The organism is Comamonas suwonensis (assembly GCF_012844455.2).
Lineage (GTDB): Bacteria > Pseudomonadota > Gammaproteobacteria > Burkholderiales > Burkholderiaceae_C > Comamonas > Comamonas suwonensis.
The window spans coordinates 173,015-346,396 of sequence record NZ_JABBCQ020000003.1 but is presented as its reverse complement, the minus strand read 5'-3'; the positions used below and the strand labels follow the sequence as shown (position 1 = coordinate 346,396).

The 173,382-nt window shown below is 58.1% G+C and carries 165 protein-coding genes, 1 tRNA gene and 1 pseudogene (1 of these 167 running past the window's edge); 72 read left to right on the top strand and 95 right to left on the bottom strand.

Annotation, left to right across the window (positions count from 1 at the left end; translation table 11 throughout):
• Positions 1-510 precede the first annotated feature (510 nt).
• From HF327_RS05395 to HF327_RS05380, 4 genes are all read left to right on the top strand, one after another.
• On the top strand, positions 511-1,059 hold the full coding sequence (locus tag HF327_RS05395) for a hypothetical protein (protein WP_169107262.1): 549 nt from the start codon (positions 511-513) through the stop codon (positions 1,057-1,059).
• Positions 1,056-3,752, top strand: coding sequence for a MobH family relaxase (gene mobH / locus HF327_RS05390; RefSeq protein WP_169107261.1), 2,697 nt, complete (start codon positions 1,056-1,058; stop codon positions 3,750-3,752). Before HF327_RS05395 ends, mobH begins: the two co-directional genes overlap by 4 nt.
• 1 nt (position 3,753) lies before the next feature.
• On the top strand, positions 3,754-4,866 hold the full coding sequence (locus HF327_RS05385; protein ID WP_169107260.1) for a hypothetical protein: 1,113 nt from the start codon (positions 3,754-3,756) through the stop codon (positions 4,864-4,866).
• Between the two features lie 293 nt (positions 4,867-5,159).
• Positions 5,160-5,516 carry a hypothetical protein gene (locus HF327_RS05380; RefSeq protein WP_169107259.1) on the top strand — a complete coding sequence of 119 codons (357 nt, stop codon included), beginning with the start codon at positions 5,160-5,162 and terminating at the stop codon, positions 5,514-5,516.
• Here HF327_RS05380 and HF327_RS05375 read toward each other — a convergent pair.
• The 11 genes from HF327_RS05375 to HF327_RS05325 all read right to left on the bottom strand — a co-directional run bounded on the left by HF327_RS05375 (position 5,513) and on the right by HF327_RS05325 (position 11,824).
• A complete protein-coding gene (locus HF327_RS05375) occupies positions 5,513-5,962 on the bottom strand; it encodes a hypothetical protein (protein WP_169107258.1) in 450 nt (149 codons plus the stop codon). The genes HF327_RS05380 and HF327_RS05375 overlap by 4 nt on opposite strands.
• 212 nt (positions 5,963-6,174) lie before the next feature.
• Entirely contained in the window at positions 6,175-6,483 is a 309-nt protein-coding gene (locus HF327_RS05370; RefSeq protein ID WP_169107257.1) for a hypothetical protein, read from the bottom strand.
• A gap of 97 nt (positions 6,484-6,580) precedes the next feature.
• Positions 6,581-7,453: a zonular occludens toxin domain-containing protein gene (locus HF327_RS05365; RefSeq protein ID WP_198460421.1), complete on the bottom strand. Its 873-nt coding sequence runs from the start codon at positions 7,451-7,453 to the stop codon at positions 6,581-6,583.
• Positions 7,454-7,456: 3 nt separating this feature from the next.
• Positions 7,457-7,786 carry a DUF5455 family protein gene (locus tag HF327_RS05360; protein WP_169107255.1) on the bottom strand — a complete coding sequence of 110 codons (330 nt, stop codon included), beginning with the start codon at positions 7,784-7,786 and terminating at the stop codon, positions 7,457-7,459.
• Complete coding sequence (locus tag HF327_RS05355; protein ID WP_169107254.1) at positions 7,786-9,207, bottom strand: hypothetical protein; 1,422 nt, start codon at positions 9,205-9,207, stop codon at positions 7,786-7,788. Before HF327_RS05355 ends, HF327_RS05360 begins: the two co-directional genes overlap by 1 nt.
• Positions 9,208-9,282: 75 nt before the next feature.
• Positions 9,283-9,519 carry a hypothetical protein gene (locus tag HF327_RS05350; protein WP_169107253.1) on the bottom strand — a complete coding sequence of 79 codons (237 nt, stop codon included), beginning with the start codon at positions 9,517-9,519 and terminating at the stop codon, positions 9,283-9,285.
• A gap of 331 nt (positions 9,520-9,850) precedes the next feature.
• Complete coding sequence (locus HF327_RS05345) at positions 9,851-10,921, bottom strand: rolling circle replication-associated protein (RefSeq protein ID WP_236024052.1); 1,071 nt, start codon at positions 10,919-10,921, stop codon at positions 9,851-9,853.
• Positions 10,918-11,181, bottom strand: coding sequence for a hypothetical protein (locus tag HF327_RS05340; protein WP_169107252.1), 264 nt, complete (start codon positions 11,179-11,181; stop codon positions 10,918-10,920). The genes HF327_RS05345 and HF327_RS05340 overlap by 4 nt, the downstream gene beginning before the upstream one ends.
• Complete coding sequence (locus tag HF327_RS05335) at positions 11,181-11,327, bottom strand: hypothetical protein (RefSeq protein WP_169107251.1); 147 nt, start codon at positions 11,325-11,327, stop codon at positions 11,181-11,183. The genes HF327_RS05340 and HF327_RS05335 overlap by 1 nt, the downstream gene beginning before the upstream one ends.
• Complete coding sequence (locus tag HF327_RS05330) at positions 11,327-11,518, bottom strand: hypothetical protein (RefSeq protein WP_169107250.1); 192 nt, start codon at positions 11,516-11,518, stop codon at positions 11,327-11,329. Before HF327_RS05330 ends, HF327_RS05335 begins: the two co-directional genes overlap by 1 nt.
• Positions 11,519-11,530: 12 nt before the next feature.
• On the bottom strand, positions 11,531-11,824 hold the full coding sequence (locus HF327_RS05325; protein WP_169107249.1) for a single-stranded DNA-binding protein: 294 nt from the start codon (positions 11,822-11,824) through the stop codon (positions 11,531-11,533).
• 126 nt (positions 11,825-11,950) lie between these two features.
• Here HF327_RS05325 and HF327_RS05320 point away from each other — a divergent pair, with 126 nt between their 5' ends.
• Both HF327_RS05320 and HF327_RS05315 read left to right on the top strand, forming a co-directional pair.
• Positions 11,951-12,316: a hypothetical protein gene (locus HF327_RS05320; protein WP_198460420.1), complete on the top strand. Its 366-nt coding sequence runs from the start codon at positions 11,951-11,953 to the stop codon at positions 12,314-12,316.
• 64 nt (positions 12,317-12,380) lie between these two features.
• Positions 12,381-12,737 (top strand): hypothetical protein, encoded by a 357-nt coding sequence (locus tag HF327_RS05315; RefSeq protein WP_169107248.1) that lies wholly within the window; start codon positions 12,381-12,383, stop codon positions 12,735-12,737.
• Positions 12,738-12,747: 10 nt separating this feature from the next.
• Here the strand turns inward: HF327_RS05315 and HF327_RS05310 are convergent, their stop codons facing one another.
• The 20 genes from HF327_RS05310 to HF327_RS05215 all read right to left on the bottom strand — a co-directional run bounded on the left by HF327_RS05310 (position 12,748) and on the right by HF327_RS05215 (position 22,668).
• Positions 12,748-12,918 carry a hypothetical protein gene (locus tag HF327_RS05310; protein WP_169107247.1) on the bottom strand — a complete coding sequence of 57 codons (171 nt, stop codon included), beginning with the start codon at positions 12,916-12,918 and terminating at the stop codon, positions 12,748-12,750.
• A gap of 206 nt (positions 12,919-13,124) precedes the next feature.
• Complete coding sequence (locus HF327_RS05305) at positions 13,125-13,286, bottom strand: hypothetical protein (protein ID WP_169107246.1); 162 nt, start codon at positions 13,284-13,286, stop codon at positions 13,125-13,127.
• A gap of 12 nt (positions 13,287-13,298) precedes the next feature.
• Positions 13,299-13,592 carry a hypothetical protein gene (locus HF327_RS05300; RefSeq protein ID WP_169107245.1) on the bottom strand — a complete coding sequence of 98 codons (294 nt, stop codon included), beginning with the start codon at positions 13,590-13,592 and terminating at the stop codon, positions 13,299-13,301.
• 3 nt (positions 13,593-13,595) lie between these two features.
• Positions 13,596-13,988: a hypothetical protein gene (locus HF327_RS05295; protein ID WP_169107244.1), complete on the bottom strand. Its 393-nt coding sequence runs from the start codon at positions 13,986-13,988 to the stop codon at positions 13,596-13,598.
• Between the two features lie 9 nt (positions 13,989-13,997).
• Positions 13,998-14,690, bottom strand: coding sequence for a glycoside hydrolase family 24 protein (locus HF327_RS05290; RefSeq protein WP_236024051.1), 693 nt, complete (start codon positions 14,688-14,690; stop codon positions 13,998-14,000).
• On the bottom strand, positions 14,683-14,871 hold the full coding sequence (locus HF327_RS05285; protein WP_169107243.1) for a hypothetical protein: 189 nt from the start codon (positions 14,869-14,871) through the stop codon (positions 14,683-14,685). Before HF327_RS05285 ends, HF327_RS05290 begins: the two co-directional genes overlap by 8 nt.
• Positions 14,872-14,880: 9 nt before the next feature.
• Complete coding sequence (locus HF327_RS05280) at positions 14,881-15,411, bottom strand: phage tail protein (protein ID WP_236024050.1); 531 nt, start codon at positions 15,409-15,411, stop codon at positions 14,881-14,883.
• Positions 15,408-15,968 (bottom strand): hypothetical protein, encoded by a 561-nt coding sequence (locus tag HF327_RS05275; RefSeq protein WP_169107241.1) that lies wholly within the window; start codon positions 15,966-15,968, stop codon positions 15,408-15,410. Before HF327_RS05275 ends, HF327_RS05280 begins: the two co-directional genes overlap by 4 nt.
• Positions 15,968-16,594 carry a hypothetical protein gene (locus tag HF327_RS05270; RefSeq protein WP_169107240.1) on the bottom strand — a complete coding sequence of 209 codons (627 nt, stop codon included), beginning with the start codon at positions 16,592-16,594 and terminating at the stop codon, positions 15,968-15,970. Before HF327_RS05270 ends, HF327_RS05275 begins: the two co-directional genes overlap by 1 nt.
• Positions 16,591-16,965, bottom strand: coding sequence for a hypothetical protein (locus tag HF327_RS05265; RefSeq protein ID WP_169107239.1), 375 nt, complete (start codon positions 16,963-16,965; stop codon positions 16,591-16,593). Before HF327_RS05265 ends, HF327_RS05270 begins: the two co-directional genes overlap by 4 nt.
• Before the next feature lie 5 nt (positions 16,966-16,970).
• Complete coding sequence (locus HF327_RS05260; protein ID WP_169107238.1) at positions 16,971-17,261, bottom strand: hypothetical protein; 291 nt, start codon at positions 17,259-17,261, stop codon at positions 16,971-16,973.
• A gap of 3 nt (positions 17,262-17,264) precedes the next feature.
• Positions 17,265-17,501, bottom strand: a complete 237-nt coding sequence (locus HF327_RS05255) for a hypothetical protein (protein WP_169107237.1) — start codon at positions 17,499-17,501, stop codon at positions 17,265-17,267.
• Between the two features lie 9 nt (positions 17,502-17,510).
• Entirely contained in the window at positions 17,511-18,341 is an 831-nt protein-coding gene (locus HF327_RS05250) for a major capsid protein P2 (protein ID WP_169107236.1), read from the bottom strand.
• 10 nt (positions 18,342-18,351) lie between these two features.
• A complete protein-coding gene (locus HF327_RS05245; protein WP_165572070.1) occupies positions 18,352-18,504 on the bottom strand; it encodes a hypothetical protein in 153 nt (50 codons plus the stop codon).
• Positions 18,505-18,645: 141 nt separating this feature from the next.
• Entirely contained in the window at positions 18,646-19,257 is a 612-nt protein-coding gene (locus HF327_RS05240; protein ID WP_198460419.1) for a hypothetical protein, read from the bottom strand.
• Positions 19,254-19,757: a hypothetical protein gene (locus tag HF327_RS05235; RefSeq protein ID WP_169107235.1), complete on the bottom strand. Its 504-nt coding sequence runs from the start codon at positions 19,755-19,757 to the stop codon at positions 19,254-19,256. The genes HF327_RS05240 and HF327_RS05235 overlap by 4 nt, the downstream gene beginning before the upstream one ends.
• Positions 19,754-20,110, bottom strand: a complete 357-nt coding sequence (locus HF327_RS05230) for a hypothetical protein (protein WP_198460418.1) — start codon at positions 20,108-20,110, stop codon at positions 19,754-19,756. Before HF327_RS05230 ends, HF327_RS05235 begins: the two co-directional genes overlap by 4 nt.
• Positions 20,103-20,309 (bottom strand): hypothetical protein, encoded by a 207-nt coding sequence (locus tag HF327_RS05225; protein WP_169107234.1) that lies wholly within the window; start codon positions 20,307-20,309, stop codon positions 20,103-20,105. The genes HF327_RS05230 and HF327_RS05225 overlap by 8 nt, the downstream gene beginning before the upstream one ends.
• On the bottom strand, positions 20,306-22,438 hold the full coding sequence (locus HF327_RS05220; RefSeq protein ID WP_169107233.1) for a replication endonuclease: 2,133 nt from the start codon (positions 22,436-22,438) through the stop codon (positions 20,306-20,308). Before HF327_RS05220 ends, HF327_RS05225 begins: the two co-directional genes overlap by 4 nt.
• A complete protein-coding gene (locus tag HF327_RS05215) occupies positions 22,435-22,668 on the bottom strand; it encodes a hypothetical protein (RefSeq protein ID WP_169107232.1) in 234 nt (77 codons plus the stop codon). The genes HF327_RS05220 and HF327_RS05215 overlap by 4 nt, the downstream gene beginning before the upstream one ends.
• A 462-nt stretch (positions 22,669-23,130) precedes the next feature.
• Between HF327_RS05215 and HF327_RS05210 the strand changes: the two genes are divergently transcribed.
• The gene (locus tag HF327_RS05210) at positions 23,131-23,412 is read left to right on the top strand and encodes a helix-turn-helix domain-containing protein (protein ID WP_169107231.1); all 282 of its coding nucleotides are present in this window, start codon (positions 23,131-23,133) and stop codon (positions 23,410-23,412) included.
• Between the two features lie 1,432 nt (positions 23,413-24,844).
• Here the strand turns inward: HF327_RS05210 and HF327_RS05205 are convergent.
• A complete protein-coding gene (locus tag HF327_RS05205) occupies positions 24,845-25,993 on the bottom strand; it encodes an acyl-CoA dehydrogenase family protein (protein WP_169107230.1) in 1,149 nt (382 codons plus the stop codon).
• A gap of 39 nt (positions 25,994-26,032) precedes the next feature.
• Positions 26,033-27,268, bottom strand: a complete 1,236-nt coding sequence (locus tag HF327_RS05200) for a CaiB/BaiF CoA transferase family protein (RefSeq protein ID WP_169107229.1) — start codon at positions 27,266-27,268, stop codon at positions 26,033-26,035.
• A gap of 95 nt (positions 27,269-27,363) precedes the next feature.
• Here HF327_RS05200 and HF327_RS05195 point away from each other — a divergent pair, with 95 nt between their 5' ends.
• The 6 genes from HF327_RS05195 (at position 27,364) to hutH (ending at position 33,540) form a co-directional block, all read left to right on the top strand.
• Positions 27,364-28,257 carry a LysR family transcriptional regulator gene (locus HF327_RS05195; protein ID WP_169107228.1) on the top strand — a complete coding sequence of 298 codons (894 nt, stop codon included), beginning with the start codon at positions 27,364-27,366 and terminating at the stop codon, positions 28,255-28,257.
• Positions 28,258-28,464: 207 nt separating this feature from the next.
• Positions 28,465-29,442 (top strand): ABC transporter substrate-binding protein, encoded by a 978-nt coding sequence (locus tag HF327_RS05190; protein WP_169107227.1) that lies wholly within the window; start codon positions 28,465-28,467, stop codon positions 29,440-29,442.
• Positions 29,443-29,460: 18 nt separating this feature from the next.
• A complete protein-coding gene (locus HF327_RS05185; RefSeq protein WP_407927023.1) occupies positions 29,461-30,345 on the top strand; it encodes an ABC transporter permease in 885 nt (294 codons plus the stop codon).
• The gene (locus HF327_RS05180; protein WP_169107226.1) at positions 30,345-31,124 is read left to right on the top strand and encodes an ABC transporter ATP-binding protein; all 780 of its coding nucleotides are present in this window, start codon (positions 30,345-30,347) and stop codon (positions 31,122-31,124) included. The genes HF327_RS05185 and HF327_RS05180 overlap by 1 nt, the downstream gene beginning before the upstream one ends.
• A 26-nt stretch (positions 31,125-31,150) precedes the next feature.
• Complete coding sequence (gene hutC / locus HF327_RS05175) at positions 31,151-31,921, top strand: histidine utilization repressor (RefSeq protein ID WP_169107225.1); 771 nt, start codon at positions 31,151-31,153, stop codon at positions 31,919-31,921.
• Between the two features lie 65 nt (positions 31,922-31,986).
• A complete protein-coding gene (gene hutH / locus HF327_RS05170) occupies positions 31,987-33,540 on the top strand; it encodes a histidine ammonia-lyase (protein ID WP_169107224.1) in 1,554 nt (517 codons plus the stop codon).
• 104 nt (positions 33,541-33,644) lie between these two features.
• On the opposite strand, the gene hutC (HF327_RS05165) is transcribed toward hutH, so the two are convergent.
• A complete protein-coding gene (gene hutC / locus HF327_RS05165; RefSeq protein WP_169107223.1) occupies positions 33,645-34,376 on the bottom strand; it encodes a histidine utilization repressor in 732 nt (243 codons plus the stop codon).
• Between the two features lie 145 nt (positions 34,377-34,521).
• Between hutC (HF327_RS05165) and HF327_RS05160 the strand changes: the two genes are divergently transcribed.
• The 6 genes from HF327_RS05160 to hutG all read left to right on the top strand — a co-directional run bounded on the left by HF327_RS05160 (position 34,522) and on the right by hutG (position 42,571).
• Positions 34,522-35,982: a purine-cytosine permease family protein gene (locus HF327_RS05160; protein ID WP_169107222.1), complete on the top strand. Its 1,461-nt coding sequence runs from the start codon at positions 34,522-34,524 to the stop codon at positions 35,980-35,982.
• Between the two features lie 46 nt (positions 35,983-36,028).
• Positions 36,029-37,750 carry a urocanate hydratase gene (hutU, locus tag HF327_RS05155; RefSeq protein ID WP_169107221.1) on the top strand — a complete coding sequence of 574 codons (1,722 nt, stop codon included), beginning with the start codon at positions 36,029-36,031 and terminating at the stop codon, positions 37,748-37,750.
• Between the two features lie 159 nt (positions 37,751-37,909).
• Positions 37,910-38,497: a HutD/Ves family protein gene (locus tag HF327_RS05150; RefSeq protein WP_169107220.1), complete on the top strand. Its 588-nt coding sequence runs from the start codon at positions 37,910-37,912 to the stop codon at positions 38,495-38,497.
• Between the two features lie 145 nt (positions 38,498-38,642).
• On the top strand, positions 38,643-39,953 hold the full coding sequence (hutI, locus tag HF327_RS05145) for an imidazolonepropionase (RefSeq protein WP_169107219.1): 1,311 nt from the start codon (positions 38,643-38,645) through the stop codon (positions 39,951-39,953).
• 336 nt (positions 39,954-40,289) lie between these two features.
• Complete coding sequence (locus HF327_RS05140; protein WP_169107218.1) at positions 40,290-41,714, top strand: formimidoylglutamate deiminase; 1,425 nt, start codon at positions 40,290-40,292, stop codon at positions 41,712-41,714.
• Positions 41,715-41,746: 32 nt separating this feature from the next.
• Positions 41,747-42,571, top strand: a complete 825-nt coding sequence (hutG, locus tag HF327_RS05135) for an N-formylglutamate deformylase (RefSeq protein WP_169107217.1) — start codon at positions 41,747-41,749, stop codon at positions 42,569-42,571.
• A gap of 45 nt (positions 42,572-42,616) precedes the next feature.
• On the opposite strand, the gene HF327_RS05130 is transcribed toward hutG, so the two are convergent.
• The 7 genes from HF327_RS05130 to HF327_RS05100 are packed head-to-tail and all read right to left on the bottom strand — an operon-like array spanning position 42,617 to position 49,227.
• A complete protein-coding gene (locus HF327_RS05130) occupies positions 42,617-43,408 on the bottom strand; it encodes an SDR family NAD(P)-dependent oxidoreductase (RefSeq protein WP_169107216.1) in 792 nt (263 codons plus the stop codon).
• Between the two features lie 5 nt (positions 43,409-43,413).
• Positions 43,414-43,974, bottom strand: a complete 561-nt coding sequence (locus HF327_RS05125; RefSeq protein WP_169107215.1) for a DUF3833 domain-containing protein — start codon at positions 43,972-43,974, stop codon at positions 43,414-43,416.
• The gene (locus HF327_RS05120; protein ID WP_169107214.1) at positions 43,971-45,248 is read right to left on the bottom strand and encodes an MFS transporter; all 1,278 of its coding nucleotides are present in this window, start codon (positions 45,246-45,248) and stop codon (positions 43,971-43,973) included. The genes HF327_RS05125 and HF327_RS05120 overlap by 4 nt, the downstream gene beginning before the upstream one ends.
• A 22-nt stretch (positions 45,249-45,270) precedes the next feature.
• Entirely contained in the window at positions 45,271-45,879 is a 609-nt protein-coding gene (locus HF327_RS05115; RefSeq protein WP_169107213.1) for a chalcone isomerase family protein, read from the bottom strand.
• The gene (locus HF327_RS05110; RefSeq protein ID WP_169107212.1) at positions 45,876-47,144 is read right to left on the bottom strand and encodes an SAM-dependent methyltransferase; all 1,269 of its coding nucleotides are present in this window, start codon (positions 47,142-47,144) and stop codon (positions 45,876-45,878) included. Before HF327_RS05110 ends, HF327_RS05115 begins: the two co-directional genes overlap by 4 nt.
• The gene (locus tag HF327_RS05105; RefSeq protein WP_169107211.1) at positions 47,141-47,893 is read right to left on the bottom strand and encodes a DUF1365 domain-containing protein; all 753 of its coding nucleotides are present in this window, start codon (positions 47,891-47,893) and stop codon (positions 47,141-47,143) included. The genes HF327_RS05110 and HF327_RS05105 overlap by 4 nt, the downstream gene beginning before the upstream one ends.
• Positions 47,890-49,227 (bottom strand): NAD(P)/FAD-dependent oxidoreductase, encoded by a 1,338-nt coding sequence (locus HF327_RS05100; RefSeq protein WP_169107210.1) that lies wholly within the window; start codon positions 49,225-49,227, stop codon positions 47,890-47,892. The genes HF327_RS05105 and HF327_RS05100 overlap by 4 nt, the downstream gene beginning before the upstream one ends.
• Before the next feature lie 140 nt (positions 49,228-49,367).
• Here HF327_RS05100 and HF327_RS05095 point away from each other — a divergent pair, with 140 nt between their 5' ends.
• Positions 49,368-50,015: a TetR/AcrR family transcriptional regulator gene (locus HF327_RS05095; RefSeq protein ID WP_169107209.1), complete on the top strand. Its 648-nt coding sequence runs from the start codon at positions 49,368-49,370 to the stop codon at positions 50,013-50,015.
• Between the two features lie 102 nt (positions 50,016-50,117).
• On the opposite strand, the gene HF327_RS05090 is transcribed toward HF327_RS05095, so the two are convergent.
• The 3 genes from HF327_RS05090 to HF327_RS05080 all read right to left on the bottom strand — a co-directional run bounded on the left by HF327_RS05090 (position 50,118) and on the right by HF327_RS05080 (position 52,361).
• Positions 50,118-50,807, bottom strand: coding sequence for a glutathione S-transferase family protein (locus tag HF327_RS05090; protein WP_169107208.1), 690 nt, complete (start codon positions 50,805-50,807; stop codon positions 50,118-50,120).
• Entirely contained in the window at positions 50,785-51,282 is a 498-nt protein-coding gene (locus tag HF327_RS05085; protein WP_169107207.1) for a nuclear transport factor 2 family protein, read from the bottom strand. The genes HF327_RS05090 and HF327_RS05085 overlap by 23 nt, the downstream gene beginning before the upstream one ends.
• A 125-nt stretch (positions 51,283-51,407) precedes the next feature.
• Entirely contained in the window at positions 51,408-52,361 is a 954-nt protein-coding gene (locus HF327_RS05080) for a LysR family transcriptional regulator (RefSeq protein WP_169107206.1), read from the bottom strand.
• A gap of 122 nt (positions 52,362-52,483) precedes the next feature.
• Between HF327_RS05080 and HF327_RS05075 the strand changes: the two genes are divergently transcribed.
• The 5 genes from HF327_RS05075 to gloA all read left to right on the top strand — a co-directional run bounded on the left by HF327_RS05075 (position 52,484) and on the right by gloA (position 57,088).
• Positions 52,484-53,422 carry a dihydrodipicolinate synthase family protein gene (locus HF327_RS05075; protein ID WP_169107205.1) on the top strand — a complete coding sequence of 313 codons (939 nt, stop codon included), beginning with the start codon at positions 52,484-52,486 and terminating at the stop codon, positions 53,420-53,422.
• 78 nt (positions 53,423-53,500) lie between these two features.
• A complete protein-coding gene (locus HF327_RS05070) occupies positions 53,501-54,466 on the top strand; it encodes a Bug family tripartite tricarboxylate transporter substrate binding protein (protein WP_169107204.1) in 966 nt (321 codons plus the stop codon).
• Positions 54,456-55,160 (top strand): SDR family NAD(P)-dependent oxidoreductase, encoded by a 705-nt coding sequence (locus tag HF327_RS05065; protein WP_169107203.1) that lies wholly within the window; start codon positions 54,456-54,458, stop codon positions 55,158-55,160. The genes HF327_RS05070 and HF327_RS05065 overlap by 11 nt, the downstream gene beginning before the upstream one ends.
• Positions 55,161-55,188: 28 nt before the next feature.
• The gene (locus tag HF327_RS05060; RefSeq protein WP_169107202.1) at positions 55,189-56,355 is read left to right on the top strand and encodes a mandelate racemase/muconate lactonizing enzyme family protein; all 1,167 of its coding nucleotides are present in this window, start codon (positions 55,189-55,191) and stop codon (positions 56,353-56,355) included.
• Between the two features lie 277 nt (positions 56,356-56,632).
• A complete protein-coding gene (gene gloA / locus HF327_RS05055; protein WP_169107201.1) occupies positions 56,633-57,088 on the top strand; it encodes a lactoylglutathione lyase in 456 nt (151 codons plus the stop codon).
• Positions 57,089-57,372: 284 nt separating this feature from the next.
• Here the strand turns inward: gloA and HF327_RS05050 are convergent, their stop codons facing one another.
• The 4 genes from HF327_RS05050 to HF327_RS05035 form a co-directional block, all read right to left on the bottom strand.
• Entirely contained in the window at positions 57,373-57,615 is a 243-nt protein-coding gene (locus HF327_RS05050; RefSeq protein WP_169107200.1) for a hypothetical protein, read from the bottom strand.
• Positions 57,616-58,103: 488 nt separating this feature from the next.
• Positions 58,104-58,180, bottom strand: a tRNA-Met gene (locus HF327_RS05045).
• Between the two features lie 188 nt (positions 58,181-58,368).
• Positions 58,369-58,551 (bottom strand): CsbD family protein, encoded by a 183-nt coding sequence (locus HF327_RS05040; RefSeq protein ID WP_169107199.1) that lies wholly within the window; start codon positions 58,549-58,551, stop codon positions 58,369-58,371.
• 300 nt (positions 58,552-58,851) lie between these two features.
• The gene (locus HF327_RS05035) at positions 58,852-59,187 is read right to left on the bottom strand and encodes a PRC-barrel domain-containing protein (RefSeq protein ID WP_236024060.1); all 336 of its coding nucleotides are present in this window, start codon (positions 59,185-59,187) and stop codon (positions 58,852-58,854) included.
• Between the two features lie 260 nt (positions 59,188-59,447).
• Here HF327_RS05035 and HF327_RS05030 point away from each other — a divergent pair, with 260 nt between their 5' ends.
• The 3 genes from HF327_RS05030 (at position 59,448) to HF327_RS05020 (ending at position 61,547) form a co-directional block, all read left to right on the top strand.
• On the top strand, positions 59,448-59,975 hold the full coding sequence (locus tag HF327_RS05030) for a nuclear transport factor 2 family protein (RefSeq protein WP_169107197.1): 528 nt from the start codon (positions 59,448-59,450) through the stop codon (positions 59,973-59,975).
• 211 nt (positions 59,976-60,186) lie between these two features.
• A complete protein-coding gene (locus HF327_RS05025; protein WP_169107196.1) occupies positions 60,187-60,825 on the top strand; it encodes a gamma-glutamylcyclotransferase in 639 nt (212 codons plus the stop codon).
• A gap of 104 nt (positions 60,826-60,929) precedes the next feature.
• Entirely contained in the window at positions 60,930-61,547 is a 618-nt protein-coding gene (locus tag HF327_RS05020) for a superoxide dismutase family protein (protein WP_169107195.1), read from the top strand.
• Positions 61,548-61,620: 73 nt separating this feature from the next.
• Here the strand turns inward: HF327_RS05020 and HF327_RS05015 are convergent, their stop codons facing one another.
• Positions 61,621-62,271, bottom strand: a complete 651-nt coding sequence (locus HF327_RS05015) for a nucleotidyltransferase family protein (RefSeq protein ID WP_169107194.1) — start codon at positions 62,269-62,271, stop codon at positions 61,621-61,623.
• 35 nt (positions 62,272-62,306) lie between these two features.
• Between HF327_RS05015 and pdxH the strand changes: the two genes are divergently transcribed.
• Complete coding sequence (gene pdxH / locus HF327_RS05010; protein ID WP_169107193.1) at positions 62,307-62,954, top strand: pyridoxamine 5'-phosphate oxidase; 648 nt, start codon at positions 62,307-62,309, stop codon at positions 62,952-62,954.
• 173 nt (positions 62,955-63,127) lie between these two features.
• A complete protein-coding gene (locus tag HF327_RS05005; protein WP_169107192.1) occupies positions 63,128-64,183 on the top strand; it encodes a tyrosine-type recombinase/integrase in 1,056 nt (351 codons plus the stop codon).
• Positions 64,184-64,247: 64 nt separating this feature from the next.
• On the opposite strand, the gene HF327_RS05000 is transcribed toward HF327_RS05005, so the two are convergent.
• The 3 genes from HF327_RS05000 to msrA form a co-directional block, all read right to left on the bottom strand.
• Complete coding sequence (locus HF327_RS05000; protein WP_169107191.1) at positions 64,248-66,332, bottom strand: TonB-dependent receptor domain-containing protein; 2,085 nt, start codon at positions 66,330-66,332, stop codon at positions 64,248-64,250.
• A 167-nt stretch (positions 66,333-66,499) separates the two neighbouring features.
• Complete coding sequence (locus HF327_RS04995; RefSeq protein WP_236024048.1) at positions 66,500-67,039, bottom strand: hypothetical protein; 540 nt, start codon at positions 67,037-67,039, stop codon at positions 66,500-66,502.
• Positions 67,040-67,122: 83 nt separating this feature from the next.
• Positions 67,123-67,656 carry a peptide-methionine (S)-S-oxide reductase MsrA gene (msrA, locus tag HF327_RS04990; protein ID WP_169107190.1) on the bottom strand — a complete coding sequence of 178 codons (534 nt, stop codon included), beginning with the start codon at positions 67,654-67,656 and terminating at the stop codon, positions 67,123-67,125.
• Between the two features lie 126 nt (positions 67,657-67,782).
• Between msrA and HF327_RS22325 the strand changes: the two genes are divergently transcribed.
• The 4 genes from HF327_RS22325 to HF327_RS04970 all read left to right on the top strand — a co-directional run bounded on the left by HF327_RS22325 (position 67,783) and on the right by HF327_RS04970 (position 71,099).
• On the top strand, positions 67,783-69,141 hold the full coding sequence (locus tag HF327_RS22325; protein WP_169107189.1) for a site-specific integrase: 1,359 nt from the start codon (positions 67,783-67,785) through the stop codon (positions 69,139-69,141).
• A gap of 8 nt (positions 69,142-69,149) precedes the next feature.
• Positions 69,150-69,938 (top strand): hypothetical protein, encoded by a 789-nt coding sequence (locus HF327_RS04980; RefSeq protein WP_169107188.1) that lies wholly within the window; start codon positions 69,150-69,152, stop codon positions 69,936-69,938.
• Positions 69,939-69,943: 5 nt separating this feature from the next.
• Positions 69,944-70,435 carry a hypothetical protein gene (locus HF327_RS04975; protein WP_169107187.1) on the top strand — a complete coding sequence of 164 codons (492 nt, stop codon included), beginning with the start codon at positions 69,944-69,946 and terminating at the stop codon, positions 70,433-70,435.
• 100 nt (positions 70,436-70,535) lie between these two features.
• A complete protein-coding gene (locus HF327_RS04970) occupies positions 70,536-71,099 on the top strand; it encodes a hypothetical protein (protein ID WP_198460417.1) in 564 nt (187 codons plus the stop codon).
• Between the two features lie 457 nt (positions 71,100-71,556).
• Here HF327_RS04970 and HF327_RS04965 read toward each other — a convergent pair whose 3' ends face one another.
• The gene (locus HF327_RS04965; RefSeq protein ID WP_169107185.1) at positions 71,557-71,919 is read right to left on the bottom strand and encodes a hypothetical protein; all 363 of its coding nucleotides are present in this window, start codon (positions 71,917-71,919) and stop codon (positions 71,557-71,559) included.
• Between the two features lie 521 nt (positions 71,920-72,440).
• On the opposite strand from HF327_RS04965, the gene HF327_RS04960 reads away from it, so the two are divergent.
• The 7 genes from HF327_RS04960 to HF327_RS04930 all read left to right on the top strand — a co-directional run bounded on the left by HF327_RS04960 (position 72,441) and on the right by HF327_RS04930 (position 82,339).
• Positions 72,441-72,881, top strand: a complete 441-nt coding sequence (locus HF327_RS04960) for a plasmid mobilization protein (RefSeq protein WP_169107184.1) — start codon at positions 72,441-72,443, stop codon at positions 72,879-72,881.
• A gap of 13 nt (positions 72,882-72,894) precedes the next feature.
• Complete coding sequence (locus HF327_RS04955) at positions 72,895-74,499, top strand: RNA-binding protein (RefSeq protein ID WP_169107183.1); 1,605 nt, start codon at positions 72,895-72,897, stop codon at positions 74,497-74,499.
• A gap of 580 nt (positions 74,500-75,079) precedes the next feature.
• Complete coding sequence (locus HF327_RS04950; protein ID WP_169107182.1) at positions 75,080-76,360, top strand: efflux RND transporter periplasmic adaptor subunit; 1,281 nt, start codon at positions 75,080-75,082, stop codon at positions 76,358-76,360.
• On the top strand, positions 76,361-79,615 hold the full coding sequence (locus tag HF327_RS04945; RefSeq protein WP_169107181.1) for an efflux RND transporter permease subunit: 3,255 nt from the start codon (positions 76,361-76,363) through the stop codon (positions 79,613-79,615).
• A 22-nt stretch (positions 79,616-79,637) separates the two neighbouring features.
• Positions 79,638-80,348 (top strand): protein-L-isoaspartate O-methyltransferase family protein, encoded by a 711-nt coding sequence (locus HF327_RS04940; protein ID WP_169107180.1) that lies wholly within the window; start codon positions 79,638-79,640, stop codon positions 80,346-80,348.
• A gap of 102 nt (positions 80,349-80,450) precedes the next feature.
• Positions 80,451-80,798 (top strand): rhodanese-like domain-containing protein, encoded by a 348-nt coding sequence (locus tag HF327_RS04935; RefSeq protein WP_169107179.1) that lies wholly within the window; start codon positions 80,451-80,453, stop codon positions 80,796-80,798.
• A gap of 86 nt (positions 80,799-80,884) precedes the next feature.
• The gene (locus HF327_RS04930) at positions 80,885-82,339 is read left to right on the top strand and encodes a TolC family outer membrane protein (protein WP_169107178.1); all 1,455 of its coding nucleotides are present in this window, start codon (positions 80,885-80,887) and stop codon (positions 82,337-82,339) included.
• 80 nt (positions 82,340-82,419) lie between these two features.
• Here the strand turns inward: HF327_RS04930 and HF327_RS04925 are convergent, their stop codons facing one another.
• The 4 genes from HF327_RS04925 to HF327_RS04910 all read right to left on the bottom strand — a co-directional run bounded on the left by HF327_RS04925 (position 82,420) and on the right by HF327_RS04910 (position 88,230).
• Positions 82,420-83,727 carry a 3-deoxy-D-manno-octulosonic acid transferase gene (locus HF327_RS04925; protein ID WP_169107177.1) on the bottom strand — a complete coding sequence of 436 codons (1,308 nt, stop codon included), beginning with the start codon at positions 83,725-83,727 and terminating at the stop codon, positions 82,420-82,422.
• 21 nt (positions 83,728-83,748) lie between these two features.
• Positions 83,749-85,137: a phosphomannomutase/phosphoglucomutase gene (locus HF327_RS04920; protein ID WP_169107176.1), complete on the bottom strand. Its 1,389-nt coding sequence runs from the start codon at positions 85,135-85,137 to the stop codon at positions 83,749-83,751.
• 218 nt (positions 85,138-85,355) lie between these two features.
• Positions 85,356-87,248 (bottom strand): propionate--CoA ligase, encoded by a 1,893-nt coding sequence (locus HF327_RS04915; protein ID WP_169107175.1) that lies wholly within the window; start codon positions 87,246-87,248, stop codon positions 85,356-85,358.
• 379 nt (positions 87,249-87,627) lie between these two features.
• Positions 87,628-88,230 carry an isochorismatase family protein gene (locus HF327_RS04910; RefSeq protein ID WP_169107174.1) on the bottom strand — a complete coding sequence of 201 codons (603 nt, stop codon included), beginning with the start codon at positions 88,228-88,230 and terminating at the stop codon, positions 87,628-87,630.
• Positions 88,231-88,615: 385 nt separating this feature from the next.
• Here HF327_RS04910 and HF327_RS04905 point away from each other — a divergent pair, with 385 nt between their 5' ends.
• The 5 genes from HF327_RS04905 (at position 88,616) to HF327_RS04885 (ending at position 92,628) form a co-directional block, all read left to right on the top strand.
• The gene (locus HF327_RS04905) at positions 88,616-89,242 is read left to right on the top strand and encodes a C40 family peptidase (protein WP_169107173.1); all 627 of its coding nucleotides are present in this window, start codon (positions 88,616-88,618) and stop codon (positions 89,240-89,242) included.
• 209 nt (positions 89,243-89,451) lie between these two features.
• Entirely contained in the window at positions 89,452-89,703 is a 252-nt protein-coding gene (locus HF327_RS04900; protein WP_169107172.1) for a GlsB/YeaQ/YmgE family stress response membrane protein, read from the top strand.
• A gap of 66 nt (positions 89,704-89,769) precedes the next feature.
• Complete coding sequence (locus HF327_RS04895; RefSeq protein ID WP_169107171.1) at positions 89,770-90,378, top strand: hypothetical protein; 609 nt, start codon at positions 89,770-89,772, stop codon at positions 90,376-90,378.
• Between the two features lie 34 nt (positions 90,379-90,412).
• The gene (locus HF327_RS04890; RefSeq protein ID WP_169107170.1) at positions 90,413-90,907 is read left to right on the top strand and encodes an EVE domain-containing protein; all 495 of its coding nucleotides are present in this window, start codon (positions 90,413-90,415) and stop codon (positions 90,905-90,907) included.
• A 305-nt stretch (positions 90,908-91,212) separates the two neighbouring features.
• On the top strand, positions 91,213-92,628 hold the full coding sequence (locus tag HF327_RS04885; RefSeq protein ID WP_169107169.1) for an APC family permease: 1,416 nt from the start codon (positions 91,213-91,215) through the stop codon (positions 92,626-92,628).
• Positions 92,629-92,789: 161 nt separating this feature from the next.
• On the opposite strand, the gene HF327_RS04880 is transcribed toward HF327_RS04885, so the two are convergent.
• From HF327_RS04880 to HF327_RS04870, 3 genes are all read right to left on the bottom strand, one after another.
• Positions 92,790-94,529 carry an amidohydrolase gene (locus HF327_RS04880; protein WP_169107168.1) on the bottom strand — a complete coding sequence of 580 codons (1,740 nt, stop codon included), beginning with the start codon at positions 94,527-94,529 and terminating at the stop codon, positions 92,790-92,792.
• A 170-nt stretch (positions 94,530-94,699) separates the two neighbouring features.
• Positions 94,700-95,914, bottom strand: coding sequence for an MFS transporter (locus HF327_RS04875; RefSeq protein ID WP_206764339.1), 1,215 nt, complete (start codon positions 95,912-95,914; stop codon positions 94,700-94,702).
• 135 nt (positions 95,915-96,049) lie between these two features.
• Positions 96,050-96,937: an aldo/keto reductase gene (locus tag HF327_RS04870; protein WP_236024058.1), complete on the bottom strand. Its 888-nt coding sequence runs from the start codon at positions 96,935-96,937 to the stop codon at positions 96,050-96,052.
• 232 nt (positions 96,938-97,169) lie between these two features.
• Here HF327_RS04870 and HF327_RS04865 point away from each other — a divergent pair, with 232 nt between their 5' ends.
• From HF327_RS04865 to HF327_RS04855, 3 genes are all read left to right on the top strand, one after another.
• The gene (locus tag HF327_RS04865) at positions 97,170-98,021 is read left to right on the top strand and encodes a DUF2167 domain-containing protein (RefSeq protein WP_169107166.1); all 852 of its coding nucleotides are present in this window, start codon (positions 97,170-97,172) and stop codon (positions 98,019-98,021) included.
• An 85-nt stretch (positions 98,022-98,106) separates the two neighbouring features.
• Positions 98,107-98,916, top strand: a complete 810-nt coding sequence (locus tag HF327_RS04860) for a hypothetical protein (protein WP_169107279.1) — start codon at positions 98,107-98,109, stop codon at positions 98,914-98,916.
• 69 nt (positions 98,917-98,985) lie between these two features.
• Positions 98,986-99,300 (top strand): DUF2322 family protein, encoded by a 315-nt coding sequence (locus HF327_RS04855; RefSeq protein ID WP_169107165.1) that lies wholly within the window; start codon positions 98,986-98,988, stop codon positions 99,298-99,300.
• Here HF327_RS04855 and HF327_RS04850 read toward each other — a convergent pair.
• The 7 genes from HF327_RS04850 to HF327_RS04820 all read right to left on the bottom strand — a co-directional run bounded on the left by HF327_RS04850 (position 99,273) and on the right by HF327_RS04820 (position 108,404).
• Positions 99,273-100,487: a GGDEF domain-containing protein gene (locus HF327_RS04850; RefSeq protein WP_169107164.1), complete on the bottom strand. Its 1,215-nt coding sequence runs from the start codon at positions 100,485-100,487 to the stop codon at positions 99,273-99,275. The two genes, HF327_RS04855 and HF327_RS04850, sit on opposite strands and share 28 nt — an antisense overlap.
• Before the next feature lie 184 nt (positions 100,488-100,671).
• Positions 100,672-101,811: a YbdK family carboxylate-amine ligase gene (locus HF327_RS04845; protein ID WP_169107163.1), complete on the bottom strand. Its 1,140-nt coding sequence runs from the start codon at positions 101,809-101,811 to the stop codon at positions 100,672-100,674.
• Entirely contained in the window at positions 101,801-103,054 is a 1,254-nt protein-coding gene (locus HF327_RS04840) for a cation:proton antiporter domain-containing protein (RefSeq protein ID WP_169107162.1), read from the bottom strand. Before HF327_RS04840 ends, HF327_RS04845 begins: the two co-directional genes overlap by 11 nt.
• A 328-nt stretch (positions 103,055-103,382) precedes the next feature.
• Positions 103,383-104,267 (bottom strand): TIGR03915 family putative DNA repair protein, encoded by an 885-nt coding sequence (locus HF327_RS04835; protein ID WP_169107161.1) that lies wholly within the window; start codon positions 104,265-104,267, stop codon positions 103,383-103,385.
• 5 nt (positions 104,268-104,272) lie between these two features.
• A complete protein-coding gene (locus HF327_RS04830) occupies positions 104,273-105,622 on the bottom strand; it encodes a putative DNA modification/repair radical SAM protein (RefSeq protein WP_169107160.1) in 1,350 nt (449 codons plus the stop codon).
• A gap of 250 nt (positions 105,623-105,872) precedes the next feature.
• Positions 105,873-107,048 (bottom strand): M20 aminoacylase family protein, encoded by a 1,176-nt coding sequence (locus HF327_RS04825; RefSeq protein ID WP_169107159.1) that lies wholly within the window; start codon positions 107,046-107,048, stop codon positions 105,873-105,875.
• Between the two features lie 15 nt (positions 107,049-107,063).
• Complete coding sequence (locus HF327_RS04820) at positions 107,064-108,404, bottom strand: DUF3100 domain-containing protein (RefSeq protein WP_169107158.1); 1,341 nt, start codon at positions 108,402-108,404, stop codon at positions 107,064-107,066.
• 204 nt (positions 108,405-108,608) lie between these two features.
• Here HF327_RS04820 and HF327_RS04815 point away from each other — a divergent pair, with 204 nt between their 5' ends.
• The 5 genes from HF327_RS04815 to HF327_RS04795 all read left to right on the top strand — a co-directional run bounded on the left by HF327_RS04815 (position 108,609) and on the right by HF327_RS04795 (position 113,732).
• Complete coding sequence (locus HF327_RS04815; RefSeq protein WP_169107157.1) at positions 108,609-109,532, top strand: LysR family transcriptional regulator; 924 nt, start codon at positions 108,609-108,611, stop codon at positions 109,530-109,532.
• 162 nt (positions 109,533-109,694) lie between these two features.
• Positions 109,695-110,336 carry a VOC family protein gene (locus tag HF327_RS04810; RefSeq protein WP_169107156.1) on the top strand — a complete coding sequence of 214 codons (642 nt, stop codon included), beginning with the start codon at positions 109,695-109,697 and terminating at the stop codon, positions 110,334-110,336.
• A 200-nt stretch (positions 110,337-110,536) separates the two neighbouring features.
• Entirely contained in the window at positions 110,537-110,890 is a 354-nt protein-coding gene (locus tag HF327_RS04805; RefSeq protein WP_099737964.1) for a zinc ribbon domain-containing protein YjdM, read from the top strand.
• A gap of 768 nt (positions 110,891-111,658) precedes the next feature.
• Positions 111,659-113,038 (top strand): MFS transporter, encoded by a 1,380-nt coding sequence (locus HF327_RS04800; protein ID WP_169107155.1) that lies wholly within the window; start codon positions 111,659-111,661, stop codon positions 113,036-113,038.
• Between the two features lie 448 nt (positions 113,039-113,486).
• On the top strand, positions 113,487-113,732 hold the full coding sequence (locus tag HF327_RS04795; protein ID WP_169107154.1) for a hypothetical protein: 246 nt from the start codon (positions 113,487-113,489) through the stop codon (positions 113,730-113,732).
• A 156-nt stretch (positions 113,733-113,888) separates the two neighbouring features.
• On the opposite strand, the gene HF327_RS04790 is transcribed toward HF327_RS04795, so the two are convergent.
• Positions 113,889-114,317, bottom strand: a complete 429-nt coding sequence (locus HF327_RS04790; RefSeq protein WP_169107153.1) for a GFA family protein — start codon at positions 114,315-114,317, stop codon at positions 113,889-113,891.
• A 1,005-nt stretch (positions 114,318-115,322) separates the two neighbouring features.
• Between HF327_RS04790 and HF327_RS04785 the strand changes: the two genes are divergently transcribed.
• From HF327_RS04785 to HF327_RS04780, 3 genes are read left to right on the top strand one after another with little or no spacing between them, the layout of a single operon-like run.
• A complete protein-coding gene (locus HF327_RS04785) occupies positions 115,323-115,775 on the top strand; it encodes a phospholipase D family protein (RefSeq protein WP_236024047.1) in 453 nt (150 codons plus the stop codon).
• Positions 115,763-115,969: a hypothetical protein gene (locus HF327_RS21955; protein WP_236024046.1), complete on the top strand. Its 207-nt coding sequence runs from the start codon at positions 115,763-115,765 to the stop codon at positions 115,967-115,969. Before HF327_RS04785 ends, HF327_RS21955 begins: the two co-directional genes overlap by 13 nt.
• 29 nt (positions 115,970-115,998) lie before the next feature.
• Positions 115,999-116,760 carry a S1 family peptidase gene (locus HF327_RS04780; RefSeq protein WP_169107152.1) on the top strand — a complete coding sequence of 254 codons (762 nt, stop codon included), beginning with the start codon at positions 115,999-116,001 and terminating at the stop codon, positions 116,758-116,760.
• A 129-nt stretch (positions 116,761-116,889) separates the two neighbouring features.
• Here HF327_RS04780 and lpdA read toward each other — a convergent pair whose 3' ends face one another.
• The 4 genes from lpdA to aceE form a co-directional block, all read right to left on the bottom strand.
• The gene (gene lpdA, locus HF327_RS04775) at positions 116,890-118,734 is read right to left on the bottom strand and encodes a dihydrolipoyl dehydrogenase (RefSeq protein ID WP_169107151.1); all 1,845 of its coding nucleotides are present in this window, start codon (positions 118,732-118,734) and stop codon (positions 116,890-116,892) included.
• A gap of 102 nt (positions 118,735-118,836) precedes the next feature.
• Entirely contained in the window at positions 118,837-119,712 is an 876-nt protein-coding gene (locus tag HF327_RS04770) for a hypothetical protein (RefSeq protein WP_169107150.1), read from the bottom strand.
• A gap of 117 nt (positions 119,713-119,829) precedes the next feature.
• Positions 119,830-121,506: a dihydrolipoyllysine-residue acetyltransferase gene (aceF, locus tag HF327_RS04765; protein WP_169107149.1), complete on the bottom strand. Its 1,677-nt coding sequence runs from the start codon at positions 121,504-121,506 to the stop codon at positions 119,830-119,832.
• 18 nt (positions 121,507-121,524) lie between these two features.
• Entirely contained in the window at positions 121,525-124,239 is a 2,715-nt protein-coding gene (gene aceE, locus HF327_RS04760; RefSeq protein WP_169107148.1) for a pyruvate dehydrogenase (acetyl-transferring), homodimeric type, read from the bottom strand.
• Positions 124,240-124,550: 311 nt separating this feature from the next.
• Between aceE and HF327_RS04755 the strand changes: the two genes are divergently transcribed.
• The 5 genes from HF327_RS04755 (at position 124,551) to HF327_RS04735 (ending at position 131,926) form a co-directional block, all read left to right on the top strand.
• A complete protein-coding gene (locus HF327_RS04755; protein ID WP_169107147.1) occupies positions 124,551-127,118 on the top strand; it encodes a PAS domain-containing sensor histidine kinase in 2,568 nt (855 codons plus the stop codon).
• Positions 127,115-127,780, top strand: a complete 666-nt coding sequence (locus HF327_RS04750; RefSeq protein WP_169107146.1) for a response regulator transcription factor — start codon at positions 127,115-127,117, stop codon at positions 127,778-127,780. The genes HF327_RS04755 and HF327_RS04750 overlap by 4 nt, the downstream gene beginning before the upstream one ends.
• Positions 127,781-127,929: 149 nt before the next feature.
• Positions 127,930-128,784: a bifunctional methylenetetrahydrofolate dehydrogenase/methenyltetrahydrofolate cyclohydrolase FolD gene (gene folD, locus HF327_RS04745; protein ID WP_169107145.1), complete on the top strand. Its 855-nt coding sequence runs from the start codon at positions 127,930-127,932 to the stop codon at positions 128,782-128,784.
• Between the two features lie 201 nt (positions 128,785-128,985).
• On the top strand, positions 128,986-131,037 hold the full coding sequence (locus tag HF327_RS04740; RefSeq protein ID WP_169107144.1) for a M3 family metallopeptidase: 2,052 nt from the start codon (positions 128,986-128,988) through the stop codon (positions 131,035-131,037).
• A gap of 199 nt (positions 131,038-131,236) precedes the next feature.
• On the top strand, positions 131,237-131,926 hold the full coding sequence (locus HF327_RS04735) for a glutaredoxin domain-containing protein (protein WP_169107143.1): 690 nt from the start codon (positions 131,237-131,239) through the stop codon (positions 131,924-131,926).
• Positions 131,927-132,068: 142 nt separating this feature from the next.
• Here the strand turns inward: HF327_RS04735 and rpiA are convergent, their stop codons facing one another.
• Positions 132,069-132,767: a ribose-5-phosphate isomerase RpiA gene (gene rpiA, locus HF327_RS04730; RefSeq protein WP_169107142.1), complete on the bottom strand. Its 699-nt coding sequence runs from the start codon at positions 132,765-132,767 to the stop codon at positions 132,069-132,071.
• A gap of 34 nt (positions 132,768-132,801) precedes the next feature.
• On the opposite strand from rpiA, the gene HF327_RS04725 reads away from it, so the two are divergent.
• Complete coding sequence (locus HF327_RS04725; RefSeq protein WP_169107141.1) at positions 132,802-133,848, top strand: quinone-dependent dihydroorotate dehydrogenase; 1,047 nt, start codon at positions 132,802-132,804, stop codon at positions 133,846-133,848.
• 92 nt (positions 133,849-133,940) lie between these two features.
• Here HF327_RS04725 and HF327_RS04720 read toward each other — a convergent pair whose 3' ends face one another.
• The 3 genes from HF327_RS04720 to HF327_RS04710 are packed head-to-tail and all read right to left on the bottom strand — an operon-like array spanning position 133,941 to position 135,041.
• Positions 133,941-134,309: a hypothetical protein gene (locus tag HF327_RS04720; protein ID WP_169107140.1), complete on the bottom strand. Its 369-nt coding sequence runs from the start codon at positions 134,307-134,309 to the stop codon at positions 133,941-133,943.
• Positions 134,310-134,311: 2 nt separating this feature from the next.
• Positions 134,312-134,707: a phage holin family protein gene (locus tag HF327_RS04715; RefSeq protein ID WP_169107139.1), complete on the bottom strand. Its 396-nt coding sequence runs from the start codon at positions 134,705-134,707 to the stop codon at positions 134,312-134,314.
• Between the two features lie 22 nt (positions 134,708-134,729).
• Positions 134,730-135,041 (bottom strand): glycine zipper domain-containing protein, encoded by a 312-nt coding sequence (locus HF327_RS04710; protein WP_099737002.1) that lies wholly within the window; start codon positions 135,039-135,041, stop codon positions 134,730-134,732.
• A gap of 811 nt (positions 135,042-135,852) precedes the next feature.
• Here HF327_RS04710 and dsrO point away from each other — a divergent pair.
• The 3 genes from dsrO (at position 135,853) to HF327_RS04695 (ending at position 141,055) form a co-directional block, all read left to right on the top strand.
• Complete coding sequence (dsrO, locus tag HF327_RS04705) at positions 135,853-136,710, top strand: sulfate reduction electron transfer complex DsrMKJOP subunit DsrO (protein ID WP_169107138.1); 858 nt, start codon at positions 135,853-135,855, stop codon at positions 136,708-136,710.
• A 13-nt stretch (positions 136,711-136,723) separates the two neighbouring features.
• Positions 136,724-137,758, top strand: coding sequence for an NrfD/PsrC family molybdoenzyme membrane anchor subunit (gene nrfD, locus HF327_RS04700; RefSeq protein ID WP_169107137.1), 1,035 nt, complete (start codon positions 136,724-136,726; stop codon positions 137,756-137,758).
• Between the two features lie 105 nt (positions 137,759-137,863).
• On the top strand, positions 137,864-141,055 hold the full coding sequence (locus HF327_RS04695) for a tetrathionate reductase subunit A (RefSeq protein ID WP_169107136.1): 3,192 nt from the start codon (positions 137,864-137,866) through the stop codon (positions 141,053-141,055).
• 185 nt (positions 141,056-141,240) lie between these two features.
• Here the strand turns inward: HF327_RS04695 and HF327_RS04690 are convergent, their stop codons facing one another.
• The 3 genes from HF327_RS04690 to HF327_RS22275 all read right to left on the bottom strand — a co-directional run bounded on the left by HF327_RS04690 (position 141,241) and on the right by HF327_RS22275 (position 145,356).
• Positions 141,241-141,963: a hypothetical protein gene (locus HF327_RS04690; protein ID WP_169107135.1), complete on the bottom strand. Its 723-nt coding sequence runs from the start codon at positions 141,961-141,963 to the stop codon at positions 141,241-141,243.
• 1,663 nt (positions 141,964-143,626) lie between these two features.
• Positions 143,627-144,370 (bottom strand): amidohydrolase, encoded by a 744-nt coding sequence (locus HF327_RS22280; protein WP_328701759.1) that lies wholly within the window; start codon positions 144,368-144,370, stop codon positions 143,627-143,629.
• A 95-nt stretch (positions 144,371-144,465) separates the two neighbouring features.
• Positions 144,466-145,356, bottom strand: a complete 891-nt coding sequence (locus HF327_RS22275; protein WP_169107134.1) for an amidohydrolase — start codon at positions 145,354-145,356, stop codon at positions 144,466-144,468.
• A 633-nt stretch (positions 145,357-145,989) separates the two neighbouring features.
• Here HF327_RS22275 and HF327_RS04675 point away from each other — a divergent pair.
• A complete protein-coding gene (locus HF327_RS04675) occupies positions 145,990-146,922 on the top strand; it encodes a LysR family transcriptional regulator (RefSeq protein ID WP_169107133.1) in 933 nt (310 codons plus the stop codon).
• A gap of 426 nt (positions 146,923-147,348) precedes the next feature.
• Here the strand turns inward: HF327_RS04675 and HF327_RS04670 are convergent, their stop codons facing one another.
• Both HF327_RS04670 and HF327_RS04665 read right to left on the bottom strand, forming a co-directional pair.
• Positions 147,349-147,945, bottom strand: coding sequence for a hypothetical protein (locus HF327_RS04670; RefSeq protein ID WP_169107132.1), 597 nt, complete (start codon positions 147,943-147,945; stop codon positions 147,349-147,351).
• A gap of 238 nt (positions 147,946-148,183) precedes the next feature.
• Complete coding sequence (locus HF327_RS04665) at positions 148,184-148,612, bottom strand: hypothetical protein (RefSeq protein ID WP_169107131.1); 429 nt, start codon at positions 148,610-148,612, stop codon at positions 148,184-148,186.
• A 193-nt stretch (positions 148,613-148,805) separates the two neighbouring features.
• On the opposite strand from HF327_RS04665, the gene HF327_RS04660 reads away from it, so the two are divergent.
• Positions 148,806-149,879 (top strand): linear amide C-N hydrolase, encoded by a 1,074-nt coding sequence (locus HF327_RS04660; protein ID WP_169107130.1) that lies wholly within the window; start codon positions 148,806-148,808, stop codon positions 149,877-149,879.
• Between the two features lie 82 nt (positions 149,880-149,961).
• On the opposite strand, the gene HF327_RS04655 is transcribed toward HF327_RS04660, so the two are convergent.
• The 3 genes from HF327_RS04655 to HF327_RS04645 all read right to left on the bottom strand — a co-directional run bounded on the left by HF327_RS04655 (position 149,962) and on the right by HF327_RS04645 (position 152,291).
• Positions 149,962-150,243, bottom strand: a complete 282-nt coding sequence (locus HF327_RS04655) for a YkvA family protein (protein WP_169107129.1) — start codon at positions 150,241-150,243, stop codon at positions 149,962-149,964.
• Between the two features lie 180 nt (positions 150,244-150,423).
• On the bottom strand, positions 150,424-150,957 hold the full coding sequence (locus tag HF327_RS04650; RefSeq protein ID WP_169107128.1) for a GNAT family N-acetyltransferase: 534 nt from the start codon (positions 150,955-150,957) through the stop codon (positions 150,424-150,426).
• 206 nt (positions 150,958-151,163) lie between these two features.
• Positions 151,164-152,291, bottom strand: coding sequence for a suppressor of fused domain protein (locus HF327_RS04645; protein ID WP_169107127.1), 1,128 nt, complete (start codon positions 152,289-152,291; stop codon positions 151,164-151,166).
• 186 nt (positions 152,292-152,477) lie between these two features.
• Between HF327_RS04645 and HF327_RS04640 the strand changes: the two genes are divergently transcribed.
• A complete protein-coding gene (locus tag HF327_RS04640) occupies positions 152,478-152,807 on the top strand; it encodes a carboxymuconolactone decarboxylase family protein (RefSeq protein ID WP_169107126.1) in 330 nt (109 codons plus the stop codon).
• Between the two features lie 73 nt (positions 152,808-152,880).
• Here HF327_RS04640 and HF327_RS04635 read toward each other — a convergent pair whose 3' ends face one another.
• Positions 152,881-154,794 carry a potassium transporter Kup gene (locus HF327_RS04635; protein WP_198460414.1) on the bottom strand — a complete coding sequence of 638 codons (1,914 nt, stop codon included), beginning with the start codon at positions 154,792-154,794 and terminating at the stop codon, positions 152,881-152,883.
• A 222-nt stretch (positions 154,795-155,016) separates the two neighbouring features.
• Here HF327_RS04635 and HF327_RS04630 point away from each other — a divergent pair, with 222 nt between their 5' ends.
• Positions 155,017-155,793 (top strand): type 1 glutamine amidotransferase, encoded by a 777-nt coding sequence (locus HF327_RS04630; RefSeq protein WP_169107125.1) that lies wholly within the window; start codon positions 155,017-155,019, stop codon positions 155,791-155,793.
• Between the two features lie 102 nt (positions 155,794-155,895).
• Positions 155,896-156,369, top strand: a complete 474-nt coding sequence (locus HF327_RS04625; RefSeq protein ID WP_169107124.1) for a ribosomal protein L7/L12 — start codon at positions 155,896-155,898, stop codon at positions 156,367-156,369.
• Here HF327_RS04625 and HF327_RS04620 read toward each other — a convergent pair.
• The 5 genes from HF327_RS04620 to HF327_RS04600 form a co-directional block, all read right to left on the bottom strand.
• Entirely contained in the window at positions 156,351-157,811 is a 1,461-nt protein-coding gene (locus HF327_RS04620) for an efflux transporter outer membrane subunit (protein WP_169107123.1), read from the bottom strand. The two genes, HF327_RS04625 and HF327_RS04620, sit on opposite strands and share 19 nt — an antisense overlap.
• Complete coding sequence (locus HF327_RS04615) at positions 157,808-159,049, bottom strand: HlyD family secretion protein (protein WP_169107122.1); 1,242 nt, start codon at positions 159,047-159,049, stop codon at positions 157,808-157,810. The genes HF327_RS04620 and HF327_RS04615 overlap by 4 nt, the downstream gene beginning before the upstream one ends.
• A gap of 2 nt (positions 159,050-159,051) precedes the next feature.
• Complete coding sequence (locus HF327_RS04610; protein WP_236024045.1) at positions 159,052-161,160, bottom strand: MFS transporter; 2,109 nt, start codon at positions 161,158-161,160, stop codon at positions 159,052-159,054.
• A gap of 6 nt (positions 161,161-161,166) precedes the next feature.
• Positions 161,167-161,715: a TetR/AcrR family transcriptional regulator gene (locus HF327_RS04605; protein WP_169107121.1), complete on the bottom strand. Its 549-nt coding sequence runs from the start codon at positions 161,713-161,715 to the stop codon at positions 161,167-161,169.
• A gap of 86 nt (positions 161,716-161,801) precedes the next feature.
• Positions 161,802-162,713 carry a pseudouridine synthase gene (locus tag HF327_RS04600; RefSeq protein WP_169107120.1) on the bottom strand — a complete coding sequence of 304 codons (912 nt, stop codon included), beginning with the start codon at positions 162,711-162,713 and terminating at the stop codon, positions 161,802-161,804.
• Between the two features lie 120 nt (positions 162,714-162,833).
• Between HF327_RS04600 and HF327_RS04595 the strand changes: the two genes are divergently transcribed.
• Positions 162,834-165,065 (top strand): AsmA family protein, encoded by a 2,232-nt coding sequence (locus HF327_RS04595; RefSeq protein WP_169107119.1) that lies wholly within the window; start codon positions 162,834-162,836, stop codon positions 165,063-165,065.
• Between the two features lie 53 nt (positions 165,066-165,118).
• Here HF327_RS04595 and HF327_RS04590 read toward each other — a convergent pair whose 3' ends face one another.
• The 5 genes and pseudogenes from HF327_RS04590 to HF327_RS04570 form a co-directional block, all read right to left on the bottom strand.
• Positions 165,119-165,853 carry a GntR family transcriptional regulator gene (locus HF327_RS04590; RefSeq protein WP_169107118.1) on the bottom strand — a complete coding sequence of 245 codons (735 nt, stop codon included), beginning with the start codon at positions 165,851-165,853 and terminating at the stop codon, positions 165,119-165,121.
• On the bottom strand, positions 165,853-167,199 hold the full coding sequence (locus HF327_RS04585; protein WP_169107276.1) for a C4-dicarboxylate transporter DctA: 1,347 nt from the start codon (positions 167,197-167,199) through the stop codon (positions 165,853-165,855). Before HF327_RS04585 ends, HF327_RS04590 begins: the two co-directional genes overlap by 1 nt.
• A gap of 406 nt (positions 167,200-167,605) precedes the next feature.
• The gene (locus tag HF327_RS04580) at positions 167,606-168,595 is read right to left on the bottom strand and encodes a Bug family tripartite tricarboxylate transporter substrate binding protein (protein ID WP_169107117.1); all 990 of its coding nucleotides are present in this window, start codon (positions 168,593-168,595) and stop codon (positions 167,606-167,608) included.
• 297 nt (positions 168,596-168,892) lie between these two features.
• Positions 168,893-172,301: pseudogene (dnaE, locus tag HF327_RS04575) on the bottom strand (DNA polymerase III subunit alpha).
• Positions 172,294-173,382, bottom strand: the 3' portion of a protein-coding gene (locus tag HF327_RS04570) for a DNA polymerase Y subunit UmuC family protein (protein WP_169107116.1). The gene runs 354 nt beyond the window's last position; the window shows 1,089 of its 1,443 coding nt (coding positions 355-1,443); the start codon falls outside the window, past its right edge; the stop codon is at positions 172,294-172,296. The pseudogene dnaE and the gene HF327_RS04570 overlap by 8 nt, the downstream one beginning before the upstream one ends.

Here is a 173,382-nt window from a genome sequence, read left to right as displayed (position 1 = left end):
AGGAAGCCGGTGCGATTCACTCCAAAGAGCCGAGCACCTCTTCATATCGACCAGCGCCCAGTGACGCCTTTTCCGCCAAGGTGTACTCAACACTCAGTTGCTCAAAGCACTTAGTGACCAACGCCCAGAACCCTGGAAGCATCGGTGCACTGATACCAGCGCCGCATAGAAATACGACTTTCCCGTCTAGCATGGCATCGACGAGTGCAAAGGGAAAAGCAGGTCCTGATTCGGAGAGTCGTAGTTCCATAGAGAAGATTTGCCTTTTAGCGGTCCTGGACTACCACACTGATGAAGTCAGTCGTTTAGTCGGATGCTGAGAGTGTCTTAGAGAAATTGGCGCCGGGCTCAGCTTGGCAAGTGCGACTATGGGTAGAAACGCATCTAAAAACTGTTGCCAATTGTAATTTATTAGCACAGTTTTCCGAGCATTTCAAGCGAAAAGCCTCTGGTCATCACCGCAGGGTTTCGCGCTGACAGCTGAGGGCGCACTAGGTACGGTTGCGCCCCATGGACGACCTCGCCCGCGCACCGCACCTACATAGTCAGCACATCCAGCAGAGAGCCAACAGTGATCCACCATTTCTAGGCCGAGATCCGCTCGATCGTGGCTGCTCGATATTCGCTATCGCAGACAGCCTGCAGCTGCTGGGCCTTGCCAGCAAAACCAATCCGCTCATGCGCTGGTTAGGTCGCTTCGAGGGGCTGGAGCAGTATCTGGAAGAGGAGCTTGATCCAATCTTCTGCGTGCGCTCAATCCTGCTGCAGCTGGTTGCTGACCATCCCAAGATGCCGCATGTGCCCAAACCTCAGCAAGAGAAGAACTGGCACGGCTTCGTCATGCGAGTCGTGGCGCAGTCGTTCGTGCATACATGCGGCGATTGGGGCCGCGACGGCATCGCCTCACGCATCAAATGGAACCCGCTGCAGCAGAGTTTCATGGACTTCCTCGCGCTGGGCCAGCCTGGGGAGGAGCTGTCTATCTGGACACCCACCGATGGCAAGTCAGCGCGTGCCCAGCACTTCGCTCGAATGCTGCTCCAAGAGGAGTGCGCGTGAAGAGTATTGCTTCAAAGTTGCTTGCCATGGTGCCCTGGAGCAAGGCCACGCCCGTGAAGTCTGCGCCTGCAGGCCCGCTGCCGCTGCCGGACGCGCCAGTATCAACGCGGCCTCAAGACCAGCCACTCAAGCCAGACGAGATCCACATCGCGGGCAGTGAGCCCGGATGGTTGCGCGTGCTCAATGCCCAACAGCTGCTGGCCACCGTCCGCGCTGAGCGGGCTATCACCCAGATCTGGAGCCAGTCGCACCAGTCCCAGGCCATTTGGGAGCGGGACCTGCTGCCGGCGATTCGGCGGTACGCCGAGTTCGTGCAGCTCATGCCAGCATCGGAAGCGCACCACCACGCCCACGCAGGGGGCCTGCTGTCGCACACCATCGAAATGCTGCTCGCGGCCATGACCTGGCGCAATGCCCATCTGCTGCCAGGCGGAAGCCAGATCGAGATCGTTGACGCCCAGCGCGATCAATGGACCTATGTGGTGTTCTTCTGCGCTTTGCTGCATGACATCGCCAAGCCCATGACCGACCTGCGTATCGCATGGCGTCCTGTGGGCGAGGCCGATCCAATCCGTTGGGCACCTGCAGGCGGAAGCCTGTCGCAGATCGCTGGCCAACGCACTGCCGAGTACCTGGTGGACTTCGCGCCCAAGGGGCAGCGCGATTACAGCGCCCATGCCAAGCTGGCCCAGCTGCTGCTGCCCCGCATTGCGCCAGAAAGTGCGCTTCGATTCCTGGCGCACACGCCCACCGCCTTGGATGCCCTGGAGCAATACCTCACCGGCCAGGACAAGGACAGTCTCGTCGCCAAGATCGTCAAGCGCGCCGACCAGCTTTCCACGCAGCGTGCCTTGCAAAAAGGCTCCAAGGCCCGCTTCGCCACGGCCAAGGCCGTGCCTCTCATCGAGCTGCTGATGCAGTCTATGAGGACCATGCTCCAAGCTGGCACACAGCTCCCCCTGAATCGCAACGGTGCGGCAGGTTGGGTGTTCGAGGGGGCGATCTGGTTCGTGGCCAAGCGCCTCGCCGATACCGTGCGAGAGCACATCCAAGCAAACGAGCCCGATGAAAGCGTGCCTGGCAACGCAAAGAACGACCGGCTGTTCGACACCTGGCAGGACTACGGCGCGATCGAGCTCAACCCTGCCAGCGGCCAGGCCGCCTGGCATGTCACAGTGCACGGTTACGCCGAGGATGGGTCAGAGCAGGGGGCCTACATGCATGACTTTGCCATGCTCAAGTTCCCTCTGGCCAAGCTGTTCAACCACGAGAGCAAGTACCCGGCCGCCATGCGTGGGCGGCTGGAGATCCGCGACCGTCGCAAGGATGGAGCAGGGCAGGACGAACATCAAGCTGCTGCAACTCTCACTGCATCGGAATCTGCGGCAGCAATCGATGCCAATGCACCACAAGCTGCGGCATCCTCAGCCCAACCATCCCAGGTTGCGGCAAAGCCTGCGAAGCAACGGCCCCAGGATGCGGCAGAAGCTAAAAAGCATGCCGCCATCATGCGGGAGCCTACTTTCACCAAGCCGCCGAATGCTGCGGCAAAGCCCAGGCCTGCGGCAACCACTGCGGCAGCAGCAAAGACACCTGCACCAGAAACTCCATCCCAAACTGCGGCAGTCTTGGCAGTTAGGGCGCCTACGGCGCCAGTGCAGCAGACCCAAGCTGATACAGCCTACGACGAGTTTGAAGCTGGGGCAGCATCGAGATCCCGCGTGCCCACACCATTGAAGATGGACTACGACAGCCTCGACAACGGCGAAGCCGCGTATTTGCTGGGCGACAGCGAGGGCAGCTACTTCCTCGATCCATCCGAATCTGCAACAGCATCGGACAAGCCTGGCAAAAAGAACAAGCCGGCCAAGAACCCACAGCCGGCAGAGAAGGGCGCACCGCCCTTGGAGCAACGATTCCAAGATGCCGCAGCGGTGCCACCACCACCACCAGCTGCGCCTCCTCAGCCCGCCACCTTGCACCAGCCGCCCCAAGCTGCCGCAACTACGGCCGCAAGGCCGCCTTCTGTCAAACCTGCGGCAGCTGCGCCGCCGCCAGCGCCAAGCGCACCTAAGAATCCCGCCCAAGAGCTACGTCATGACCAAGTGCCTCGCTCTCAAAGCGTGAGTGCCGAGTTCAAGCGCATGGCCGCTGATCTGGACGAGCTCGACGACCTGCCCGTACTCAAGGGACGCACCATCACTGCAAGTCCGCCGCCGGCTGCAGCAGCAACACCGGGGCCGGTTCTTCTGCTGCAGCCGCTGCCCGACATCGACGCAAACCCCGACAAGCCGCCACCCGAGCCAAGCCCCTTGGCATTGGCTTTCATGCAGTGGGTGCAAATGGGGTTGGTCAATCGCGAGCTCAAATTCAACGAGACCGGCGCGGCGATTCACTTCGTGGAGGAGGGCATGGCCCTGGTATCGCCCAAGATCTTCAAGGAGTACGCACGCCATGGCGACCGTGAGGACGGCCACGAGGATCTCACCGTCGACGAGCTCAGCACCAAGACCCAGAGGGAGGTCATCAAGTGTGGCTGGCACCTGCCAGCCGCGAACCGCACAAACATCGTCCGCTATGAGATCCACAGCCGCGGCACGGTTGTGGCCCATCTGTCCTGTGTTGTCCTCACCAGCCCAGGCCGGTGGGTCCAGCCCATCCCCCCCAGCAATCCCGCATTGAAGATGGTTTGATATGAAATCCACCTGCTCAACTGATTACGAGATTGGCGACAACACCGCGCCAGACAAGCGCCTAGAGCTATGGAAATCGCGTAGCTTCTGGTTTCGGCTGCGGCACCGATGGAACGTGCTCAGTGCTTTTGCCGAGGGCAGCTTGACCTGGCACCACGCCAAGCTCGGCCTCAAATACCCGGATCAGGTCATGTGGCTGCAGCGCTGGCCACCTGGCAATGGATTGATGCCGGTCTGCCCAGCCGTCATTGCCGAGCTTGAGCACATCGATCGCACCATGATGGACTCCGACCAGCCCGCGCCACGGGCCGCTATTTTCTCACTCCACAGCATCGGCCACGATCGCACCCAGTGCAGGAACTGCGGCGGATCTAGCGGGGCCTTGCCCACGCAATGCCCAGGTCGCCCCATGACCGATGACGAGCGGCAGGCCGTCCTGGAGGGGCTACCCGATTACGTCGATGGCCAATGGCTTGGCCAAGTCATCAAGCAAGCCCCGAAACCACTTGCCGAAACCTGCAAACTGGAGCCTAAACTGGCTGCCGAAACCTGCAAACTTGAGCCAAAAACGTCTGCCGAAACCTGCAAACTGGATTTGCCGTTTCCTGCACTCTATATACAAGGGTCTTCTATACAAAGAACTACTACTACGTCTCCAAGTGTCGTCGCGCTCGAAGTGGCACCAGCGAGCGAGGCGCAAGTCTTCTCGGAAAACGACTGGGCAGCGAAGTGCGCAGCCTTGTCGGACGCTGCCAACCAAGGCTGTGGCCAGGTGTACGAGACCTACGAGCTACGCGTGGGGGCCAGCATTGACCTGGCGCTGCTGCAGGTGCCCGAGCTGCACCTCGATCGCGCCATCGAGATCGCTGTTCAACACGGCTACACAACGCCTGCTCAACGTGCGAAGACCGTGCAGATGCTGCGTGACGATGGTTCTTGCAACCATGGGTTTGATCCACACACGTGTCCAGTTGGATGTGGAGACGTCGACAATGTGAACGATTCAATGGTGGACTCAGACGGGATGCCGTGCGGCTCCTGCGGGGGCTCGGAACAGGTCCAGTGCTTGCGATTTTGTAGCAGCGGACGCAGCGCCGATGCTGGAAAAAGATGACGAGTCAATCAAAAATGTTTGACAGTTGGGAACGAAGTCCTTAGAGTGCGAACCGTGCGTCAACGAGGTGAGTTGTTCTTCTCGCTGAATTTGGGTAAGAGGTAGTAGTAGCGATGCTGGCCGTGAGGTCCGCCAAAAGCCTTAGAAATCAGAGCCTTAGCGCTCTCTTTTTTAAAGCTTTTCTACTAGAGACGATGTATATTATGTTAAATCGTATAGGAGTCAGAATCAGGGCAAAGCTGCTGCAACGGGTATTGATCCAATTTTCATAATGGCCATCCGAACGTCATGTGATGTTTCGTACTCCATACCCAGCTCACCTCCCTCACTTCTCTTCCATCCTCGATAACGTGCCCGGCAGCATTGAGCAAAAAGCCAAGCTGCTGGACATTTCTCCTGCAACGCTGCGCAAATACCGCGCCGCAGGCCAAGCCCCAAGGCCCGTCCACATTGCACTGTTCTGGGAATCGACCTGGGGCATTGGCTATATAGAGTCCATTGCAGGACTACGCACCGCAACTTACTTCGCGCACGCCCAATCTCTTGAGCGCCAAAACAAGCGCCTCAAAGAGCAGATCAGCAAGCTAGAAGCCGATTTGCTCAAGACAGAGACTGGCGCAGCCAATCTGCCGATTTTCCGCATCGGCTAAAAGCGTGGCGGTATCTCGCCGTAAATTTCCATGAACCTTTTATGCGCAGCGGCATGTGCATTGGCACATGACAGAGTTATCTGCTCGGCCTGACACGCAGCAGAAGGCTTGTAGATCTGGCTCCATGCCGCACGCATATCAGCCTCATGTCGCAGCTTTTGACTTGCCTGCATCTCCAAATCAGCCGCCTGCTGACGCTGTTGGCTTGCTTTCACACTTGCCGCAGCATCACGCTGACGACGCTCTGCCTCAGCTTGAATTCTTGATCGCTCAGCTTGCTTCTGAATTTCCACAGATGCTTGCCGTAGCGAATGCTCAACCTCCCAAGCCATGTATTTGGTGTATGCCAATGCGGCTAGAAGTCCACCAATAAATACGCCCAAAGCGATCTTGAAAACATCGGTCAAGAAATCGCCATCTGATTGCTCAGACCTATAACGAGACATGTCTACACCCTCCTGTAAGAGAGTGTATCCACGCGCTGCTGCGGCTTCGCCGGTTTGTCTTTCAGGCGGGTGATTCAGCCGCATTGGTTTGCAACCTAATTGCGTTCCGTCCAGCAGCATGCCGTGCGGGAGGTGCCGCATGCAGCCAGGTCGATGTAACTGGCAATGCCTGATCAAAGGTTGACATCAGGGGCGCGGCCCCCGATACCCCCTCAGCGCTCTATCAGCCACTGAATTGGCAATTTTTTGAACGGTAAATTTTCTAGCTCAGGCGGCCCAACCCGGACCGGGGTGACCAATGCCGACATATCGCCACCCTCAAACGTCATGACCGTGACCGGGGCAAACTTTGCTTCGCAGATGCCTTTATCAACTTCTACCGGACGGCCGGATGGGCTGTAGCAGGTGCATGCCTTGGCAGTCTTGGTGCAGCCGACCACCCTACCCGGTTCAGCTGCATTGGCGAGCATGGCCACGCTCACAGCGGACGCAGCCAGCAGGAGTTTCAGCGCTTTTCCCATGGCTTGTCCATTTCCCCACCAGCATCGCCCAAAAGCTCACTGACGGCCCAGAGGCAGACACCTACGCCGATCAACCAAGAGAAGATAAGCCACCACATCACACGCCCCCTTGGACATAGCGCCGTGCGAGTTTCCACGCTTCATCCGGCGGCAGTTTTGAACACAAGGCCACAGCGGCCAGACGTGGCTTAGGAGCAGGCTTTACCTGAGGTTGGCTGAATAGGCGCTGCAACAGGCTTTGGCGAGCCTTTGGCGCTTCAAAACGGCCCTTGAGGTGCCATGCAGTCAACATGCTGTATGGGCCGCCGTAGAGCTCTGTTTTAAACCGAGGGTCTACGGGATTGCGCACCCAATCACGGAAGATCTGCAAAGTGTCATAGCCCTTGTACAGATAGCCTGCCTTGAAGAATTCACGGTCAATGGTTAGACCTGGCACATCCGTCAAACTGATATTGGCGATATGAAACTTTGGCAGACGGCCACGCTTGCCCAAGAACGTGCCGACGACCGGTATCTTGATTTTGTCGCCGCGGATCATGCGCACCTGATACTCGGCCAGACCGACGCGCACCTGCTTATCAATCATGTCGATGCTCTGCACCACCAAGTAAACGTCCCAGCCCTTTTTACGGGCGTGAATGAGCCAGTCGAGCAAGGCCGCGCGCTCAGGCGAATTGAAGCCGCGCGAGTTAAGCCAGCTACCCAACTCATCTAGCACCAAGATGCCGTTTCGCTCTTCATCAAATGGCGAATCAGGGTTGCCCGGGCCGATATCGTCCAAATCTTGCGCCGTTGGCTTATCAGGCACACGGATGGCCGAAACCTTGCTATTGGCCGGCATCAAATGTTCTAGGAAGAGATCAAAGTTTGTCGCCACCCGGCGCCCATCGCGCAAGGCATCGTCCATCTTCATCATGCAGTACAGGCCTTTGCCGGTACCCAATTTGCCTTGCACAACATAGACCGGCATGGCTTACCCCGCTTTCGCAAAGAGGTGGATCAGATCGCGCTGCCATGTGTACGCAGTAGCGGCGGTCCAAACAACTACGTAGGTACTCAAGCAAGCCGGAGCGACAGGTGGAATGACCATTTGCATAGCCTCCATGAACCTGCCTGCAGTGCCGTCAAGCTGGGCTATCAGAGGGCCAACGATGCCGCGCATAAAAACGAAGAGCGCCGCAGTCAAAGCCGTCATTGCCGCAACCGTAGCCGCACCGAATGCGACCTTGCGCCCGAAGTACTGAGCGAACCAGTTAACGAGTCCGACCAATAGATTTGAAAGTAATCCACCGATTAATGGCATTAGTCCACCTTTGCACCCATGACGCTAGCAACCCTTGAGAACGTCATAAATATAGTTGCGAGAATCCAGAGAAAATTCATCACCGGTATTACATAAGGCTCTATGACACAGATATTCAGTTCAATCTTGAATGTCTCTGTCAATATTTTTAAATCACCGAGATTCCAAGGTGAACAAGCTTTATGCGTGAGCCAAGCAAATCCAGTAAACCCCATTGAGGTATCTTTATCGGCAGTGCTTTTAATTCCTCCTAATGTATCCATGCGGTGCTGATGATCTTGCGCTTGCTTATCGAGCGCTGGATCAAATTTGCCTTCACCAGTCGGCGTACCGGTTTCATCAATTTTGCAGGGCGGCTGACCCTTTGCCCCACATCGACCGCCCTTTTCTTCGCCGTCGCCATCGCCGTTTTGGGCTTCAGTACCTGAAGAATCCGTTCCCTGACCAGCGTATGGAGGCTTGCCGTTAGCCGCGCATTTGTCTTTATTTTCTGATTTATTGCACCAGTCCCGGTCAACTTCTGTGGTGACGTTCTCGGTTGTCGTTGTCTGACCTGTAGCCTTGTCAGTAACTTTTACGGTCTCTGTGGTCTTGCATTTTCCAGAAGAACATTCTGTTTTTGTAGTCGTATCCGTCTTGGTTGTCGCTGTCTCAGAGGACTTTGTTTTAGGCGCGAAATCTACGCCGTTATAGCCAAAACTGGGGATGCACTTAGTCTCCCCTCCTATATCACCGGGGTACCCATTGGGACAAGCGTTATCCTGCTTTTTCGGAAGTTCTGGCGGCTTCGCAGGATCGGGAGGATTGTTGTCGCCATCGATACCCGGCACGCAAGGCTGAAAGTTTCCGCCAATCATGCGAGGCTGGAGAACACCCCGAGAATGCCACTGCCCATCATCAGTTTTCCAGCCAATATCTTTCTCAAAAGTCATTGCGCAAGCAAGACCCGGCTTTACGTCATCACCTTGAGGCTGACAGTAAACTCCATCAGCAATATTCCCATCTAATGTGACAGGCGACCTTGTAGCAGAACCGCTGTTATATAAAGCAACGCCACATGCTTTTTCAGAAGACATCTCAGCAACACACTGCCCACCCTCCTCAAAGAATGAGGCATTACACGAGCAAGAAGCACCAGATTCAGAGCTATTTTCAGGACATACATCATTAATCTTATTAATAGCTAGACGATGATTGTCACCATACCGACGAATAACACAGATCATGCCCTCAAGTGAATATGAATCAGCGCCCGGATATGCCTCACGCGTTCTTTTGCATAGATTCTCAGGGCTGGTATCTGTTAACTCAAAAAACTGAATTCCATACAAAGGCTGTTTTGCAATGACAGCCATAGCGCCGCCTGCATAGACCATCAGATTGACTAGCAGGAAGATTCGCAGGAAGCGCAAAATTTTCATAAAAATAATCTGAGCAAAAAGAGTTACGGCGCTCTGCCACCCCCGCTACGCAGGGGCAGCAGAGCGCCGCCACCATTAGCCAGCTCGACCCAGCTTCTTGACGAAACGGGCACCCACAACCCAGCCCACGCCAAGCAGGGCCAGAGTCACCAATGAACCGCCACCGGCCACAATGATCAAGCTGATATCAGTCTTTGCCTGACCAATAGCTGCCACAGGGTCAGTGGGGTCAGCAGCCATAGCCAGAGCCGGGCCAGCAGACAGCGCCAGAACCATTGCGCGTGCACGCAGAGTCTTCAGTTTTTCCTTCATTGAACACCTCAAAAAACGCCGGTAATGCGACCGGCAAACGCTTAGGCACTATTGCCCAATTGGTTGATGAACTTGACGACGTAGCCCACCTTGTAGCCACCGAAATAGGCCAGGACTAGCAGCCCGAGATATGCAGAAATCAGCATTAGCCGACCCTCCCCTGCCTATAGCCAAGCACGAACGCAAAGAAGGTCGTCCCAGCTACAAAAAGCTCTATAAGGTTTTGATCCATTACCAGAACTTCCCTGTTACGGCCTGCACCCATTCAGGTTCAGGCGCAATGGACGCGCAGCCAGTCACGACGACGCAAAGCAAAAGCCAGAGCAGCAAATCACGCATGCGCTACCCCCGGCTTGTCCGATAGCCAGCTAAAGGGGCCACCTGTGTTTTCAATGCTTCTGGGGGTGGTGCGCACCCGCACAAATCGCGTAAAACCGCCGCCCGTTGGCACGAACTCAGACCGTAGGAGTTCCCCGGTTTCAGCATTGAGATAGCCGCCGCCCGGCGCAGGTCTGAACCTGTCTTTGATGGAAGCATTGCCCTGCACATACGCAGGCCACAGAACCCAGCGACGGCAACCACGGCCAATTTCATCAAGCCCACCAACACCACTGATGCGAGCGCCATGCGGAAACTTCCCTTCTGATGTGCCTTTGCTGGCGTACTTCATGAGGTAGGCAACGGGATGCGTTGCGCGTACCCGGTTTGACATGCCATGCGTCCACATGGGTGCCTGAAATGCGCCCTTCTTTTTCCATGCGCTATCGGGCTTTGGAGGGGTCAGGCCATGGTTGAGCCACACGCACACGTGGTAGTGGATGACGCCGCGTTTTTGCAGCTCTGCCACCCAGACATAGCGAACCTTCTTGGAGCCTGTACGGCTGTAATGCCACTTGCGCAGACCATCGAGATAACGGCTGATGTGTTCGGGCCTCCAATCGCGGTTTGTGCCGCGATAGGTCAGCGTGAGCATCCAGACGCGCTGGTTTTTTTCGCCCAGGTGGTGCAAGGCTTTGGCCGAGATACCGACGCTTTTTTGCATGCGGGTAATGCGGGCCTTTTGGTGGTCAATTTCGATGGTGTTTTCAGCCACGAAATCAACCACCGAAAGACCAGAACCATCAGCCTTGCAAGTTGTTGATAGTGAGACAAGCCCGCGCGCTTCGCGCGCTGCCTGCGCCTCGCCCAGCAACGAGAGCATGCGTGCATGAGACACGCGCGCATTGGCCTCAGAACGGGCTACGTAGCGGGCACGAGCGGCCTTCATGCGCGGGGTTACATGCTGGTTTGCGATCGTTGCCCAAGGCTTGTGCTTTTCTGGGTCAAAACGGAACTCAGGCTGGGGAGCAGCCGCAATCTTTTCCAGCCGATCCAAGAAGCCTTGACCGAATACGGGCTTCATCCGCGCACCCCCGCTTCGATCAGGTATTCAGCGTGACTACGCAGCGAGCACTGCACCTGATAGCACTGGCGGTCATAGTCAGGAGGGAGCTTTTTCCAGGATGGAGGTGCATCGAGCTCAGCAGCGAGAAAGCGCAGGTATTCGAGGTGAAGCGCCCCATTGCTGGGGGCGAATTTGAACCTGTCAGGCACTGGGGCAAGACGGCCAATGTCCAGCGTCATGCCGGTACCGGGATTTGCTTGAATGAGCGTGAGAGCCATCACGCACCACCAATCAGGCCGGAAATCGTCAAGAACACGTGGCAGAGACTAATCACCCCCACCCAAATCAAGATGCCAAGCGGAACCCAGAAAAAAGGAATCAACCACCACTTAGGGGCATCGCCCGGATCGACTTCGCGGTCCATCAGAAGCCCTCCCCACCGATCGCATGATCACCGGCCCAGTAAGTCACCTCGCTGTAGGTCACGCTGTCGTCAATGTTGAGAGTGACCGTCACGCGGTCAGCTTTGATGCCCGGGGGCTGGTGTTCATTCCATGCAAAAAGGAGCGCCAGAAGCGCCCCCTGTGCCATGGCTTCGCGTGCTGCGTTTTCCATGGTGCACCTCGCTTACTGAGCTGCAGACTTCGGCTTGATCGGAACGACTCGCGAAGCGTCAAACGAGGCACGACCATCGCGCACAGTGATCGCGCTCGGACGAAACGTGTATTCGCCCGCTGCCAATGGCTGCCCATTGTCGCGAACGAAGAGCTCAACCTTTTCAGGGTAAGGAAGGGGCTGATCATCCTGATCAACCGTATGCAGATACGCGACCTGGAGGCGCAGTTGCTGGGCGGAGCCGTCTTTTTTGCTGGAGTACGACTGGATGCGGATAGGAAGATTCGGGACGGTGACTCTGATCATTTGTTGCTCCAAGTAATGACTGCAACATGCAGTCACGGAGCGAACGATAACCATGACTGCACATTGCAGTCAACGTTATTTGCATAATGACTGCACTTTGTAGTCAACAAAGCAACAGGGGCACACATGCAAACAACGCTTGATTTATTGGAAAAGGCACTGGCGCAGCAACCAGCGCCTTACTGGACTGAGCGTTTGAACCTTGCAAGAACCACCCTAGCCACCGCAAAAGTGCGAGCGCACCTAAGCCCAGCGATTGCCGGCGCACTAGCCGAAGAAATGGGTGAGGATCCTCAAAAATGGATGGTGATTGCAGCTCTGGAGGGCGAGCGAGATAGCGCGTGCAAATCGCGCATGGTGCGCAAGTTTCTAACCGGCGCTGCCATCGCCGGAACGCTGATGGGCGCTAGTGGTGCTGCTACTGCTGCCGTAGCAAACATGACTCAGGCCGCCGACGGTTTGTATATTATGTTAAATCAAATGCGCTATTAATAATGAAGCTGCAACCTCTTACGGGACGTGTGTTCTAGCTGGTTTCATGGTGGATATTTAGGCCATGTTCAGAGCACCATACCCCGCCCATCTACCCCATTTCAGCTACGTGCTGGATAACGTTCCCGGCTCCATCGAGCAAAAGGCCAGACTGCTCGATATTGCGCCGTCCACGCTGCGCAAATACCGAAAGCAAGGACAGGCTCCAAGGCCTATCCATCTGGCCTTGTTTTGGGAATCCGTCTGGGGCATTCGCACCATCGAAATCACCTCCGCTAATCAAGCCTCGACATACTTTGCCAGCTATCAAGCAGCCAAGCGCGAAAATGCCCGCCTTGTCAAGCAAATGTTGAGCCTCGAAGAAGAGATTAACGCCCATAAAAATGGGGCTGCGAACAGCCCCGTTTTCCAAATCGGTTGAATCAGCGCATCTATTCACCCGGCCCCAGCGGGTTCGGAGTCCCGGCCCACTGTTTCTTGATCCAGTCGCGCAGCGCAGGCACTTGCCCAATGACTGCCGCCGCGATGATGGCCCCGCCCACCACAATCAATGCCTCTCGGGCCAGATCGACCGGCCCCGGTATGAATCCTGGCACTCTCATTTGCGCTTCTTAAAGCGGCCCTTGCTGTCACGCTTGGGCGTGCTTCGTTTCTTTGCCATGGTTGCTTCCTCCTTTGGTTAAGTCATCAATGCGGCTATGAGCCTTGTCCACCTTGGCATGCAGCCGGGCCAGATCAGCCCGTATGCCTGCATAGACGGCTAAGGCTGGCCCCACAATTGCCAGCAGCGGGCGCAGCTCATCACCCGTCATTTGCGCTCGGCCAGCACGATTGCACCCAAAGCGGCCACGCCGCCCACGATCTGGCCCACGGCACCCACTGCGGCTTCTGGCACGCCGAACAAGATGCCCAGCGCAGACAAACCCGCCCATGTGGACGGCTCACGTAAACGATTCCAAATCTTGCCCATAGCTCCCCCCCTTTAGTCCCACAGATATTTGATGAAATCCCCGGCCGGGCAGTCGAAAGACGCGTCCCAAGTCCGGCCCTCTGCTTTTGCTCTCTCACACTTGGTCATGTTGGTACCCGGTATGCCGAAAATCTCCCCAACGCCCACCACAGCACCGCCAATCACGCCGTCCGCCATGTCCACCACGGCCCCGCCGATGTACTGGCCTGCGTTGCTGGCACTGGTGCTGCTGGCTCGCGTGACGGCCCAGACCAGCGCCGCCGCGACGACGCCGCCCGCCAGTAGGTACAGGTGCTGGGTCTTCATGGCTTACCAGCTCCCAGACGCACCGCCGCCGAACAGGCTCCAGCCGTTGGACTCAACGCCGCCGTAGGTCATGCCTAAGCCGCTGTTGTCCAGCGAGAGGCCCAAGCCGGTGCCGGTGCCTTTATTGCCGCCTACGGTCACGTTGTCAGCGCCGAAGCCCAAGCTATCCATAGCGCCATCAAACAGGCCGTAGCCGATCTGGCCGCCGTTGAAGTTGAACCATGGGCTGTAATAGTTGGTGCCCGGAGTCTTGCCCACGGGCAGGACGCCGCCGCCAGCGCCGCCTACGGCCTTTTTGACGGCACCGCCGATGTTGATGCCCTGGCTTTTGACGATCATGTAGACGGCCACGCCCGCAAGGCCCAGCACTAGCAATTCATCTTTTTTCATTGCCATGCCTGCCCCTTAGTAGCTGCTGCCGCCTGCTTCAACGTAGACGGCCCGCGCCGTGTCCATGCTGATGACGGGTTGACCGTAGGGACTGCCGGGCATGCTTGCCCATTCCCATGCGATTTTTTTAACGGCCACTTCAAAGCGGCCTGCCTTGATGTCTTCAAGCGCGTTTCGGGCTGCAATGCGGCCCACTGCGCCTAAGTCTTGATTCGCTGGCGAAAAGCCGCGAAGGCCCATGATTCGGGCGGTTTCATCCCATGTGCTACTCAGGAACTGATAAGCGCCTGCTGCCGTGCTGGTGATTCGTTTGCCATTGCGCATGGTCTTGGTAACGGCAATGCGCGGATGGTCGGCAAAGCCTTCAAAAAGCTGCCCGCCAAAAATCCGGCGATATCCCGCCTCGTCTACGGTGCCCTCCCCGCGCCGAATGACGCGCAGCAAGGCGCGCACATTGGGATGATTCAGGTCTGCCGCCGTGACGCGGCTCATGTTGGATAGTTTCATGCTGCCCCCCGTCAGGCTATCTATGACTTCCGCCGCGCCCTGCGTGACGGTGTTGGACGCGCTTTCAACGTCCGTCCATGTGTCGCTCTCCCAATCGCTGCCGCCCTCTTCTGCATCGACGGCCTCTTGCTGCCTGCGGTACATGACCCAAGCACCAGCGGCCAGCAGGCCAGCGGCTGCGATCAGGTAGGCATTACGCATCGACTAGCGTCCATGCGCCGTCTTTGAAAACCAGCGCCTTGCCCGGTACGAACTCTGGCAGGTCGATATCAGTGGCAAAGGCTGGAATCAGAAAAACGCCGGGTTCAAGCGGGCTCTCAAAGCCATCGCTTGTGCCGAGGTACTCGCCGGTTTCTTCGCTGTAGTGGTGGATTAGCTTCATGTGACCGCCTTAGCTGTACTTAATGACCGGCACCAAGGCCACGTTGCGTGGGCGGTTTTCTGCTGCTGTTGGGACTTGGCGGGATGCATCAAGTGAAACGCCAAACCCCCTGTCCTGTGCGCTTGTCGGGCCTGCCACCGTGTATCCATAACTACTAGCAGGAGCAAGTGCCCCACTCCCCCCATCCGCAAATGTTGCGGCGTACTCACCCGCCAGCGCTCCCGATATATTTCGGATTGCATCACCCTGTGCGCTGCCAATGGCACGCCCAGCGTCCACACCGCGCCCACGGTCAGCGCCGCGCAGGAATTCGCCGCGCAGGTCTGGCAGGTTGAACGTGGTTGCGCCATCGCCTGCCCCATAGTTGGTGCCGATGGATGCAAACAAGGTGCCATAGGTTGCACGGCTGATGGCTGCTCCGTTGCACTCCAGCCAGCCGGAAGGAATCACACCCGCCGCGCTGTATGCGATTTGACCCGCCATAAATTCATCGCTTTCGTTGTAGATGCCGTCTGTACCGGCGTTGTAGATGAAGCTCATCCCATTAGCTCCTGCACCTTGACAATCCCCGCGCCGCCTTCGCTCACGCCGTACCATGCGGCGCTTGGTGCTTCGCTTTCCAGCAGCATTTCGCCGGGCTTGATCTTCAAGCAGCCATTAACCAGATCCACACCCATGCCGCCCAAATAGACGATGGTCGTGCCACTGTTCAAAAAGCGAATGCCCCGGCGCTTGGCGTTGGCCGGCACAAGCAGCGTGGATGCCACGCTAATCGGCACAGGCCCGGTGTTTGCAATGGCCGTGGCCGTGGCCAGATTCACGGTGCCGGTATAGCGGTCATAGCCGCCATCACCATCAGAAATGGCGACCTTCACCAACTGTGGCCCGCCCAGCGTCATGACCTCTACCGCGTCAAAACCGCCGTCTGGCATGGTGTAAAAACCGGCCTCCACGGCCTGAGCGTCATAGACGACGCGGCCCTGGCGAATCACGCGCAGATTCACAGGCTCCACGCATTCCATCAGGCGGATATATCGCCCTGTGCCGTTCAGCCAAAAGCTTTGATCTGGGTAGACGATTTGAGATAGCGTGCGCATTACTTGGCCTTATTCACGAACGCCAGCCCGGCGACTGCCGCCACGGCAATCACCATGATGGTTTTGTTATCAATGGTTCCCTTGGCTTCGGTCTGCGCTTGTGCGTAGGCATCAGCCACGCTTTTTTGCGTCTGGCCTATCAGGCCTTGCGACTTATTGAACCAGTCGCCCGCCGTGTCAAGCAGCTTGGTAAAGCTGTCTGCATTCGTGGCGTTATTGATGTTGATGCTGTCGAGCGCAGCCCCTACGGTCTTGTTTACCGAAGACAAGGCACCGTCATAGGTGCTTGATGTGGCGCCCAGCATTCCCTTGAATGCCGCGTCCACGGTATCCAGACCACGACCAATCAGGCCACCATCCATCACCGTCACATTGCTGGTGGTGTTGCTGGTGTAGTTGGTCGTTGCCTCATAGTTATTGGTGCGGCTGGCGTTAATCCAGTTGTTATCTGACGAAGACAGACCCACGCCGTCCTGCACCGCCACCCGGTTGTCGTAGCTGTTGGATTGCTGGGTGCTGTCGGAATCGCCACCGCCGCCGCAGACATAGCCGCCGCCCAGCTTGGTGCGGGTTGCACCAGCGCCCAGAGGCAAGCCGAATTCATAGAGTTTTTGCCGCGAAGTCATGCCGCGATTTCCTTCACACAGATCAGCTCTTGCGGCCCGTAGCCCATGCGGGCCATTTTTCGGGCAACTGCCGGTTTTGCGGTATGAAACCGAATAGAGCTCACGCCGCAGAAGCTGGCTTCAATGGCAGGCATGCAGGTTTGAATCATGTCCACGCCCCGCAGCTCTGCCGCCGCCGCCACAATCACGCCCTGTTGCCCCCTGGCCGTGCTGTCAACGCGCAGCAGGTAGGCTCCGACGCACTCACCCTCATGCATGATTCGGTACAGCTTTGCGCCGTGCAGCCATTGCTTGTGCAGGTCCTGCAGGGTTGCCGATGCCAGCGCACGCCCCAGCCAATGCGCGGCATCGTCCCCCCACTCCCCCAGCACTAAACTCAGCTTTTGCGGGTCATGCGCCATACGACCATTACCCCCACAAAAAGCACCGCATAAGGCAGGTACGCATCAAAAGCGCTTGCTTGCGCCTCAGACCGCGCACTGTCGATATTTCCCGGCCCGAAATTCACATTCCAGCCGGAGTTATCGTATTTATTGGCCTGCGTGCCGGTTGCCATACCGGGCGTGCCGTTGACGGCACTACCCAGACCCATAGCGAACATGCCCGCAAAATTGGCCCAAGGACTGACCGCCGATGCTGCCGCCCCTGCTCCCGCCGCTGCTGACATTGGCTAGTCCCTTGTCATGATGACGATCATTGCCACAGCGCCGATCAACAGCAGCGTTGGCGAGATCGTCAGGCCTTGACGGCCAGCCGTCACGCTGGCTTGACCCTCTTGATACATGCCCAACTGGCCCAGCGCCTGCAATTGCATCTTCTGGATTTCGTAGGGCTGCACCCACTTGTTATCAGAAGCCTTGTTGATGAGGCTCCCGGCTACTTGTTGCGTCCAATCGCCCCAATCCATAGCGCCCCCTTACAGGTTGCCCAGCGGGTCGAGGTATTCCACCAGCACCACGCCGTTATCAGCCGCCGAGAAGTCGAACAGCCATTCCAGCGAACGCGCTTGGCGAGTGTCCAGAGCTTTGCCCACAGCGCCGTCCACGCAGAAATCCAGCGTATAGACATTGGCCTGAGGCACGCGGCCTTGGCTCTTTTGTTCGTATTCGTTTTCCGCCTTGACCGATTCATGGATGACGAGGCCGTCCTCTTTCACGGTTGCGCCGGTCATGTTGCCGGTGTGGAAAATGTGCAGGCGCTTGATGATGGAGCCAGACTGCGCACCAAAGGGCACGTTGACCGGCAGACGCCCGCCCGTGGCCTGGCTGAATGGGTAGCGCAGCAGCTTTGAGATCAGCGGCGCATAAGGCGCGTAATCACCGCCACGGGCTTTTTGCTGCGCCGATTCGATCAGGATGGGCTGCAGCGTAGGAGCCGTGGCACCCGCAATCTGCACCTCAGTGGTGATATTGCTGATACCCATGGACGTATCGAATGCGCCCACCATGCGGTCAAACTCGTTATTGAGTCGGTAGTCCGCAAAGGGAATGTCCAGAAAACCGGCATCCAGCGTCGTGCCACGGTAGGCATTGATTTTGTCCAGCTCTGCACCGGACGCTTCCAGAATTACCTTGCCATTGGCCTTGATTTTGATCAGCGGCAGCATGGCCTTGGTGAAGCTCGTGCCGCCCAGACGCAAGCGCAGAGTTTCCAAGGTACGACCTGGCGTAACTTGGTTGGTTGCGGTGCCAGTGGGCACCACGTTGGAGAAAGGCAGGCCGTAGCGGTTGAGTTTTCCGACGCTCATGACTTCCCCTTTACATCACGTCTTTGACATAGGGAACGCGCTTGGCGATCACGCCAGCGGCCACGGCGACAGCACCGGCCTTAATCAGGCCGTTGCCGTATTTGTAAGCTGCAAACAAGATGCCGCCCGCAATGGCGATCTTGGTCATTTCCGCAGAAGTCATTTTGTTGTCCCGTGTTGAACAGTTGCACATAAGGTCAGCCGCAGCGGCATAGCCCCGTGCTGGCATGGCTCCATTGCACAAAAGAAAACAGCGCCCGCATAGGCGCTGTATCCGTTCCCGTTCCCGTACCCAAAATGCCCGTTAAAACCGCAATTTCCCCCGCAAAATCTCGCCATTTAGCGCATTCATGTGTACGTACTGCAACGGCACGAGGCCATTGATTTCACCCTGCTCTACCCGCGTTTTGCGCGCCAGATAGGTGACATCATCCCCCGACGACTGCCGAAAAATCACGAAGTCCGACGCATTGCCGAACGCGGTCTTATCGGCCTCCGACCATCGCTGACTGATGCAGTACAGGGAAATCCCCCGCTTCAAACCCCGGCGCACCAGAATTCCCCAGTTCCCCGGCGCTTTGCTGGGCGTGGTTACGTCCGCCAGCTCCTCTGCCACAGCGTCCAGCGGCTCCACGTAGCGGCCCGCGTACATCACGGCACCGGCCCAGAAATCAAAGTCTTCCTTGAGCTGCCCCCCGGCCACAAACGCCACCTTCTGCGCCCCCGGCTTTTGCGCGCAGGCCAGCAGCTCGGCACGCGTGCTGACCTTTCGCCAGCCGGGCAGCTCGCACCACTGCGCCTCAGGATCCCAAGCCCAGATGCGCTTAGCCTTGGCGATGCGCTTTCGTGTCCAGGCGGTCTTACCGGAGCGCGAAGCCCCGGCGATCACATAAAGCTGACCGTCATTGGTTTTCATGCAGCTACGGCCTCCGATGCGGGTACCGGAGCTCCAAAAGTCACCGCCTTGGACGGTACCGGCCCCGCTACGGGAACAGGTGCCGATAGATCAGGCCCACCGATGCGCTCCACGGGCTGACGGGCTGCGATATCGGTCTTGACGCCCTGATACGTGGCAAAGGCCAGCGGCCCCACGATGGCAACGCAGGCAATTTCTTCACCCCAGCGGCCCATGACCCCGCCTTGCATCCAGCCGTGCTTGTGGCAGACCCCGGCCACCGCCGCCGCCGCCGATTGCGTGGCCTCTGGCGTATAGATACCGGGCAGACTTGGAAACATGGGAGCCAGCATGCTAACAGCGGCCTGCACCAGACCCGCAATTTCTGTCGCCAGTTCAGGCCTGCCCTGCTCTTGCTGCTCTTCTGCCGCCACCTCTTCCGGCCCCGGCCCTGCTGCCGCCTGCAGCGCGGCAAAGTCTGCCGCCTGTTCGCTGCTTTGCTCTTGTACTTCTTCGTTCATGCTGGCTCTTTCTTCAAAAAGATATCAAACGGATTCGCTACCGGCTGGCGTTTCGGTTTCGGTTTCGGTTCCGGCTTCACTACCTGTACCGGAGCCATTACGGGCTGTACCGCTTCGGGTTCCGGTTCCCGTACCGGTACGGATACGGGCTTTGCGGCATTCAATGGAGCTGCCCACGGATATTTCTCGACAAATCGCGCAACACGATGAGCGTCCCCGCCAACTTTCATCTGCCCATGGCATCCACCATCGCAATATCCAAACGGCTGACCGTTCTTGTCATGCGTTACACGCACGCCCTGACTCAAATGACAAAACGGGCAGTCAACACGCCCCAAAATTTCTTTAGCCATGGGTGTTCCTTTCCACCGCCGAACGTTTGAACCACAGTTGCTTGCTGACCGGCACGCCCTCGCGCACGCCCTGAATGTCCAGGTGCACGCCGGTCTGCTGGCCGTCGTCTTCTACGGTTTCCGTTACCGTACCGACAAGGCCCGCGTATTTCCCGGTACGGATACGGGCAGGCTCATGCACTTTGAACACGTCATTCATGACTTTCCCCCGGAAACGGCCACTTTGCCTGCTGGCTGCCAAGGCCCATGCATGTGCCGCTGTTTCCACTGCTGCAGCTCGAACCCTTGCAGGTAATCGGGATGGTTTTCGCGCCACCCTCCGTAGGGGAGAGCTGGCAAAGCGACTCGAGCACGGTCAACACCGGCTCCATGTACTTCCCAGCCATCAATTTGATGTGCGCCGGCGCCTTCTCCCAGGCCGTCCGCGCTTCCTTCATCTGCTCGCTCAATTCCATCTTCATCAACCCCCGTACAGTTATTGACACAAGTCCAAGTCCAAGGCGCGCAAGGCGCGCTCAAAACAGCCGGACGCGGGCGCCCGACGATCTCCCACACATGGCGGGACGATTCAACAAACCATTCCACCCGGCGCGGAATGAGCGCAGGCGGGTGCATGTGGGCCATCCACGGGGGCGTCCATGTCTCCATGCCGCTTGTGTAGATGCCTACCGGACGCTTGCCCTTTTCTTCGCCGTAACGGTTCAAGCCTTCCTGCTCTTGCATGTCCAGGCGAATCGAATACAGACGGCCACAGAAAACGCCGCCCTGCGCTTCGCAGTAACGGTCCCAAGCCACTGAGGCGTTTTCCTTGCCTTCGATCAACTCCACCTTGTTTACCGCGTTGAATGCCATCACCAGATGCGCCGGGGCACCCTTGGGCAGCTCTTCAATCCGGCGCAGTTCGCGCCATACCGTTACGGGAGGCCCGCCGACCTGCTGAAACTGGCGAATACCCCATGTGCGCGCCCATGCTTCGACGCGGCCCGATGTTTCCATTGCAGGGTTGCCGAACAGGTCTTCGCCCACCTTGTAGCCGTCGATATTTTTGGCAACGTACTTTGCGATGTAGCCCGCTGCAGAGCCTTTGGCCGAGTCCATTTCTTCAAAGTCAACGCGGTGCTCTTTGGCACCCGGCTCAGCGTTCTGGTTGCGGCGATCAGCAATGCGCCACGCCGTTTCAGCTTCAGCAGCAGCAGCCCTTGCGGCTTTTTTGGTGCGGTAAGGCACCACGCGCTCAGTGAACATTTTTTTGAAAGCAGGCATCTTGGCCTCACCCTTGCCCAGCGCATAGCGCCTGCAGATGGCTTTAATGCGCGGCAAAGCAGCACGCTTGGCCTCACCCGGCCATTTCAGATCAAAGAAAACCAAGAAATGCCAATGCGGCGTGCCGTCATGGTTCGGCTCAGCAATGCGAAAGCCGTAAAGCGTCACGCCATAGCGCAACAGCGCCGATCTGGTGCGCGCCCATACATCAGCCAAATGCTCTTGGGCCTGTCTCGGCTCGGTGCCGTCATAACGTGGGTTTTCAACGACCTTGGTCGAGTACTTCGGCCCCACCGTGCGCCATTTATGCATGCGACTGGGGCATGTGGTGGTCATGAACAAACCACCATGACCAGCAGCCACGGCCACGCGCTCAAATCCGCTGATTCGGGTCATCAGCTCGGCTCGTTTAATGCTGCGCTCGGCCACGCTGACCTTGCGCAACTCTTCAAGGCTCAACTCTTGGCCGTGCTCATTCCGCGCAAACGTGGTTGCCAGCATTTCAGCCGCGGCCTTGTCCCGCTGCCGTATCCGATACACGGTTTCATTGCTGCAATAAATCTCTTCGCTACGGTTCACGTAGCCAATACCGATAGCCGCCGATTCAATGCAGCGGCCATGGTGTGAGCGCAGCTTGCGCCGCCACCACACCGGGCAGGCCATGCGAGAAATGGCCGGACCATCCTCTCTGTATTTCTTGAGCTTGCGCGATGGCGGCTCCACGCCCTGCCCCACAACCACCCTATCCATGGCGCTGCGCAGCGTGGCGGCATCGTGGTACAGCATGGCGAGCTGGGTGCAGCGCAGCGCAAGGCCCATAGCCTTTTCGCAGACCTCCCAGTCCGACGCATCCAAGTTAATGCGAGTCTTGCCAAGGTCTGCCACGTACTGGCGCAAGAACTGCTCACTTGCAGGGCGGTCAGTACGATGGATTCGCGCCCAATTGCGCATCAGGCGGGCTTGCCAACGCTTCGGCAAACCTAGGCGATCAAGACGATCAGCAACACGGCCACCGGCCCATTGCTCATAGGTGACGGGCTTTTCGTCCGAATGCTGAACTCTCATGCGAAAGCGTCCGGCTCAAAGTACCGCAGAGAGCGGCGCGGCTGAAGCGAAGCGCTGATAAGGCGGGCCTGCTCCAAGCGCTGGCGGGCTTTCTGCTCGGCATTCAGGCGGATTGCTTCGCGCCTGCAGGACTCATAGCAGGCTGACTCTTGTACCGCTATCCACTCGCCGTTTCCACGGCTACGGGCGACCACATACCCGCCCGCATGGGCTGCGACGGTGTATTGCATGGTCAGAACTCCCCGCCGATCAGCAGCAGGCCACCCATATTCCGGACATGCTCCGCAGCAGGCAAAAGAGACGACCTGAGCGCTAGAGCTGCCTCAAAGCAATGCTCCCAATTCTCCGACAACGGCTTTTGTAGAGCCGCCTCGAAGAACTCACACGAGTTAAGAACATTTCTGTATCGCGATACAGCAATGCGGACATGCGCACACTCACCAGTGGTTTCAGCCATTGTTTTCCCCGAAACGCCGTGTCCCCTACCACTTGCACAGTGGTGCCAGCCGGGTGTGCATAACGGGCAGTACCGGGGAACGGCTTAGAAAACACCACCAGTTCCCGGCTGGCAGCGCAAATGTAGTTAACGTCCCGTAGTCGGTCAACGTACCGTTGTCATGTTTATTTTCAGTGCGTTGACGTACACGGCAAAAAAACTACATTTATTCCATCCAATCACCGAAGGAGCCGCCATGAAGGCATATGAATGGATTCAGCAATTGAAGCTAAAAAACGGCTGGGACAGCGATTACAAAGCAGCCCAAGAACTTGGCCTCACTCGCGCCGCTTTAAGCAATTACAAGGTTGGGAGACGCACCAGCCTTGATGAGTCTGCGGCTGTAAAAGTCGCCAAATTGCTTGGCGTAAAGCCTGAAGGAATCCTGCTTGACCAATATGCGGAGTCGGTTAAAGAGCCGCTCGCACGCGCCGCCCTTTTGGCCGAAGCGCGTCGCCTTTGTGTATATTATGTGTAATCACAAACGCTAGGCTAGTTGTAGTAGTACGCCCTTTTGCTGCTGGGCTCTCAAGGTTGTGCGTGCCGAAACCCAGGTGATGTTTAGAGCACCTTACCCTGCACATTTGCCGCATCTGCACTACATCCTTGATGATCTGCGCTACAGCTCGCTAGTCTTCTAGTCTTCTAGACTTCTAGACCTCAAGCCAGCTACCATCAAAAAATATCGACGCGAGGGGCAAGCTCCTCGCGCCGTTCATTTGGCGCTGTTCTGGGAATCACGATGGGGAATTTCTACCATCGACGCGGTTGCGTTCAATCATGCAGCGGGCAACTACGCACTAGCCGAATCACTCAAACGCAAAAACGATAGGCTTGTCAAGCAAATCTTGACCATGGAAAAGGAGCTTGCGAGGCATAAAACCGCGCCCGCGAATGCTCCATTTTTCCAAATTGGCTAACAACCGATCCTGAATTGTCGATCGCGCGCTTTACGTCGCTCCTCACGAATCCAATCCATGGTGTAGCCGCTCCCGCCAATTCGCCCCAAGTTGTCGAGCCAATTCACGCGTTCATTCAGTTCCCGGCATTCAGACGCATTGGCTTTGCTACCAGCAGGACGAGTTGCAACCGGAACAACTTGCTCAGCAGCATTTGCATGTGCTCGATGTCGCTGCTGTCGCGCCATGGCGACCTGTTCATCCCAAGAAATATTGGTCGGAACACGCGCAATCCGCTCAATAAAGCGACCATTAGCCGAACAGGCCGCGCTCTACCATGTCAGGTTGCCATGGAAATCTTTGCAGAGGTAGATTTCCTTTGTCGTCGATTCTCTTACCGACAGGCTGCTTTGCTGTGCTATCTGTCTACCCCCCTCGCAAGGGGTGTTGCTGTAGGTATTTCCGCATCGATAAATCTGACCTGTGGGAGCTGAACTTGGCCTCTCCGGTACCAGGACTCGTGGTGCAACGATTGTCGGTTCTGGCTGCGGCCGTACCACAGGCTGTTGAGTAGTTGCAGCCGGAGGCGCAACGAAGAACCGCAAGATTTCAGCCTGATACCTATAGGCGAGCAACCCAATCAAGAGCAGCGCAATCGTAACATTGCGTCCACCAGTAAACGGTTTTTCGCGTTGCCAGTCAACAGGATCAAAATGCCCATAGCTCACGCCCCCTATTTCTGGGTTGAATCATAGGATAGAGCGCCTGTGGCAGTTGGTCTTTCGGCTTCAGTAAGGAGCAGCACCACAAGGCGTCAATGATCAGAATTTTCTGTGTGTAGTGCCGTGAACGACGCATCCCTTGAGGCGATACGCCCGGTACCAAGTCTTTCCACATTTCAGAGAAGTTCCCGGCTTATGCTAGATGGTGCCCGTTTCAAGCGTCTGGCAATTCAGCGGGTGGATTCGCCAGTCGGCAACGCGCTGAATATTTCTTCTCGCTCAGACAGTATCAATACCCTAGCACCGAGCGGGCAATGATGGTGCGCTGGATCTCGGATGAACCCTCGTAAATGCGCAGAATGCGGGCGTCGCGCACATAGCGCTCCAGAGGCATCTCGCGGGTATAGCCGTAGCCGCCGTGGATCTGCAGCGCTTCATCAGTCACGAAGCCCGCCATCTCGGATGCATAGAGCTTGGCCATGGCCGACTGCTGGCTGAACGACTGCTTGGCCTGGCGCAGTGCCAGAGCCTGCATAGTCAGCCCCCAGGCAGCCTCCAGGCGCAGCTTCATATCGGCCAGCTTGAACTGAATCGCCTGCTTGGTGGCCAGGGGCTCGCCGCCGACCAGACGCTGATTGGCCCAGTCCGCCGCCGCCTGCAAAGCGGCCTCGGCAATCCCCAGCGAGGTTGCGGCCACATCCAGACGGCTGTTGTCCAGCACCTTCATGGCGATCTTGAAGCCATGACCTTCTTCACCCAGACGGTTGGCAGCCGGCACTCGCACGCCTTCCAGCGAGACCTCAAAAGCATGACCGCCGCGTATGCCCATGAGCTTTTCGGGCGAGGAGATCTGAATACCCGGCAGATCGCGCGGCACGATGAAGGCGCTGACGCCGCGCGCACCGGCTTCCATATCGGTCTTGGCAAACACGATCATGAAGCGGGACTCGGCAGCATTCGAGATGAAGTGCTTGATGCCGGTGAGCACGTATTCGTCGCCCTCACGCACGGCCTTGGTACGCATGTCGGCGGGGTGAGAGCCGCCACGCGGCTCGGTCAACGCAAACGCCGCCAGCCACTCACCCGTGGCGCAACGCGGCAGCCATTGCTCGTGCTGCTCGGCGCTGCCGCCAATCAGCAAGGCATCGGTGCCCAGGTAATGGGCGCCAATCATCGAAGAAGTTGCAGCACAGGCGCGGGAAATGGTAACCAGCGACATCAGCATGGCCGTGGGCGTGACGCCGGGGCCGCCCAGATGCTCGGGCAGGTTCATGCCCATCACGCCCAGCTCGGACAAGCCCGGCACGTGGCGGGTGGCAGAGAAGGCTTCTTCATCCATGGCCTGGGCCACAGGCGCCAGATTTTCCTGGGCAAAGCGCGCCACGGCATCGGCAATGGTCTGGTCTTCTTCAGTGGATCCAAGTCGCAGGAAAGTCATATTCGTCTCTATTCTTTATCGAGGATAAGCAGGGCCAGCTCAGTGCACCGCGGGGGAAGTGGAGGAACCGAAAACGCCGGCCTCGCGCAACGCGGCAATGGCTTCGCCGCTGCGGCCCAGCCAACTGGTCAGCAGCAGATCGGTGTGTTCACCCAGCGCTGGCGCACGCTCGGCACGGTTAGGGGCCGCGCCGCCGAAATGCACGGGCTGGGTCGGCAAGCGCAGATCGGGCAGTTGATCGTCAGCCACAGGGCGCAGCAGACCGCGCGCCTGGATTTGTGGCGACTCCAGCGCCTGCTCGATATTCCAGATGGGTGCCACCGGCACGCCTGCAGCGTCCAGCACGGCGACCACTTCGGCCACATCATGCTGCTGCGTCCAAGCTTCAATGGCGGCACGCAGGCTGGGTTCGTTGGCCGAGCGGGTTTCGTCGCTGGCATAGCGTGGGTCATCCACCAGCTGCGGCAGATTCATGGCCAGCACCGTGGCATCAAACAGCTTCTTGTTGAGCACGGCCAAAGCGAAATGCCCGTCACGCGCCTTGTAGACGCCAAACGGCGCCGACAGCGGATGGCGGTTGCCCACGCGACGCGAGGGTTGCCCCGTGAAAAGATAGCGCGACACCGAGGTGGCCAGAAAGGTCAGGGTGGTGTCAAACATGGCGACATCCACATGCTGCCCCACTCCCGTGCGCTGTGCCTGCAGCAAGGCTGCCAGCGTGGCCCAGGAGGCAAACAACCCTGCGACAACATCGCTGACCGCTTCGCCGACCAGCGTCGGAGCGCCATCGGGCTCGCCCGTAGCTTCCATCAAGCCGCTCATGGCTTGCACAATGATGTCGTAGGCGGGGCGATGGGCAAGCGGTCCGGTCTGCCCAAAACCCGAAACGCTGACGTACACCAGCTTGCGATTGAGGGCGCGCAGCTTTTCGGGGCCAATACCCAGACGCTCGGCCACGCCAGGGCGGAAATTCTCGACCACCACATCCACTTTTTGCGCCAGCTCCTGGACGATCTCGGCCGCCTGAGGGCTTTTCAGATCCAGCACCAGACTTTGCTTGTTGCGGTTCATCACCGTGAACAAGGCACTCTGACCGTTCTTCATGGGCCCGATGGCGCGGTAATCGTCGCCCTGAGGCGGCTCCACCTTCACCACCTCGGCCCCCAGATCAGCCAGCAGCGCCGTGGACATGGGGCCTGCTAGGACTCGTGTGAAATCCAGGATGCGAATGCCATCGAGAGGACGGGATGCGGTATTTTCAGCAGAGATGGACATGGGATTTGGGTTGCTCACCTGACAAGATGCACGGATGTTGAGGGAAGCTTGAATTAATAGAAAATATTCATTTCACATCTTCTGAATTCAAAAAATTGATTCACATTAACCTGCGTCAACTGGAATATTTCGTCGCCGCTGCGCGCCATGGCAGCACAGCCAAGGCAGCCCATGCCATCAACGTCTCGCAACCTTCGGTCTCCAAGGCGGTCGCCGATCTTGAGACCCATTGGGGTGAGACGCTCTTCATCAGGCGTCATGGAAAAGGCCTGGATCTGACGGCCGCCGGTTTGGCCAGAAGCAGCGAAGCGTTGGCCTTGCTGGAGGCTGCCGAGAAACTGCAGGAACGCCGCAGCCTGGGCATGTCCGGTGTTTTGCGTCTGGGCTTTCTCAGCACCCTCGGCCCGCTATGGATTCCTCAGATCCTGTCGCAGATGCAGAAGCGCTACCCGGAAATCATGCTGGAGCTCATAGAGGGCGATATCGAATCGCTGACCCGGCAAGTGGAACGCGGGGAAATTCATGCCGCACTGCAATACGAGTTGGGCCTGTCCAGACCCCGGATCAGCACGCACCCGGTGGCCGCCCTAGCGCCCTATGTGCTTTTGCCGACTAGGCATGCGCTCGCAACAGCCACTAGCATCAGCCTGGCGCAACTGGCCCAGTCGCCCCTGCTGCTGATCAAGCTGCCGCAAAGCCGGGAGTACTTTCTTTCCCTGTTCCGCGAGGCCGGCGTCACGCCCACCGTGGCCCATGAGTTCTCGTCCATAGAGCTACTGCGCTCCATGGTGGCCAACGGCCATGGCGTCAGCATCTTGACTACGCGCCCCGCTGTGGACAGAACGCACGACGGCAAACGTCTGGTTTGTAAGCGCATCAAGGACAAAGTCGCCAAGCAGTCGATTGTGCTGTCCGTACCCAGCAGCAATGCCTCATCTTTGATTGCACCATTTTTGAGCGTCGCCAAAAGCGTGATTGCACCGTCGTAGCGCCTGAATTTCCAGTTTTTTCACATCCTCCTCGTGCATTCAATCTGGCACGCGACTTGCTAAAACTCAGGGGTTAGTCCTGTTTCGGGTAAGCCTGTATATACAAGCCTGATCAACAAAAACACACTTTGCCGTCCGCGCTGACGTCCCGGCTGCAAAGCCGCAACTACGAACCTTGCTGAACTCGCATTGACCGAGGAGGGTCATATGACATCGACACACACCACCCGTCGCTTCCCCATCTGGCAATGGGCTCTGGCCGCCGCCTGCCTGGCAACCGGCGCTCAGCAAGCCACAGCGCAGGAAACCAAGATCGTTCTTGGTATGTCTGGCTGGACTGGATTTGCACCTTTGACCCTGGCTGACAAGGCAGGCATTTTCAAGAAGAACGGTCTCAATGTCGAACTGAAGATGATCCCGCAAAAGGACAGACATCTGGCACTGGCATCGGGCGCCGTGCAATGTGCGGCCACCACCATCGAGACGCATGTGGCATGGAATACCAATGGCGTGCCCATTGTGCAGATCTTCCAGATGGACAAATCCTACGGTGCCGACGGCATTGCCGTGCGTAACGATGTGAAGAGCTTCGCCGACCTCAAAGGCAAGACGGTGGCCGTCAGCGCACCTGGCACCGCCCCCTACTTCGGTCTGGCCTGGATGCTGAACAAGAACGGCATGACCATGAAGGACGTGAAAACCGTGTCGCTGGAGCCTCAGCCCGCGGCCCAGTCGTTTGTCTCCGGCCAGAACGATGCGGCCATGACTTACGAGCCCTATCTGTCCACGGTTCGCGCCAACCCCGCCGCCGGCAAGATTCTGGCAACCACCATCGACTACCCCATGGTGATGGATACCGTGGGCTGCGACCCCAAATGGCTCAAGGCCAACACGGCGGCGGCCAAGGCACTGACCCAGTCGTACTTTGACGCCGTAGCCATGATCCAGGCCGAAAAGGATAAAAGCTACGAAATCATGGGCACGGCCGTCAAGCAAAGCGGCGAGCAATTTGGCAAGTCTGCCGCCTTCCTGAAATGGTCGGACAAGGAAGCCAATCAGAAGTTCTTTGCCAACGATCTGCTGCCCTTCATGAAGGAAGCGGCCGTGATTCTCAAGGAAGCCGGCGTGATTCGCAGCATGCCTGAGAACTACAACGTCATGTACGACAACAGCTTCATCAAGTAAGCGAGTAAGAGGTTGCACATGAACGCGGTATCTTCTTCTGTCCCCTCTGCACCGGCCACACCTCAGGGCGTGTCGACTTCGCTGCAGTCTCCTGTGCAGCCCTCCTTCAAGCCGGTGCGCAGACGTTATATGGCTCCGTTGGAGCCTGTCAGCCATAGCGCCAAATGGCTGCTGGGCATAGGCTTTTTCGTCTTTTTCGTCATGGTCTGGTCTGCCGTGACCTTTGGCGGCCTGGTCTCTCCGACCTTTCTCGCCAGCCCACTGACCATGGTGCGCGAAGGCATTTTGCTGTTCACGGAGTTCAACTTCCTGCACGACATAGGCATGACAGTCTGGCGCGTCATGGCCGGCTTTATTCTGGCGTCTGCCGTCGCAGTGCCTCTGGGCATTGCCATGGGCGCATGGAAGCCGGTGGAAGCATTTTTTGAGCCCTTCGTCTCTTTTTGCCGCTACTTGCCCGCCTCGGCCTTCATTCCCCTGCTGATTCTCTGGGCCGGCGTGGGCGAGACCCAAAAGCTGCTGGTGATCTTCATCGGCTCGGTCTTCCAGCTCACGCTCATGGTCGCCGTCACCGTGGGCGGCGCACGCAAGGACCTAGTGGAAGCCGCCTACACCCTGGGCGCCAGCAATACCGGCATTGTTCGCCGCGTGCTCATTCCGGGCGCTGCGCCCGGTATCGCCGAAACGCTGAGACTGGTGCTGGGCTGGGCATGGACCTATGTCATCGTGGCCGAGCTGATTGGCTCCTCCTCCGGCATCGGTCACATGATTACCGACAGCCAGGCGCTGCTCAATACCGGTCAGATCATCTTCGGCATCATCGTGATCGGCCTGATCGGCTTGGCCTCCGATTTCATCTTCAAGACCATCAACCGTCGCATGTTCGAATGGAGCGCCCTGTAATGAATCTACTGTCCATTCAAGGTGTTTCGCGCACATTCACCAGTCATAAAGGCACGAGCACCCAGGCCTTGCTGCCTGTGGATTTCGACGTCAAGGAAAACGACTTCGTCACCATCCTCGGCCCGTCGGGATGCGGAAAATCAACCATGCTGCGCATTGCTGCTGGGCTGGATTTCCCAACCACCGGTCAGGTGCTGCTGGACGGCAATGTGGTGGACGGCCCCGGTGCCGACCGCGGCATGGTGTTTCAAAGCTACACGCTTTTTCCCTGGCTCACCGTGGCCCAGAACATACGCTTCGGTTTGCGCGAAAAAGGCGTCAGCGAAGCCTTGCAAAAAGAGCGCAGCGACTACTTCATCGCCAAGGTAGGGCTGAGAGGATTTGAGAACCACTTTCCCAAGCAATTGTCGGGCGGCATGCAGCAGCGCACGGCCATTGCGCGGGCACTGGCCAACGATCCGAAAATCTTGCTGATGGACGAGCCTTTTGGCGCGCTGGACAACCAGACCCGCGTGCTGATGCAGGAATTGCTGCTGGGCATCTGGGAAGCAGAGCGCAAAACCGTGATGTTCGTGACCCACGATATCGACGAAGCCATTTTTATGGCCAACCGGGTGGCCGTTTTCAGCGCCCGCCCCGGTCGCATCAAGGCCGATATTCCCGTCAATCTGCCCCACCCCCGGCATTACACCGTCAAGACTTCGCCCGAGTTCATGGAGCTCAAGGCCAGGCTGACCGAAGAAATTCGGGCCGAGGCTCTGGCCGCTGCTGCACACTGAGGGCTGTCGCAGAATTTGCTATCGCCATGAACTCCCAAGCCGCCCTCTCCCGCCCCCCCGCCAAATCGGCTCGCGATGTGCCTCTCGCTCTGTACCAGCAGGTCAAAGAGCATGTGCTGCGCAAGATCAGCGACGGCTCGTGGGCGGCTGGCGTGCGCATTCCGTCGGAGCAGGAGCTGGTGCAAGAGTTTGGCGTGGCGCGCATGACGGCTAACCGCGCCCTGCGCGAGCTGGCCGAACAAGGCGTGATCGTGCGCGTGGCCGGCGTGGGCTCGTTCGTGGCCGAGGAAAAGCAACAATCCACGCTGCTGCGCATTGCCAATATCGGCGAAGAGATTGCACAACGCGGCCACGACCACCGCTTCGAGCTGATCAGCATGAACCGCGAATCGGCCTCTCTGGAAGTGGCCGCCGCCCTGGACTTGAGCGTGGGCGCCTCGGTGTTTCATCTGCAGGGCGTGCATTTCGAGAACGAGGTGCCGGTGCAGCTGGAAGATCGTTATGTCAATCCGCGCCTGGTGCCGGACTTCATGCAGCAGGATTTTTCGGTAGTACAGCCCTCGGTCTATCTGGTGCGCAATGTGCAGTACGACCAGATTGAACATGTGGTCGATGCCATGCTGCCCACGACCGAGCAGGCGCAGTGGTTGCAGATGGCGGCCGACCAGCCCTGTCTGATGCTGACACGCCGCACCTGGCTGCGCGGCACGCCCATTACCTGGGTGCACTGCGTGCATCCAGGCATGCGCTACCGACTCGGTAGCCGGTTCCGCACAGATTCCGTTCACGGCGGCTAAGGTCGCCCGATATTTGGTTCTCGCGGATTTTTTGCTTGTTTTCAACTGTACATACAGGTATAGCCATGAACACCACTACTGAAAATGTCTCCCCCTTGCTGGCGCTGCAACCCGGCGAAGTCACGCTGGCCCAGTTGCGCGCCATTCAAGGCGGTGGTCTGCAGCTGAGCATGGCCGCCTCCGCCTATGCAGACATGCGGGCGGCGCAGGCACATGTGCAGCACATCGTGGATGAAGACCAGGTGGTCTATGGCATCAACACCGGATTTGGCAAGCTGGCTTCGACCAAGATCGCGCACGAGCGCCTGGCCGACCTGCAGCGCAATCTGGTGCTCTCACACAGCGTGGGCACCGGCGAGCCTCTGCCAGACCATGTCGTGCGCCTGGTGCTGGCTACCAAGGCTGTGAGCCTGGCCCGCGGACATTCAGGCGTGCGCCCAGAGCTGGTGGACGCCTTGCTGGCTCTGGCCAATGCCGATGTGCTGCCCGTGATTCCCTCCAAGGGCTCGGTAGGCGCCTCCGGCGATCTGGCACCGCTATCACATCTGGCCTGCGTGCTGATCGGCGAAGGCCAGGCCAAGCTCAACGGCCAAGTGGTCTCTGGCCGTGACGCCATGCAGCATGTGGGCTTCAAGCCTTTTGTACTGGGTCCCAAGGAAGGTCTGGCCCTGCTCAATGGCACCCAGGTCTCCACAGCCCTGGCCTTGTCCGGTCTGTTGCAGGCCGAAAGCCTGCTGGCCGCCGGCCTGATCGCCGGTTGCCTGACGCTGGAAGCGATTCAGGGCTCGGTCAAGCCTTTCGATGCGCGCATTCACGCCGCACGCGGGCAATTGGGTCAAATCGCTGTCGCTGCAGCCGTGCGAGAGCTGCTTGACGGCAGCGCCATCGACCCCTCCCACCCCAACTGCGGACGCGTGCAGGACCCCTATTCCATACGCTGCGTGCCGCAGGTCATGGGCGCCTGCCTAGACAATCTCAGCCATGCGGCGCGCGTGCTTGTCATAGAGGCCAATGCCGCTTCGGACAACCCTTTGGTCTTTGACAACGGCGATGTGATTTCGGGCGGCAACTTCCACGCCGAACCCGTGGCTTTTGCGGCCGACATCATGGCCTTGGCGCTGGCCGAGATCGGTGCGATTTCCGAACGCCGCATGGCCTTGCTGCTCGATACCGGACTGTCACGCCTGCCCGCCTTCCTGATCGAGGACAGCGGCGTCAACTCCGGCTTCATGATCGCTCAGGTCACGGCAGCTGCACTGGCAGCGGAAAACCAATGCCTGGCCCACCCCAGCAGCGTGACCAGCCTACCCACTTCTGCCAATCAGGAAGACCATGTGTCCATGGCCACTTATGGCGCGCGCCGCCTGGGCGAGATGGCCAGGAACACGGCCGTCATCGTCGGCGTGGAAGCCATGGCCGCAGCCCAGGGCATGGACTTTGATCGCCGCCTCAAAAGCTCGCCGCTGATCGAGGAGCAATATGCGCTGATCCGCAGCCAGGTGGCATATCTGGACAAAGACCGTTTTCTGGCTCCCGACATCGAAACCATGCGGCTGTGGGCATTGAATACGGCCTGGCCGCAGACGCTGCAGCGCATTCTCCCCAGCACAGCGCTGTAAACGCCAAGGTTCCAAAGCCAGCATGCCCTAGAGCCAGAGACATCCAGCAAGAGCCGCCTCACAGCGAGGGTGTCGTCCCTGCGGCACAGCCGCTCAGGGGGTGATTAGAAACTTCCGGTGAATTGATAGCGCGATGCCGGGTGCCACAGGGCCGACACCGAGGCCACCTGACCTTGCGAACGCGTGCAACGGCGCAGCACCAGGCAGGGTTCGGTGATTTCCATGCGCAGCAGCTCGGCCACTTCGGGGCTGGGCATGCTGGCCTCTATCGCGTACTGCACTCCCTGCAGCGGGGCCACGCGCGTCAGATAGGCATTGGGCGTCTGGCTGCCGAAATCCTGGGCCATGTAATCGGGTGCCACCGCCGGGTTCACATAGCGGTCCTCCACCTGTATAGGCACATCGTTTTCAAAGTGCACCACCACCGAGTGAAACAGCTGCTGCTGCGCCGCCGTCAGCTCGAACTGGCGCAGCAGCGCCGCATCGGCCTTGTAGCGCTCCAGCCGCTGCAGCTGGCCCCGATGCTGGTGGCCGCGCGCAGAAATCTCATCGGCAATATTGCGCAACTGCACCAAGGTGGACTGGTATTTTTGCTGCGCCACAAAGGTGCCCGAGCCCTGCACGCGAACCAGCGTCTGCTCGTCGCTGAGTTCGCGCAGGGCGCGGTTCACCGTCATGCGTGCCACATTGAATTGCCTGGCCAATACCGCCTCGCTGGGGATGGCCTGGCCCTGCTGCCACTGGCCGCTCTGAATTTGTTGCAGCACATGGTCTTTGATGCGCTGAAAAGCCGGTGTTGCCGTGACCACGGCGGTCGTATTTGGGGTGCGAGACATAGGGTTTGTTCTGAGAAAAACGCCCGTAAAGATGATTGACGTAGAACTGAGTAAACCATGAAAATTGGTATAGACAACTTCAAAGCGTTTGGCAAAAGTTGTATGGATATTTAGCGAAAGCATACCGAGATTGGAGACTATCCAAATGAGCAATCAATCAACCGCTACGGGGCTGGCAAGCCATGTGGAGACCCGGACCATAGACATGGTTCCGGAGTCGGAACGCCACGGCACGTCGCACAGCCAGATGACGCTCTGGTTTGGTGCCAATCTGCAGATCACCGCCGTGGTCGACGGCGCACTGGCCGTGGTGTTTGGTGCCGAAGCCATGACGGCCATCATCGGTCTGCTGATAGGCAATATCCTGGGCGGCATCGTCATGGCTCTGCACTCCGCCCAAGGCCCCCGCCTGGGCCTGCCGCAGATGATTTCCAGCCGGGTGCAGTTCGGCGTCAAAGGTGCAGCCCTGCCGCTGCTGCTGGTCATCCTGATGTACCTGGGTTTTGCCGCTACGGGCACTGTGCTATCGGGTCAAGCCATCAACCGCATGCTGGGCGTGGACACGCCATATGTCGGCATTCTGATCTTCGGCGGCCTGACAGCTTTCGTCGCCGTCGTGGGCTACAAGCTAATCCACACCGTGGGCCGCATCGCCACCGTGATCGGCATCCTGGGCTTTGGCTACCTGGCCTGGCAGCTGTTCCACCAATACGACGTGGCCACCGCCTTTGGTCAAAAACCTTTCACCTGGGCCACCTTGTTGCTGAGCATGGCCTTGTCAGCCGGCTGGCAGATGACGTTCGCGCCCTATGTGGCCGACTATTCGCGCTATCTGCCTTCCAATACCTTGGTGTCCTCTTCGTTCTGGAACACCTTTCTGGGCAGCACCATCGGTGCCCAGCTGGCCATGACGTTTGGCGTGCTGGTGGCCGCTCTGGGCGGCAACTTCCTGAAGAACCAGGTCGGTTTCATGGGTGAATTGGCCGGCCCGCTGGCGGTGCTCATCTACCTGGTCATCGTTAGCGGCAAGCTGACGGTGAACTGCCTGAACGCCTATGGCGGTTTCATGAGCATTCTGACCACAGCCAGCGGTTTCAACGCCAAGAAACAGTTCTCGCCCACCACCCGCGTGGTCTACATCGTTGGCTTTGTGATGCTGTCCATGCTGGTCGCCTTGATGGCCAGCGCAGACTTCCTGAACAACTTCAAAAACTTCGTGCTGCTGCTGCTGGCCGTGTTCGTGCCATGGAGCGCGGTCAATCTGGTGGACTACTACCTGGTCTCCAAGGAAAAAGTGGACATCCCTGCGCTGTACTCCGCCGAAGGCCGCTACGGCGCCTACAACTGGGTCGCCCTGGGCTGCTATGTGATGGGTGTCGTAATTCAGATTCCCTTTCTGAACCAGGCCATGTACAAAGGTCCCATCGCCGTGGCACTGCATGGCGCAGACATCTCCTGGATCGTGAGCCTGGTGGTGACCTCGCTGGTGTACTACCCCCTGGCCAAGCGCAGCATGAAAGTGCCAGCACAGATGATTTACCCAACGCCGGCAGCCGCGCCTGCCGCCGCTTCCCGCGCATCCGAACTCCGAACCTCTCTGGCCTGATCCTCAGGCCGACTGCTCCCCCTATTCCAACCTGAAGGACATGAACATGAACGCCAACGACGCCATCCTCAGCGCCTCCAAGCAAGATCCCCGTTACGATGCCAGCCGCGAAATCCGCGCGCCCCGCGGCACCACGCTGCACTGCAAGAACTGGCTGGCCGAAGCCGCCTACCGCATGATCCAGAACAATCTGGACCCCGATGTGGCCGAGAACCCCAAGGCTCTGGTGGTTTACGGCGGTATCGGTCGCGCGGCCCGCAACTGGGAGTGCTATGACGAGATCCTCGAACAACTCAAAAAGCTGGAAGCCGACGAATCGCTGCTGATCCAGTCGGGCAAGCCCGTGGGCGTGTTCAAGACCCACCCCGATGCACCGCGCGTGCTGCTGGCCAACTCCAACCTGGTGCCCAAGTGGGCCAACTGGGAAAAGTTCAACGAACTGGACCAGAAGGGCCTGTTCATGTACGGCCAGATGACGGCCGGCAGCTGGATTTACATCGGCGCCCAAGGCATTGTCCAAGGCACGTTCGAGACCTTTGTCGAAGCCGGCCGCCAGCACTACAACAACGACCTGACCGGCAAGTGGATCCTGACCGCCGGCCTGGGCGGCATGGGCGGCGCACAGCCTCTGGCAGGCGTGCTGGCCGGTGCCTGCGTGCTGGCCATTGAATGCAAGCAGTCCAGCATCGACTTCCGTCTGCGCACCCGCTATGTGGACAAGCAAGCCAAGGACATAGACGACGCTCTGGCCCTGATCAAGCACCACACCGAAAAGGGCGAAGCCGTGTCCATTGCCCTGCTGGGCAATGCCGCTGAAATCCTGCCTGAGCTGGTCAAGCGCGCCAAGGCCGGGGGCCCCAAGCCAGACATCGTGACCGACCAGACCTCGGCCCACGACCTGGTCAACGGCTACCTGCCCGTGGGCTGGACCGTGGAGCAATGGAATGCCGCTGCGGCCGACCCCGGCCAGCACCCTACCCTGACCAAGGCTGCTGCCAAGGGCTGCGCCGTGCACGTGCAAGCCATGCTGGACTTCCAGGCCATGGGCGTGCCCACGGTGGACTACGGCAACAACATTCGCCAGGTGGCGCTGGACGAAGGCGTGAAGAACGCTTTCGACTTTCCCGGCTTTGTACCCGCCTACATCCGTCCGCTGTTCTGCGAAGGCAAGGGTCCGTTCCGCTGGGTGGCCCTGTCCGGCGACCCGGAGGACATCTACAAGACCGACGCCAAGATCAAGGAACTGTTCCCCGACAACAAGCACACCCACCGCTGGCTGGACATGGCCCGCGAACGCATCGCCTTCCAGGGCCTGCCATCGCGCATCTGCTGGCTGGGTCTGGGAGAGCGCCACAAGGCGGCTCTGGCCTTCAATGAAATGGTCAAGAACGGCGAGCTGAAAGCCCCCGTCGTGATCGGCCGCGATCACCTGGACTGCGGCTCCGTCGCCAGCCCCAACCGCGAAACCGAAGCCATGAAGGACGGCACCGATGCCGTGTCCGACTGGCCGCTGCTCAACGCCCTGCTGAACACTGCCGGCGGCGCTACCTGGGTCAGCCTGCACCACGGCGGTGGCGTGGGCATGGGCTACTCGCAACACGCTGGCGTGGTCATCGTGGCCGACGGCACCGATGAAGCCGCTGCCCGCCTGAACCGCGTGCTGTGGAACGACCCCGCCACCGGCGTGATGCGCCATGCCGACGCAGGTTATGAGATTGCCGTGGAAGCCTCCAAGCGCCACGGCCTGAACCTGCCGATGGTGAAGTAAGTATCACCCCCTGAGCGGCTACGCCGCTTCCCCCTCTCTCGCTACGCGGGAGGGGGACGATACCTTCGCTGCGAGGCGGCTCTTGCTCGGTGTCTCTGAGCTAGGCCGCGCCAGTTTTAGGTGGATTGATCTATAGCTCACCTCTACAAACTGCTTTCCATGCAACGTTTTGATCTGAACCAGATTCCCCACAGCCCCTGGAAGAACGGGGGCGGCAGCACGCGCGAGATCGTGTGTTTTCCGCCGGGGGCGGACATGGACAGCTTTGCCTGGCGCATCAGCGTGGCAACGATTGCCCAGCCGGGGCCGTTTTCGGCGTTTGCCGGCATCGACCGGCAGATCATGCTGCTCGATGGCGACGGGGTACAACTCGTCAGCGCGGCGGCAGGCATCGACCACACGCTCCAGCCACGCTGGCAGCCGTTTGCGTTTTCTGGCGATGTGGCGCTGGACTGCACGCTGCTGGGCGGCACCTCCACCGACTTCAATGTCATGACGCGGCGCGGAGAGTGGAGTGCGCAAGTGGAAGTCATCAAGGCGGAACCGGGCAGCAGCTTGAGCGCTGACAGCCCGGCCGGCCTGTGCATGGTGCTGGACGGCCGCTGCAAGACGGCAGATGGCACACTGTTGGAGCCCGGTCAGGGCCTGTGGTGGTCGCCCTCCCAGCCGCTGCAGCAGGCGCTGGTTCTGACGCCCCAGCTCACGGGTGCCCACCTGGTACGGGTCAGCCTGCATCCCTCGCTCTAAAAATAAAAGCGCATGACACCAGTCAGTATTCAGAATACGAATGAAACCTCATTGAAACTGAACAGAGTCATGAGCAAGCCGCTATGAAATTGATAAATTCAAAGCGCACCCACCCATCGATTGACCCTCAGCACCGGAGTGCTCCATGACGCAAGCCACACCAGCCACCCATCCCATTCCTGAACGGGCGGTCGCGCCTTCTGCCGATGGTTGCTGGCACAACCTGTGTCTGGCTCCGGGCCTGTTCGAGATGACTGAAAGCGATGAAGGCGATGAGAGCCAGGCTTCGGTCACCGAAGGCACGCTGGCCTGCATCGTGGTGCAGCAAGGTCGCGTGGTCTGGGTGGGCGCGCAAGAGGTGCTGCCCGAGCAGTATCTGAATCTGGTCACCCACGATGGCCTCGGCCAACTGGCCACGCCGGGCCTGATCGACTGCCACACCCATCTGGTCTATGGCGGCGAACGCGCCAACGAATTTGCCATGCGTCTGGCCGGTGCCACTTACGAAGAAGTCGCCAAGGCCGGTGGCGGCATTGTCTCCAGCGTCAAGGCCACGCGCGAGGCCAGCGAGGACGAGTTGGTGGCGCTGGCCCTGCCGCGCCTGGAGCAGTTACTGGCCGAAGGTGTGACGGCGATTGAAATCAAATCCGGCTACGGCCTGGCGCTGGAGCATGAACGCAAGCAGCTGCGCGTAGCGCGCCGCCTGGGCCAGTTGTGTGGCGTGACTGTGCGCACCACCTTCTTGGGGGCTCATGCCTTGCCGCCTGAATATGCGGGCCGCAGTCAGGAGTACACCGATCTGGTCAGCCAGGTGATGCTGCCGGCACTGGCCGCCGAAGGCCTGGTCGATGCGGTGGACGTTTTCTGCGAGCGCATTGCGTTTTCGCTGGCCGAGACCGAACAGGTCTTCCAGGCCGCCAAGGCTCTGGGCCTGCCCGTCAAGCTGCATGCCGAGCAGCTGTCCAACATGGAAGGCGCGGCGCTAGCGGCGCAGTACGGCGCCCTGTCTTGCGACCATATCGAGCATCTGTCCGAAAACGGCATTGCCGAAATGAAGCAAGCCGGCACCGTGGCCGTGCTGCTGCCCGGCGCTTTTTACACGCTGCGCGACACCCAAGTGCCGCCGATTGACGCTTTGAGGGTCGCCAAGGTTCCGATGGCCGTTTCTACGGATCACAATCCCGGAACGTCTCCGTGTTTGAGTCTGCTGCTGATGGCCAACATGGCCTGCACGCTGTTTCGCCTGACCGTGCCCGAGGCACTGGCCGGCATCACCACCCATGCGGCACGCGCCCTGGGTCTGCAGCATGAGCAAGGACTGATCGCCGCTGGCCGCCCCGCCAACTTCGTGCTGTGGCCCGTGCAGCATGCGGCCGAGCTGGCCTACTGGTTTGGCAGCAAACCCCAGTGCACTATCGTGCGCCAAGGCAAGGTATTTGCTCCGGCAAAGGCTTGAGCAGGGAGACAGCTCTGAAAGACTTTGAGGTCCCGCGAACGATTTGTGGCGCAACAGATTCATCCTTTCGACGCCGATGTGTCCCAGCGCGGCAGCGGAATGTCCAAGCGCTGCTCGCTTACGAACGGGAACGACCACACATACGCTCCTGCAGGGCCGTGCTCATCCCCAGGAAAGCGCCGGGCTTAGAGCATTTTTCGCGCGTGTCCATCGCTAACGAAAAAGACAATGCGCATTTTGTTCAGGCCTGGCTCACTGCCATGGCACACACTGAGTCTGCGACGGCATGAACTGCGTGGCCTGACTTTTACCAGCCTCTCATAGAGACCCATTACCATGACTGCTTCATCCTCCATTTCGCGCACCTTGTTCGCTGCCGATGCCTTATTGCCTACGGGGTGGGCGCGCAATGTCCTGTTGAGCTGGAACCAGAGCGGTCAGCTGATCGAAGTGCTGGCGGGCGTGGATCCGCAAAGCGGCGAGGCCGGCGAGGCGGAGGACGCCGCCAGGGCCGCCGGTCCCGTGATTCCCGGCATGCCCAATCTGCATTCGCATGCCTTTCAGCGGGCGTTTGGCGGGTTGACGGAATTTCGCGGCCAGGCGCAAGACAGCTTCTGGAGCTGGCGCAATCTCATGTACGGCTTTGCCAACCGCATGTCGCCCGAGGCACTAGAGGCTATTGCCACCTGGCTCTATCTGGAGATGCTGGAAGCGGGCTATACCTCGGTCTGCGAGTTCCACTATGTGCACCATGACATAGGCGGCAAGCCCTATACCGATGTCACCACGCTGTCGCGGGCCTTGCTGCGTGCGGCGCAAAAGACCGGCATGGGCATGACGCTGCTGCCTGTGCTTTACCAGACCAGCGGTTTTGGCGGCAAGCCACCGCGCGAAGACCAGGCACGCTTTATTCGCAGCACCGATAACATGCTATCGCTATTGCAGCAGCTGGCGCCCGTCTGTAAAGCGCAAGAGGCCAATCTGGGCCTTGCACCGCATTCGTTGCGGGCTGTGCCGCCAGACAGCTTGCAAGCCGCAGTCGCGGGTCTGCACGCCATGCTGCCCAAAGCACCAGTGCATATCCATATTGCCGAACAAACCCAGGAAGTGGACGACTGCCTGGCCTGGAGCGGCCAGCGCCCCGTGCAATGGCTGATGAACCATGCGGCCGTCGATCCGCGCTGGTGCCTGATTCATGCCACGCATATGACGGCCGACGAATACGCCAGCGCCGCGAAAAGCGGTGCTGTGGCCGGCATCTGCCCGACCACCGAGGCCAACCTGGGCGACGGTATTTTCGACATGCCTTTGTGGCTACAACATGGTGGCCGCTGGGGCGTGGGCTCCGACAGCCACGCCACGGTGAATGCGGCCGAGGAGCTGCTGATGCTGGAATACAGCCAGCGCCTGGCGCTGCGCCAGCGCAATGTGCTGGGCGGCGGTGCTCAGCCCCAGGTGGCAACCGCCATGACCTTGCAGGCCGTGGCCGGTGGTGCCCAGGCTGCTGGCCGCGCCATTGCAGGCTTGGCCGTGGGTCAGCAAGCCGACTTTGTGGTGCTGGATGGCGAGCATGTCGCGCTAGCTGGTCTGCCCGCCGACAGCGGCCATGCCGGCCATGTGTTTGCCAGCCATCGTACTTCGGCCGTGGCCGAGGTGTGGGTCGCGGGCAAGCAGCAGGTGCAATCGGGTCGTCACCTGTTGCACGAAACCGCACAACAGGCTTTTGTTCGGGTCCGCAGCCAGTTGCTGCGCAGTGCCTGATCTCCGTATTTGATAGCAAGGAAAATCGCTCCATGAGCCCATCCATCCCACCTTTTGTTTTTCACCAGGGCACCGCCCCCCTGCTGATTTCCATGCCCCACACCGGCACCCATGTGCCGGCCGACATTGCCGCCAAGCTCACGGCTGAAAGCCGCGAGGTGCACGACACGGACTGGCATATGCCTACGCTGTATGAGTTTGCCAAGCAGATGGGAGCCTCCATCCTGGTGGCCACGCATTCGCGCTATGTGATCGACCTGAACCGCGACCCCAGTGGTGCCAGCCTCTATCCCGGCCAAAGCGTGACCAGTCTGTGCCCGGTGGACAGCTTTGACGACACACCGCTGTACATCAGCAAGGACGCCGAGCCCGACGACGCCGAGATTGCCCGCCGCCGCGAACTCTACTGGCAGCCCTATCACGGCCAGCTGCGCGCAGAGCTGGACCGCATGCATGACGAGTATGGCGTGGCCATGCTCTGGGATGCGCACAGCATCCGCTCGGTGCTGCCGCGCTTCTTCGAAGGCAAACTGCCCGATCTGAACCTCGGTACTGGCAACGGCAGCGCCTGTGCACCCGAGCTGGCTGAAAGCTTGCTATCGATTGCCAAACAGTCCCCCCATCATTCCAGCGTGCTGAATGGTCGCTTTACGGGCGGCTACATTACGCGCAACTATGGTCAGCCCGACAAGGGCTACCACGCGGTGCAGATGGAGATGACCCAGTCCAGCTATATGCAGGAGCAGATGCCGTTTGAATACTTGCCTGATCTGGCACAGCTTGTGCAACCTACATTGCGCAATATGCTAGAGGCGATGCTGGAATTTTCGAAAATGGACTCTGGCAGTTCACTTTGACCGATCTGTCTGCCAAGGCGATCAAGGTGCGCTTACCGCGCACCATCAGACTCCAGTGGAACGGCGTACCGCCGCGAAGTACCAAGCGTCGGGAAGGCAGCGCAGCAAACGCATCCAGCGCGTGAAGCGTCGCGGGAAGTTCATCTCGAAACGTCCCTGTGCCCAGCCGTGCAGCATGTGCTGTGCGGCTTCATCAGCGCTGATCAGTGAGGGCATCCTGAAGTCGTTTTGCGCTGTCAGCGGTGTTTCGACAAAGCCAGGATTGATGATGGACACGCCAAGGCCCTTCCCATGAAGGTCCAGATAAAGGTTTTCCGCCAGGTTATTGAGGGCGGCCTTGGTGGGTCCATAGGCCAGTGACATGGGAAGCCCCCGGTATCCGGCCACGCTGCCGACCAAGGCCAGGTGGCCCTTGCCAGCGGCCAATAGCATGGGAAGCACGGCATCGAGCAGATGCAGTGCCCCCCCATAGTTCACGGCCAGATGGTGTTTCATTTCAGCCAGGTCAAATTCTGTGGCGAGCTGTGGCTTGTAGTGGCCTGCGCAGTAGAGGATGAGGTCTGGAGCCCTGCCTGCATGGGCCCGCACAACCTGGGCTGCTGCAGCCACTGCCTCGGCATCGGTCACGTCCAGAGGCAGAGCCAAGCAATCGGGGTGCTCGCGTACAAAATCCTGCAGCGCAGCGCTCTGCCGCGCCGAAACGATTACACGGGCCCCTTGTTTGTGCAATGCTTCGGCCGTAGCGCGACCTATGCCCGAAGAGGCACCTAGAATCCATGCCAATCGTCCGTGCCAGTCGGTGAGCGGTGGATTCAGCTGACTGGAGAAAAGCGACATGACCATCACTCCTTGACAAAGGCCAGCGTTACATCGCCCAGATGCACACCGAACTTGCTCATGGCCGTACGGTTGAGCAAGGTGCGCTCGTCCATCAGGTACATCCAGTCATCCATGTTGACGTTCCAGACTTTTCCGTCCACGGGCAGTGCCAGCACGTAGCTCCAGCGAATGGCATTGCCCGCGCTCTGGCCCTGGGCCTCTCCCACCACGTCGTCTGCCCTGCCGCTGTAGCGTCCATCGCCCAGGTGCTGGATATGCCAGACACGCTGCTGCGTGCTGCCGTCGCTGTAGACGAAGTGCTCGTCCAAGCTGCCTTGCTCGCCATCCCATCGCCCTGTCATGCGCACGGTAAAGCGCTTAACCACCTTGCCTGAACGGTCTGTGAAAATTCCATGTGCCGTCAGCGGCCCGTTGAAATACTGGCGCAAATCCAGCTGCGGCTGCTCCTTGGCGTAGTCCTGTACCGAAGGCCCGGCGCAGCCCGTCAGGGCCAGTGCCAATGCCGCCCCCAGGCAGGCGCGCCGCAACGGCGAAAAAGAAGCGGAGTAGGTGATGTGGCTCATGTGTGACTCCAGGAAGAATGCAATCGCTCGGCGCGCCAAAGAAGCAGCGCAGCCGCCAGCTTGAGCAGACATGGCAGGCCGCCATAGGCCCAGGCCAGTGCCTGCAGCCCGGCCGGGTCGGTACCGCCGCTGCGGTAGCCCGCGGCGGATAGCAGAGGCAATGCCAGGCCCGCAGCCAGGGCCAGGTTGAGCTTGGTTGCGCAGGTCCACCAGCCCAGGTAGCGGCCCTCGCCCCGGCCGCCCTCTCCTGCCTCGTGGATCACGCCCGTCAACAAGGCACCTGGCAAAGCCAGATCAGCGCCCAGTGCCAACCCGCTGGCCAGGCAAATCACGGCGAAAGCCATGCCGTCACCTGCACCCAGCCAGGGCGTAAATCCGAAAGCCAGCACGCTGACCAGCATGCCCATGCGCCAGCAGGGTGCCAGGCCCCAGCGGGAGACGGCTTTCACCCACAGCGGCAAGCCCAGAGCCGCCGCACCGAAATAACACAACAGCAGCAAGGGCTGCAGCTCGGGAGCCTGCAACCTGTCCGCCACGAAAAAAGGCAGCAGGGTCGCGGGAATGGCGGCTGCTACCCCATTGAACATAAAGATGGCCAGCAAACGCCGAAAGCCAGAATCTGACCACGGCGAAGCCTGATGAGTCACTGCGGGCTGAGGCGGCAGTATTACTGGGGCTTTAAGACGATACAAACCGATCAGGCCCAGCGCCAGGCCCATAGCCAGCACGGCGCTGATCGCGTCATAGCCCAGCCAGACCGGCAGGACACTGGCAAGAAGCACGCCTGCTAGTGTGGCGCCTTCGCGCCAAGCGGTCACACGGGCGCGCCAGCAGGGGTCGCCTCCCCAGCGGGTTCCCCAAGCCTGATGAAGAATGGTGACGAAGCTGTAGGCCAGCGTACACGCGAGCAGGCTCAATGCCAGCCAGCCCAGCATGGCTGCCTCGGTACCCCGCGGCGAGTGCCAGAGTGCCCAAAATCCCAGCACCATCAGCAGGCTACCCAGCATCGCTGCACACCAAGCCGGCCATGCTCCACGGCGCAGCAGCCAGTCAGCTTTGCGACCAATGGCGGGATCCACCAGGGCATCGAATGCGCGCGTTGCAAGCAATACAGCCCCCAGTCCCGCCAAGGGGGCCCCCTCCACGCTGGCGTAATGGTGCGGCAGGTTCACATACAAAGGCAGGGATACAAAGGCCAGTGGAGTGGCCAGCCCACCATAGGCCAACCCCGTTCGCCAGGGCAGCATGTGGGCGGTGGCAGGATGCGAGGCCATGAACGTCTTCCGGTGGCGGTGTTCAGCCCAAGCCGAGCAGCGAGCTGCGCATGGCGGGTGCCGAGGTCTGGGGCGACAGCCAGATACCAAAGAACAGGCGTGCGAACTCGGCGTCGCGTATCTGGGCAGTCTGCCGACCGTTGTGGAAAAAACGCACCTCGCCTTGGCCGTCATTCAGGCCCAGCAGCCTGTCCTGGGCTACCACATCGGGAAACGCCTGCTTCATCAAGCTCAGCCACTGGCGAGCCTGCTCATCGGTGAAGCGGCCGACCCTGCGCATTTCGGCGATGGAGCGCTCGGCAATCGCCGCTCCTTCCAGCTTGCGGTCATAGACCAACTCCAGCCCAAACGGATGGTGGTTGTAGTCTTCCGGCGTGAATCCGTTGATGGCCCATAGTCGAGCTTCGTAGACGCGTAGACCAAAGAAACGCAGCACGGCTGTACCCACCTGGCGCGCGGCCGGCAGGGTGCTGCGCAGTTCGGCCGGAAGTTCGGTGCTCGGAGTCATGGCGTGCAAGGCGTTGGGCATAGTGATCAATGAAGAGGCAAGGACGCAGGCGGTGCCCCAGGCCAGGGCCTGGCGACGTGGTGAGCCTGATGCGCTCGGGACGCGGGGTTGCGGGGCGGTCATGACAATGGCCTGCGCAGCGTGAACTGGACCACATCGGTGTTGCCAGTGTCGAAGGCCGCCTCGCAGTAAGCGAGGTAAAAACGCCAGATGCGCACAAACCGTTCGTCAAAGCCCTGGGCGCGCACGGTGTCAATCTGGTGTTCAAAGGACTGGTGCCAGCGCCGGAGCGTCTCCGCGTAGTCGCGGCCAAAGGCCATGTGGCTTTCCACCACCAGGCCGGCGCGCTGCGCTTCCTGCTCGAAGGCAGGAATGCTGGGCAGCAGGCCACCCGGAAAAATATATTGCTGGATGAAATCGGTGGAGCGCAGATAACGGGTGAACAGGTCTTCGCGCAGCGTGATGGTCTGTATGCAGGCTAGGCCGCCGGGCTTGAGGCAGTCGCGCAGCACCTGGAAGTAGCCGCTCCAGTATTCGCGGCCGACTGCTTCAAACATTTCGATGGATACGATGGCATCGAAAGGCTGGTCTGCATGCTGTGCAGGCAAATCGCGATAGTCCTGGTATCGCAGGTCCACTTTGTCGACCAGACCGGCCTGAAGCATGCGCCGCTGACCCCAAACCAGTTGTTCGCGCGACAGCGTCACGCCCGTGACCTGGGCATCAAACTCATGGGCAGCTGTTTCTGCCAGGCCACCCCAGCCGCAGCCGATTTCAAGCAAGCGCTGGCCGGGCTGCAGTCTTACCTCGTTCAGCGTGCGCTTGAGTTTGGCCTGCTGTGCCTCTTGCAGATCCGCCTGGTGCAGCGATTCTCCGGTTCGATTCTCAAACCATGCCGCGCTGTAGCTCATGCCGGGGTCCAGCCAGAGGCGGTAGAAATCATTGCCCAGGTCGTAATGGGCATGGATGTTTCTGGCGCTTCCGGCCCGCGTATTGCGTTGCAGCAGATGACGCAGCCGGTAGCCCAGCCTGCCCCACCAGCTACCGTAGACCAGGCTTTGCACATGGTCGCGGTTAGTCATGCAAAGCCGCAGCAAAGCGGCGAGGTCCGGGCTGTCCCACTCGCCTGCGATATAGCCCTCGGCCAGCCCGATATCCCCCGATTTCAGCGTACGGTGCAGCGCCTGCCAACTGTGCAGCACGCAATGCGCGTCTGCAATGCCCGACGGCATCCTGGGCAAGTGCAGCAAGCGTCCATCGGGTTGCTCCAGGTTCAGCTGCCCGTGCGGCAGGCGTTCGAGCAGGTTCAGCACACGGCGTACCCTCGCAGGAATGCGATGCGGCGCTGCGGTGGTGGTGCTCAGCAGAGAGGCGGCGGTAGTGTTCATCGTGTGACGAAGCGCTTGGGCTCGGAGGGTTTGCCATGGAACGGCACGCGTTTTGCCCAAAGGCGCAGCGCCTGCCAGTGGATTCGGACGATGACGCCCAGTGTCATCAAGGGAGTGCCGAAGAAGGCGCGGCGCACGGTGGCTGCATCCAGCTGTTGCAGCACGCCGCCCACGCTGGTCTGCAGCAGCGGGCCGTCCTCGTCGTGCAGGTCCACCCGCGCCAGAGTGCGGTCTTCGCCGCGCTCGAATCGGAAGCGATACTCGCCGCTCACCTCGCAGAACGGCGAGACATGAAATTGCTTGTGCGCCACCTGCTCTGAGCCCCAGGCAAGGTCCGACCCTGCTAGCAGATAGGCATGGCGCTCGCCAAAAGTGTTGTTGACTTCGGCCAGCACTGCGGCCAGCGAGCCATCGGCGCGGTGGGCATACCAGAAGCTCACGGGCTTGAATGCATAGCCCAGCACGCGCGGGAAAGTGTGCAGCCAGACTTCGCCATCGGCATCTTCAATGCCTTCGCTGTGCAGCAGCTGCTCAAACCAGGCCAACGCATCGGTGCCGCCATCCCCGTGGTCGCAGTCATGAAAGCTCAACCAGCCGCGCCGATTGCGCCTGAGAATGGCGTCCGGCTGCGAGCGCAGGCTGCGCATGGGGAGCATCAGGAAGTAGCTCGGATAGCGAAAGGCATGCTCCACAGGCCGCAGGCGGCGGTGCCAGACATGGCCAAAGCCGATGAGTGAACGGGTAGTCATGCGGCCCCCTCAAAGGTGGAGCTGAGAGCTAGCGCCGGCAAGGCATTCAGCAGCTTGTCGGCAACTTCCAGACCGGAGCGCAGGCCGTCCTCATGGAATCCGTAGCCGCACCATGCACCGCAAAACCAGGTCCGTCGCTGTCCTTGCAGAGCACCCACTGGGCTCTGCGCTTCGATCGCCGCGAGATCGAACACCGGGTGGCTGTACTCCATGCGCGCGTGAACCTGGCTGTCGTCAATGGGACGCACCGGGTTCAGTGAAACCATTACGGGCTTCGTCCATGGCAAGGGCTGTAGTCGGTTGAGCAGGTAGTGCAGGCAGACACCGGCCTGTTCCCGCCCCGAGTCGGCAGCGCGTTCGTAGTTCCAGGCAGCCCAGGCCACTTCACGACGCGGCAGCACGCTGGCATCGGTATGCAGCACGGCTTGGTTGGGCTGGTAGCGGATTGCGCCAAGTACGCTGCGCTCCTGCGGTGTCGCATCGCTGCCCAGCAGGCGCAGGGCCTGGTCGCTGTGGCACGCCAGCACCACGGCGTCGAACTGCTCCGTGCCATGAGCCATCTGCAGCAGCACCCCATGAGCCAAGCGGCGCAGGCCAAGCACCGGCGTGTTCAGTCGCGCGTCGTGCCTGCCGTCCTGCTGCAGCGCGGCCACCATTCGCTGCACGTACTGGCGCGAGCCTCCGCGCACCGTGTGCCACTGCGGCCGGTCTGTGACCTGGATCAGGCCATGGTTGTGGCAAAAGCGGATCAGCGTGGCCACGGGAAAACGAAGCATCTGGTCCGTGGGGCAGGACCAGATGCAGCCCATCATGGGCAGCAGATAATCCTGCCGGAAGGCGGCTCCAAAGTGGTGCTCGTCCAGAAAAACTTCGATGGAACTGCGCAACTGCGTTTCGTCGCCTTCTTTGGCAATGCGCGTGGCCAAGCGGTTGAAGCGCAGGATCTCTGCCAGCATCTTCAGAAAACGAGGCCTGAGCAGATTGCCGCGCTGGGCAAAAACACCACCCAGCGAGCTACCGCTCCACTCCAGGCCTGCCTGACCATTGGCATTTGGCACCTGCACCGAGAATGACATCTCGGCCGCAGCAGTTGGCACCTGCAACTCTTCAAACAAGCGGGTCAGCAACGGATAGGTTCGGTGATTGAACACCAGAAAGCCCGTGTCCACGCCCTGGCTCACGCCGCCGAGCGTCATGTCTACGGTGTTGGCATGACCACCGAAATGGCTGCCCGCCTCCAGCAGAGTCACGCCATGTTGGCCTGGCGCGCCAGCCAACCGCCGTGCTGCGGCCAGACCTGAAATCCCCGACCCGATGACTGCAATGCGATGCATGGGAGCGTCTTTCTTGGTTGAATCAATCAATAATACCACAAAGATCAAACTGTGAACTAATGAGTTCAAACTATAAACTAAACACATCCACTTTGCACTATTTGGTATCAGAGATGACCCATGCGGTCTAAAATAGGGCCATGACAAGCCGCACTTCCATCAAAGAACAGATTCAGCGCGTGCGCGAGCAGGCCATCGTGGCGGCCGTGAACCGGCTGCTGGCTACCAAGGGTTACGACGCCATGACGGTGGACGAGGTTGCTGCCGAAGCTGGCATGGCCAAGGCCAGCCTGTACAAGCTATTCACCTCCAAAGAAGAACTGGCAGGGGCCGCCATGGTCGGCGTGCTGGACCGGGCACTGGCCTTCGTGGATGGCTTGCGCGACGAGGCCACACAAGCGGCTGAGACCGCCACACCCGTGCGTCCGCTGGACCAGTTAAAGGCCGTGACTCGCTGGGCCATGCAGACCCAGCTGGAAGGCCAAATGCCTTCCCTGCCCGCACAAAACTCCAACCTCAGCGCCTCGCTGCAATCCAACGACGCTTATATGGATCGGTTGATTTCGCTGAGTAACCGCCTCAGCATCTGGATCACCGAGGCCCAGACCAGCGGTCAGTTGCAGCCCACGCTGCCAGCCGAGCTGGTGCTCTACACGCTGTTTGCGCGCGCCTGCGATCCCGTAGTGGCCCTGCTCAAGGAATCAGGCCAGTACACGCACGCGCAAATCATCGACTGGGTGTCCAGCACGACCTTTGGTGGATTGGCTGTTCCTGGGCAAGCAAGCTAATCACCTTAGCTTGGCTAAGACTTGACAGCGGGAAACGTAGGCCAAGCTAAGGAGGTTGTCGCTTGCGCACGTTCATTCATGCCAGGCCTTCGCTCACAGGTTTCAGGACTGCATTACTACCGGTCCGCCCTTGCTCAAGGCTCGCTGGTATGCAGTGCGTGCGCGCATGCGTTCGCGATAGGCGATCAGGTGAGGCCAAGCGGCTTCGTTGTCGGCACGTGCCAAGGCAGCTTCAACAGCAAAGCTCATCTGGAAGTCGGCCATGCTCAGATGCTCACCGGCAAACCAGCGATGGCTTGCCAAGTGATCCTCCATAAAGGCTAAAGCGGTCTGCACATTGGGCGAAATGAGTTTTTGCTGCACCTTGCCGCACAGCGCGCGAGCGACCGGACGAACGAAAAATGGCATGGGCTGCTTCGGGATGGTGTCAAAAACCAGCTTCATCACTAGCCAATTCATGAGTGAGCCCTCGGCGTAGTGCATCCAAAAACGGCACTGGCGGTGCTCAGCTGTTCCACGCAACGGCTCCAAGTGTGACAGCTCCATGGGCGCCTGATTGCCATAGCACTCGACGAGGTACTCGATGATGGCGCCAGATTCGGCAACCACAATGTCGCCATTGCTGATAACCGGCGATTTCCCCAGTGGATGGACGCGCTTGAGTTCAGGTGGCGCCAAGCGGGTCTGGGGATCGCGTTTGTAATGCCGCAGTTCATAGGGAACGCCAAGCTCTTCAAGCAACCAGAGGACGCGCTGAGAGCGCGAAGTTTCAAGGTGATGAACGATCAACATGGTCACTCTTCCTAGAGGCGGATCCCGCTTTGCGCAGCCAGCGCATCAGGGATCCAAGCAGGGGTAATTTTTCATACAGCTCTTCAGCCGTATCCCAGTAATCACGGTGCTGGATAACGCGGCCTTGCGCATCAAAGCACAGCAGTGTGGCCCCGTTAATGCATTGATCAATACCAGGTCGCCAGCGTTGCAATCGAAAGTGAAATTCCCATACCAAGAAAGCCTGTTGACCCTGCACCAGCTTCTGCGTGACGATGAAATGCGGACCCTGCAAGGTATCAAACATGTGATCAAAGATCCCGGCAATAGCCGGAACCCCACGAACATCGTTGAATGGATCCTTGAAGTGCGCGTCTGCTGCATAAAACGCATCAAGTTGCCTGATGAGATCCGGTGTGAGTTGCTCATATAGCTGAACAAGTCGGTCCACGGCAGCATTCATATCAGTTGGGATAGATGAAAAATCTGCGGTCATTGGGCCCGGTAACTCCGCTTGATGGGAACATCTGAAGGTCTAAAATTTAACAATCGATACCGCCCATTTTGAATACTGGGAACAGCTAATACAACGAAAAGAAGCTCTTGGTTTCTCTGATCAGATCACACAAGAGCCTGCTTCTTGGCTAGCTCCCACAGGGCTTCAGCCTTGTCCGACATCTCTGAGCGCTGTCTGTACATCCGTATCTCGACAGGAATATTCCAGGCCTTGGGGCCGGCACCGACCAAGGATCCATTGGCCAGCTCTGCCGCGATCAGCGATTGGGGCAGCCATGCAATACCACGCCCCTCCAAAGCCATCGTCTTCAAGAGCACTGCATGGTGCGCCGTAAAGACCTCCTGAAGATCGGATTCCGACGTGTTCCTGCCCGTCTTGGGCAAATTAGGCCGCAGCAGCGATCTCATGATCCGCCCCAGCCCTGAGTCCTCGCTATAAGCCAGCACCGGCACCGGCGGTGTGTTGCCAATAGCATGCAGCGCTTTGCCCATGGTTCCGTCTGGGTGCGGCACACACACCGGCAGCAGCATGTCCCGGCCCAACAAAAGCATGGGGTACTCTTGCTCGTCAAGCCTTCCCGGCACGCTCGCGTGCCCATGGCAAAGCACGAATTGCACCCGCCTTTGGAACATCAGGAATTCACAGCTGCGAGAGCTGTCCGACATCGTCTGCAAAGCGCCTATGTGCAGCCGTGACTCGATTTCAGCCAGCCAGCGCGGAAAAAAAGTCAACGACAGCACATGCGTTGCCGCAAACCGCAACGTGGACTCTTCCTGGTTATGTGCAGCGAGCGCCTTGATTCTGGCTGCCTCCAGGTCGCTCAGCACGGCTTCAAGCAAGGGCAGAAAACGCCGGCCGGCAGCCGTCAGTACTGCCGGATGGGCGCTTCGGTCAAACAGATCGACGCCAACCCACTCTTCAAGCCCACGGATATGACGACTGAAAGCAGGTTGAGCAATCGCTCTGACTTCGGCAGCACGGGAAAAATTTCCGCTTTCGGCTAGCGCGATGAAGTCTTCAAGCCACTCCAAATCCAGGTTGCGATTACTAGGTCCCATGCTCTGCGCTCTTTGAGTTCTATGAACTAGATAGTTGTATGCATTTCTAGTATTGGTGCTGAATTGCGCTCTGAGAAATGATGGCATCTCAGATCAACAAAGCCAACGTCCGGAGACTATACATGCCATCAATTGCCAACTACAAAGGGATCATCCCCGCGATTTCCTGCCCATTCACCCCCGATCACAAGATCGATGAACCGGCGCTGCGCAAACTCGCATCCTGGCTCGCCGGCCACGACGGTGTGGTCGCCATCATGACCAACGGGCACACCGGCGAAGTGTTTTCCCTCACCCCTGCCGAACGCGCCGAAGTCACCCGCATCGTGGCAGACGAACTCAAGGGCCGTCTGCCTGTCATTTCGTCCATCGTGTGTGAAGGTCTGGCCGAAGCTGCGCAACATGCCCGGGCCGCCAAGGAAGCCGGTGCCGTGGCCCTGGATGTGATGCCTCCACACCACTGGCTGCGGTTTGGCTTCACCGCGGAACATGCGTTGCAGTATTTCGATGCCATTCACAAAGCGGCCCCCGACCTGGATCTGGTGTGCCATGTATACCCAGCATGGACACGTGCTTCGTACTCTTCGCAGCTGCTCGCACAACTGGCCAAGTTGCCTTACCTGCAAGCCTTTAAGGTCGGTCAGCGCGACATGAACAAATATGCCCGCGACATTCAGGCTATCCGTGAAGCGGATGCCAGCAAGGCCATTCTGACTTGCCACGACGAATATCTGCTGGCTTCCATGGTGCAAGGCGTTGATGGTGCGCTCGTCGGGTTTGCTACCTTCATTCCCCAGTTGATCATCGATCTGTGGGATGCCGTCAAGGCTGGCGACCTGAAGAAGGCCATGGAAGTGCAAGCCATCATTACCCCCCTCAAGGATGCCGTGTACGGCGGTGGCGAACCTACCGGTGAAGCCCATGCCCGTATGAAGGGCGGTATGTACCTGGCTGGCGTGATCGATGACGCCACGGTGCGCCCCCCGACCGAAGCTCCCAACGAAAGCGAGATGGCAGCCCTGCGCGCCGCCGTCGCACAAGCCGGTTTGCTCAAGCGCTGATAGCGATTTCGCTTGCCGTGGCTCACAAAGACGCCACGGCCATGGACTTTCCTAAAAAAACGACAGGAGACAAAGAACATGCAACGCAAGAGTTTCATCAAACTGGCCATGGGTACCCTGGCCATGACCATCGCCGGCATGGCTTCGGCACAAGCCTACCCGAACAAGACGGTAAAGGTCGTGATCCCGTTTCCACCGGGCGGCACATTGGACACAGTAGGGCGACAACTGGCACAAAAGCTCAGCGAGCAAATGGGACAGTCATTCATTATCGAAAACCGTCCCGGCGGTAACGGAGTGATAGGTGGTGACGTGGTGGCAAAGGCGCCAGCTGACGGCTACACCCTGCTTTTCAATGCCTCAACCTTCACCACGGCGCCCATGACGATGAAGACCGTCCCCTATTCAGTGGACAAAGACTTCACCCCTGTGGCCCTGGTTGCCAAAGCGCCTTTGTCGGTTGCGGTCAACAAGAGATTGCCCATCACGGACATCAAGTCGTTGATCTCCTATGCGAAGGCCAACCCAGGAAAAATGTCGTTTGCGGTGGGCTCGATAGGCTCTGCTGGTCACCTGTCCACCGAGCTGCTCAAGCGAGCAGGCAAGCTCGACTATCTGATCGTTCCCTACAAAGGAACCGCACCGGCCTTCCAGGACTTGATTGGCGGCCAGATCGACGGATTTATCGACCCCATTCTTGGCTCATTGCAGTATCACAAGAGCGGAATGCTGCGCGTAGTGGCCGTTACCTCTGCAGAACGTGCAGCTAGCCTGCCAGACGTGCCCACTGTCGGCGAAACCATTCCAGGCTACGAGTTTTACAGCTGGTACGGCCTATGGGGACCAGCCAAGCTGCCTGCTGACATCAGCAAAAAGCTCAATACCGAGGTCAACAAAGCGTTGTCTGGTGACATGAAGGAGAAACTCAAGGAGCAAGGCATTCTGGCCACCACCGGTACGTCTGAGGATTTCGCCAAATTTCAAAAGGCGGACATGGAACGCTCCCAGAAGATCGTGACCGAAGGGAAAATCCGTGTCGAATGATGCCAAACAACTGCACGCCGTGGTCACAGGCAGCAGTGGCGGCATAGGCAAAGCCATCTGTGAAGAGCTGCTGACTGCAGGCTGGCGCATCACCGGTGTCGACTTGTCACCGGCAACGATAGAGCAAAGCGCATTCACTCATCAAGCGCTGGATTTGAGCCATCAGCAACAGACCAGCACCGTGGCGGCGGGTCTTGTCCACGTCGATGCTCTGGTCCATGCCGCAGGGGTACTTCGAGTCGCTCCAATCGGAAAACTGGATGCCAAGGCCGGTGAGTTGATGTGGAAACTCCATGTCGATGCGGCATCCCTGTTGGCTGACGCCCTGGTCCCCTCAATGGTCGAGCGCGGCTTCGGTCGCGTGGTCTTCATTGGCAGCAGGGTCGCTCAAGGCCTGCCAGGGCGCGGCCAGTACGCAGCCACCAAAGCGGCTGTTATCGCCATGGCACGCAGCTGGGCCGTGGAAGTGGCGCCAAACGGCGTCACGGTCAACGTGGTCTCGCCGGGTGCGACAGCCACGCCCATGCTCAAAGACCCCGCTCGGGCAGGTAGCGCTCCCCGTATGCCTCCCATGGGCCGCCTTGTCGAGCCCCACGAGATCGCCTCGCTGGTCACCTATCTGTTGTCACCCGCAGCAGCGGCAATCACCGGTCAGAACCTGAATATCTGCGGCGGATCGTCCCTGTCGCAATAAACATCAACGCGCACTGAGAAAAGCAACCATGAAAATCGTCAACATCATCGAGTCAACACGTCCTATCAAGTCCGACATTCGTAACGCCTACATTGACTTCTCCAAGATGACCCTCAGTCTTGTGGCGGTGGTAACGGACGTGATCCGCGATGGCAAGCCGGTCATTGGCTACGGATTCAACTCCAATGGTCGTTATGGGCAAGGTGCCTTGATGCGCGATCGTTTCATCCCCCGCGTTCTCGAAGCTGATCCGGCCACACTGATTGACGCGAGCGGCGAGAACCTGGATCCCCACAAAATCTGGGCCTGCATAATGACCAATGAAAAGCCCGGCGGTCACGGTGAGCGATCGGTTGCGGTCGGCACCATAGACATGGCCGTCTGGGATGCAGTCGCAAAGATCGAAGGCAAACCGCTGTTCCAGCTGCTGGCTGAGCGCTATGGCAACGGCACACCCAATCCTCGCGTTTTTGTATATGCCGCTGGCGGCTACTACTACCCCGGCAAGGGCTTGGACAAACTCAAGCAGGAAATGGAGAGCTATCTTGAGCGAGGGTACTCGGTCGTCAAAATGAAAATCGGCGGGGCCAGCATCGCCGAGGATTGCGAACGTATCGAATCGGTACTGAAAATCTTGGGCCCTGGGCAACAGTTGGCCGTTGATGCCAATGGTCGTTTTGACCTCCATACCGCAATCGACTACGGCAAGGCCCTGTCGCAGTATCCTCTGTTCTGGTACGAGGAAGCCGGCGACCCCCTCGACTATGAACTGCAAGCCAAGCTGGGCGAGGTTTACAAAGGCCCGATGGCCACTGGCGAGAACCTGTTCTCCATGCAGGATGCCCGCAACCTGATCCGCCACGGCGGCATGAACCCCGAGCGTGACTATCTGCAGTTTGACTGTGCATTGAGCTATGGCTTGGTGGAGTACCTGCGCACGCTGGACATGCTCAAGGAAAACGGCTGGTCCCCAAGCCGCTGCATTCCCCATGGCGGGCACCAGATGTCACTGGCCATCGCGGCCGGCCTGGGCCTGGGTGGCAATGAAAGCTATCCAGACCTCTTCCAACCTTATGGCGGCTTCCCCGATGGTGTGAAGGTGGAGAACGGTTATGTGACGCTTCCCCCACTCCCTGGCATTGGATTCGAAGGGAAGTCTGATCTGATCAAGGAAATGCTGGCGCTGACCCACTGAATCAATACGGCATGATTAGGTGGACTGCTTCCTAAACAACAAACATTGTTTGTTGATTCAAGAGTAGTCCTACTGCTTGATGTTGACTTCAGCAATCCCCAATTTGTCAGGTCATCGTTAAACGACTTGGTTTTTCAATAGCGCTGCACGAGCAGTTGCGTTCAAGACGCGGTATCAATATGGTTCAGCCAGAAATTGCACAAGTCCTAAGAGCCGCTGGTTTCCTGGCATAACTGCCACGTCAGCAATGCTGCGAGCTGGCTGGCACAATAAAGGAATGAGATTTCTCCACACCATGCTGCGCGTTGGCAATCTCCAGCGCTCTATTGATTTTTATACCAATGTCATCGGTATGCAGTTGCTGCGTACCTCTGAAAATACAGAGTACAAGTACTCGCTGGCTTTTCTAGGCTTTGCTGGCGGCAACCCCGACCAGGCAGAGATTGAGCTGACCTTTAACTGGGGCACAGAGAGCTATGAAATGGGCACAGCCTATGGGCATATCGCTCTGGGTGTGCCGGATGCTTATGCTGCTTGCGACAAGATCAAGGCGGCTGGCGGCAATGTGACGCGTGAAGCAGGCCCCGTCAAAGGCGGCAGCACGGTGATTGCTTTTGTGACAGACCCCGATGGCTACAAGATTGAACTCATACAAATGAATTCAAGGGCTTACATGGCCGACCGCCAGAGTGCCACCGCTGACGAAGAATTTGATCCGCTACGCAACGCATAAACTAGAAAAGAGCCCCGACACCGCAAGGAACCGGGCTCTTTCTTTTTGAGTTCTGATGTTAGCTGCCACCATACTCTTCCTTGTTGTACGGCGATACGCTTACTGCCCGATGCGGCGAACCTGGGCAATAAGAACAGCTTAAGGTGAAACTACAAGGCATTGATGCCTCGGCCTGTGACTGCAATGCGTGTGATCGTCAGACGTGCTTGGCGGCGGCGTAAATGAAAAGCCGCAAGGCGAGCCCTGGGCGACATGGGCTGGTAATTAGCTGGCAAGGAGAAAATTTACTGGCGAGGGATGAGATCGAACACTCTTCCACCACCATTGCGGATCATCACCAAGCCTTCAATAATTCCCAAAACAGTGCTCCCACCACTCGCACGTGACCTGAGTTCGTTGTCCGTGATGTCTCCATCATGAAAAGGCGGGCTCTTCACTGCATTGAAAAAGCGTCCATTGTGGAAGTGGCCCACTTCCATTGTTGGATGCTGACGATCAACAACATCGTAAATAACGCCTAATTGCATTCCCCTCTCCTTTTTGACAAGACGGAGCGTAAAAGCAGACGCCAAGAAGAATATTTCATGATTGTCAAAAATCTTGAATGGCGAGCATTAGACGCATAGCCAAAAACTAAAGCCCGTAGGTGAACCTTGAGGGCTTTTCTTTGGACATACGCATTCATAACAAGCTACGCGCACCGCTACGGGCTCAGTGCGAATCGCGCCATGGTTTCAGAGATCCGCCCGCTGTGCACTGTGGCGTGATCGTCGGACGTGCTCGGCGACAGCAGAAACAAAAAACCGCCAAGGCGAACCAAGGCGGCAAGTGTCAGCTTTTGGCTGACAGGAGACAAAGGGAAAAGCCCCAGCGGTTGAGGCCAGGGCTTTGGAATTCGCGCCAGGGGTTAAGCCATCTTTCAGTGCTACAACCAGACCCAGCGATGCGTATCTTGCCTCTGCAGTATGACAGCCAGATGGCAAAAAGCCCCGACCGTTTCCGATCAGGGCTTTATTGGTTGCGAGGGCCGGATTTGAACCAACGACCTTCGGGTTATGAGCCCGACGAGCTACCAGACTGCTCCACCTCGCGATATTTCGCGTCGGGGGCCGGCCACCATTCCTAGGCGCCAGCTTCTTTCCCCGACCAGCTGATTGTAGCACACATGAACAAATTCACAGCATGTACGGAAACCCAGCACTCGACCGACGCGCACAAAAAGAAATTAACAAAGCCCGCAGGCGAACCTGACGGGCTTTGCTGAATACGCTGGGGGCGAATTACTTTTTGGACGCGTCGTGAATCGCTTCTTTCAAGTCACCGACTTTCTTCTGAGCAGTGCCTTCGACCTGCTTGGCAATACCCTTGGCTTCCTGTTCCGGGCTGTCAATCAGTTCACCGAACTTCTCCTGCACCTTGCCGGCTGCATCCTTGAGAGTACCTTTGACTTGATCAGTGTTCATCTTCAACTCCTTGTGTGAGAAGCCGCGAAATGCGGCTACCTCTAAAAGATAAGTCATGAACCCAAGCAAGACCGTCAGTTTAGGCGGCTGCTCTTTGTGGTGCGCTCTCTTACACGTTATCAATTACTAACACTCAATAACTGTGGGAGGCTGGATACAAGAGATAGCCCAAATTCAGCAATCTCTCGCAACACACGAAAAAGCGCTGAACGTTCCGATCAGGGCTTGGTTACCAGAGCTGGATTTCAACCTACATCCTACTGGTGATAGGCCAGACTACTTTGCTTATGGAGCAACTATTTATTGCTTGGCGTATTCAAATTTCGGTAGCGCCTTTAGAGCATCCTTGGTTGCGCCAGGAAGTGTGATCTTCTTTGCATTGACCTTGAATTGGCTGACTGGGATTGCTACTTCATGTTTCCCCATACCCAAAAAGCCACCCACACCAACGATTGCATAGGAAATCGCGTTGTCTGGAGCAACGATCACATCATCAATCTTGCCGACTGCTTGGTTTTCGTCGTTATAGACAGACTTGCCCAGAACCGACTTCTTCAAGCTCCAGCCTGTGGCGACTGCTTGAACTTCACTGACTGTCACCCCAAGGACGGCCGTACCGGCGACGGGCTGCGCCATGGCAGGTGTCAACCCTAGGGTAGAAATCAACACACCCGCAAAACCAACGGCCACAATTGCTTTAATGGACATCTAGGCTCCTAAGCTACTTTTTAAGAAACCCCAATCTAAGCCCATCAGCCAGCTCTCTTTGTAGGATATTCTGAAGCTAGCCTGTAAGCAGGTTGTTCGCTTCAGATCAGTTTGATCTGATGTGGATTTTCGTGAAATTGAGCATTTCTTGAAAAATCACCGTTCACAAAACCAATGGGAGACAAGTAATGAGCGATTTGGTTCTGGTGCAGATACAGCAGCGCTTGCAGCACCTTGAAGACCTGCAAGCCATACAGGCGCTTAAAGCTCAGTATTTGCGTGCCTGCGACCGCAAGCACGCTGATGTGATGCGCGAATGCTTCGTGGAACATGGCGCAGTGATTGAGGCAGATGGCTTTCCGGCTTTCACCAGCCGCGACGGCTGGGTGGAGACCTTTACCAAGCTGGCCGTGAAGAACCCCTCCATCCAGGACATGCACCACGGGCACAACCCGCAAATCCGCTTTACGGGGGCAGATCAGGCCGTAGGCCTGTGGGACCTGGATTTCTGCCAGGTCAATGTGAAGGAGCGCACCATCGTCAATCTCTCGGGCCAGTACACCGACGAGTACGAGCGTGTGAATGGGCGCTGGCAGATTCGCAGCATGCGCTTTCAAAGAGGCTCTTTCGTGATGCGTCAGGTTGACGGGGATGGAGCGGAGAAGGTTCTGGCGCTGGGTGAGCCGCCTGCTGCGGGGTTTATTGAGAACAGCTGAGGCCCGGGTAAGTGCCCATATCAAAGAATTACGCCCGATGCAGCGCAAGCCGTATCGGGCCATTTATTGAACAGCTAGCGATACAGGCGCAACAAAGACGTTGCTTTTACGCTCTGAACCTGTGCTTTGACCCATAGCAAGTGCACCGTCAGCGATGTGGCGCGTTATACATGAGGTTCATTCAGCATTAAAGCCAGTTTGGGGAGTTTTCATGTCCACCCTGCCCTTGTTCAACACATCCATGCGCAACGCAGATCAGATGCTGGAGCAAACTCTGGCGCAATGGGGTGGAGACGGGGATTTATGGGTCTTTGGCTATGGCTCATTGATCTGGCGGCCTGATTTTGAGTTTAGTGAGCGCCACGCAGGCCATGTCCACGGCTGGCACCGTGCTCTCAAAATGTGGAGCACCATCAACCGCGGAACGCCTCAGACTCCGGGGCTGGTATTTGGCATGCTCTCGGGCGGGAGTTGCCAGGGCATGGTGTTTCGCATTCCTCGTGCGGAGGCAGATGCGGTGATGCGCAAGCTCTGGCAGCGCGAGATGCCCAATGCCGTCTATGACCCACGCTGGCTGCCTTGCAAAACGAGCAACGGGCCGGTGAAGGCTTTGGCGTTTACGCTGTCGCGCCAAAGCCCGCACCACACGGGTGAGCTGGCGCCGGAAGACTATCGCCGTATTTTTTCGCAGGCGCAGGGCATTTATGGAACGACGCTGGACTATGCGCAGGCCACCTTTGATGAGCTGCAGCGGCTGGGCATTGATGACAAGGCCTTGAAGCGGCTGCTGGCTTATGCGGAGTGCCGCCATGCTCAGAACCTGCAGAAAGCACAGTCGCTTGCTATTTGAAACATAGCTGCTTGCACTTACTCTGACTGGGCTACAAGGCAAAATGGCTTGAAACTTTGGGCCACTTCGGCACAATAAGTCTTTTGATTGCTGGAGAGATTGCCATGTTCCCGAACCGTGTTGCCGCCCTCTGTTCTCGCCCTGTCTGGACAGGCCTGACGCTCGCAGCCACCTTGGTCCTGACGGCTTGTTCAACTGCCAGCAACACCGCCGCACCCACGTCTACAGCTTCTTCCGCTGAACCGGCGGCGGCCAGGAGCAAGGGCGTGCAGTCCATCGCGCGCTTGGCATCAACCAAGGGAAGCCAGGTCACGGGAACGCTGCAGTTCTTTCCGCTGGCTGAAGGCGGTATTCGCGTGCAGGGGCGCGTGGAAGGGCTGGCACCAAACTCCGAACACGGTTTTCACATTCATGAAAAAGGCGATTGCTCCAGCGGCGACGGTCTGAGCGCTGGCGGCCATTTCAACCCTGCGCAGCAGGCGCATGGCAAATTTGGTGACAGCAAGGCCCATCACCTGGGTGATCTACCCAGTCTGGATGCGGATACACAAGGCGTTGCCACTATCGATTTTGTGAGCAAGAACCTCACGCTGGACCGAGGCAGCAACGGTATTCTGGGCCGCTCTTTGATCGTGCACAACGACCCCGATGACTACACCACTCAGCCCACAGGCAACTCTGGCGCTCGCTTGGCTTGTGCGGTGATTGAACGCGGCGCGTAAGCTGGTCTTAGCCTCAATGTCTTGATCCCAGCCCCTGTTTCAGGGGCTTTTTCATGACTGCGACTGGAGCTTTTTACTGGCGTTCTTGCCAGATTTTGCGGGCCTGAGCCAGGGCCTGGACCGTATCCACATCCAGCACGCAACCGATGTCATCACACGCCCAGCGCTTCAATTGCTGGTTTTCTGCCGCTTTGCGCACGACGGTGGATGCGCCTTGATCGCCCCTCAACTGCATCAGCGCCTGTGCAGCTGCGCGGCTGAAGGCCACGGGGTGACCCTTCAGACCCTCTTGGGCTTGGTTGATCGCTTGATCCTCGGCTTGATAGAAAGGCTGTATGACTTGCAAGACAGCATCGCCCGCATCAGCGCTCAAAAGCTGTAAAGCCAGTGTTTTGAGCGTCTGGGGCTGCACCAGCGGCAGATCAGCCGGCAAGATCAGCCAGCCATTGGCACAGGCTGTGGCTTTGACGGCAGCGGCAATGCTGTCGCCCATGCCGGGGTGTGGGCCGTATTCCACATGCCAGGGCAGGCCTGAGGCCTGAACAGCGGCCAGAGTTGTCTGCAAAACAGTTTGCGGACCCAGCATGGCCTGCAGTTTGTGCGTGGTGCCGCCCGAGGCGAGAAAGCGCTCTCCCCTGCCTGCGGCGAGAACCAGCACACAGGGCTGCTCCAGGTTGATGGGAGGGCTGACAAAAACTTCTTGCTGCATATTGCGGTTGAGCATAACGCTGGCGTTGGCTGCGCGGCAGAATATGGGGCATGAGCCGACTATCTTCTTCCATTGCCGATCTGCGCAAAAGCTACGAGCGCGCAGAGTTGAGCGAATCCGCCTCCAACGCCAATCCACTGAAGCAGTTTGACCAATGGCTGCAGGAAGCTGTGAGCGCCGAGGTCCCTGAACCCAATGCCATGACGGTGGCCACTGTGGGCGGCGACATGCGCCCCAGCACGCGGATTGTGCTGATCAAAGGCTATGACGAGCGCGGCATCGTCTGGTACACCAATTACGACAGCCGCAAGGGCCAGCAACTGGCAGGCAACCCGTTTGCAGCGCTGCAATTTCACTGGGTGGAGCTGGAGCGGGTGGTGCGCATCGAAGGCCGCGTGGAAAAAGTCAGCGATCAGGAAAGCGACGCCTACTTTGCCAGCCGCCCTTTGGATTCACGCATTGGCGCCTGGGCCAGTCCTCAGAGCCAGATCATCAGCGGCCGCGGCGTACTGGTGGCCAATGCGGCCAAATACAGCGCCCAGTTCTTGCTGAATCCTCCCCGCCCCCCGCACTGGGGCGGTTTCCGACTGGTGCCGGACCGCTGGGAGTTCTGGCAAGGCCGCAAGAGCCGTCTGCACGATCGTCTGAGCTACCGTGAAGACGGCCAGAGCTGGATCCGGGAGCGTCTGGCACCCTGAGATCGTTAGGCAGGCATACATCTCTAGATTGATGCAGAGAGGGCTGGTTTCGTGGCGAAATTCGCCCTCTTTACTGATTAACGTTTCGTGGTTGGTTCTTTATCTTTTTTAAGAACTGAATTTAAATTCATGTAAGTTACATTAGATGCATTGCTAGGAAATGGAATCGCATAATGACGGATGCTCAGGCAACGCTCTTACCCAATGGACAGGCAGTTTTTAGAGACTGGCTGGAGCATGAAGGCAGCAAAGGCTGGGATGCGCTGGATACCTCACCCGACGGCAACTATGAAAAGGTTTGGCAGGCCTGGCTCTGGCATCTGAGTGGCGCGGCTTTTACCGAAGACAAGGCACGCAGGCCCTCTTTCGCCCATGAGTCCAAGGACTGGCACCAGGCCACTGCGGTGGATGTGCAGCATTTTCTGCAGATTCGAGATGGGCAGCGGGCGCATCACCACCCCGAGCGCAAGATCAGCCCGGTGACCCGCAGGCGTTACTGGCGGCTGCTGGAGCGTATCTACGATCACGCCATGGAGCACGGCTGGATTCATGCCAACCCAGCCACAGGGCTGGAGCCCATAGATCGCCCACCCTCAGAAGATGGCAAGGGCCACTGCCTGCCTCCCCTGCTCTGGCAATCTCTGCCGCGCCACTTTCCGCTGGCCGATGGGTATCAGAATGCGCGTGACCGGGCGATTGTGCTGCTGCTGTATGAAATGGCGCTGGCCCCTGAAGAAGTACGTGCGCTGCTCTGGAAGGATTTGCGCTCCAGCGCAGAGCTGGCTTGGGAGAGCTTATCTAAAGAGATAGCAGATACCTCGCCTGCACTGCCCCGCTTCTTGCGGATTGAGGGCGGCCGTGCCGCGCAGCAACGACTGCTTGAGTTGCCTGAATCCGTCGCCCGAGCACTGCTGGACTGGCGCAGATTCAGCGCTGCACAGCGCGGCCCGACGGTGGTGGATGGCGATCACATCGTGTTTTATTCACGCAGGGGCGGTGAATTGTCGGTACGCATGCTGTTTCATGTCGCCTCACAAATCATTCAGCGCGCGCACGAAGCGCAGGCCGAGGGCAGCCAGAAGTCTCCCCTGCAGCGCGTGGGCCCACAGGTGCTGCGCAATACCGCCATTGTTCAGTGGCTGCGCGCAGGGCAGCCTGAGCTGGAAGTCATCGCCCGCATTGGCGTGAACAGCACACGAGCCCTGCGTCATTTGCAGCATTATCTATAGCAGGTAGCCCATGCTGCGTATGGGCTACCTGCCAATCAGACACTGAAGTGCTTATTGAGAAGGCTTAAAAATCCATTCTTAGCCCCACCACCAGATTACGGCCCGTCAACGGCGCTGCAGTCTTGATGAATGAGGTGGCGGCGTAGGCCAGGCGGTTGGTCAGGTTCTGGCCCTTGACATAGAACTGCCACTGATTGCCGCCACTTTGCCACTGGTAGCTGGCGCCCAGGTTCAGCATGCCGTAGCCAGCGGTCTGAGTTTCGTATTGAGCCGTACGGTTCTGGCGCAGCACCTGTGTCCATTCCGCGAAGGTATCCCACTTGGCGACCCGCGCATTGACACGCAAACCGGCTCGCAGTGCAGGAATGCGCGGCAAGGCCGAGCCATCTTCCAGTCGAGCGCGCACGCCATCGCCAAACACCGTCACGCTCAGATCACGGTTGAGACGCTGGGTGAGTTTCGCTTCCCAGCCGGTAAAGCGCGCATCGCCCTGCGTGTATTGCAGCAGTTGCAGGCCTTCATGCGCATCCAGCGTGGCTCCGTAGATATAGCCTTTGATGCGGTAGTGATAGGCGTTGAGCTTCCAGCTCGTATCACCTGCCGTTTTGGCAAGGCCCAGGTCAAGTGCCTGCGAACGCTCACGTGACAGGTTGGGGTTACCGATTTCATAAGTCGCCGTCGCCATGTGCAAGCCGTTGGCAAACATTTCTTCAGCCGTCGGCATGCGGCTGCCGCTGGTGAACGAGGCCGTGGCGCTGTAGCCGGGCTGGAACTTCCATACCGTGCCCAGCGATGCCGATGTGGCGCTGTGGCTGCGGCGTTCGTTGCTCAGTTCGGCCTCCACACGCTGGCGGTCGTGGCGCAGAGCGCCTTGAAAGCTCCAGTCCTGCCAGCGATATTCTTCGAGCAGGTACAGGCTGTTGCGCTGCGTGTCGGTGGGCTGCACATAGGCTTCCTCGCCAGTGGCGCTGAAGCGGCGCTTGAGCGTCTGCAGTCCCAGCGTGCCACGCCAGCCAGCAATCGGCTCGTGCTCCATTTCCAGGCGCAGATCATGGGCCTTGTTTCTGAACTGAGTGGCCACGCTGCCGTCTTCAATCTCATCGTGGCGATAGTTGGTCAAGCCACCACGAACGCGCACTGCCGCAATACCGGCAGTCGGCTTGCGCCATTCGCCGCGCAGATCCCAGCGCTCGCTGGTCAGATCAACCACCGGCACGCTGCTGCTTTCAGCGTGATCGTGGTCATGGCCCTCACCTTCATGCCCATGATCGCCGCAATGCAGATGATCGCCATGGGCGTGGCAGCCTTCAAAGCTGTGCTGATGACCGGGCAAGCCATAAGTCGCCTGCTGGCGCGTATAGGCCAGACCCAGATAGCCCTGACTACCCACCCAGGACAGGCCCACGCTACCGGTGTTGCCCCGGCTGAAGCTGCCCGGTACCTTGTTCTGACCCCAGCCGCTGCCCACACGATAGTCACCCGCGTTGCGGGCCACCCCTTCGGCATGCAGCACCAATTGGCCGTTATCGTTTTTGAGCGGAGTGGCTGTGGTCAGAGAGAACGCACCGGCCGACATGCCTGCGGCCGTGCCCGCTTGCACTTCGGCCGAGCCTTCTACGCCCTTCTCGGGCACGCGGGTAGGAATCTTTCCATCCAGCACATTGACCACGCCGCCCATGGCGCCTGGGCTGTAAAGCAAGGCGGACGGGCCGCGCAGCACCTCGATCTGGCTGGCCAGCAAAGGCTCGGTCGTCACGGCATGGTCAGGGCTGATCGTTGATGCATCGAGAAGCTCGGATCCATCGCTGAGGATGGAGACCCGCGCACCATCCATGCCGCGAATCACGGGGCGGCTCGCACCTGCGCCAAAGTGACTCGCATTGATACCGGGCTCAGCCGCCAAGGTTTCACCCAGAGTGGCAGCGCGGCGCAAGCGCAGCTCTTCTTCACCCAGCACCTGCACGGGCGTGGCCATATCGCCTGCGGCCATGCCGGTGGCGGAGACCGTGACCTCGCCCAGACTGGTCTCTTGCTGCGCAAAAACCAAGGGAGAGCAGGCCAGCAGACCCAGGCCGGTGCTCATGAGCATCGCCGCTTGGGTCGCCTTATGAAAACGACGCGGAGAGAATTTAGAAAAACGTTGAGACATCTCAGTTCCACCAACAACCGTGCGCACGCGGGCCATCATCGGCCACGTGAAACGCGCACGGAAATTTCAATCAAAACTGGCTCTAGCGCTTATGAATCAAGCGCTATCAGCTATCAGTTTGGGAGTTGTGGGCGTCAATACTTCTTCATGCCAAAGCATGAAGCGATCTACGCCATGGAGCGGAGAAGTGAGGGAGGTCCGCGCGCATCAAACGGCGCGGCGAAGAAGATGGTTCGCGGCTCAGGCGCATACGGCTGGGGCAGCGCAGTCGCCGGAACGGGGGCCACAAAGGCCACCACGGCTGGCGGCCCGGCATAGCCATGATTGGCTTGATCAAGCAGCTGACACTCGGCCGGGCCGTGGCCCGCGAACAGCGCATGAACCCATGACAGGTCGGAGGCACAGCCACTGCGATCACTGCTGGAGCTGACGCAATCCGCCGCAGAACGGACGACCGTGGCTTGCGTCAGCAGCGCTGTAGTTGCCGCTGCATGACCCCAATGCTGGCCGTGAGCCGCGTTGTGCGTCGCCCCCGCATGGACTGCACGGTGCATCTGCCCCAGCGCGGGGCTCAGCACCATGGCCAGAGCCAGCAGGGTCGTGAGCCAACCCATACTCCAGCGCATCATCCAGATTTCACGCAGGCTTACGCGAACGTCAGCACGGGCTGAGCGGCGGTGAGTACGCTGGCGAATGGGGAAGGACAAGGTCTAAAGGGCTGGAAAAGGCCGGAGTCTGCGAGTTGGAACAAAACCCAACGCAAGGTTGCAGAGTGTAGCAATGTCCTCGCTCAATCCTTGAGCCAGCGCGTGAAAGCCTTTTGAAATTTCTGCACCTTGGGGCCGACGACAAAGGAGCAGTAGCCCTGATTGGGGTTCTGCAAAAAGTAGTCCTGGTGGTAGTCCTCGGCTGGCCAGTACTTTTGAATGGGCTGCAGCTCGGTGACGACCGGGGCATCAAATGCCTTTTCAGCCTGCATTTCATCGAGCAGTGCACGCGCTGTAGCCGCCTGTGCGTCCGTCGTGGTGTAGATGGCGCTGCGGTACTGCGTGCCCACGTCGTTGCCCTGCCGGTTCAAGGTGGTTGGGTCGTGCGTGCCGAAAAAGACCAGCAGCACATCGCGCAGGCTGATCACGGCCGGGTCGAACTCCAGCTTCACCACCTCAGCATGCCCGGTCTGGCCCGTGCAAATATCCTCGTAGCTGGGATGATCTAGGTGGCCGTTGGCGTAACCGCTTTCCACATCAAGCACGCCGCGCACGCGATCGAAGACAGCTTCAGTGCACCAAAAACAACCACCGCCAAGAACAATAGTTTCTGTCATTTTTCTCTCCTAAGCCATTGTTTTACAAGGATTCACAGCCTTTTCAGCACAAAAACACCCCCTGGCAATCATTGGTTGTTCACTGTAAAATTCACCTATCAAACAACCAAATTTTAGAGGTCAACTGTGGCAAGTTCACCAGTCAGAGGCATACAAGAAATCCAATGGACTCGCAAAGACGGAACTGTCGGAACTGCCTACCGTGTAAGGATAACCCGTAAAGACTTTAAGGGACAGAGATCAAAAGTTTTTGATAATTTCAATGAAGCAAAAGAGTACTTAACCCTTTCCAAAACAGTCAGAGGAAAAAGGTTAATTTATTCAGTCGAACAAACAGAAGAGGAAAAATATAAGTTAGATAACGAAAATAGAAATAATTTCACTTTTGAACATTTCACGAGGTTATACATTCGTGATTACATTGAAACAAAACCTTCAACAACTGAACTACAAAGAAGGTCAAAAGCGAACATTATTTCTTTCTTCAATACCATTTTGAGAACTTCTATTCTTGATAGGACTAGCACCTATCAAGAAAAAGAAGAACTAGGCATTGGTGATCCAGAAAATCCAATTTATAAATTTTTTGGGACTTATGACATTAGGAAGATCAATCCTATTGACATAAATAACTACATTAGAACAAGAAAACGAATGGGCATGAAGCCCATTAGCATTCAAAGAGAAATCACTCAAATTTCCAATGTATTCAACAAGGTTAAATACTTCTCTGAATTTCTGGAAGGTTTAAAAAATCCTTGTCGTGATTACGATAGAGATTTGATTAAAAATAACTCTCTCAAAAGAGAACGATTTTTGTCAGACGAAGAAATAAAATTTATATTTGACGACTTCAAAAATTATAGCAATCCAGAGCTTTACCAGATATGTAATTTATCTTTAATAACCTCAATGCGAAGAAGTGAAGTTATCACTTTAAAGCAAGAGCAAGTTAAAGAAAATTACATTCAGCTTATTCATACGAAATCAGGCAAACCTAGAAAAGTTTATCTAACAAAAGAAGCTCAGGAATTTTTAGCTACTCTAAAACCGAAAACCAAAGACGGTCGATTCTTCACCTATACGATCACAGGTTTTGATCGAATTTTTAGGGCTCAGGTTTTAAGATTAAAACTTGATTTAAAGTTTCACGATTTTAGAAAAACCTCTATTTCAAGAACACTTTCAAAAGCTGATGGCAATAGCCTGCTTGTTGCGAATATTTTAGGATTTTCGTCAGTTAGGAAATTTGACGAACTGCATGTTAGAAGTCGTTTAATGACTACTGATACACAATTAGGAGCATTGCGAACTTTTGGACATGACAATCCAGACATTACAAACAAGCACTATCTAACCCCAATTTTGGACGATGTAAATAAATTGAAACGACTTAATCACTTGAAGGAAAAACAGAAATCAAACCACATTAGCGAATCAGAAAAAAATGAACTGCTAGCTCTTTTAATTGAACTCACAAACTAGGAAAAACCATGGGAATTTTCGATTTTTTAAAATCATTTACCAAAAAAGAAGAGCCTGTCAAGACAAGTTCTACTCCACCTCAATACAGCAATTTAATGCCAACAATAAAACCAGAGAAGGAGATTTTTGAATGCTATGACGAGGTTTTCAAAACAATGATTTCCGACATATCTGGCTTATCAGAAAGTGAAGCTAAAGAAATTCAATCCATTATAAAAAAATGCGATGGTGGATTTCTAAACATGGGAGGTTATCACTCTATCGTCTGGGATAAATATTTCAAAGGCAGAGATTGGAAATGGAATGAATACGAGGAATGGAATAGCAGATTTTTAAAATTTGGAAGATTTCCAACAAACTTCCCACAAAAGAAAGTATTTACACCAGCAACAAGCGAAGAGGCGCTTAGTCAATTAAAAGTTAGCGAACTTAAATCACTATGCACTGAATACCAACTGACAATTCCAGCAAAGGCAAAGAAAAGTGATTTGGTCGATTTTCTAAAGTCAATTCCAAACATAAATAGCAACTCATTGATCGCACAAAAAATTGAAGAAATAGACAATCAATTTAATTATGGCCTCTATTCATTACTGATGAGAACCATAAATTTTAGGGGAAAAAACTTATATGAACTGAGAAGGTCTGAAAAAATTGGATTAAAAAAATTCAAAATACTTTACGTGATTGAGGAAGATAAAGAATTTGTAGAAATGGCATTGAAAATTAAGCCTAATGCACTTCACCCTGTTTTTCCTTCAGATGCAAGTATGAAGCAACCTATAATAGATTTTTAATATTTATGGACAACACAACCATATTAAGTGGAGCAGCGATATTCATAAGTGCATGCTCTTTTTCAGTGTCATTTTTACAAATGAAAATTTCAAGTGCCAAGACAAAATTGGACTTGTATAACAAGCGATTTTCTATCTATCTGGCTGCACTTGAATATTTTCAAGCGACTTGGCATGAGCCACATGATAAGGCACAGGAAGAATCAAGACGGTTCACCAAGGCATACAGAGAATCACAATTTCTTTTTGAGAAAAATAGTGGGATTTATGAAATTCTTGGAAAAATTCAGCAAAACGGTGCAAAAATATTATTTCATAAGAAATACAAATATGAGAGTGAAAACAATCTCACAAAGGATCGACTTGATTTGTCGTCATTGCACGAATCAAGTATGAAAGCTCAATTTGAATTTGAAGAAAATCTAAAACTGCTAGAAAATCAGATAGGAAAATACATAAGTTTTAGAAGCATAGAAGGGTGGCATATTTTCAAATGAATGAACAAGCCAAATAAAATAAGCCCCATTACTGGGGCTTGATTTTTTTGGATAACCTGTTTTAATGAATTCTACGACAAAAACAAAAATAAGGAATCCTATGTCATTAAATATAAATAATAAATCCAGCCTTGTCAATAACTCAAATGAAGAATTTAACTACTTCACATTAAATAAAAAAGTTTTCAATGAACTAATCTTGATACCAAGACAAAAAAATACTTTATTTCAAATAATGGTTCACCTTGCTTGCAAGGTCACTTATAAAAATGGTCTTGTTGGTGTTCATAGTGAAATTAATAAAACAGGTTTAGCAAAAGAACTAGGCATAAACGACGGTCATATAACAAGATACCTAAAACAACTCGAAGATTTAAACTTCATTAAATTATTCAACACTACCCCACTTGTCTTGCAGGTGTTAGAAGTTCCACAGGCACCCGTTTTTAACGACATTAAAGGGTTATTGCTCTATGTTCATATGAACCCACAGCAATTTAATTTTCATAGAAATTTGAGCCGTAAAACAGCATTTTTTGAAACATTCAAAGAATACAACAGCCAAATTCTCGTTGATAAAATTAAAAATGCAGAAGTTCCAGAAGATCACCCAAGCAATCCAACAATTGAAGAAATAGAAGATATTTTTGGCTTCAAAAAATAATCCCCGAAAGGGGATTTTTTACGACCTCATAGAAATGAAGCAATCACAAGTCAAGCTCCAAAAAACTCAGGGAAGCCCTTCAAGGAAGCCCCAACGATATTGATTTAAAAGACTTCACGAATGATCGGTGAAGCCCCTCATGGAAGCCCCTATAAATTTCACGGAAGCCCCACAGGCATTGATTTAAAAGACTTCACGATTGGTCATGGAAGCCCTTTTTGTATGTTTGATAAAGAATGTTTGACAGATGCAGGATAAATACAATCATTCTTCCATTAAATACATACCAATCAATGAAGATATATTAAACACTATCAACCTAGAATTAAAAATAATTTCCCTGCGACGAAAATTTTTCACAGTCCAAATACAAAAGCCACTCAATGAGTGGCTTTTTTGTTTTAGAAGGACCTGGGCGAGCCAGTCCAATTCACTACCGTGATCAAACTGTTGAAACTTACTTCCATTGATCGTCAATCACTTCTTCTTGTTTTGCTTCTGGCTGGCAGTTTAATTCAACTAGGTCAATCATAGTTGCTTCAATCTCTTTTCCATAATTATTAGAAAGTCGAAGCAATTTTTCATAAACCTCTTCACCGAGCACTTTTTTTAAAATGGTCAGTTTCTGCTTCTTTTCTTTTTCAATAAAAATATCAACGGCATTTCTTACTACCAAAGACATATTTGAACCATTAGGCTCTACATGTTCTCTGTTCAAATATTCAATCTGATCAAATCTCAAAAATACTGAAATCTTTGTGTGCTCTTTTTCAAATTTACTTTTAACCTTGCTAATTTTCTCTTGTTCTAAATTTTCCATAAATTCTCCTTTATATAAATTTATGGTAGCAACTCAAAATAAGTAGGCAAGAGGTCAAGGCTATCGAATCGGATTTAATCGGACGGGTCTTGTGTCTTCGACACCTTTCAACTTATCTAAAAATCAATCGGATTAAATAAGACAGACAATTCAAAAACAAATCGGATTCAATCAGACTGGTCTTTTGTCTTCGACTATAAAAACGGATTAAATCAGACCACTCTAAAAACCTGTCTTCCTCAATCGGATTAACAACCATTTTTTTAAATTAAACCCTCTTTGTTTTTGAATTGTCTGTCTTCTCAAATCAGCTATCGACTTTTTTAAGGGCTATTTACAATCAAAAATAAAACCCTATGATTAAACCAAGGATAAAAATTTAATTCAAGCAAGGCTACTAGCTGATACGGGCTAAAATAATTTTCAATTATTTTTCCCTTTCAGTTAGACTTTTCTGGGGTTCCCCCAGTCCCCTTTTAAGGAATTAATAAAAGAAGAAGAGATTAAATCGGAGGCAAATTATGGAAGTTAAAAATAAGAACAAGGTTCAGCCAAAAATAAAGTCAGGTAGAACTAACGACGATCACACTTACAAAAGAACTTACAGTTTAGATATTAAATTAAGTCCATACGAGAAGGAATTAATTGAAAATAAATATGGTCAAGCTGGCTTCAATTCAATGTCTTCTTATGTCAGACATTGTATTTTTGACGGGACAGAAGAAAGAATTGATAATTTTTTGAGTGAACGATTTAACTTCAAAATCTTACAGCAACCATTTTTGACCGAGCTAAATAGAATCGGCACCAATGCCAACCAGTTAGCCAAAAAAATAAATTCAAATAAATTTATCACCAAAGAAGACAAAGTTTTTATCTCCAATCAACTGGATCTATTTATTGGCGACATGAAAGCGATTAAAGGTTTAATTGAATCTCAAACAGAAAGTCATAAAAAATAAGAAGGTGTTTTTTATGGCTGTAATGAGTTTCAACAACAAATCTAAATCAATAATGAGTGCTGTAAATTATTTTGAATCTGATAAGGATCACACCAACACCATTAGAAAATTTAAACCTATCCCAGTCTTTGGGGATAGAGATCGCATTGAGAAACTCGAAAAATTAGCCAAAGAATCAGGAATAGAGAACACCCATTCTTCTTTAACAATTTCTTTTCGTGATAATGAATTCTCTGAATTTAAGAATCCAGACGGTTCCTATGATCAAGAAAAATTGATCCCAGCAATGAAAGAAATTATTAAAGATTTTCGTGAAACTTGGTTCCCTGGAATGAAGAACGATGAAAATTTTTCCGACTTCTGGAATATTCACACTGACAAAGGAAACATTGAATTAAATTGCGCCTTCTTAAAAATGGAATTAACAACAGGTAAGGCATTTAATCCGTTTCCACCTGGTGAGCTTAACAAGGATATGAGAGATTGCTATGTTGATCTACTGAATGACAAATTTGGTTTTGACAGAGTAGTTAGAAATCCATTTTCAATTTCTCATACTGATATGGAATTGAAAGGCATACAGAATCCAAGCGAAACAGCCAAAAGATTTAAAGAGGTTGTTAAGCCCAAAAAGAATGAAATTCAAAAATTTCTAACCAGTCAAATTCTTGATAATAAAATCAATTCAAGAGAAGAATTAATTGAAATTTTACAGCAACATGGTGAAGTCAAATTTCTGGACAAAGAAGAAGATAAAACAAGATATAACTATATTTCATTTATCCCAGAAGGATCAGAAAAAGCTATTCGCCTTGATGGTCCTATGTTTAAGAAAAATGTAGATTTTAATGAATTAAGAACAGAGCACAAGAATAATGTAGCAATGGAGAAAAATGATTCATTGAAGCAGTTATCAAATGAGGAAAGAACTTCAAAGATTGAGAAGTTGAACAAGCACAAAGAAATTCAGAAGGGTTTCAATGAAAAATTAAAAGGTTCAGGTGTCAAAAAAATCAAGAAGAATACTGGTAGAAAATATTTACCCAAGAGTAAACAGTCCAAGACTGTAAAAAATATTAAGAATAAAAATTCTAATGATAGTCAGGTTAAGCAACAACCTAAACAGCCACAATCAGCAGAAGAACAACCTGACTATGTAAAAATTAACACAGAGAAAAGAATCAAAGAAGAAAAGGTTTCCTTAAAAAATGATGAAGCTCAGGTTAAACAGGATAATAAAGAACAGGTTAAAAACAAACCTACTGATCCTATAATAATTAAAAATAGCGACAACAAAGAATCCAAGTCTGAAAGTTCCAAACCTTCAATATCTGCTTTTAGCCAAGTAGCTACAAACTCAAATGCTTCATTGTTGACGGTTCAGATCAATCAAGTCTTATTTTCAAAATTAAGTCTCGAATTACAAATCGGCAGTTTGAGTATTTACAAAGAATCCGATATTAAGAAAATTTTTGAACTTAAACAAAAAATTGCTGAACTAGAACAGCAGATCGAAACTTTAAAAGCGAAACAAGAGCAAGCAATTGAAGCAGAGCTTATAAACCAAAATGCCAATAGGTTTAAAAATAGCAATAGCTCTATGAAATTGAGAGTTTGATTCCTACTTCATTTCTATGAATGGATCATTCACAGAAATAAAGCAGGCCCATTTAAAACCACCCCATAGAAGCGATTTAAACGGTCATAGAGCCGTTTTTCCCGATAGGGTGAGGGATCTATCTGGTTGTTCTGGACCAGCTCGTCTGGGTCCTTCCAACTCGTGGGGTCCTTGGGGACCGGCACCAGCCACGGGGACATGCATAGTGAAAAATTCACCAATTAAACAACCAATAAAAAAGAGCCAATAAATTGGCTCCTTATAGATCAATGACTTATCTTTGTTTTGTTGCAATAAAACTACATAACTAGGTTTATAGGCACCAGAAGCAGCCACCGCCCAGGTAAATGGTTTCCGCAGCCATCACACTTTCCTTTTTGCTAAGACCCGGCAAGCGTAGCTCAAATCAACTACCCATTTTTACCAATGACAGCGATTGCAGCACCGTTATGCTTCATAGCGCCAACTGCACTGCTTGCTGCTCTGCAATAAAAGGGCTGCGTCCCGATCATAGGATGCAACTGACAGTTCTCCCCCACCTCAAATCACAACAAAATTTTGCCTCTGAGGGAAGCACACCATGAAGCGTTCAGGGCGCTGGGCCGTGAGCCTGGTCGTTATTGGCCTGCTGGCCGTCTCTGGCTGGCGCGTTGCCGTCAATCAACAGCACAAAAAACAGGCGCTTCAGACCAGCGCGACTCCGCAGGAGCTGCCGATTCAGATCGCCGCTCAGGAAGTGCTGAGGGTAAAGCCCCGCCAGCTTGCACTGACCGTGCCCATCAACGGCGCGGTGCAGGCCGTGAATTCTGCGGTGGTGAAGGCTTATGTGGCTGGCGAACTGCGCGGTTTGACCGTGCGTGAGGGTGATACCGTCAAGAAAGGCCAGCCACTGGCCCGCATTGATGCCACCGAGGCCGAGGCCCGCCTGCGCCAGGCGCAGCAGCAGGCTGATGCCTCCAGGGCGCAACTGTCCATTGCCCAGCGCAACCATGACAACAATGTAGCTCTGGTGCAAAAAGGCTTTATTTCCACCACGGCGCTGGTGACGTCTCAAGCCAATCTCGATTCGGCCCGCGCCAACTTGGCTGCGGCCCAGGCCGCTGCCGATGCAGCCCGCAAGGCAGTCACTGATGCCGTCATCACCAGCCCCATAAACGGCCAGATTGCCCAGCGTTTTGTGCAAAATGGCGAGCGTGTGGGCATTGAAGCCCGCATTGTGGAGGTTGTAGATACCGAGCAGCTGGAAATCGTGACCCAGTTGGCCCCAGCAGATTCAATACAGGTGCAGGTCGGCCAGAGCGCCGAACTGCAAGTGCCCGGCGCGGCTCAGGACATGGCGCCCATCAGTGCACAGATTGCGCGCATCAGCCCCAGTGCCCAGACCGGCTCGCGCACCGTGGCGGTGTACCTGAAGGTGCTAGGTGCTGACAATAAAAAAGATAGCGACTTGCGTTCACCACATTTGCGCCCCGGCCTGTTTTTGCAAGGCCACATCATCACCGGCAATGCCAGCCAGCTGGCCGTGCCTTTGAACGCTGTGCGCACCGACAAACCCCTGCCCTATGTGCAGGTGCTGCAAAGCAGCAAGCCTGCGGTGGCCTCCGTATCACCAGACCAAGCAGCATCACAAGAGGGGCGCACCGATCTGCGTGTGATTCACAAAACCGTAGAACTGGGCCGCCGTACTTCTTTTGAAGGAGCGACCTGGGTGCAGGTGCTCAAGGGCTTGAATGCGGACGAGCAGATTCTGGCTGGCACAGCCGGTGGACTGCGCGAAGGCACGCTGGTAGAGGTCCAGTCGGCCAAGTCCGACGCAGCCCCCTCAACCGACGCCACCGCCCCCAAAGCCGAGGGCCTGTAAATGTGGTTCACGCGTATCAGTCTCAAAAACCCGGTGCTGGCCACCATGCTCATGCTGGCCTTTGTGGTGCTGGGCGTGTTCTCTTACCAGCGGCTCAAGGTTGACCAGTTCCCGAATATTGAGTTTCCGGTAGTCGTGGTGACGGTGGCGTACCCCGGTGCCTCGCCTGAGATTGTGGAGAGCGAAGTCACCAAGAAAATTGAGGAAAGCGTCAACTCGGTTGCCGGCATCAACACCCTCACGTCGCGCAGTTACGAGGGCACCAGTGTCGTCATCATCGAATTTCAGCTGCATATCGACGGCCGCCGCGCGGCCGATGATGTTCGCGAGAAGGTGGCGGCCGTGCGCCCCACGCTACGCGATGAGGTGAAAGAGCCCCGCGTCATTCGCTTTGACCCGGCCAGCACCGCCGTATGGTCACTGGCCGTGCTGCCAGACCCCCATGCGCTGAATGGCGCAACTGCGCCGGGCGGCCAGAGCGTGACACCGCCCGATGCCATTGCCCTGACCAGCTGGGCCGATCAGGTGCTGAAAAAGCGTCTTGAAAACGTGCGCGGCGTGGGTGCCGTGAACATGGTGGGTGCCACCCAGCGCGAGATCAATATCTATCTGGACCCCCAGGCGCTGGAGGCCTACTCCATCACGCCCGATCAGGTCGCGCAGGCCGTGAGGGCCGGAAATCAAGACCTGCCCGTGGGCGCCATCCGCTCTCAAACGCAGGAGCGCGTGGTGCAGATCGACGCCCGCATACAGCGGCCTGAGGATTTTGCCCGCATCATCGTCGCCCAGCGTAACGGCGCGCCGATTCGCGTAGAGCAACTGGCACGTGTGCAAGACGATGCGCAAGAGCTGCAGACGCTGGCGCTTTACAACGGCAGCCGCACCCTGCTGATGTCTGTGCAAAAAGCCCAGGACGAAAACACCATTGAAGTGGTGGACGGCCTGAACGCCGCCATCAAGGCCATGGGCCCCGAGCTGCCGCCAGGCGTGCGTCTGCAGGCCATTGCCGATAACTCACGCGCCATACGCGTGGGGGTGGACAACGTGCGCCAGACGCTGATCGAAGGCGCCGGGCTCACGGTGCTGATCGTGTTCCTCTTCCTGAATTCGTGGCGCTCCACCGTGATTACGGGGCTGACGCTGCCGATTGCGCTGATCGGCACTTTTTTGTTCATGTACTGGTTTGGTTTCTCCATCAACATGGTCACGCTGATGGCGCTGTCGCTGTGCGTGGGTCTGCTGATTGACGATGCCATCGTGGTGCGAGAGAACATCGTGCGCCATGTGCAAATGGGCAAAAGCGCCTATCAGGCCGCGCTGGAGGGCACACAGGAGATCGGCCTGGCCGTGCTGGCAACCACCCTGTCCATCGTGGCCGTGTTCTTGCCCATCGGCTTCATGGGCGGCATCATCGGCCAGTTTTTCCATGAGTTCGGCATCACCATCGTGGCTGCCGTGCTGATCTCCATGTTTGTGAGCTTCACGCTGGACCCCATGCTTTCCAGCGTTTGGCATGATCCGGCCATACACGCCCATGGTGAGCATGGCAAAAAAGGCCTGTACGACAAAACCCTGGGGCGGGTAACCGCATGGGTGGAGCGCAGCAGCGACAAACTCTCGGACTTTTACCAATCCATCCTGCGCTGGGCGTTGCACCGCAAGCTGCTGACGCTGTTTCTGGCACTCATCATTTTTATAGCAAGCATCGCGCTGGTACCGTTGCTGGGTACCGAATTTGTGCCCAAGGCTGACTTCTCGGAAACCTCGGTCAGTTTCAACACGCCCGAAGGCTCGTCGATTGAAGCCACGGAAGCCAAGGCCCAACAGGTCAACGACGTGCTGCGCGCCCTGCCCGAGGTGCGCTACACACTGACCAGCATCAACACCGGCAATGCCAATGGCAAGAACTACGCCAGCATTTATGTGCGCTTGGTGGACCGCAATCAGCGCAACCGCAGCGTGGATGAACTCTCGGCCCAGCTGCGCACGCAGTTGCAGGCGATTGCAGGCATCAAGGTCACCCATGTGGGCCTGCGCGAATCCGTGGGTGGGCAAAAGCAGGTGGAGTTCTCGCTCATGGGGCCTGATCTGGATGAGCTGGCGCGCCTGAACCGCATCGTGCAAGAGCGTATTCAGAGCATTCCGGGTCTGGTTGATCTGGACTCCAGCCTCAAGCCCAACAAGCCCATGGTCAACATCGAGGTTCACCGCGATCAGGCGGCAGACCTGGGCCTGTCGATCGGCAGCATGGCAGGTGCCCTGCGAATCTGGGTCGCAGGCCAGACCGTGGGCAACTGGCGCGCCAGCGATGACCAGACCTACGACGTCAACGTGCGGCTGACGCCCGAGGCCCGCACCACGCCGCAAGATCTGGAGCGCCTGCCCTTTGCCCTGTCCGCCAGCGATGGCAGCACACGCATCGTCCGCCTGAACCAGGTCGCCAGCGTGGTGGGCAGCACCGGCCCCAGCCAGATCAACCGCCGCAACCTGAACCGCGAAGTCGCCATCAACGCCAACGTCTATCAGCGCAGCACAGGCGAGGTCAGCAGCGATATCAAAAAGGTGCTGGCCACCATCCCCATGCCGCCCGGCTATAGCTACCAGTTCAGCGGCGCGGCCAAGAACATGGAGGAATCCTTCAGCTACGCCATCTCGGCGCTGGTGCTGGCCATCATCTTTATCTACATGATTCTGGCCAGCCAGTTCAAGAGCTTTCTCCAGCCTCTGGCGCTGATGACCTCGCTGCCGCTGACGCTGATTGGCGTGGTGCTGGCTTTGATGATGTTTGGCTCGGCCTTGTCCATGTTCTCCATCATTGGCGTTGTGATGCTGATGGGCCTGGTCACCAAAAACGCCATTTTGCTGGTGGACTTTGCCATTCGCGCCCGCGAGCCACACATCGACCAGGCCACAGGCCAGCGCACGCCCGGTCTGCCTCGCAGCGAAGCCCTGCTGCTGGCTGCGCAAGTACGCCTGCGCCCTATTCTGATGACCACGCTGGCCATGATCTTTGGCATGGTGCCGCTGGCCTTTGCCGTGACCGAAGGCTCCGAGCAGCGCGCGCCCATGGGGCAGGCCGTGATTGGCGGGGTCATTACCTCATCGCTGCTGACGCTGGTGGTGGTGCCGGTTGTGTACTGCTATCTGGACGATTTTTCGCAGTGGCTGCGCCGTAAATGGTCTGGCACCCCCTCAAAAACCGATGAGCCGTCGCACGAAGCCTCTGAGGCTCGTAGAATCGATGGTTTGTCTTGATAAGTCTTTCCCCGGAGATACCATGGCCCTGCCAATGAATGCCCAAGTGAACCCGAGCGACGTGCACGCGCAGGCTCGTTTCAACATGATCGAACAGCAAGTACGCCCCTGGAACGTGCTGGACGAGGCTGTGCTGGAGTTGATGGGCAAGATCCACCGCGAAGACTTTGTTCCGCCCGAGTACGCCAATCTGGCCTATATGGACATTGAAGTGCCTCTCAAGAGCAACGCTGAAGAATGCGCTGCCAAGGGCTGGCACATGCTGGCCCCCAAAATCGAGGCCCGCATGCTGCAGGACGTCAAGATCCAGCCAACGGATCGCGTGCTTGAAATCGGCACCGGCTCTGGCTACATGGCGGCCCTGCTGGCCGCCCAGGCCCAGGAAGTCGTGACGCTGGAAATCGACCCCGAGCTGGCTGAAATGGCCCGCGAAAACCTGCTGAGCGCTGGCGTCAAGAACGTGGAAGTCAAGCTGGCTGACGGTGCAACCAACTCTCTGGCCCAAGGCATGTTTGACGTCATCATGCTCAGCGGCTCGGTCGCGCAGGTGCCAGAAGCCCTCTTCGCCCAGCTCAACGCAGGTGGCCGAATTGCCGCCATCGTCGGCCACATGCCCGTGATGCGCTTCACGCTGGTGACCAAGAACGGTGACAACTACGAAGTCAAACAGCCCTGGGATACCGCTGCATCGCGCCTGGTGAGCTTTGAAGAGCCTTCGCGCTTTTCGTTCTAAAACGCTCATGGCGTACGCCCTTCCCGATCTCTTTCGGGCAGGGCCTGTATTCAGATCAAGGCTGAGCATCACAGAAAGCGCTCAGCCAGCAGGAGTTTTTGTATGTTGACTCAGGTTTTGCCCGCACAGTTTCAGCAATGGCTGGCGACTCATGCCGAAAACGGCGTCAAGCCCGTGGTGCTGGATGTTCGCGAGCCCTGGGAAATTTCTCTGTCCAGCATCCAGCCCGGCACGGGCTTTGAGCTGGTGTGCATTCCCATGCACGAAATTCCCGGCCGACTGCAGGAGCTGAACCCCGACCACCCCATCGCCTGCCTGTGCCACCACGGTGCCCGCAGCATGAGCGTGGCTGCTTTTCTGGTCAACAACGGCTTCGATGATGTCTACAACATCACCGGCGGCATTGATGCCTGGTCGCTCAACGCCGACCCCAGCGTTCCCCGCTATTGATGCCGTGAGCTGAAGCCGCACCGGCCCTCAGCTCCAGCCCTGGTGAGTTCCGTTTTTTGATAGAGACCGTCCCAACCCTGACATCTATGACCAAGCTGCTCCGGCCCCTGCAAGCCCCCTCCGCCCACGCACTGCGTGCTATTTCTTTGGGAGTTTTGCTGGGATGGATCGGCGCACAGGCTCAGGCGCAGACTCTGTCAGAGCTGGTGATGCAAGCCCGGGGCTATGACGCATCATGGCAAGCTCAGCAAGCTGATGCACGCGCAGCCGCTAGCCGTGCCGACCAGGCCTTGTCTGGCCTCTTGCCCAGCGTGGGACTTTCTGCTGGCGTGAACCGCACGCATACCGAGATCAACCTGCCGCAGGTCAGCACCAGCGTCAACAACTCGGTGCAGAACCTGCAGCTCAGCGCTCAGCAGCCGCTTTACCGCCCGGCCAACAAGATCGCCTACGAGCAAGGCCAGCGCGGTATGGATGTGGCTCAGGCCCAGATCGACAGCGCTTCGCAAAACCTGATCGTGCGCGTGGCGCAGGCCTACTTCGACGTACTGGCTGCGCAGGACAACGTACAGGTGGCCCAGTCCCAAAAGCAGGCCATCAACACCCAGCTGGAAATGGCCCAGCGCAATTTCGAGGTCGGTACCGCCACCATCACCGATTCGCGCGAAGCACAGGCACGCTTTGATCTGGTCACGGCGCAGGAGATCGCCGCGCAGAATGACCTGCAGGTCAAGCGCGTGGTGCTGGACCAGTTGATAGGCCGCATTGGCACCAGCCCCACCCGCCTTGCCGCGCCACTGACGCTGCCAAAGGTAACACCCGACAATATGCAAAGCTGGGTCGATACCGCCTTGGCCAGCCAACCCCAGCTGCGCCAGGCCCAGCTGGCTCTGGACATTGCCCAGCTCGATACGAAAAAAGCCGAAACCGGCCACAAGCCAACCGTAGACCTGCAGGCCGGCTATGCCGTCAATCGCTACCCCAATGGCTTTATGACCCCCAGCCTACCCGCAGGCACACGCACCAACGCCGCCCAGATCGGCGTGGTGATGAACATGCCGCTGTTTGCAGGCTTTGCCGTACAAAACCGCATCAAGGAAACCCTGGCGCTGGAAGACAAGGCCCGCGCCCAGCTGGATGATGCGCGCCGCAATGTGGAGCAAGGCACACGCACGGCATTCCTTGGCGTGCAATCGGGTCAGGCACAGGTCAAGGCGCTGGAAGCAGCTCTGGCCTCTAGCCAGAGCGCACTCGAAGCCAACCGCATGGGCTATGACGTCGGCGTGCGCATCAATATCGACGTACTCAACGCCCAGAGTCAGGTCTATCAGACCGAGCGCGATCTGGCCACGGCCCGCTATCAGGTGCTGCTGGGTCAGTTGAAGCTGCGGCAGGCTGCAGGCGTGCTGACGGACGATGACCTGCGCATGATTGATGCGCTGACGCGAGTGCCTGACATTGCGCCCACTGCCGCCAAGCCTGTGGCTGCTGCAGCGCCTAAGACTCAAGCGAAAAGCATCGCAAAAACGGCCAAGCGCTAAATCGATTCAGCACTCCATACAAACAGGGGCTTGAAGTCATATTGACATCAAGCCCTTTATACATATGCGCTAGAGGCTCCTTATTTAGGAGCATTCATCAGATCGATAACCGCCCGTGCCGTGGCCGCAGCTGCTCCGCGATTGCGTTGCATCATCTGCTTGCCGTTTTGTCTGGCGGCAGTCAGATGCTCAGGATCAGCCACCAAGGCCAGCGCCTCACTCAAAGCGCTGCTCATATTGGCCACACGCAATGCAGCGCCTGCTTGAACTGCTTCTTCAGAGGCCTGGCTGAAGTTGAAGGTATGCGGCCCCACAAGCACCGGGCAACCACAGGCAAGGGCCTCAATCAGATTTTGCCCACCCAGCGGCGCAAAGCTGCCGCCCATGAGCGCGGCCGATGACAGGCCGTAATACAGCGTCATCTCGCCCAGCGAATCGCCCAGCCAGATAGCGCCATCAGACACAGGCGGCAATTCTTGCCACTGACTGCGACGTGACACGGCAAAGCCTTTTTCGCTCAGCAACTGCGCGACCTCATCAAAGCGCTGCGGATGGCGCGGCACGATCAGCCACTGCACGGCCTCCGCCTTATCCCCCAGCGCCTTAAGCGCATCTATGAACAGGACTTCTTCACCCTCTCGGCTGCTGGCGAACAGCAGCACGGGCTTTGGCAATGCCGCACGCCATTGCGCGGCGCGGGCCATTTGCACGGCATCGGGTTGCACATCAAATTTGAGATTACCCAGTACCGCGTTCACCTGCGCCCCCACATTGCGCAGACGCCGTGCATCATCTTCGGTTTGCGCCCAGACTGCGGCCAGCGCGCCGTAGGTGGGGCGCGAGATGGGCTTCATCTTCAAAGCCCCGGCCTCAGACTTTGCATTGAGCCGCGCATTGGCCAGTGCCAGGGGAATACCTGCATTGGCGCAAGCTGCAATGAGGTTGGGCCAGATTTCAGTTTCCATCAGCACGCCGACAGCAGGCCTGAACTGCTCGATAAAACGGCTCGTAGCGCTCAGGGTATCCCAAGGCAGCCACACCTGTACATCGCCTACACGCAGCAGCTTTTGGCCTTCGGCACGACCTGTGGCCGTGCTCTGGGTCAGCAGCAGACGCATCTCCGGCAGCTGCTCACGCAAGGCGTTGACCAGAATCCCGGCAGCCCGCGCTTCCCCCAGAGAAACCGCATGAATCCACACCCACTGACCGCGCCCATCTTGCCCCAGCGTCGGAGGCTGATAGTGGCCAAAGCGCTCAGGCATGGCTTCGGCATAACCCGGTTCAACCACCGCACGGCGGCGCAGCTTGCGCCGCAGCAAAGGCTGGGCGGCCCAGGCCAGTGCGCTGAACAGCGCACGGGCAAGCGTCATCGGAGCCGGTTTGGCCATGTTTGGGGACAGCAGGCTCAATCAGTGAGCCGCGCTACCCACTTCAGCGTCTGGCTTGACACGCTTGAGCAGGGCCAGCATCTTCGCTTCGATGCGGTGCAACGCTTCTTGCGTCTGGCCTTCAAAGCGCAACACCAGCACGGGCGTAGTGTTGCTCGCACGAATCAGGCCAAAGCCGTCTGCCCAATCCACGCGCAGGCCATCAATGGTGCTGACCTGTGCGGGGGCTTCAAATTCCGTCGCCGCCAATGCCTGCAACTCTGCTGCCAGACGGTGGGGTTCGCCTTCGGCGCAGGCGACGTTCAGCTCGGGTGTGGAGAAGCTGGTGGGCAAAGCGTTCAGCAAGGCGCTGGGGTCGGTTTCGCGGCTGACAATTTCCAGCAAACGAGCACCTGCGTAGGTGCCGTCGTCAAAACCGAACCAACGCTCCTTGAAGAAGATATGGCCACTCATCTCTCCACCCAGTGGCGCGCCCAGCTCCTTCATGCGCGCCTTGACCAGCGAGTGACCGGTCTTGAACATCACGGGTTTGCCGCCAGCGGCTTCAATTTCAGGGGCCAGACGCTGGGTGCACTTGACGTCAAAGACGATGGAGCCGCCGGGCACGCGCGAGAGCACGTCTTTGGCGAACAGCATCATCTGGCGGTCAGGGTAAATGTTCTGGCCATCCTTGGTCACAATGCCCAGACGGTCACCGTCGCCATCAAAGGCCAGACCCAGCTCAGCATCGGTGGTCTGCAAGGCATTGATCACATCGCGCAGGTTCTCGGGCTTGCTGGGGTCGGGGTGGTGGTTGGGGAAGTTGCCATCCACCTCAGAGAACAGCTCGACGACCTCGCAGCCCAGTTGGCGGAAGATTTCGGGAGCCGAAGCACCAGCCACGCCGTTGCCGCAGTCCACCACGATCTTCATGGGGCGGGCCAGCTTCACGTCGCCCACGATACGCGCCGTGTAGTCAGCCAGCACATTGGCCTGAGTGATCTGGCCTGCACCAGTAATCGTCCAGTCTTCAGCTTCCATGCGCACGCGCAGCGCCTGAATTTCGTCGCCATAGATGGCACGGCCGCCCAGAACCATCTTGAAGCCGTTGTAATCCTTGGGGTTGTGGCTACCTGTCACCTGAATGCCGCTGGTGCACAAGGTCGCGGCTGCGTAGTACAGCATGGGGGTGGTGGCCAGACCAATATTGATCACGTTCACGCCCACATCGGTCAGGCCTTGCATCAGGGCCGCCGACAGCGATGGGCCAGACAAACGACCGTCGCGGCCCACGGCCACCGTTTTTTCACCTGCGACCAGCGCAGCCATACCGAACGCACGGCCAATGCCGCGCGCGACTTCTTCAGTCAGCGTGGACGGCACGATGCCGCGAATGTCATAAGCCTTGAAGATGGAAGATGCAACTTGCACGATAGGACTTTCTTGAAGTTTTCTAATTCCATAGCGCCCAGCACAAGTCTGTACGGCGTAACCCGTCGATTTTAGGCCGCAAACAACAAGGCCCGAGCGTGATGGCATCGGGCCTGTTGCTAAAGGTCTCTTCCGAGTCGCTTCGCGCCTTCCCCTGGAAAGGGAGCGTGGCCTTTGTTGGCCGACCCTTTCTTTGGGGCTTCAGAGGAGCGCAGAAGTTACAGGCGTTGTTGCACCTGCGACAGAACTGCCGGGTCTTCCATGGTGCTCAGATCGCCAGGATCGCGCCCTTCCGCCACGGCCTGAAGAGCGCGGCGCAGCAGTTTGCCGCTGCGGGTCTTGGGTAGTGCCGTCACAAAAATCACGCGTGATGGGCGGGCCACGGCACCCAATCGTGAGTCGACCAGCTTCATCACATCGGCTTCCATCGCCTTGCTGCTTGCTTCATCAGCCACCACGCTGGCATCCCGCACTACACAAAAGGCCAGAGCAGCCTGCCCCTTGAGGGTATCGGCCACGCCCACCACAGCCACTTCTGCAACCTGGGCGTGGGCAGAAATGCTTTCCTCAATTTCACGCGTTCCCAGTCTGTGGCCGGCCACGTTGATCACATCGTCGGTTCGCCCCAGGATGAAGTAGTAACCCTCTTCATCGCGAATGCCCCAGTCAAAGGTGTTGTAGATCTGCCGGCCCGGAATGCTGCTCCAGTAGGTACTGACAAAACGTTTGTCATCGCGCCAGACGGTTTGCATGCAGCCGGGCGGCAGCGGGCCTTCAATGGCCAACACGCCTTTCTGGTTCGCGTCTGTCAACTCCTCACCCGTTGCGTCGTCAATCAGCTTGACGTTATAGCCATAGACGGCCTTGCCGGGGCTGCCAAAGCGCGTAGCTTGCTTTTCCACGCCATTGCACAGCGTCATGATGGGCCAGCCAGTTTCGGTCTGCCAATAGTTGTCGATGATGGGTTTTTTGATGGCCTCGCTGATCCATGTGGCCGTGGGTTCATCCAGCGGCTCGCCCGCCAGCCACAAGGCTTTCAAGCTAGAGATGTCATAGCGCGTCAGATATTCAGCGTCATGCTTTTTCAGCACCCGGATTGCCGTGGGTGCCGAGAACATGTGGGTGACTTTGTACTTCTCGACAATGCTCCACCAGATGCCTGCGTCCGGACGAATCGGCAGGCCCTCATATAGAACCGTCGCCATGCCCGCAATCAGCGGCGCATAAATGATGTAGCTGTGTCCTACCACCCAACCAATATCGCTGGTGCAGAAAAAGGTCTGACCCGCTTGACCATCAAAAATACTGGGCATGCTGGACGCCAGCGCCACGGTGTAGCCGCCCGTATCGCGCTGCACGCCTTTGGGTTTGCCGGTGGTGCCGCTGGTGTAGAGCGTGTAGCTGGGGTGAGTCGATTCGACCCAGATGCAATCGACCTTGGCATTCAGGTGCTGCGCACGCAAGGTGGTCCAGTCATGGTCGCGCCCGGCCTGCATGGGCATATCGGCCAGACCCCTATTAACCATCAGCACACCCGCGGGCTGGTGCGTGGATTGCTTGAGGGCCTCGTCCAGCAGCGGCTTGTAAGCCACCACTCGACCGCCACGCGAGCCGGCATCGGCACTGATGATGACCTTAGGCTCTGCATCATCAATGCGCGAAGCCAGCGCACCCGAGGCAAAGCCGCCAAACACCACGGAATGAATAGCCCCCAGGCGTACGCAGGCCAGCATGGCAAAGCAGGCCTCGGCAATCATGGGCATGTAAATCTGCACACGGTCGCCCTTTTGCACGCCCAGCGCCTGCAGCACTGCGGCCATGTGGTTGACCTCGGCATGCAATTCGCCGTAGCTGTAAACCTTTTCGGTATTTGTCTCGGTAGAAATCGCAATCAGCGCGTTCTGATCGGCACGTGCGGCCAGATGGCGGTCGATGGCGTTGTGGCAAAGGTTTGTCGTGCCACCCACAAACCATTTGGCAAACGGCGGATTGCTGTAGTCGCAGATCTGCTGCGGCTTTTGCTGCCAGTCGATCAGCTCTGCCTGCTCGGCCCAGAATAGGTCTCTGTTCTCAATGGAGCGACGATAGAAATCTTCGAAACGGGTACTCATGGATAGGTCTCCTTGGCTTTCCATCCATTGCAGAAAGCCTTCTGAATTCATAATTATTCATAACGCGCTTGCCTAAGACTGACAACCCATCACAAGCGCCACCCATCTCCATTGAACGTCTATCGCCTCAAAACCGCCAGCCGGTATTTCCTTTATTCCTGTCTCATCCAGTCTGGCAACTCTTGGTGACATCAGCACCGCCCTTGAGTCGTCATTGTTTCAGCTTGACGCTGGCTTCGCTTGGACTGCCTATGCTTAGTGCCTCGCATCAGTCGCAAGTCTGCGATTGGCTGGGTGGTGTTAACGCCTCTTGGCGTAATCCGCCCAGAAACGACAAAGCGCCCTGAAGGCGCTTTTTTATTTTGATAGCTAGAGCCGCTTATTTGACAAGGGCCAGCATATCCTTGAAGGCTGGATCTTCACAGGTACGCAACCACTCAAACAGCACCATCTCAGTCGTCACCAGCTCCGCACCGGCACCGGCCAGGCGGTCAAACGCGGCATCGCGGTTGCGCTCGGTGCGCGAGCTGCTGGCATCGGTCACCACCCAGACGTCGAACTCTTCTTCCAGCAGCTCTAGTGCCGTCTGCAGCAGGCAGACATGGGTTTCACAGCCGGCAATCACCACCATATTGCGCTCAGGCGCTTGCTCCTGGGGCTTTTGCAGATGCTTGGGCAAGCTGCGCGCATTGCCGCCCTGTGGCTTTGCAGGGGGACGAAGCCATTCACCCAGACCTTCAGCCACCGCGCTGAAATACATCTTCTCAAGGGTCTTCTTGCACAACGACTTGAGTTCCGCATCATTGGCGCCCAGACGCGAAGGGTTTTGCTCTGTGCCCCAGACAGGCACATCCAGCAACTGGGCCATCTTGGCCAGCTTGACGGCATTGGACAGCACTTGCTGACCTTCATGAATGACGGGCATGAGCTTGTCCTGGTAGTCCACCAGAACCAGTTGCGACTCGGAAGCTTCTAACAACATGGCAAATCTTTCTCAAAAATAATATGGCTGCCGCACGGCAATGCGCCTGGACACAGGCTGCGGTAGCGTGGAGCAGAGAGCAGGCACTTTCAGCACACCCGCCACCTGCCAGCAATGAATGCCGCTATTGTCGCCGCAAGCCGCCGCCAAGGCGCTGAAACAGGCATTACAGTGAAGATTTCAAGGCGCATCACGAAACCATCAACGCCTACTCCGCACTGACCAGAACAGGGAAAATACCAAGCCTATTTCGCTATAAATTTAAGAGCAAACTACGCAATAAGCTTATGCGTAAAGTTCATTTGCTGAGGGATATCAAAAACCAGATCAAAAACTTGGAATTAAAGTGCCTATCCTGTAAATGAACGTGTTACTCTCAGCCCCCATGTCCAGATGGCTTATTGCACTTCTTTTTGTCGGCGTTACCTCCGCGCATGCTGCGCCCAGTGAACAGCGTGACGACGACATGACCCAGTTGCTAGTCAACCGCGGTCTCATCACCCAGTTACGTGAAGCTCGCCACACCGTGGCCGAGAAGACGACTGACTTCGTGCGTGAAGCACGCCAGAACGTGGCCGAAAAAACCTCCGATTTGGTGGTGACGGCCATGGGCTTCCTTGGCGTGCCCTATCGCCTTGGCGGCACCAGCGCTGAAACCGGCTTCGATTGCAGCGGCTTTGTTCGCGCAATCTACTCCCAGACCATGGGCAAGATGCTGCCACGCGTCTCGGCTGAACAAGCCCACGCCACACAGCAAATTGACCGCAGCGACCTCAAGCCCGGTGACTTGGTGTTCTTCAACACCATGCGCCGCACGTTCAGCCATGTCGGCATTTATGTGGGTGATGGCAAATTCATCCACGCTCCGCGTACCGGTGCCAGCGTACGTGTGGAAAGCATGCAGACCTCTTACTGGGCACGCCGCTTTGATGGTGCCCGTCGGGTTGAAGGTGCCGACGCATCGGCCACCACGGCTGCGGCATACAGCGCCATGTCGCCCATTCAGCCCTGATTGATTAGCTCTGTTTTTCAGCGCTCTCTACACAAAACGCCTGCTCCTGCAGGCGTTTTTACTTTGTAACGCATCTTGTGCGCGCAGGCCTTGCACCAAAAATTTGTGAAAGAATCAATCCCGCGTAGACATTCAATGTGATCCGACAAGATCGCTGTGCGCAACCGCGTAGAGTGATTTCTTATTGAAATAATCCAAAGGAATCCAGCATGGAGATTATCGGCACCATCATCGTAGGTCTTATCGTGGGTCTGATCGCCCGGGCCATCAAGCCCGGCAATGACAGCATGGGCTGGATCATGACCATTTTGCTGGGTATCGTGGGCTCATTTGTGGCCACTTATCTGGGATCCGCCATGGGCTGGTACAAGGCGGGCGAAGCCGCTGGCTGGATTGCCTCGGTCATTGGCGCAGTGATTCTTTTGTTTATTTATGGCATGGTGCGCAGCAAGGCCCAATAATCACGTTGAAAAATCCAAGGGGGCTGACAAGCCCCTTTTTTCATTTCCATCATCTCTTTATCGATTATGTGGAAAAAAGATCCAAGCTTCAGAAATCTGTCTGCAACGAGAACCGCACGCAAGGATGTCGCACTGGCCGCAGACCGTGCACGCAAACTGCTGAGAAAACGCGCGCTCATCAGCGCTGCGGCCAGCAGCCTGCCTGTGCCCGGGCTGGACTGGGCGACCGATGCAGCTTTGCTCTCGCGCCTTTACCCGCGCATCAATGCAGAGTTTGGCCTGACCCCTGAACAACTGGACCAGCTCACCCCCGGCAAGCGCGAGCAGGTGCAAAAAGCGATTGCCATGGTTGGCTCCGTTTTGATCGGCAAGTTCATTACCCGCGACATGGTGCTGCGCCTGACCAAGGTCATTGGCCTGAGACTGAGCACCAAGCAAGCCGCCAAATATGTACCGCTGGTGGGCCAGCTCGCTGCAGCCTCCATTGGCTATGCCACGCTGCGCTATCTGGGCGAGCGGCATATTCAGGACTGCATTCGCGTGGTGGAGCAGGCTGAGCTGGATATACCCGAACGCTGGCTGGACACCAAAAACCTGCTGCAACGCAATAGTGATCTGGTTCGCAGCTGGCAGCAAAATGACAGAGGCCCCTGGCAACGCCAGTCCCGGGATTGAGAGTCTTCTGCTGTCTTTACCCGACAATATCTCCATGAACGACAGCAGCTCCCCCCCTCGCAGCCCGCGTTACTGGCTCATGAAAAACGAGCCTGACGAATACTCGATTGATCACGCTCTGGCTGCGCCCGCGCAGACCATTGCCTGGAATGGCGTGCGCAACTATCAGGCCCGCAACTTCATGCGCGACGATATGCAGGTGGGCGATGGCGTTCTGTACTGGCACTCGAGCTGCGCCGAGCCCGGCATCTATGGCATCGCCCGTATTGCGGGAAATCTGCGCGTGGATCCCTCGCAGTTTGACCCCGCCGACCCGTATTACGACCCCAAGTCCCCGCGAGACAAGCCGCGCTGGCTGATGCTGGATGTGCAAGCCCTGCGCAAAACCCGTCCTTTGTTGATTGCCGAGCTGCGCGAGCATCCTGAACTGGCCGAGATGCGCGTGCTGCAAAAAGGCAACCGCCTCTCCATCACACCCGTGAGCGAAGCAGAATGGCAGTGCATTCTCGGCCTGCTTGAGGGGCGCTGACCCATAGCAGCTTGCCGGACTCCATTCAAGCTCTTTAATTCATAGCAGATAGCGCTTATTTCGCCTTAACTTGAAGGCGATTTCACTGCATATTCACATCCTGCAATTCAAAGGCCGATAATGTCGCGTTTTTCGCGCGCTCGGTACTCGCAGAGTCTGGCTCGGCGCGAAAGCCAAGAACGGCGCCCCACTTCGGGGTGCGCCAAACCATAGACAACAATGTGATCGCCGCCCTGGTGCAGCGCTCATGCGCAGGCCGGGGTGGAAACAGCCCGGCACTCTTGTTCTTGAGAAGGAAGACTGCCTTGACTGATCGCCCGCCGTCAGCGCCCCGAACTTCGGCCCCGGCCTCATCCCATCCCCGTCTGCAAAAGACCCTGCTGCTCTGGCATGTGGTCATCATCGGCCTGGCCTATATCCAGCCCATGACGCTGCTGGACACCTTCGGCATGGTCTCGCGCGATTCGCTGCAGCATGTACCCGCCTCTTACTTTGTCGCCCTGCTGGCGGTGCTGCTCACCTCGCTGAGCTACGGACACATGATCCGGCGCTACCCCTCCTCGGGCTCGGCCTATACCTATGCGCAAAAGGCCATTCACCCCAATGTGGGCTTCATGGTGGGCTGGTCGTCGCTGCTGGACTATCTGCTCTCGCCCATGGTCAATATCCTGCTGGCCAAGATCTACCTGACGGCCATCTTCCCCGAGGTCAACCACTGGTTCTGGATTGTCGGCCTCACCGCCGTGATGGTGCTGGTCAACCTGCGTGGGATTCGCTTTGTGGCCCATTTCAACGGGCTGATCGTCTTCTTTCAGTTGCTCATCATCGCCATCTTCACCTTCATGGTCTGGCGCGATCTGCATGCCGGCCATAACGCACTGGGCGCGATTGCCGAGCATGGCGGCAACCGCTTGTGGAATCTGTCGCCGTTCTGGTCAGCCCAGGCCGAGGTTGGCGCGCTGATTACCGGGGCAACAATTCTGTGCTTTTCCTTCACCGGGTTTGACTCGCTGAGCTCGCTGGCCGAGGAAACGCGCGACACCGAAAATACGCTGCCCAAGGCGATTTTTCTGACGGCGCTGATCTCGGGCCTGATCTTTATTGCCGCCACCTACTTTCTGCAGCTGTACTTTCCGGGCGACCCCAAGCAGTACTTTGAAGCCGTGGATGAGACCCAACCTGAAATCCTCTTTCTGGTGGGCGGTGCGCTGTTCAAGTCGGTGGTATTGGCCTTTGCCATCATCACCGTCATGGCTTCGGGCATTGCAGCGCACGCTGGTGTTTCCCGCCTGATGTATGTGATGGGGCGTGATGGCGTGATTCACAAGCGTTTTTTCGGCCACATCAGCCCCAAGTCCTTCACGCCTTCCTACAACATTGTGCTGGTCGGTGCGGTGGCGCTGACGGCCGGCTTTCTGAATCTGGAATACGTGGTGGCGCTCATCAGCTTTGGCGCGCTCACGGCCTTCAGCTTTGTGAACCTGTCGGTACTGGCCGAATATGTCTGGCGCCAGCAGCGCTGGCACACCGTGGGTGATGTGCTGCGCTACATTGTCACGCCGGTGCTGGGCTTCATGAGCGTGGGTGCCATGTGGCTCAAGGTGGAGATGACTTCACTCACCTCGGGCCTGATCTGGGGCAGCATTGGCCTGCTGTATCTGGGCATCATCACCGGTGGCTTTCGCAGCGCTGCGCCGCAATACCGCGAGGATATTGAGTAAACAGACAAGCGGATCTTGAAAACCCGTCAGCCCAGATTGAATGGGGTGGTCATACCGCCTTGAAAGCACCGGAGTGGACATTCATTCACACCCGGCAGCTTTCAGGTAAAAACAGCCTCTAGTCCTTTTACAGAAAGCGCTATTAGCTACTTTTTCAGGAGTTATTGACGCCTGTAAACGCTGCGCCCTTCCTTGATGGTCTCCAGCACCTGCAAGGAGGCCAGCTGGTGCGGCGCAATGGTCAACGGGTTGTCTGAAAGAATCACCAGATCGGCCAGTTTGCCGACTTCGATGGAGCCCTTTCGGTCATCTTCAAAGTGCTGATAGGCCGACCAGATGGTCTGAGCCTTGAGCGCCACCCAGGGCGAGACTCGGTGCTCTGGCCCCAGCACCTGGCCCGTTCGCGTGGTGCGGTTGACCGTGGCATCGAGCACGCGCATGGATGAGGGCAGCGCCACGGGGGCATCGTGGTGAGAGGTGAACACCATGCCCTGCTCCAGCACCCAGCCTGTGGGCGAAATGTTCTGAGCGCGCGGATTGCCCAGCACCGAATCGCGGTGCCAGTCACCCCAGTAAAAGGTGTGCATGGGGAATAGCGAAGGGAAGATGCCCAGCTCCTTGAGCTGAGGAACCTGATCGCGGCGCAGCGTCTGCCCATGAATCAGCACCGGGCGCACGGCACGCGCTTTTTCGACCGGGCCGCTAGCCCGCACTGCAGCAATGAACTGGTCGATGGCTGCGTCTCCATTGCCATGCACCAGAATTTGCCAGCCGTTGTTGATGGCCTTGGCCACTTGTTCGTTGGCCTTGGCGTCACTCACCGCGCCATAGCCTCGATAGCCTTGCTTCTGCCCGTCGGGCGGCACCAGATAAGGCTCGGTCAGCCAGGCTGTCTTGCCCTGGGGCGAGCCATCCAGCGTGAGTTTGACGCCACCGATGCGAAAACGATTGGTATAGCTGCGACTGAAGTTCAGATTGTTCATGAGCGCGCTGTCGCCCAACTGCAGGATGTCGGGGTAAGACACCACATCAATCACCAGGCGGCGCGACTCGGCAGCGGCCATGGCCGTGGCGATGGAGCCTGCGTCTGAGCGCCCATCCTGGGCCGTGGTGTAACCAAACTCCAGGTAGAGCTTCTGGGCTTTTTCCAGCCAGTCCATGGACTGCTCCAGCGTGAGCTTGGGCATGATCTTGCCCAGCGTATGGAAGAAAGCGTTTTCCTCCAGCACGCCATTGGGCTGCTGGCTGCCCGCACGGCGGCGAATCACTCCGCCTTCAGGGTTGGACGTACCCGCCCCAATGCCAGCGCGGGCCAGAGCCGCAGAATTGAGCGCGCCAAAATGTCCGGACTGGTGAATCAGGGCAATCGGCAGATCGCGCGATACCGCATCCAGATCGTCTCTGGTGGGATGGCGTCTTTCTTTCAGTTGAGAGTCGTCATAGCCAAAACCCAGCACGATGCCCAGCTGTTTGACCTCGGGCGAGACCTTGATGTACTCGCGCAGCGTCTGCTGCAGATCGGCGATGGACGCATTGCCCGCATCAGGGGGAGGAAGCAGATTGGCCGCAATCGCCTGCAGCCCCACGCCGCCAATATGGCTGTGCGGATCCACAAACCCGGGAAGCAGCGTGCGCCCCTGCAAATCCACCATGCGCGTGACCGGGCCGCGCAGCGGCTCCAACTCTTGCAGAGCGCCGATGGCCGTGATCAGCCCAGCCGTGACGGCCACCGCCTCCACCTGAGGCTGGGCGTCATTCATGGTGAGAATCGGGCCGCCAAAGTAAATGGCATCGGCTGGCTTGACCGCCGCAGACTTGCGCGAAGCACAGCCCGTGAGCCACGGTGTTGATGACAATGCCGTCAGCGAAGCTGCGGTGGCGAGAAACTGGCGCTTTTGCATGATGAACCTCCACAAGACTTCAGCGTAACCTCAGCCGCCGCAGAAAGCATGCGCGCTTGTCTTGAAAAATTATCTGAGTCAGCGCAAAAATACCATCAAATCAGGCTAGTTCCCTTTTTTATCAACCACAGACAGCTACTAAATACAGAGCATCAACACCCGCGTCAACCTCAGGCTTTGAGGCGCCCCCAGCAGCGGTTCACGCCCAGCGCCAGCAACCAGCCCAGCACACACATGCTGCCCGTCACCAACCAGGTGAACTGCCACCCGCCCATCCGCATGGCGACGGCAGCCACCAGTGGCGGGCCGGCAAACTGGCCAACACAAGACCATTGCTGCATAAAGCCCACAGTGGTCGAAACCGTGGATGGGCTGGGGGCCAGATGCATGGCCGTGGTGAACAGGGTGGCCGGAATCAGCCCGCCCGTGGCCGAGAACAAAAACACCGCCACAAAGCGCAGCCACAACGGCGCAAGCGGCTCGCCGCCCACCTGTACATAGGCCAGCAGCGCACACAGTCCCATCAGCATAAAACCGGTTTGCAGACAGCGCGCGGGGCTCCAGCCGCGCTTTTGCAGCTTGCCAGAAGCCACATTGCCCAGCAAATTGGCCGCCGCCACCGCCGCCGTGAGCACGCCTGCCAGCTTGGCGCTGAGCCCCGCCTGCCCGTAAAGCGTGGGCAAAAAGCCAATCACACCCATCCACTGACCCGAATACAGCATGAAGCCCAGCGACACCAGCCATGGCCCGGGGCTGCGCAGCGTGAGTGCCAGGCGCGGCCGCCAGCCATCATTGCCAGGCGTTGTTGTTGCTACTAAAGCATGAGCTGCATCCGCAGGTACCATGCGCCATACCGCCAGAAAGGCCAGCATGGAGGTGCAACCCAGTGCAATCCACCAAATCTGCCAGCTGGTTGCCTGCAGCACCCAGGGGCCGAGAAACAGGCCAATGGCACTGCCAATAGGCATATAAGAGCCCCACCAACCCATGCGCGCGCCCAGCTCAGACGGTTGGACGCTGCGGCGAATCAGGCCAGGCGCGGGCATGGCGACCAGCAAAAAACCCATGCCTTCGAGCACACGCAGCGCCAGTAGCCAGACAAAGCCCGTGGCCGCTGCCCCCACTATGCTGGACAAGGCAATCAGCGCCAGCCCCGCCAGCATGCTGCGCCTCAGCCCCCATTTATCGGCCCCCAGCCCCACCACCAGCCCAAGCGCCATGCCTGCGACCTGCACGGTCGAGAGCAAAAAACCCGCCTGCACCAGCGAAATGCCCAGTTCTTGCTGCAGCACGGGCACGGCCGGCGGCAGCTTGCCCACATGCAGCGAAGCACTGACGCCTGCGGCAACGATAATCCATGAGGGGTTCAGGCCCCGCTTCGCCATTGTCTCGATAGTCTCCACCGTGTTGTCTCTTTTTCTCAGGTAGCTGATATGTCAACTATCTAGCATAGGGCATCGCAGGTACGGATTTGGACTATCCCTCTTTGTTTGATGCCTGTTTACGCTCTTCAAGGCGATCTAAAGAATATCCAGCGGTTGCTTGTGAAGCGGCGCGGGGGATGCTTTGTCAATCTGGTCCAGCGGTTGCTTGTGAAGCGGCGCGGGGGATGCTTTGTCAATCTGGGCCAGATCTTGCGCATCGAGTTTGAGCTGCAGCGCCCGGGCGTTGTCTCTCACATGCTCGCTAGAGCCGCTTTCGGGAATCGCGACCACATGACCGCTGCGCAAGGCCCAGGCCAGGGCCACCACACTGGCGTTGACGCCATGTCGCTCGCCAATCTCCGCCAGCAACGATTCACCGACCAGTTCGCCATGTCCCAGCGGGCAATAAGCCATGACGGTCACTCCATGCTGCACGCACCAGGGCAGCAAGTCATATTCAATGCCGCGGCTAAAGACGTTGTAGAGCACCTGGTTGACCACGCAATTGCGCCCTCCGGGCACCTCCCACAGTTCCTGCATATCGTCGGTATCGAAGTTAGAAACGCCCCAGTGCCGAATTTTGCCCTGCACCTTCAGCGCCTCCAGCGCGGCTACGGTCTCGGCAAGCGGAGTGTTCCCGCGCCAGTGCAGCAGGTATAGATCGATGCAGTCCACCCCCAACTTATAAGCGCTGGCTTCAAACGCTCGCATCACCCCATTGCGACTGGCATTCATGGGCAGCACCTTGCTGACCAGAAAAGGCTGCGGCTGACTCGCGGGCCAGTCGCGCAGCACATCACCAATCAGCTCTTCCGACAGGCCGTCGCCATACATCTCGGCCGTATCGATCAGCGTCAACCCCAGTTGCAGGCCGGTCAGCAAGGCCCGCTTTTCCTCATCCCAGCTACGGCGACCTTGACCCAGATGCCAGCTGCCCATACCCAGATGCGCGTGCGGGGCCAAAAAGGATGAAAAGTGGGGCATCTGGGTAGAGGTATCAGTCACAGCCATGAAAAATTCCTTGGAGATAAAGCAGTTTCCCCTGATGCTACAAGCGCCCGGCGCTATCAATCTCGCTGCTTTGGTCAGCTCAGTTTCCGCCCGCTTGGCGCTGCGGCGCATTGACATCAGTTTCAGAAACTGCTGTTTGCATGACGCTATCAACATCTGATAGAAATAATTTCCTCAATACATTCATAACACGGGAGTTCTTTGCATGATCAAAAACATTGCCGCCGCCCTGCTCGGCCTTTCACTGTCTCTGGGGGCTTGGTCCAAGACCGAATCTGCGCCAGAGCTGCCTGCTGAAATCAAGGCCTTGCACTGGCAAGAAAGCGGCAAAGGCGAAATCGCCGGTAAGGCCAGCGTTCAGATTCCATCGGGCTATGCCTTCCTGGGTCAGGCCGATACTTCCAAGCTGCTGCAAGCCTTTGGCAACCCGCCCAGCAGCGATCACTTCCTGATAGCACCCAAGTCGCTGGACTGGTTTGCCGTCTTCTCCTATGACGACACCGGCTATGTGAAGGACGACGAGAAAATCGATGCAGACGATTTGCTCAAGTCCATGAAGTCTGGCGACAAGGCCGGCAATGAGGAACGCAAGAAACTGGGTCTGGCCGCCCTCTACACCGACGGCTGGCAGGTGGCTCCCCACTACGACACGGCCACCAAGCGCCTGGAATGGGGTCTGCGTCTGCGCGATGAATCGGGCGAGAAAAATGTGAACTACACCTCGCGCATTCTGGGTCGTGGTGGCGTGATGACGGCCACTCTGGTGTCTGACACCGAGACCTTGAGCCAGAACACCGCAGCGTTTCAGAAAGTGCTGACCGGCTTCGACTACAACAGCGGCCAAACCTATACCGAGTTCAAAAATGGCGACAAGGTGGCGGCCATCGGCTTGGGCGCGCTGGTGCTCGGCGGGGCAGCAGCCGTCGCCACCAAAAAGGGCCTGTGGGGCATTATTGGCGGCTTTCTGGCAGCGACCTGGAAGTTCCTCATCGCTGGAGCTGTCGCACTGTTCGCCGGTGTTGGCAAGCTGTTTGGCCGCAAAAAATCTGCCGAATAAAAAAAGCCGGCTGATTCAGCGCCCTACCTCACAACCCCGCGTATCGCTAAGATCGCGGGGTTTGTTTTTAGAAAGCCACTGCGCCTTGTATTTCACGATCACCACGCAGATGCAGATTGTTCTGATCATCTGCCTGTTCTATCTGTACGACGCCGCCCTGCTGCTCAAGCCCGAAGAAGGCCTGCTGCGCAAAAGCCGCCGTGGCTGGCTGGCACAGCTGGCAAGCCGGGGCTTTGAATTGCGCCAGAACTGGCTGCTGTGGCCATCTATTTTTGCCATTCATCAGCCCGTGTACCGTCTGCGCTGGGATGCCACGCACATCACGCTGCCCGGCGATGCCATGCCTGCAACTGCGCTAGCCAAGCACGCCAGCAGCTTCAGGGCGTTCATACTGCCGCTCTACCTGCTTGGCGCTTTGCTGTTTTTGGCCCTGCCTGTCGCGCTGCTGGTGCTGCATTCAGAACTGGCCCAGCTCATCACACTGGCGCTGATCTATCTGTGCACGGCCTGCATCAGCGTGCTGACTTGGCGTCATGGCAAGCATGATCCCGGAAAACATTACCGTGACAGGGCCACCACACGCTCCATCGCGGTGCAGATTTTGCTGTGCCCGCCTTTTGCGCTGAATGTGGTGCGCAAGCTGTCTCTGGCCTATGGCGCTCAGCCTGATTTGCTGCAAACCACCCATGCGCTGATGGATACGCCCCACTGGTCTGAGTTTGCCCAGCTAGTACAAAGCGCCATGCAGCGCGAGATGCATGAGCTGGCAGATCTGCCCGAGTACGCCCAGCACCTTGAGCAAATGCAGCAAGCCCTGCGCGCTTTAAAGGCCAGTGCAGAGGCCAATCCAGAGACGGATGCACCTGTCGCTCACGCAATGACCCAACTGGACTGAGGCTGAACCGAAAAGACCTGTGCATGGCCCACAATCCATGGTTTCGACGAAAACTCACGCGAGCACACCATGGCCTTTGCCGACAACCTCAAGCAACTCCCCTCTATCGCTCATATTGCCGAGCTGCAACTGATCGACGCCGATGGCAATCTGTCCGCCAGCATTCCCAATGCGCCGGGCAAAACCGGTTCGGTCACCGTCTATAACGCGCTGTTTGCCCAACATGGCAGCATTAATGTCGCCGCAGCTGAAGAAGGTTTGCAGCTGTTTGCCGAGCACACCGAAGATGCCAAGGCCCGCCCCGGAGCACACCCCAATATCGACCGCCTGCTGGACGTGATTGCCAGCGGCAAGGGTTACACCGTCAAGGTCGTGCCGGCCTGATCGCCTGGCTTGTCACCAGAAGCATCTTCCGGGCCAGCCCATTGCACACAGTTGCGCCCGGATTTCTTACCCCGATACAGAGCGGCATCGGCCAGCGCCAGCTGATGATCAAACGCCTGCACCCCCATAAATGCCGCTGAAACACCCAGGGTGGCGGTGCAGCGAATCGGACCGTACATGCTGACGCCGGGGATTTCGATCTGCGCAATCGCAGCACGTATGCGCTCGGCCAGCCCCATGGCTTCCGCCGCCTCCAGCCCCAGGCTGACAATCAAGAATTCCTCGCCGCCCAGCCTGCATTTCAGATCGTTCTTGCGGGTGCTTTTCTGAATCGCCTCGGCCACATGGCACAGCACCATGTCGCCAAACTTGTGGCCGTAGTTGTCGTTGATGCGCTTGAAATGGTCAATGTCCACGATCAAGATATGGGCGGGCGCGGCATTTCTGGCGGCAAAGTGCTGCTCCAGCCTATTGAGCAGACCACGGCGATTGAGCAGCTGTGTCAGCGGATCATGCGCGGCCATGGCGCTGAGTTCATCCGTCAGACGGCGTAGAACCAGCCAGACGGCGGCTGGCGGAATGACAGTCCCCAGAAAAGACATATAAAGGTAGAACAGCGTCTGAAAGCGGCTGTTCATGTTCAGCGCCTCCAGGCCGCCCTGCAAGATGAATGCGAGCTTCACGGCGTTCAGCACGCCAATACCCGCAATCAACAGGGCCAGCACGATCGTCTCTACCGGCATGTCTTTGGCAAAGCTGCGTATGCCGCTGATCAACGCACTGGCCATGCCCAGAAACAGCAAGGCACAAGATGCAGCCAGCAGGGTCTGGCGCGCTTCCGGGCCCAGCGTCCATTGCACCAGCGCCTGAACGCTGGTATAGATCACCGCCACCGCCAGCAGTGGCCGCAGCACCGGCACCGGGCGATTGAAAAAATGCAGTGCCCCCAGCAGGTAGGTGACGGGCGCGCACAGCGTCAGTGTGTGATTAAGCGCACTGATCAGGCTCCACCCCGGCTGGCCGCCCAACAATTGCATGATGTAGGCGCAGCCCAGCAGAAGATTGCCCAGCGCAAAGACTTCCATGCCCATTTTTTTGCCATGCAGCCGACGGCTGATCAGCATGAACATGACGCAAAAACACAGCAGATGCACGCAGAGCATGCCAAGAATGACGGTAGCAACCATGAATTCGTTCATCTCGAATAATGGCAGGCACTGCTTGTGAGATGCGATGAGACAAACAAGACCTGAAGTAGAAAAGCAATTCAGGCCTTCTTACCCCGCAATCGTAAAGATTTGCAACTTCGCACGTCAAGTACATTTCGCCCGGCTTATCGATTCACGCTTGACCTCCATCCATCATCCCGTCTCACCCCCGTCCGCTGAACCTGAGCGAGGCTTGCCGCACCACCTCAGGCAGTTGCTGCACTTTGGCATAACGCTCACGCAGCCAGCAGGCATCGTTGCCCTGCGGCCCCAGCACCTGCTTCAAATCTTGTAGCGCATTGCTACCATTGGCCGGGGCGTAGCTGCTGATTTTCTGCAGCGTCAGCGCGATATGCTCACGCAGTGAATGCTGCTCGCTGCTCACCGGGTCCACATAGGTCCCGTCCAGGCCAAAGCGGCATGCCTGAAAACGGTTGTAGGTGTAGACCAGATAGTCATCTTCGCTGGGCTCAAACGGCTGCTCGCTCAGAAACCAGGCGCCCAGCGCCTGGACATACGCCGCCAGCTGGGCCGCACGGTCAATCGACAGCGGCGTATCGAACACACGCACCTCCACCGTCCCAAACTCGGGCTTGGGCCTGATATCCCAGTAAAAGTCCTTCATGCTGTGAATGACGCCCGTGGCCGCCATTTTGTCAAAGTAGCGCTCAAAGTCTTCCCAGTGCAACGCAAACGGCGCGCGGCCCGAAAGCGGGAACGCGAAAACGGAGTTGAGCCGGGCTGAATCAAACGCCGTGTCCTGCCCCTGGACAAACGGGCTGGAGGCAGACAGCGCAATGAAATGCGGAATGTAGCGCGACAGGCGGTGCAGCATCATCAGCGCATCGTCCGCGCTGGGGCAGCCCACATGCACATGCTGACCGAAGATGGTGAATTGCTTGGTCAGGTAACCATACAGCGCCGTCATCTCCTTGAAGCGCGGCTTGTCATAAATACGCTGCTGGTGCCATTGCTGAAACGGGTGTGTGCCGCCACCGGCCAGTGTGATGTTGAGACGATCTGCGGCCTTGACCAGTGCATCGCGCGTCACGCTGAGCTGCTCATAGGCATCCTGCGCATCCTGGCAGATGCCGGTGGATATTTCGATCATGCTGGCCGTCACCTCGGGCACGATGGATCCCGGCACCTTGGCATTTTTCAGCAGCGCCAGCATGTCGGGCGCATAAGGCGCCATATCGTAGTGATGGGTGCTGAGCAGTTGCAGCTCAAGCTCTACGCCCAGCGACAGGGCTTGCGATGCGGCGAACTCACCCAGCTTCTCTTTAGCTGCTTCATGTGTCATGGCGCTTCTCCCCTCTTTGCAATGCGACGCGGCCTACACCCCGGTGCGCATCGCCGCTGCGCCACAGGGCGCTGGCAGCCAGCAGCACGCCCAGCACCTCGCACAAGGCAATCATGGGCAGGGCAATCGCCGCCAGTTGCTGGGCCACGCCCAGATTGAACACCGACCATTGCTGCACCAGCGCAGACACCATGAGCAAGGCCACGCCCGACAGCGCGATCTGCCCACACGCCACAGGCCACTGCCTGCGCCAGCCAATGGCCGTGCCGTTGCCCAGTAGCAAAATTGCAGAAAATTTGGCCACAAGTCTTGCCAGTACGGCGCTTGCCACGACTGAAATCAGAGCAAGCGACAACCCGACCTGCGCCGCCATGCTGGCCACCAGCACAAACATCAGCAAATTGAGCATGGCGTTGCCGGCCTGAAAAGCCTGAGGCCAGACCAGCGGCCGAGGGCTGAGATTGCGCAGCAGCAGCCCCGCCACCATAAAGGCCAGCGCGGCAGAACCGCCCCATTGCTGGGCCAGCAGACACACTGCGACCATGGCAGCCAGCAGGTACAAGGCCGTGGTGTCGCTGCGCGAAGACTGCCAGCGCAGCACGGGCCAGAAAGCGGCTGTCAGCAACGCAGCCCAGAGCAAGGTGAACAGAACACTGAGCAGCAAACGCCCCAGACCGGCGCTTGAAAACTGCAGCCCGCCACCGGCAGCGGCGGCCACAGGCAGAAACACCACGGTCAACACCAGCGCGCCCAGCAGCGCCAGCAAGGTGCTGATCGTGGCCAGCAGCAGGCTTCTGTCGGTAACCGCACCGCTGGCACGCAGATCATCGGCAATGCGCAGCAAGACAGCAGGTGACGCAGCCATGGACACTACGCCCACCGCCAGAGCCACAGACCAATCCCAGCCCAGCACCCGCAGCACCCCGCCAACCAGCGCCAGCGTCAGCAGCGACTCACCCAGACTTTGCAAGATCAGCCACGGCTGGCGCAGCAGCCAGGGCAAGGACAACTGTGAGGCAGCCAGCAGCAGGCTCACGCCCACCGCGACCTCCAGCAGCAGCAAAGTACTGCCTTGCAGCGGCCATAGCAAATCACCAAACCCCAGCCAGCCGCCTACCAGCCCGACCAGCGTGTAACCCAGCATGCGCGGGTAACCAGTAAAGCGATGAACCAGATGACCGAGCAAAGCTGCGGCGATAACCAAGACACACCAGTTCAGAATCGTTTGCGATGCGGACAACATCGGCGCCCTCCTGTCTCAATGTCGGACACAAAGCCAAGCCTTGAATCCGACTTGCTGCAGGCAGCGTTGCGTGAAGGACAGCGAAACCGCTATCAGAAATGGCTGAAAAGCCGGGTGCAACAACTGCGGGAGATGGCTGGCAACCTGCGTGACGCAGACACAGCCACCGCGCACGCCTTGCTCAGCCGCACTGGCAAGGCACTGAAGTCATGATACGTGCATGTTGCGCAGCAACAAAACACGCTGTCAGCAAAGCAGACGGGCGAAAACCAGAGTCCCTGCGCAAGCGGACGCGCGGCGCGATCCCTTGTCTTGTCTTTGTCTTGGCTCAGGTTTGCAGCATGCGCTGGGTACGACCACGGGCCCCCGCCACCAGCTCGCTGATCAGCACTGCTTCAGGCAGGTTTTTCCAGTATTTTCGCGGCATCTCGCGCTGCATGGCCTGCTCCTTGAGACGTGCCGGGTTGAAGGTGGAGCGGTAATAGGTCAGCCACAGTTGCTCGCCCGCGTCCGGCCCGGGAGCCTGATCCGCCGTGCTGCCAGGGGCAAGCAGCAACTGTTCCAAGTCCCAGTAAACACTGCATTGCGGCGTGAGAATCGCCCAGCGCATATTGGGAAAGCGCCGGCGAAAAAAGCCCGAAGCCGCGCGCAGCACATGGTGCTCGGGCTCGAACCATGCGATTTGCATGGCCTGCCCTTCGGCCTCCGTCCCGGGAACAGGCCTGAAGCGCACAAACGCATGCATTTTGTGAATCTCCCGGCCTGCCGCTTTGGCCAGACGTTCAATCTCGCGCCAGTCACTGTCCAGAGCATCCAGGCGGAGCCTGTGGTCTGACTGCAAGCGATGCAGCCAGCGATAGCACAGCGCAAAGCGGCCGGCCAGATTGTGGCAGCAGGCCAGCCTCAGGGTGGACAGCTGGCTCTTACCCAGACGCAACGGCTGGGTCGGTGGCAGCGGCAACTGGTCCAGCGCACCGGGTGTCAGCGCCCTGCCCACCACGCTGCCCGCTTCATCGGCGGCAAACAAATCCTGCGTTGGCATCTGTCGCGCCAGCGGCTGGCAAAAACGCCAGCGCACGGCATGCGGCTCGGCGTTCAGGGCCAGCAGCACACGGGCAGCCTGACGAAAGCCGTCAAAGTCATCCGGCTGGGCCAGCTCGATCACCAGAAAATCACGGGATACTGCGCTGGATGATTCAGGGTTTGTGTCCATCTGAATCAGTCAAACAGCGAAAGCTGAGATGTATTTGCACTCAAGCCCATATCTGGCAAGCGCATACCGCTATGCTTTTGTTGAACCATACCGTGGCTCATGCGCTGCAGCAATTGCTGGCGCAGCAGCGGGCTTTCCAGATCAGCACGGCGCGGGTGGTAATCCGCCAGCTCCACAAAGGCCAGCACCTTGGCCGTGGCAATGCGCAGCTGCTGCAGATCGGCCAGCCGCAAGCTGCGCCCCCGCCGCGCCATCAACAGACGCTGCACGCTGCGCACACCCAGACCGGGCACGCGCAGCAGCCACTCCTTAGGCGCACGGTTGAGGTTGATGGGAAAGTGCTGCCTATGCGCCAGCGCCCAGGCCAGTTTGGGATCCAGCTCCAGGTCCAGCATGCCGCCGCTACCGGGCAGCACGATTTCTTGATGGGCGAAGCCATAAAAGCGCATCAGCCAGTCCGCCTGGTACAGCCGGTGCTCACGCAGCAGCGGTGGTGCCTGCAACGGCAAATCAGCCGAGGCATCGGGAATGGGGCTGAAGGCCGAGTAATACACGCGCCGCAGCCCGTGGCCGCCGTACAGGCCGCTGCTGGTGAGCAAAATGGCGGCATCGCTGGCATCGTCGGCCCCCACAATCATCTGCGTGCTCTGCCCGCCCGGGGCATAGCGCGGCGGCCTGGCGCGGCGCACGCGCTGGCTGCCGGGCAGCGAGATGATGCCGCTCGCCGCCTGAGAACGGCCTTCTTGCTTGGCAAGCTGGATATGCCGGGCCACATCGCCCATGGCCGACTGAATCTGCTTGGCGTTTTTTTCAGGGGCCAGCTGCTGCAGACCCTCTGGGGTGGGCAGTTCAATATTGATGCTGAGCCGGTCGGCATAGCGGCCCGCCAGCGCCAGCAGCTCGGGCGCTGCATCGGGAATGGTCTTGAGATGGATATAGCCACGAAAGTCGTGGTCTTCACGCAAGCTGCGCGCCACCTCTACCAGTTGCTCCATGGTGTAGTCGCTGGATTGAATGATGCCGCTCGATAGAAACAGCCCCTCAATGCAGTTGCGGCGGTAGAAGTCCAGCGTCAGCGCCACCACCTCAGCGGCCGTAAAGCGCGCCCGCTGCACATTGGAGCTTTTACGGTTGATGCAGTAGCGGCAGTCGTAAATGCAGAAATTGGTCAGCAAGATCTTGAGCAGCGAGATGCAGCGACCATCTGGCGCGTAGCTGTGACAAATGCCCATACCTTCGGACGAGCCCATGCCCTTGCCGCCCAGCGAATTGCGTCCCTTGACGCCGCTGGAGGCACAGCTGGCGTCGTATTTGGCGGCATCAGCCAGGATGCTGAGTTTGGCAATGGTTTCCATGATGGAGACCGGAATCGTTGGACGATTACCGGAATACTGTTTATTTATACAGCACTCTATCGAAACGACTAATGATTGAAATCCCAGGGGTTATAGACTCCACCCAAAATTCAGCATCAAACAAGCCGCTAGCGCTTATTCTGAAAGCGCTAGCAGCTATCAATTTTCAAACCTTGCGAACTTTTGCGGGCACAAAAAAGCCGGGTCAGAGCCCGGCTTTTCATGGATGCCAATGCTGGCTTATTGAAGCTTATGCAGGCAGCTTGCCATCGCGCAGCAGCGCGCCCACCAGCTCTACCCAGTAACGCATGCCCAGCGGCAGGTTGGCGTCATTGAAGTCGTACTTGGGGTTGTGCAGCGATGCGCTGTCTTCACCATTGCCCAGCCAGATATAGACACCGGGGCATTCTTGCGCCATGAAGGCGAAGTCTTCCGACGCCATGCTGGGCACCATGTCGCGGCGCACTTGGCCTTCGCCCAGCACCGTCGTCAGCACATCGGCACAAACTTCGGCATGCGTGGCATTGTTGATGGTGGCTGGGTAGCTGACGCGGTAGTCCAGTTGGGCCTCTAGCCCGTGCAGGGCGCAGGTGGCGGCGATGGCGTCGCGAAAGCGCTGCTCAATGCGCGCGCGCTGGGGCATGTCAAAACAGCGCACCGTGCCGCGCAGCTTGATGGCCTCGGGCATGACGTTGTAGGTGTCGCCGGCGTTAAAGCTGGTGACGCTCAGCACGGCGGGCTTGTGCACTTCTTGCTCACGGGCGATGAGTGCAGGCAGGTGCGTGACCAGTTGGCAGGCGGCCAGCAGTGCGTCTTTGCCCAGGTGCGGCATGGCAGCGTGACAGCCTTTGCCGATCAAGGTCAGGTCAAAAATATCAAATGCGGCCATCACCGGACCGGGGTGGACCGCAGCCGTGCCCACGGGCAAGCCGGGCCAGTTGTGCATGCTGTACACCGCATCCATGGGGAAGCGTTTGAACAGGCCATCTTCAATCATGGCGCGCGCGCCGCCTTCATTTTCTTCCGCAGGCTGAAAGATGAAGTGCACGGTGCCCGCAAAGTCGGGGTGCGATGCCAGCGCTTGCGCGGCGCCCAGCAGCATACTGGTGTGACCGTCGTGTCCACAGGCGTGCATGCGGCCGGTGTGGGTGGAGGCGTGCTCGCACTGGTTCAGCTCCGTCACGTTGAGCGCATCCATATCGGCGCGCAGGCCAATGGACGGGCCAGCGCCACGCAGCCCCTTCAGCACGGCCACCACGCCGGTACCAGCCAGACCGGTGTGCACTTCCAGCCCAAAGCTGGTCAGCAGCTCGATCACACGGGCGCTGGTACGGTGTTCCTGAAACGCGGTTTCGGGGTGGCGGTGAAAGTCATGGCGCCAGGCTTGCATGGCTTGCTGGCCGGGCCATTGAATAGTGTTCAACATAGGGCGTTGCTTCGCTTACATCGTGTGCACAAAGGTCTGAGCGATCATGGTGGCCGCCAGAAACACGCCGGCATTGGCCAGCAGCGAGACGACGACAATGCGCCAGCCCAGGCGGCGGAAGGCAGGAATGTCTTTGGCCAGCGACAGACCCGCAAAGGTCAGCATGGGCGTAATCATGGCCAGGAAGCTGACCTTGGCCGTCATGGCCGCAATTTCAGCCGCAAAAGGAGTGTGCGGGAAGGTCATGGCCATGGCGATAAAGGAAATCCAGCACACGGCAGGCAGCTTGCGGCGCGTGCCCACGTAGATCAGATCGCCCATCAGCACGGCGGCAATAATGATCAGCACACCGGGCAGTGCATCCATCACCGGAATGCCATAACCAATGCGGTTGCCAATCAGCACCATCACACCCACCCAGACCCAGCTCAGCAGACGCATGCCCAGGCTCAGAGCCGGTACATCCACTTTTTCTTCGTCTGCAGCGCCAGCGGCCACGGTCTTTTCCACCGCAGCAGCCTTGCGCTTGCGGCCCAGAATAGGCTCCAGCCATTGGTAGGCACGCACGGCCAGCGGCAGCGAGATGAACAGCGTCAAATAGGTACCGACGGTTGTGGCGATCAGGTTGGCCGCAGCAGCAAAGGTGGCGATCTGGTCGCCCATTTCGGGGTGCTGGGCGGCAATAGCGCCCACGGCGGCGGCTGTCATGCTGCCCGAACCCACGCCCGCGCCCATGCCCAGAGCGATGGGGTGGAAGATGTTCAGGCTGGAGACAAAGCCCGCCAGCAGCGAAATAAAGATCGCGCCGATCAGCGTGCCGGTAATGTATTCGGCCAGTACGCCGCGGCCTTCGGGCGAATCCATGCCAAAGCGCTCGCCGATGATGGCCAGGCCGGGTTCACGACCGATGGAAAAGGTCGCGCCAATCGCCTCGCGCTTGATGCCCAGCATCAGCGCCACGGGCATGCCCAGTGCGACGCAGCCAATCAGGTTGCCCAGCTCCTGCAGCACCAGGCCCCAGCCCACTTGCGCCAGCTGCGGCAGCGAGCCGCCCACCAGCAAGCCCAGCTTGGCAATAAACAGAAACAGCGCGCAAGACAGCACGGCGGCGGCCAGATTCTGGCTATACAGCCCCAGCTGCAGCGGCCCGGGCAGACGTTTGCGCAGCAGGCCCAGTACCAGACCGATCAGCAGCGCCCAGATCATGGGCAGCAACACCACCTTGCCCACGCCCAGAGCGATAGGCAGCGGCCCCAGCCATTCGGACAATGCCGCAATCCCCAGCGCCAGTGCAAACACTTGCACCACACTGCTCATCTTCAACGCTGCCTTGGCTGGCTGCACCTCTGTACGCATCAAACTTCCTTGCGCACGACGGCGGCTGCCGACGCACTGAAATAGCTATGAACCCTGAAAAATGGGCACAGCCAGCCCAAGCTGGCACTCACCCATGCGGGCGTCGAATATAACAATGCATATATTGCATAGACTTCACATTTCTGTTCTAAAAAAGTGAACGTACGTAGGTTTACAGACTTTATCTAGCGACGACAATCAGCCATGCCTGCATTCCAAGACTCCCGCGCCCGCTATCTTTTTGAAGCCGTGTACTGCGGCTCGGTGCGCGCTGCAGCCGAAAAGCTGGGCATCGTACCTTCGGCCGTCAGCCGCCAGATCAGCCTGCTGGAAGAAGAACTGGGCCTTGCCTTGCTGGAGCGCCACCGCCACGGCGTAGTGCCGACCGAAGCCGGTCAGCTGATTCTGGACTACCACCGCGAGCACACCGCCCACCAGCATGACATGCTGGCCAAGGTCGATGCCATGCGCGGCCTGCACAGCGGCAGCGTCAGCGTGGTCAGCGGCGAAGGCTTTGCGCAAGAGCTGATTGACGGACCGATTCGCCAGTTTCGCCAGCAGTACCCCGGCGTCAGCATCTCGCTGGAGATTTACGGCACCACCGAGATCATGCGCCGCATCCGCGAGGACGCGGCAGAGATCGGGCTGGTGTACTACCCGCCCGCCGACAGCCACATCACCGCCCGCGGCACGGCGCGCCAGCCCATGCACGCCATCGTGCACGCCCAGCACCCACTGGCCAGCGCACCGCACACATCGCTGCAAGAGCTGAACCAGTGGCCCATCGCCATGCTGCAAGGCGTGTACGGCATTCGCCAGTTGATTGAATATGCCGAGCACGCCGACAAAATTCACCTCAGCCCGGCGCTCACCAGCAATTTGATCAGCGTGCTGCTGGCCTTTGTCAGCAGCGGCCAGGGCGTGACCCTGCTGCCGCCCTGCTCCGTCACCGCCGCTCTGGCCAGCGGCCGCCTGCGCGCAATACCCATTCACAACCCGGCGTTTCAGGATGCGGAGATGCAGCTCATCACCCGCACCGGCAGGCATCTCTCGCCCGCTGCCAACCGCTTTTTGCTGTACTGCATGCAGGGCATTCAGGCGTTTCAGACCGACCAGCCGATCGGGTAGTCAATCCCGATTCATCGCGCTACTGCCTTTTTTACAGTCCCTCGTTCAATGGAGACCCACCGCAGTGCCTGAGCACAACCGCCGCGTTTGAGGCAGATCAGCACAGGCCAGTCTTCAGAGCCCTATCATCGGCAACCCCTTGAATGCTCTGCGAAGCCTGCTATGTTTTTTGGAATCAGCCATCTTGTTGTCCCCACCGCCGATCTGGAGCGCGCCGCCCAGCTGTGGCGCGATGTGATCGGCTTTGCCGAGGTACACCGGGGCGATGGCTTTGTGGACATCGATACCGGCAGTGCCACGCTGCGGCTGGCGCAGGTGAGCCGGGTCGAATCCAGCCTGTCGCTACGCCTGCAGGTCAGCCAGGTGCAGACCACTTATGACACTTTGCTGGCCGCAGGCTGCAGCACCCGCTACGCGCCCATGAAAACGCCTGAGCTGGAAGAAATGGCCTGCGTCAGCGATGGCGACCAGCACTCCATCGTGCTGTGGCGGCCGCTGAGCGAAGACGAATGGGGCTTTGTGCCCGAGCTGCCCAAGCAAGGCGAATGGCTGCCCGAGGCCGAAGCCCTGCTAAAACGCCTGCTGGCCCATGTGCCGGCCCTCTTTCGCATGCTGGCGCGGCGCAAGACCACGCGGGTGATTGAGCAACTGGCGGCAGAGGCCAAAAGCCCCGTGACCTGCGACTGCGTGATCAAGGGCTATATCACCGCATCGGCCAAGATCACTCGTTTCAGGCTGGTGGAGCCGCTGCGCGCCGAAGGCATCAACCCCGATGATTACCGGGCTGAGTTTGACTACGAATAGGCGTCAAAATATCTCTTAAAAACCGGCTGTAGCGCTTATGTATATTGCGCTAGCAGCTATTAAAAGCATAGAAAACAGAGCACAGGCACCCAGGGCGCAGCACCCACAATCCGCACCGCGGCCTGCCACTACTTCGCAAGAGCTAAGCTCTGCCTTCTTCCTTGCTTTTTCCTTTTTTCTTCTTGATTGAAAGCGATTCCTTGAGCACTACCTCTTTGCCCACTTGCCCCCAATGCGGCCTGGACAACACCTACCCTGACGGCGATCTGCTGATCTGCCCCGACTGCAGCCATGAATGGTCAGCAGGCGCTGCGGCTGACGACGAAGACAGCGGCCCGCGTATCATCAAAGACGCCAACGGCACGCCTTTGGCGGATGGCGACAGCGTGCTGCTGGTCAAGGACCTGAAGGTCAAGGGCTCGTCCACCGTGATCAAGAAAGGCACCAAGATCAAAGGCATTCGCCTCGTCTATGACAACGGCGACCACGATGTGGACTGCAAGACGGATCAGGGGCCGTTCATTCTCAAGTCCGAATTCCTGAAAAAGGCTTGATCGTTAAATAGCACCCAGTCCTTACGAATCAGGCGCTGGGTGCTATCAAAACAGTGATTCAGCGGATGCCAGTTCCTGCTGAATCACTCAAAACGGGTGTGAGTGCCCGAGCAGGCTCGCGCACAATTCGCCAATTCCAAAAAATTGGGACTAAGCCCCTGCAATGGGGGCAGGCAAGCGTTGTACTCGCCGCTGCGCCTGATCAGTGAAAACCCGGATCGCCAGCATCCGATTCACGCCCGTATTCCAGTGACGAAATACCGGCGCTCCCCCTCGACAGCACGTCGGTTCTGGCCCCCAAAAACCACCCGTTTTCAGCCCTGCCAAGCGCACCCAAGGTTTACCCTTGTTGTCGCAATATGACAATCACCTTGCATAAAGCGTTAAGTCTGCTGCAACGCCTGAACCTACATTGAGCCAGAACCTTGTCGCTCTGCCTTGCAGGCCGCCGGGGTTCGGAGACAAATGGCGAAGGTACGCAATGAATCAAAAACGAGAAGACAAACGCGCGCAGGTCCACGCAGACTGCCGCGATGCAGGCAAGGCGATTGCCTCTGAAGCGGCGCATCAAGACGCCAGCACGGTGCGATCCGCACACAGGTTCAAGCCCTGTTTATCCAGTCAGTCCTAGAAAAAACCGGCACGACCTGCGCCGTCAGCCCCGGTTTCTGGACCTGGCCCAGTGCGCAAGCTGTGCAGGAGCTACGCCAAGCGATGCTCCGCACACACCCGATCTCGCCGTCATACACCCACTTCAAGAAGACCAAGATGAATCCAAGCGCAACCACTGTTCAGGGCATCCGACCCCGAACCCAGGCGGCCAGCCCCGACATCGCTGCAGACAACGCGCTGTACTCCAAGGTCAGCTGGCGTCTGCTGCCCCTGCTGCTGCTGTGCTACATGGTCGCCTACCTCGACCGCATCAACATTGGATACGCGCAAATCCAGATGAAGCAGACGCTGGATTTTGGTGACGCCGCCTACGGCTTTGGCGCGGGCCTGTTCTTCATTGGCTACTTTCTGTTTGAAGTGCCCAGCAACCTGCTGCTGGAGAAAATCGGCACCCGCAAGACATTGATGCGCATCATGGTGGTCTGGGGCGTCATCGCCACCGCCATGGCCTGGGTCTCCACGCCCATGCAGTTCTACGTCGCCCGCTTTCTGCTAGGCGCGTTCGAGGCGGGCTTTTTCCCCGGCGTCATCCTCTACTTCACCTACTGGTACCCCTCGGCCCGCCGCGGCCGGGTGATCTCCATCTTTCTGTCCGCCGTCATGGGCATGGCTGTCGTCGCCGGCCCTCTGTGCGGCGCCATCCTCAAGTACATGAACGGCATCGACGGCCTGCACGGCTGGCAGTGGCTGTTCCTCATCCAGGGCCCACCCGCCTGTATCCTGGGCGTCATCCTCTACTACTACCTGCAAGACAGGCCTGCAGACGCCAAGTGGCTGACCGCCGAGGAAAAAGCCCGCCTGCAACACAATCTGGCCAACGACAGCCAAGACGGCGGCAAGCCCGGAGCGCACGGTCACCATGGCCACCAGAGCGGTCACGGCCACAATGCCACCCTGAGCCAGCTGCTGCGCGACCCCAAGGTCTACGCCCTGTCTCTGGCCTATTTCATGATGCACGGCGCCACTTATCTGTTTGTCTTCTGGATGCCCACCGTCATTCAGGGTCTGGGTGTGCAGGACGTGCTGCATGTCGGCATCTACTCGGCCATTCCGTTTATCGCTGGCCTGATCGGCATGATTGCCTTTGGTGCCAGCTCGGACAGATTCCGTGAACGCCGCTGGCATTTCTTCATCGCCACCGGCCTGGCCATTGTCGGCCTCGTCATCACGCTGCAAATGCACGGCCACCTGGAAGGCTCGCTGATCTCCCTGGCCTTCACGCTGATCGGCCTGGCGGCCCTGCCCCCGCTGTTCTTTGCCCTGGTCAGTGACTACCTCTCACCCGCCGTGGCCGCTGGCGGCATCGCCCTCATCAGCAGCCTGGGCAACCTCGGCTCTGCCGCCAGCCCCATGCTGGCCGGTGTGATGACCCAGTACACGGGCAACAAGCAGTACAGCATCTACCTGGTGCTGATCATGCTGGTCCTCTCCGTCATCGTGCTGATGCTGACCACCATGCGCAAAGCCAAAGCCTAAAAAGAGAAGACCCACCAGGCCTGAAAAGACTCAGCGCGCTTGAAGCGCCTGAGCCCAAAATCAGCGCCCTCAAAAAGACCCACGCCAGGTGCAGCCCATGCACTTGGCGTGGGTCTTTTTTGTCTGGATGTCTTCTGGATTTCTGTCTGAAATTCACCGCTGAGAGATGCTGCGGCAGGCACAGCCAGCGCAACAATGCTTTGACCTAAAACGGGCTAAAGCGCCCGCCCAATCATCGCTTTCAGCTATCAAAATCATAAGGTCCCGGATCACTCGGAGAGCGCAGCTTTGCCGCGCCTTCGCGCACCTGCGCCCTTTGCGCCCATGCGCCGCGATATGTGACCTGAACCACAGGCGTGGCTCTGCGCCTGCAACCACCTGCAGGAACGCCAAGTAAACCTGTCAACCGCAGTACCCCACGCGAGAAACCATTTAACAAGGAAAGACGATGACCTGCGATCACCTCAAAGTGCTGGAGCTGGCGAAAGCCGGCCACTGGGAAGAATCCCACGCCATGGTGCAAAAACACGGGGACGAGCTGTCTTGCCAGATCCACGGCTACCTGCACCGGGTTGAGGGCGATCTGAGCAACGCCAGATACTGGTATGGCCGTGGCAACAGCAAACTGCCGAGCAATTCGCTGGACCAGGAGTGGGAGCGCTTGAACGCGCGCATCTGGATTTCTGAGGCCTGAACACGCTGCCGGGCGCATGGCAGATGTGCAGATGGCTTGATTCGGACCATTTGATGCCCGTAGCGCCCATCCATCAAGCGCTGTCTGCTATCAAAAAAATTCCGCCAATGTTTATTTGAGCTGCGCCTCGGCCTCAGGATTGGCTTCATACCGCACTCAGCCCGCCACCACCGGCTTGCCCGCCGCAGTGCCACTTTGACGGTCGCTGAGGTGCAAGCGCCCCTCGTTCACCGCCACCTCGGCAAAGTCAAACGGGCTCATGCCTGCTATGCAAGCCACATTCACGCCGTACTGATGCGGCGACGAGCGTCGCTGATGAAAGGTATAGATACCGCAATGCTTGCAGAAGAAATGCTTAGCCTGGCCGGTGTTGAACTGGTAGAGCGTCAGCGCATCCTGGCCCTGCTGCACCTGAATTCCACTCAGCTCTGCCGACACCGCCACGGCACCGCGCATGCGGCAAAACGAACAATTGCAGCGCCGCGCGGTGCTCAGCCCATCGCTGAGCAACACGGTAAAACGCACTGCGCCGCAATGGCAGGCGGCGTTGAGCGGCTTGGAAAAGTCGGAGGGTGGGTTAGACATGGGCCGTCTCCATCATCGGTTCTGTTTTGATAGCTATACGTGCTTTATTTCCACGCGGTTTGGGCTGATTCTGCCCCATGCCTGATGGACGGACAGATGCCGGGTTTCGCCCCGGCGGGCGCCCTACTTTCTGTGGCCAGAAAGTAGGCAAAGAGCCTGACCCTACTGCCGCGTCCCCTTCGCTGCGCTACGGGGCAAACCTGCGCCACCTGCCTCTTGTTGCTGTGCGGCAAAACTCACTGCGTGCCTTTGGCACTCCGTTCAAACAGGTTGCCGCAGAACTGATAACGATGCGGCTGCACTCTTCGGTGCAGCCGCCCGCAACAAGAGGCCGCCGTCGCAGGCCCGGGCAAAAGGGCAAAAGAGCAAAAACCAGAGATAGCTTCTCTATAAAAATAGATAGCTGCTACCGCTTGATAAATAAGCACTAGAGGCTTATTGTCCTCATTTCGTCACAACTCTGGCAGGCCGTCCGCTCCCGGCTTTCCGCCCTTTTGTCTGCGCCTGCGGCACGCGGTTCAGGCTGCGGGCAACGCTGCCGCAGGACAGCGTTGCTTCGTGATCTGACTTGCCGCCGTTTGTCTGAGCGTAGCGGCAAAGCCGTGCAGCGAGTTGGGCGGCACCGCAGGCTGAATCGCGTGACGCAGGTTTGCCCGTAGCGAAGCGCAGGGACGCAGACAGCAGGGTCGCCTTTTCTTTGGGTACTTATCTTTTGGCGAAGCAAAAGAAAGTACCTCGCCTGCCGGGGCGAGACCCGGCCTCTGTCGCTGGCGGCGATATAACGCTAGAAAACTCCCTTGAGGCTTGCACCATCCAAAAATAAAAAAATTCAGCTTTAGCCTTTATGCAGAATGCGTTTACAGCTATCAATTTTGATAAATATTTCATTCCTATCAAAAAAACAAAAAATTTATCACACTTGATTTATAGACAAATTGTTTCAGAAAACAGAGCCTTGCTTTTAGACTCAATGTAGGAGATATCTTGCAAAGCGCTTAAAACAATATGGCCAAATTTTTAAATACGTCAGCGACCAATTACTTTCTTGAAGAACTGATCAACGGCACCAAGGAAAGGCTGGTACTCATCAGCCCTTTTCTCAAGCTCAATGACCGTATCAAGGAACTGCTGGAAGACAAAAACCGGCTGAAGATCGATGTGCGCATCGTCTACGGCAAAAGCGATTTACAGCCACAGGAAATCGAATGGCTCAAGGCGCAGAGCTATATCCGCACCAGCTTTTGCAAAAACCTGCATGCCAAGTGCTATCTGAACGAGGAAAACGCCATCCTCACCAGTCTGAACCTCTACGAGTTCAGCCAGATCAATAAAAACGAAATGGGCATCCTTATCCGTCGCGATGACAATGCGGAACTCTATAAAGACACCTACGAAGAAGCGAAGCGCAGCGCATCATCCGAATCAGCGATGAAGTGCGCATCAGCATGGAGCGTGTAAACGCCGTCGAACAGGAATCAGCCACCGCCAATGGAAATGCAGATGGCAGCGATGAGGAAGTCAGTAGCAATGGTGTTCAGAAACTTTCCACCTCCAAGATCGCGGCCAAGCAGGCGGGGATTGAATTTGTGGCTAAGTCTAGGTTTGGGCCCTATTTTTTATGGCCTGAACAATTTCAGCCAATGGTTTATTAAATTAAAACCAAAATTCACTAGGAGAAGCAATGATAATTAATGGTTGGCAAAAATGTGCCATGTTTAATACAATATTACTCAAGGTAGAAAAAGAAAAATCAAATAATATCGGCACCGGATTTTTGTTTGTTTACGAATTCGAAAACAATATTATCCCATTCATAGTAACCAATAGACATGTCATAGAAGACTACAAATTCATTAAAGCCGTATTTCACAAACGCGCCACAGATTTGAACGATTGTTTTACAGTGAACTCGCCATCTGGCTCACTAAATATAGACAAGTATAATTATGCCAGCATTGACATGAGTTCTAACGAAGTATTTTTTCATAAAAATAAAGCGATAGACTTAGCATTCATCTCATGCAATAGCATAATAAAGAGGAATGACCTAGCTTTAGTTCCATTCAGTCAAAAAATGATTCTTGACTGGGAAAATTCATCCATTCCACCTGGGGCTAGCCTACTCTTTTTCGGGTACCCGAAAGAGTTGATGGAGAAGACCCATCACTTACCAATTGTAAGGACTGCCAACATGGCTTCCTTATCCGAAGTGGACTTCGATGGGAAGCCTGAATTCCTTCTAGATGGAGTTGTTTGGCCAGGATCCAGTGGAAGTCCTGTATTTATTGAAGATAAAAATAAAGATTCTTTTTCAATGGTTGGGGTTATTTATGAATATAAATATTTTCCAGAAAATGGAAACCTGAGAACCAACTTATCATTAGGCACAGCAATTAAATCATCCGAAATAATTAGTTGCATTGAAGACGTTTTATTTTCATAAATCATTATGGATAGGCGTGTAGTCCTGCATGCTACGGCCTGGATAAGACACAGCAATCAACGCCAAAAAACAAAGGCAGCCCGAAGGCTGCCTTTGTTTTGATCAGATCCTGAGACTTGATCTCTGCACTTACTTGCGCACAGGTGGCACATCCGTGCAGGAACCATGTGCCACTTCCGCCGCCATGCCGATGGACTCTCCAAGGGTTGGGTGGGGGTGAATGGTCTTGCCGATGTCCACGGTGTCTGCGCCCATTTCGATGGCCAGAGCCACTTCGCCGATCATGTCGCCGGCGTGTGTGCCGACCATGCCGCCGCCCAGGATACGGCCATGGCCGTGGGCTTCGGGGGAGTCGTCAAACAGCAGCTTGGTCACGCCTTCGTCGCGGCCGTTGGCAATGGCGCGGCCGGAGGCTGCCCAGGGGAACAGGCCCTTCTTGACCTTGATGCCTTGTGCCTTGGCCTGGTCTTCGGTCAGACCCACCCATGCCACTTCGGGGTCGGTGTAAGCCACCGAAGGAATCACGCGGGCATTGAAAGCGGCAGCAGCCAGCTCCTTGTTGCCTTGCAGCTCGCCAGCGATGACTTCCGCGGCCACGTGGGCTTCGTGCACGGCCTTGTGTGCCAGCATGGGCTGACCCACGATGTCGCCGATTGCGAAGATGTTGGGCACGTTGGTGCGCATCTGGATGTCGACGTCGATGAAGCCGCGATCGGTCACAGCCACGCCAGCCTTTTCGGCGCTGATCTTCTTGCCGTTGGGCGTGCGGCCCACGGCTTGCAGAACCAGGTCGTAGGTCTGGGGTTCAGGCACGGTGATGCCGTCCTTGGCAGGAGCGAACGAGACCTTGATGCCTTCGGGCGTGGCTTCGGCACCCACGGTCTTGGTGTTGACCATGATGTTGTCGAAACGCGGCGCGTTCATCTTCTGCCAGATCTTGACCAGATCGCGGTCAGCGCCTTGCATCAGGCCATCCATCATTTCCACCACGTCCAGGCGTGCGCCCAGTGTGGAATAGACGGTGCCCATTTCCAGACCGATGATGCCGCCGCCCAGGATCAGCATGCGCTTGGGCACTTCCTTCAGGTCCAGCGCGCCGGTGGAATCGACCACGCGGGGGTCCTTGGGCATGAAGGGCAGGTGCACGGCTTGCGAGCCCGCAGCGATGATGGCGTTCTTGAACTGAACGATCTTCTTGCTGCCGGTCTTCTCTTGGCCTTCGCCCGTGGTTTCTTCCACTTCGAGGTGGTTGGCAGACACGAAGTTGCCATAGCCGCGCACGACGGTGACCTTGCGCATCTTGGCCATCTGGCCCAGACCGCCGGTCAGCTTGCCGATGACCTTTTCCTTGTGGCCGCGCAACTGGTCAATGTTGACTTCAGGAGCCGCGAACTTGACGCCCGCCACTTCCAGGTGCTTGACTTCGTCCATCACGGCAGCCACGTGCAGCAGTGCCTTGGAGGGAATGCAACCCACGTTCAGGCAGACGCCGCCCAGGGTGGCGTAACGCTCGACCAGGATGACCTTGAGGCCCAGATCGGCTGCGCGGAAGGCTGCGGAGTAGCCGCCGGGGCCACCACCGATGACAACAACGTCGCAGTCCATGTCCACGGTGCCGGCAAAGTTGCTGGCCACGGGGGCAGGAGCTGCTGCGACGGGTGTGGCGACTGGCGCTGCAACCGGTGCAGCCACGGGAGCGGGAGCAGCTGCTGCGGGTGCAGGAGCTGCAGCACCGGCAGTGGCTTCCAGCGAGATGATGACGGAGCCTTCGGCAACCTTGTCACCGACCTTGACCAGAATGGCCTTGACCACGCCAGCATGGCTGGAGGGGATCTCCATGGAGGCTTTGTCGCTCTCCACAGTCAGCAGCGATTGGTCCACAGCCACGGTGTCACCGGGCTGAACCAGCAGTTCGATCACGCCAACTTCGGCGAAGTCGCCAATGTTAGGTACCTTGATATCGATGAGGCTCATATGCGCTCCTATCTTGGTTTTTGTCTCTGGGCTGCCTGACGCTACAGGCAGCTCAAACGGGTTGTCTCGGGTCTGTCTCGGTCTGAAGACGGGGCTTGCGCCTCAGCTCCAGTCAAACGTCAGCAGTACGGTGCGGCTTTCGGGCTCGAAGAACAGCAGAATTTCGCAGTCGCTGCCGGTGAACTCGTTGGCATAGGTGCTGGTGATGAACTCGAATGCAGCGTCCGTTTCCGGGTGGATGGGGTGAATGCCGTCATCCGTACCAATGTCACTGAGCAGCGGGTTGGTCAGATTGCTCCAGTTACCGCCCCACGCAGGCCCGCCCAGCACGCCGAGCAGATAGCGACCCGAAGTGGAGTCATAACAATCCGTGCCTAGCTCATACAAGGGCAGCTTGGCAACTTCAGCAGCGTCACCCCAGGGCTTGGCAGCATTCCAGCCGTTGGCCAGAAAGTCCTGCCTGGCCTGCTCATAGATCGCATGCTGAAGCGCGTAGTGCAGCTCCATGATGTCGTTCCACGAATACCGGGCTTCGTGATCGAGCGCAAACGGTGGCTCTACGCCGCGTTTGACCAGGTCACGGTGCATGTCCCGCACTTCGCGCCAGCTGTGCTTTTTTTCAGCCCAGTCGGCACGCTCCTGCTCCAGCATGAAGTAGCGCCAGTCACCCAGCAGCTCGTACTTGCCGTCGTCGTTCAGCTTGAAAGCCAGCCAGTCAGGCTTGAGCAGCGCATTACCAAACTCCTCACCACCCCACTCCCCCACGCGCCCGTCATAGGGCTCGCAGGGGGCGATGAGATGAATCGGCCCGCTCCAGGCGTCATCCAGCAGCGCGAGGTCAATCGTTACCAGCGGCAGAAAATGCCGCGCGTACTTGTTGACCGGCTCGGCAAACACCTCCGCCACATCCGGAAAAGGCCGGATGCCGGGGATGACGCCGCGCACATGCTCGATGGGGTGCTGTCTCAGGTTCTTCATCTCACTCACAAGGCAGTAAGGTGAAGCGCAAGCGCATCAGTTTTGATAGCAGCTTGCGCATGATTTATATGCGCTACAGGCCGATTTCTTTCAAAACCGGCCTGCTCTTGCTCTGACTTACAGCAGGATGCGGCGGTAATCCGCCAGCACGGCGCCCAGATAGGCGTTGAAGCGTGCAGCCAGCGCGCCGTCGATGACGCGGTGGTCGTACGACAGGCTCAGCGGCAGCATCAGGCGGGGCACAAATTGCTTGCCATCCCACACGGGAGTCATCTGGCCCTTGGACAGACCCAGAATCGCCACTTCAGGGGCGTTCACGATAGGTGTGAAGTGGGTGCCACCAATGCCGCCCAGCGACGAGATGGACATGCAACCGCCTTGCATATCGGCTGCACCGAGCTTGCCGTCGCGGGCCTTCTTGGCCAGCTCGCCCATTTCCTGGCTGATCTGCATGATGCCCTTCTTGTCGGCATCCTTGAGCACGGGCACAACGAGACCGTTGGGCGTGTCAGCGGCAAAACCGATGTTGAAGTACTGCTTGTAGACCAGGGTGTCGCCGTCGAGGCTGGTGTTGAACTCAGGGAACTTCTTGAGTGCAGCAACCAGTGCCTTGATGACGAAAGCCAGCATGGTGACCTTGACATCGCTCTTGGCCTTTGCGCTTTCGGCATTGGTCGAGACGCGGAAGGCTTCCAGCTCGGTGATGTCGGCCAGGTCATTGTTGGTGACGTGGGGAATCATCACCCAGTTGCGGTGCAGGTTGGCGCCCGAGATCTTCTTGATGCGCGACAGATCCTTGCGTTCCACCGGACCGAACTTGGCGAAGTCGACCTTGGGCCAGGCCAGCACTTCCAGGCCACCGACGTTGCCGCCGGAAGACTTGGGCGCTGTGGCTTGCTGAGCCAGGGTCTGCACGGCACCGGCCATCACCGACTTGGTGAAGGCTTGAATGTCGTCAGCCGTGATACGGCCCTTTTGGCCCGAACCCTTGACTTCCGCCAGAGGCACGCCCAGTTCACGAGCGAACTTGCGCACCGAAGGCGATGCGTGGGGCAGCTTGCCCGAAGGCGCAACCGTGGGGTTGTGCGCTGGAGCAGCCACTGGAGCGGCGGCCACGGGGGCTGCAGCAACTGGAGCAGCCACAGGGGCGGCAACCGCAGCAGCGGCAGGAGCCGCTGCCTGCACAGGAGCTGCTGCAGGAGCCGCGCCTTGCACCGTGATCTGACCCACAACGTCACCGATATTGACGGTGTCGCCCAGCTTGATGCTCAGCGCCGTGATGGTGCCGGCCGAAGGCGATGGGATCTCCATCGAAGCCTTGTCGGACTCCACGGTGAACAGTGATTGCTCAACGGCCACGGTGTCGCCCACCTTGACCAGCATTTCAATCACAGCCACGTCCTTGAAATCACCGATATCGGGAATCTTCAGGTCCACGGTGGACGAGGCGGCAGGCGCTGCAGCGACCGGAGCAGCTGCTACAGGAGCGGCGGCCACGGGTGCAGGTGCAGCAGCCACGGGGGCCGCAGCAGCAGCTGCTGGAGCAGGAGCCGCTTCCGCGGTTTCCAGCACCACGATCACGGAGCCTTCCTTGACCTTGTCGCCCAGAGCGACCTTGATCTCCTTGACCACGCCAGCGTGGCTCGAAGGGATCTCCATGGAAGCCTTGTCGGATTCCACGGTCAACAGGGACTGCTCGACCTTGATGGTGTCACCCACCTTGACCAGCACTTCGATCACGCCAACTTCGGAGAAGTCGCCAATGTCGGGGACTTTGATGTCTGTCAATGCCATGTTCGATATCTCCCGTTCTTAGGCGTGCAGCGGGTTGATCTTGTCGGTGTTGATACCGTACTTCTTGATCGCTTCGGCCACAGTCGTCGCGTTGATCTTGCCTTCATCAGCCAGGCCGCGCAGTGCAGCGATGACGATGTAGTGACGGTTGATTTCGAAGTGCTCGCGCAGCTTCGAACGGAAGTCGGAACGACCGAAACCATCGGTACCCAGCACCTTGTAGGTGCGGCCCTTGGGCATGTAAGGACGGATCTGCTCGGCGTAAGCCTTCATGTAGTCGGTCGAAGCAACGACTGGACCGGGGTGAGCCGCCAGTTGCTGTGCCACGAATGGAACCTTGGCGGCTTCCAGTGGGTGCAACATGTTGAAGCGATCGACGTCCTGACCTTCGCGGGTCAGTTCGTTGAAGGATGGGCAGCTCCAGACGTCGGCCGCAACGCCCCAGTCCTTTTCCAGCAGTTCTTGTGCGAAGAACGATTCGCGCAGGATGGTGCCGGAGCCCAGCAGTTGAACGCGCAGACCGCTGTCAGGCACCTTCTGGCCAGGCTTGACCATGTACATGCCCTTGAGGATCTGCTCTTCCGTGCCGGCTTCGAGGCCAGGCATGGGATAGTTTTCGTTCAGCAGGGTGATGTAGTAGAAGATGTTTTCCTGGTTCTGCACCATGCGGCGCAGACCGTCTTGCATGATCACGGCCACTTCGTGAGCGAAGGTGGGGTCGTAAGTCACGCAGTTAGGAATGGTGTTGGCCAGAATGTGGCTGTGACCATCTTCGTGCTGCAGGCCTTCGCCGTTCAGTGTGGTACGGCCCGATGTGCCGCCCAGCAGGAAGCCGCGCGCTTGCAGGTCGCCCGCTGCCCAGGCCAGATCGCCAATGCGCTGGAAGCCGAACATCGAGTAGTACACATAGAACGGGATCATGACCCGGTTGCTATGGCTGTAGCTGGTGGCCGCAGCGATCCAGCTGGACATGCCGCCGGCTTCGTTGATGCCTTCTTGCAGAATCTGACCAGCCTTGTCCTCGCGGTAGTACATGACCTGGTCCTTGTCGACCGGGGTGTACTGCTGACCAGCGGGGTTGTAGATACCGATCTGACGGAACAGGCCTTCCATACCAAAGGTACGGGCTTCGTCCACCAGGATTGGCACCACGCGGGGGCCGATGTTCTTGTCGCGCAGCAGCTGCGTCAGGAAACGCACATAAGCCTGGGTCGTGGAGATTTCACGGCCTTCGGGTGTGGGTTCCAGAATCGCCTTGAAGGTGTCCAGCGCAGGAGCGGTGAACTTCTCGTCGGCTTCCTGACGGCGGTGTGGCAGGTAGCCACCCAGAGCCTTGCGGCGCTCGTGCAGGTACTTCATTTCCGGCGTGTCGTCGGCCGGCTTGTAGAAGGGGATATCCGCGATCTGGCTGTCGGGGATTGGGATGTTGAAACGGTCGCGGAAGGCCTTGATATCCTCGTCGCTCAGCTTCTTGGTCTGGTGAACGTTGTTCTTGCCTTCGCCAATCTTGCCCATGCCAAAGCCCTTGACGGTCTTGACCAGCAGCACGGTAGGCTGACCTTGTGCAGTGTTGGCTTCCTTGAAAGCAGCGTAGACCTTCTGCGAATCGTGACCACCACGGCGCAGGTTCCAGATTTCGTCGTCGGACATATGCTCGACCATCTTCAGAGCGCGAGGATCGCGGCCAAAGAAATGCTGGCGAACGTAAGCACCATCGTTGGCCTTCATGGCCTGATAGTCACCGTCGTTGCACTCCATCATGATCTTCTTGAGCACGCCGTCCTTGTCCTTGGCCAGCAGCTCGTCCCAGCCCTTGCCCCAGATCAGCTTGATCACGTTCCAGCCGGAACCGCGGAATTCACCTTCCAGCTCCTGAATGATCTTGCCGTTGCCGCGCACAGGGCCATCCAGGCGCTGCAGGTTGCAGTTGATCACGAAGACCAGGTTGTCCAGCTTTTCACGAGCGGCCAGGCCGATCGCACCCAGGGATTCCACTTCGTCCATTTCACCGTCGCCGCAGAACACCCAGACCTTGCGGTTTTCAGTGTTGGCAATGCCGCGTGCGTGCAGGTACTTCAGGAAGCGCGCCTGGTAGATGGCCATCAGTGGGCCCAGGCCCATGGACACCGTGGGGAACTGCCAGAAGTCGGGCATCAGCTTGGGGTGGGGGTAGCTCGACAGACCCTTACCGTCCACTTCCTGGCGGAAGTTCAGCAACTGCTCTTCGGAGATGCGGCCTTCCAGGTAGGCGCGGGCATAAATGCCGGGCGACACGTGGCCCTGGATGTACAGACAGTCGCCACCGTGGTTTTCGTTCTCGGCGTGCCAGAAGTGGTTGAAGCCGGCCGCAAACATATTGGCCAGCGAAGCAAAGGAGCCGATGTGACCACCCAGGTCACCACCGTCAGCGGGGTGCAGGCGGTTGGCCTTGACCACCATGGCCATGGCGTTCCAGCGCATGTAGGCGCGCAGGCGGCCTTCGATCTCGAGGTTGCCAGGGCACTTGGCTTCCTGGTCGACTTCGATGGTGTTCACGTAGCCTGTGTTCGCCGAGAAAGGCATGTCCACGCTGTTCTGACGAGCGTGTTCAAGCAAATCTTCGATCAGCTTGTGAGCGTAGTCTGCACCTTCGCGGTCGATCACCGCAGAGAGGGCATCCATCCACTCGCGCGATTCTTGTTGGTCCAGGCCGGCGGGCAAGCCAGCGCCTTTGGGATCAGTCTGAGCTGTCATTGTGAGTGTCTCCTTCGAGAGGGGGTAGCTTTTGTCACCGAATCAGTGAGTGCGGCATCACGCGGGTGTAGTTGGCACCACACCGCATAACGCGTGGCACAGCACCTTCGGGTGCTCCCCGGATTAAACCGATTCACTGTGTCGATCGCCGCAGAGTTTCGCACATTTTTTTTAAATTTCAAATCGTGCTTTGTGATTTCACTATATAAAAAAATGTTGCAAATGCACATACAGGGAAGGCCTAGGAAATTGTCTTTTCAGCGACAGGAATACTCGCAAAACCCACTGGGTCTCTCCCCTACACTGGCAGCATGCAAACAAGCAATCAAGAGCTAGAAAAAAAGGACGCAAAGAGCGCGCAATCCATTGCTGCCCCTGTTCGCTGGTGGCGCAGCTGGTGGCGCAGCCTGTCGCCCACCCGGCAAGATCGCTACGCGGCTCTGGCGCCGCTGGCATCGGTGCTGATGTTCATGGCTGCAATCATTGCCTCGTTCTGGTACTTGCGCACGGAAGAGGTGGACCGCGAACACGAAGCGCTGCGCCGCGACGTGGAATATGCCCAGCAACGCGTGCGCCTGCGCCTGCTTGAGCGCCAGGAGCAGCTGATGCGCATGGCCCGCGACATCGGCACCCGCGATGTACGCAAGGCAGATTTTGATGGCCGCAGCGAAGCGCTGATCAGCCAGTTCCCCGAGCTGCAGTCCATCACCTGGATCAACGACAAGCGCCAGATACTGCACAGCCAGTCCGCCCCCACGGTCAGCACTGACCAGCTGCGCGTGGTTGGCGAAACCTTGCATCCTGGCCAGACCCTGCAAGCCTACGAACAGGCGCGCGAGATGCTGCAGCCCATTTATGTGCAGGAAAAGGTGCAGCCCAATGAATTGCCGCCGCTGCTGCAGCTGCATGTGCCCATTAGCAATAACAGCCGCTATCAGGGGGAGCTGCTGGCCGAGTTTTCGGTGGATAGCCTGCTGCGCTACGGCACACCCACCGAAGTGCTGGCCCGCTATGCCATCACCATGCTGGATGGCGACAGACATGTGCTGGCCGGCACGCCACTATCGCCGCGCAAGACGCCTACGGAGCTGCTGCACTGGCGCGCCCTGGCCAATGAATACGAAGTTCCCGTCTCCCCCGTCGGCAACTCCTTGATGATGCGTGCGCAGGCCTATCAAACCTCGCTGGGCGTGGTCGGCAGCGGCCTGTTCTGGCTGGTGGGCACGCTTTCGACCATGACGGCGTGGCTGCTGTTGGCCACCTGGCGCCACACCCGTCGCCGCCAGCGCGCGCAAGAGGCCTTGGTGGCCGAGACCAACTTCCGCCGCGCCATGGAAAACTCGGTACTGACCGGCATGCGTGCACTGGACCTGCAAGGCCGCATCACCTATGTGAATGCCGCGTTCTGCCAGATGACGGGCTGGACAGAGAAAGACCTGGTCGGCCAGGTCCCGCCCTACTCTTACTGGCCTGATAACGACTACGACAATCTGCACTCGCAGTTGCGCGAAGAACTGTCGGGCAAAACCATCGTGGGCGGCTTTCAGGTGCGCGTCAAACGCAAGAACGGCAGCCTGTTTGATGCGCGCCTGTATGTCTCCCCCCTGATTGATGCGCACGGCCAGCACACGGGCTGGATGTCGTCCATGACGGACATTACCGAGCCCAACCGCATCCGCGAACAGCTTTCCGCATCGTATGAGCGTTTTACCATTGTGTTGGAAGCGCTGGATGCTTCTGTTTCTGTAGCACCCCTGGGCAGTGCCGAGCTACTTTTTGCCAACAAGCTCTATCGCCAGTGGTTTGGTTCGCACACCGAAGGTCATCTGCAACTGGTGGCACAGGCCGGCAAACTGCCGCTTCGCCAACAACCTGCAGCCGAAAACGAAGATGGGCTGATGGGCCTGCCCACAGGCACCCTCACAGAAACGCGCAGCGAAAACGCCGAGATTTTTGTGCCCAGCCTGGGCAAATGGCTGGAAGTGCGCTCGCGCTACCTGAGCTGGGTGGACGGCCGCCTGGCCCAGATGGTGATTGCCACCGACATCACCCAGCGCCGCAACGCCGAAGATCAAGCCGCCCAGCAGGCCGAAAAAGCCCAGACCGCCAGTCGGCTCATCACCATGGGCGAGATGGCCTCCAGCGTGGCACACGAGCTGAACCAGCCGCTGACCGCCATCAGCAACTACAGCTCCGGCATGCTGACCCGCCTTGAAAACGGCACGCTGACGCCCGATCAAATGCGGTTTGCGCTCGAGAAAACCTCTCACCAGGCGCAGCGCGCCGGGCAGATCATTCAGCGCATTCGCTCCTTTGTGAAAAAGAGCGAACCCAACCGCATGCTGGCAGATGTCTCGCAGATGATCAGCGAAGCGCTGGAGCTGGCTGGCATTGAGCTGCGCCGCCGCAATGTGCAGCTCACCTCCCATATCGCCGAGCGCATGCCGCCCCTGATGGTGGATGCCATCCTGATCGAGCAGGTTCTCATCAATTTGATGAAAAACAGTGCTGAGTCTATTGATATGTCTGACCGCCCGCTGGGTCAGCGCAATGTGGAACTGCGTGTTCGCCCCCAGCTTTTTGAGAACCATCAGGGCGTTGAATTCACTGTGGAAGACACAGGCAAGGGCCTGCCGCCCGAAGTGCTTGAACACTTGTTTGAAGCCTTCTTCTCCACCAAGAGCGAAGGCATGGGCATTGGCCTGAATCTGTGCCGCTCGATTGTCGAGTCCCATCACGGCCGAATGCGCGCAGAGAACCTCTACAATGGTTCTGAGGTCACTGGTTGCCGGTTTTCTTTCTGGTTACCACTGGCAACGGGGGTGGAGACGACAACACTCACCACGACAAGCGAACCCATAAAGAGGACCATTGCATGAGTTTGATACCCAAAAAAGGCACTGTTTACGTAGTTGACGATGACGAAGCGGTTCGTGATTCCCTGCAGTGGCTGCTGGAAGGCAAGGATTACCGTGTGCGTTGCTTTGACTCCGCCGAGACCTTTTTGTCGCGCTATGACCCGCGCGAAGTTGCCTGCTTGATCGTGGACATCCGCATGGGTGGCATGAGCGGTCTGGAGCTGCAAGATCGCCTGATTGAGCGCAAGTCCCCCCTGCCTATCGTCTTCATCACCGGTCACGGCGATGTGCCCATGGCCGTGGACACCATGAAAAAGGGCGCACTGGACTTTATCCAGAAGCCTTTCAACGAAGAAGAGCTGCTGGGTCTGGTCGAGCGCATGCTCAACCACGCCCGTGAAGCCTTTACAGGCCATCAGCAAGCCGCCAGCCGCGACGCGCTGCTGGCCAAGCTCACCGGCCGTGAAGCGCAGGTGCTGGAGCGCATCGTCGCCGGCCGCCTGAACAAGCAGATCGCCGATGATCTGGGCATCTCCATCAAGACCGTTGAAGCGCACCGCGCCAACATCATGGAAAAGCTCAACGCCAACACCGTGGCCGATCTGCTCAAGATCGCCCTGGGTCAAGGCCAGACCAGCGCCGCCGCCAAGGCTGCAGCTGCCGCAGCGGCCGCTGTGAATTAAGTGCTACCCGCGAAATTGGAGGCCACTCCAATCGCGAGATAATCCAAGGAGCACTGGCCAGGCCCAACCGCTTTAGCCAACTCCTATTCTGATAGCTGCTAGTGCTTGTAAATCAAGGGCTAGCAGCATTTTTTATTGGTAATCTAGCAATGACAGCCCAAATCATCGACGGCAAGCTTCTCTCCGAACAACTGCGCAAGGAAGTCGCCACCCGCGCGGCCGCACTCAAGACCAAGGGCAGCACGCCCGGTCTGGCAGTGATTCTGTTGGGCGACAACCAGGCCTCTCAGGTCTATGTGCGCAACAAGGTCAAGGCCTGCGAAGACGTGGGCTTTCATTCCGTGCTGGAAAAGTACGATGCATCCATGACCGAAGCCGAGCTGCTGGCCCGCGTGGAAGCGCTGAATAACGACCCCAGCATTCACGGCATTCTGGTGCAGCTGCCCTTGCCCAAGCACATCGACGATCACAAGGTCATCGAAACCATCTCCCCCGCCAAGGATGTGGACGGTTTCCACGTGGCCAGCGCCGGCGCGTTGATGGTAGGCGAAGTCGGCTTCAAGGCCTGCACCCCCTACGGCTGCATGAAGATGCTGGAATCCATCGGCATGAAGGACCTGCGCGGCAAGCACGCTGTGGTCATTGGCCGCTCCAACATCGTGGGCAAGCCCATGGCCATGATGCTGCTGGCCGCCAACGCCACCGTCACCATCACCCACAGCGGCACTGCTGATCTGGCCGCTATGACCCGCCAGGCCGACGTCATCGTGGCCGCCGTCGGCAAGGTGGACGTGCTGACCGCCAACATGGTCAAGCCCGGCGCCGTGGTGATCGATGTGGGCATGAACCGCAATGCCGAAGGCAAGCTCTGCGGCGACGTGGACTTCAATGGTGTCAAGGAAGTTGCCGGCTATATCACCCCCGTCCCCGGTGGTGTTGGCCCCATGACGATTACCATGTTGCTGGTCAACACCATGGAGTCTGCGGAACGCGCTGCGCGCTGACACCCACTGAGCGGCTTTGCCACCTCTCTGTCGCTTCGCGGGAGGGGAGGACAACTCGGTGCGGGGGCAGCCCTTCTTCGTTGTCTCTGGCTGAAAGCCAGCGGAGCGCGCTACTGACCGCAGGCTGACGCTATCACTGCCATAGCAAATATTGCCATGGCAGCGCTTGATTTTCCCGACCTTGCCGGCACCTAATACAGCATGAGCAATCCACTTCTCGAATCCTCCTCCCTGCCCTTGTTTGACCGCATTCAACCTGCGGATGTGACGCCCGCCATCGACACCTTGCTGGCACGCGCCAGCGAGGCTCTGGAGAGCGTTGTCGCACCGGATTTCCCGGCACAGTGGGAAGCCATCTCGGCCGTGCTGGATGTAGCGACCGAGAAGCTGGGCACGGCCTGGTCTGCCGTGAACCACCTCAACAGCGTGGCCGATACCCCCGAGCTGCGCGCCGCCTACAACGAGGCCCTGCCCAAGGTCACAGAGTTCTGGACCAATCTGGGTGCCGACGAACGCCTGTACGCCAAGTACAAAGCCATTGACGCCAACAACCTGAACAAAGAGCAGCGCGCGGCCTGGGATCACGCCATGCGCGGCTTTGTGCTTTCAGGCGCGGAGTTGCAAGGCGCGGACAAGGAGCGCTTCGCAGCCATTCAGGCACGCTCTGCCGAACTGGCGCAAAAATTCAGCGAAAACGCGCTGGATGCGACCGATGCCTTTGCCTACTACGCCGCAGCCGACGAGCTGGACGGCGTGCCTGCCGACGTGATTGCAGCCGCCAAGGCCGCCGCTGAAGCGGATGGCAAAGAGGGCTACAAGCTCACGCTGAAGATGCCAAGCTATCTGCCCGTGATGCAGTTCGCCAAGAGCAGCGCATTGCGCGAGAAGCTCTATCACGCCTATGTGACCCGTGCCTCCGATCAGGCCGAAGGCGATGGCAAGCGCTTCGACAACACAGCCGTCATGCAAGAAATTCTGGCGCTGCGCCTCGAAGAATCGCAGCTGCTGGGCTACCAGAATTTCGGTGAAGTCTCTGTGGTTACCAAGATGGCCGACTCACCCAAGCAAGTCATAGACTTTCTGCGCGACCTGGGCCAGCGCGCCCGCCCCTACGCCGAAAAAGACGTGGCGGACCTGCGTGCCTTTGCCAAAGCCGAGCTGGGCATTACGGATCCTCAGCCCTGGGACTGGGCCTTTATTGGTGAAAAGCTCAAGGAAGCGCGCTATTCCTTCAGCGAGCAGGAACTCAAGCAGTACTTCCCCGCACCCAAGGTGCTGGCGGGCCTGTTCAAGATTGTGGAGACGCTGTTTGAAGTCTCCATTCGACCAGACACCGCCCCTGTGTGGCACCCCTGCGTAGAGTTCTACCGCATCGAACGCAGCACGCCCCAAGGCCCACAACTGGTTGGCCAGTTCTACCTGGACCCACAAGCCCGCAAGGGCAAGCGTGGCGGCGCGTGGATGGACGATGTGCGCACTCGCTGGTTGCGCCCCGACAACCACCAGCTGCAAACGCCTGTGGCCCATCTGGTCTGCAATTTTGCGGCCGGTGTGGATGGCAAGCCCGCCCTGCTCACGCACGACGACGTGATCACCCTCTTCCATGAAACCGGCCACGGCCTGCACCACATGCTCACGCAAGTGAACGAGCGCGATGTCTCCGGTATTGCCGGTGTGGAGTGGGATGCCGTCGAGCTACCCAGCCAGTTCATGGAAAACTTCTGCTGGGAATGGGATGTGCTCAAGCACATGACGGCCCATGTCGATACCGGTGAGGCCCTGCCCCGCACGCTGTACGACAAGATGATTGCGGCCAAGAACTTCCAGTCCGGCATGCAGACCCTGCGCCAGATCGAGTTCTCACTGTTCGACATGCTGCTGCACACCGAGCACAACCCTGCGGACGACTTCATGGCGCTGCTGAACCAAGTTCGCGCTGAAATTGCGGTGCTGCCGTCCCCTGCCTACAACCGCATGGCTAATACCTTCAGCCATATCTTTGCGGGCGGCTACGCTGCGGGCTACTACAGCTACAAATGGGCCGAAGTGCTGAGCGCCGATGCCTACGCGGCGTTTGAAGAAACTGCACTGGCCGATGGCACGCCCAACCCCGAAACCGGCCGCAAATACCGCGAGTCGATTCTGGAAGCCGGCGGCAGCCGCCCTGCCATGGAATCATTCAAAGCCTTCCGCGGCCGCGAGCCACAGATTGATGCGCTGCTGCGCCATCAAGGCATGAGCCAGACCGCCTGAGTCTCAGCGCATTTCAGACGAGCGCCCCGCCGGGGCGCTTTTTTATGCCCGATTCATGGACAATGCTGACAAACACTGACTCAGGCAAGGGATCCGCCACCCAACGCACGCCCTCTTGCGCTGCTTTCGCTGCCGGTCCACGCTATGCTCCGTTTACTGGTGCTTGCGCCGCTCCCACACTCTATTTTTCAGGACTGAAATGTCACGTCCCTTGATTGCATTGCCCTTGCTCAAAAAATTTTCATCGCAAAGTCCAGCACTGCTGCCAGTTTTGTTTCTCACTGCATGCGCCGCAATGGCCAGTAGCGTCAGCCATGCACAAAACCTGTATCGCTCTGTAGGCCCCGATGGCCGAGTCACCTACTCTGATCGCGCCGTCAATAGCAACGCCAAAGCCAGCGCAGAAACCACAGGTAGCGCGGAAAGCAGCGCCCCGGCCAACGCCCAATTGCCCTATGAACTGCGCCAGACCGCCAGTCGCTACCCGGTCATGATCTATACCGGCAAGGACTGCTTGCCTTGCGACGAAGCACGCAGCTTTCTGCAAAGCCGTGGCGTTCCTTATGGTGAACGCACGATTGACACCAGCAGCGATGTCACCGCTCTCAAAAAGCTCAGCGGCCAGGACAGTCTGCCCTTTGCCACCATCGGCAACCAGCACCTCAAAGGCTTTGGCCCTGATAGCTGGACCCAGTACCTGAATGCTGCAGGTTACCCTGCCCAGTCACAACTGCCGAAAACCTATAAAGCTGCCGCAGCCAAACCCTTGACAGTCCCCACCGTTGCTGCCGAGCCGCAAAAAACTGCCGAACGCCCAGCTGTACGCGAACCTGCCGCTGCAGCACCGGGTGTCTCCACGCAGAACAACCCTGCAGGCCTGCGCTTCTGATACACCCAACACTTTCATTTCAATGAAATAAGCCTGCAGCGCTTGTCTATCAAGCGCAAGCAGCTATCCATTTCATATAAAAAAGAGCCTTCCGCATGATGTAGGTGGCTCTTTTTCATGTGCGAAGAAACTTCGCTAAAGCTTAATACTCCAGTGTCTGCACGCCTTGGGCCGTACCCAGCAGACAAACCGCCGCTTTCTGGTGCGCAAACACACCCACGGTGATCACGCCGGGCCACTGATTGACTTCAGACTCGAACGCCAGCGGGTCAGCCACCTTCAAACCGCGCACATCCAGAACGTGCTGGCCGTTATCAGTCACTAGCGCTGCGCCATCTTTCATGCGAATTTGCGCGGTCACGCCTGCGCCCATGGCTTCAAAACGGCGTGCAATCTGCGCAGCAGCCATGGGAATCACTTCTACGGGCAAAGGAAAGTCGCCCAGCACATCGACGCGTTTGGACTCATCGGCAATGCAGACAAAGCGATCAGCCAACGCGGCCACAATCTTCTCGCGCGTCAGCGCAGCGCCGCCGCCCTTGACCATATAGCCCTTGCCGTCGATCTCGTCAGCGCCATCGATATACACGGCCAGACGCGTCACTTCATTGGCATCGAACACGGTGATGCCCAGTGCCTTCAGTCGCTCGGTGCTCGCCACCGAGCTGGAGACCGCGCCAGGAATTTGGTCTTTGATCGTCGCCAGAGCATCGATGAACTTGTTGACCGTGGAGCCTGTGCCCACGCCCACAATTTCACCAGTTACCACATATTTCAGGGCGGCTTGTCCAACCAAAGTTTTCAGTTCATCTTGAGAAAGGGGTGCAGCAGGTGTCGTCATGAGGGAAAATCCAGATAATCCTGCGATTATCTCCATGTCTCTTATTCCTTACTCACTGACCCGTCCACTTCTTTTCGGCATGGACCCCGAAGCCGCTCACGACTTCACCATGAATTTCATGGCCAAGGGTCAGAACACGCTGCTGCAAAAAGCCTGGGCACGCCCTCTGGTTCATGACCCGATTGAGCTGGCCGGACTCAAGTTCCCCAACCGCGTCGGCATGGCCGCCGGCCTGGACAAGAACGCGCGCTGCATCGATGCGCTGGCCGCCATGGGCTTTGGCTTTGTGGAAGTGGGTACGGTCACGCCCCGCCCCCAGCCCGGCAACCCCAAGCCGCGCATGTTCCGCATCCCCGAGAAGAATGCGCTGATCAACCGGCTGGGTTTCAACAACGAAGGCCTGGACGCGTTTCTGGCCAACGTGCGCCGCTCGCAAGTGCGCGCCAACGGCGGCTCCATGCTGCTGGGCTTGAATATCGGCAAGAACGCCACCACACCGATTGAAGAAGCCACCAGCGACTACATCAAGGCGCTGGATGGCGTCTATCCCCACGCAGACTACGTGACGGTGAACATCAGCTCGCCCAACACCAAGAACCTGCGCGCGCTGCAAAGCGATGACGCGCTGGATGCCTTGCTGGGCGCCATTGCCAACCGCCGCGAGCAACTCTCCAGCCAGCACGGCAAGCGCACGCCAGTGTTCGTCAAAATCGCCCCTGATCTGGATGAAGAGCAGGTCGGCGTCATTGCCGCCACGCTGCAGCGCCACAACATGGATGGCGTCATTGCCACCAACACCACCATTAGCCGCGAAGCCGTCAAAGGTCTGCAGCATGCGGAAGAGGCTGGCGGCCTGTCTGGCGCACCCGTGCTGGAAGCCAGCAACCAGATCATTCGCCAGCTGCGCTCTGCCCTGGGCAGCCGCTACCCCATCATCGGCGTGGGCGGCATCTTGAGCGGCGCAGATGCCGTGAGCAAAATCCGCGCAGGTGCTGACGTGGTGCAGATCTACAGCGGCTTGATCTATCGCGGCCCGGACCTGGTGAAAGAAGCCGCCGAAGCCATTGCGCACATGCCTTGAGCCGGAAGCAGCGGCCTAGACTGCTGCCAAAGCACAAAAAAATAGCCCGCCAAGCATGAGCCTGACGGGCTATTTTGATAGGAGGAAGTGTATCAGCTGCGGCTTCGCTGCTGCAACTTCATCACCCAAGGCAGGGCCACACTGCCCCAGCGAATCAATTTGCGCGGCCCCACCATCATCAACAGTGCACCGGCTGCAGCCGTGGCGATTGGGTGCAGGCGCACAAAGCTCACCAAACGTTCTGGCAGCGAAGCCTCACCGTCAACCTGCGCAGGCTGCGTATGGCGCAAGGCTGCAGCCTGCGCCTTGGCAGAAGCACGGGCCTTGATGCGAGCACGCTGGCGCGAGATACGAGTCAGCACCAGTTTTTGCTCTGGCGATGCGTCATCCCACAGTGCCGCATCCAGCCCCACAGGCTTGACGGGGCTCTCTGCAGGCTTCAGTTCAGGAGAAGGATTCATGGTCAGATCTTCTCCTTCAACGCTTTCCAGTCAGACTTGAGCTCATGCCTGGTCAGTCTGAATGGGCTGGACAGCTGCTTGACTGCAGCCATCAATCGCCACAAACCCAAAGCCCAGATAACGACCCAACCGCCCGCCAGCAGCCATGCCACCAGAGTGCGATGTTCGCCATCCCAGAACTGAACCAGAACAGCCAGCGTCAGGACCATGAGCACAACCACCGTCAAAGCACCGAGAACGATGGCGAGCACAGTCAGCGTCTGGAGACTCTGCTTGTGCTGACGCCATTCCAGATGGGCAAGATCGACGCGATCTTCAGCGGCCATGGCCGCCTCAGTCAGATTCAATCGGCAGCGCTCAACCAGAGAGTCCAGACCCAGCAGCGAAGTCAAATTCACAGGCACTTGAAATCAGCGCCTTTTAACGTCGGCCCAGCATAAAGCCCAGCAGAGCACCTACAGCCAGAGCTGCACCGGCAACACGCCAAGGTTCATCATGCGCATAGCGATCAGCCGTATCGGCGGCTTCGCGGGCCTGGCGAGCGGCGTCCTGGGCTGCACGAACAGCGGAATCGCGCACTGTGTTCATGCTGTCATCGATACGTTGACGCAGTGCACTGATCTCAGGCATTTTGTCCAGTTCACGGGCAGACAGCAGACCTCGCAAATCGCTGACAAGCTTTTCCAGATCGTCTTGAGCATGGGAAACGGCGTCGGAAACAGAGCGTGACATATCGAACCTTTCTATATGACGAATTGGGATATCACATGCACGTATCAGTACACAGATAGCTGACGAGCGAAGAAAAAACCGTCGCTTGCAAACACAGCATGTGACCATCTTACATAAAAGCAACAGCTTCAAAGCATCCCACGCGCGAAGTCTGGTGTCGGACAGTTACGGGCGCAGTTGCTGCACTACAGGGATGCCCCGTACATGCAAGCAGTGATGGGTGTTTTTTGAATCCCTTTTCTGTAAAAGCGATCATGCTGCTTGAGCCAAGGAAAAGACTACCCGTCTGCAGACAGGTTTGAGCGCATGCCTGCGACCCCAGAGGCAAATCGCTGAGTAGCGCCTTCATTCAAACCGCGGGAGGTTATGCCACTCGCAATACAACTGAGGAGATGGAACCAAGGTTGTGCTTTTCCATGAAAGCGGCTGCTTTCGTCCCCTGAACCAGCCATGAGCGCAAATAGCGATCACCTAGTTTCGGAACGGCAGCAAGGCTGGATTGACATCTCCTGGAATTTGCCCACGTGTTAATTCCAGCCAGACAGCAGGCTGCGGCAGCATTTCCACTTTAAAACACATCATTTCTTAACTATTCATTAATTAATCAATTGCATGCTTGAAACCGTTATTGCTTGATTGCGAGCGCTTCCCTCTCAAGAAGTCTTCTTTCACAGCGAGTTTGATACATATCAAGCGCTCAACCGCTCTTCATTCATATAGTCATTAATGCATAAAAAGTATTAACTTAATACTTATTAATGCATAAGCACCAGAGTGTTCTGGTGCTAGTGAGACGATGAAAGGAAGGGCCATGCCACTTCAACCCCAAGAATCTTCCGGCTGCTCCAGCAACGGCACAGGCTGTGCCTGCAACACGAGCGCCACACCCAGCAGCCTGGGTGTAACTGCAAGCGCCGTGACAGCACCCAGCAAGCGTGGTTTTTTGCAGGATTTGATTGCTGTGGCCACCAGCTTTGGCATTGCCAGCACCGCCCGCGCCGCCTTGCCGGGTGATCCCACATTCCAGCCGCCACGCCGCCCCGGCATGGAGGGCAAGCGCTTTGGCATGCTGGTCGATATGCGCAAATGCATTGGCTGCCAGGCTTGCACCGTGAGTTGCTCGGTCGAAAACCAGCCGCCCATCGGCCAATTCCGCACCAGCGTTCTGCAATACGAAGTGGACCAGCCCGGCGAAGTGATGCCTGCCATGGTCAGCCTACCGCGCCTGTGCAACCACTGCGACGAGCCGCCTTGCGTGCCCGTATGCCCCGTGCAAGCCACGTTCCAGCGTACCGACGGCATTGTTCTCGTCGATAACGAGCGCTGCGTGGGCTGCGGCTACTGCGTACAGGCCTGCCCGTACGACGCGCGCTTCATCAACCACGAGACGCAGACCGCCGACAAGTGCACCTTCTGCGAGCACCGGCTTGAAGCCGGTCTGCTGCCCGCCTGTGTGGAAAGCTGTGTGGGCGGAGCACGGGTCATCGGTGACCTCAACGATGCGCACAGCGAGATCAACCAGCGCATCCATGCCCACAAAGCTGACATCAAGGTCCTCAAACCCGGGATGAAGACCAAGCCCCATGTCTTCTACATCGGCCTGCCCGATGAGTTCGTCAACGGTGTCGATGGCCAAGCCACTGTGCGTTTGGTTGCCGACCATCTGTGAAAGGAGTCCTCTCATGCAAATCATTGAACTCCTGACCCCCGCCTATGAAGCCGCTTGGCTGCCCTGGGCCGTGCAGTATTTCTTTCTGGTCGGCATCGCCACGGGTGCGGCTCTGCTCACATCCGTCTGCGTGTTTGGCCCGGCCAACGGATTGCGCCAGCGCCTGCTGCCCACCGCCGTGCTGGTACTGACCATGAGCGCGATTGCCGCGCCCGTGGCCCTGTTGGCCGACTTGCACCAGCCGGCGCGCTTCTGGCATTTCTACGCTCACCTCACACCGTGGTCGTGGATGAGTCTGGGCGCGATTTTGATGCCCACCTTTGTCGGCCTGTGCGTGCTGATGTGCGCGCTGTGGTGGCTGGGCAAGCACAAGCTCATGCGCGCCCTGGTGCCGCTGCTGGTGCTGTCCACGCTCAGCATCGTGCTTTATAGCGGTGCCGAAGTGATGGTGGTGCGCTCGCGCCCTCTATGGAGCACGCTGTGGGTGCCTATCAACCTGGCGCTCAGCGGCTGGCTGGCCACCGTGGGCATGGCATTTGTGCTCTACCGCTTTCTGCCCATCAAGCTGCAGCCTGACTTTGCGGCGCTGCACGGCCTGCGCAACCTCGGTCTGGTGCTGGCCACGGCGTTGGTGGTTTCTGCACTGACTTGGGCTATTTACGGCATGGCTGGCCACAGCCCTTCGTTTGATCTGGCTGTGCGCTTGTTCCAGGAATTCCCGGTCTGGCGCATCTCCATGCTGGGATCTGCCGTGTTTGGTGCCGCTGTGCTGGTGGCGCTGCTGCGCGGCCAGCGCCGCCTGTCTGCCAAGGGCTACACGCTGGTGCTGGGCACCGGGCTGGCCGCATCGGCCTGGGCCTTCCGCTGGGCGCTTTTCATGGGTGTGCAAGGCGTGCCCAAATTCGGCGCGGGGCTTTACCTCTATAGCATGCCGCTGGGCGGCGATGGCCTGCTGGGCATGGTCGGCGTCGCCGGCCTGTGCGTGGCACTGGTCGCCATCGCGACCTGGGCGCTGGAGCTATTCCCCCAGCGCCAGGCCACAGCTTAAAGCAATTATTCGAGCCAAATTGGCCTGTACCGCAAAACAGAAGCGCGGTAGCAGCTATCAAATTAAAAGCATCGCTACCGCACACCAGCCCAGAAGAGGCACACCATGACTGACAAAAAACTCCCCCCCGAACAATCTCACGATGAAGCGGTATCCGACGCCAAGGTGGCTCGCCGCCGTTTACTGCTGCGCGGCGGCGCTGTGGCCGGTGGCCTGGCCGCTTTTGCCGCGGGCTATGGCGAAACCGTGGCCAAGGGCGCCAAGGGCTTGATCACCGGCACATCGGGCAAGACCACGAAAAGCGCCACGCGCGGCAATTCGCTGACGCCCGAGTTCCGCATCGACCCCGTCACCGGCCAATTGACGACCCAGCCCGGCCAGGTGGTCAGCCCTTCGTCGTGCCTGGGCTGCTGGACCCAGTGCGGCGTGCGCCTGCGCGTCGATACCGCCGACAACCAGATCATCCGCATCGCCGGCAACCCCTACCACCCGCTGGCCACCACCAACCCCGCGCCCATGGAAACGCCGGTGCGCGAGGTCTACGCCATGCTGGGCGGCGACAACGGTCTGGAAGGCCGCGCCACCAGTTGCGCGCGCGGCTCGGCCATGCTCGAACATCAAAAAGCCCCGCACCGCGTGCTCAATCCTTTGAAGCGCGTGGGCCCGCGCGGCTCCGGCCAGTGGAAGACCATCACGCTCGAAGAGCTGGTGCAAGAAATCTGCGAAGGCGGCGACCTGTTTGGCGAAGGCCATGTGGAGGGCCTCGCCGCCATCCGCGATGTGAAGACGCTGATTGACGAAGCCAACCCCGAATACGGTCCCAAGTCCAACCAGTTGCTGGTGACCGAGGCCGCCAACGAAGGCCGCACGCCTCTGGTCAACCGCTTTGCCAAGCAGTCGTTCGGCACCCTCAATGTGTCCAACCACGGCTCGTACTGCGGCCAGACCTACCGCGTGGGCACGGGCGCGGCTCTGGGCGATATGGCGGGCATGCCCCACGGCAAGCCCGACTGGAAAAACTCGCGTTTTGGCCTGTTTATCGGCACCTCTCCCGCGCAGTCGGGCAACCCCTTCCAGCGCGTGGGCCGCGAGCTGGCCGAGGCGCGTTCGCGCGGCGAGAACACCTACAAATACGTCGTGGTCTCGCCCATGCTGCCCACCTCGTCCAGCCATGCCGCCGGCGACAACAACCGCTGGCTGCCCGTCAAGCCCGGCAGCGACCTGGCGCTGGCAATGGGCCTGATCCGCTGGATCATCGACAACGAGCGTTACGACAAGCAGTTTCTGACCCAGCCTGGCCCCGCCGCCATGGCGGCCGTGGGCGAGGCATCGTGGAGCAACGCCACACACTTGCTCATCAACGAGCCCCAGCACCCCCGCTTTGGTCAGTTCTTGCGCGGTGCGGACATTGGTCTGCCCATGCCTGAGCCGGTCGATGACAAAACGCCTGCCGACGATGTGTATGTGGTGCAACTGGCCGATGGAACGCTGGCCGCTCACACCGTCGCCACACCGGCCGAGCTGATCGTTGAGCGCAGCTTCACGCCCATCAAGGCCGCTGACACCACTGAAGACCCCGCACCGCTGGCCGTCTGCAGCGCCTTTGTCAAACTGCGCGCCGAGGCGCACAAGAAAACGCTGGCCGAATACGCCGCCCTGTGCGATGTGCCCGTCAAGGAAATCGAAGACCTGGCGCGCGAATTCACCAGCCATGGCAAGCAGGCCGTGGCCAACTCGCACGGCGGCACCATGAATGGCTCGGGCTTCTACACCGCCTACGCCATTGCCATGCTCAACAACCTCATCGGCAACCTCAATGTGCGCGGCGGCTGGGTGATGGACGCAGGCCCATTCGGCCCTTTTGGCCCCGGCCCACGCTACAACTTTGCGCAGTTTGAAGGCGCGGTAAAACCCAAGGGCGTGGCCCTGTCACGCACCAAGTTCCCCTACGAAAAGACCAGCGAGTTCAAGCGCAAGAAGGAAGCGGGCCAGAACCCCTACCCCGCCAAAGCGCCCTGGTATCCCGTACCCGGTGGATTGAGCAGCGAAATGCTGGCCGCCGGCATGCTGGGCTACCCCTATGCCGTCAAGGCCTGGATCAACCACATCAGCAACCCCATCTACGCTATGTGCGGCTTCGAGAACGCGCTGGCCGATGCCGTCAAGGACGTGAAAAAGCTGCCGCTGTTTGTCTCGGTCGACCCCTTCATCAACGAGACCTCGGCCCTGGCCGACTACATCGTGCCCGACACCGTCACCTACGAAAGCTGGGGCATTGGCGCGCCCTGGGCCGACGTGGTGGCCAAGAGCAGCACCGTGCGCTGGCCCACCGTGGAAGCGGCGACGGCCAAGACAGCCGACGGCCAGCCCATCAGCTTTGAAACCTTTATCTTTGCCGTGGCCGAACAGCTGCAGCTGCCCGGCTTTGGCAAGAACGCCATGAGCACCAAAGACGGCGAGCCGCTGGACTTGGAAAACGCCGAAGACTTCTATCTGCGCGGCATGTGCAACATCGCCTACCAGGCCGGCAAGCCCTTGCCCGAAGCCAGCGATGACGACATAGCAATCACCGGCCTCACCAAGTGGATGCCCTCGGTAGAAAGATGCGTCAAACCCGAAGAAGTGCGCCGCGTCGCCATGGTCATGAGCCGTGGCGGCCGCTTTGATAAGGTCGAAGACGCTTGGAAGGGCGATCACCTCAAGCTGCAAGCCAAGTTCCCCGTCACCTTCTGGAACGAGGGTCTGAGCAAAATGCGCCACTCCATGACCGGCGAGCGCTACAGCGGCTGCGCCACCTGGTACCCCACGCGATTGGCCGACGGCAGCGATATGCGCGCCGTCTTCACCGAGCAGGACTGGCCGCTGACCATGACCAGCTACAAATCCAACCTGATGAGCAGCATGTCCATCGCCGCCTCACGCCTGCGCCAGGTGCACCCGCACAACCCCGTCAGCATCAACAAGGCCGACGCGGCCAAACTGGGCATTGCCAATGGCGACGCCATTGAACTCTGCACCCCCGGCGGCCAACTGCGCGGTGTGGCCCTGGTGCGCGCCGGTGTTGCGCCCGGTGCTATCGCTATTGAACATGGCTACGGCCACAAGCAACTGGGCGCTATAGCGCATGTGGTCGATGGCAAGGCGACGCATGCCAATTCGCAACATGGCAATGGCGTGAACTTGAACACGCTGGGCTTTGCCGACCCTACGCGGCCTGAAAAGGACAATGTCTGGATTGATTGGGTTTCGGGGGCTGTGGTGCGGCAGGGGTTGCCTGTTCGCGTCAAGAAAGTTTGATGACTGGTTGACTGTTTTGCCTGCTTGATGCGGGTGATGAAAATGAAAAAAGCCCATCGCGGAAGCGGTGGGCTTTTTTACTATTCAAAGAAACGTAGACGATCCAAGTCATTCAGTCATCAAAAATAGTCAATCATCCCGCTTAGCAGATCCAAGAGATTACAACTATTTAATTGAAATTATTTTCACGCAAACTGTTCCAAAATTCCATACAAGCCAAGAAATTCAATTTTCAAATCATCATTATTTCTTAAAACAGTTTCCAATGATTTTCTTTCGTACATCACAGATTTTGCTTTAATTGAACCAGTCCATGTAGGCATAAGAAAATTAGCAGATTCCTCCACATCAATGCCCCACCATTTGTTAACATAGATATTTAAAAATCTAACGAGTACCTTTACCGCTATAAGTGCATCTTCTTCTGTATATCTATCTGGATCAAGAGAAATATTTGACAATTTACTTTTTGAAGTTCCTGATTCATCAATAGACTCATGTATATATGAATAATTTACATCACCTGATTTTGTTTTAATATTCAATTTTATTGAATTGATTTTTGGATGCACAAGTGCGTTCCTCTGGCTAATTAATTCCTTTATTGCCTGAGTTTGAATTACCCCGCGAGGAAGAGATTTTTTATTATGCCATTGGAGAATAAAATCAAATTTATCAATCGTTGATAATCTATCAATTTCATCCTTCAATTTTTTCGTTATATCAACCGAAGACAAAAATGAATTCGCCGCAGCCTCTAAAGCATAATTCGTCGAAAGAATACTCGCCTTGGCAATTGTTGTCTTAATATGTTCACTACTCTCTGCCGCAGATATCTCATAAAGAGTAATGGCATCTGAAAAAATTTTGAAAAAACCATTTTGTCTCATTTCCACAGTTCTATTCATCAACTATCCTTTAGGATTATTTATATAAATCACAAAAATTATCTATATTTTGCTTCGTAATCTACAACAGTGGCCGGGTCTCGCCCCGGCAGGCGACCTTCTTTTCTTGCTCGTGCAAGCAAAGAAGGCAAAAGAACACGACCCGACTGTCCCCGTCCCTACGCTGCGTTTCACTTCGCTCCGGGCAAACCTGCGTCACGCCATTCAGTCTGCGGTGCGGCAAAACTCACTGCGCAGCAAGCTGCTCCGTTCAAACACGTTGCCGCAAGTCAGAGCACGAAGCAACACTGTCCTTCGGCAGCGTTGCCCGCAGCCTGAACAGCGTGCCACAGGCGCGGACACACGGGTGGATGCGGGTACAGGCGGCCTGCGAGAGTTGTAATGAAATCAGGCTCTAGCGCTTATCCAGATTGCGGTAGCAGCTATGAAGTCTGCAAGAAGCTATCTGGCTGTTGGTATCCGGTATTGCCCCTTTTTGCCCACGCCTGCGACGGCAAGTTCTTGGGGCTGGCAGTTGCACCGCAGAGTGCAACTGCATCGTCATCACTTTAACGGCAACGTGTTTGAACGGAGCGTCAAAGACGCGCAGTGAGTTTTGCCGTACAGCCCCAAGAACTTGACGGCGCAGGTTTGCCCGCAGCGAAGCGGAGGGTCGGGGGCAGCAGGGGGCGCCTTCTTTTGCCTCCTTTTCTTGGCGACGCAAGAAAAGGAGGTCGGCTGGCGGGCCGAGACCCGCCCTCTGCCAGCACCGCAGGCATGCTGCAAAAAAATTTGCAAAAAATCCGCCGCTAGCGCGCACCCTGAGCACGCCAGTAGCTATCAATTTGCTACTGCGTTGTCGCACGCGACAGAGGACGGGTCTCGGCCCGTCAGCCGAGGTACTTTCTTTTGCTTCGCCAAAAGATAAGTACCCAAAGAAAAGGCGACCCGACTGTCTGCGTCCCTGCGCTTCGCTCCGGGCAAACCTGCGTCACACCATTCAGACTGCGGTGCCGCCCAACTCACTGCGCGGCTTTGCCGCTTCGCTCAGACAACCGGCGGCAAGTCAGAGCACGAAGCAACGCTGTCCTACGGCAGCGTTGCCCGCAGCCTGGACAGCGTGCCGCAGGCGCTGACAAACGGGTGGGTGCAGGTACGGACGGCCTGCAAGAGTTATGACGAAATTGACTTCTAGTGCTTATTCGCCAAGCGGTAGCAGCTATGAAATCTGAGCTGAGCTATCCGGCTCCCGGTATTGCCCCTTTTGCCCACGCCTGCGACGGCAAGTTCTTGGGGCTTGCAGTTGCACCGCAGAGTGCAACTGCATCGCCATCATTTCTACGGCAACGTGTTTGAAAGGAGCATCGAAGACGCGCAGTGAGTTTTGCCGTACAGCCCCAAGAGCTTGACGGCGCAGGTTTGCCCGCAGCGAAGCGGAGGGTCGTGGGCAGCAGGGACCTTGTTCTTTGGCTACTTTCTGGCAGCAGAAAGTAGCTCGGCATGGCGGGCCGAGACCCGCCCTCTGTACTTGGCAAAGGCATGCAGTTCAAACAAGAAATTCAAGTCAAATCAACCTCTAGCCCAATCACAGAAAGCGCAAGCAGCTATCAAAAAAGTCTCCGCATAAACACCGTAAAAACAGCATTCATGCAGAGACCCCGGCTACCGGTCTAGGTCAACCGCCTCAGCGACCAGTCTTGTAAACCGTCTCCCCTTCCACAATGGTTTCCAGCACCTGAATGTCTTTGATCTTCATGGGGTCGACAGACACAGGGTCGCCTGACAGCACCACCAGATCGGCAAACTTGCCAGCTTCGATGGAGCCGCGCTCTTTTTCCTCGAAGTTCTGGTGGGCGGCGTTGATGGTGATGCCGCGCAACGCGTCCAGCACGGGAACGCGCTGCTCCGCACCGATGACGGCACCGCTGGTGGAGACTCGGTTGACGGCTGCCCACAGCATGAGCATGGGGTCCATGGGCACTACGGGCGTGTCGGCATGCAAGGTGAAGGGAATGCCGCGGTTGAGCGCAGACTTCACGGGGCTGATACGCGTGCCGCGCTCGGGTCCCAGGAAGATGTCGCGATGGCGGTCGCCCCAGTAGTAGGTGTGCAACTCAAAGAATGAGGGAACCACACTCAGCTCTTTCATCTCGTCAAGCTGGTCCTCACGCGTCATCTGCGAATGGATGACAACATTGCGTGCATCAGTGCGCGGATGGGCTTCCTGGGCTTTTCGGTAGGCATAAAGCACATCGGAAATGGCTTGGTCACCGTTGGCGTGGATGAACATCTGAACACCGGCCTTTTGTGCCGCAATGGCGCGGGTCACCAGAGCCTCGCGACTGGATCGGGGGTAGCCGGCATAGTCGGCGTCGTCGTCATGCGGGGTGTGATAAGGGTGGCTCAGGTAGCCGGTATAGCCCTGGATGGAGCCGTCATGAAAGTCTTTGATGCCACCGACTTGACCATGCCGCTGCTCAGCTTAATGGCTTTGGAGCCCGCCAGTGCATCCAGCCCCATGGGCTAGGCCACAACGCGTACCGGCAGCTTGCCGCTTTGCGCCGCTTTTTCCAGCGCTTCTACGCCGCTTGGGCCGGTGGCACCGTCGTTGGCGGTGGTCACGCCTTTGGAGGCGTACATTTTTGCGGCCTCTGCCAACCCTTCCTGCACCTGGGCTGCGGTCAATGCCGGTTTGAATTTGCTGACCAGCTGAGCCGCAGTTTCGGCCAGATAGCCAGTGGGTTCACCCTTGCCGTCCTTGCCGATGACACCACCTTCGGGATTGCTCGTGGCGGCAGTGATACCAGCCAGCTTCAGCGCAGCGGTATTCGCCACGGACATATGGCCGGAAATATGGGTGACAAAGACTGGCTGCGTGGTGGAGACCTTGTCCAGATCTTCACGCGTGGGATGGCGCTTTTCGGCAAGCAGCGTGTCGTCGTACCCAAAACCGGTGAGCCATGCATCGCTACCCAGCTCTGTCTGCTTGGCTTTTAAAAGCACAATGATTTCTTCGATAGATTGGATTTTCCCAATCGGCGGGCTATTTAAATCTGCCTCAAATTTCAGATTCATACCCGTCATTGAAAAATGACTATGGGCATCGTAAATACCGGGAATCATGGTTTTTCCACCTAGGTCGATAACCTTGGTATCTTTTCCGATGTATTGATTGACGGATTTATCTGTGCCAACAGAAATAATTTTTTTGTCTTTAATCGCGACAGACTGAACCACCTGACCTTGATGATCGACTGTCAATATCTTTCCATTTTTATATACGACCTGGGCATATCCACCTGCAGGGGGATCGTCGCCACTGCAAGCCGCCACGCTAATGACGGCAGTAACGGTACAGACACAAGATAGCAAAGCATTTTTAGATATTAATCTTTTCACACCAACCTCCTCCATGAATGCGTTATGAAATGCCCAAGGGGGCCTATTTTTTTAACATTCACACAGAAATGGCTATAGAGCCAAATGGGAACTATTGATAATTCCAACCTCAACTCACAAAAAACAAATAGATACATCACCCGTGGTTAATACCAATAAAATAATAGAAAAATCCTGCAAAGGATAATTTCCAAACTATTCTTTTCATCCATCAAAAATATTGATTTTCAAGCGAAGAGCATTCTTTTTCTTCGCAAGAAATAGGCGACCAAAGAAAAGCGCGCAACGGCCTGCGCAGGCACAAAGTCAAATGCAGGTTCCGGCATACCGACAAGCATCCAGACTGCCCTCACCCTCCATCTGGCGGCATTCTGAATCCCTCTGTCACCCGCCGCTCAGCCCGTTCCAGCCAAGCACATACCACCTGTTTGCTGCGTTGCCACAAACTGTCAGCTGCGAGCCGAGTGTCTGCATCGCACTCGTCGGATGACGTGTTTAAGGTATTTGGTAGATGGAGTTCGGCACTTTTGCCATCGGTTGTTTGGTTTTTCATAATCCATCAATGCTCTCCATTGGCTTAATATCCGTAAAGTTGAATGTTCTGAATAGTCAATTCAGAAAATCTGATTGAAAGCGGATTGATCCTCCATGCGAAACCTCAACCTCGACCAGTTGCAGACACTGATTGCCATTGCCGACCTGGGCACATTTGCCGCTGCTGCGCAAGCGCTGCACCTGGCAGCGCCCACGGTGAGCCTGCATATCAAGGAGCTGGAGTCGCGCATGGATGCACAGTTGCTGGTGCGCGGGCGCAAGCAAACCACGTTGACGGCGGCGGGCCAGGTCCTGATGGAGCACGGCCGCAAGCTGTTGCAGGCCAGCGACGATGTGGTGGAGCGTGTACAGCGCCGTGCCAGTGGGCGCGAGGGACTGGTGCGTGTGGGCGTGTCTGCCGGAGTGAGTACCTGGCTGCTACCACTGATGCTGAATGCGCTGCAGCAGCGCAGCCCGGGCGTGGAGGTGCGGCTGGAGGCCGTGGGATCGGCCGAGTCCATGCAACTGCTGACGGCGGGCGCGCTGGATGTATGCATTGTGGCCAGCCCGCAACCAGCGCAGGCGGGCATTGTGATCATGCCCTGGCGGCTGGATAGCATCGTCGCCCTGCTGCCCGCTGACTGGGGTGCACCCGAGCGTGTAAGTGCCGAGTGGCTATCGCAGCGGCGCTGGTCGGGGTTTTCCGCGCCCACGCACATGCAGCAGCAAATTGCCAACTGGTTTGGGCAGGCAGGCTACACGCCCCGCCCCTTTATGGCGTTTACCAATACCGGAGCGCTTAAAAGCCTGGCACTGGCCGGTCAGAGTGCGGTGCTGCTGCCTCGCGAGGAAGTGCAAGATTTAGCGCCGCTGCCGCAGGTTCAGATTCGCCCGCTGCAGCCCACGCTGCTGCGCCCCTTGGCCGTGGCACACCGTCAGGATCTGGCACTCAACCCCGCCATTTCCCCTGTTCTGGCGGTACTGAGTGAATTTGCCAACCTGAACCTGCAGAAACAGCAGCCCAATGACGTCAAGCCCTACTGCTGATTGCCGTAGCCGCTATCAAAATTCCCCTGTTTCGCCCTGCCTAAGAGGCCAAACGCCTCAACTGCGATGTGAACCGTACTCACCTTTTTGACAGTCCTTGCAGCGTGCCGAACTGCTCAAAACACCCATGCAAAAACTGCTTGCCGCGCTGACTCGGCCCTTGATCGTGATGACCGCCCCGCTCTCCAGCTGGGCCGGCAATGACGACCACGACCACCCTGAGGGCAAGCCAGAGTTCTAGGAAGCCCCTGCAAGGTCGAGAGCGAGTGGAAGAATGGCGGCGGATACAAGGACAAGCGCGCGCAAGGGCACGCTAAACGTCACCAGCCCGGCTCGAAGACTCCGCCCTGATTCGCCTGCCAGCGCCCATCCATCAAGCACTGGCGATTTTGTTTTGATAGCAACGCGCGATGCGGCTGGGCCGACTTAAACCGGCCCCGCCACAAAGCCTGGGCTGCGCTGCAGGCGCAGCATCACAGCCTGGGCATTAGGCAGTTGTTGCAGGGGAATGAAGAAGACTGCGTCGGGCATGGGGTGTGCAGCGGGCCTGATCTGCAGCATGCCCTGGCGCTCGAAGATGACGCCAATGCGGCTGGCATCGTCATAGGCGGCGGCCAGATGCAGATCGCCCTGCTGCAGCTGCAGCCCGTGTTCATCGAATGTGGCCGCACAAGCCAGTTGCGGCTGGCCTTTGAAGATGTGCTGCTGCACCATCTGGATCACGGACTGGCGCGAGACCGTGCGGCGGACTCCCATTTCATACATGCGTTGCTTGATATTCCAGTGACTGGCATAAAAAAGCACGCCCAGTAGCAGCATGAGCCCAAAACAGATTTGCGCGCCGAGGCCGTTCTGGAGCGTGGCGGCGACCAGCGCCAGCAGGGGCACAGCCGCGATGGAGGCGAGCCGGATCTTGCGCCACATACCTGTTTTGCTTTGCAGCACGGCGTCCGAGGCGTCGCGCTGCGCCAGCATGGTGCGCTGCAGCGTAAAACGGGTCTGGCTGATCACATTCACGGGCATGGGCTTTACGGCAAAAGTCTGAGATTTTAGGGCCGCAATGCCGAACGCTTACTCGCCTAAAAAGTAAGAGAGCTGCGCGTTTCAGGCTGCGATGGCGGGTACTTCAGCCACAAGGGTGGGCAAAGCAGTCGCCTTGAATGCATTGATGCCCCGATCACGCCTGAACGCACAGACCGACGGGTTTGCTGCCGCGCTCAAAAGCCTGGCTGCGGCTTGCCAGAGCGCCGCAAACCGCCTGTCAGCGCAGCTTGATCCACTTGCGCCCATCCCGCGATTGATAGGTTCCGCCCGTGGCGCAGCAGCCACCCGCGCCAAATGCCATGCGGCCCAGCACCACGGTCAGCTCGCCAGCTTTGAAGTCAATGGACTGGCGATCACAGGACGTCCAGAAGGGGTAGGGATCGGGCGCCAGCACGCTCTCCCAGTGAACGTCGCCCTGCCCACGCGGCTCGACCCGGTACACCTCGCAGTCGTGCACCAGCAGCACGGTGGTCTGCCCAGCCAGGTCGCCGCGAAAAATGTGCTCTGGCAGAGCATCGCGCGTAGCTTTCGCCTGCTCGCTGAGGGGAAGCTTGGCAGGCTGGCCGCTGTCCCCACCCAGGTCGCAACCCGACAGGCCCGTCAGTACAAACAAGCAAACAAAGGTCAGTGAGGGTTGAAGGCGCATGCCCCTCAGTATGCCCTGCCGCCCAGGTTCAGGCTCTAGCGCGCGGCGGGCGTGGTGGGTTGGCGTCAGCGGCCAGCTTTCCCGGAAGGTAGTATCTGCATGCAAGGTGCGATTCGTCGTATCAAAGATCGCCACGCTTGGCCTGCAACAGGCCTGCATACCCGTCACCGTTGTTCTCGAAAAGGAAGATTGGATGAAAGCTCACATGCCGCGTATCCGCCCCCAACTGGCCGCCCTGCTGCTGGCTGCCTCTGGCATTGCCGCCACCACCAGCGCCTGGGCCTGCACCCGGCTGGTCTTTCACGGCGCAGAGGGCCAGGTCATGACGGCCCGCTCCATGGACTGGAAAAGCGACATCGTCAGCAATCTCTGGGTGCTGCCTCGCGGTATGGAGCGCAGTGGGCAGACGGGGCCCAACACGCTGCGCTGGAAGTCCAAGTACGGCAGCGTCATCACTTCGGGCTATGACATTTCGACCACGGACGGCGTCAACGAAGCCGGTCTGAACGCCAATCTGCTGTGGCTGGTGGAATCGCAATACCCCCGCTTTGACGACAAGAGCAAGCCGGGGCTGACGATTGCGGCCTGGGCGCAATATGTGCTGGACAACTTTGCCAGCGTGAAGGAGGCGGTGGCCGCGCTGGAGAAGGAGCCCTTCACCATCGTCTCGGACAATGTGCCCGGCGAGGATCGCCTGACCACGCTGCACCTGTCCATGTCGGATGCCAGCGGGGACAGTGCCATCGTCGAGTACATCAAGGGCAAGCAGGTCATTCACCATGGCCGCGAGTATCAGGTGATGACCAATTCACCCACCTTCGATCAACAGCTGGCGCTCAACAGTTACTGGCAGCAGATCGGCGGCACGACCATGCTGCCCGGCACCAACCGCGCGGCCGACCGCTTTGCGCGGGCCTCGTTCTATGTGAATGCCATTCCCAAAGAGCCGAACCCCAACAAGGCACTCGCCAGCGTGTTCAGCGTGATCCGCAATGTCTCGGTGCCCTACGGCATCAGCACGCCGGGCCAGCCCAATATCTCGTCCACCCGCTGGCGCACCGTGTTCGACCACCAGCGCCAGCTGTATTTCTTTGAATCAGCCCTGACGCCCAATACCTTCTGGGTAGACCTCAAGGCACTGGACTTCAGCGCGCAAACCGGCAAGGTCATGAAGCTGGATCTGGGCCAGGACCAGAGCCACACCTATTCGGGCAATGCCACAGCGCAGTTCAAGCCCTCAGCGCCTTTTCAGTTTCTGGGCATCTGAGATCTGAACGCCTTTCGATAGAAAATAGCGGCTAGCGCTTGATACAGCAGCGCAGGCCGCTATGATTTTTAAAGAATAGGCGCTAAACCGCCTTGGCACCTACTCGCTCGCGCAGTGAGGCCAGCAGCTCGGCCGGCAAAAATTGAAAAGCCAGTTGCAGCAGCAAGAAGCCGATCATGCCGTCGTCCAGCCAGCCCAGAATGGGAATGGTGTCTGGAATGAAGTCGACGGGACTGATCACATACAGCGCGGCGAGCACGGTAACAAGCTTGGCCGCCTTGGGCGAGCGCGGATCGCGCAGCACGGCCCAGGCGAGCCGCAGCTCTTTGCGAAAGATTGTCAGCAGGCGACCCAGTCTCCACATGGCAGTCACTCCTTCAAAAGTGAAAAACACCACGCTTTAACGTGCGGCCAGCGCTGGGGATGACAAGAGAGGCACCTCATTTTGCGGTCGCAGAATGTATCTGTGCTCTGAAGCCAAATAAGCTATAGCGCTTGATAGACATGCGGTTGCAGCTCTTGATTCAATAGCAAATCAGTGGTTTTAGCCGTCGATGGGGTTCAGCGGGGTCTGCAGCGTGAGCTGGTAAAAGGCCAGATCCAGCCAGCGGCCAAACTTGAAGCCCACTTGGGGCATATTGCCCACATGCTGAAAGCCCAGTCGCTGGTGCAGTGCAATGCTTGCGGCATTGGCCGCGTCAATCGCGCCGACCAGCACATGCACATCGCCTCTGCGCTTGGCCTCGGCAATCAAAAGCTCCATCAGTTGCAGGCCCAGCCCCTTGCCGCGATGCGCGGGGTGAACGTAGACGGAATGCTCGACCGTGTATTTGTACGCCGGGTAGGCGCGAAAGCTGCCCCAGCTGCAAAAGCCCATTAGCTCGCCCGCAGCGTTTTCAATACCGATGACGGGAAAGTCGCCTGCGCGCTTGGCATCAAACCAGCTGACCATGTTTTGGGCCGTGCGCGGCTGGTAGTCGTAGAGCGCGGTGGAGTTGACGATGGCGTCGTTAAAAATGTCCAGAATGGTGGCAGCGTGGCGCGGGTGCGTGCATTGCACTGTTTGCAGGTCGTTCATTGTTTCTCCGGCAGCGTAGCCCTGCCTCAATGCTCATGGGAGGCAGGCTTGCTGACTGCCTATTATCAGCAGCAACGCGGGGGCAGATGGACAGTTGCGTGGATTAAGGCCCGTTAGCTACACGTGGCCTGCTACTGCCCTCATTCAAACCCAACAAGCCTCTACCGCTTATTCATCAAGCGCAAGCAGCTATCAAATCTGATGATTTATTGCTCTACGTAAGCCCCAGTGACCTTGCCGTGATCGTCGGTGATCATGCTGGTTTTGACCTGCCAGACCAGACCAGCCAGCCCGGGTACGGTGTATTCGCCGTCGCGGCCTTTGACGACTTGCTTCCACGCCTGCATTTGCGCGGGGGTCAGGCTGAGCTTGAGTTCATGGTCGCTATGCCAGTCAAGCAGACCACCTTCGCTGTCGCCTGCGGGCACCAGCTCCAGCGTGGAGCCATCGCCCGCCAGTATCAAGGGACGGCCATGCGGTAGGCGCGCGGGCAGCATGGCTTTGAGGTCGCGCACGCCCAGACTGCCGAGTTTGATCACGGTCTGAGGGCTACGCAGCAGGCGCTTGCGCTGGGTAAAGCCCAGCACATCGTTGTAGAGCACGCCGGTCTTGGAGCCATCACGGGCAGCGCCAGCATCAATGGCGGCCTGCACATCGGGCAGCTCGTGCAGGCTGGGACGAGCCAGGTTGGTAATCCACAGCGGCATATAGGGCTGCATGGCCTGCAAGGCGCCCTGCACATTCCAGCGGCGCACTTCGCGCAGCTCGTCGCTGGTCAGCGCCACCAGTTGCAAAAACATCAGGTCGCCGTAGGGGGTGTGGACGGGGGCCAGTTCGGGGTCTGGCACAAAGCCCATCTCGGTCAGCAGCGTGTCGGCACCGGCCTTGATGGGACCGTTGGCCGTCATCCAGTGACCGGGGGCAAAAACATTGCCGGTGCGAAACACATAACGCGCCATGTTTTGCAGAAAGTTCAGAGGCCAGACGGGGGGCTCTTGCTCGTCCACATCACGCGCCAGCCTGAAGGTCATCTCAAAACCGTAGCCGCTAGGCTTTTCGGGGGCGATGTCATAGCTGTCGTCCAGATCGCCATACAGATCGCTGAAGCCGTAGGTGACGTAATACCAGTGCGGCCCGCCTTGCTCACTGCGATAGACGCTGATGCCGTCCAGCGGGTCAGCCCCGCCCAGGCGGAACTTGATGGCCGTGCCGTAATGCGCCGGCTGCTGGTCGCCATAAACCGCCTGCAATGCGGCGTCGATTGCACCCCAGCCAAGACAGCCTTCTTCCTCAGGGTTCTGAGAGGCAGAGTCGTGGGTGTTGCGGGAATTCATGGCTTTTTCTCCTTTGTACTGAGTATCCATGCAGGAGAAAGCCGCTTGAGCGGGGTTACAAACGGAAATGTGAGCGAGCGTTTCGCGCCTGCATGGCTTTCAAGCCTGCTCAGCCCTCACCGCATGGCGCTTGAACGCCCTATAGCTAAGGCACACAATCAACACTTTCTTCACAAGGAGCAACATATGCTGGACTGGAACGAATACCGCAAGGAACTGGCTGGCCGATTGGGTGAATTTGCTGAACTGAGCCCCGGCACCATGGAGGGCTACAAGGCGCTTTCTAGCGCTGGCAAGAAGACCGGCCACCTGGACGCCAAGACCCGTGAGCTGATCGCCATTGCCGTGGGCGTGACCACGCGCTGCGACGGTTGCATTGCTGTGCATGCCAAGGCCGCCAGGGCTGCCGGTGCCAGCAAGGAAGAAATTGCCGAAGCGCTGGGCGTCGCCGTGGCGCTGAATGCCGGCGCGGCTATGGTGTACTCGGCCCGCGCACTGGACGCACTGGGTGAATAATCCCTGAAAACAATAGCAGCCAGCGCTTGATCTGCTTGGGCCTGCGCTGCTATAGGCAAATTTATTGATTGATTTAAAGCACAACCTGCGTACCCAGCTCCACCACCTGGTTCGCAGGCAGCTTGAAATACGTGGTCGCACTGGCGGACTGCCGCGTCATCCAGCCAAACAAGGCACAGCGCCAACTGGGCAGACCGCCAGGCCCGTTCATCACCTGCACTCGGGCCACAAAGAAGCTGGTGGTCATGGGGTTGAGGTTGGGGGTTTCGCCTTCCGCATCCGGTGTGATCAGCTTCAGAGCGCTGGGAATGTCGGGCTGCTCGCGAAAGCCAAAATGCATGTCCAGCGTCCACACGCCACTGCACAAGCGCTTGAGCTGCAGGCGCTGCGCGGTGTGCACATACGGCGTGTTCTCGTTGACCACGTGCAAAAACACCGTTTGCTCATGCATGACCTTGAAGTGTTTGAGGTTGTGGAACAGTGCGTTAGGCACCAGCTTGGGGTCTGAAGTCAGGTACACAGCCGTGCCAGACACCACGGGCACGCCTTTCATGGGCGTGCTCAGAAAATCGGCCATGGGTATATCAAGACGCCGCCGATGCTCGGCCACTCGCTGCGTGCCGTCGCGCCAGGTCGTCAGCGCAATAAAGATCAGTGCACCCAGCGTCAGCGGCAGCCAGCCGCCCTGCTCCAGCTTGGTCAGGTTGGAGGCAAAAAATCCAATCTCCAGCAGTGCAAAGCAGGCCAGCGCAGCCAGCGTCACCCGCCTGAAAGGGCGCCTTCCCAGATACACCACAAAGCCCACCAGCATGGTGGTTATGAGCATGGTGCCCGATACCGCAATGCCATAGGCCGCCGCCAGCGCACCCGAGGATTTGAAGGCCAGCACCAGCGCAATCACCGCCAGCAGCATTAGCCAGTTCACACTGGGAATGTAGATCTGGCCCTGCTCCTGGTCCGAGGTGTGCAGCACACGCACGCGCGGCAGATAACCGAGGCGGCTGGCCTGCAGCGTCATGGAGTACGCGCCCGAGATAGTGGCCTGCGAGGCAATCACCGTAGCCGCCGTGGCCAGCACCACAAAGACCAGCAGCCACGAGGGCGAAGCCAGCAAAAAGAAGGGATTGCTGGCCGCCGCCGCATCACGCAGTATCAGCGCACCCTGACCGAAGTAATTCAGAATCAGGCTGGGAAACACCAGCCCGTACCAGCCCAGCCGCACGGCGCGGCTGCCGAAGTGGCCCATATCGGCATACAGCGCCTCGGCCCCGGTCATGGCCAGAAATACGGCGGAGAGCAGGAAGAAAGCCTTGTCCGTGTGCTGCACTGCAAAGCGCAGCGCATGCACCGGGTTGACGGCCTGCAGCACCATCGGCGTTTGCAAAATACTGGCCACACCCACCCAGGCAATACAGACAAACCAGACGACGGTGACCGGCCCAAACAGCTTGCCCACTACGCTGGTGCCCTTCATCTGAATGGAAAACAGGCCGATCAAAATACCGATGGTGATGGGCACGATGAAGTGCTCAAACTCTGGCGTGGCAATGCTCATGCCCTCTACGGCCGACAGCACGGAGATGGCCGGGGTGATGATGGCATCGCCATAGAACAGCGCCGCCGCAAACACGCCCGCTCCCACGACAAAGCGCGAGCGCCGGGACTCATCCCCCATCACCCGATGCGCCAGCGCGGTCAGGGCCAGCACGCCGCCTTCGCCATCGTTGTCATGGCTGAGCACCAGCCAGACATATTTGATGGCCACGATGATGATCAAGGCCCACAGCAGCGCCGAAAGCGCGGCCAGCACATTCTCTGGCGAGACCCCCAGCCCGTGGCCGCCTACAAACGCCTCTTTGAAGGCGTAAAGCGGGCTGGTGCCGATATCGCCAAAAACCACCCCCAGAGCCGCCAGTGTCAACGCCGACTGGCTGCTGCTCTGCCCCTTGATTCCATCCCCCTGAAGCCCATGATTGTTGTGTGACATAGCGGTGCTTTGCAGTGATAGAGGCCGCGTTCCGGCGCGCGGCTTCGGGTCAGTATGGCATGGCTGGAGAAATTGAAAAGCCTCTGTAATTCAGGGCTCAGCGCCCTTGCTCTTGATGCAATCTTGATAGCAGACAGCGCAAACCATACAAGAGCTTGAGACCCGAATATCTAGATTCAAGGCTTCGCAACCACCGGCTTGAGTCTTCAAGCCCGCTTTCGTATGAAGCCTGTCGCCATCCTCCAGCATGAAGCATCGCAAGGCCCCGGCATCCTGCTAGACCATCTGCGCCAGCAAGACATTGCCCATGTGTTGCTGGACCCCTGCGCCCAAGGCTCGGCGCCAGCCGATGCACGCGACTATCGCGGCATCATCGTGCTGGGCAGCAACCACTGCGCCAACGAACAGCTGCGCTGGATCGACGATGAACGCTGCCTGCTGCAAAGCGCGCTTCAGCACGATATTCCCGTGCTCGGTCACTGCTTTGGAGCCCAGATGCTGGCCCGCGCCATGGGGGCGCGCGTCTGGCGCAACCCCTGCCCCAATATCGGCTGGAGTCAGGTCCACATCACACCATGCGCCCAGCAGTTAATGGATTTACCCGCGCAAGCCACCCTGTTCAACTGGCATTACGACACCTTCGAGATTCCCCAGGCCGCCACGCGCACCATGTACGGACAGCATTGCCTAAACAAAGGCTTTGTCCATGGTCGCCACTGGGCGTTTCAAGGCCACCTGGAGGTAACCGAAGCCAGCGTGCGCCAATGGTGCAGCGACGGTCATGACGAGTTGCTCCAGGCCCAAGGCCCAGCGGTGCAAAGCAAAGCCCAGATTCTGGCCCAGTTGCCGCTGCATATCGCCGCCTTGCACACCCTGGCTTTGCGCACCTACAGCGCCTGGACGGCCAGCCTGGATCGACCCGTATCGGTACCGGTCGCGGCTTCCACTTTCGATAAAATCAGGCTCAAGTCCAGTGATTACCTGCGCATGACGCTATGAATTCCTAAGCATTGGCAATGACAGGCAGGAATCAGACAGACGTTAAGCTGCAAGCCTTGGCATATCAACCGCCGGCCGGCCCGGCTTGAAAGGAAAGCGCGCATGAGCACACCGGTTTCCGCCGAAATCCTCTCCATCTGGAACAGTGGCAGCAAGGTGCTGGCCATCAAGATGCTGCGTGAGCAAAACGGTCTGGGGCTGGCCGAGGCAAAACAGCTGCTTGAATCTGCCGATACTGGTGCCGATGCAGCAGATTCACCGCTGGCATTGAACAGTGCCATACCCGCCAGCGCCGAGCTGCGCATTCACGCCGCCATGGCCAGCGGCAACAAGCTGGAAGCCGTCAAGCTGCTCAAAGAAGCCACAGGGCTTGGACTGGCCGAAGCCAAGGAGCGCATAGACGCAGCCATGCAGAGCGAACCCTTAAACCTGCAAGCAGCCCTGAATCAACCCACCCAGCCCAATGCCGCATCAAGCGCACCGGGTGAGGTCAAGAGCAGCCCCGGCATCCTCTGGCTCGCGCTGATACTGGTGGCGCTGGCCTGGGGTGCGTGGTTTTATTTCAAGGCGGCCTGAGTCTCTGGCGACTGCGCTGCGCTCTGCCAGCCGCCGCCCAGCGCCTGATACAGCACCACCGCATTTTCCAGCTGTGACTGGCGCAGGCGCACCACTTCTTGTTGCACGCCGAACAGATTGCGCTGTGCATCCAGCTGGTCCAGATAGCTGGCGTAACCTGCGTCATAGCGATCTTTGGCAAAGCCCAGCGTCTGGCTCAGCACTTTTTCACGCTCTTTGGCTCGCTGCCACTGGGTTTGCAGATGCTCGGTGCTGACCAGCGCGGTCTCCACATCGCCAAAGGCTTTGATGACCACGCCGCGATATGCGTAGGCCGCCTGATCGCGCTGGGCGCTGGCGGCATCGAACTGGCCTTGCAAACGCCCACCGCTAAAAAGTGGCGCGAGGATGCTGCCGCCCAGTGACCAGATCCGCGCCGGGTTGTAATCCAGCGCGTTGATGAACAGGCTGCCCAGGTTGGCGCTCAAACTCACTTGCGGCAAGAAGGCGGCACGCTGGGCGGCCAGGTTGCTGTCGCTGGCGGCCAGTTGCAGCTGGGCACGGGCGATGTCGGGGCGGCGCTCCAGCAGGCTGGAAGGCAAGCCCGGTGCTGGCATCACAGGCAGGGCCATGGAGCTGAAAGCGGCACCATCAGCCATCGTCGCCTGTGCCAGCTCTTGCGCCTGCGCATCACCAGAGCCACCCACCAGTTGCATCAGCGCAATGCGCTGGCGCTGCAACGCCAGAGTGAGCTGCTCCAGCGATTGCTTGACGCTTTCCAGCTCCGCCAGCGCCTGACTTTGCTGCAACTGCGAGATATAGCCCACACGCACCTGATCGGTAAGCAGGCGCACGGCCTCTTCACGCGAATGCACGGTGGACTGAGCAACAGCGATTTGTGCCTGCAGCGATCGCAGGCCGATATAGGCCTGGGCCGTGGTGGCGGCCACCATGAGCTGCACAGCATCGCGATCGGCCTGACTAGCTTGCAGGCGCAGATCAGCCGCTTTGCTCAGGCTGCCCAGACGGTTCCACAAATCCAGCTCCCAACTGGCTTGCAGCACAGGCTGGGCTGAGCGCACATGCACCATCTGGCCAGTTCTGGCGCTCAGGCTGCGGTTGGCGGAGCCTGGCGCGCTGACGGCGAGCTGAGGCATGGCGCCTGCGCCTGCCACATCGACATTGGCACGGGCCTCATCGACACGTGCCATGGCGATGAGTACGTCGTTATTGCGCTCCAGCGCCAGCGCGATCCAGCGGCTCAATTGCGCATCCGCAAAGGCTTGCCACCACTGGGCTTGCACGGCCGCAGCCTTGTTGCCGGACTGGCTCCAGCTTTCAGGCACGGCGGGCTGGGCACTGGTGGGTGCCTGGGTCAGACGGGGTACGCTGCAAGCGGTCAGCAGCAGCGCTGCTGCCATGGGCACGGCACGCCGCATCAGGATATTGATAGAGCGTTTCATGGCTTGACCTGCTTGGCAGCGAGCATTGCAGATTTTTGACTCAAATCGGCCTTAACCCCCTTCTGGTAAAGCGCAGACCGCTCTACTTTTTGCGCCATATTTTGTGCCGTATCGAGGCGCACGATCACCGACATACCGGGGCGCAGGCGCGCGGCGTCGCCCTGGCCATCATCAATAGATATCTTGATGGGCAGGCGTTGCACCACCTTGGTGAAATTGCCCGTGGCGTTGTCGGCCTTGAGAACGCTGAACTCAGAGCCCGTGGCCGGAGCGATTTCCTGTACATGGCCATTCAGGTGCACGCCGCCCAGCGCATCCACGCCGAAGCGCACGGCCTGACCTATCTGCACATGGGCGGTCTGCGTTTCCTTGAAATTGGCCACCACCCAGAAGGAGGGTGGCACCACATACATGAGCTGAGTGCCCGCCGCCACGTACTGGCCCATGCGCACGGACACTTCGCTGACCTGCCCGTTGCTGGGAGCGTGTACCACGGTGTTGTCCAGATTGATCTGTGCCTGACGCAGCTGGGCCTCTGCCATTTGCACCTGGGCCTTGAGCGAGTCGCGGCCCACGGTGGTGGCCTTGATTTTTTCTTGATTGATTTCGATATCGGCCTGCGCCTTGGCCACATTGGTACTGGCCATGCGCGAGGTGGCACGCACCTTGTCGCGCTCATTCAATGAAACCGAGCCGCGCTCGGCCAGCTCCTGCACACGTTGGAGTTCAGCCTGCGAGCGTTCGGCCTCAGCCTGCACCGCCGCCAGACCCGCGCGACTGGCACCCAGCGTGGCACGGTTCTGGGCCTGCGCCTGTTCGGAATTGCTGAGCTGCGCCTGTGCATTGGCCAACTGGGCCTGGGCTTGCGCCACGGCCGCTTCATAGCTTCGGCTGTCAATACGCACCAGCGGCTGACCCGCTTTGACCTGCTCGTAGTCTTTGACCAGCACCTCGGTCACATAGCCGTTGACCTGTGGCGCCAGCACGGTGACAGCGCCGCGCACATAGGCGTTGTCCGTCGTCACCACCGCGCTGTTGAAGGGGAAAAGATTCCAGGCGCGCAACACCAGCAAGATGCCGGCCAGCGCCACCACGGCCATGATGAGCACGCTGCGCAACGAGGGGCTGATCTTCTTGAGCGTGGGGGGCAAAGCCGCAGCCGGAGTTGCGGCCGGAGCCGGTGCAGGCGATGCTCCGGACGCTTGGGCGGAAGGGGTGGTTTTTTGACTGTCGCTCATGCTCAATCTCTTGGTGTTATGGGTTTGAGTTCATTGGCCGGAGCCTGCGAAACGATCTTTCGCTCCAGCGCTTCTTCAAGCGCAAGGGCCTGCGGGTTGTCTTGCAGCGGGTCGCGGCTGGCCAGAACGGCCTGTTCACCCGCCTCTGCCGCTTGGGCTGCGGCAGACAGCTCCTGTGCCTGCTCGCCTTCAATCACGATCGTTTGCACGGGGCTGGCGCAAGGCGTTTGCTGGCCCTCCTCCACATCGCCACTAGCATCGGTTTCTGTGGGCTGCACGACGACGGTCACGCGGCCTGCGTGGGATGGATCAGTTGATCTCTCTGCAACCGTGACAACACTACTGTCAACCGATGGCGCACGCTGGGGTACGCCATCCGTACCTGCTGCAGCCACCACTTGATTGCCGCTGAGCCGCGTCATCGCGCGCAGCCGGGCCATGGCGCGCCGCACATTCAAGACACCCCACAGCAGCCAAAGCAAATAGCTCATGGCAATGCAGGCAGTCAGTGCAAACACATCGTTATAGGCATGCACATTGGCCTCGCGCCGCACGACTTGCGACAGCTGAAGAGTGCCTTGACTGGCGCGCATGGCGGTGTCTGGGGTAACGCGGCCATAGACCTGCCCCTGCAACTTGAGCCGCTCGGCCACCACCGGGTCGGAGGCCTTTAGCTGATCGACCAGAGCGACGGAGTAAACCTGCTGCCGGTGCGCCTGATAGGTGCTCAGCAAGGCCGAGCCGATCAGGCCACCCATGGCCTGCGTCATGGAAAAAGTCAGCACCACGGTGAGCATGTGGTTGGCACCGTATTTGAGGCCGAGTGCCAGCCCCGTCATCATCAGCGGCCCCATGAAGATACCTGTGCCGACGGCCAGCACAAACTGGCTGAAGAAAAAGTCTGCTGGCCGGTCCAGGCTGCTGTGGTGCAAGTCCAGAAAAGCGGCCAGCGCCAGCAGCACCAGAGCAGCCAGAATCTGCTTGCCCAAACGAGGAATGCCAAAGGTGGCCGCAGACAAGCCAATCCCGATGATGGTGCCCAGCAAGATGACGCCAAACAGCGGCTGCATCTGGTCGGTGGTCATGCCCAGCGTGCGCATCAAGCCCACCACACCGTAGCTTTGCTCGGCCGTTAAAAAACGCAGCAAGATGGCGCCCACCACAAAACGCACGGTAGGCCACTGCATAAACCAGCGCGTATGAACCATGGGGTTGGCGCGGTGGTGCTCAATGTAGAGTGCCGTGCTGAGCAGCGCAATCGCTCCCACCAGCATCCAGGCCAGATCGGGCGTATCAAACCACCAGCGCGAATAGCCCTGTACCAGCACGGCAATCAGCAAGCCCAGGCCTGGCACCATGAGGCAAAAGGTGACGAAGTCCAGCTTTTCAAAGGCTTTGATATACAGGCCCGAGGGTAGTTTGAGCACCACCACGGCAGCGAATGAAAGCAGCGCCAGCCCGGCTTCAAACAGATAGAGGTTTTGCCATTCGCTGTTGTAGAGCAGCCCCGGCGACATGATCCAGGCCAGCGGTGTCGCCAGTTGCACCACGCCCACACCCAGCACCAGCATCTTGAGCACATAGGTGCGCGGCGCAGCCTGCAGCATATAGAGCGTGCACAGCGAGGTGCAGGCCGCCGCCGCCAAGCCGCTGGCAGCGCGCAGCAAAATAAGGCTTTCATAGCTGCCCAGCACCAGATGCAGCACGCTGAGCGCGGCGTAAACACCCAGCCCGATCTCCGTAAACAAGCGCATGCCAAATTGCTGGCGGAATTTGTAGACCAGCAGATTGGCCGTCATATTGAACATGACGTAGGCCCCACTCAGCCATGCGGCTTCGACCGCAGTCAGCCCCATCTGCCCCTGAATCGTTGGCAGGTTGGCGCTAAATAACGCATTACCCAGACCACCAGTCAGCCCGAGCAAGACGGCAATCAACCCATAGCAAACGCGCACCCACGGCAGGTGATGCGGCATGGCGGGCGAGCCGGGAAGCGCAGGTTTTTCATGCTCGGCCCAGTCCGGCGGGCGACGCAGCAAGATGACAGGGCCCAGAGGGATGGCTGGCGCTGCGGAAGCAGTACTGGGGGTTGGTGCTGCAGCTTGGCTCATACCGTCTCAGGCCTTGATTCCATCCAGAATGATTTGCAGAGCACGGCGGGCCAGTTGTTTGCGCTGCGCGGGGGTTTCGCCGCGCAGTGCACCGCCCAGCATGCCAAACACCAGCGAAAGCTCTTTGGAGTTCAGCGTCTGCTTGCACAGGCCTTTGGCCACGGCGCGCTTCATGGGTTCTTCAAACACCCGCCACATCTGGTGGCGTGCCCGAGCGATCTTCTCGTCACCCTGCTCTACCGTGCGCCAGTAATCGACCAGCGTGGCAGACACAGCGATGCGATCTGCCACCAGCGCCAGCAGCTTGAAGAAGGCACTATCGTCATCGCGCAACGCAAAGGCAGCGGTGCGCGTCTTCTCTACCGAACGCTCTAGCAGCGCCAGCATGATGGCCTGACGATCTGGGAACTGGCGGTACAGCGTAGCCCGGCCCACCTGGGCACGCTCCACAATCAAGTCCAGTGGCGCGGTCACGCCATGCTCGGCAAATACGGCATCGGCCGCATCCAGCAACTGGGCGCGACGTTCGGCGGATCGGGGGCGTGGTGTAGACATATGGAAGCCATTATCGGACAACTTTGTCCGATAATGGCTTCACTTACATTTCCCCCTTACCTGCTCAGGGTCGGCGAAAGTGTTCTTTAAATCAGCGGCAGCAGGTTGCGACGGCTGAAAAATTCACGGCGAAACCCGGTCAGGGGGTCATCAAACGCCAGACTGCGCGCCAGCAGTTGCAAGGGGTTGGAATAGTCACCCGGCAGCGCATCGTTGACCACGGGGTAAAGCGCATCGCCCTTGAGCGGCAGGCCCAGCGCCAGCATATGCACGCGCAACTGGTGGCGCTTGCCTGAGACCGGGCTGAGCCGGTAGCGCGCCCATGCGTCGTTGTGCTCGATGATGTCCATCTGCGTGCGGCTATTGGGCTCGCCCGCCACTTCAAGCATGCGAAAGAACTGACTGCTTTCCTCCATGCGGCTCACATGCTCACGTGGGAATGTCAGATCAGCCCGGTAAGGTGCCACCGCCTCATAGGTCTTGTGAATGCTCCGCTCTCTGAACAAGGCCTGATACACGCCCCGCGTAGCGCGCTGCACCGAAAACACCACCAGCCCTGCCGTGTCGCGGTCTATGCGGTGAATGGGAGAGAGCTCGGGCACATCAAATTCGCGTTTCAAGCGCACCAGCAAGGTGTTCTGCAGATACTGGCCTGCAGGCACCACAGGCAAGAAATGCGGCTTGTCTGCCACCAGCAAATGCTCGTCGCGGTAGATGACCTCGGCCGCAAACGGAATCTCTGGCTCATTCTCTAGCTTGCGGTAGTAGTAATAGCGCAGGCCGGGGGCAAACAAGCTGCCCTGCTCTGCGCGCTCTCCCGTCTCGCACACCATCTCACCCACGGTCATGCGGCGCAACCATTCGGCGCGGCCCACCGTGTGCAGACGCTCGCACAGAAAATCGATCAACAAGCCCTCACCCTGACTGGGTGCCACCACACAGCTGGGGCTGACGCCATCGCGCTGCGGCAAGACTTTGGGATCATGAGAGTTGTGCATGGCGCGCCATTTTAGAGCGGCTATGGGGTGCCACTGCCATGGCATCGTCATCTCCTGCCTACGCCGATTGCCAAACAAGCTCCCCAAAAATGGCGTAAGCCGGGCGTTAGCATGGTTGCAATGAATGAATCTGCAAGTCGCTCTGCCCCACTAACCGCACAACGCAAGCCCAGGCTCTGGCTGCGCCTGCTGAGTGCCATATTCGCTACCTTGGTCGTGCTCTGCCTGGCCGCCGCCGCCATTGCCTTGATGGATTGGAACCAGCTCAAGCCCTGGGTCAATGAAAAAGTCAGTGCCGCCACCGGCCGCGAATTTGCTGTGGAAGGCGACCTTCAGCTGAACTGGACCTGGCCGCAGCCGCTAGACACGGGCTGGAAGCACTGGATTCCAGGCGTGGTGGTGAGCGCCGGGCAACTGCGTATTTCCCAACCCCAGGGCTGGCAGATTGCACAGCTGCCCAACCAGGGCAGCGACGACTTGCCGGCCCTACCAGCGGTACCCACAGAACTCAATACAGGACGCTTGCCAAACCGCGAGCCGGCCGCAAAGCCAGGCACGGCGACCGACATCACGAATACACAGGATGAGCGCGATGAAATCGCCGAGTCCGGCGAGCAAGCTCCGCAGCGCTCCGACACCACCATGGCTACGGCCGCCAGCGCCACCGCCAGCCTGCGGCTGCTGCCACTGCTTGCACGGCATATTCAGCTCGATCAGCTGGTGCTGGAAGCTCCGGACATGGTTCTGGCCCGCAACAAGTCAGGCCAAGTCAACTGGGCATTCAAAACGCCTGAAAACAATGGTCCACCCTGGAGCTTCCAACTGGGCCAGTTGCACATACGCCATGGCGTTATCGGCTGGGTCGATGGTGTCAAGCGCATGGCCGTGCGTGCGCGGATAGACAGCTTGCGCCAGCCGGTCACCGCAACTCAGCCCTACGGCATACGCTTCGGGCTGGCTGGCTATATGGAGCAAGATCACCGAAAACGGGCGCAGATTCAGGCACAAGGACTGGCAGGCCCGGTGCTGGACCTGCAGCAAGAGCGCTTGCACTTTCCGCTGCGTATATCGGCCAGAGCAGGCAGTCTGCAGGCCTTTGCAGAAGGCTTTCTCGACAATCCCAAGAGGCTGGAGGGACTGGACTTTCAGGTACGGCTGCGCGGCAGCAGCATGGCCGATCTGTTTGAGCTCACCGGCTTGCTGCTTCCTGCCTCGCCGCCGTTTGAAACCAACGGCCACCTGATCGGCAGCCTGCAACCGGGCAAGGCCGTCTGGAATTATGAAAATTTTCAAGGCAAGGTGGGCCAAAGCGATGTACGCGGTGATCTGCATTACCAGTCTGCCAAGCCCAGGCCAAAGCTCAGCGGCCATATTTCGTCCAAACAACTGCGCCTGCAGGATCTGGGGCCGACGATTGGAGCAGCACCTTCGGGCAGCAGCGCCAAGCCCGAGGTGCACAACGGCAAGGTGTTGCCGCAAATCCGCTTTGACACGGATAAGTGGGACAAGATGGATATGGATCTTCACTATGAAAGCGGCCATATCCTGCGCCCCGACGCCCTGCCCCTGCAAAATCTCAAATTGCGTGCCCAGCTCGACAACGGCAAGCTCACGCTCTCACCGCTGCAGTTCGGCTTCGCCCAGGGAACGCTGGACCTGAGCACCACGGTGGACAGCCATGCCAAGCCCGTGGCTGCCCAGATCAAGGGCCGGGTCAATGCACTCAAGCTGTCGGCGCTCTTTCCCAAGATCGAGAAAATGAAGAAAAGCCTGGGTCGCCTGGATGGAGCCATCGCCTTGGAAGGCCGTGGCGAATCGCTGGCGCAATGGCTGGGAAGCGGCAACGGTTCGGTGCGGCTTTATGTGCGCGAAGGCACGTTCAGCCGCGAGCTCCTCGATCTGGCAGGCTTGAACGTGGGCTCCGTCATCGTCTCCAAGCTGTTTGGCTCGGACAAGGAAGTGCAACTGCGCTGCGCCATTGCAGACCTTCAGGTGCAAAACGGCATGGCCCGCCCCCGCAGCGCCAAACTGGCAACCACCGAAGCGATCGTGGAAGCCAGCGGCCAGATCAACCTGGCGCAGGAGACACTGGATTTGCGAATCGTGCCCGAAGCACTCAAGTGGAAGTTTTTTTCCCTGCGCACACCGCTGTATGTGCGCGGCAGCTTTGCCAAACCCGACGTAGGCCTGGAGCCAGGTCCCCTGGTAGCCCGCGCCGGTGCTGCGGTAGCCGCCGCAGTTTTTGCACCAGCCGCCCTGGCTTTGCTACCGCTGACCGTACCCGCCGCCGACGACGACGTGAATTGCAGGCAGTTGCTGGCACAGGTTCAAACCAAGGGTCAAAGCAAGTGAAGCTGCCCCCCAGGGCGAAGCCCAGGGGCCGCAAGCACGAAATCAAGCGCCGCTCAGACAGCGGTTTTTTGCACTGTGTCCATCAACGAATCGGCAAGCAGCTCTGTACCCACCGGTGCCAGCGTGGCACGCAAGCGCTCGCTGGCACCGGGTGGAGGCTCGGGCGGACGGATATCCAGCGAGCGCTCCACCATGCCGATGTGTTCCAGCATCAGAGTTTTGGCCTGCTCGGTATCGCCACGCTCAAGAGCGGCCACGATGCGCTCATGCTCGGCACAGGACTGGTTTGCACTGTGCGTGGACTGATAGAGCGTGGCAGCCAGCGTGGTGCGTGCCGTGAGATCGCGCAGCGTCAATGCCAGCAGGCGGTGCCCCATCTGCTCGGCCAGACAGACATGGAAGTCGGCCAGCAAAAAGGCACGTGTGGCAGCGTCTGCGCCTTCTATGACCTGCTTTTCCTGGGCAATGTGGCGGCGCAGCTGGCCGATCACGCTTTGCATGGGGCGGCCAGCTTCACTCAATATGCCGGTCTCTATGATGCGCCGCGCTGCAAAAGCGTCCTGCGCTTCCTCGACAGTGGGCTGCACCACATACCAGCCCCGGCGCGGCTGAACCTGCACAAAGCCGCGCGCCTGAAGCTGCATCAGCGCCTCGCGCACCATGGTGCGGCTGACGGCAAAGGTGTCGGCCAGTTCCTGCTCCCCCAGCCTCTCGCCGGGCGCCAGCTTCTGGGCCAGTATGGATTCAACCACGCGCTCGGCGATATGCAGGGGGCTTACAGGATTCATTAGGCGACGGGGTGAGCAGGAAGGATGGGGGATGCCGGCTGGGCAAGCGGCGCTGGAACGGGAGCATCGGCAGACTCGGGACTGTCAACCAGGCCGTCGAGCACCGCATGGGCACGCTCGCGATCAATATCACCTTCCCAAGCGGCGATGGCCACGGTGGCCACACAGTTGCCGATCAGATTACCGACGGCGCGGGCAATGCCCATGAACCAGTCTACAGACAATACCAGCACCAGCCCGATGGCGGGGATCGCCGGAATCGCATGCAAGGTGGCCGCCAGCACCACGATGGCCGAGCCCGGCACGCCATGGGCGCCTTTGGAAGTCACCAGAGCGATGGCCAGAATGGTCAGTAGGTCCGCCATGCTGATGGGCGTGTTCGTGGCCTGGGCGATGAACACGGCCGCCAGCGTGATGTAGATGGAGAAGGCATCGAGGTTGAAGGAGTAGCCCGTGGGAATCACCAGGCCCACGGTGGAGTCACGCACGCCCATGTTGCGCAGCTTGGCCATGATCTGGGGCAGCACGCTGTCGGAAGATGTGGTGGCAAAAACCACGGCCAGCTCCTCACGCAGATAGCGCAGCAGCTTGATCAGGCTAAAGCCCGACAGACGCATCACCAGGCCCAGCACCACGAAAACGAAGAAGGCCACGGCCACATAGAACAGCAGCACCAGCATGCCCAACTGCTTGAGCGAGCCTATGCCGTACTGGCCCACCGTGAAGGAGATCGCACCCAGCACACCCAGAGGTGCCAGCTTGATGATGATGCCCATGATCTTGAACAGCACATGGGACAAGGTGTCAATCAGCAAGCTAACGGGAGCAGCGCGCTCGCCCAGCATGCTCAGGCCGCAGCCAAACAGCACGGCAAACAACAGCACCTGCAGCACATCGCCTGTGGCGAAGGCCTGGACCACGGTGGTCGGTATGAGCTTCATCAAAAAGTCCACCGTGCCGACGCTGGTCAGCTTGTCGGCATTGCTGGCATAGGCACTCATGGCCGAGGCATCGAGCTTGCTCGTGTCCACGTTCATACCCGTGCCGGGCTGGAACACAAAGGCAAGCACCAGACCCAGCACCAAGGCAATGGTGGTCAGCGCTTCAAAGTAGATCAGCGCCTTGACGCCAACGCGGCCCACGCGCTTGAGATCGCCAGCGCCCGCGATGCCATGCACCACCACGCAGAACACCAGCACGGGGATGATCATCTTGATCAGTTTGATGAAAGCATCGCCCAAGGGCTTGAGTTTCGCGGCCCATTCAGGGGCCAATAGTCCGGCGAGCACACCCAAGATGAGTGCGATCACCACCTGTCCGAAAAGTGATTTGGCAAAGCGGCGCATAGTCGTCTTTCGCAAGTTAGAAATTCTTGTATGCAAGTTCTTCAAAAACTTGCATACAAGAATGTAGATAAGCGAAAGCCGTGCCAGAAGCGGGTATTCCCTGCAGATTTGCAGCACTTCAGAGACGATCAGCCCTGACCTGCATGCAGGAAATCAAAGCAGTTCCCCTTCGTGGTGCAGGCGAACTGAGCGATGTGCCCGCATTTGAGGCATTTCAACCAGAGCAGCCCAAAGACGGTGCACAAGAGGGAGACATTGAAGAATGCACCTGCAGAGCACTGCTTCTGTGACGTCTAGCGACTATTCATTGGAAAGCGTTTGACGCAGGCCATAGGCACGCCAGCCAAGTGGCTTTAATCAAAAAAACGCCTCGCAAGGAGGCGTTTTATGCACAGCGAAATGCCGCTCAGTTATCTGGCGTAATCTTGGCAAACTTCACCAGTTCGGCATATTTTCCCATGTCGGTGCGAATGACCTGGGCAAGGCTTTCGGTGCCGCTGGCTGGCGGGGTGCCTGCAACTTCCAGCCTCTGGCGGATGGCCGGATCGGCCAGACCGGCCTGCACCGCTTTTTGCAAGCTGGCGACGATATCTGCGGGAACGCCCTTGGGGGCCGCCAGCGCAAACCAGCCGCTGAGGGCATAGCCTTTGAGCGCAGGATGCTCGGCCAGCGCGGGCACGTTCTTCAAGGTGCCGATGCGCTCGGCCGTAGTGGCACCCAGGATTTTGATCTTGCCCGATTGCACCAGAGGAGCCGATGCCATGGGAGAGAGAATGGCGAAATCCAGATTGCCGCCACCCAGATCAGCGGTCATCGCAGGCGAGCCTTTATAGGGGATATGGGCCAGATCGATGCCGGCGGTCTTCTTGATCAGCTCGCCTGAAAAATGCGGCGTGGAACCAATGCCCGGGCTGCCGTAGCTGTACTTGCCGGGATGGGCCTTGGCCAGCTTGATGAACTCATCGATATTCTTGACCGGCACATGGGCGCCAGCCACCCACAGATTGGGTGCCGAAGCCGTCAAAGAAATCGGCGTCAGGTCGACTGCAGGGTCATATTTTTGCGCGGCGTTGACAAACTTGGTACCGGCCATCTCGTTGCTGGAACCTGCCAGCAAGGTATAGCCATCGGGCTTGGCAGATACCACACGCTGCGCGCCCACCACACCTGCGGCGCCGGGCACGTTCTCAATCACCACGGTGGTGCCAAGCTGCTTGGCCAAAACATCGCCAATCACGCGCCCCACCATATCGACCGAGCCTCCGGGCGCGTAGGCCACCACGATGCGAATCGGTTTGCTGGGATAGGCGGTTTGCGCATGCAGCGAGCCTCCCAGCAAGGCTGCAGCGCAGGCAAACAAGGTGCGTCGTGAAAGGGCGGCTGGACTCAGATTCATGGTGTGCAATATTCAGCAGGGATCACAAGCAATTCATCATCGAAACACAATGGATTGCTCAACAAATTTTGATTCATTGTCCTTTCTTTATTCGTCATTTGAAATACATAGAAACCAGAGCATGGCAAGCCGACTACGTTCTTGCTGCTTCGCCGGTTTCTCTGTTGAACAAGGCATCTTCTTGCCGACTCGGTTTCTGTTTTCGGACTGCTTCGGCAAGCGCCAACTCAGTTTTCTGGTTGACAGCCGTACAACTCAAGCGCTTTCGCCACAGCTACTGCCATCCAAGCAACAGCCTCAATGAAAATCGCGGCTGCTCAATCCCACTTGCGCAAAACGCCCCAGCCAGCGTGTCATATCCCTGGCTCGCATCACTACCAAATGGTGAGCAGCAGGCGCTTTCTCTGATTGGGTATGAACATGTTTTGCCTCATGCACCTCGGCATTCAGCTGAGGTGCTGTACTTGTCTGCCATACGCCTTCCACGGCCAGCAGGCGCGAGACCAGCAACGGCGTTTGCCAGCGGGCAAAGGTCTGGGCCCAGACTACGAGATTGATGACGCCGGTTTCATCTTCCAGGGTGATGAACAGCGTGCCCTTGGCCGTGGGCGGGCGCTGGCGCACGGTGACGATGCCGCAGGCCCGCACCTTCTGGCCCGGCGACATCTGGCGCAGCTCGGCTGCGGTTTTCAGGCCATGGCTTGCCAACTTGGGGCGCAGCAGGGCTAGCGGATGACGGCGCAGGCTCAGCCCCGTGGCGGCGTAGTCGAACATGATTTCCTCGCCCTCTCTCGCCGGAGGCAATTCCAGTGGCGTCTCGTGAATCGGTACCTGGGCAAAAATGGGTGGCAAGGCCGTCTGGGCCGCAGCATCCCACATCTGCTGACGTCGGTGACCGGCCAGACTGCGCAGCGCATCGGCGGCAGCCAGGGCTTCCATATCCGCCTTGTCCAGCCCGGCTCTGATCGCCAGATCGGCCACATCCGCCCATGGGGATTGCGCTGCCCGCTCCTCAATGCGTAGCGCTGCAGCTTTGCCCAGCCTGGCGACCCGATTCAGCCCCAGGCGCACGGCAGGCTGAGGCTGCTCCACGCCGCGCAGGGTCTGCAAAGGTGCTTCCAGCGTGCATAGCCAGTGGCTGTGGCAAACATCCACGGGCAGCACCTGCACGCCATGGCGCCGCGCATCCTGCACAAGCTGCGAAGGCGAATAAAAACCCATGGGCTGGGCGTTGAGCAGCGCCTGCAGAAAAATGGCAGGCTCGTGTCGCTTGAGCCAGGCGCTGGCATAGGCCAGCAGCGCAAAGCTATAGGCATGGCTTTCAGGAAAACCATATTCGCCAAAACCCAGCATCTGCTGAAAGATGGCATTGGCAAATTCGGGACTGTAATCTTTGGCCTGCATGCCGCCAACGAGCTCATCTCGAAAGCGATGCACCCCACCCTTTCGCTTCCAGGCGGCCATGGAGCGGCGCAATTCGTCCGCCCTGCCCGGCGAAAAGCCAGCAGCCTCAATGGCGATCTGCATCACCTGCTCCTGAAAAATGGGCACACCCAAGGTGCGCTTGAGTGCTTTTTCAAGCTCCGGCTTTTCCAGCTTGAGCGGCAGCTCACGGCGTGCACGCTCGCGTGCCAGCAGATAGGGGTGGACCATGCCGCCCTGAATCGGACCGGGCCGCACGATGGCGACCTCGACCACCAGATCATAAAAAGTGCGCGGCAGCAGGCGCGGCAACATGCTCATCTGGGCCCGACTCTCGATCTGGAAGGTGCCCACGGTATCGGCGCGGCAAATCATGGCGTAGGTGGCCGGATCCTCCTGGGGAATCTGATGCAGCGCCCATAACTCGCCGCGCCAGCGCGCGCTCATTCAATGCGGTGCGCAGCATGGTGAGCATGCCCAGGGCCAGCACATCGACCTTGAGCAGACCCACGATGTCGAGATCGTCCTTGTCCCACTGAATGATGGAGCGCTTGTCCATGGTGGCAGGCTCCACGGGCACCAGTCGCGTGAGCTTGCCCTCGGTCAGCACAAAACCGCCCACATGCTGGCTCAGGTGCCGCGGGCAGTCCTTGAGCTGCCAGGCCAGCTCTATCCAGAGACGCAACTGGTGCGCGCCGACGGCCCAGTCTTTTTCCTGAGTCAGTACCTGGGCCTCCTTGAGCTTGCGCTCCACCCAGTCTTCGGGCAGGACTTCAGGGGCGTGATCCTCTTCGGCCGAATCCAGCGCCTCGGCATGCGTCTGTGCTTGTGCCTGGGCATGCTCACTGAACCAGTACTGCCCCTTGGCCAGGGCATCGATCAGATCCGCCGGCAGCCCCAGCGCCTTGCCCACATCGCGCAGCGCACTGCGGCTGCGCCAGCAGCTGACCACGGCCGTGAGCGCAGCGCGGTCGCGCCCGTATTTGTCATAGATGTACTGAATCACCTCCTCGCGCCGCGCATGCTCGAAGTCCACATCGATATCGGGCGGCTCCTTGCGCTCTTTGCTGATAAAACGCTCGAACAGCAGATGGTTGCCTTTCGGGTTCACCGCCGTGATGCCCAGGCAGTAGCAAACCACCGAGTTGGCCGCCGAGCCTCGCCCCTGGCAGAGAATGCCGATGCTGCGCGCATAGCGCACGATGTCATGCACGGTGAGAAAGTACATCTCGTACTTCTGATCCGCAATCAGCGCCAGCTCTTTGAGAAGCTGGCGATGCACGTCCTCGGGAATACCTTGGGGATAGCGGCCTGCCGCGCCCTCCCAGGTCAGCCAGGCCAGGGTCTGCGTGGCCGTCATCCCCGGCAGCACGCTCTCCTGCGGATAGTCGTAGCCGATCTCATCCAGGCGAAAGCGGCAACGCCCGGCCAACTCCAGCGTCGCCTCCAGCATGGCCCTGGGATAGAGCGAAGCCAGCCGCAGACGCGAACGCAGATGTCGCTCGGCATTGGGCTGCAACGCAAAACCGCACTCGGCAACCGTCCGCCCTAGACGAACAGCGGTCACCACATCCTGCAGCGGCTTGCGCGAGCGTGCATGCATATGGACATCGCCACAGGCCAGCAGCGGCAGCCCCAGATCTGCAGCCACTTGCTGCAGGCTGTGCAGCCACAGACTGTCATCGGGCTCCAGATGCAGCTCCACACCCAGCCATAGATTTTCAGCAGAAAAATGCTCTGAAACGCTTTTCAGGCAAGCGCTGATAGCTATCCAATCAGAAGCATTCAACTGACTGCGCTGCGGCAGCAGCAGGCATTCACAGCCCTGACGCAGCAGATGCCAGGGACTGGCATCATCAACCACATAAGCACCTTTGGCGGCCCGGCTGCGGGCGGCGGTGATGAATTCACAGAGATTGCTCCAGCCCTGAAGATCGCGCGCCAGCGCCACGATCTTGAGTGAGCCCCAGACGAACTCGCTGCCGTAGATCAGATGCAGGTCGCAGTCTCGCGCCGCCTCGAAAGCACGCACGACGCCGGCCACCGAGCATTCATCGGTCAGTGCCAACGCCGCATAGCCCAGACCTTTGGCGCGTTGCACCAGTTCCGCCGGAGAGGATGCGCCACGCATAAAGCTGAAATGCGACAAGCAGTGCAGCTCCGCATAGACCAAAGGCCCCCTGCCCATAGCCGAAGCCTTGGGGCTTGCCAGTGTGACCGCTGGCGGTAGCGCAGAAGGCAACAGGGCTGGAGCAAGCAACGGGTCCATGATCGACTCAGCCATAGATGCCCTGGACAAACCAGTTGAGGGAGCCGCTTGCCATGCGCCTGGAAGGATCGACCCGGACACGCTCGCGATAAATCCAGACATGTCCGACCACGGCGTTATAGGCCACGAAATAGTCGCGCACCGCCAGCCCGGTCTGTGAACCAGGTTGTGCATCCGCTTGCCCTTTGTTCTCGCCATCCCACCAACCCGCCTCGAGGCGATACGGGCCCGCCTTGAGCTGTAGCGGCCCAAGCCAATGCGGGCGATTGCCCTCCACCTCCAAGGCCTGAGGCTGTGGCAGCAACCAGGGCGGCCACAAAGCTTGCCAGGGGTCGGCGCAGCGGGTTTGGCGGCTTCTCGTCCCTGCGGGCTTTGGGCTCTGCAGCAAGGCCGCCGCACTTTGCCAGCGCTGCATGGCCTCGGGCCGATGGTCGGCACGAGACTGGACCATTTGCACGGCATCACCGCCCCAGCGGGCACTCAGGCGCTCCACCCACTCATGCCAGGCCAGGCTGTCAGACATGCCGTGCCCCGACGGCTCCGGCAGGCAGCTCTGCGGCTCGGCAGACCAAGGTATCGTCTCCAGCGCCCGCAGCTCCAGCATGTCAACGGGCGCGCGCCAGCGCCGCTGCCCCAGCTGTTCACGCAACAGACGCTGCAAATGATCCATGGCCTGCGTGGGCTGGGCCGTGCGGATACCAAGCCCATCCCAGGGCGGCAGCTCCTGCCCATCGATACGGCGCAGATCATGATGCCAGCGCAATTGCAGTACCAGCACCGCATGGTGCCTGGCCTGCAACCAGGACTGCAGCGCCCGCAGCAGAGGCTGAGCAGCCTGGAGTACCGCATCGGCGCTGTGAGCCGGGTAACCCAGATCATGGCGTTGCACAAACTGCTGTGGCAGCTGCAGCCAGTCCAGCGGCTGGGGCAGCACGCCATAAGCCTCGTCGAGCACGCGCAAAGTTCTGGTCCCCAGGCGGCGCGACACGCCTGCGCGCGGCAAGGCGCGCACATCGCCCCAGGTCTGGCAGCCCAGGCGCAGCAGCACGGCACTGTGCTGCTGCAAAGCCGTCAGGGTCCACAGCGGTAGCGAATC

Excerpts from the sequence above, each read along its gene's own strand:
- HF327_RS05395 (WP_169107262.1), top strand. The coding sequence starts at position 511 with ATGGACGACCTCGCCCGCGCACCGCACCTACATAGTCAGCACATCCAG.
- HF327_RS05385 (WP_169107260.1), top strand. The coding sequence starts at position 3,754 with ATGAAATCCACCTGCTCAACTGATTACGAGATTGGCGACAACACCGCG.
- HF327_RS05380 (WP_169107259.1), top strand. The coding sequence starts at position 5,160 with ATGTTTCGTACTCCATACCCAGCTCACCTCCCTCACTTCTCTTCCATC.
- HF327_RS05375 (WP_169107258.1), bottom strand. The coding sequence starts at position 5,962 with ATGTCTCGTTATAGGTCTGAGCAATCAGATGGCGATTTCTTGACCGAT.
- HF327_RS05370 (WP_169107257.1), bottom strand. The coding sequence starts at position 6,483 with ATGGGAAAAGCGCTGAAACTCCTGCTGGCTGCGTCCGCTGTGAGCGTG.
- HF327_RS05365 (WP_198460421.1), bottom strand. The coding sequence starts at position 7,453 with ATGCCGGTCTATGTTGTGCAAGGCAAATTGGGTACCGGCAAAGGCCTG.
- HF327_RS05360 (WP_169107255.1), bottom strand. The coding sequence starts at position 7,786 with ATGCCATTAATCGGTGGATTACTTTCAAATCTATTGGTCGGACTCGTT.
- HF327_RS05355 (WP_169107254.1), bottom strand. The coding sequence starts at position 9,207 with ATGAAAATTTTGCGCTTCCTGCGAATCTTCCTGCTAGTCAATCTGATG.
- HF327_RS05350 (WP_169107253.1), bottom strand. The coding sequence starts at position 9,519 with ATGAAGGAAAAACTGAAGACTCTGCGTGCACGCGCAATGGTTCTGGCG.
- HF327_RS05345 (WP_236024052.1), bottom strand. The coding sequence starts at position 10,921 with ATGAAGCCCGTATTCGGTCAAGGCTTCTTGGATCGGCTGGAAAAGATT.
- HF327_RS05340 (WP_169107252.1), bottom strand. The coding sequence starts at position 11,181 with ATGGCTCTCACGCTCATTCAAGCAAATCCCGGTACCGGCATGACGCTG.
- HF327_RS05335 (WP_169107251.1), bottom strand. The coding sequence starts at position 11,327 with ATGGACCGCGAAGTCGATCCGGGCGATGCCCCTAAGTGGTGGTTGATT.
- HF327_RS05330 (WP_169107250.1), bottom strand. The coding sequence starts at position 11,518 with ATGGAAAACGCAGCACGCGAAGCCATGGCACAGGGGGCGCTTCTGGCG.
- HF327_RS05325 (WP_169107249.1), bottom strand. The coding sequence starts at position 11,824 with ATGATCAGAGTCACCGTCCCGAATCTTCCTATCCGCATCCAGTCGTAC.
- HF327_RS05320 (WP_198460420.1), top strand. The coding sequence starts at position 11,951 with ATGCAAACAACGCTTGATTTATTGGAAAAGGCACTGGCGCAGCAACCA.
- HF327_RS05315 (WP_169107248.1), top strand. The coding sequence starts at position 12,381 with ATGTTCAGAGCACCATACCCCGCCCATCTACCCCATTTCAGCTACGTG.
- HF327_RS05310 (WP_169107247.1), bottom strand. The coding sequence starts at position 12,918 with ATGAGAGTGCCAGGATTCATACCGGGGCCGGTCGATCTGGCCCGAGAG.
- HF327_RS05305 (WP_169107246.1), bottom strand. The coding sequence starts at position 13,286 with ATGGGCAAGATTTGGAATCGTTTACGTGAGCCGTCCACATGGGCGGGT.
- HF327_RS05300 (WP_169107245.1), bottom strand. The coding sequence starts at position 13,592 with ATGAAGACCCAGCACCTGTACCTACTGGCGGGCGGCGTCGTCGCGGCG.
- HF327_RS05295 (WP_169107244.1), bottom strand. The coding sequence starts at position 13,988 with ATGGCAATGAAAAAAGATGAATTGCTAGTGCTGGGCCTTGCGGGCGTG.
- HF327_RS05290 (WP_236024051.1), bottom strand. The coding sequence starts at position 14,690 with ATGCGTAATGCCTACCTGATCGCAGCCGCTGGCCTGCTGGCCGCTGGT.
- HF327_RS05285 (WP_169107243.1), bottom strand. The coding sequence starts at position 14,871 with ATGAAGCTAATCCACCACTACAGCGAAGAAACCGGCGAGTACCTCGGC.
- HF327_RS05280 (WP_236024050.1), bottom strand. The coding sequence starts at position 15,411 with ATGAGCTTCATCTACAACGCCGGTACAGACGGCATCTACAACGAAAGC.
- HF327_RS05275 (WP_169107241.1), bottom strand. The coding sequence starts at position 15,968 with ATGCGCACGCTATCTCAAATCGTCTACCCAGATCAAAGCTTTTGGCTG.
- HF327_RS05270 (WP_169107240.1), bottom strand. The coding sequence starts at position 16,594 with ATGACTTCGCGGCAAAAACTCTATGAATTCGGCTTGCCTCTGGGCGCT.
- HF327_RS05260 (WP_169107238.1), bottom strand. The coding sequence starts at position 17,261 with ATGTCAGCAGCGGCGGGAGCAGGGGCGGCAGCATCGGCGGTCAGTCCT.
- HF327_RS05255 (WP_169107237.1), bottom strand. The coding sequence starts at position 17,501 with ATGGATTGGGGCGATTGGACGCAACAAGTAGCCGGGAGCCTCATCAAC.
- HF327_RS05250 (WP_169107236.1), bottom strand. The coding sequence starts at position 18,341 with ATGAGCGTCGGAAAACTCAACCGCTACGGCCTGCCTTTCTCCAACGTG.
- HF327_RS05245 (WP_165572070.1), bottom strand. The coding sequence starts at position 18,504 with ATGACTTCTGCGGAAATGACCAAGATCGCCATTGCGGGCGGCATCTTG.
- HF327_RS05240 (WP_198460419.1), bottom strand. The coding sequence starts at position 19,257 with ATGAAAACCAATGACGGTCAGCTTTATGTGATCGCCGGGGCTTCGCGC.
- HF327_RS05235 (WP_169107235.1), bottom strand. The coding sequence starts at position 19,757 with ATGAACGAAGAAGTACAAGAGCAAAGCAGCGAACAGGCGGCAGACTTT.
- HF327_RS05230 (WP_198460418.1), bottom strand. The coding sequence starts at position 20,110 with ATGGCTAAAGAAATTTTGGGGCGTGTTGACTGCCCGTTTTGTCATTTG.
- HF327_RS05225 (WP_169107234.1), bottom strand. The coding sequence starts at position 20,309 with ATGAATGACGTGTTCAAAGTGCATGAGCCTGCCCGTATCCGTACCGGG.
- HF327_RS05220 (WP_169107233.1), bottom strand. The coding sequence starts at position 22,438 with ATGAGAGTTCAGCATTCGGACGAAAAGCCCGTCACCTATGAGCAATGG.
- HF327_RS05215 (WP_169107232.1), bottom strand. The coding sequence starts at position 22,668 with ATGCAATACACCGTCGCAGCCCATGCGGGCGGGTATGTGGTCGCCCGT.
- HF327_RS05210 (WP_169107231.1), top strand. The coding sequence starts at position 23,131 with ATGAAGGCATATGAATGGATTCAGCAATTGAAGCTAAAAAACGGCTGG.
- HF327_RS05205 (WP_169107230.1), bottom strand. The coding sequence starts at position 25,993 with ATGACTTTCCTGCGACTTGGATCCACTGAAGAAGACCAGACCATTGCC.
- HF327_RS05200 (WP_169107229.1), bottom strand. The coding sequence starts at position 27,268 with ATGTCCATCTCTGCTGAAAATACCGCATCCCGTCCTCTCGATGGCATT.
- HF327_RS05190 (WP_169107227.1), top strand. The coding sequence starts at position 28,465 with ATGACATCGACACACACCACCCGTCGCTTCCCCATCTGGCAATGGGCT.
- HF327_RS05185 (WP_407927023.1), top strand. The coding sequence starts at position 29,461 with ATGAACGCGGTATCTTCTTCTGTCCCCTCTGCACCGGCCACACCTCAG.
- HF327_RS05180 (WP_169107226.1), top strand. The coding sequence starts at position 30,345 with ATGAATCTACTGTCCATTCAAGGTGTTTCGCGCACATTCACCAGTCAT.
- hutC (WP_169107225.1), top strand. The coding sequence starts at position 31,151 with ATGAACTCCCAAGCCGCCCTCTCCCGCCCCCCCGCCAAATCGGCTCGC.
- hutH (WP_169107224.1), top strand. The coding sequence starts at position 31,987 with ATGAACACCACTACTGAAAATGTCTCCCCCTTGCTGGCGCTGCAACCC.
- hutC (WP_169107223.1), bottom strand. The coding sequence starts at position 34,376 with ATGTCTCGCACCCCAAATACGACCGCCGTGGTCACGGCAACACCGGCT.
- HF327_RS05160 (WP_169107222.1), top strand. The coding sequence starts at position 34,522 with ATGAGCAATCAATCAACCGCTACGGGGCTGGCAAGCCATGTGGAGACC.
- hutU (WP_169107221.1), top strand. The coding sequence starts at position 36,029 with ATGAACGCCAACGACGCCATCCTCAGCGCCTCCAAGCAAGATCCCCGT.
- HF327_RS05150 (WP_169107220.1), top strand. The coding sequence starts at position 37,910 with ATGCAACGTTTTGATCTGAACCAGATTCCCCACAGCCCCTGGAAGAAC.
- hutI (WP_169107219.1), top strand. The coding sequence starts at position 38,643 with ATGACGCAAGCCACACCAGCCACCCATCCCATTCCTGAACGGGCGGTC.
- HF327_RS05140 (WP_169107218.1), top strand. The coding sequence starts at position 40,290 with ATGACTGCTTCATCCTCCATTTCGCGCACCTTGTTCGCTGCCGATGCC.
- hutG (WP_169107217.1), top strand. The coding sequence starts at position 41,747 with ATGAGCCCATCCATCCCACCTTTTGTTTTTCACCAGGGCACCGCCCCC.
- HF327_RS05130 (WP_169107216.1), bottom strand. The coding sequence starts at position 43,408 with ATGTCGCTTTTCTCCAGTCAGCTGAATCCACCGCTCACCGACTGGCAC.
- HF327_RS05125 (WP_169107215.1), bottom strand. The coding sequence starts at position 43,974 with ATGAGCCACATCACCTACTCCGCTTCTTTTTCGCCGTTGCGGCGCGCC.
- HF327_RS05120 (WP_169107214.1), bottom strand. The coding sequence starts at position 45,248 with ATGGCCTCGCATCCTGCCACCGCCCACATGCTGCCCTGGCGAACGGGG.
- HF327_RS05115 (WP_169107213.1), bottom strand. The coding sequence starts at position 45,879 with ATGACCGCCCCGCAACCCCGCGTCCCGAGCGCATCAGGCTCACCACGT.
- HF327_RS05110 (WP_169107212.1), bottom strand. The coding sequence starts at position 47,144 with ATGAACACTACCGCCGCCTCTCTGCTGAGCACCACCACCGCAGCGCCG.
- HF327_RS05105 (WP_169107211.1), bottom strand. The coding sequence starts at position 47,893 with ATGACTACCCGTTCACTCATCGGCTTTGGCCATGTCTGGCACCGCCGC.
- HF327_RS05100 (WP_169107210.1), bottom strand. The coding sequence starts at position 49,227 with ATGCATCGCATTGCAGTCATCGGGTCGGGGATTTCAGGTCTGGCCGCA.
- HF327_RS05095 (WP_169107209.1), top strand. The coding sequence starts at position 49,368 with ATGACAAGCCGCACTTCCATCAAAGAACAGATTCAGCGCGTGCGCGAG.
- HF327_RS05090 (WP_169107208.1), bottom strand. The coding sequence starts at position 50,807 with ATGTTGATCGTTCATCACCTTGAAACTTCGCGCTCTCAGCGCGTCCTC.
- HF327_RS05085 (WP_169107207.1), bottom strand. The coding sequence starts at position 51,282 with ATGACCGCAGATTTTTCATCTATCCCAACTGATATGAATGCTGCCGTG.
- HF327_RS05080 (WP_169107206.1), bottom strand. The coding sequence starts at position 52,361 with ATGGGACCTAGTAATCGCAACCTGGATTTGGAGTGGCTTGAAGACTTC.
- HF327_RS05075 (WP_169107205.1), top strand. The coding sequence starts at position 52,484 with ATGCCATCAATTGCCAACTACAAAGGGATCATCCCCGCGATTTCCTGC.
- HF327_RS05070 (WP_169107204.1), top strand. The coding sequence starts at position 53,501 with ATGCAACGCAAGAGTTTCATCAAACTGGCCATGGGTACCCTGGCCATG.
- HF327_RS05060 (WP_169107202.1), top strand. The coding sequence starts at position 55,189 with ATGAAAATCGTCAACATCATCGAGTCAACACGTCCTATCAAGTCCGAC.
- gloA (WP_169107201.1), top strand. The coding sequence starts at position 56,633 with ATGAGATTTCTCCACACCATGCTGCGCGTTGGCAATCTCCAGCGCTCT.
- HF327_RS05050 (WP_169107200.1), bottom strand. The coding sequence starts at position 57,615 with ATGCAATTAGGCGTTATTTACGATGTTGTTGATCGTCAGCATCCAACA.
- HF327_RS05040 (WP_169107199.1), bottom strand. The coding sequence starts at position 58,551 with ATGAACACTGATCAAGTCAAAGGTACTCTCAAGGATGCAGCCGGCAAG.
- HF327_RS05035 (WP_236024060.1), bottom strand. The coding sequence starts at position 59,187 with ATGGCGCAGCCCGTCGCCGGTACGGCCGTCCTTGGGGTGACAGTCAGT.
- HF327_RS05030 (WP_169107197.1), top strand. The coding sequence starts at position 59,448 with ATGAGCGATTTGGTTCTGGTGCAGATACAGCAGCGCTTGCAGCACCTT.
- HF327_RS05025 (WP_169107196.1), top strand. The coding sequence starts at position 60,187 with ATGTCCACCCTGCCCTTGTTCAACACATCCATGCGCAACGCAGATCAG.
- HF327_RS05020 (WP_169107195.1), top strand. The coding sequence starts at position 60,930 with ATGTTCCCGAACCGTGTTGCCGCCCTCTGTTCTCGCCCTGTCTGGACA.
- HF327_RS05015 (WP_169107194.1), bottom strand. The coding sequence starts at position 62,271 with ATGCTCAACCGCAATATGCAGCAAGAAGTTTTTGTCAGCCCTCCCATC.
- pdxH (WP_169107193.1), top strand. The coding sequence starts at position 62,307 with ATGAGCCGACTATCTTCTTCCATTGCCGATCTGCGCAAAAGCTACGAG.
- HF327_RS05005 (WP_169107192.1), top strand. The coding sequence starts at position 63,128 with ATGACGGATGCTCAGGCAACGCTCTTACCCAATGGACAGGCAGTTTTT.
- HF327_RS05000 (WP_169107191.1), bottom strand. The coding sequence starts at position 66,332 with ATGTCTCAACGTTTTTCTAAATTCTCTCCGCGTCGTTTTCATAAGGCG.
- msrA (WP_169107190.1), bottom strand. The coding sequence starts at position 67,656 with ATGACAGAAACTATTGTTCTTGGCGGTGGTTGTTTTTGGTGCACTGAA.
- HF327_RS04980 (WP_169107188.1), top strand. The coding sequence starts at position 69,150 with ATGGGAATTTTCGATTTTTTAAAATCATTTACCAAAAAAGAAGAGCCT.
- HF327_RS04975 (WP_169107187.1), top strand. The coding sequence starts at position 69,944 with ATGGACAACACAACCATATTAAGTGGAGCAGCGATATTCATAAGTGCA.
- HF327_RS04970 (WP_198460417.1), top strand. The coding sequence starts at position 70,536 with ATGTCATTAAATATAAATAATAAATCCAGCCTTGTCAATAACTCAAAT.
- HF327_RS04965 (WP_169107185.1), bottom strand. The coding sequence starts at position 71,919 with ATGGAAAATTTAGAACAAGAGAAAATTAGCAAGGTTAAAAGTAAATTT.
- HF327_RS04960 (WP_169107184.1), top strand. The coding sequence starts at position 72,441 with ATGGAAGTTAAAAATAAGAACAAGGTTCAGCCAAAAATAAAGTCAGGT.
- HF327_RS04955 (WP_169107183.1), top strand. The coding sequence starts at position 72,895 with ATGGCTGTAATGAGTTTCAACAACAAATCTAAATCAATAATGAGTGCT.
- HF327_RS04950 (WP_169107182.1), top strand. The coding sequence starts at position 75,080 with ATGAAGCGTTCAGGGCGCTGGGCCGTGAGCCTGGTCGTTATTGGCCTG.
- HF327_RS04945 (WP_169107181.1), top strand. The coding sequence starts at position 76,361 with ATGTGGTTCACGCGTATCAGTCTCAAAAACCCGGTGCTGGCCACCATG.
- HF327_RS04940 (WP_169107180.1), top strand. The coding sequence starts at position 79,638 with ATGGCCCTGCCAATGAATGCCCAAGTGAACCCGAGCGACGTGCACGCG.
- HF327_RS04935 (WP_169107179.1), top strand. The coding sequence starts at position 80,451 with ATGTTGACTCAGGTTTTGCCCGCACAGTTTCAGCAATGGCTGGCGACT.
- HF327_RS04930 (WP_169107178.1), top strand. The coding sequence starts at position 80,885 with ATGACCAAGCTGCTCCGGCCCCTGCAAGCCCCCTCCGCCCACGCACTG.
- HF327_RS04925 (WP_169107177.1), bottom strand. The coding sequence starts at position 83,727 with ATGGCCAAACCGGCTCCGATGACGCTTGCCCGTGCGCTGTTCAGCGCA.
- HF327_RS04915 (WP_169107175.1), bottom strand. The coding sequence starts at position 87,248 with ATGAGTACCCGTTTCGAAGATTTCTATCGTCGCTCCATTGAGAACAGA.
- HF327_RS04910 (WP_169107174.1), bottom strand. The coding sequence starts at position 88,230 with ATGTTGTTAGAAGCTTCCGAGTCGCAACTGGTTCTGGTGGACTACCAG.
- HF327_RS04905 (WP_169107173.1), top strand. The coding sequence starts at position 88,616 with ATGTCCAGATGGCTTATTGCACTTCTTTTTGTCGGCGTTACCTCCGCG.
- HF327_RS04900 (WP_169107172.1), top strand. The coding sequence starts at position 89,452 with ATGGAGATTATCGGCACCATCATCGTAGGTCTTATCGTGGGTCTGATC.
- HF327_RS04895 (WP_169107171.1), top strand. The coding sequence starts at position 89,770 with ATGTGGAAAAAAGATCCAAGCTTCAGAAATCTGTCTGCAACGAGAACC.
- HF327_RS04890 (WP_169107170.1), top strand. The coding sequence starts at position 90,413 with ATGAACGACAGCAGCTCCCCCCCTCGCAGCCCGCGTTACTGGCTCATG.
- HF327_RS04880 (WP_169107168.1), bottom strand. The coding sequence starts at position 94,529 with ATGCAAAAGCGCCAGTTTCTCGCCACCGCAGCTTCGCTGACGGCATTG.
- HF327_RS04875 (WP_206764339.1), bottom strand. The coding sequence starts at position 95,914 with ATGGCGAAGCGGGGCCTGAACCCCTCATGGATTATCGTTGCCGCAGGC.
- HF327_RS04870 (WP_236024058.1), bottom strand. The coding sequence starts at position 96,937 with ATGCCCCACTTTTCATCCTTTTTGGCCCCGCACGCGCATCTGGGTATG.
- HF327_RS04865 (WP_169107166.1), top strand. The coding sequence starts at position 97,170 with ATGATCAAAAACATTGCCGCCGCCCTGCTCGGCCTTTCACTGTCTCTG.
- HF327_RS04855 (WP_169107165.1), top strand. The coding sequence starts at position 98,986 with ATGGCCTTTGCCGACAACCTCAAGCAACTCCCCTCTATCGCTCATATT.
- HF327_RS04850 (WP_169107164.1), bottom strand. The coding sequence starts at position 100,487 with ATGGTTGCTACCGTCATTCTTGGCATGCTCTGCGTGCATCTGCTGTGT.
- HF327_RS04845 (WP_169107163.1), bottom strand. The coding sequence starts at position 101,811 with ATGACACATGAAGCAGCTAAAGAGAAGCTGGGTGAGTTCGCCGCATCG.
- HF327_RS04840 (WP_169107162.1), bottom strand. The coding sequence starts at position 103,054 with ATGTTGTCCGCATCGCAAACGATTCTGAACTGGTGTGTCTTGGTTATC.
- HF327_RS04835 (WP_169107161.1), bottom strand. The coding sequence starts at position 104,267 with ATGGACACAAACCCTGAATCATCCAGCGCAGTATCCCGTGATTTTCTG.
- HF327_RS04830 (WP_169107160.1), bottom strand. The coding sequence starts at position 105,622 with ATGGAAACCATTGCCAAACTCAGCATCCTGGCTGATGCCGCCAAATAC.
- HF327_RS04825 (WP_169107159.1), bottom strand. The coding sequence starts at position 107,048 with ATGTTGAACACTATTCAATGGCCCGGCCAGCAAGCCATGCAAGCCTGG.
- HF327_RS04820 (WP_169107158.1), bottom strand. The coding sequence starts at position 108,404 with ATGCGTACAGAGGTGCAGCCAGCCAAGGCAGCGTTGAAGATGAGCAGT.
- HF327_RS04815 (WP_169107157.1), top strand. The coding sequence starts at position 108,609 with ATGCCTGCATTCCAAGACTCCCGCGCCCGCTATCTTTTTGAAGCCGTG.
- HF327_RS04810 (WP_169107156.1), top strand. The coding sequence starts at position 109,695 with ATGTTTTTTGGAATCAGCCATCTTGTTGTCCCCACCGCCGATCTGGAG.
- HF327_RS04800 (WP_169107155.1), top strand. The coding sequence starts at position 111,659 with ATGAATCCAAGCGCAACCACTGTTCAGGGCATCCGACCCCGAACCCAG.
- HF327_RS04795 (WP_169107154.1), top strand. The coding sequence starts at position 113,487 with ATGACCTGCGATCACCTCAAAGTGCTGGAGCTGGCGAAAGCCGGCCAC.
- HF327_RS04790 (WP_169107153.1), bottom strand. The coding sequence starts at position 114,317 with ATGTCTAACCCACCCTCCGACTTTTCCAAGCCGCTCAACGCCGCCTGC.
- HF327_RS04785 (WP_236024047.1), top strand. The coding sequence starts at position 115,323 with ATGGCCAAATTTTTAAATACGTCAGCGACCAATTACTTTCTTGAAGAA.
- HF327_RS21955 (WP_236024046.1), top strand. The coding sequence starts at position 115,763 with ATGGAGCGTGTAAACGCCGTCGAACAGGAATCAGCCACCGCCAATGGA.
- HF327_RS04780 (WP_169107152.1), top strand. The coding sequence starts at position 115,999 with ATGATAATTAATGGTTGGCAAAAATGTGCCATGTTTAATACAATATTA.
- lpdA (WP_169107151.1), bottom strand. The coding sequence starts at position 118,734 with ATGAGCCTCATCGATATCAAGGTACCTAACATTGGCGACTTCGCCGAA.
- HF327_RS04770 (WP_169107150.1), bottom strand. The coding sequence starts at position 119,712 with ATGAAGAACCTGAGACAGCACCCCATCGAGCATGTGCGCGGCGTCATC.
- aceF (WP_169107149.1), bottom strand. The coding sequence starts at position 121,506 with ATGGCATTGACAGACATCAAAGTCCCCGACATTGGCGACTTCTCCGAA.
- aceE (WP_169107148.1), bottom strand. The coding sequence starts at position 124,239 with ATGACAGCTCAGACTGATCCCAAAGGCGCTGGCTTGCCCGCCGGCCTG.
- HF327_RS04755 (WP_169107147.1), top strand. The coding sequence starts at position 124,551 with ATGCAAACAAGCAATCAAGAGCTAGAAAAAAAGGACGCAAAGAGCGCG.
- HF327_RS04750 (WP_169107146.1), top strand. The coding sequence starts at position 127,115 with ATGAGTTTGATACCCAAAAAAGGCACTGTTTACGTAGTTGACGATGAC.
- folD (WP_169107145.1), top strand. The coding sequence starts at position 127,930 with ATGACAGCCCAAATCATCGACGGCAAGCTTCTCTCCGAACAACTGCGC.
- HF327_RS04740 (WP_169107144.1), top strand. The coding sequence starts at position 128,986 with ATGAGCAATCCACTTCTCGAATCCTCCTCCCTGCCCTTGTTTGACCGC.
- HF327_RS04735 (WP_169107143.1), top strand. The coding sequence starts at position 131,237 with ATGTCACGTCCCTTGATTGCATTGCCCTTGCTCAAAAAATTTTCATCG.
- rpiA (WP_169107142.1), bottom strand. The coding sequence starts at position 132,767 with ATGACGACACCTGCTGCACCCCTTTCTCAAGATGAACTGAAAACTTTG.
- HF327_RS04725 (WP_169107141.1), top strand. The coding sequence starts at position 132,802 with ATGTCTCTTATTCCTTACTCACTGACCCGTCCACTTCTTTTCGGCATG.
- HF327_RS04720 (WP_169107140.1), bottom strand. The coding sequence starts at position 134,309 with ATGAATCCTTCTCCTGAACTGAAGCCTGCAGAGAGCCCCGTCAAGCCT.
- HF327_RS04710 (WP_099737002.1), bottom strand. The coding sequence starts at position 135,041 with ATGTCACGCTCTGTTTCCGACGCCGTTTCCCATGCTCAAGACGATCTG.
- dsrO (WP_169107138.1), top strand. The coding sequence starts at position 135,853 with ATGCCACTTCAACCCCAAGAATCTTCCGGCTGCTCCAGCAACGGCACA.
- nrfD (WP_169107137.1), top strand. The coding sequence starts at position 136,724 with ATGCAAATCATTGAACTCCTGACCCCCGCCTATGAAGCCGCTTGGCTG.
- HF327_RS04695 (WP_169107136.1), top strand. The coding sequence starts at position 137,864 with ATGACTGACAAAAAACTCCCCCCCGAACAATCTCACGATGAAGCGGTA.
- HF327_RS04690 (WP_169107135.1), bottom strand. The coding sequence starts at position 141,963 with ATGAATAGAACTGTGGAAATGAGACAAAATGGTTTTTTCAAAATTTTT.
- HF327_RS22275 (WP_169107134.1), bottom strand. The coding sequence starts at position 145,356 with ATGGAGGAGGTTGGTGTGAAAAGATTAATATCTAAAAATGCTTTGCTA.
- HF327_RS04675 (WP_169107133.1), top strand. The coding sequence starts at position 145,990 with ATGCGAAACCTCAACCTCGACCAGTTGCAGACACTGATTGCCATTGCC.
- HF327_RS04670 (WP_169107132.1), bottom strand. The coding sequence starts at position 147,945 with ATGCCCGTGAATGTGATCAGCCAGACCCGTTTTACGCTGCAGCGCACC.
- HF327_RS04665 (WP_169107131.1), bottom strand. The coding sequence starts at position 148,612 with ATGCGCCTTCAACCCTCACTGACCTTTGTTTGCTTGTTTGTACTGACG.
- HF327_RS04660 (WP_169107130.1), top strand. The coding sequence starts at position 148,806 with ATGAAAGCTCACATGCCGCGTATCCGCCCCCAACTGGCCGCCCTGCTG.
- HF327_RS04655 (WP_169107129.1), bottom strand. The coding sequence starts at position 150,243 with ATGTGGAGACTGGGTCGCCTGCTGACAATCTTTCGCAAAGAGCTGCGG.
- HF327_RS04650 (WP_169107128.1), bottom strand. The coding sequence starts at position 150,957 with ATGAACGACCTGCAAACAGTGCAATGCACGCACCCGCGCCACGCTGCC.
- HF327_RS04645 (WP_169107127.1), bottom strand. The coding sequence starts at position 152,291 with ATGAATTCCCGCAACACCCACGACTCTGCCTCTCAGAACCCTGAGGAA.
- HF327_RS04640 (WP_169107126.1), top strand. The coding sequence starts at position 152,478 with ATGCTGGACTGGAACGAATACCGCAAGGAACTGGCTGGCCGATTGGGT.
- HF327_RS04635 (WP_198460414.1), bottom strand. The coding sequence starts at position 154,794 with ATGTCACACAACAATCATGGGCTTCAGGGGGATGGAATCAAGGGGCAG.
- HF327_RS04630 (WP_169107125.1), top strand. The coding sequence starts at position 155,017 with ATGAAGCCTGTCGCCATCCTCCAGCATGAAGCATCGCAAGGCCCCGGC.
- HF327_RS04625 (WP_169107124.1), top strand. The coding sequence starts at position 155,896 with ATGAGCACACCGGTTTCCGCCGAAATCCTCTCCATCTGGAACAGTGGC.
- HF327_RS04620 (WP_169107123.1), bottom strand. The coding sequence starts at position 157,811 with ATGAAACGCTCTATCAATATCCTGATGCGGCGTGCCGTGCCCATGGCA.
- HF327_RS04615 (WP_169107122.1), bottom strand. The coding sequence starts at position 159,049 with ATGAGCGACAGTCAAAAAACCACCCCTTCCGCCCAAGCGTCCGGAGCA.
- HF327_RS04610 (WP_236024045.1), bottom strand. The coding sequence starts at position 161,160 with ATGAGCCAAGCTGCAGCACCAACCCCCAGTACTGCTTCCGCAGCGCCA.
- HF327_RS04605 (WP_169107121.1), bottom strand. The coding sequence starts at position 161,715 with ATGTCTACACCACGCCCCCGATCCGCCGAACGTCGCGCCCAGTTGCTG.
- HF327_RS04600 (WP_169107120.1), bottom strand. The coding sequence starts at position 162,713 with ATGCACAACTCTCATGATCCCAAAGTCTTGCCGCAGCGCGATGGCGTC.
- HF327_RS04595 (WP_169107119.1), top strand. The coding sequence starts at position 162,834 with ATGAATGAATCTGCAAGTCGCTCTGCCCCACTAACCGCACAACGCAAG.
- HF327_RS04590 (WP_169107118.1), bottom strand. The coding sequence starts at position 165,853 with ATGAATCCTGTAAGCCCCCTGCATATCGCCGAGCGCGTGGTTGAATCC.
- HF327_RS04585 (WP_169107276.1), bottom strand. The coding sequence starts at position 167,199 with ATGCGCCGCTTTGCCAAATCACTTTTCGGACAGGTGGTGATCGCACTC.
- HF327_RS04580 (WP_169107117.1), bottom strand. The coding sequence starts at position 168,595 with ATGAATCTGAGTCCAGCCGCCCTTTCACGACGCACCTTGTTTGCCTGC.